General features: G+C 72.6%; 190 protein-coding genes, 1 tRNA gene, 2 pseudogenes and 2 riboswitches (2 of these 195 cut by a window edge). Of the genes and pseudogenes, 109 read left to right on the top strand and 84 right to left on the bottom strand.

Annotated elements, in window-relative coordinates:
- Window positions 1–1,506, bottom strand: partial view of a DUF6350 family protein gene (locus WAB15_RS25460; RefSeq protein WP_407287668.1) — the 5' portion only. The gene continues 504 nt to the left of window position 1, outside the view; 1,506 of the gene's 2,010 nt are visible here — the first part of the coding sequence; the start codon lies at window positions 1,504–1,506; its stop codon lies beyond the left edge, outside the window.
- 117 nt (window positions 1,507–1,623) lie between these two features.
- Here WAB15_RS25460 and WAB15_RS25455 point away from each other — a divergent pair, with 117 nt between their 5' ends.
- Entirely contained in the window at window positions 1,624–2,517 is an 894-nt protein-coding gene (locus WAB15_RS25455; protein WP_399148255.1) for a hypothetical protein, read from the top strand.
- A 260-nt stretch (window positions 2,518–2,777) separates the two neighbouring features.
- Here WAB15_RS25455 and sucD read toward each other — a convergent pair whose 3' ends face one another.
- Entirely contained in the window at window positions 2,778–3,662 is an 885-nt protein-coding gene (gene sucD / locus WAB15_RS25450; protein ID WP_399148254.1) for a succinate--CoA ligase subunit alpha, read from the bottom strand.
- Between the two features lie 20 nt (window positions 3,663–3,682).
- Window positions 3,683–4,858: an ADP-forming succinate--CoA ligase subunit beta gene (gene sucC / locus WAB15_RS25445; protein WP_399148253.1), complete on the bottom strand. Its 1,176-nt coding sequence runs from the start codon at window positions 4,856–4,858 to the stop codon at window positions 3,683–3,685.
- A gap of 756 nt (window positions 4,859–5,614) precedes the next feature.
- Between sucC and WAB15_RS25440 the strand changes: the two genes are divergently transcribed.
- The 20 genes from WAB15_RS25440 to WAB15_RS25345 all read left to right on the top strand — a co-directional run bounded on the left by WAB15_RS25440 (window position 5,615) and on the right by WAB15_RS25345 (window position 36,630).
- Window positions 5,615–7,462 carry a phage tail sheath family protein gene (locus WAB15_RS25440; protein ID WP_399148252.1) on the top strand — a complete coding sequence of 616 codons (1,848 nt, stop codon included), beginning with the start codon at window positions 5,615–5,617 and terminating at the stop codon, window positions 7,460–7,462.
- Between the two features lie 40 nt (window positions 7,463–7,502).
- Window positions 7,503–8,027 (top strand): phage tail protein, encoded by a 525-nt coding sequence (locus tag WAB15_RS25435; protein WP_384425300.1) that lies wholly within the window; start codon window positions 7,503–7,505, stop codon window positions 8,025–8,027.
- Window positions 8,028–8,080: 53 nt separating this feature from the next.
- Window positions 8,081–8,851, top strand: coding sequence for a hypothetical protein (locus WAB15_RS25430; RefSeq protein ID WP_407287667.1), 771 nt, complete (start codon window positions 8,081–8,083; stop codon window positions 8,849–8,851).
- A complete protein-coding gene (locus WAB15_RS25425) occupies window positions 8,844–9,608 on the top strand; it encodes a hypothetical protein (protein WP_407287666.1) in 765 nt (254 codons plus the stop codon). Before WAB15_RS25430 ends, WAB15_RS25425 begins: the two co-directional genes overlap by 8 nt.
- 97 nt (window positions 9,609–9,705) lie before the next feature.
- On the top strand, window positions 9,706–10,821 hold the full coding sequence (locus WAB15_RS25420) for a DUF4255 domain-containing protein (protein WP_407287665.1): 1,116 nt from the start codon (window positions 9,706–9,708) through the stop codon (window positions 10,819–10,821).
- Between the two features lie 5 nt (window positions 10,822–10,826).
- Window positions 10,827–12,791, top strand: a complete 1,965-nt coding sequence (locus WAB15_RS25415; RefSeq protein WP_407287664.1) for an ATP-binding protein — start codon at window positions 10,827–10,829, stop codon at window positions 12,789–12,791.
- Complete coding sequence (locus WAB15_RS25410; RefSeq protein ID WP_407287663.1) at window positions 12,782–13,111, top strand: hypothetical protein; 330 nt, start codon at window positions 12,782–12,784, stop codon at window positions 13,109–13,111. Before WAB15_RS25415 ends, WAB15_RS25410 begins: the two co-directional genes overlap by 10 nt.
- Window positions 13,108–20,136: a DUF4157 domain-containing protein gene (locus tag WAB15_RS25405; protein WP_407287662.1), complete on the top strand. Its 7,029-nt coding sequence runs from the start codon at window positions 13,108–13,110 to the stop codon at window positions 20,134–20,136. The genes WAB15_RS25410 and WAB15_RS25405 overlap by 4 nt, the downstream gene beginning before the upstream one ends.
- Window positions 20,137–20,175: 39 nt before the next feature.
- Window positions 20,176–20,856 (top strand): hypothetical protein, encoded by a 681-nt coding sequence (locus WAB15_RS25400; protein WP_407287661.1) that lies wholly within the window; start codon window positions 20,176–20,178, stop codon window positions 20,854–20,856.
- Window positions 20,853–21,521 carry a hypothetical protein gene (locus WAB15_RS25395; RefSeq protein ID WP_407287660.1) on the top strand — a complete coding sequence of 223 codons (669 nt, stop codon included), beginning with the start codon at window positions 20,853–20,855 and terminating at the stop codon, window positions 21,519–21,521. The genes WAB15_RS25400 and WAB15_RS25395 overlap by 4 nt, the downstream gene beginning before the upstream one ends.
- On the top strand, window positions 21,518–21,904 hold the full coding sequence (locus WAB15_RS25390; protein WP_399148360.1) for a hypothetical protein: 387 nt from the start codon (window positions 21,518–21,520) through the stop codon (window positions 21,902–21,904). The genes WAB15_RS25395 and WAB15_RS25390 overlap by 4 nt, the downstream gene beginning before the upstream one ends.
- Entirely contained in the window at window positions 21,897–23,039 is a 1,143-nt protein-coding gene (locus WAB15_RS25385) for a hypothetical protein (RefSeq protein WP_407287659.1), read from the top strand. Before WAB15_RS25390 ends, WAB15_RS25385 begins: the two co-directional genes overlap by 8 nt.
- Window positions 23,040–23,102: 63 nt before the next feature.
- Window positions 23,103–23,627, top strand: a complete 525-nt coding sequence (locus WAB15_RS25380) for a phage baseplate assembly protein V (protein ID WP_399148242.1) — start codon at window positions 23,103–23,105, stop codon at window positions 23,625–23,627.
- Between the two features lie 154 nt (window positions 23,628–23,781).
- Window positions 23,782–24,078 (top strand): hypothetical protein, encoded by a 297-nt coding sequence (locus WAB15_RS25375; protein ID WP_407287658.1) that lies wholly within the window; start codon window positions 23,782–23,784, stop codon window positions 24,076–24,078.
- Complete coding sequence (locus WAB15_RS25370; protein ID WP_407287657.1) at window positions 24,075–24,461, top strand: GPW/gp25 family protein; 387 nt, start codon at window positions 24,075–24,077, stop codon at window positions 24,459–24,461. The genes WAB15_RS25375 and WAB15_RS25370 overlap by 4 nt, the downstream gene beginning before the upstream one ends.
- Window positions 24,458–27,661 (top strand): putative baseplate assembly protein, encoded by a 3,204-nt coding sequence (locus WAB15_RS25365; RefSeq protein WP_407287656.1) that lies wholly within the window; start codon window positions 24,458–24,460, stop codon window positions 27,659–27,661. Before WAB15_RS25370 ends, WAB15_RS25365 begins: the two co-directional genes overlap by 4 nt.
- Window positions 27,658–31,470 (top strand): putative baseplate assembly protein, encoded by a 3,813-nt coding sequence (locus WAB15_RS25360; RefSeq protein ID WP_407287655.1) that lies wholly within the window; start codon window positions 27,658–27,660, stop codon window positions 31,468–31,470. Before WAB15_RS25365 ends, WAB15_RS25360 begins: the two co-directional genes overlap by 4 nt.
- A gap of 73 nt (window positions 31,471–31,543) precedes the next feature.
- Window positions 31,544–33,778, top strand: coding sequence for a hypothetical protein (locus tag WAB15_RS25355; RefSeq protein ID WP_407287654.1), 2,235 nt, complete (start codon window positions 31,544–31,546; stop codon window positions 33,776–33,778).
- A gap of 126 nt (window positions 33,779–33,904) precedes the next feature.
- Window positions 33,905–35,563 (top strand): DUF6519 domain-containing protein, encoded by a 1,659-nt coding sequence (locus WAB15_RS25350; RefSeq protein WP_407287653.1) that lies wholly within the window; start codon window positions 33,905–33,907, stop codon window positions 35,561–35,563.
- Window positions 35,563–36,630: a peptidoglycan-binding protein gene (locus tag WAB15_RS25345; RefSeq protein WP_407287652.1), complete on the top strand. Its 1,068-nt coding sequence runs from the start codon at window positions 35,563–35,565 to the stop codon at window positions 36,628–36,630. The genes WAB15_RS25350 and WAB15_RS25345 overlap by 1 nt, the downstream gene beginning before the upstream one ends.
- Window positions 36,631–37,018: 388 nt before the next feature.
- Here the strand turns inward: WAB15_RS25345 and WAB15_RS25340 are convergent, their stop codons facing one another.
- The 5 genes from WAB15_RS25340 to WAB15_RS25320 all read right to left on the bottom strand — a co-directional run bounded on the left by WAB15_RS25340 (window position 37,019) and on the right by WAB15_RS25320 (window position 44,321).
- Window positions 37,019–38,341, bottom strand: coding sequence for a hypothetical protein (locus WAB15_RS25340; protein WP_407287651.1), 1,323 nt, complete (start codon window positions 38,339–38,341; stop codon window positions 37,019–37,021).
- A 94-nt stretch (window positions 38,342–38,435) separates the two neighbouring features.
- Window positions 38,436–39,305 (bottom strand): hypothetical protein, encoded by an 870-nt coding sequence (locus WAB15_RS25335; protein ID WP_407287650.1) that lies wholly within the window; start codon window positions 39,303–39,305, stop codon window positions 38,436–38,438.
- Between the two features lie 134 nt (window positions 39,306–39,439).
- A complete protein-coding gene (locus tag WAB15_RS25330) occupies window positions 39,440–40,630 on the bottom strand; it encodes a VWA domain-containing protein (RefSeq protein ID WP_407287649.1) in 1,191 nt (396 codons plus the stop codon).
- Window positions 40,627–43,182, bottom strand: coding sequence for a DUF5682 family protein (locus WAB15_RS25325; protein WP_407287648.1), 2,556 nt, complete (start codon window positions 43,180–43,182; stop codon window positions 40,627–40,629). Before WAB15_RS25325 ends, WAB15_RS25330 begins: the two co-directional genes overlap by 4 nt.
- Window positions 43,179–44,321 carry an AAA family ATPase gene (locus WAB15_RS25320; RefSeq protein WP_407287647.1) on the bottom strand — a complete coding sequence of 381 codons (1,143 nt, stop codon included), beginning with the start codon at window positions 44,319–44,321 and terminating at the stop codon, window positions 43,179–43,181. Before WAB15_RS25320 ends, WAB15_RS25325 begins: the two co-directional genes overlap by 4 nt.
- A gap of 180 nt (window positions 44,322–44,501) precedes the next feature.
- Here WAB15_RS25320 and WAB15_RS25315 point away from each other — a divergent pair, with 180 nt between their 5' ends.
- Together WAB15_RS25315 and WAB15_RS25310 are read left to right on the top strand one after the other, a co-directional pair.
- Entirely contained in the window at window positions 44,502–45,875 is a 1,374-nt protein-coding gene (locus WAB15_RS25315; RefSeq protein ID WP_407287646.1) for an SWIM zinc finger family protein, read from the top strand.
- Window positions 45,876–45,962: 87 nt separating this feature from the next.
- Entirely contained in the window at window positions 45,963–47,687 is a 1,725-nt protein-coding gene (locus WAB15_RS25310; RefSeq protein ID WP_407287645.1) for a DUF5691 domain-containing protein, read from the top strand.
- A 50-nt stretch (window positions 47,688–47,737) separates the two neighbouring features.
- Here WAB15_RS25310 and WAB15_RS25305 read toward each other — a convergent pair whose 3' ends face one another.
- Window positions 47,738–48,196: a cobalamin B12-binding domain-containing protein gene (locus WAB15_RS25305; RefSeq protein WP_384487115.1), complete on the bottom strand. Its 459-nt coding sequence runs from the start codon at window positions 48,194–48,196 to the stop codon at window positions 47,738–47,740.
- Between the two features lie 375 nt (window positions 48,197–48,571).
- Between WAB15_RS25305 and WAB15_RS25300 the strand changes: the two genes are divergently transcribed.
- The gene (locus WAB15_RS25300; RefSeq protein ID WP_399148227.1) at window positions 48,572–49,450 is read left to right on the top strand and encodes an esterase/lipase family protein; all 879 of its coding nucleotides are present in this window, start codon (window positions 48,572–48,574) and stop codon (window positions 49,448–49,450) included.
- 191 nt (window positions 49,451–49,641) lie between these two features.
- Entirely contained in the window at window positions 49,642–51,462 is a 1,821-nt protein-coding gene (locus tag WAB15_RS25295; protein WP_407287644.1) for a M23 family metallopeptidase, read from the top strand.
- A gap of 98 nt (window positions 51,463–51,560) precedes the next feature.
- On the opposite strand, the gene pcrA is transcribed toward WAB15_RS25295, so the two are convergent.
- Window positions 51,561–54,065, bottom strand: coding sequence for a DNA helicase PcrA (pcrA, locus tag WAB15_RS25290; RefSeq protein WP_399148225.1), 2,505 nt, complete (start codon window positions 54,063–54,065; stop codon window positions 51,561–51,563).
- A 281-nt stretch (window positions 54,066–54,346) separates the two neighbouring features.
- Window positions 54,347–54,515: riboswitch (cyclic di-AMP (ydaO/yuaA leader) on the top strand.
- Window positions 54,516–54,522: 7 nt separating this feature from the next.
- Between pcrA and WAB15_RS25285 the strand changes: the two genes are divergently transcribed.
- Window positions 54,523–55,680 (top strand): NlpC/P60 family protein, encoded by a 1,158-nt coding sequence (locus WAB15_RS25285; RefSeq protein WP_407287643.1) that lies wholly within the window; start codon window positions 54,523–54,525, stop codon window positions 55,678–55,680.
- 166 nt (window positions 55,681–55,846) lie between these two features.
- Here the strand turns inward: WAB15_RS25285 and WAB15_RS25280 are convergent, their stop codons facing one another.
- Window positions 55,847–56,200 carry a hypothetical protein gene (locus WAB15_RS25280; RefSeq protein ID WP_393487322.1) on the bottom strand — a complete coding sequence of 118 codons (354 nt, stop codon included), beginning with the start codon at window positions 56,198–56,200 and terminating at the stop codon, window positions 55,847–55,849.
- 324 nt (window positions 56,201–56,524) lie between these two features.
- Between WAB15_RS25280 and WAB15_RS25275 the strand changes: the two genes are divergently transcribed.
- Window positions 56,525–57,661, top strand: coding sequence for an NlpC/P60 family protein (locus WAB15_RS25275; protein WP_399148223.1), 1,137 nt, complete (start codon window positions 56,525–56,527; stop codon window positions 57,659–57,661).
- Window positions 57,662–57,697: 36 nt separating this feature from the next.
- Here the strand turns inward: WAB15_RS25275 and WAB15_RS25270 are convergent, their stop codons facing one another.
- From WAB15_RS25270 to WAB15_RS25255, 4 genes are all read right to left on the bottom strand, one after another.
- Complete coding sequence (locus tag WAB15_RS25270; RefSeq protein WP_407287642.1) at window positions 57,698–58,822, bottom strand: alpha/beta hydrolase; 1,125 nt, start codon at window positions 58,820–58,822, stop codon at window positions 57,698–57,700.
- A gap of 237 nt (window positions 58,823–59,059) precedes the next feature.
- Entirely contained in the window at window positions 59,060–59,773 is a 714-nt protein-coding gene (locus WAB15_RS25265; protein WP_399148221.1) for a LuxR C-terminal-related transcriptional regulator, read from the bottom strand.
- A 110-nt stretch (window positions 59,774–59,883) separates the two neighbouring features.
- On the bottom strand, window positions 59,884–61,182 hold the full coding sequence (locus WAB15_RS25260; RefSeq protein ID WP_407287641.1) for a PspC domain-containing protein: 1,299 nt from the start codon (window positions 61,180–61,182) through the stop codon (window positions 59,884–59,886).
- 92 nt (window positions 61,183–61,274) lie between these two features.
- Complete coding sequence (locus WAB15_RS25255; RefSeq protein ID WP_407289293.1) at window positions 61,275–62,978, bottom strand: protein kinase domain-containing protein; 1,704 nt, start codon at window positions 62,976–62,978, stop codon at window positions 61,275–61,277.
- Between the two features lie 331 nt (window positions 62,979–63,309).
- Here WAB15_RS25255 and WAB15_RS25250 point away from each other — a divergent pair, with 331 nt between their 5' ends.
- Both WAB15_RS25250 and WAB15_RS25245 read left to right on the top strand, forming a co-directional pair.
- A complete protein-coding gene (locus WAB15_RS25250) occupies window positions 63,310–64,794 on the top strand; it encodes a PspC domain-containing protein (protein ID WP_407287640.1) in 1,485 nt (494 codons plus the stop codon).
- Window positions 64,794–65,015 carry a hypothetical protein gene (locus tag WAB15_RS25245; protein ID WP_399148218.1) on the top strand — a complete coding sequence of 74 codons (222 nt, stop codon included), beginning with the start codon at window positions 64,794–64,796 and terminating at the stop codon, window positions 65,013–65,015. Before WAB15_RS25250 ends, WAB15_RS25245 begins: the two co-directional genes overlap by 1 nt.
- Window positions 65,016–65,138: 123 nt before the next feature.
- Here WAB15_RS25245 and WAB15_RS25240 read toward each other — a convergent pair whose 3' ends face one another.
- The gene (locus tag WAB15_RS25240; protein WP_399148217.1) at window positions 65,139–65,684 is read right to left on the bottom strand and encodes a DoxX family protein; all 546 of its coding nucleotides are present in this window, start codon (window positions 65,682–65,684) and stop codon (window positions 65,139–65,141) included.
- Between the two features lie 207 nt (window positions 65,685–65,891).
- Window positions 65,892–67,196 carry a hypothetical protein gene (locus WAB15_RS25235; RefSeq protein WP_407287639.1) on the bottom strand — a complete coding sequence of 435 codons (1,305 nt, stop codon included), beginning with the start codon at window positions 67,194–67,196 and terminating at the stop codon, window positions 65,892–65,894.
- 250 nt (window positions 67,197–67,446) lie between these two features.
- Here WAB15_RS25235 and WAB15_RS25230 point away from each other — a divergent pair, with 250 nt between their 5' ends.
- Window positions 67,447–68,157 (top strand): hypothetical protein, encoded by a 711-nt coding sequence (locus WAB15_RS25230; protein ID WP_407287638.1) that lies wholly within the window; start codon window positions 67,447–67,449, stop codon window positions 68,155–68,157.
- Between the two features lie 8 nt (window positions 68,158–68,165).
- Window positions 68,166–68,924 (top strand): hypothetical protein, encoded by a 759-nt coding sequence (locus WAB15_RS25225; protein ID WP_399148214.1) that lies wholly within the window; start codon window positions 68,166–68,168, stop codon window positions 68,922–68,924.
- Window positions 68,925–69,031: 107 nt separating this feature from the next.
- Here WAB15_RS25225 and WAB15_RS25220 read toward each other — a convergent pair whose 3' ends face one another.
- Window positions 69,032–69,817, bottom strand: coding sequence for a class II aldolase/adducin family protein (locus WAB15_RS25220; RefSeq protein ID WP_399148213.1), 786 nt, complete (start codon window positions 69,815–69,817; stop codon window positions 69,032–69,034).
- Between the two features lie 168 nt (window positions 69,818–69,985).
- On the opposite strand from WAB15_RS25220, the gene WAB15_RS25215 reads away from it, so the two are divergent.
- Window positions 69,986–70,459, top strand: a complete 474-nt coding sequence (locus WAB15_RS25215) for an SRPBCC family protein (protein ID WP_399148212.1) — start codon at window positions 69,986–69,988, stop codon at window positions 70,457–70,459.
- 148 nt (window positions 70,460–70,607) lie between these two features.
- Here the strand turns inward: WAB15_RS25215 and guaA are convergent, their stop codons facing one another.
- Window positions 70,608–72,194: a glutamine-hydrolyzing GMP synthase gene (guaA, locus tag WAB15_RS25210; RefSeq protein WP_399148211.1), complete on the bottom strand. Its 1,587-nt coding sequence runs from the start codon at window positions 72,192–72,194 to the stop codon at window positions 70,608–70,610.
- Between the two features lie 251 nt (window positions 72,195–72,445).
- On the opposite strand from guaA, the gene WAB15_RS25205 reads away from it, so the two are divergent.
- Window positions 72,446–72,751 carry a chorismate mutase gene (locus WAB15_RS25205; RefSeq protein WP_407287637.1) on the top strand — a complete coding sequence of 102 codons (306 nt, stop codon included), beginning with the start codon at window positions 72,446–72,448 and terminating at the stop codon, window positions 72,749–72,751.
- Between the two features lie 984 nt (window positions 72,752–73,735).
- Entirely contained in the window at window positions 73,736–74,806 is a 1,071-nt protein-coding gene (locus tag WAB15_RS25200; protein ID WP_407287636.1) for an LAETG motif-containing sortase-dependent surface protein, read from the top strand.
- A gap of 72 nt (window positions 74,807–74,878) precedes the next feature.
- Here WAB15_RS25200 and WAB15_RS25195 read toward each other — a convergent pair whose 3' ends face one another.
- The 3 genes from WAB15_RS25195 to WAB15_RS25185 all read right to left on the bottom strand — a co-directional run bounded on the left by WAB15_RS25195 (window position 74,879) and on the right by WAB15_RS25185 (window position 80,471).
- Window positions 74,879–76,705, bottom strand: a complete 1,827-nt coding sequence (locus tag WAB15_RS25195) for a GMC oxidoreductase (protein ID WP_407287635.1) — start codon at window positions 76,703–76,705, stop codon at window positions 74,879–74,881.
- Window positions 76,706–76,792: 87 nt separating this feature from the next.
- Window positions 76,793–78,454 carry a succinic semialdehyde dehydrogenase gene (locus WAB15_RS25190; protein WP_407287634.1) on the bottom strand — a complete coding sequence of 554 codons (1,662 nt, stop codon included), beginning with the start codon at window positions 78,452–78,454 and terminating at the stop codon, window positions 76,793–76,795.
- A 166-nt stretch (window positions 78,455–78,620) separates the two neighbouring features.
- Window positions 78,621–80,471: a serine/threonine-protein kinase gene (locus WAB15_RS25185; protein ID WP_407287633.1), complete on the bottom strand. Its 1,851-nt coding sequence runs from the start codon at window positions 80,469–80,471 to the stop codon at window positions 78,621–78,623.
- A gap of 279 nt (window positions 80,472–80,750) precedes the next feature.
- On the opposite strand from WAB15_RS25185, the gene WAB15_RS25180 reads away from it, so the two are divergent.
- The 3 genes from WAB15_RS25180 to WAB15_RS25170 all read left to right on the top strand — a co-directional run bounded on the left by WAB15_RS25180 (window position 80,751) and on the right by WAB15_RS25170 (window position 84,081).
- Complete coding sequence (locus tag WAB15_RS25180; RefSeq protein ID WP_399148205.1) at window positions 80,751–81,770, top strand: hypothetical protein; 1,020 nt, start codon at window positions 80,751–80,753, stop codon at window positions 81,768–81,770.
- A gap of 380 nt (window positions 81,771–82,150) precedes the next feature.
- Complete coding sequence (locus tag WAB15_RS25175) at window positions 82,151–82,813, top strand: response regulator (RefSeq protein ID WP_399148204.1); 663 nt, start codon at window positions 82,151–82,153, stop codon at window positions 82,811–82,813.
- On the top strand, window positions 82,807–84,081 hold the full coding sequence (locus WAB15_RS25170; RefSeq protein ID WP_407287632.1) for a sensor histidine kinase: 1,275 nt from the start codon (window positions 82,807–82,809) through the stop codon (window positions 84,079–84,081). Before WAB15_RS25175 ends, WAB15_RS25170 begins: the two co-directional genes overlap by 7 nt.
- A gap of 79 nt (window positions 84,082–84,160) precedes the next feature.
- Here WAB15_RS25170 and WAB15_RS25165 read toward each other — a convergent pair whose 3' ends face one another.
- On the bottom strand, window positions 84,161–84,535 hold the full coding sequence (locus WAB15_RS25165) for an STAS domain-containing protein (RefSeq protein ID WP_384425161.1): 375 nt from the start codon (window positions 84,533–84,535) through the stop codon (window positions 84,161–84,163).
- 520 nt (window positions 84,536–85,055) lie between these two features.
- Between WAB15_RS25165 and WAB15_RS25160 the strand changes: the two genes are divergently transcribed.
- Window positions 85,056–85,751: a sigma-70 family RNA polymerase sigma factor gene (locus WAB15_RS25160; protein WP_407287631.1), complete on the top strand. Its 696-nt coding sequence runs from the start codon at window positions 85,056–85,058 to the stop codon at window positions 85,749–85,751.
- Window positions 85,748–87,130: a zf-HC2 domain-containing protein gene (locus tag WAB15_RS25155; RefSeq protein ID WP_407287630.1), complete on the top strand. Its 1,383-nt coding sequence runs from the start codon at window positions 85,748–85,750 to the stop codon at window positions 87,128–87,130. Before WAB15_RS25160 ends, WAB15_RS25155 begins: the two co-directional genes overlap by 4 nt.
- A gap of 136 nt (window positions 87,131–87,266) precedes the next feature.
- On the opposite strand, the gene purU is transcribed toward WAB15_RS25155, so the two are convergent.
- Both purU and WAB15_RS25145 read right to left on the bottom strand, forming a co-directional pair.
- Complete coding sequence (purU, locus tag WAB15_RS25150) at window positions 87,267–88,157, bottom strand: formyltetrahydrofolate deformylase (RefSeq protein ID WP_399148200.1); 891 nt, start codon at window positions 88,155–88,157, stop codon at window positions 87,267–87,269.
- Window positions 88,158–88,189: 32 nt separating this feature from the next.
- The gene (locus WAB15_RS25145; RefSeq protein WP_399148199.1) at window positions 88,190–88,648 is read right to left on the bottom strand and encodes an SCO4402 family protein; all 459 of its coding nucleotides are present in this window, start codon (window positions 88,646–88,648) and stop codon (window positions 88,190–88,192) included.
- A 171-nt stretch (window positions 88,649–88,819) separates the two neighbouring features.
- Between WAB15_RS25145 and WAB15_RS25140 the strand changes: the two genes are divergently transcribed.
- Window positions 88,820–90,169, top strand: coding sequence for an ABC transporter substrate-binding protein (locus WAB15_RS25140; RefSeq protein ID WP_399148198.1), 1,350 nt, complete (start codon window positions 88,820–88,822; stop codon window positions 90,167–90,169).
- 43 nt (window positions 90,170–90,212) lie between these two features.
- Here WAB15_RS25140 and WAB15_RS25135 read toward each other — a convergent pair whose 3' ends face one another.
- Together WAB15_RS25135 and WAB15_RS25130 are read right to left on the bottom strand one after the other, a co-directional pair.
- Window positions 90,213–91,880 (bottom strand): hypothetical protein, encoded by a 1,668-nt coding sequence (locus tag WAB15_RS25135; protein ID WP_407287629.1) that lies wholly within the window; start codon window positions 91,878–91,880, stop codon window positions 90,213–90,215.
- A gap of 140 nt (window positions 91,881–92,020) precedes the next feature.
- Window positions 92,021–93,415: a transcriptional regulator gene (locus tag WAB15_RS25130; RefSeq protein ID WP_407287628.1), complete on the bottom strand. Its 1,395-nt coding sequence runs from the start codon at window positions 93,413–93,415 to the stop codon at window positions 92,021–92,023.
- 491 nt (window positions 93,416–93,906) lie between these two features.
- On the opposite strand from WAB15_RS25130, the gene WAB15_RS25125 reads away from it, so the two are divergent.
- The 5 genes from WAB15_RS25125 to WAB15_RS25105 all read left to right on the top strand — a co-directional run bounded on the left by WAB15_RS25125 (window position 93,907) and on the right by WAB15_RS25105 (window position 100,780).
- Window positions 93,907–94,578 (top strand): bifunctional DNA primase/polymerase, encoded by a 672-nt coding sequence (locus WAB15_RS25125; protein ID WP_399148196.1) that lies wholly within the window; start codon window positions 93,907–93,909, stop codon window positions 94,576–94,578.
- A 130-nt stretch (window positions 94,579–94,708) separates the two neighbouring features.
- A complete protein-coding gene (locus WAB15_RS25120; protein WP_407287627.1) occupies window positions 94,709–95,584 on the top strand; it encodes an ABC transporter ATP-binding protein in 876 nt (291 codons plus the stop codon).
- The gene (locus tag WAB15_RS25115) at window positions 95,581–97,218 is read left to right on the top strand and encodes a transporter (protein ID WP_407287626.1); all 1,638 of its coding nucleotides are present in this window, start codon (window positions 95,581–95,583) and stop codon (window positions 97,216–97,218) included. Before WAB15_RS25120 ends, WAB15_RS25115 begins: the two co-directional genes overlap by 4 nt.
- A 144-nt stretch (window positions 97,219–97,362) precedes the next feature.
- Window positions 97,363–99,456: a hypothetical protein gene (locus WAB15_RS25110; protein WP_407287625.1), complete on the top strand. Its 2,094-nt coding sequence runs from the start codon at window positions 97,363–97,365 to the stop codon at window positions 99,454–99,456.
- Complete coding sequence (locus WAB15_RS25105) at window positions 99,446–100,780, top strand: hypothetical protein (protein ID WP_407287624.1); 1,335 nt, start codon at window positions 99,446–99,448, stop codon at window positions 100,778–100,780. Before WAB15_RS25110 ends, WAB15_RS25105 begins: the two co-directional genes overlap by 11 nt.
- A gap of 268 nt (window positions 100,781–101,048) precedes the next feature.
- On the opposite strand, the gene WAB15_RS25100 is transcribed toward WAB15_RS25105, so the two are convergent.
- A complete protein-coding gene (locus tag WAB15_RS25100) occupies window positions 101,049–101,924 on the bottom strand; it encodes an alpha/beta fold hydrolase (RefSeq protein ID WP_399148191.1) in 876 nt (291 codons plus the stop codon).
- A gap of 522 nt (window positions 101,925–102,446) precedes the next feature.
- Window positions 102,447–103,139: a metal-dependent transcriptional regulator gene (locus WAB15_RS25095; protein WP_238574840.1), complete on the bottom strand. Its 693-nt coding sequence runs from the start codon at window positions 103,137–103,139 to the stop codon at window positions 102,447–102,449.
- 196 nt (window positions 103,140–103,335) lie between these two features.
- Here WAB15_RS25095 and WAB15_RS25090 point away from each other — a divergent pair, with 196 nt between their 5' ends.
- Window positions 103,336–104,103 carry an SIS domain-containing protein gene (locus WAB15_RS25090; RefSeq protein ID WP_399148190.1) on the top strand — a complete coding sequence of 256 codons (768 nt, stop codon included), beginning with the start codon at window positions 103,336–103,338 and terminating at the stop codon, window positions 104,101–104,103.
- A gap of 185 nt (window positions 104,104–104,288) precedes the next feature.
- On the opposite strand, the gene WAB15_RS25085 is transcribed toward WAB15_RS25090, so the two are convergent.
- Window positions 104,289–105,638 (bottom strand): PAS domain-containing protein, encoded by a 1,350-nt coding sequence (locus WAB15_RS25085; RefSeq protein ID WP_399148357.1) that lies wholly within the window; start codon window positions 105,636–105,638, stop codon window positions 104,289–104,291.
- A 597-nt stretch (window positions 105,639–106,235) separates the two neighbouring features.
- Complete coding sequence (gene pdxH, locus WAB15_RS25080; RefSeq protein WP_399148356.1) at window positions 106,236–106,901, bottom strand: pyridoxamine 5'-phosphate oxidase; 666 nt, start codon at window positions 106,899–106,901, stop codon at window positions 106,236–106,238.
- 510 nt (window positions 106,902–107,411) lie between these two features.
- Between pdxH and WAB15_RS25075 the strand changes: the two genes are divergently transcribed.
- Window positions 107,412–108,512 (top strand): citrate synthase 2, encoded by a 1,101-nt coding sequence (locus tag WAB15_RS25075; RefSeq protein WP_399148189.1) that lies wholly within the window; start codon window positions 107,412–107,414, stop codon window positions 108,510–108,512.
- A gap of 28 nt (window positions 108,513–108,540) precedes the next feature.
- Here the strand turns inward: WAB15_RS25075 and WAB15_RS25070 are convergent, their stop codons facing one another.
- The 9 genes from WAB15_RS25070 to WAB15_RS25030 form a co-directional block, all read right to left on the bottom strand.
- A complete protein-coding gene (locus WAB15_RS25070) occupies window positions 108,541–109,128 on the bottom strand; it encodes a hypothetical protein (RefSeq protein ID WP_407287623.1) in 588 nt (195 codons plus the stop codon).
- A 490-nt stretch (window positions 109,129–109,618) separates the two neighbouring features.
- Complete coding sequence (locus WAB15_RS25065) at window positions 109,619–110,254, bottom strand: TetR/AcrR family transcriptional regulator (RefSeq protein ID WP_399148187.1); 636 nt, start codon at window positions 110,252–110,254, stop codon at window positions 109,619–109,621.
- Entirely contained in the window at window positions 110,242–111,012 is a 771-nt protein-coding gene (locus tag WAB15_RS25060; RefSeq protein WP_407287622.1) for an enoyl-CoA hydratase family protein, read from the bottom strand. The genes WAB15_RS25065 and WAB15_RS25060 overlap by 13 nt, the downstream gene beginning before the upstream one ends.
- 197 nt (window positions 111,013–111,209) lie before the next feature.
- Entirely contained in the window at window positions 111,210–112,373 is a 1,164-nt protein-coding gene (locus WAB15_RS25055) for an acyl-CoA dehydrogenase family protein (RefSeq protein ID WP_407287621.1), read from the bottom strand.
- A gap of 102 nt (window positions 112,374–112,475) precedes the next feature.
- A complete protein-coding gene (locus tag WAB15_RS25050; RefSeq protein ID WP_407287620.1) occupies window positions 112,476–114,374 on the bottom strand; it encodes a biotin carboxylase N-terminal domain-containing protein in 1,899 nt (632 codons plus the stop codon).
- Between the two features lie 7 nt (window positions 114,375–114,381).
- The gene (locus tag WAB15_RS25045; protein ID WP_399148183.1) at window positions 114,382–115,980 is read right to left on the bottom strand and encodes an acyl-CoA carboxylase subunit beta; all 1,599 of its coding nucleotides are present in this window, start codon (window positions 115,978–115,980) and stop codon (window positions 114,382–114,384) included.
- Complete coding sequence (locus tag WAB15_RS25040; RefSeq protein ID WP_407287619.1) at window positions 115,977–117,725, bottom strand: acyclic terpene utilization AtuA family protein; 1,749 nt, start codon at window positions 117,723–117,725, stop codon at window positions 115,977–115,979. The genes WAB15_RS25045 and WAB15_RS25040 overlap by 4 nt, the downstream gene beginning before the upstream one ends.
- Window positions 117,722–118,525 (bottom strand): TIGR03084 family metal-binding protein, encoded by an 804-nt coding sequence (locus tag WAB15_RS25035; protein WP_407287618.1) that lies wholly within the window; start codon window positions 118,523–118,525, stop codon window positions 117,722–117,724. Before WAB15_RS25035 ends, WAB15_RS25040 begins: the two co-directional genes overlap by 4 nt.
- 261 nt (window positions 118,526–118,786) lie before the next feature.
- Window positions 118,787–119,668 (bottom strand): EamA family transporter, encoded by an 882-nt coding sequence (locus WAB15_RS25030; protein ID WP_399148355.1) that lies wholly within the window; start codon window positions 119,666–119,668, stop codon window positions 118,787–118,789.
- 180 nt (window positions 119,669–119,848) lie between these two features.
- Here WAB15_RS25030 and WAB15_RS25025 point away from each other — a divergent pair, with 180 nt between their 5' ends.
- Window positions 119,849–120,733, top strand: coding sequence for a LysR family transcriptional regulator (locus tag WAB15_RS25025; RefSeq protein ID WP_407287617.1), 885 nt, complete (start codon window positions 119,849–119,851; stop codon window positions 120,731–120,733).
- Window positions 120,734–120,901: 168 nt separating this feature from the next.
- Here the strand turns inward: WAB15_RS25025 and WAB15_RS25020 are convergent, their stop codons facing one another.
- From WAB15_RS25020 to WAB15_RS25010, 3 genes are all read right to left on the bottom strand, one after another.
- Window positions 120,902–121,513, bottom strand: coding sequence for a GPP34 family phosphoprotein (locus tag WAB15_RS25020; protein ID WP_407287616.1), 612 nt, complete (start codon window positions 121,511–121,513; stop codon window positions 120,902–120,904).
- Between the two features lie 166 nt (window positions 121,514–121,679).
- On the bottom strand, window positions 121,680–124,604 hold the full coding sequence (locus WAB15_RS25015) for an FAD-binding and (Fe-S)-binding domain-containing protein (RefSeq protein WP_407287615.1): 2,925 nt from the start codon (window positions 124,602–124,604) through the stop codon (window positions 121,680–121,682).
- A 66-nt stretch (window positions 124,605–124,670) separates the two neighbouring features.
- The gene (locus WAB15_RS25010; protein WP_407287614.1) at window positions 124,671–126,137 is read right to left on the bottom strand and encodes an FAD-binding oxidoreductase; all 1,467 of its coding nucleotides are present in this window, start codon (window positions 126,135–126,137) and stop codon (window positions 124,671–124,673) included.
- Between the two features lie 54 nt (window positions 126,138–126,191).
- On the opposite strand from WAB15_RS25010, the gene WAB15_RS25005 reads away from it, so the two are divergent.
- From WAB15_RS25005 to WAB15_RS24995, 3 genes are all read left to right on the top strand, one after another.
- Window positions 126,192–127,178, top strand: a complete 987-nt coding sequence (locus tag WAB15_RS25005) for a helix-turn-helix transcriptional regulator (RefSeq protein ID WP_399148176.1) — start codon at window positions 126,192–126,194, stop codon at window positions 127,176–127,178.
- A gap of 93 nt (window positions 127,179–127,271) precedes the next feature.
- Entirely contained in the window at window positions 127,272–128,390 is a 1,119-nt protein-coding gene (gene serC, locus WAB15_RS25000; protein ID WP_399148175.1) for a phosphoserine transaminase, read from the top strand.
- Between the two features lie 178 nt (window positions 128,391–128,568).
- A complete protein-coding gene (locus WAB15_RS24995; RefSeq protein WP_399148174.1) occupies window positions 128,569–129,033 on the top strand; it encodes a PPOX class F420-dependent oxidoreductase in 465 nt (154 codons plus the stop codon).
- A gap of 14 nt (window positions 129,034–129,047) precedes the next feature.
- On the opposite strand, the gene WAB15_RS24990 is transcribed toward WAB15_RS24995, so the two are convergent.
- Window positions 129,048–130,064, bottom strand: coding sequence for a hypothetical protein (locus WAB15_RS24990; RefSeq protein WP_407287613.1), 1,017 nt, complete (start codon window positions 130,062–130,064; stop codon window positions 129,048–129,050).
- Between the two features lie 115 nt (window positions 130,065–130,179).
- Between WAB15_RS24990 and WAB15_RS24985 the strand changes: the two genes are divergently transcribed.
- On the top strand, window positions 130,180–130,890 hold the full coding sequence (locus tag WAB15_RS24985) for a GDSL-type esterase/lipase family protein (protein ID WP_399148581.1): 711 nt from the start codon (window positions 130,180–130,182) through the stop codon (window positions 130,888–130,890).
- A 75-nt stretch (window positions 130,891–130,965) separates the two neighbouring features.
- Window positions 130,966–131,964, top strand: a complete 999-nt coding sequence (locus tag WAB15_RS24980; protein WP_407287612.1) for an aldo/keto reductase — start codon at window positions 130,966–130,968, stop codon at window positions 131,962–131,964.
- Between the two features lie 234 nt (window positions 131,965–132,198).
- Here the strand turns inward: WAB15_RS24980 and thpR are convergent, their stop codons facing one another.
- The 4 genes from thpR to WAB15_RS24960 all read right to left on the bottom strand — a co-directional run bounded on the left by thpR (window position 132,199) and on the right by WAB15_RS24960 (window position 135,294).
- Window positions 132,199–132,768 carry an RNA 2',3'-cyclic phosphodiesterase gene (gene thpR / locus WAB15_RS24975; RefSeq protein ID WP_407287611.1) on the bottom strand — a complete coding sequence of 190 codons (570 nt, stop codon included), beginning with the start codon at window positions 132,766–132,768 and terminating at the stop codon, window positions 132,199–132,201.
- Window positions 132,769–132,880: 112 nt separating this feature from the next.
- Window positions 132,881–133,270, bottom strand: coding sequence for a DUF2267 domain-containing protein (locus tag WAB15_RS24970; RefSeq protein WP_399148773.1), 390 nt, complete (start codon window positions 133,268–133,270; stop codon window positions 132,881–132,883).
- 141 nt (window positions 133,271–133,411) lie between these two features.
- Entirely contained in the window at window positions 133,412–134,800 is a 1,389-nt protein-coding gene (locus WAB15_RS24965; RefSeq protein ID WP_407287610.1) for an MFS transporter, read from the bottom strand.
- A 29-nt stretch (window positions 134,801–134,829) separates the two neighbouring features.
- Complete coding sequence (locus tag WAB15_RS24960) at window positions 134,830–135,294, bottom strand: MarR family winged helix-turn-helix transcriptional regulator (RefSeq protein WP_407287609.1); 465 nt, start codon at window positions 135,292–135,294, stop codon at window positions 134,830–134,832.
- Window positions 135,295–135,424: 130 nt separating this feature from the next.
- Here WAB15_RS24960 and WAB15_RS24955 point away from each other — a divergent pair, with 130 nt between their 5' ends.
- Window positions 135,425–135,622: a hypothetical protein gene (locus tag WAB15_RS24955; RefSeq protein ID WP_399148586.1), complete on the top strand. Its 198-nt coding sequence runs from the start codon at window positions 135,425–135,427 to the stop codon at window positions 135,620–135,622.
- On the opposite strand, the gene WAB15_RS24950 is transcribed toward WAB15_RS24955, so the two are convergent.
- Window positions 135,615–137,087, bottom strand: coding sequence for an NCS2 family permease (locus tag WAB15_RS24950; RefSeq protein ID WP_399148587.1), 1,473 nt, complete (start codon window positions 137,085–137,087; stop codon window positions 135,615–135,617). The two genes, WAB15_RS24955 and WAB15_RS24950, sit on opposite strands and share 8 nt — an antisense overlap.
- A gap of 338 nt (window positions 137,088–137,425) precedes the next feature.
- On the opposite strand from WAB15_RS24950, the gene WAB15_RS24945 reads away from it, so the two are divergent.
- The 3 genes from WAB15_RS24945 (at window position 137,426) to WAB15_RS24935 (ending at window position 140,480) form a co-directional block, all read left to right on the top strand.
- Complete coding sequence (locus tag WAB15_RS24945) at window positions 137,426–137,686, top strand: DUF2530 domain-containing protein (RefSeq protein WP_399148588.1); 261 nt, start codon at window positions 137,426–137,428, stop codon at window positions 137,684–137,686.
- Between the two features lie 77 nt (window positions 137,687–137,763).
- Window positions 137,764–140,229 (top strand): HAD-IC family P-type ATPase, encoded by a 2,466-nt coding sequence (locus tag WAB15_RS24940; RefSeq protein WP_407287608.1) that lies wholly within the window; start codon window positions 137,764–137,766, stop codon window positions 140,227–140,229.
- Between the two features lie 71 nt (window positions 140,230–140,300).
- Window positions 140,301–140,480, top strand: coding sequence for a hypothetical protein (locus WAB15_RS24935; protein ID WP_399148590.1), 180 nt, complete (start codon window positions 140,301–140,303; stop codon window positions 140,478–140,480).
- A gap of 55 nt (window positions 140,481–140,535) precedes the next feature.
- Here WAB15_RS24935 and WAB15_RS24930 read toward each other — a convergent pair whose 3' ends face one another.
- The 3 genes from WAB15_RS24930 to WAB15_RS24920 form a co-directional block, all read right to left on the bottom strand.
- The gene (locus WAB15_RS24930; protein WP_399148591.1) at window positions 140,536–141,114 is read right to left on the bottom strand and encodes a hypothetical protein; all 579 of its coding nucleotides are present in this window, start codon (window positions 141,112–141,114) and stop codon (window positions 140,536–140,538) included.
- A 372-nt stretch (window positions 141,115–141,486) separates the two neighbouring features.
- Window positions 141,487–144,708 (bottom strand): sacsin N-terminal ATP-binding-like domain-containing protein, encoded by a 3,222-nt coding sequence (locus WAB15_RS24925; RefSeq protein WP_407289292.1) that lies wholly within the window; start codon window positions 144,706–144,708, stop codon window positions 141,487–141,489.
- A 232-nt stretch (window positions 144,709–144,940) separates the two neighbouring features.
- Window positions 144,941–145,846: a DUF3027 domain-containing protein gene (locus tag WAB15_RS24920; protein WP_399148592.1), complete on the bottom strand. Its 906-nt coding sequence runs from the start codon at window positions 145,844–145,846 to the stop codon at window positions 144,941–144,943.
- Between the two features lie 410 nt (window positions 145,847–146,256).
- Between WAB15_RS24920 and WAB15_RS24915 the strand changes: the two genes are divergently transcribed.
- From WAB15_RS24915 to WAB15_RS24900, 4 genes are all read left to right on the top strand, one after another.
- The gene (locus tag WAB15_RS24915) at window positions 146,257–147,684 is read left to right on the top strand and encodes an MFS transporter (protein ID WP_407287607.1); all 1,428 of its coding nucleotides are present in this window, start codon (window positions 146,257–146,259) and stop codon (window positions 147,682–147,684) included.
- 103 nt (window positions 147,685–147,787) lie between these two features.
- Complete coding sequence (locus WAB15_RS24910; protein WP_399148594.1) at window positions 147,788–148,291, top strand: hypothetical protein; 504 nt, start codon at window positions 147,788–147,790, stop codon at window positions 148,289–148,291.
- 43 nt (window positions 148,292–148,334) lie between these two features.
- The gene (locus WAB15_RS24905; protein ID WP_407289291.1) at window positions 148,335–149,072 is read left to right on the top strand and encodes a futalosine hydrolase; all 738 of its coding nucleotides are present in this window, start codon (window positions 148,335–148,337) and stop codon (window positions 149,070–149,072) included.
- An 11-nt stretch (window positions 149,073–149,083) separates the two neighbouring features.
- Window positions 149,084–149,935 (top strand): 1,4-dihydroxy-6-naphthoate synthase, encoded by an 852-nt coding sequence (locus tag WAB15_RS24900; protein WP_407287606.1) that lies wholly within the window; start codon window positions 149,084–149,086, stop codon window positions 149,933–149,935.
- 25 nt (window positions 149,936–149,960) lie between these two features.
- On the opposite strand, the gene WAB15_RS24895 is transcribed toward WAB15_RS24900, so the two are convergent.
- Window positions 149,961–150,344, bottom strand: a complete 384-nt coding sequence (locus WAB15_RS24895) for a cold-shock protein (RefSeq protein WP_069572471.1) — start codon at window positions 150,342–150,344, stop codon at window positions 149,961–149,963.
- Between the two features lie 193 nt (window positions 150,345–150,537).
- Here WAB15_RS24895 and WAB15_RS24890 point away from each other — a divergent pair, with 193 nt between their 5' ends.
- Complete coding sequence (locus tag WAB15_RS24890) at window positions 150,538–150,807, top strand: hypothetical protein (RefSeq protein WP_407287605.1); 270 nt, start codon at window positions 150,538–150,540, stop codon at window positions 150,805–150,807.
- On the opposite strand, the gene WAB15_RS24885 is transcribed toward WAB15_RS24890, so the two are convergent.
- Window positions 150,753–151,409: an HAD family hydrolase gene (locus tag WAB15_RS24885; RefSeq protein WP_407287604.1), complete on the bottom strand. Its 657-nt coding sequence runs from the start codon at window positions 151,407–151,409 to the stop codon at window positions 150,753–150,755. The two genes, WAB15_RS24890 and WAB15_RS24885, sit on opposite strands and share 55 nt — an antisense overlap.
- Window positions 151,410–151,550: 141 nt before the next feature.
- Between WAB15_RS24885 and WAB15_RS24880 the strand changes: the two genes are divergently transcribed.
- Window positions 151,551–152,609 carry an ABC transporter substrate-binding protein gene (locus WAB15_RS24880; protein WP_407287603.1) on the top strand — a complete coding sequence of 353 codons (1,059 nt, stop codon included), beginning with the start codon at window positions 151,551–151,553 and terminating at the stop codon, window positions 152,607–152,609.
- Between the two features lie 490 nt (window positions 152,610–153,099).
- The gene (locus WAB15_RS24875) at window positions 153,100–154,794 is read left to right on the top strand and encodes a trypsin-like serine peptidase (RefSeq protein WP_407287602.1); all 1,695 of its coding nucleotides are present in this window, start codon (window positions 153,100–153,102) and stop codon (window positions 154,792–154,794) included.
- Window positions 154,795–154,888: 94 nt separating this feature from the next.
- Here WAB15_RS24875 and WAB15_RS24870 read toward each other — a convergent pair whose 3' ends face one another.
- Entirely contained in the window at window positions 154,889–156,175 is a 1,287-nt protein-coding gene (locus WAB15_RS24870; RefSeq protein WP_407287601.1) for a hypothetical protein, read from the bottom strand.
- Window positions 156,176–156,386: 211 nt separating this feature from the next.
- On the opposite strand from WAB15_RS24870, the gene WAB15_RS24865 reads away from it, so the two are divergent.
- The 4 genes from WAB15_RS24865 (at window position 156,387) to WAB15_RS24850 (ending at window position 161,944) form a co-directional block, all read left to right on the top strand.
- On the top strand, window positions 156,387–158,912 hold the full coding sequence (locus WAB15_RS24865) for a helicase-associated domain-containing protein (protein WP_407287600.1): 2,526 nt from the start codon (window positions 156,387–156,389) through the stop codon (window positions 158,910–158,912).
- A gap of 305 nt (window positions 158,913–159,217) precedes the next feature.
- The gene (locus tag WAB15_RS24860; protein WP_407287599.1) at window positions 159,218–159,625 is read left to right on the top strand and encodes a hypothetical protein; all 408 of its coding nucleotides are present in this window, start codon (window positions 159,218–159,220) and stop codon (window positions 159,623–159,625) included.
- Between the two features lie 227 nt (window positions 159,626–159,852).
- Entirely contained in the window at window positions 159,853–159,996 is a 144-nt protein-coding gene (locus WAB15_RS24855; RefSeq protein ID WP_407287598.1) for a hypothetical protein, read from the top strand.
- Between the two features lie 298 nt (window positions 159,997–160,294).
- A complete protein-coding gene (locus WAB15_RS24850; RefSeq protein ID WP_407287597.1) occupies window positions 160,295–161,944 on the top strand; it encodes a DNA repair helicase XPB in 1,650 nt (549 codons plus the stop codon).
- 176 nt (window positions 161,945–162,120) lie between these two features.
- On the opposite strand, the gene WAB15_RS24845 is transcribed toward WAB15_RS24850, so the two are convergent.
- Together WAB15_RS24845 and WAB15_RS24840 are read right to left on the bottom strand one after the other, a co-directional pair.
- The gene (locus WAB15_RS24845) at window positions 162,121–163,329 is read right to left on the bottom strand and encodes a glycosyltransferase 87 family protein (protein ID WP_407289290.1); all 1,209 of its coding nucleotides are present in this window, start codon (window positions 163,327–163,329) and stop codon (window positions 162,121–162,123) included.
- A 416-nt stretch (window positions 163,330–163,745) separates the two neighbouring features.
- Window positions 163,746–163,955, bottom strand: coding sequence for a hypothetical protein (locus WAB15_RS24840; protein ID WP_407287596.1), 210 nt, complete (start codon window positions 163,953–163,955; stop codon window positions 163,746–163,748).
- Between the two features lie 291 nt (window positions 163,956–164,246).
- On the opposite strand from WAB15_RS24840, the gene WAB15_RS24835 reads away from it, so the two are divergent.
- Window positions 164,247–166,316 carry a HelD family protein gene (locus WAB15_RS24835; RefSeq protein WP_407287595.1) on the top strand — a complete coding sequence of 690 codons (2,070 nt, stop codon included), beginning with the start codon at window positions 164,247–164,249 and terminating at the stop codon, window positions 166,314–166,316.
- A 71-nt stretch (window positions 166,317–166,387) separates the two neighbouring features.
- Here WAB15_RS24835 and WAB15_RS24830 read toward each other — a convergent pair whose 3' ends face one another.
- Window positions 166,388–166,762, bottom strand: a complete 375-nt coding sequence (locus tag WAB15_RS24830; protein ID WP_407287594.1) for an ArsR/SmtB family transcription factor — start codon at window positions 166,760–166,762, stop codon at window positions 166,388–166,390.
- 183 nt (window positions 166,763–166,945) lie between these two features.
- Here WAB15_RS24830 and WAB15_RS24825 point away from each other — a divergent pair, with 183 nt between their 5' ends.
- Window positions 166,946–168,235: an MFS transporter gene (locus tag WAB15_RS24825; RefSeq protein ID WP_407287593.1), complete on the top strand. Its 1,290-nt coding sequence runs from the start codon at window positions 166,946–166,948 to the stop codon at window positions 168,233–168,235.
- A gap of 29 nt (window positions 168,236–168,264) precedes the next feature.
- Here WAB15_RS24825 and WAB15_RS24820 read toward each other — a convergent pair whose 3' ends face one another.
- Complete coding sequence (locus WAB15_RS24820; protein ID WP_407287592.1) at window positions 168,265–168,993, bottom strand: copper homeostasis protein CutC; 729 nt, start codon at window positions 168,991–168,993, stop codon at window positions 168,265–168,267.
- 127 nt (window positions 168,994–169,120) lie between these two features.
- Between WAB15_RS24820 and WAB15_RS24815 the strand changes: the two genes are divergently transcribed.
- Both WAB15_RS24815 and WAB15_RS24810 read left to right on the top strand, forming a co-directional pair.
- Window positions 169,121–169,822 carry a hypothetical protein gene (locus WAB15_RS24815; protein ID WP_399148611.1) on the top strand — a complete coding sequence of 234 codons (702 nt, stop codon included), beginning with the start codon at window positions 169,121–169,123 and terminating at the stop codon, window positions 169,820–169,822.
- Between the two features lie 67 nt (window positions 169,823–169,889).
- A complete protein-coding gene (locus WAB15_RS24810; RefSeq protein WP_407287591.1) occupies window positions 169,890–171,143 on the top strand; it encodes a Cmx/CmrA family chloramphenicol efflux MFS transporter in 1,254 nt (417 codons plus the stop codon).
- Between the two features lie 130 nt (window positions 171,144–171,273).
- On the opposite strand, the gene WAB15_RS24805 is transcribed toward WAB15_RS24810, so the two are convergent.
- The 3 genes from WAB15_RS24805 to WAB15_RS24795 form a co-directional block, all read right to left on the bottom strand.
- Window positions 171,274–171,819: a pyridoxamine 5'-phosphate oxidase family protein gene (locus WAB15_RS24805; protein ID WP_399148613.1), complete on the bottom strand. Its 546-nt coding sequence runs from the start codon at window positions 171,817–171,819 to the stop codon at window positions 171,274–171,276.
- Window positions 171,820–171,998: 179 nt separating this feature from the next.
- Window positions 171,999–172,274, bottom strand: a complete 276-nt coding sequence (locus WAB15_RS24800; protein ID WP_407287590.1) for a DUF4031 domain-containing protein — start codon at window positions 172,272–172,274, stop codon at window positions 171,999–172,001.
- Between the two features lie 51 nt (window positions 172,275–172,325).
- On the bottom strand, window positions 172,326–172,688 hold the full coding sequence (locus WAB15_RS24795; protein ID WP_407287589.1) for a hypothetical protein: 363 nt from the start codon (window positions 172,686–172,688) through the stop codon (window positions 172,326–172,328).
- Between the two features lie 178 nt (window positions 172,689–172,866).
- Here WAB15_RS24795 and WAB15_RS24790 point away from each other — a divergent pair, with 178 nt between their 5' ends.
- The 3 genes from WAB15_RS24790 to WAB15_RS24780 all read left to right on the top strand — a co-directional run bounded on the left by WAB15_RS24790 (window position 172,867) and on the right by WAB15_RS24780 (window position 176,530).
- Window positions 172,867–173,781, top strand: a complete 915-nt coding sequence (locus WAB15_RS24790) for a MurR/RpiR family transcriptional regulator (protein WP_399148776.1) — start codon at window positions 172,867–172,869, stop codon at window positions 173,779–173,781.
- A 42-nt stretch (window positions 173,782–173,823) separates the two neighbouring features.
- Window positions 173,824–174,765: an N-acetylmuramic acid 6-phosphate etherase gene (murQ, locus tag WAB15_RS24785; protein ID WP_407287588.1), complete on the top strand. Its 942-nt coding sequence runs from the start codon at window positions 173,824–173,826 to the stop codon at window positions 174,763–174,765.
- Between the two features lie 148 nt (window positions 174,766–174,913).
- Complete coding sequence (locus tag WAB15_RS24780; RefSeq protein ID WP_407287587.1) at window positions 174,914–176,530, top strand: PTS transporter subunit EIIC; 1,617 nt, start codon at window positions 174,914–174,916, stop codon at window positions 176,528–176,530.
- Between the two features lie 339 nt (window positions 176,531–176,869).
- Here the strand turns inward: WAB15_RS24780 and WAB15_RS24775 are convergent, their stop codons facing one another.
- Complete coding sequence (locus WAB15_RS24775; protein ID WP_399148618.1) at window positions 176,870–177,334, bottom strand: hypothetical protein; 465 nt, start codon at window positions 177,332–177,334, stop codon at window positions 176,870–176,872.
- Between the two features lie 100 nt (window positions 177,335–177,434).
- On the bottom strand, window positions 177,435–178,109 hold the full coding sequence (locus WAB15_RS24770; RefSeq protein ID WP_399148619.1) for a DUF998 domain-containing protein: 675 nt from the start codon (window positions 178,107–178,109) through the stop codon (window positions 177,435–177,437).
- Between the two features lie 403 nt (window positions 178,110–178,512).
- Between WAB15_RS24770 and WAB15_RS24765 the strand changes: the two genes are divergently transcribed.
- Both WAB15_RS24765 and WAB15_RS24760 read left to right on the top strand, forming a co-directional pair.
- Window positions 178,513–179,235, top strand: coding sequence for a response regulator transcription factor (locus WAB15_RS24765; RefSeq protein WP_407289289.1), 723 nt, complete (start codon window positions 178,513–178,515; stop codon window positions 179,233–179,235).
- Window positions 179,232–180,944 (top strand): sensor histidine kinase, encoded by a 1,713-nt coding sequence (locus WAB15_RS24760; protein WP_407287586.1) that lies wholly within the window; start codon window positions 179,232–179,234, stop codon window positions 180,942–180,944. The genes WAB15_RS24765 and WAB15_RS24760 overlap by 4 nt, the downstream gene beginning before the upstream one ends.
- Window positions 180,945–180,949: 5 nt before the next feature.
- Here the strand turns inward: WAB15_RS24760 and WAB15_RS24755 are convergent, their stop codons facing one another.
- On the bottom strand, window positions 180,950–181,402 hold the full coding sequence (locus WAB15_RS24755; protein ID WP_399148621.1) for a hypothetical protein: 453 nt from the start codon (window positions 181,400–181,402) through the stop codon (window positions 180,950–180,952).
- 359 nt (window positions 181,403–181,761) lie between these two features.
- Between WAB15_RS24755 and WAB15_RS24750 the strand changes: the two genes are divergently transcribed.
- From WAB15_RS24750 to WAB15_RS24740, 3 genes and pseudogenes are all read left to right on the top strand, one after another.
- The gene (locus WAB15_RS24750) at window positions 181,762–182,187 is read left to right on the top strand and encodes a hypothetical protein (protein WP_407287585.1); all 426 of its coding nucleotides are present in this window, start codon (window positions 181,762–181,764) and stop codon (window positions 182,185–182,187) included.
- The gene (locus WAB15_RS24745) at window positions 182,184–182,483 is read left to right on the top strand and encodes a hypothetical protein (RefSeq protein WP_407287584.1); all 300 of its coding nucleotides are present in this window, start codon (window positions 182,184–182,186) and stop codon (window positions 182,481–182,483) included. The genes WAB15_RS24750 and WAB15_RS24745 overlap by 4 nt, the downstream gene beginning before the upstream one ends.
- Window positions 182,484–182,511: 28 nt before the next feature.
- Window positions 182,512–182,832: pseudogene (locus tag WAB15_RS24740) on the top strand (hypothetical protein); the annotation flags it as partial.
- Between the two features lie 206 nt (window positions 182,833–183,038).
- On the opposite strand, the gene groL reads toward WAB15_RS24740, so the two are convergent.
- The 4 genes from groL to thrC all read right to left on the bottom strand — a co-directional run bounded on the left by groL (window position 183,039) and on the right by thrC (window position 187,375).
- Window positions 183,039–184,661 (bottom strand): chaperonin GroEL, encoded by a 1,623-nt coding sequence (groL, locus tag WAB15_RS24735; protein ID WP_399148624.1) that lies wholly within the window; start codon window positions 184,659–184,661, stop codon window positions 183,039–183,041.
- A gap of 401 nt (window positions 184,662–185,062) precedes the next feature.
- Window positions 185,063–185,266, bottom strand: coding sequence for a cold-shock protein (locus WAB15_RS24730; protein WP_010035953.1), 204 nt, complete (start codon window positions 185,264–185,266; stop codon window positions 185,063–185,065).
- 480 nt (window positions 185,267–185,746) lie between these two features.
- Entirely contained in the window at window positions 185,747–186,025 is a 279-nt protein-coding gene (locus tag WAB15_RS24725; protein ID WP_016578817.1) for a MoaD/ThiS family protein, read from the bottom strand.
- A gap of 57 nt (window positions 186,026–186,082) precedes the next feature.
- Window positions 186,083–187,375 (bottom strand): threonine synthase, encoded by a 1,293-nt coding sequence (gene thrC, locus WAB15_RS24720; protein ID WP_399148625.1) that lies wholly within the window; start codon window positions 187,373–187,375, stop codon window positions 186,083–186,085.
- Between the two features lie 17 nt (window positions 187,376–187,392).
- A riboswitch (SAM riboswitch) is annotated at window positions 187,393–187,542 on the bottom strand.
- A gap of 198 nt (window positions 187,543–187,740) precedes the next feature.
- Between thrC and WAB15_RS24715 the strand changes: the two genes are divergently transcribed.
- The 3 genes from WAB15_RS24715 to WAB15_RS24705 all read left to right on the top strand — a co-directional run bounded on the left by WAB15_RS24715 (window position 187,741) and on the right by WAB15_RS24705 (window position 191,283).
- Window positions 187,741–188,697, top strand: a complete 957-nt coding sequence (locus tag WAB15_RS24715) for a glucosyl-3-phosphoglycerate synthase (protein ID WP_407287583.1) — start codon at window positions 187,741–187,743, stop codon at window positions 188,695–188,697.
- A 48-nt stretch (window positions 188,698–188,745) separates the two neighbouring features.
- Window positions 188,746–190,185 (top strand): trehalose-6-phosphate synthase, encoded by a 1,440-nt coding sequence (locus WAB15_RS24710; protein ID WP_407287582.1) that lies wholly within the window; start codon window positions 188,746–188,748, stop codon window positions 190,183–190,185.
- Between the two features lie 177 nt (window positions 190,186–190,362).
- Window positions 190,363–191,283 (top strand): polysaccharide deacetylase family protein, encoded by a 921-nt coding sequence (locus WAB15_RS24705; RefSeq protein WP_407287581.1) that lies wholly within the window; start codon window positions 190,363–190,365, stop codon window positions 191,281–191,283.
- A gap of 56 nt (window positions 191,284–191,339) precedes the next feature.
- On the opposite strand, the gene otsB is transcribed toward WAB15_RS24705, so the two are convergent.
- The 3 genes from otsB to WAB15_RS24690 form a co-directional block, all read right to left on the bottom strand.
- Window positions 191,340–192,254, bottom strand: a complete 915-nt coding sequence (gene otsB, locus WAB15_RS24700; protein ID WP_407287580.1) for a trehalose-phosphatase — start codon at window positions 192,252–192,254, stop codon at window positions 191,340–191,342.
- Window positions 192,255–192,530: 276 nt separating this feature from the next.
- On the bottom strand, window positions 192,531–192,809 hold the full coding sequence (locus tag WAB15_RS24695) for a DUF3263 domain-containing protein (RefSeq protein WP_407289288.1): 279 nt from the start codon (window positions 192,807–192,809) through the stop codon (window positions 192,531–192,533).
- 775 nt (window positions 192,810–193,584) lie between these two features.
- Window positions 193,585–194,853: an extracellular solute-binding protein gene (locus WAB15_RS24690; RefSeq protein ID WP_407287579.1), complete on the bottom strand. Its 1,269-nt coding sequence runs from the start codon at window positions 194,851–194,853 to the stop codon at window positions 193,585–193,587.
- 252 nt (window positions 194,854–195,105) lie between these two features.
- Between WAB15_RS24690 and WAB15_RS24685 the strand changes: the two genes are divergently transcribed.
- The 3 genes from WAB15_RS24685 (at window position 195,106) to pfkB (ending at window position 198,406) form a co-directional block, all read left to right on the top strand.
- Window positions 195,106–196,062, top strand: coding sequence for an ROK family protein (locus WAB15_RS24685; RefSeq protein ID WP_407287578.1), 957 nt, complete (start codon window positions 195,106–195,108; stop codon window positions 196,060–196,062).
- A complete protein-coding gene (gene nagA, locus WAB15_RS24680; RefSeq protein ID WP_407287577.1) occupies window positions 196,062–197,282 on the top strand; it encodes an N-acetylglucosamine-6-phosphate deacetylase in 1,221 nt (406 codons plus the stop codon). The genes WAB15_RS24685 and nagA overlap by 1 nt, the downstream gene beginning before the upstream one ends.
- A gap of 197 nt (window positions 197,283–197,479) precedes the next feature.
- On the top strand, window positions 197,480–198,406 hold the full coding sequence (pfkB, locus tag WAB15_RS24675; protein WP_399148633.1) for a 1-phosphofructokinase: 927 nt from the start codon (window positions 197,480–197,482) through the stop codon (window positions 198,404–198,406).
- Between the two features lie 21 nt (window positions 198,407–198,427).
- Here pfkB and WAB15_RS24670 read toward each other — a convergent pair whose 3' ends face one another.
- Complete coding sequence (locus WAB15_RS24670) at window positions 198,428–199,336, bottom strand: CBM35 domain-containing protein (protein ID WP_407287576.1); 909 nt, start codon at window positions 199,334–199,336, stop codon at window positions 198,428–198,430.
- A 266-nt stretch (window positions 199,337–199,602) separates the two neighbouring features.
- Window positions 199,603–201,267 carry a diguanylate cyclase CdgB gene (cdgB, locus tag WAB15_RS24665; RefSeq protein ID WP_407287575.1) on the bottom strand — a complete coding sequence of 555 codons (1,665 nt, stop codon included), beginning with the start codon at window positions 201,265–201,267 and terminating at the stop codon, window positions 199,603–199,605.
- Between the two features lie 337 nt (window positions 201,268–201,604).
- Here cdgB and WAB15_RS24660 point away from each other — a divergent pair, with 337 nt between their 5' ends.
- A complete protein-coding gene (locus WAB15_RS24660) occupies window positions 201,605–202,219 on the top strand; it encodes a flavin reductase family protein (RefSeq protein WP_407287574.1) in 615 nt (204 codons plus the stop codon).
- A 76-nt stretch (window positions 202,220–202,295) separates the two neighbouring features.
- Here the strand turns inward: WAB15_RS24660 and arfB are convergent, their stop codons facing one another.
- A complete protein-coding gene (gene arfB / locus WAB15_RS24655; RefSeq protein WP_399148637.1) occupies window positions 202,296–202,724 on the bottom strand; it encodes an alternative ribosome rescue aminoacyl-tRNA hydrolase ArfB in 429 nt (142 codons plus the stop codon).
- 205 nt (window positions 202,725–202,929) lie between these two features.
- On the opposite strand from arfB, the gene WAB15_RS24650 reads away from it, so the two are divergent.
- Window positions 202,930–203,505 (top strand): TerD family protein, encoded by a 576-nt coding sequence (locus WAB15_RS24650; RefSeq protein WP_399148638.1) that lies wholly within the window; start codon window positions 202,930–202,932, stop codon window positions 203,503–203,505.
- Between the two features lie 224 nt (window positions 203,506–203,729).
- Here WAB15_RS24650 and WAB15_RS24645 read toward each other — a convergent pair whose 3' ends face one another.
- Window positions 203,730–204,002, bottom strand: a complete 273-nt coding sequence (locus tag WAB15_RS24645; RefSeq protein ID WP_399148639.1) for a helix-turn-helix domain-containing protein — start codon at window positions 204,000–204,002, stop codon at window positions 203,730–203,732.
- An 87-nt stretch (window positions 204,003–204,089) separates the two neighbouring features.
- Between WAB15_RS24645 and map the strand changes: the two genes are divergently transcribed.
- On the top strand, window positions 204,090–204,857 hold the full coding sequence (gene map, locus WAB15_RS24640; RefSeq protein ID WP_399148640.1) for a type I methionyl aminopeptidase: 768 nt from the start codon (window positions 204,090–204,092) through the stop codon (window positions 204,855–204,857).
- Between the two features lie 300 nt (window positions 204,858–205,157).
- On the opposite strand, the gene WAB15_RS24635 is transcribed toward map, so the two are convergent.
- Entirely contained in the window at window positions 205,158–205,766 is a 609-nt protein-coding gene (locus tag WAB15_RS24635; RefSeq protein WP_407287573.1) for a GlcG/HbpS family heme-binding protein, read from the bottom strand.
- A gap of 291 nt (window positions 205,767–206,057) precedes the next feature.
- On the opposite strand from WAB15_RS24635, the gene WAB15_RS24630 reads away from it, so the two are divergent.
- From WAB15_RS24630 to WAB15_RS24620, 3 genes are all read left to right on the top strand, one after another.
- Complete coding sequence (locus WAB15_RS24630; RefSeq protein WP_407289287.1) at window positions 206,058–207,269, top strand: sensor histidine kinase; 1,212 nt, start codon at window positions 206,058–206,060, stop codon at window positions 207,267–207,269.
- Window positions 207,266–208,003: a response regulator gene (locus tag WAB15_RS24625; RefSeq protein ID WP_407287572.1), complete on the top strand. Its 738-nt coding sequence runs from the start codon at window positions 207,266–207,268 to the stop codon at window positions 208,001–208,003. Before WAB15_RS24630 ends, WAB15_RS24625 begins: the two co-directional genes overlap by 4 nt.
- Window positions 208,004–208,134: 131 nt before the next feature.
- On the top strand, window positions 208,135–208,632 hold the full coding sequence (locus WAB15_RS24620; protein ID WP_399148643.1) for a hypothetical protein: 498 nt from the start codon (window positions 208,135–208,137) through the stop codon (window positions 208,630–208,632).
- Window positions 208,633–208,735: 103 nt separating this feature from the next.
- On the opposite strand, the gene WAB15_RS24615 is transcribed toward WAB15_RS24620, so the two are convergent.
- Window positions 208,736–209,404, bottom strand: coding sequence for a pentapeptide repeat-containing protein (locus WAB15_RS24615; protein WP_407287571.1), 669 nt, complete (start codon window positions 209,402–209,404; stop codon window positions 208,736–208,738).
- 372 nt (window positions 209,405–209,776) lie between these two features.
- Between WAB15_RS24615 and WAB15_RS24610 the strand changes: the two genes are divergently transcribed.
- Window positions 209,777–210,820 (top strand): zinc-binding dehydrogenase, encoded by a 1,044-nt coding sequence (locus WAB15_RS24610; protein WP_407287570.1) that lies wholly within the window; start codon window positions 209,777–209,779, stop codon window positions 210,818–210,820.
- 170 nt (window positions 210,821–210,990) lie between these two features.
- On the opposite strand, the gene WAB15_RS24605 is transcribed toward WAB15_RS24610, so the two are convergent.
- On the bottom strand, window positions 210,991–212,094 hold the full coding sequence (locus WAB15_RS24605; protein WP_407287569.1) for an aminopeptidase P family protein: 1,104 nt from the start codon (window positions 212,092–212,094) through the stop codon (window positions 210,991–210,993).
- Window positions 212,095–212,528: 434 nt separating this feature from the next.
- On the opposite strand from WAB15_RS24605, the gene WAB15_RS24600 reads away from it, so the two are divergent.
- On the top strand, window positions 212,529–213,002 hold the full coding sequence (locus WAB15_RS24600) for a hypothetical protein (RefSeq protein WP_399148647.1): 474 nt from the start codon (window positions 212,529–212,531) through the stop codon (window positions 213,000–213,002).
- A gap of 297 nt (window positions 213,003–213,299) precedes the next feature.
- On the top strand, window positions 213,300–214,673 hold the full coding sequence (locus WAB15_RS24595) for an alkaline phosphatase (RefSeq protein ID WP_407287568.1): 1,374 nt from the start codon (window positions 213,300–213,302) through the stop codon (window positions 214,671–214,673).
- A 633-nt stretch (window positions 214,674–215,306) separates the two neighbouring features.
- Here WAB15_RS24595 and WAB15_RS24590 read toward each other — a convergent pair.
- Window positions 215,307–216,032 carry a multiprotein-bridging factor 1 family protein gene (locus WAB15_RS24590; protein WP_407287567.1) on the bottom strand — a complete coding sequence of 242 codons (726 nt, stop codon included), beginning with the start codon at window positions 216,030–216,032 and terminating at the stop codon, window positions 215,307–215,309.
- 1,276 nt (window positions 216,033–217,308) lie between these two features.
- On the bottom strand, window positions 217,309–218,064 hold the full coding sequence (locus WAB15_RS24585; protein ID WP_407287566.1) for a GntR family transcriptional regulator: 756 nt from the start codon (window positions 218,062–218,064) through the stop codon (window positions 217,309–217,311).
- A 79-nt stretch (window positions 218,065–218,143) separates the two neighbouring features.
- On the opposite strand from WAB15_RS24585, the gene WAB15_RS24580 reads away from it, so the two are divergent.
- The 3 genes from WAB15_RS24580 to WAB15_RS24570 all read left to right on the top strand — a co-directional run bounded on the left by WAB15_RS24580 (window position 218,144) and on the right by WAB15_RS24570 (window position 220,095).
- Window positions 218,144–218,422, top strand: coding sequence for a hypothetical protein (locus WAB15_RS24580; protein WP_407287565.1), 279 nt, complete (start codon window positions 218,144–218,146; stop codon window positions 218,420–218,422).
- 588 nt (window positions 218,423–219,010) lie between these two features.
- Window positions 219,011–219,751 (top strand): GntR family transcriptional regulator, encoded by a 741-nt coding sequence (locus tag WAB15_RS24575; RefSeq protein ID WP_407287564.1) that lies wholly within the window; start codon window positions 219,011–219,013, stop codon window positions 219,749–219,751.
- Window positions 219,748–220,095 carry a hypothetical protein gene (locus WAB15_RS24570; protein WP_407287563.1) on the top strand — a complete coding sequence of 116 codons (348 nt, stop codon included), beginning with the start codon at window positions 219,748–219,750 and terminating at the stop codon, window positions 220,093–220,095. Before WAB15_RS24575 ends, WAB15_RS24570 begins: the two co-directional genes overlap by 4 nt.
- A 203-nt stretch (window positions 220,096–220,298) precedes the next feature.
- On the opposite strand, the gene WAB15_RS24565 is transcribed toward WAB15_RS24570, so the two are convergent.
- Both WAB15_RS24565 and WAB15_RS24560 read right to left on the bottom strand, forming a co-directional pair.
- The gene (locus WAB15_RS24565; RefSeq protein WP_407287562.1) at window positions 220,299–222,056 is read right to left on the bottom strand and encodes a DUF262 domain-containing protein; all 1,758 of its coding nucleotides are present in this window, start codon (window positions 222,054–222,056) and stop codon (window positions 220,299–220,301) included.
- Between the two features lie 608 nt (window positions 222,057–222,664).
- The gene (locus tag WAB15_RS24560) at window positions 222,665–223,132 is read right to left on the bottom strand and encodes an NUDIX hydrolase (protein ID WP_407287561.1); all 468 of its coding nucleotides are present in this window, start codon (window positions 223,130–223,132) and stop codon (window positions 222,665–222,667) included.
- An 18-nt stretch (window positions 223,133–223,150) separates the two neighbouring features.
- Here WAB15_RS24560 and WAB15_RS24555 point away from each other — a divergent pair, with 18 nt between their 5' ends.
- The 10 genes and pseudogenes from WAB15_RS24555 to WAB15_RS24510 all read left to right on the top strand — a co-directional run bounded on the left by WAB15_RS24555 (window position 223,151) and on the right by WAB15_RS24510 (window position 230,098).
- Window positions 223,151–223,930, top strand: coding sequence for a GntR family transcriptional regulator (locus tag WAB15_RS24555; RefSeq protein ID WP_407287560.1), 780 nt, complete (start codon window positions 223,151–223,153; stop codon window positions 223,928–223,930).
- 139 nt (window positions 223,931–224,069) lie between these two features.
- Window positions 224,070–224,423, top strand: a complete 354-nt coding sequence (locus WAB15_RS24550; protein WP_407287559.1) for a hypothetical protein — start codon at window positions 224,070–224,072, stop codon at window positions 224,421–224,423.
- A gap of 2 nt (window positions 224,424–224,425) precedes the next feature.
- A complete protein-coding gene (locus WAB15_RS24545) occupies window positions 224,426–225,781 on the top strand; it encodes an FtsK/SpoIIIE domain-containing protein (protein ID WP_407287558.1) in 1,356 nt (451 codons plus the stop codon).
- Window positions 225,782–225,861: 80 nt separating this feature from the next.
- Window positions 225,862–226,542, top strand: coding sequence for a DUF2637 domain-containing protein (locus tag WAB15_RS24540; RefSeq protein WP_407287557.1), 681 nt, complete (start codon window positions 225,862–225,864; stop codon window positions 226,540–226,542).
- A gap of 18 nt (window positions 226,543–226,560) precedes the next feature.
- Complete coding sequence (locus WAB15_RS24535) at window positions 226,561–226,740, top strand: mobile element transfer protein (protein WP_407287556.1); 180 nt, start codon at window positions 226,561–226,563, stop codon at window positions 226,738–226,740.
- An 18-nt stretch (window positions 226,741–226,758) separates the two neighbouring features.
- Window positions 226,759–226,914 (top strand): hypothetical protein, encoded by a 156-nt coding sequence (locus WAB15_RS24530; protein WP_107053102.1) that lies wholly within the window; start codon window positions 226,759–226,761, stop codon window positions 226,912–226,914.
- Window positions 226,915–226,937: 23 nt separating this feature from the next.
- The gene (locus WAB15_RS24525; protein ID WP_407287555.1) at window positions 226,938–227,246 is read left to right on the top strand and encodes a SpdD-like protein; all 309 of its coding nucleotides are present in this window, start codon (window positions 226,938–226,940) and stop codon (window positions 227,244–227,246) included.
- 138 nt (window positions 227,247–227,384) lie between these two features.
- The gene (gene repSA / locus WAB15_RS24520; RefSeq protein ID WP_407287554.1) at window positions 227,385–228,761 is read left to right on the top strand and encodes a replication initiator protein RepSA; all 1,377 of its coding nucleotides are present in this window, start codon (window positions 227,385–227,387) and stop codon (window positions 228,759–228,761) included.
- Entirely contained in the window at window positions 228,758–228,946 is a 189-nt protein-coding gene (locus WAB15_RS24515) for a helix-turn-helix transcriptional regulator (protein ID WP_407287553.1), read from the top strand. Before repSA ends, WAB15_RS24515 begins: the two co-directional genes overlap by 4 nt.
- Window positions 228,946–230,098, top strand: a pseudogene (locus tag WAB15_RS24510) (tyrosine-type recombinase/integrase). Before WAB15_RS24515 ends, WAB15_RS24510 begins: the two are co-directional and overlap by 1 nt.
- 115 nt (window positions 230,099–230,213) lie before the next feature.
- Here WAB15_RS24510 and WAB15_RS24505 read toward each other — a convergent pair.
- Window positions 230,214–230,287, bottom strand: a tRNA-Thr gene (locus WAB15_RS24505).
- Between the two features lie 179 nt (window positions 230,288–230,466).
- Between WAB15_RS24505 and WAB15_RS24500 the strand changes: the two genes are divergently transcribed.
- On the top strand, window positions 230,467–230,686 hold the start of the coding sequence (locus tag WAB15_RS24500) for an ABC transporter ATP-binding protein (protein WP_399148649.1). Its footprint extends 917 nt past the window's final position; only the first 220 of its 1,137 coding nucleotides appear in the window; it begins with the start codon at window positions 230,467–230,469; its stop codon lies beyond the right edge, outside the window.

Raw genomic sequence — 230,686 nt, 5'->3', positions numbered from 1 at the left:
CCACCACGACCAGGGGCCGACCGGACCTCCGGGGAAGCACGGGGCGCCGGACGGGCGGTCCGGGCCACGGGCGGAGCACAGATCGCCGGATGGGCACGAGGCGCCGGATGAGCACGGGGCGCCCACCCCCGGGGGCGGGGGCGACGCCGCCGAGCGGGCCACATGGCGGGCCAGGAGCACCCCCGCGGCCACCGGAACCACGGCGGCCGACCAGGTCAGGGGGGTGCCCGGGCCGGGGGCCGAGAGGCCACCGAGGAGCGGTAGCGCCGGGTGGGACGTGGTGCCGAGGGGGCCGATCGTGCTGCCGGCGCCGAGGGTGAAGCCCGGGCCCAGGCCGTAGGCGGCGCTCCAGACTGCCGCATTCGGGAGGAGGAAGAGGCAGAGCAGCAGCACCGTGGCGCGGCTCTGCCAGTCCGGGGCCAGCTGGAGGAGGTCCTGATACACCCGTCCGGCGTGCAGGCCGAGGACGAGGAGGGTGAGCAGCGCGCCGGAGGCGAGCAGGGCGAGGACGGCGGTGGCGGCGGCGCGGCGGGCGGCGGCGAAGCGGGGGCCGCGGAGTGCGGCCCGGAGGCGGTCCGGCACCCTGGCCCAGGCCCGCCGGACCCGGTCGGGCAGCAGCTCGGCGCCGGCGGGTCCCAGGAGGGACCAGGCGGTGCCGGCCAGGGTGGCGACGGCGAAGGCCGGTACACACAGCAGGACGCTGAGCGGCTCGGCGGTCAGCCCGCCGGTCGAGGCGTAGAGCAGGACGGCGGCCGCGACCAGCAGATAGCCGGCCAGCAGCGCGCCGAGCAGGGTGCGCGGCGCGGCCGGTGGGACGAGGCCGGCGCCGCGGCCGAGGGCCATACGGACGCCGGGGCCCGTGGCACCGCCGAGGCCCGCGCCGCTGCCTGGCCCCGTACCGCCGCCGAGGCCCATGGCGTCGCCTGGGCCCGTACCGCCACTGGGACCCGTGGCACCGCCGAGGCCCGTACCACCACCGGGACCCATGGCACCGTCGAAGCCCGTACCGCCTCCGCGGCCCGCGCCGCCCCCGGGCCCCGTACCGCCGCCTGGCCCCGCGCCGTCGTCGAGGCCCATGGCGTCGCCGGGACTCGTAGCACGGTCGAGGCCCATGGCGTCGCCGATCGCGGGCGGCACGGTGTGGCGGGCGGCGGTCGCCAGGGTGTGGCGGGCGGCGCGGTGGAGCAGGCAGACCGGGAGGGCGGCGAGCAGCAGCGGGGTCACGGCGACCGGGGCGGGCGTACCGGACTGGGTCACGGTGCGTACCAGGTCGCCGCCCTGCGCCAGCAGCCACAGGTCGGCGGCGAGGTGGAGCGCCCCGGAGGGGTCGCTGCCGGGGTAGGGCGAGGCGACCCACAGCAGCAGGACGGCGACCGCGAGCGCGCCGAGGCCGAGGCCGGCGGCCGTCACCCCGCCGAGGAAGGCGGCGCCGATCGCGGAGGACCGCTGGGCGGCGATCCGGCCTTGCGAGGACAACGTGGTGCCCCGGTCGGTCAACTGACTCACGCGGTCATGCTGCCAACAACACCCGTTTCATCCCTGTACTGGGCAAATGATCGACGTGTCGCGTATGCCGCGTGTGTCGGTGGAGATCCGCCGACGCCGCTTTCCACACTGCTGTCCATGACTCCGCCGTCCACGCCCCCTCGCTCCATGACCCGGCCGTCCGCGATTCCGTCGTCCACGCCCCCGCCGTCCACGACTTCGCGCGGGCGGACCCCGGCCGCGGCCGCCTTCGACGCTCTCCACATCCGCCATGCCGCGGCGCTGGCCCGGCAGGCGTATCTGCTCACCGGCCGGCCGGCGCTCGCGCGGCGGGCCGTGGAGCGGGGCTTCCGGCTCGCCTGGCAGCGATGGCCGGCGGTCGCGGTGGACCCGGATCCGGCGGGGTGGGTGCGGGCGGCGGTGTACGAGTACGCGCTGACGCCGTGGCACCGGCTGGTTCCCCGGCTGCGGACCGCCCGGAAGCCGCAGCGGCTCCCCGCATCCGTCCCTGCCGCGGACCGTGCGCTCCTGGCGGCGGTGCTGGACCTGCCCGCCGTACACCGGCGGACGTTGCTGCTGCACGACGGAGTCGGGCTCGGGCTGGACGAGGCCGCGGCCGAGACCGAGGCGAGTGCCGCGGCCGCGGCCGGGCGGCTGACGCAGGCCCGCCGGCGGGTCGCCGCACGGCTGCCGGAGCTGGTGCCGGCGGGGCGCCCACCGGCGGAGCAGGACTGGCCCGGCGAGGTCCTGCGGCCCCGGCTCACCGGCCTGTTGGCCGAGGAGGGCCGGGTGATGGCGGACCAGGAGGCCGGGCCGGCGGCCGCGCGGCGGGTACGGGCCGGCGGCGAGTGCAGCGCCCGCCGCACCACCCGGGCGGCGCTCGCGCTGACCGGGCTGTTCGCGCTGCTCACCCTGTTCGTGGGGATCGCCGCGCCGGACCACTCCGCCCCGCCGGACGGCCGGCGGTCGGCGACCACGCAGCCCCCCACCGTCACGGCCCGGGAGGCGCGCCTGACCCCCGAGGCCCGTTGAGGCCGTGGGCGAGGCCGGTTGAGGTGAGCGGTCGAGGCTCGTTGAAGCGAACGGCCGAGGCTCGTTGAGGTGAGCGGCCGAGGCCGGCTCATGCGAGCGGGCGTCACGGGACCGCCGCCCCCGGCGGGGCGCGCGCCCGGCCCGTTCCCGTAGGGCATTCGCCGGTACGGGAACGGGCCCGTACCCACCAGGGGGTACGGGCCCGTGTCCGTGTGCACTGCGCCGCAGGACGGGTCCGGCGGTGCGACGGGAGGAGCGGGTCAGCCGACGAGGATCTCGCGGGCCAGACGGGCGGTCTCCGACGGGGTCTTGCCGACCTTGACGCCGGCGGCCTCCAGGGCCTCCTGCTTCGCCTGGGCGGTGCCGGAGGAGCCGGAGACGATGGCGCCGGCGTGGCCCATGGTCTTGCCCTCGGGCGCGGTGAAGCCCGCGACGTAGCCGACGACCGGCTTGGTGACGTTGGCCTTGATGAAGTCGGCCGCACGCTCCTCGGCGTCGCCGCCGATCTCGCCGATCATCACGATCAGGTCGGTGTCGGGGTCGGCCTCGAACGCGGCGAGCGCGTCGATGTGGGTGGTGCCGATGACCGGGTCGCCACCGATGCCGACGGCCGAGGAGAAGCCGATGTCGCGCAGCTCGTACATCATCTGGTAGGTCAGCGTGCCGGACTTCGACACCAGGCCGATGCGGCCGGGCTTGGTGATGTCGCCCGGGATGATGCCGGCGTTGGACTGGCCGGGGGTGATCAGGCCGGGGCAGTTCGGGCCGATGATGCGGGTCTTGTTGCCCTTGGACTTCGCGTACGCCCAGAAGGCGGCGGAGTCGTGGACCGCGATGCCCTCGGTGATGACGACGGCCAGCGGGATCTCGGCGTCGATCGCCTCGACGACGGCGGCCTTGGCGAAGGCCGGCGGCACGAAGAGGACGGAGACGTCGGCGCCCGTCTTCTCCATCGCCTCCTTGACCGAGCCGAAGACCGGGACCTCGGTGCCGTCGAAGTCGACGGAGGTGCCGGCCTTGCGCGGGTTGACACCGCCGACGATGTTGGTGCCGTCACCGAGCATCAGCTTGGTGTGCTTCATGCCAGTGGCACCGGTCATGCCCTGGACGATGACCTTGCTTTCCTTGGTGAGGAAGATAGCCATGGTTTAAGTGTCCTCGTCCCTTACTTCGCAGCCAGCTCGGCGGCCTTGTCGGCCGCGCCGTCCATGGTGTCCACGCGCTGGACCAGCGGGTGGTTGGCGTCCGACAGGATCTGGCGTCCCAGCTCCGCGTTGTTGCCGTCGAGGCGCACGACCAGGGGCTTGTTGACGTCTTCGCCCTTGGACTTGAGCAGCTCCAGGGCCTGGACGATGCCCTTGGCGACCTCGTCGCAGGCGGTGATGCCGCCGAAGACGTTGACGAACACGGACTTGACGTCCGGGTCGCCGAGGATGATCTCCAGGCCGTTCGCCATGACCTCGGCGGAGGCGCCGCCGCCGATGTCGAGGAAGTTGGCGGGCTTGACGCCACCGTGGTTCTCACCGGCGTAGGCGACGACGTCCAGGGTGCTCATGACGAGACCCGCGCCGTTGCCGATGATGCCGACCTGGCCGTCGAGCTTGACGTAGTTGAGGCCCTTGGCCTTGGCCGCAGCCTCGAGCGGGTTGGCTGCGTCCTTGTCCTCCAGCGCCGCGTGCTCCGGCTGGCGGAACTCGGCGTTGGCGTCCAGGGAGACCTTGCCGTCGAGGGCGAGGACCTCGCCGCTGGCGACCTTGGCGAGCGGGTTGACCTCGACGAGGAGCGCGTCCTCGGCGATGAAGGTCTTCCACAGGGTGACCAGGACGTCGGCGACCTGGTCGGCGACCTCGGCCGGGAACTTCGCCGCGGCGACGATCTCCTGGGCCTTCTCCTTGGAGACGCCCTCGTTGGCGTCGACCGGGATCTTGGCGAGCTTCTCGGGGGTCTTCTCCGCGACCTCCTCGATGTCCATGCCGCCGGCGACGGAAGCCATGGCCAGGAAGGTGCGGTTGGTGCGGTCGAGGAGGTACGAGACGTAGTACTCCTCGGCGATCTCCGGCGCGGTCTCGGCGATCATCACCTTGTGGACCGTGTGGCCCTTGATGTCCATGCCGAGGATGTCCGTCGCGCGGGCGACGGCCTCGTCCGGGGTGGCGGCCAGCTTGACGCCGCCGGCCTTGCCGCGGCCGCCGACCTTCACCTGGGCCTTGACGACGGACTTGCCGCCCAGCCGCTCGGTCGCCTCGCGGGCCGCCTCAGGCGTGTCGATGACTTCACCGGCCAGCACCGGTACACCGTGCTTGGCGAAGAGGTCCCTCGCCTGGTACTCGAACAGGTCCACGCGCGTCCGTCCCTTGTCTTCTCAGAATCGCCGTAGTGATCGCGGTTCGTTGTCTGCGATGGGCGTGCCGCGAAGGGCAACGTGACGGCGCTGTCACAGGGGAGGCGTACACGGTGTCCGGATACGCGGCATGTCCGTCCCGCAGGTTATCGCCGCAGGACGTGCGGCCCTAAATCGCAGATCACACTCTGGCGGTGATTACGGTCACAGATCTTTTGGCCACGTTACGTCTCCACGGGTTTTCCGCATGTCGTCGGCCGCTTTTCGACGCCGTCCGGGTGAGCGGTGCGCTCCGGTGCCGGCCGACGTACACCTCCGCTTCATGCGACGTACGCAAGCCGCGCCTGGTACGTCCCGGCGCGTCCGGTCTCCGGTGATTCCGCTTCCGGCGACGGCGGAATCCGCTTGGGAAGAACGTGCAACGCGCCGTCACAGGACCTCCGCATCCGGTGTCCAGAAAGGCCTCTTGACCCTCAACTGCCAGCAGCAGAGACTGCGTTGAGCACTTACGCACACATACGCATCAGGAGTCACAAGCTTCGGGCTTGGTCCCGTGCAGGCCGGTCGACAGACCGCTCGGCATCGGGTGCAGACGGGGGAACTTGATGGGTAGCGGGGGGATGCGCGTTCGCGGGCAGGGGGCGACCGCGGGCTCTTCCGTACTCGCCGCTCCTCCTCCTTCTTGCCACCACCCCTCCCGGCTTTCTCGATTTCTTGGTGTCGTCACACTCGGTGCCTGAAGGGATTGGAGGGGGAATGCCGACACATGCGACCTATCCCGGCGTTTATGTCGAAGAGCTTCCCAGCAGCATCCGCAGCATCACCACCGTCACCACTTCGGTGACCGCTTTCGTCGGTCACACCCGGCGCGGCCCGCTCAACCAGCCGGTGCGGATCACCAGCTTCGCCGACTTCGAGCGCCGCTTCGGGGGGCTGACGTCGCAGAGCCCGGTCGCGTACGCCGTCCACCAGTTCTTCGGCAACGGCGGCACGGTCGCCGTGATCGTACGGGTCGCCAAGGCCGGCAGCGGCAAGGAAGCCCACGTCACCCTGGAGTCCACCGAGGGCCACAGCCAGTGCCCGGTGCTTGAGGTGCACGCCAAGGAGCCGGGCGTATGGGGCTCGGGCCTGCGGGTGGCCGTCGACCACGACACGCCCTGCCCGGAAGACACGTTCAATCTGCACGTCCTGGACGCGCACGGCACCGCCCGTGAGTCCTTCTCCGGCCTGTCCATGGATTCCTGCCACGGCCGCTACGCCGAGACGGTGATCAACGCCGGGTCCGCGCTGATCCGCGTCGAGGTCGTCGGCGAGGGCCGCCCGGACCCCTCCGGCACCGTCTCCAAGGCCTTCCACCACGAGCTTCCCGACCTGGCCGTCGACCTCACCGTCAAGATCGGCGAGGTGGAGCGCGAGTTCACGCTCTACGACCCGGACTGCGACGGCGAGGCGCCCTGCACCGTCACCGAGCTGGCGCTGCTGCTGGAGCACAAGCTGCGCGCGCTGCCGGACGCCCCCGGCAAGCACGCCTTCGCGGGCGTCGAGGTCACCGCCTTCGGCCGCCGCATCCAGGTCGTCGCCGGCGGGGCGGACCCCGACGACGTGGTCCGCTTCCTGGGCGAGTGCGCCAACGACCTCGGCCTGGAGGCCTCCGTCAACCCGCCCGTCTTCGCGCTGTGCGGCGGCGAGGACGGCGACCCGCCCGGACCGCGGGACATCATCGGCAGCGAGGCCCGCAAGAGCGGCCTCCAGGCGCTGCGCGACGTGCACGACGTCAATCTGCTCGCGCTGCCCGAGCTGGCCTCGTACGAGTCCACCGACGACATGGTCACCGTGCTGTCGGCGGCCGAGCGGCTGTGCCGGGAGCGGAGGATCTTCCTCCTGGTCGACGCGCCCGCCGCCTGGGGCAGCGTCGACGCCGCCCGGGCCGGTATCACCGCCTTCGACGCGGTCCGCGGCAACCACTCCGCGCTGTACTTCCCGCAGCTGCAGCTCACCGACCCGCTCAGCGGCCGGCTGCGCTCCTTCCCGCCGTCCGGCGCGGTCGCCGGCGTCATCGCCCGTACGGACGCCGAGCGCGGGGTGTGGAAGGCGCCGGCGGGGACCGAGGCCCGGCTGGCGGGAGTGCACTCCCTGACGGTCAGGCTCACCGACCGCGAGAACGGGCTGCTCAACCCGCTGGGCATCAACTGCCTGCGGACGCTGCCGATGGCCGGCCCGCTGGTGTGGGGCGCCCGTACGCTCCAGGGCGCCGACGCGCTGGACAGCGAGTGGAAGTACGTGCCGGTGCGGCGGCTGGCCCTGCATGTGGAGGAGAGCCTGCTGCGCGGGCTGCAGTGGGTCGTCTTCGAGCCCAACAACGAGCAGCTGTGGCAGCAGATCCGCCTCAACGCCTCCGCCTATCTGCACTCCCTGTTCGAGAAGGGCGCGTTCAAGGGCGGCACTCCGCGCCAGGCGTACTTCGTCAAGTGCGACAAGGACACCACGACCGCCGAGGACATCGAGCGCGGCATCGTCAACGTCGTGGTCGGCATCGCGCCGGTCAAGCCCGCGGAGTTCGTGATCGTCAAGATCCAGCAGATGGCCGGGCAGTTCGACGTCTAGCGACGTACAGGAAGCAGGAAAGGAGAAGTGAAGGAATCCGATGGCTGAGTTCCAGATCAACGCCCATCGCTTCGACCCGTACAAGAACTTCAAGTTCCTGGTCCTGTGGGACGGCCGTACGGTCGCGGGCGTCAGCAAGATCAGCCCGCTGAAGCGCACCACCGAGGTCGTCAAGCACCGGCACGGCGGCGACCCCAGCTCGCCGCGCAAGTCCCCGGGCCGCTCCGAGTTCGAGGGCATCACCCTGGAGCGCGGTGTCACCCACGACCCGGAGTTCGACCGCTGGGCCAACAAGGTCTGGCAGGTCGGCGCCGGCCTCGGCTCCGAGGTCTCGCTGGCCGACTTCCGCAAGGACATCGTCATCCAGGTCCTCAACGAGGCCGGTCAGGTCGCCGTCTCGCACAAGATCTACCGCTCCTGGCCGAGCGAGTACCAGGTCCTGGGCGAGCTGGACGCCAACGCCAACGCCGTCGCCATCCAGAGCCTGAAGCTGGAGTGCGAGGGCTGGGAGCGCGACTACGAGGTGCCGGAGCCGGAGGAGCCGTCGTTCACGCATCCGGCGTGAGACGGCGTCGACGGCGGGCCACCGCAGCACCGAAGCACCGGACGAGGTGAGGAATGGCGGTCACCGGACCCGCTGAACTGCTGGCCACCTGGGAGGCAGGGCTGGCCCGGCAGGGCGGCGGCCGGGCCCTGTTGCTGCACCGGGCGGCCCGTCCCGGGGCCGGCACCGACGCACTGCTGTCGGTGCCGCTCGGGGAGCGGGCGGCCGATCTGTTCGCGCTGCGCCGGGCGCTGTTCGGAGAGCGGATGCAGGTCACGCTCGACTGCGCGGATCCGAACTGCGGCGAGGCGATGGAGTTCGAGCTCGACGCGGCGGCGATGGGCGCCCGGCCGCGGCTGCCGGAAGGCGGTCTGCGGGTGGCGGAGGGGGAATGGGTGGTGCACTTCCGGCTGCCCAGCCCCGCCGACCTCACCGCGGTCGCGTCCCTGGCCGACGGTGCGTCCCCGGCCGACGGTGCCACGGACGCCCGGCGGCTGCTGGGTGCCCGGTGCGCGCTGTCGGCGCGGCGGGCCGGCCGGGCGGTCGCGGAGGAGGAGTTGGCCGCGCTGCCCGAGCCGGTGCTGAAGCGCTTCGCCGAGGCGGCCGAGGAAGCCGATCCGGCCGCCGAGGTGACGCTGAACATCGCCTGCCCGCAGTGCGGTACGGCCACCGCGGCGGAGCTGGACATCGCCGCGTACCTGTGGACCGAACTCGACGCCTGGGCGCGCGATGTGCTCCTGGACGTCCATCTGCTCGCCTCGGCCTACGGCTGGAGCGAGCCGGAGATCCTGGCGCTGAGCCCGCTGCGGCGCCGCTACTACCTGGAGCTGTGCGCAGATGCCTGACCTGGCTGACTACTTCGACCGGCTGCTGGCGCGGCATGCGCCGGCGGCCGGGGGCGCCGTTCCCGGCGTGCCCGGCGGCGGCCGTGCGGACGGGGCCCGGCGCACGCTCGTACAGCCCCGGCTGCCGGGCCCGTTCGAGCGTGTCGAGGCGCTGCGCGGCGCGCCCACGGAGGCGGACGAACCGGCTCCGCTCTCTCCGCAGGCGCCCCGGACCTCACCCTTCGGGGGCGAACAGGTCCGCTACGAGCGGGAGATCAGGACCACGGAGCAGCAGACCGTGGTACGCGCCGAGGCCCCGCGGGACGCCCCCGCGGACCTCGTCGAGCCGGTGGCGCGGCCGGCGGCACCGCAGCTGCGGCCCGCGGCGGCGGTGGAAACGGGGCCGCGGACCGCCGCGGCCGAGGTCGTGCGCCCGCAGCGGGGAGTGCGGGCGTCCGGGGAGGACGGGTCCGCCCGCCGGGCGGCGGTCCCCTCGCCCCCGCCCGGCAGGGACGTCGCTCCCTCCGCTTTGGCCCCGGTGCTGCGTCCGCGTACGGAGGCGGTGCCGGCGGTCCGCAACGCCACCCGGGCCGCGGCCGCCGGGCGGCGCGGGCAGCGCGGTGCCGAGCGGGTGGTGCACGTACAGATCGGACGCCTTGAGGTCAGTGCGGCGGGTGCGGAGCGCCCCGCGGCGGGCGGGCGGCCGGCACGCCCGCAGCGCAGTGAGCCGTCGCTGAGCCTCGCGGACTATCTGGCACGCGGGGAGAGGACGAGCTGACGGTGACGCACAGGGCGATGTGGCCGGCGCGGATTTCAGGGACCCGCAGGGCGAATGGGCCGGCGTGGATTTCAGGGATTTCAGGGGGACGGACTTCATGAGCAACGCACTCGCCGTCGCGACGGTCACCCAGGCCCTTGCGCTGCTGATCGAGCACAATCTGCACCCCGAGATCGATATGGCGGTCTCGGTGGAGACCCGCAAGCCACCGGCCGATCCGCCGACCGACCCCACGATCACGGTCTTCCTCTACCAGGTCACCCACAACCCCTCGATGCGCAACAACGACCTGGTCACCCGCGCCTCCGACGGCACGCTGCTGAAGCGGCCGGCGGCCGCGCTCGACCTGCACTACGTGATCAGCGCATACGGCGAGGAGACCGAGCTGGTCGGGCAGCGGCTGATCGGGAGTGTCGTCCGCACTCTGCACGAAATACCCGTACTGCCCCATGAGTTGATCGAGGAGGCGGTGCAGCGGCCGTATCTGGCGGGCAGCGATCTCGCCGAGTCGCTCCAGAAGGTCCGCTTCACACCGACCCAGATGGACGTCGACGAGAGTTCCAAGCTCTGGGGAATGCTCCACAACACCCCGTACTCCCTGTCGGTCGTCTATCAGGCGTCGCTGGTGCTGCTCGACGGCCACCAGAAGCCGAAGCCGGCGAAGCCGGTGGAGCGGCCGGAGGTGACGGTGCTGCCGTTCGGGGCGCCGGGGGCGCCGGAGCGGCCGAGCACGGTGGGGGCGGTGGGTGCCTCGGTGCCGCCGGGGGTGGTGGCGGCCGGGAGTACGGCGTCCTCGGATACGGCGTCCAGGGGTACGGCGTCCGGGGCGCCAGCGGAGGCGAAGGGCGGCGTGCCGTCCGAGGGCGAGAAAGGGGCGGGGGCCAGGACCGGAGGCACGGGAGCCAAGACCGGTGGCACCGGGGACGAAGACTCCGAGGCGGGCCAGGCCGGCGACGCCGGGGCCGGGGGCCGGGCGCGGGCCGGGCGTACGGCCGGGGCGTCGACCCGGGCGGCGCGCAAGGCCGCGGCGAGCGTCGGCGGCAGCCGGGCCGTCAAGAGGACGCAGCCGAAGCGGGAGGCGCGGGGAAAGCAGGAGGCGCCGGCCGAGCCGGACTCATCGGCGAAGTCCGACTCCTCCGCCAAGACCCCTGACTCCGGCTCGGGTTCAGGTTCCAGCCCCGGCTCGGCTTCCGGCTCCGGCAAGGAGGGCTGAGCGGGGTGAACGACTTCACCGAGGACGACCGGACGGCGGACGGCCGGGCACTGACCGCCGCCCTGGCGGCCGTCCTCGCACGTCTCGACACCCACGCCGCCCGTGCCACCCGTACGCCTGCCGGGCCCACCGACGAGCCCGCCGACCGGAGCGCCCCCCGATCCACCACGCTCCCCGCCGCACTTGAGGCCCTCACCTCCTGCTTCGGGCTCAGTGACTTCGAGCGGGACATCGTGCTGCTCGCCGCCGCGGCGGAGCTGGATCCGACCACCGCGCCCCGGTGCGCCGCCGCGAGCGGCGACCCGGACCGGGCGTACCCCACCTTCTCCCTCGCCCTGGCCGCCCTGGGCGCCCCGCACTGGAGCGCGCTGCCCCCCGTCGCCCCGCTGCGCCGCTGGCGCCTGATCGAGCTGGACGACGAGACCCGCCTGACCACCACCCGACTCCGCCTGGACGAACGCATCCTGCACTTCCTGGTCGGCGCGCCGTACCTGGACGCCAGGCTGCACGGCCTGCTGCGCCGCACCACCGCCCCCGACGGTCTGCCGCCGTCGTACGACGCGGCCGCGCACCGGGTCGCCGCGGGCTGGGCGGGCGCCGGGCCGGACTCCGTGCTCCGCGTCGAACTGGTCGGCGCCGACCTCCGCACCCGCGCCGACATCGCCGCGGCGGCCGCCCGCCGCTCGGGCCTCGGCCTGTACTCCATGGCCGCCGACGACATACCCTCCGACGCCGCCGAACGCGACCGCCTGGCCCGCCTCTGGCAGCGCGAGGCGATCCTGCTGCCCGCCGCCCTCCTGGTCGAGGTCGGCGAGATGGACCGCGACCAGCACGCCGCGACGGACGCCTTCATCGCGGGCGCGGGCGTCCCCCTGGTCGTCTCCAGCCCCGACCCGCGCCGGACCGGCCAGCCGCGCGGCGAGCGGGTGACCGTACCGAAGCTGAACGACGAGGAGCAGCTGGGGCTCTGGACGGACGCCTTCGCCGACGTCCCCGAGGTGACGGCTCGTCATGTGCAGTCCCTCGTCGCCCAGTTCCAGCTTCCTCCGCACGTCGTACGGTCGGCCGCGGCCTCCGTACGCCGCGATCTGCCGCATGCGGACGGTCTCGACGCCGCCGAACTGGCCTGGCGGGCCGGCCTCACCGAGGCTCGGATGGGCCTGGACGAACTGGGCCGCCGCATCGAACCGCGCGCCGGCTGGGACGACCTGGTCCTCGCCGACCGCCAGCTGCGCATCCTCCAGGAGATCGTCGCCCACGTACGTCAGCGCGGCACCGTCTACCAGGACTGGGGCTTCGCCGAGGCGCTGCGCAGCGGCCTGGGTGTCACCGCGCTCTTCGCGGGCGGTTCCGGGACCGGCAAAACCCTGGCCGCCGAAGTCATGGCCAAGGAACTGGGTTTGGATCTCTTCATCATCGACCTCTCCCAGGTCGTCAGCAAATACATCGGTGAGACGGAGAAGAACCTCAGTCGCGTCTTCGACGCCGCCGAACGCGGGGGCGCCCTGCTCCTCTTCGACGAGGCCGACGCGCTCTTCGGCAAGCGCAGCGAGGTCAAGGACAGCCACGACCGTTACGCCAACCTGGAGGTCAGCTATCTGCTGATGCGGATGGAGGCGTACCGGGGTCTGGCGGTCCTCACCACCAACATGAAGAAGGCGCTGGACTCGGCCTTCATGCGTCGTATCCGCTTCGTCGTGGACTTCCCCTTCCCCGGTGAGAAGGAGCGGGCGGAGATCTGGCGCCGGGTGCTGCCCGCCCAGGCTCCGCTGAAGGGCGTCGAGCCGGCGCTCCTCGCTCAACTGACCGTCGCCGGCGGTTCGATCCGCAATATCGCGCTTTCCGGGGCCTTTCTCGCCGCCGAGGAGGGCGACCGCCTCCAGATGCGTCACATGCTGGCGGCGGCCCGTACCGAATACCTGAAGCTGGAACGTTCCTTGGCGCCGTCGGAGGTCCACGGATGGGTCTGAGCGAGGGCAGGCACGAAGCGCGGGAGCCGGCGGCCGAGTCGCCGCCGCGCTCCTTCCGTATCGACATCGGCGAACTGGTGCTGGACGGCTTCGACGCGGCCCGGGTCGATCCGGGCCGGGTGTCGGCGGCGTTCCAGACCGAGTTGACCCGGCTCGTACGCGAGCGCGGGGTGCCGCTGGCGGCGGACGGGACGGGCGTGGCGCTGGACGGTCTCGCCGGGCTGCCGCCGCTGCCGGCGACCACCTCTCCCGTACGCCTGGGGGAGGCACTGGCCCGCGCGGTGCACGCGGGGCTCGCGGGACGGGGGGATCCGCAATGAGTACGGCGCAGTCCTCGACGCAGGACACCCGGTCGGCCGCCGAGGACCGGCGTCGCAAGCGCAGGGAGCGCTCCGGCAAGGCCCGCGCGCCGGAGCCGAAGGACATCGTCAGCGGCGCCGGCCAGCCCCTGGACCTCAGCGTCCGCCGCGAGCTGGAGGAGCAGCTCGGCCACGACTTCAGCCAGGTCCGCCTGCACACCGACCGTGACTCCGGGCAGCTGGCGGAGATGATGGGCGCGGACGCCTTCGCCGTCGGCCAGGACATCTTCTTCCGGGAGGGGACGTACCGCCCGGGGACGGCGGACGGGCAGCGTCTGCTCGCCCACGAACTGCTGCACACGGTACAGAACCCGCACGGCCTGGGCGCGTTGCGGGCGGGCCGCGATCTGGGCGCGGTCAGCCTTCCGCAGGAGGCGGTCGAGCGGGAGGCGGAGTCGGCGGCGCAGGCGTCGGTGCTGGGCGCGCTGCGGGGGTCCGTACGGCAGGAGGAGCCGGCCACGGAGATCGAGCCGGGGCAGGCCACGCCGGGCTGGCTGCGGTACGCCACGGTCCACGCCGATCGCGCCCGTATGGAGAAGGTGGACCCCGCGACGCTGGTGGACCGCCTCGCCAATGGTGTGCTGCGCTCGCTGCGCGGTGACCCCGAGGACCTTTCGGGCCGCGTGCGGTGGCAACTGGCGGGGATGGCGCCGCAGGTGCAGGAGAGCGTGCTGGACCGGCTGACGGTGCGGCTGCTCTCGCCCGAGGTCGACCGGCTGCTGGAGTTGGTCGAGGAGGTGGAGGCGGGCCCGCTGCCGCTGGCGGCGGCCACGGCGCCGGAGCCGGTCCCCGACCCGGTCGAGGTCCTCGGGCAGGAGCGGACGCAGCAGGCGGCCGCCGCGCGCGACGAGCGCGTGAAGGGCGAGAAGGAGCGCGACGGCCGGCGGAAGCGGGCGCAGCAGCGCAAGGACGCGGACCCGGCGGGCGACGGTGGCGAGGAGTTGGGCGGTCGGCCGGCGGCCGGGGGCGGCGCGAAGGCCCCCGCGGCGGCGGCCGCGTCGTCGGGCTCCGGGCAGTCGGCCGCGCAGGACAGGGCGGCGACCGACGCCCGGCAGAAGGAGCAGGCGGAGGCCAAGGAACAGGACAAGGCCGCCGCCGGACAGGCCGAGCGGAAGGACAAGGAGAGCGCGGCCGACGGCAAGGGGGAGGACTCCCCGGAGCGGTCGGCGGACCAGGCCGCGGAGAACGACGGGCAGGGCGCCGACGGGGAGCGTGCGGAGGAGGCCGCCGAGGAGGGCGGCACCGAGCCCGCAGCCGTGGACAAGAGCGCGGCGGAACCCGGCGAGAAGGACCGTAAGGGCGGCGACCGGGACGAGCAGCGCCGCGCCGGGGATCCCGAGAACGAAGAGGACGCCGACGACGAGCCGTTGGGGCTCGAAGAGGAGTCGGCGGAACTCGACGAGGACGACGAGGGAGCCGACGAGGACGACCTGGACGCGGAGGCCGAAGGAGACGACGCGGCCGATTCGGACGACTCGGATGACGAGGGCGGCCCGTCCGGGGACGACCTCGACACCTCCACCCCGTCGGCTGCGAAGCAGAAGAACGACAAGGACGGGGGCGGGCAACGCAAGAGCGGCGACGGCGCTCCCGGTGTGATCGATTCCCCCGCCGCTGAAGACCCGACGGCCGCGGCGCTGCGGGATGCGGAGGGCGGCGTCGGCGGGGGCGCGCGCTCCCCCGAGGAGGAGAAAGGGTCAGCGGACCGGCTCGGGCAGGACCTCCAGACCGACAAGTCGATCGAGCAGGAGATCGGCCCCGAGCCGGATGAGAAGGCCGAGGAGAAGACCGGCGAGGAGTCCGGCGAACGGGGCTCGGAACCGGCGGACCCCGACGACGCCGAAGCGGAAGGGGAGCAGGCCGAGGAGCGCAAGGAGGACGCCGAGGCGAAACGGCGGGACGACGCGGCTCGTACCGCCACCGAGAGCACGGGCGGGCCGGGGTCCGCGGGCGGCGGCGACACGGCCGCGCCCGGGAAGCTGTCGAAGGCGGATGAGGACGCGCGGAAGCAGTCGACCGGTTCGGCTTCGGGGTCGTCGTCCTCATCCTCGTCCTCGGCACCCGGTTCGGATGCGGCCGCGGGTTCCGGGGACGGGAAGAGCACGGAGGGCTCCGGGGACAAGGACGTGAAGTCGTCCGGCGGGAGCGGCGAGAAGTCCTCCGGTGCAGCCGGCGGAAGCGGTACGGGTACCGGCGGCGGTACGGGTACCGGCAGCGGATCCGGTACGGACACCGGCGCGGCCTCCGGCACGGACAAGGCAGCCGGCGGCACCGCCTCGGGCGGGAGCAGGCAGGCCAAGGACGACACCGCGGCCACGGAGGGCACCGACGCGAAGAGCGGCGCCGAGGGCAAGGACGCCGACGCGGCACCGGCCGCCGGTGAGCCTCAGGGCGCCGCCCGGAGCAAGGAGGTCACCGAAGGGAAGGGGCAGGCGACCACGCCGGGCTCGGAGACCGGCCCGGATGCCACGTCCGCGCCCGGTCCCGCGGCGGCGCCCAGGCTCTCTCCGGGCAGCGGAACGGCCCCTCACGTGGCTGCCGCGGCAGCCAAGGGCGGCGGCGACCGGCCCGAGGCGTCCGCGAAGCCCGCGCCGGGGAAGCCCCCCGCGCGGCCGAAGGCCGGGACCACGCCCAAGCAGCGGCAGACGGCCCGGCAGGCGGCGAAGAACGTCCGGCGCGGCTCGGGCGGCGGCGGTGGCGGAGGTACGGCTCCCGCACCCGCACGGGGCGGTCGCGGCGGTGGTGGCGGTGCCACGTCCACTCCGGCGAAGCCCAAGAGGGAAGCCCCGCCGCCCGATGTCTCCAAGTCCACGCCCGAAGCGGGGCTGGCGACGGTTTCCAGGCTCAAGCCGTACCAGATGCTGGAGACGTTCAAGGGCGTCAACGGGGCCGTGGACCACTCGGTCGGCAAGGAGCGGTCGGCGCTGCGCAAGGCGCCGCCGAAGATGGAGCGTCCGATCGGCTCGCCCCGTACGGTGCCGGGCGGACCGAGGGCCGCCGCGGCGGGTACGTACACCAAGGCCAAGGTCTCCCGTACGGACGCGCCGAAGGGCAAGACGGAGGAGATCACCGGCGAGCAGCGGCCGGAGGGCGAGACGCCGGGCTCCGATGTGCCGGAGCCGAGCTGGTGGGACATCCTGCTGACCCTCAGCGCGGCGATTCTCAAGAAGATCTTCCCGTTCGACGACCTGATCGACTCGATCATGGGTCTGAAGACCACGGACGAGGGCCTGAAAGGCAACCGGGTGGGCAACGCCCCCGGCCTGCCGCTCCAGGACGACTCCGATCCGCAGCGCACGGACGAACAGTCGCAGAAGCTCGACGAGCGGAAGGACGAGCTGCACCGGTCCGGTCGCGAGGACGCGGCCAAGCCCATGGGCGAGGACCAGATCTTTCCGGACGCCCCCCACGAGACCCTGACCGCCAAGGTTCCCGGCGGGAAGAAGGGCGGGGCCGGGAAGAAGAGCGCCGGAGGGCCCAAGGGCGGCGTGCCCGTCGAGTCCGCGTCCGCCGTGGCCGAGCACGACCGTGGACCGCAGATCCAGGCGGGCTTCTCCAAGGGCCGGCACCAGATGACGAAGGAGCGCCGGGCCAAGGACGACAAGGCGAAGTCCGACAAGCAGAAGCACGACAGGGACCTGAAGCGCGAGGTCGACGCCAGCACGAACAAGCAGGCGCGCGAGCGCAAGACGGGCCAGGACGAGGTCACCGAGTCCCGCGACAAATGGCGCAAGGAGCAGGACGACAAGGTCGCGGAGGTCGACGGCAAGAAGGGCAAGAAGTACGACCGGGTCCGCCAGGACATCGACAAGAGGCAAAAGGAGACCGACGACAAGGCGGACAAGCGGACCGAAGAAGACAACAACAAGATCGACAACGAGCACACCAACGCGCGTAACGGCGCGGAGAAGAAGAAGGAGGAGAAGAAGAAGGAGGCCGAGAAGGGGGACGGCGGGTTCCTCGACCAGCTCAAGGAGTGGTGGGAGGGCCTCAAGAAGGCCATCAAGAACATCTTCGACCAGGCCCGCGAGGCCGTCAGCAAGCTCATCGACAAGTTCAAAGAAGAAGTCTTCAAGTTCATCGACAAGGCGCGCAACTGGGTCATCGACCAGATCAACGACTTCGCCGACACGCTGATCGAGATCGGCGACGATCTGCTCGCCGGCTACCCGGCGATGCAGGACAAGTGGCGCAACACCATCAACGCCGGCCGCGACTACGCCGTGAAGAAGGTCAACGAGGCCGCGGACGCGCTCAAGGTGGTCGCCGGCAAGCTCATCGACGGACTGGGCAGTGCGCTCCTCGACGGGCTGGACATGCTGGAGTCCGGGCTGAACGCAGCGGTCGAAGTCGCGGAGAACGTCACGGTCGCGGCGGTGGAGTTCGGTAAGGGCGTGGTCGAGGGGCTCGGCGAATGGGCCGCCATCTTCAACGACATCGTGTCCGACCCCGGCGACTGGATCAGCAAGGCCGGCTCCGCGGCGCGCACCGGCGCCAGGGAGTACCTCTTCGACGAGGTCACTGCGGCAGTCAAGAAGTGGTTCAACAACAAGGTCCAGGAAATCACCGGGCTTTCGCCGGAGGATTTCCAGGCGCTCATCGACGGCGACGTCACCGTCGAAGAGATGGGCAAGATGGCCTGGGACGCCGCCGTCCCCCAACTTCCGCTCATCATCGGCGAACTGGTCATCGAGAAGGTCGTCGCCAAGCTGATCCCCGGGGCCGGCTGGGTCATGGCGATCATCGACGCCCTGAAGACCGCCTGGGACACCCTCAGTGAGATCCTGGCCGCCTTCGGCCTCTTCATGGACTTCCTGAAGGCGGTCAAGAGCGGAAACGCAGCACGGCCCTTCGCCAAGGCGGTCGCGGCCGGCGTGGTGGCCCTCCTGGAACTGATCTACCAGGCCCTCATCGACGGCGTCCAGAAATTCATGGGCAAGGTGACCAGCAAGCTCGGTGGGATGCTCAAGAACATCCGCAAGAAGAAGCACCCGGGCGGGGACGGTCGTCCCGACGAGCCCGGCGCGCCCGGCAAGCCTGGCCACCACGACAAGCCGGGCCAGGCCGACCGCCCGGCGAACGCCAACCGGCCCGGCCCGACGGCCGACAAGCCCGGCCCCACCGACAAGCCCAACCAGCGACCGGTCCCGCGCAAGCCCTCCCCGGACAAGACCTCCCGCCCTGACGACGGCCCCCGCCCGACCAAGCACCCCTCCCCCGAAAAGAAGCCGCGCCCGGAGCACCAGCCCAAGCACAAGAAGAAGCCCGACGAACACGAACGCCGCGAGGACGGCCGCGAGGTCAACGCCGCCCGCCGCCGCGCCCGCGCCGCCCAGCGCAAACAACACGACGACGACAAGCCCAACCTTTCCAAGCGCCGCGGCCAGGCCCGCGACACCCTCCGCAAGAAGGACCGCGCCGACAAGAAGCGCGACGAGGACAAGACCAAGAACCCACTGCACAAAAAGAAGCAGGACGACAAGGGCCACAAAAAGCCCGACCTGACCAAGGACAAGAACGGCAAGAAGAAGGTCAGCACCAAGAAGACCTCGCGCCGCAAGCCCGAGTCCCGCACCCGCCGCAAACTCCGCCGCGCCCGCCAGACCATCAAGTCGGCCCTGAACCGGGCCCGCCGCGCGGCCCGCCGCCTCCTCGGCAAGGGCCGCAAGCTGGGCCACAAACTCAACAACCGCACCCGTCGGTTGAGGAACCAGTGGAGGCGGCAGAGGGATCGGTTGCGGCGTCAGCGCGAGCGCCGGCGTGACCGAAACCGAAACAAGAACGACAAGCGGTCTGACGAGACGACGCAAGCACCCGAGCTGCCGAGCGTTCGGTTCCACATGCACAACGGAGAGATCCACACCCTCCTCTTCAACGGACGCTCCAAGAGCGCCAATCTCGTCGTGCACAGCGAATTGACCTCGATGGACAAGTTCTTCGCCGGATGGCTGGGAGAGCTTGCCTCAATCGACGATCCCCAAGAAAAGGAGTCGCAAGAAAAGGCCCGGGAGGAAGCGATGAAACTCCGCACGCGAGTGGACAGACGCCAGGACAGCCTTGCCCCGATAAACTCGAAGCCCGTTTCCAAAGAGCGGCCCATCGCCACCAGAGTGAACGCAGGACAGTATGAAGAGTTACGCCGACTCATGACGAGACTCGGCAACCTCATGGCTCAACGAAATGCCAGCGACAGTGAACTTCCACCTACAATTTTCCCTCCTTTCGCAAATGGCGTGCGCGCCCCGGAATCCACCAAAGCCCACTACCTCCAGCAAGCCTCCCCGCCGGGTGAAGCAGCCTCAGTGGCCGACGAGCGCCCAGGAAACCCCTTGGGATACACCCGGGAGATGCACGACTGGCCGGATGTCATAGTGAGGATGCACCTCCTCACGGAGAAACTGGGCGGCCTGGCATCGGGTTCCAACCTAGTACCCGCCCCCTCGCGCACGAACAGCCGATTCAATACGGAGATCGAATCGGAGGCGAATAAGGCTGCGAGGAAGACCGATAGGTCGATGATCTGGTACACCATCAAGGTCGACTTTCATCCGGGGCGTGACAAGTATTTCCCCTCGCGCATCACCATGATGTGGAACGGCTACGACCGCGATCGAGCGGGCGCGAATAAATGGATCGAACAGAAACCCCGTCCGGACAGAACATACTCCGAGAACATCCGCCCACCACGCAAGCCCGACGGTAAGCACCTGATTCACGTAAACGACCGCAACGAGTCAAAGACTCTCATCAGGGAAGCCTTCGGCGATGGATTCCCCTTCGCCGGTAAACGGAATCCAAAACGCCGGGCCCCAAGTCGATGGGGGGACGCGGTCCTTGACTCGGGGCCACACAAGGACACCTCAGACCTTGTAGGCAACCTCGAATCGTACGAAAAGAAGCAGCCGAAGCCCAAGATGGAAGAGTTCAGAAAAATAGCGCAGGCAATCTGGAAGCGAGACGCTGAAGGACGTATCGCATACGAGTAGTCGAGAGGCCGGTCGAATTCAAACGAAAGGAGGAGGGAAATGACTGCGCTCACCGAATGCGAAACCCGCCTGCGGAAAGCAGTTGACGAACTAGAAGAATGTCAAGAAGCCCAGATCTTTTTCACCCAGCACGGAACGATTGCCGAACATATCGGCGACGCCGAGAAGGCTTTCGCGAGGGCATCGTCCTGGTATGACATCCACCTGGACCCCGCTCTTCAGCTGAACTTCATCCGATTCGACCGGATGGCCTGCCACTGGCGCATCGAGCGCCCGAAAATCAAACTGACTGGTGAGTTCAGGATTCATCATCTGCTCGCATCTCTCGTCATGGATGCACCGCCTCTTGACTGGGGCTCAACCGAATCTGAACGGCAGTTGTACTCCGAGCTCCGCGTCATCGACGACTACCCAGGGGGCGGCACAGGCACCTTTGCGGCGCTGCGCATCCAGCCGGACAACCCGATGCCCGAGGTGTGGTATCACGACTTCCGCGTAGGGGCGTTCAAGCTGGACCTCGACTATTGCGAGTACCTTGATGCCCTCACCATCACCAAAGGCACGTTCGGCTGGCAATATCTGTACGCCGATGTCCAGCTTGCAGGAATTGACTTCATTGAAGTAGCGACCGACATGAAAGACATGCTCGATGTCTTTCCGGGGCTGTTCCCGGAGTATGACTACGCCCCCCTGCGGGCGCGGCTGGAGGCCAGGACATGACCCGCTACGCCGACATACCCAAGCCCATCCGTTCCGGGATCGTCATCGTCGATCCCGATCTCGGGACGCCGCGGCGCATCATCGTTCTTCAGTTCAACCCGGACACTCTCGAACGCTCCGTTTCGCCGCAGGCGGCTGGAGGGGAAGGGGGCGGCGGTGGAGGGGATAGTGGCGGGGATCGGAACGAGGCGCTGAGACTCAAAGGGCCGGCGCAGGAAACGTGGAAGTTCACCGCCGAGATCGATGCCACCGACCAGCTGGACGTGGCCGCGCCCGACGGCATCCACCCCCAACTCGCCGTGCTGGAAATGCTCGTTCAGCCGACCACCGCGCAGCTCCGCGCCGCCTCGCATCTCAGTAAGAAGGGGACGATCGAGATCAGTCCCATTGAGATGCCGCTCACGCTGTTCACGTGGGGCAGCAAGCGCGTCATGCCCGTCCGGCTCACCGAGCTGTCGGTCAACGAGTCGGCTTTCGACGTCAACCTCAACCCGATCAGGGCCTCGCTCAGTATCGGGATGAAAATCCTGACCGTGAGTGATCTGCCGGCCGGGCACCGCGGGGCCGAGCTCTACCTCGCGCACCTGGCGCAGAAGGAGCAGTTGGCGCGGGCCGCTCGGGGTGGGAGTTTTGCGGCGCTCGGGCTTGGTGGGAGGGGGATCTGAAGGTGATCGAGCCGTATGAGCGGGCCTTGGATGACGTGCCCGGGGCGCATCCGTATCCGCGGAGTAGTCGGTACGCCGAGGTGGAGATCGGGGTGCATCGCATGCCCGATGGGACCGAGGTGAAGTACGCCAAGAGGCGGTTGCTGCCGCGGTTGGAGGATGCGGCCGAGGAGGCCTTGCCGCACACCGTCAGCAGTGGTGAGCGGCCGGACCAGCTCGGGCAGCGGTACTTCGGGGATCCGGGGCAGTGGTGGCGGATAGCCGATGCCAACCCGGTGCTGGATCCGCGGGAGTTGACGGATGAGCCGGGTGAGGAGATAGCCGTTCCGCTGCCAGGTGGGTTCCCGGGTGGGATGGGTGGGCCGGGGGTGCGGAATGGGTGACGACCAGCCGGTCGGACGAGGGCCTATTCATGTGTCGTTGTACATGGGGCCGAAGTCGGCTCGGCCGGTGCCGGCGGAGGTGACCGAGGCGCTGTTGTCGGCGCAGATCACGAGTACGGCGGGTGAGAGGAGCGGTTTCCAGATCGCCTTCGATCTCACCAAGAAGGGCGCCATTGTTCAGCGGTTGCTGCCCGAGGGGTTCTTCGATCCGAAGACCCGGCTGATTGTGGCGGTGAGCATCAAGGGGACACCCTTCGTACTGCTGGACGGGCTGATTGTGCGGCAGGAGGTGGGGGCCAGTAATCAGCCGGGGCAGACGACCCTCACCATCACCGGGGAAGATCTCACGCTGTTGATGGACCTGGAGGAGCGGGCCGACCGGTATCCGAATCTGGCGCCCTCGCAGCGGATCGAGCGGATTTTGGGGAAGTACGCGGATTACGGGATCGATGCTCGGATCATCCGGGAGCAGATTCCGCAGCCGCCGAGGGAGCAGTTGAGGGTTGACTACCAGGTCGGGACGGATCTGCAGTATGTGAATGAGTTGGCCAGGGCGAACGGTTACACCTTTTACCTCGATCCCGGGCCGGTGCCGGGGCGGTCGACCGCCTTCTGGGGACCCGAGCAGCGGCTCGGCCAGCGGCAGCACGCCTTGAACGTGAACATGGACGTGAACTCGACTGTGGACCAGTTGACGTTCGCCTACGACGGGACCGCGAGAGAAGAGCCGCAGGCCCGGGTGCAGGATCCGGTGACGCGGCGGGCGCCGTTGCTCGCGCAGCCGGATATCAGTCCGTTGCGGCCGCCGCTGGGGCTGCGGGCCTCGCCGGCTCTCAAGCGGAAGACGCTGAGCGGGACCGCGAAGCGGGATGAGGCGATTGCGAAGGCGGAGGCGTTGGGCAGGGCGGCGACGTCTGCGGATGCCATTTCGGGGTCGGGGTCGTTGGACGTCAATCGGCATGGATATGTGTTGCGGCCCAGGGAGTTGGTCGGGGTGCGGGGGGCGGGCGTCACGTACGACGGCGACTACTACGTGAAGAGTGTGACGACCAACCTCCGTCCGGGCTCGTACCAGCAGAACTTCACGCTGTCGAGAGAAGGGCTGATTGCCCGTAGCGGGACCGTGCGTCCCTAGGGCGGCAGTCGAGAGACCAGCAGTCGAACCCGCAGCGCGTATCGGATCCAGGAGACAAGAGAAATGGCTGGCGCACCTAACAACCGCTTTCTCGGCAAGTTCCGCGGCCGGGTGGTGGACAACAAGGACCCGATGGGGCGGGGACGGCTGATCGTCCAGGTTCCGGATGTGCTCGGTGATGAGCCGTCGACGTGGGCGCTGCCCTGTTTTCCGTTCACCGGGCCGCAGGCGGGGCAGGTGGTCGTGCCGTCGGTCGGGGCGGGTGTGTGGGTGGAGTTCGAGCAGGGCGAGCCCAGTTATCCGATCTGGGTGGGGTGTTGGTACGGGAGCCGGGAGGAATTGCCGGAGGATGCGCAGACCGATCCGGCCACGGCGCATCCCGTCGTCATCCAGACGCCGGGGAAGCACAAGATCGTGATGTCGGACGTGCCGACGAACGGGATTCTGCTGGAGGCGCCAGGCGGTGCTTACGTGCGGATCGATGCGACGGGTGTCCATATCGACAACGGGCATGGCGCGTCGATTTCACTGGTCGGGGATCAGGTCGATATCAACGACGGCCGGCTGACGGTGCCCAAGAGACGCTGAAGAGTCAGAGGAAAGCCAGAGGAAAGTCAGAGGAAAAGTCAGAGGAACAGACGCAGGAAGAGACACGGGAAAGACACGGGGAGGGGGCAGGGAGATGGCGAGCGGGAATCTCGTGCACGGCGGGACCGCGATGAGTTGTCCGCATGGCGGGCGTGTGTTGTCCGCGGGTTCCGCGGGCGGGCACGGCGGTGTGCGGATCGATGGCGCGCCGGTGGCCACCGCCGCGGGCCTTTTCACGGTCAGCGGCTGTATGCACCGCGTCGACGGGTGTGCGCATCCGTGCACGAGCGTGCGGTGGACGCCGGACGCCGGGGATCACGCCGTACGCGTCGACGGGGTGCCGGTGCTGCTGGACACCACGGCGGCGATGTGTTTCAGCGCCGGGCTGGTGCCGCAGGGCCCACCGGTCGTGGCGTCCGTCCATCAGGGCCAGGGGGTGTCCAGCCGATGAGGGCTGCGAAGAAGGTACGTACCGAGATCGCGTTTCCGTTTCGGATCGACCGGCGGGGGCGGACCGCGCACGCCGATCACGACGCGCATGTGCGGGATCTGATCGAGCAGTTGTTGTTCACCAGTCCCGGTGAGCGGGTGATGCGGCCGGACTTCGGGTGCGGACTGCTGGATCTGGTCTTCACGCCGAACAGCCCGGAGCTGGCGTCGGCGGTGGAGCTGTCCGTGCAGGCGTCGCTGCAGCGGTGGCTGGGGGACCTCATCGAGGTCGAGTCGCTGGACGTGGTGAGCGAGGAGAACGTCGTACGGGTCTATCTGCGCTATGTGGTGCGCTCCACCGCGAGCCGGCGCGACGAGGTGTTCGAGGGGCGGGGCGAGGGATGAGTCAGCGGCAACGGGGCGGCACTACAGGCGAGTTGACGCATGCCGGGGACGGGCGGCGCGGGCGGGTCAGGGCGGCGCGGCTCAACGGCGTCGACGCGGTGGAGGTCGCCGACGACGGGGTGACGCTGACCGTCACCTTTCTCGGCAAGGCGCCGCACGGGCTGCGGCCGGAGAACGTCCGTATTGATGGTGGGCGCAGGATCACCGGAATGCAGGCTGTCGAGGTCTTGGTCGAGCGGGAGGAGGATCCCGAGCTCGACGACCGGCTGCTGGTGACGCTGGACCGGACCGGGGACACCTCGCGCTACCGGCTCTCCCTCGTCGAGGCCGATCCGTACGGGCGGTCCGGCACCGAGCCGTACGAGGGCTTCGACCAGCGGTACTTCGGCCAGGACTTCTCCTTCCGGGCGGATTGCCCGAGTCCCTTCGACTGCGCGGACGAGGAGGGCGGCACCGGGCCGGGCGACTGCCCGGACACCTTCCGGCCGGCGCCCGTCATCGACTACACGGCCCGCGACTACGACACCCTGCGCCGGCTGGTCCTGGACCGGCTGCGGCTGACCACCCCCGACTGGGTCGAGCGCAGTCCCGCGGATCTGGGGATGACGCTGGTCGAGCTGCTGGCGTACACCGCCGACCAGATCAGCTACCAGCAGGACGCGGTGGCGACGGAGGCGTATCTCGACACGGCGCGGCGGAGGGTTTCCGTACGGCGGCATGTCCGGCTGATCGACTACCCGATGCACGACGGGTGCAGTGCGCGGGCGTTCGTGTCGGTGGAGGCGGTGGAGGAACTCACCCTGCTTCCGGGCGAGTTCCGCTTCGCGGCGATCGACACGCGGACGTTCGGGCCGCGCGACCGGCCGGAGATCGGCAGCGTCGTCGACGACCGGGACCTGGCGGTGCTGGACGAGCGCGGTGCGGTGGAGGTCTTCGAGCCGGTCGCCGATACGCCGCTCGTGGCGCGGCCCGAGCACAACGCCATCCGGCTGTGGACCTGGGGCGCGGAGGTCTGCGCCCTGCCGAAGGGGGCCACCGGCGCGACGCTGCGCGACGAGTGGGCGGACGACGCCTGCGAGGTGCGGGCGCTGCGGCTCTCCCCCGGTGATCTGCTGCTGTTCGAGGAGGTCAAGGGGCCGCGGACGGGCACGCCCGGCGATCAGGACCCCGCCCACCGGCAGACCGTCCGGCTGACCTCGGTCACCCCGGCCGTCGACCGGCTCGACGACCAGCCGGTGCTGGAGGTGACCTGGGCGCCGGAGGACGCGCTGGCGTTCCCGCTAGCGCTGTCCACCCGGGGCGGGCCCGACTGCGCGCCCGTCGAGGACGTGAGTGTGGCGCGCGGCAATGTCGTGCTGGTCGATCACGGGCGGTCGCTGGTCTTCGGCAGCACCGATGAGGGCGTCCCGGAGACCGTCACGGTCCCACCCGTCCCCGCCGTCCTGGGCTCGTGCGATCCGCCCGCCTTCGGCTGCGGCGACCGCGAGGGCGGCGGCAACGCCACCGCGGCCACGATCAACGCCCTGCTGGAGAAGACCGGTTGCCATCGGGCGCTCACCCCCGACGACATCCGTGAGCTGTTCACCGTCGTCGGTGAGGAGGCGACCGTACGGGCCGGGCTCGGGCTGGAGCCGGCCGGGCAGCGGCGGGAGCGTGTGGTACCGGGCACCGTGCACGCCCAGGCCGAGGCGCTGCGCACACTGCTCGCGCAGTCCGTCTACCCGGGCGTCGCGCCGCGCTTCCGGCCGGTGCTGCACCGCTCCCCCGTCGCCCAGACCGTGCCGTTCCCCCAGCCCGCGCAGGTCGCGGCGGGGCAGGCCGACCGGCTGGCGGGGATACGGGAGCGCGTGCGGGACCGGCTCGTCGAACTGTGGCGCAGCGCCCGGGACCACGACGGGCTGGCGGAGGAGGAGATCGCCGAGCTGGCGGTGGTGTTCGGGCTGAAGACCCTCGAACGGTTCGAGCTGCGCCGCCACCCGGTGCGGGCGCTGCGCGAGCTGCTGCACCGGGCCGACCGGCTGCTGGACGCCAAGCTGCGGCGGCTGGAGGTGCTGAGCGCGCGGGCCCGGGCGGGTACGGTGCTGGACCGGCGGATCGCCTGGGAGATCGCGCACGGCTGGGGCCCGGTGTACGCCGTGGGGCTGGACCCGGACGAGCCGGTGTTGCACGGGCCGGCGGCGGGTCTGCTGCCCGATCCGCGGGCCGCGCTGCCCGCCGTACGCCTCGACGACGGGGAGCGGACCTGGCTGCCGCGCCGCGACCTGCTCGACAGCGGCCCCCGCGACCGGCACTTCGTCGGTGAGCTGCAGGACGACGGGCGGCTGGCGCTGCGGTTCGGCGACGGGCGCTACGGGGCCCGGCCCGAGCCCGGCAGCCGGCTGACCCTGCGCTACCGGCTGGGCGGCGGCACGGCGGGCAATGTCGGCGCCGAGGCCATCAACCACCTGGTGCTCGACCGGAGTGCGAAGGACTCGGATGCCGCGGCGCCCCTGCCGGTGGCCGGTGTCCGCAACCCGCTGCCCGCCACCGGCGGTACGGAGCCCGAACCGGTCGAGCAGGTGCGGCAGCTGGCGCCGCTCGATCTGAAGCGGACCCGGCTGCGGGCGGTGACCGCCGCCGACTACGCGGAGCTGGCGTCGGCGCTGCCGGGTGTGCAGCGGGCCGCGGCCGAGATTCGCTGGACCGGCAGCGTCCAGGAGGCGCATGTGGCGATCGACGCGGCGGGCAGCGGTGAGCCCTCGGCGCGGCTGCTGGACTCCGTCGCGTACGCGCTGGAGGGCTACCGGCGGATCGGGCACGACCTGGTCGTCGAGCCGGCCCGGACGGTGCCGGTGGATCTGACGGTCGAGGTGTGTGCGGCGCCCGGTCATCAACACGGTCGGATCCTGGCGGAGTTGACGCGGGCGCTGGGCAACCGGCGGCTGTCGGGGGGCGGTCTGGGCTTCTTCCATCCGGACGCGCTGACGTTCGGGGAGCCGGTGCGGCTCAGCCGCCTCACGGCGGTGGCCGCGGCCGTCCCGGGCGTGCTGAGCGCCCGGGTGACCCGCCTGCAGCGGCTGGTCCACGAGGAGCACCTCGACGACCGCGCGCTTCAGGACGGTGTGCTGCGGCTCGGCCCGCTGGAGATCGCCGTGTGCGACAACGACCCGGAGCGGCCCGAGAACGGCCGGCTGACCATTGAGTTGGGGAGTGCCCGATGAGCGTCCGCGGATGCGGCTGCGACGGGGGGATCGGCGGCCACGACGAGCGCCGCGCCCCCGACGCCCTCTACAACCCGCCGGGGCGCCCGGCACTGGACTACCGCGTCGGCGACTACGGCGGCTTCCTCGCCGGGATGCTCGACCGGCTCGCCTCGCCCGCCTACCCGGCGCTGCGCGGTCTGACCGTGCGGACGCCGGACGATCCGGCGATCGGGCTGCTCGACGCCTGGGCGGTGCTCGGTGACGTACTGACCTTCCACGGCGAGCGGATCGCGCAGGAGGGCTATCTGCGGACCGCCAACGAGCACCGGTCGCTGGCCCTGCTGGGGCGGCTGGTGGGGCACCGGCCGCGGCCGGGCGTCGCCGCCGACACCCATCTCGCGTACACCCTCGACAAGGATCCGCGCGCCGAGGACCTGCCGGTGGTCATCCCGCGCGGCGCGCGCAGCCACAGTGTGCCCGCCGCCACCGGCGAGGAGTCGCAGACCTTCGAGACGGACGAGGATCTGACCGCGCGCTGGGCGTGGAACGAGCTGAAGGTGCGCCGGCGGCGGCCGGCCCTGCTGGTCGCCGAGGACCTCGCACAGCGCTCGGAGCTGTTCGTGGCGGGCACCAACGCCGCTCTGCAGACCGGTGACCAGCTGCTGTTCGACTTCGGTGGGAGTCGGCAGCTGCTGCTGCCGGTCGCGAAGGTGCGGATCGACCGGGAGGAGGACCGCACCGCGATCGGGCTGCCGCGGTCCGCGCCGCCGACCCTGAAGGAGCTGGTGGACGAGCTGCGGCAGTGGATCACCGAGCCGCCGGACGCCGGTGACCCGGACGATCCCGACGAGCCCGGCCCGCCCACACCGCAGACGCCGAACCCGCGGCCGGTCAGCAAGCTGATCGACACCTTCGACGTCCAGGTGCTGGCCCCGCTGCGCAAGGACCTGGACGGGGCGGCCGGTTCCTCGCCCGCCGCCTTCGCCGAGCGGCTCGCCGGGCCGCATGAGCGGCTGGCCGAGGCGCAGGTGCTGGCCGCGCCGTACGAGGAGGTCGCGGCCTGGTTCGAGCGGTTGGCGGCGGTGGTCGGCGAGCTGCGGGAGCGGGCCGGGGATCTGGAGCCGGCCCGTACGGTGCCCGGTGCGCCGAAGCCGAAGTCCGCGGCGGGGCAGGGCGCACCGGCGCTGCAGGCCCTCGCCGCCGTCCTCCCCGCGCTGCGCACCCGTGTGGTCCGTCCGCCGTCCGGTGCCGGGGCCGCCTTCCGCGATCCCGGCCGGCTGTTCGCGCCGGGTTCGGATCTGACCGCGCGACTGCTGTCCGCGCTGGATCCGCGGCTGGCCGACGGGATGTACGCGGCGTGGCGGCGGGCGGCACCCGAGGCGCAGGGCGCGCTGCGGGAACTGCTGGCGATGCGGGTGAGCGCCGCGCCGTTCGGGGCGACGGCGCCGCTCAAGCCGGTGCAGGACGACAAGGGCCGGGTGATCCGGCAGTCGGACTGGCCGCTCACGGGCGCCGCGCTGACCGGCATGCGGGTGGTGTTCGACACGGCCGGCAAGGTGCCGGTGAAGGCGGAGTTCCAGCACATCGAGACCGGTGCTTCGGTGCAGCACACCGTGAACCTGCCGTCGGACGAGCCGTTCGACCTCGGTCCCGGCCGGGTCGAGCTGTCCACGCGTACCGGCCAGGACCACGATCTGAGCTGGCTGGGCCGGCGGCCGACCGATTCGCAGGATGCCGGGGTCACCGCGCGGCTGCGGGCCGGCCTGCCCGAGCGGACCCTGTTCGTGGCCCGTCCGGACGAGGAGGACCGGATCGAGGTCGCGGTGCACAACGGCCGGACCGAGACCTGGCATCTGCGTCCGGGCGAGCAGCGGCAGGTCCGCCACGGCGAGTACGAGGTGACCGTGCGGCGCACGCCGGGCGGCGAACCGCCCGCCGTGGAGATCGGTGTCGCCACGGTCCCCGCGCCCGCCAACCGCCATGTGCTGTCGCTGGATTCGGTGCAGGACGGCATCACGGTCGGCAGCTGGGTGGCGATCCGGCGTCCCCGTAAGGGCGCGGGCGGGCAGGACGGCATACCGGGCGACAAGAAGCTGGCGTTCGTCACCAGCCGGGTGACGGCGGTGCGCACCGCCGCGTACACGAACTTCGGCATCACCGGGCGGGGCACCGAACTGACGCTGGCCGACCCCTGGCTGGACGAGCACGATGTGGTGCTCTCGACGATCCGGGACACGACCGTGCACGCGGGCGGCGAGCCGCTGCGGATGGCGGACGAGCCGCTGGGTGAGGACGTGCACGGCAACGAGCTGGAACTCGCCGAGCTGTACGACGGGTTGCTGCCGGGGCGGCGGATCGTGGTCTCCGGTGAGCGCAGCGACATCCCGGGCCTCGCGGGCGGCGCCGGGCTGCGGGCCACCGAGCTCGCCGTGATCGCGTCGGTGGACCAGCACCTGGACGCGGACCTGCCGGGCGACCATGTGCACACGGTGCTGACCCTGACCGCGGATCTGGCCTACCGCTACCGGCGGGAGACGGTCCGTGTCCAGGGCAACGTGGTGCCCGCGTCGCACGGGGAGAGCCGCGACGAGCCCATCGGCAGCGGGGACGCCACCCGCGCCAACCAGACGTTCGCGCTGTGGCAGTCGCCGCTGACGTGGCTGCCGGACGACAGTCCGCTGGGCGCCGCCCCGGAGCTTCAGGTGCGGGTCGACGGGCTGCTGTGGCACGCGGTGGACAGTCTGGCCGGGCGCGGGCCGCGGGAGCGGGTGTATGTGACGGGCACCAGCGCCGGCGGCGGCGGGGAAGGCCGTACGACGGTGACGTTCGGCGACGGGGTGCACGGCGCCCGGCTGCCGACCGGCCACGACAACGTGCGGGCCCGCTACCGCTTCGGCACCGGGCGGGCGGCGAACGTCGCGGCGAACCGGATCACCCAGGCGGTCACCCGGCCGCTGGGCGTCACCGGGGTGACCAATCCGCAGCCCGCGAGCGGCGGCGCGGACGCCGACGGCCCCGGGCTGACCCGGCGCACCGTCCCGCTGGCGGTCTCCGCGCTGGACCGGCTGGTCTCGCTCGCGGACTACGAGGACTTCGCCCGCTCCCGGGCCGGTATCGGCCGGGCCTCGGCCCGTGAACTCTTCGACGGGCGGCGCAAGGTGCTGCATGTGACGGTGGCCGGGGTGGACGACATCCCGCTCGACCCGGACGCGGAGGTGCTGCGGGCGCTGCGGGCGTCGCTGGCCGAGTACGGCGACGCCCGGCTGCCGGTCCGGGTGGATGTGCGCGAGCCGGTGCTGCTGCTGTGCGTGGCGAGGGTGAAGGTGGCGGCGGACCACGCGTGGCCGCTGGTGGAGCCGCGGGTGCGGCGGGCGGTGCTGGACCGGCTGGGCTACGACGGGCGGGAGCTGGGGCAGCCGGCGCGGCTGTCGGAGGTGCTGGCCGCCGCCCAGTCCGTGCCGGGGGTGGACTATGTCGACGTCGATGCCTTCACCGGCGTCCCGGCGTCCGTCTCCACCGCCGAACTGGCCGGGCTGTCCGCACAGTTCGCCGAGCCGCCGCGTACCTCGGTGCCGTCCCGGCTCGCCGCGTACGACGAGCGGATCCACGAGGTGACGGCGGACGGCGGCGAGACGCTGACCGCCGTCGCCGGCCGCTACGGCATCTCGCTGGCCGAGCTGCTGCGGCACAACCCCGACATCACCGACACCCGGCCGCTGGCGAAGGGCCGCGCGGTCTGCGTCTTCCGCGGTATCCGGCCGGCGCAGCTGGCGCTGTTCTCGCCGCGGGTCGCGGACACCCTGATCCTCACCGAGGTGACCCGATGACCACGACCACGATCACGGCCATGACGACGGTGATCACGACCACGGATCCGGCGTTCGGCACGGAGGTGCCCCGATGAGTACGACCAGGGAGCCGGACGGGCTCGCGGAGCTGCTTCCGCAGTGGCACCGGCTGCGCGACGCGGAAGGCGGCGAGCCGTTGCGCGCGCTGCTGGCCGTGATCGCCGAGCAGGTGGACCGGGTGCGCGACGGGGTCGCCCAGAGTTACGACGACTGGTTCGTGGAGAGCGCCGCCGAGTGGGTGCTGCCCTACCTGGGCGACCTGGTGGGCTACCGGCCGCTGCCGGGCTACGAGCGGGTGCTGGCCGGCGGGCTGCGCGACGGCGGGCTGCCGGACTCCTCGCGTCGGCGGCTGGCCGAGGCGCTGGCGCCGCGCCGCGATGTGGCGGCGACGGTCGGCAACCGGCGGCGCAAGGGCACTGTGGCGCTGCTGGAGGAGCTGTCGGAGTCGGTCGCGGGCTGGCCGGCGCGGGCGGTGGAGTTCTCCCGGCTCCTCGCGCACCAGCAGCCGGTGAAGCTGTACGGGTCGGGCACCGAGGCGGTCAACGCGCGGCGCGCCGGGCGCGGGCGGCTGGTGGACCTGCGTGACGGCGCGGCGCTCGATCTGGCCGGCGGGCCGTTCGGGACGGTGGCCCGTTCGGTGGACGTGCGCCGGGCCGACTCCCGTCACACGCAGGGCGGTCACACCCCGGCCGGGATCGGCCTGTTCGTGTGGCGGCTGAAGCCGTACGCGGTGACGGGGGCGCCGGCGTACTGCATCGACCGGGCCCGCAACCTCTACACGTTCTCCATCCTGGGCAACGACACCCCGCTGCTGACCCGCCCGGAGCCGGAGCCGTCCGCGGCGCATATCGCCACCCTCGACAACGTGCCGGCGGCGATCCGGCGCCGACAGCTGCACGACCGGCTCGCGGACTACTACGGGCCGGGCAAGAGCTTCACCATCCGCCGGGACGGGCACGACGCCCCGGTCCCGCTCGCCGACATCGTCGTCGCCGACCTCGGCGACTGGCGCTACCGGCCCAAGCGCGGGCAGGTCGCGGTCGATCCGGAGCTGGGCCGGATGGCGTTCGGCGCGCGCTCGGCGCCCCGGCAGGGCGTCTGGGTGGACTACCACTACGGGTTCGGCGACGAGCTGGGCGGCGGCGAGTACGAGCGGGAGCGAAGCGAGATGGGGGTCCCCCCGGCCGGAGGCTGGGGGAGCCCGGCCGGAGGCTGGGGGAGCCCGGCCGCCCCCGACGCCGCGGTCTACCGGGTCGGGCCGGGCCAGGCGTTCCAGCGGATCATGGACGCCTACGGGGCGTGGCAGCACGACCGGCGGTCCGGGAAGTGCGGCCCCGAGGGAATCATCGAGATCACCCACAGCGGCGCCTACCAGGAACAGCTGGACTTCGACCTGGATCCCGGCGACCGGCTTCAGCTGTGCGCCGCCGAGGGCACCCGGCCCGTCATCCGGCTGCTCGACTGGTACAGCAACCGGCCCGACGCGCTCAACATCCGGGCGCGGGAGGCCGATTGCGCGGTCGGCGAGCGGCCCCGGATGGTGCTCGACGGGCTGCTGGTCACCGGGCGGGGGCTGAACGTCACCGGCCCGATGGGCGCGCTGGTGCTGCGGCACTGCACCCTGGTGCCGGGCTGGTCCCTGGAGCCGGAGTGCGATCCGCACTCCCCCGAGGAGCCGAGCCTGGTGCTGGACCGTACGACGGCGTGCGTGGAGATCGACCGGACGATCCTTGGCACCATCGAGGTGATCGGCGACGAAGTGGGCACCGATCCACTGCCGATCCATCTGCGCGACAGCATCCTGGACGCCACCGGCGCCGACCGCGAGGCGCTGTCGGCGCCGGACTGCCGGCACGCCCACGCGGTGCTGTACGCGCACCGCTCCACGGTCATCGGCGAAGTGCACACCCACGCCGTGCAGCTCGCCGAGAACAGCGTCTTCACCGGTCGGCTGCACGTCGCCCGGCGCGGCATCGGCTGTGTGCGGTTCAGCTATGTCCCGCCGGGGTCGCGCACCCCGCGCCGCCACCGCTGCCAGCCGGACCTGGCGGGCCCGACGGACTCCGCTCGGGTGCGGCCGCTGCTGCGCGGCGAGCGCTACGGCACGCCCTGGTACGGGCAGTTGGCGGACGACTGCGCGCCGGAGATCCGGCGCGGCGCGGAGGACGGCGCGGAGATGGGCGCCTACCACGACCTGTACCAGCCGCAGCGCGAGGACAGCCTGCGGGCCCGGCTGGCGGAGTACACGCCGGCGGGCAGCGACGCGGGGGTGGTGTTCGTGACATGAGCCCGCCGCCCGCGCACGGGGTGCACCGCCCGCCCGTTCGTGGCGTGAACCGCCGGCGCACCCGGCGCCCTTGCTGTGAGACGACCGCCGACCTTTTGAGCATCCCGTACGAGGGGGACCCCTTCCATGCACGCTGATCTCTCGCGCCTGACCCACCGGCCGGAGCGTCACTACTCCGCGGTCGTCGCCCAGCAGGGCCGCGTACAGCTCGACGCGGACGCCAACGAGCAGACCGCGATCCAGCTGTTCCAGGCCCGTACGCTCGCCGCCGACCTGATCGGCGAGCACGGCGGGCCGAGCGGCGCCACCGGCTTCAAGATCGCCCTGCGGGGCGGCGGCCGCGACCTGGACGACCTGGTCATCGGCGGCGGCCGCTACTACGTCGACGGCATCCTGTGCGACGCCACCCGCCCGCGGCCCGGCGTGCCGGTGCCCGCGCACGGCGCGGCCGACGACGACGGCAAGGACGAGCCGGGCGGCGACGGCGCGGGCGCACCGGCCGCACCGGCCACCACCTGGACGTACTGGGAGCAGCCCGACGGCTTCCGGGACCCCGAGCGGCCGGGCGACCGGCTGCCCGGCGCCTTCCCGTATCTGGCGTATCTGAAGGTGTGGGAGCGGGTGGTCACCGCCGCCGAGGACCCGGCGCTGCGCGAGGTGGCGCTGGGGTCGGCGATGCCGGACACCGCGGCCCGTACGAAGGTGGTGTGGCAGGTGCTGCCGCTGCCCGCGGCGGAGCTGGGCATCGAGGACCACACCCCGCCGATCAAGGACATCCGCAAGGCCTTCGCCGACTGGGCGCGGAAGCAGGCCGCCCCCGGCTCCGGCCTCGCGGCGCGCAGCGAGCGCCCGGACCACGCCGACGACGAGCCCTGCCTGGTCGCCCCGGACGCCCGCTACCGGGGGCCGGAGAACCAGCTCTACCGGGTCGAGGTGCACGACGGCGGCGGCGCGAAGGACGCCACCTTCAAGTGGTCCAGGGAGAACGGTTCCGTCACCTTCCCGGTCGACGAACTCGACGGCACCTGGGTGGCGCTGGCGACGCTGGGCGGCGACGACAAGCTGGATCTGAACGTCGGCGACCGGGTCGAGTTCGTCGACACCGCCTACGCCAGCCGTGGTGAGGCGGCGCCGCTGCTGCGGGTGGAGGAGCTCGACCTGCCGGGCCGCCGGGTGCGGCTGTCCGACGAGCCGGGGCCGGGCGTCGGCCGCCGGCCGGAGCTGCATCCGTTCCTGCGCCGCTGGGACCACCACGAGGGCGGCGGCCGCAAGGCCGTCGAGCGAGGTGCGAGGGCCGAGCGGCTCAGGCACGGTGCGCTGCCGGTCGAGGAGGGCGAGTGGCTGCCGCTGGAGGACGGTGTGGAGGTGTACTTCGCGCCCCGCGGCACCTACCGCACCGGCGACTACTGGCTGATCCCGGCCCGTACGGCCACCGGCCAGGTCGAGTGGCCCGCGGACGCGGCGCGCCGTCCGCTGCTGGAGCCCCCGTCCGGTATCGAGGTGCACTTCGCGCCGCTGGCGTGGGTGGCGGGCGAGCAGGCCGAACCCGATCTGCGGCGGGCGTTCCGGCCGCTGGCGGCGGACATCCCGGCCGCGGACGACGACGCGCTGGCCGCGGAGGCCGAGGCGCGGGCGGAGGAGCAGGCGGGCTACCCGGCGGACGAGACGTCCGGGGCCGGGTACGACGCGTCCGGCGCGGCGGGCGATGCGGCGCAGCCGGCGCCCAGCAGGTCGCAGACCACCGCCGCGGCCGAAGCGGCGGTCGACGAAGGGGGAGCCGGCTGATGGCCACACCCCTGACCGCGGCGAAGCTGCTGGCGGCGCTGCGCGCCGAGGGCCTGGTGGTCCACGAGGTCCGCGACTGGCGCCGGCACCACCGCAACGCGAAGGGCAGATGGGGCCCGATGCACGGGGTGATGATCCATCACACCGTCACCGAGGGCCTCGAAGCCTCGGTGGACCTGTGCTACGACGGGCACCCCGATCTGCCGGGGCCGCTCTGCCACGGGGTGATCGACAAGCGGGGCGAGATCCATCTCGTCGGCAACGGCCGCGCCAACCACGCCGGACTCGGCGACCGCGACGTCCTGGAGGCGGTGATCGCCGAGGAGTCTCCGCTGCCGAAGGACGACGCCGCCGACACCGACGGCAACCGGCACTTCTACGGCTTCGAGTGCATCAACCTCGGTGACGGCCAGGACCCGTGGCCGAAGGAGCAGCAGCTCGCGATCGAGAAGGTGTCGGCGGCGCTCTGCCGGGCCCACGGCTGGAGCGAGCGCTCGGTGATCGGCCACAAGGAGTGGCAGCCGGGGAAGGTCGATCCGCGCGGCTTCGTGATGGACCGGATGCGCGACCGGATCAAGCAGCGCCTGGCGAAACCACCGGAGGGCGAACCCGCCACGGGCGACGACGGCTCCGGCGGCGGAGGGCCGGACGGCGCGGGGTCGGGCGCGGGTGGCTCGGGCGACGGTGGTTCGGGTGGCTCGGGCGGCGGGTCGGGAGGCGGTTCCGGTGACGGTGCCGGCGGCGGCCCGGGGGGCGGCTCCGGTGACGGCTCGGGTGACGGGACGGGGCGGCCGGTGCCGCCCGGGCCGCAGCATCCGCCGTACGCGCCGTTCCCCGGCCGCGACTTCTTCCGGCCGGGGACGCCCAGCCCGGTGATCGCGGCGATGGGCGAGCGACTGGTGGCCGAGGACTGCGGCCACTACCGGGGCCGTCCGGGCCCGGAGTGGACCGAGGCACACCGCAAGTCCTACGCCTCCTGGCAACGCAAACTCGGCTTCCGCGGCAAGGACGCCGACGGCCTGCCGGGCCGCGTCAGCTGGGAACGGTTACGGGTGCCCAACTCGTAGGGGCGGATGGCCCATCGGCCCGGTACGCCCAGTGGCCGCCGGCTCCCGCAGGGGCGCTGCGCTTGCGGTGCTTGCGGTGCGGAGTACTCCTACCGTTGCGTGCGCGGTGCTCGTTGCGCACCGCGTAAACACGGAATACCGCCCTGCGCCACCACGTTGTGGCCTCACAGGGGGCCCTCGCTCCCCCTACAGGATGCGTTCGACCGCCCCCTAGGGCCCCGCCCCAGGCCGGCGGCCCGGTCCCCGCGCTCTCAAGCACGCGAACACACGAACACCAAAGCCGGGCGGTCCTCCCCCACAGAGGTCCGCCCGGCTGTTCATGGGTGATCCGGCGTCGGCCGCCGCCGCGGCCGATGTGCCGGTGGTGTCGGCCTAGTAGGCCGACGGATCAGACGGCCTGGACCGGGAGGACCGGCAGCGCCGGGACGTTGGCGGCGTTGGTCAGGTCGGCGAGGTCGGCGGGCACGGCCGGGACGGCGACGGCGTCGGTCAGGTCGGCGGGCACGGCCGGAACGGCGGGCGCAGCCGGGACGTTGGCGACGTCGGACACGTCGGCGGGCACGGCCGGAACGGCGGGCGCAGCCGGGACGTTGGCGACGTCGGACACGTCGGCGGGCAGGGACTTGGCCGGGGTCAGGCCCTGCACACCGGCGACGGCCTGGGTGGCGGTGCCCTGCGCGTCGGTCACGACCACGGCGGCCAGGCCCTGCGCGAACGGGGTGGCGTCGGTCGCCGCGCCCTGGGCGAACGCGACGGCGCCGGCGGCCTTGCCCTGCGCGAACGGCACCGCGTCGGTGGCCTTGCCCTGCGCGAAGGCGACCGCGTCGGTGGCCGCACCCTGCGCGAACGGCACCGCGTCGGCGGCGGTGCCCTGCACGAACAGCTGCGCCTGGCCGCCGACGACGGTCACGAACGGGGTCGCCTGGGCGGCCGCGTCACCGGCGAGCCGGCCGGCGCCGCCGACCGCACCCTGGGCGACCGGCACGACCTTGACGACGATCCGCTGGGCGACGGGCGGCAGCACGTCGGCGGCGGTGCTGTCGACGACCGGGCGGACGGTCGCCAGCGCGCCCTGGGCCTGCTTCGTCAGCTGCTCGGGGCGGACGCCCGCACCGGCGAGCGAGGCCAGCAGGTTGTCGGCGGAGCCGGGAGCCTTGGGCAGCGCGGGGGTCTTGGGCAGCTCGGGGGTCTGCGGCACCTGGGGCAGGCCGGCGGAGGGGACGCCCGGGGTGGCGGGCAGCGACGGAACGGCGGGCAGCTTGCCGTCCGTGAGGCGGCCGAGCTTGCCGAGGTCGGCCTTCTTCGCGGCCTTCTTCGCGGCCTTCTGAGCGGACTTGGCGGCCTTCTTGCCCTGCTTGAGGTCGGCGGCCTTGCCCACGGCGCCGGTCTTCGGCAGGTTCGCGCCGCCGGCCTGCTTCTGCACGCCGTCCACGGCGCCGGTGACGTCACCGAGCTTGCCGGTGGGCAGGCCCTGGGTCGGCAGGCCGCCGCCGAGGGTGTCGGTCGCCTTGCCGGCCACGTCGCCGGCCGTCTTCTGCGCGGTGCCGGTGACGTCGGTGGCGGCCTGGTTCGCGGTGTCGGTCACCGTGCCGGTGGCGGGCAGGTCCGGGACGGCGGGCAGCTCGGCGGCGTTGGCGGCGACGGAGCCCAGGGCCCACAGACCGGTGGCGGCAGCGGCGACGACGATGGAGCGGCGGATGTTCGAGCGCATGGTGATGAAGTCCTTCGAATTCAGGAGGGGTTTAAGGGCAGACCTGTCCCGCCCCCGCGCGGCAGGTCCAGTTACAGACGCGGAGCGGTCTGCCCTAGCCCGGGAATTCGAGGATTTCTTCGGCCCGCATGCGCGTCGGAGCGCCATCGGCCGTGCGAACGCCACCCGGCAGCAGCCGGAGGCTCGTGAAGTCCGCCGGGGCGGCGGCGTGCTGGTCCCCACCACGGGGGCCGTGGCCGTCACCGGCGGTGTGCGAGGCCGGCGCCGCCTGGCCCTGCGGAAGCTGAGCGGGAAGGCCCTGGTGGCCCGGGTCCCGCTGCTCGTGAACGACGGTCACGGGCTGCTCGGCGGCCGGCTTGTGCAGGCCGTCGGCGAGGTGCGCGAGCCGGTGCGCGGCGCCGCCGTCGGCCGGCGCGACGCACCGCGGCTGACCGGACGGGTGCATGCCCTGCGGCGTACGGCCGTGCTGCTCCGCGCCGTCGCCGGGACGGTTCGCGTGCTCACCGGCCGGGAGGTTCACGGGCAGCGCGGCACCGGCCGAGTCCCCGACCTCCCGCACGATCCGGCTCACCGGCTCGGTGATCCGGCCGGTGACCGGCGCGGTCTGCTCGGCGGCGGGCTTTACGGCCTCGGCCACCGCGGCGGACGCGTCCTGCGTACCGTCGGCGATGTCCGCGCCGGTTGCCTGGCCCCGCCGCTCCAGTGCGGTCCGGGATCCGGACAGCCGGTCGGCCGTCCCGGTCCGGGTGGCGGCCCGGTCCGGGAGGGACGCCTCGGCCGGGGCCGGGGACGCCGCCCCGGTCGGGGCCGGTGCGCTGGTGCGGTCGTCGGCGTGGGCGCCGGGACCGAAGGCGAAGCCGAGAGCGACGAAGCCCACCAGGAAGAGCCCGGCCAGCAGTGCGCGCCGCGCGGCCACCGTGCGCGGCAGGCGCACGGCGGCAGGCAGGGCGAACACAGCAGACAAGGAGGGGACCTTCCCATACGGACGGGGACATCCGGGCACACGGCCTCGATGTCACGCGCGTCGCGGGCGATCGAGCGATGCCCTGATCCTTGCACGAGGAGCCAGGTGCCACGCAAGTCCTCCCGGTGCATCGGTCACCGTTGCTCCGCCATGTCCGGTATGGGCAGCGGACGTTTCTCCAGCGCGGCCGCCATCACGTCCGGAAACAGGTCCGGCGTACAGGCGAACGCCGGTGCGCCCAGGGCCGCGAGGGCCGCGGCATGGTCCCGGTCGTAGGCGGGGGCGCCCTCGTCGGAGAGCGCGAGCAGGGTCACGAACTGCACACCGGACGCCTTCATCGCGGCGACCCGGCCCAGCATCTCGTTGCGGATTCCGCCCTCGTACAGGTCGCTGACGAGGACGACGACGGTGTCGGCGGGGCGGGTGATGCGGGACTGGCAGTAGGCGAGCGCGCGGTTGATGTCCGTACCGCCGCCGAGCTGGGTGCCGAAGAGCACGTCGACCGGGTCGTCCAGCTGGTCCGTCAGATCCACCACCGCGGTGTCGAAGACGACCAGCCGGGTGTCGAGGGCCCGCATGGAGGCCAGCACCGCGCCGAACACCGAGGCGTAGACGACCGAGGCGGCCATCGAACCGGACTGGTCGATGCAGAGCACCACGTCCTTCTTCACCGACCGGGCGGCCCGGCCGTAGCCGATCAGCCGCTCGGGGACGACCGTGCGGTGCTCCGGGAGGTAGTTCTTGAGGTTGGCCCGGATCGTGCGGTCCCAGTCGATGTCGCGGTGGCGGGGCCGGCTGATCCGCGCGGAGCGGTCCAGCGCGCCGGTGAGGGTGGCGCGGGTGCGGGTCGCGAGCCTCTCCTCCAGCTGTTCGACGACCTTGCGGACGACGGCCCGTGCGGTCTGCTTCGTGGTCTCGGGCATGACCTTGTTGAGCGAGAGCAGGGTGCCCACCAGATGGACGTCCGCCTCGACGGCCTGCAGCATCTCCGGCTCCAGCAGCAGCGCGGACAGTCCCAGCCGGTCGATGGCGTCACGCTGCATCACCTGCACCACCGAGGACGGGAAGTACGTCCGGATGTCGCCGAGCCAGCGCGCGACACCGGGCGCCGAGGCTCCCAGTCCGGCAGAGCGGGGCCCGCCGTCGGCGCCCTTGCCGCCGTCGCCCTGCTGCCGGCCGTAGAGCGAGGCCAGCGCCCCGTCCATGGCGGCATCGCGCCCCCGCGGCTCGTATCCCGTGCCGTCCGCGCCGCCGTCGCCCAGGACCAGTCGCCAGCGGCGCAGGCGCTCGGTGGTGGGCTCTCGGCCCGTTGTGAGATCGCTCAACTCGCCACCCCCGTGAGGTCTTCGGGCGATTCGGTCCGACCCGGTCGCCCCTCCGCTCGCCCGTAGGGCCGGTCATCCGGTCGGTCGCACGGTCGGCCGTCCCGTCCGTCGTCCGCGCGCTCGTCCGCGCGTTCGTCGTCGAAGCCGCGCTGTTCGATCCCCAGCAGCAGGCGCAGCGTGGGGAGTGCGGCCGCGGCACGGTCGCGGTCCAGGCCGGGACCGAAGCCGGGCGCGGCCATGGCGTCGCCGGCGGGCCCGCCCGGGGTGGCCGCGGGGCCGCGGCGGATCAGTTCGCCGAGTGTGCGCCGCACACCGGTGTCGTACTCGGCGAAGGTGCGGCGCAGCAGCGGCAGTACGTCGGGGAAGGCGGCGTCCGGCACGCCCGTCAGCCAGCCGTCGACGAGGGCGAGCAGCCGTTCGTCATGGACCAGCAGCATGCCGCCGTCCCCGCCTCCGGCGAACCCCTCGATCCAGCCGGCGGCGTCGGCGGGCGCGGTGCCCGGCGACAGGGCGAGCCCCATCAGCCGCTCGGCTCCGCCGTCGCCCAACTCGCCGTCGTCCAGCAGGAGTCGGGTGGCACGGCCGCGGATCACCCCCGCTACGGCGTCCCGTTCGCTCACCGCGCGCAGGACCTGGGCCCAGCGTGCCCGCAGGCCACCGGGCCGGGCCGGTGGCGGGGCGAGGAGGGCTACGGCGCGGTGCGTGGCGTCGAGATGGCCGCGCATCTCGGCGGCGCCGTCCGCGTCCAGACCGAGGCAGGCCGGTGGCAGTCCGACGAAGATCCGCTCGGCCAGGCCCGTGGCCACCTCGCGGAGCGCCGCGGCGTCCGTTCCGCGGACATCGCCGTAGCGCACGGACCGTACGAGCGCGGGCAGCGCCTGCGCGAGATGGCCGACGTCCGCGTCGAGCGCCGCGCGGTCCGCCAGCGCGCGCATCACCACCGGCAGGGCGTCGGGGAGCTGGGCGAGCAGACAGCGTTCGGCGAGCGCGGTCACCTCGGCGAGGGTGGCCGCCCCGGTCGCCTCGGAGGCGGCCTTGGCGGTGGCCGCCGCGGGCACGGTCGTGCCCCACATGCCGGCCTCCGCGACCCGCACGGCCAGCTCCGGTGCCCAGCGCAGCCGCCAGGTCTCGCGGAAGGTGCCGGTGCCACCGCGGGAGCGGACGGGCTCGCCCCAGGGGACGTCGAGCAGCCGCAGCCGGTGCAGCAGGCGGCTGCGTCCGGCGTCGGTCTCCTTGCGCAGGTCCAGCTCCAGTTCCCGTTCCAGGGCCTCCGGTTTGAGCCGCAGCGCCCGCTGGCTGCGGGTGATGTCCCGCTGCAGCGGCACCGCGGGGGCGTCCTCGGGGACCTCGCCCAGTACCTCGCCGACCACCAGCCGGTCGTGGATCAGCAGGGACGGTGCGTCGGTGCCGTCGCCCATGACGGCCCGGACGGCGTCGTCCAGTTCGGTCAGTCCGGCCAGTGGGCGGCCGCGGACCGTGGCCAGCGCCTCGGCCAGCCGGACCGCTTCGATGACATGCGCCGACGAGACGGCGTAGTCCTCCTCGCGCAGCAGCCCGGCGACCTTGGTCAGCCAGCGTTCGACGGGGCGGTCGGGGGCGCTGAAGAGGTGGCCGTACCAGCCGGGGGAGGCGATGCCGGCGCCGTAGCCGCTGCGGCGGGAGAGCCGGCGGTGCGTCCAGGGCACCCACGTCACCGCCGTCTTCACCTTCGGCAGGCCCTTGAGCAGCCGGCGGTCGGCGGTCATGGTGGTGCGCTGCGCCAGCGCGGGGACGTGCCAGGCCCCGCACACCACGGCGAGGTCGTCGCCGAACTCCCGCCGCGCGGCCCGCAGCCGGAGCCGCATATGGGCTTCGCGCACCAGGTCGGTGGAGGTGGCCGCCGAGCGAGGGGGGCCGTCCTCGCAGGGGTGTCCGCCCTCGCCCGCGGGTTCCCGCGCGGCGGAGCCGGGAGCGCGGGAGGGTCCGCCGTCGCCGTACGTCTCGCGCAGCGCCCCCATCGCCTCGGCCACCGCCGCGAACGGGGCGAGCGCGTCCGCGCCGGGCCCCGCGCCGTCGCCGCGGTGCTCGACGACGTCCTCCCACCAGCGCTCGGGGTCGTCGTAGCCGGCGGCCTCGGCCAGCACCCGGATCGGATCGACCCGTACGTCGGCGGTGCCGTCCGTCTCCTCGGCATCGGCCCGCGCGCCGCCGTCCGGCGCGTCGGCGGCCAGGGAGTGCGCCGCCGGCAGGTCGATGAAGCGGACGGGGACACCGTGCTCCAGTGCCCAGCGCATCGCCGCCCACTCGGGGGAGAACTCGGCCAGCGGCCAGAACGCCGCCCGGCCGGGGTCGTCCAGCGCATGGGCCAGCAGCGCGACCGGCGGCCGCATGTCCTCCCGCGCGGCCAGCGGCACCAGTTCGTCCGCCTCCGGCGGGCCCTCGATCAGTACGGCGGCGGGCGTGCACTGCTCCAGGGCGGCCCGCACCGCCCGCGCGGATCCGGGGCCGTGGTGCCGCACCCCGAGCAGCACCGGCCCGCCTCCGCCGCCCGTTCGTCCTCCGCGCTCGCTCATGCGCTCACCTCGCGGCAGGCGCGGTAGAAGTCCTTCCAGCCGTCGCGCTCGCGCACGACGGTCTCCACGTACTCCTGCCATACGACGCGGTCGGCGGCCGGATCGCGGACGACGGCGCCCAGGATGCCCGCGGCCACGTCCCCTGAGCGCAGCACACCGTCCCCGAAGTGCGTGGCCAGGGCGAGGCCGTTGGTCACCACCGAGATGGCCTCGGCCGTGGAGAGCGTGCCGGACGGCGACTTGAGTTTGGTGCGGCCGTCGGTGGTGAGGCCGTCGCGCAGTTCGCGGAAGACCGTGACGACCCGGCGGATCTCGTCCATGCCTTCGGGCGCGGCGGGCAGCTCCAGCGAGCGTCCGATCTGCCCGACCCGGCGCGAGACGATGTCGATCTCCTCGTCCGGGGTGGCGGGCAGCGGCAGTACGACGGTGTTGAAGCGGCGGCGCAGCGCGCTGGAGAGTTCGTTGACGCCGCGGTCGCGGTCGTTGGCCGTGGCGATCAGGTTGAACCCGCGGACGGCCTGCACTTCCTGGCCCAACTCCGGGATGGGCAGGGTCTTCTCCGACAGGACCGTGATGAGGGTGTCCTGGACGTCGGCGGGGATGCGGGTCAGCTCCTCGACCCGGGCGGTCATGCCCCGCGCCATCGCGCGCATCACCGGGCTGGGCACCAGCGCCTGGCGGCTGGGGCCGTCGGCGAGCAGCCGGGCGTAGTTCCAGCCGTAGCGGATCGCCTCTTCGGGAGTGCCGGCGGTGCCCTGCACCAGCAGGGTGGAGTCGCCGCTGATGGCCGCCGCCAGGTGCTCGGAGACCCAGGTCTTGGCGGTGCCGGGGACGCCGAGCAGCAGCAGTGCGCGGTCGGTCGCCAGGGTCGTCACGGCGACCTCGACGATCCGGCGCGGGCCGACGTATTTGGGTGTGACGACCGTGCCGTCCGCGAGCGTGCCGCCGAGCAGGTATGTCGCCACCGCCCAGGGCGAGAGCCGCCAGCGCGCCGGACGCGGCCGATCGTCGGCGGCCGCGAGGGCCGTCAGCTCCTCGGCGAAGGTGTCCTCCGCGTGCGGGCGGAGCGCTTCACCGGCGTCGGCGGCCGGTGCGGAAGCGGTCGGGTCGTCAGGTGTGTCGATGGTGTTCTCGGACATGGCTCCCCCTCGTCGCAAGGACCGCGGCCGACCCTGCGAAACCCCGTCGGCCGCCTGCGGAGTTCCAGCCTGCACCACGCCACTGACAACGCCTTCGAAAACGGCCTCTGACCTGCGGGTTCGCCGCCGCTTCAGCGTGCGCGGCGGCGATTGTCAGTGGTGCGTCGTAGCGTCGAAGACATGAATCCGCAGGGGGAACGCTGGACGACGGATCAGGTGCTCTCGCTGGCATCTGACGAGGCATCGGGCAGGGCCGGCGGCAGGCTCGCGGCGGCCGGGCCGTGGTCGGAGACGGGCGCGGACGGGAGTGCGGTGTGGGGGCTGTGCAAGGGCGGCGGAAAGCAGCCTTATCGAGCGGTCGTGGACATCAAGGGCGCTGCCTTCAGCTGCAGTTGCCCGAGCCGGAAGTTTCCGTGCAAGCACGCGTTGGGGCTGCTGCTGCTCTGGGCGGGCGAGGAGGGGGCGGTGGCGGCCGGGGAGCCGCCGCAGTGGGTGCGGGAGTGGCTGGCCGGACGCCGCGAGCGCGCCGGGCGGACGGAGGGTGCGGCGCCGGGCGGTGGCGCGGCGTCGCGCGCGCCCGCCGACGCGGAGGCCGCCCGGCGGCGGGCGGAGCGCCGGATGCGGCGGATCACCTCGGGGGCCACGGAGTTGGAGCAGCGGCTGGAGGATCTCGTGCAGTCCGGTCTGGCCTCCGGCGAGGGGGGCGCCTCCGGCTCGGGGGGCGGGTCCTGGGAGGAGACCGCCGCGCGCATGGTCGACGCCCAGGCGCCCGGACTCGCCGCGCGGGTGCGCGAGTTGGGTTCGTTGATCGGGTCCGGGCCCGGCTGGCCGGCCCGGCTGCTGGAGGAGTGCGCGCTGGTGCACCTCCTCGACCAGGGCTTCCTCGGCATCGAGCGGTTGCCCGCCCCGCTCGCGGCGACGGTCCGTTCGCGCGTCGGGCTGACCACGGAGGCGGCCGAGGTGCTGACCGGCCCCGAGGCGGCGACGGTGCGGGACCGCTGGCTGGTGCTCGCCCAGCAGGACGGCGAGGACGGCGCGTTGACCACCCGCCGCGTCTATCTGCGGGGCGAGCGGACCGGCCGGATGGCGCTGCATCTGTCCTTCGGCGGTGCGGGCCGCCCCCTGGAGGTGACCTTGCCGCCGGGCCTGGTGCTCGACGCGGACCTGGCCTACTACCCGAGCGCCCGTCCGCTGCGCGTCGCCCTGGGCGAGCGGCACGCTCCGGCGGCGCCGGGGCCGGTGCCGCCGGGCAGCGGTATCGACGCCGCGCTGGCCGCGTACGGCGATGCGCTGCGCGACGACCCCTGGCTGGATTCCTGGCCGGTGGTGCTGGCCGATGTCACGCCGGTTCCGGGCCGCGACGGCGAGGGCTGGCAACTGGCCGACGCGGACGGGGAGTCGGCGCTCCCGCTGGACCCGCGGTTCCTGGGCCGTACGGGCCTGTGGCAGCTGACCGCCATATCGGGCGGCGCGCCGGTCACGGTCTTCGGCGAATGCGGCCACCGCGGCTTCCTGCCGCTGACGGCCTGGGACCCCACCCCGGTGGCACTGTGACGCCGGCCCGCGGCCGCGCCGGCCGCGCCCGTTGTGGCACCCGTCCGTCCGTACCCCCCGTCCACCACCGATGCCTGGAGGAAGGGCATGACGACCACCACCAGCCCTGACCCCGCCGAGGCGACCGTCGTCGGCCCGCCCGCCGGGTCCGCCCGGCCCTCGGCTCCCGCGCCCACCGCGACCGCCCCGGCGCCCTGGCCCGATCTGGTCAGCGCGGCGCTGCTCGGGACCGAGCGGCGCCGGCCGCCGGTGGCGGTGCGGGCCGGGCAGGGCGCCGCGGCCGCGCTGCTGGACGCGGCCGCGGTGAGCACGGTGCGCCGGCGCGCCGCGCTGCGCCCCGCACCGGCCGGTGAGCGGCCCGCCCCGGCCCCGGCCGATCCGCGGCCCCCGCTGCCGCCCGCCGCGCGCCGCAGGCTGTCGCTGCTGCTCGCGGACCGCGGCGGCGCGGGCGGCGGCAGCCGCCGCGGCACGGCGCCCGATCTCACCGAGTTGCTGCCCCAGTGGCTGGCCGCCGCCGAAGGCTACGGCTACCGCGCGCCCGACGCGCTGCTGCCCGCGCTGCTCGACGCCGCCCGGGCCCGTACGGACCTGCGGCCCGCCGCGCTCGCCCTGGCGGGACCGCGGGCCCTGTGGCTGGCGCGGCTCAACGACGCCTGGCGGTTCGCGCTCCGCGGGATCGGGGGCCCGGCCGCGCCGCCGGGGGACGACGGCGCCGAGGGAGTGCGACGGCGCTGGGAGGAGGGCCTGTTCGCCGAGCGGGTCGCCCTGCTGACGGCGCTGCGCCGCCGCGACCCGCGGGAGGGCCTGGACCTGCTGCGCACGACATGGGCGACGGAGCGGGCCGAGGACCGCCTGATGTTCCTCGACTCACTGCGCGAGGGCCTGTCGGCGCCCGACGAGCCCTTCCTCGAGGAGGCGCTGTCCGACCGCAGCCGCAATGTGCGCGCCACGGCCGCCGAACTGCTCTCCGCGCTGCCCGGTTCCGCGCTCGCGGCCCGTATGGCGCGGCGCGCCCGTACCTGCGTCGGGCTGGACCGCACGGCCGGCGCGGCGGTGATCGCCGTGGAGGCGCCGCACGAGTGCGATGCGGGGATGCTGCGGGACGGCGTCGCGCCCACGCCGCCCTCCGGGCGGGGCGAACGGGCCTGGTGGCTGGGCCAGTTGGTGGAGGCGGCGCCGTTGGAGGGGTGGCGGGCGCGGTTCGAGGGACGCGACCCGGTGGCGATCGTCGCGCTCCCGGTGGCCGACGACTGGCGGACCGAGCTGCACGACGCCTGGTGCCGCGCCGCCGTGCGCCAGCGCGACGCCGAGTGGGCGCGGGCGCTGCTGGGCGCGCCGGCCGCGCCGGCCCAGGCCGCCGAGGTCGCCCCGACCGGCTCGTCGCGGGATCTGACCAAGCTGCTCACCGTGCTGCCGGCGGAGGAACGGGCCCGGTGGGTGGCGGAGTTCATCGCCACCCACGGCCTGTCGGACGCCTTCCGGATGCTGGGGGTGTGCGCGGTCCCCTGGGCCGAGCCGCTGGGCCGGGCCGTCGTCGACGCCCTGGACATCGCCCGGGACGCGGGGAGCTACCCCTGGAGCTTCAGCGGGGTGATGGGCCTGGCCGAGCGCTGCCTGGACCCGGCCGCGGCGGACCGGCTCGACATGCTCACCGCGGTCACGGACGAGCCGGAGGGCGCCTCGCCGGGCTCCGGCGGCTACTGGTCCGAGGCGTTCTTGCGGCTGGTCGGCACGCTGCGGCTGCGGGCCACGATGCGTACCGAGCTGGCCCCGCCGCCGTCCCCGGGCGACGACGGCCGGGGCGCGCCGTGATCGTCCGCGCCCCGGCCGCCGGCCGTCTTCCCGCCGTGCTCGGCCGCGCCTCAGACCGCCAGCGAGCGCACGTTGGCGTTCACCCACTCCACGATGGAGGCGGTCGTCGCGCCCGGGGTGAAGATCTCCGCGACGCCCTGCGCCTTGAGCGGGGGGATGTCCGCCTCGGGGATGATGCCGCCGCCGAAGACCTTGATGTCCGCCGCGTCGCGCTCCTGGAGGAGTTCGATGACCTTCGCGAAGAGGGTGTTGTGCGCGCCGGAGAGGATGGACAGCCCGATCGCGTCGGCGTCCTCCTGGATGGCGGTGTCGACGATCTGCTCCGGGGTCTGGTGCAGCCCGGTGTAGATCACCTCCATACCGGCGTCGCGCAGCGCTCGCGCGATGACCTTGGCTCCGCGGTCGTGCCCGTCCAGGCCCGGCTTGGCCACCACCACGCGGATCGGCCCCGACCTGCCTGCCGCGCCCTGGCTCCCCGCTTGCGCCCCGTCCTGCCGAGCCACACTCATCACTGCCTCCAAGCCATGCACGGCACTGTGGTGCCGCCGAGCCGACAATCGATCGCGCGACCGCGATCCGGCGGCCACGAGCGTGAACGAACGTTATCCCCAGCATCGCTTACCCGGCTGTTTCGTGACATCCGGGGAGGGGGAAATCACACGTGGGACACGTTCGCTACGCGCCGCGTTCCGCGTGTCGTCACGCCACGGCCATGTGGTGCGGTGCGCGCGGGCCGGGCGCCCGGGGAGCCGCAGCCGGGCCACCGCGCCACGGGGCGCGCATCAGGGCGAGTACGCCGCATGCTCGTCTTCGCCGCTCACGGCTTCCCGCGAGGGCATACGGGGGACGAAGGCGCCTCCCGCATGCCGTTCGGGAGGTCGGCCATGCAGGTCCTGCCCTTGTTTTCCGCACCCCTTCTGATCGCGCGCGCCGTCCGCGCACCCCTGCGGTGCGCGCGTCTGCTCCCTGCGCGCTCCGCGCGCCTGCTGGCCCGCAGCACGGTCGTGGAGCTGGCGGTCCTCGCCGGCCATCTCCTCCTCTATCCGACCGGCATCCCCCGGGAGCGCCCGGTACCCCGATCCACCGCCGCGGACGCCCCCGTGCTGTTGCCGACCGAGGGCCGGGCCCGTCCGCCGGTCCTGCTGCTGCACGGCTTCATCGACAACCGCTCGGTCTTCGTGCTGCTGCGCCGCTCACTGCTGCGTCACGGCTGGCGCCATGTCGAGGCGCTCAACTACTCCCCGCTGACCTGCGACCTGCGCCGGGCCGCCGAGCTGCTGGGCCGCCATGTGGAGGAGGTGTGCGCGCGGACCGGCCACCGCCGGGTGGACGTGGTGGGCCACAGCCTCGGCGGGCTCATCGCCCGCTATTACGTGCAGCGGCTCGGCGGCGACGCCCGCGTCCGCATGCTCGTCACGCTCGGCACGCCGCACTCCGGCACCCGCGTCGCGCCCCTGATGTCGGCGCACCCGCTCGTCCGGCAGATGCGCCCCGATTCCGAGGTGATGGCGGAGTTGTCGCTTCCGGCGCCGCGTTGCCGGACGCGGTGGGTGGCTTTCTGGAGCGAGGAGGACCAGGTGATGGTGCCGGCCGCGACCGCCAGAATCGATCATCCGGATTTGAGCGCGCAGAATGTGCGCGTCGTGGGGGTCGGACATCTCGCGCTACCGGTCAACGGCGCCGTCGCCGCCGGAATACGTGAGGCGCTGAGCGCCGCCGAGGCGGTCGAGGAGGGGGGCGCGGACGCCGTTTCGGTGGCCTGACCGCTTCCCCCGACGTGACGCGGAGTCGAACACCCGTCGAACGGGGCGCCAAGAAGTCGCATGCGGGCTGCCGAAAGGCGGCCAAATGCCCGGTCTTGCCGAGTCGGGAACCCGTGGAAGATTGTCGCCGTCGTGTACCGCCGGGTACAGTCGCCGCTAATTCTCCTGCTGCCGAGGCGAAAGAGAAGTTGGTGAACGACCGTCACCCATCGGAAGGTCCGCTTCCGACCGGCTCTGCTTCCGACGCCTCGTATGCGCACTATCCCGCCTACGACGCCTACGGGCAGCAGCACTCCGAGGCCGGTTACGGCGACGGCGACCCCCTCTTCGGCTCGCTCCCCGGCTCCTACGACACCGGGACGTACGACACCGGCTCCTATGCGACCGGCGCCTATGGCACCGTCGCCTACGACACCGGGACGCACGGCGGCGGTTCCTACGACACCGGCAGCTACGACACCGGCACGTACGGCGCCGGCGCCTACGGCACGGGCAGCTACGACACCGGCGCGTACGACACGGGGTCCTACCCGACGGCCACGGGCGACGGGTACGCCACCGGCATCTACGACACCGGCGGCTTCGCCTCGACGCAGTGGGACACCGGCGCCTACGAGACCGGCACGGCCGCCGGCTACGACCCGTATGCGCACACCGCGTACGACACCCTGGCGCCGGGCGCGACCGCCTACGCCGCGGCGCACGACTCCGGCACCTACGAGGCGGCCGCCTATGAGGCCACCTCCTACGGGCACGGCGGATACGACACCGGCACCCACGCCACCGGCGCGTACGACACCGGCGCGTACGACACCGGCAGTTATCCGACCGCGGTATCAACCGGGGCATACGAGACAACGGGCGCATATGAGACGGCCGGTGGCTACGACACCATCGGCCGGCAGGCCACCGCGGTCGAGGAGACCGCGGCCTTCGAGGCCTCGGCCTTCGACACCTCCGGCTTCGAGACCGCGAGCTACGAGGCCACGGCGATCTGGCCGGCGGCCGACCCGCAACTGATCGCCGGGATCCCCGCACAGGCCGGTCCGCCGCCGGGCGACACCGACCAGTGGGAGACCGCCACTTGGGAAGCGGGCACACTGCACGACGACCGCTCCGACGATGACGGCGGCTTCGACGACGGCGGCGCCGCCTCCGACGAGGCCGCCGCCGTGGCGGACGCCATGACGCAGGCGATGCCGGTGACCCCCGCGGACCCCGCCCCCGTCGGGCGCCGGGTCACCGGACCGCCGGCCGGGAAGGCCGTCCGCGGCCGGGGCCGGCGACGTCCGGCCAAACGGTCGGCGCTGCTGACCGTCGCCGTTCCGTCCGTCGCCGCCATGGGAGTGTGCGGTGTGGCGGCCGCGTCCGTCGCCGGTATCGGCGGGGACGACAAGAACGACACCACCAACCAGGCCGGGCCGGTCGACCCGGGGGCGGTCAAGCCCTCCGCGGCCAACAAGAAGCTCGACACCCAGCTCGCCGGGCTCAGCGCCGGCGCGGACGACTTCCGCGACCGGGCCAGCCGCACCCAGGAGCGGATCGACCTCAAGGAGCGCCAGGCGCTGGAGCGCAAGCGCAAGGCGGAGGAGGCGGCCCGCAAGGAGGCGATGCGGCCCAAGTTCGTGCTGCCGGTCAGCCAGCACGGGCTGAGCGCGCTCTTCGGCCAGGCCGGGGTGAACTGGATGTCCGTCCACACCGGCATCGACTTCCCGGTCGACTACGGCACCCCGGTCCTGTCCGCCACCGACGGCACCGTCCGCACCCAGTGGAACTCCGCCTACGGGAACATGGCGATCGTGACCTCGCCCGACGGCACGGAGACCTGGTACTGCCATCTGAGCAGCACCAAGATCCGCTCCGGGTCGATCAAGGCCGGCGACCAGATCGCCTATTCGGGCAACTCCGGCAACTCGACGGGACCGCATCTGCACTTCGAGGTGCGGCCCGGCGGAGGCTCGGCGATCGACCCGCTGCCGTGGCTGCGCAGCCACGGGCTCGACCCGAACTGACCCCCGGCGTACCGTTCCTGCAACGTCAGGCGTGCCGTTCCCGCAGCGTCGGGCCGGCGCCCGCTTCCCCGTCCTGCGCCGGCCCCCGTCCCGACCGCCTACAGCTTCTCGACGGGCGCGTACCGCAGCAGCAGCCGCTTGGGCTTCTCGCCGCCGAAGTCGATGGTCGCCTCGGCGTTGTCGCCGCTGCCCTTGACGCCGACGACCGTGCCGAGCCCGAAGCTGTCGTGGGTGACGCGGTCGCCGACGGCCAGCGAGACCACCTCGCGGTCCTTGGTGCGCCGGGTCGCGAAGCCGCTCGGGCCCTTCGAGCGGGCCGACGAGAGCGTGGCGCCGATGCCGCCGCCGAGGCCGCCCGTGCCGCCGCCCCTGGACGAGAGGTTGCCCATGGACGCCGAAGGCGTCGCCGGACCCGTCCGCCGCCACTGCACGTAGTTGTCCGGGATCTCCTCCAGGAACCGGGAGGGCGGGTTGTACGACGGCTGGCCCCAGGCGCTGCGCATCGTCGAGCGGGTGACGTAGAGCCGCTCGCGGGCGCGGGTGATGCCGACATAGGCCAGCCGGCGCTCCTCCTCCAGCTCCTTGGTCTGGCCCAGCGCCCGCATGTGCGGGAAGACGCCGTCCTCCATGCCGGTCAGGAAGACGACCGGGAACTCCAGGCCCTTGGCGGTGTGCAGCGTCATGAGGGTGATCACGCCGCTGCCCTCCTCGTCCTCGTCCGGGATCTGGTCGGAGTCGGCGACCAGCGCGACCTGCTCCAGGAAGTCGGCGAGGGTGCCCGGGCCCGGGGCGGCAGCCCCCGATGTCGCGGCCTCGCCGCGGTCCTGCTCGAACTCCAGGGCCACGGCCGCGAGTTCCTGGAGGTTCTCGATCCGGGTCTCGTCCTGCGGGTCGGTGGAGGCCTGGAGCTCGGCGAGGTAGCCCGTGCGCTCCAGGACGGCTTCCAGGATCGTGGCGGGCCCCGCGCCGGACTCGACGATCGTGCGCAGCTCCTCCATCAGGACGTTGAAGCGCTTGACGGCGTTGGCGGAGCGGGCCGCCATGCCGTACGCCTCGTCGACCCGGCGCAGCGCCTGCGGGAAGGTGATCTTCTCGCGCGAGGACAGGGCGTCGATCATCGCCTCGGCGCGCTCGCCGATACCGCGCTTGGGGACGTTGAGGATGCGGCGCAGCGGGACGGTGTCCTCGGGGTTGGCGAGCACCCGCAGATACGCCAGGACGTCGCGGACCTCCTTGCGCTCGTAGAAGCGCACGCCGCCGACGACCTTGTAGGGCAGACCGACCCGGATGAAGATCTCTTCGAAGACTCGGGACTGGGCGTTGGTGCGGTAGAAGACGGCGACGTCGCCGGCCTTGGCGTCGCCGGCGTCGGTGAGGCGGTCGATCTCGTCGGAGACGAACTGGGCCTCGTCGTGCTCGGTGTCGGCGACATAGCCGGTGATCTCGGGGCCGGCGCCGGCGTCCGTCCAGAGGTTCTTGGGGCGGCGGTTCTCGTTGCGCTCGATGACCGCGTTGGCGGCGGACAGGATCGTCTGGCTGGAGCGGTAGTTCTGCTCCAGCAGGATCGTCGTGGCGTCCGGGTAGTCCTCCTCGAACTGGAGGATGTTGCGGATCGTGGCACCTCGGAAGGCGTAGATCGACTGGTCGGCGTCGCCGACGACGCACAGCTCGGCGGCCGGGATGTCGGCCGTTCCCCGGCCGACCAGCTCGCGCACCAGGGTGTACTGGGCGTGGTTGGTGTCCTGGTACTCGTCGACGAGCACATGGCGGAAGCGGCGGCGGTAGTGCTCGGCGACGTCCGGGAAGGCCTGGAGCAGATTGACCGTCGTCATGATGATGTCGTCGAAGTCCAGGGCGTTGGCCTCGCGCAGCCGCGCCTGATACATCGCATACGCCTCGGCCAGCGACTTCTCGAACCCGTCGGCCGCCGTCTGGGCGAAGGTCTCCTCGTCGATGAGCTCGTTCTTGAGGTTGGAGACCTTCGCGCTGAAGGACTTGGGCGGGAAGCGCTTGGGGTCCAGGTCCAGATCGCGGCAGACCAGCGCCATCAGGCGCTTGGAATCGGCCGCGTCGTAGATCGAGAAGGAGGAGGTGAAGCCGAGCTTCTTGGACTCGCGGCGCAGGATGCGCACGCAGGCGCTGTGGAAGGTGGAGACCCACATGGCGTTGGCGCGCGGGCCGACCAGCTGCTCGACGCGCTCCTTCATCTCGCCCGCGGCCTTGTTGGTGAACGTGATCGCGAGGATCTGGCCGGGGTGGACATGGCGCTCGGCGAGCAGATGCGCGATGCGGTGCGTGAGCACCCTGGTCTTGCCGGATCCGGCGCCCGCGACGATCAGCAGCGGGCCTCCGGCGTGCACGACCGCGGCCTTCTGCTCGTCGTTGAGCCCCTCCAGCAGCGCGGCCGGGTCGACGGGCGGACGGGCGGCGCCGTCGCGGTAGTACGCCTCGGTGTGCAAGGGCGCGTCGAACCTCCCGCCGAAGAGGTCGGCGGGGACCTCCTCCGGGACCGGCTCGTGCTCGTCCTCGGGAGGCGGCGGGTGCTCCTCCTCGCCCTTGGGGCCGAGGTCCGCCAGAAAGCTGTCGTCAAAGAGGCTGCTCATCGCCCACCGAGTCTAGGCCGCCGCACTGACAGCGCGCCGGGGAGTCCACGATTGTCCGTGCCGGGGCAGGTCAGGCGACCGGAGGCGGAACCGCCGGGTGCCGGCCGACTACCCCGAACCCGACATCTGACGCAACACCCCCCGCCGCGCGTTCAGGTCACAAAAAGGTTTCGGGCATATCGAACATCAGCCTTCACAGGAGCCACACGAATTGGCTAACGTCCTCGCTCAGGCAGCCCGCCTCCCCGCGGTCGACAGCTTCCGCACGGGCCGCCGCGCCGAGTCCGGCCCTGCCATCAGGCATCCGGAGCCGGGGACCCACCAGCACCACCGGGGTGAATCGATCCAGCGGCCGTCGTCGGCGGCCGCACGGACCGTAGGGCAAGCCTTCCGTCAGCGACACCGCCCGAACCCGACAGCTAACCCGGTAGGCGGTCCACGGAAGGAGTTGCCGGCCTTGGCGTCCCATCGCAAGCCGCGCACCAGCGTTCTCATCTCGCCCGGTAGCCGGCGTACGGCGGCCGGGCTCACCACCGCCGCGCTCGCCTCGGTCACCCTGCTCTCGCAGTCCGCCGACGCCGCCCCCAGGGCGCCCAGACCCTCGATCGAAGAGGTCAAGAAGAAGGTCGACGACCTCTACCACCAGGCCGAGGTGGCCACCCAGAAGTACAACGCCGCCAAGGAGCGCGCCGAGCACCAGAGCGCCACCGTCGACGGTCTGCTCGACGCCGCCGCCAAGCGCGCGCAGCGGATGAACGAGTCCCGGCGCGAACTGGGCACCTTCGCCTCGGCGCAGTACCGCACCGGCGGCATGAACCCGACGGCGCAGCTGATGCTCGCCAAGGACCCGCAGCAGTTCGTCGACCGCAGCCACCTGATGGAGCGGCTGACCAGCCGGCAGAAGCAGGCGGTCACCGACTACCAGGAGCAGGCGGCGGCCGCGGCGCGGCAGCGGGCCAAGGCCACCAGCAGCCTGGAGCAGCTGCAGCACTCGCAGGCCTCGCTGAAGGAGTCCAAGCAGTCCGTCCAGGGGAAGCTGGCCGAGGCCCGGCAGCTGCTGTCGCGGCTCACCGCACAGGAGAAGGCGCGGCTGGCGGAGCTGGAGCGCCAGAAGGAGGAGGCGGCCCGGCGCAAGGCCGCCGAGGAGGCGCGCCGGCAGCAGGAGGCCGAGCGCCAGCGGCAGCAGGACGGCTCGACGGGCGACTCGACGGGTGGTCAGACCGGCGGCGGCACCAGCGACGGCGGCTCCACCGGGGACTCGTACGCCACCAAGGCGGAGAAGGCCCTGGCGTTCGCCCGCACCCAGATGGGCAAGCCGTACGTCTGGGGCGCCACCGGGCCCAGCTCCTACGACTGCTCGGGGCTGACGCAGGCGGCGTGGAAGGCGGCCGGGGTCGATCTGCCGCGGACGACCTGGGACCAGGTCAAGGTCGGCCAGCGGGTGGCGACCAAGGATCTTCAGCCCGGTGACCTGGTGTTCTTCTACGACGACATCAGCCACGTCGGCATGTACATAGGCGGCGGCAAGATGATCCACGCTCCCAAGCCGGGCGCCTACGTCCGCGAGGAGTCGATCTACTACATGCCGATCTACGGGAGCGTCCGCCCGGCCTGAGGCCGGCCCCGCCTCCCTGTGAGGACCGCTCCTTCCCGAAGCGCCCCAGGGCGCTCGACAAGGCCACCCCCCACGGGTCACCCCCCACACGCCACCGCGCGGCCATCGGCTCCGGATTCCGGAGCACGGTGACCGCGCGGTGTGCCGTAGGGGAGGGGCGCCGCCGTCAGGTCCAGAGCACCGCGATGAAGATGTTGGCGATCGTGAGCCCGCCCACCGCGCCGAACAGCGGCGCGGGGACCTTCTCCTCGTCCCGCTTGACGTAGACCAGCGCCAGGATCACCACCAGGACGGCCATCTTGACGCCGATCTTGATGTTGTTGACCGGGTGGTCCTGGGCCTGGTTGAGGCCGACCAGCACGATGCCGGTGACCAGCATCGTCAGCGCGCCGTGCAGCATGGCCGGCACGAAGCGGGCGGTGCCCGCACCCATCGCCTTCATCTGGGTCAGAAAGCCGCCCAGCAGGGAGGCGATGCCGATGATGTGCAGGCCGACGAAGACATTGATTACTACGTCCATAGTGCTGGATCGTAGCCGCCGTATAGCACGGTCTTTCCGGCAGGGCGTCCGCAATCGCCGCTTCGGTCACGGCAGACCGGTCCCGGTGTGCAGGCGGCGGCGGTGCGGTCAACCGCGCACCCGCCGCGGTCGAAAGCGAGCAATGCCAGCCAACCGGACTCACCCCCGTGACGCTCAGGCTTAGCGTCCTCCTCCAGGCGGCCGACATCCCGCCATCACCGGCCTCCGTGCCGGTGTTCCGTCGGCCGCCCCGCCGAGAGGTGCGGCGGCGGTCGGCTCCCCCGTTGCCGACCGCCGCCGCGCCCTCGGCCCGAAGGGAAGGAAGTGACGGCCACCGTGGCCTCGCACCGCAAGCCCAGGCAGCATCCGCTCGCCGCGCTCACGGGCGGTTCGCGCAGCGCGCGCACCGTCCGTACGGCCGCCACCCTCGCCCTCGCGGGCGCCGCCACCGCCACCGCCTTCGACGGCACCGGCCAGGCGGCCCCCTCCCCCACCCCCGACCAGGTCAAGGACCGGGTCGACGCGCTGTACCAGGAGGCAGAGGTGGCCACACAGAGCTACAACGGCGCCAAGGAAGCCGCCGACACCGCACGCGAGGAGCTGAGCAGACTGCAGGACGAGGCCGCCCGCCGGACCGGGAAGCTGAACACGGCCCGCGCGGAACTGGGCGCCGTGGCCGCGTCCCAGTACCGCGCGGGCGGCATGGACCCGACCGTTTCGCTGCTGCTGTCCGAGGACCCGCAGCGCTATCTGGACGGCGCCGCCGTGCTGGAGCGCGCGGGCAGTCATCAGGCGGCCGCGGTGGCCGGATACGCGCGTCGGCTCGGCAGCGTGCGGCAGGTCCGTCAGCGGGCCGAGGACACCGCGCAGCGGCTGGTGTCCACCGAGGCCGGAGTGAAGAAGCACCGGGTCACCATCGTCCGCAAACTGGACGCCGCCGAGCAGCTGCTGGACCGGCTGACCGCGGAGCAGCGGCGCCGGATGGCGGGCGCGGACGGCTCCCGGGGCGGCGCCCGCGCGGACCGGGGAACGGGCCGCGGTGACGGCCTGCTCGGCGGGATCCCGGCCGGCTCGGCGGCCGCAGCGGCCTCGGCGGCCGCGCTGGCCCCCGACTCCCGGGCGGCGCGCGCCGTTTCCTTCGCCTACTCCGCCCTCGGCAAACCGTACGTCTGGGGCGCCACGGGGCCCTCCGCCTACGACTGCTCGGGCCTGACCCAGGCCGCCTGGGAGTCCGGCGGCGTCTCGCTGCCCCGCACCACCTACACCCAGATCAACTCCGGCCCCCGCATCGACCGCTCCCAACTCGCCCCCGGCGACCTGGTGTTCTTCTACACCGGCATCAGCCATGTGGGCCTGTACATCGGCGACGGCAAGATGATCCACGCGCCCCATCCGGGCGCCCCGGTACGTATCGCGCCGATCGACCAGATGCCGTTCGCGGGGGCCACCCGGCCGGCGTAGGGCCGCCGGGCCGGCGCGGGGACTCCGGTGGAGGGGTCAGGGCTTCAGCTGTGTGCCCAGCCACCGGAAGACCTGCGGCACCTGCTCGCGCCAGACCGCCGTGGTGTGGCCGCCCGCGTTCGCCGAGATCTGCTGCACGGTCACCGTGGTCGGCGGCTTCGCCAGCTGGCGCAGGCCGATGCCCGCCTGGTAGCCGTCGCCCGCGGCGCCCGAGACGTACAGCGCCGTACGGGGCGGCCGGCCGGCGGCGTTCGCGGACTTCAGGATGTGGATCGGGTTCGACGAGATCCGCAGCTGGGGGTCCTTGCCGGCCAGGGAGTCCGGTTCGAGGGCCGGGTCGTTGTAGCCGGACAGGGCGACCGCGGCGCGGTAGCGGTCCGGGTGGGACAGGGCGAGCTTGGTGGCGCAGTGGGCGCCCGCCGAGTAGCCGGCCAGGGCCCAGGAGTCGGGCCTGTCGCCCACCCGGAAGTTGTCGATGACCATCTTGCGGACGTCGACGGTCAGCCAGCTGTCGGCGTTGACCTTGCCGGGGATGTTGACGCAGCCGGTGTCGGCGCCGGTGAGGAGGTTGGTGCGGGGCGCGACCAGGATGAACGGCTTGATCTGGCCGCGCTGCATCAGCGGCCGGAGCTGCTCGGCGACGTGCAGGGACCCGAACCAGGCCTTCGACGAGCCGGGGTAGCCGGGCAGCAGCTCGACCACCGGGAACCTGGTGTTCTTGTAGGCGGGGTCGTTGTACTGCGGCGGCAGCCAGACGTACACCTCGCCCCGCACGCCCGAGATGCGGCCCTCCAGGTCGGTCATCTGCACGCCCGCACCCATCCGCGGGTCGTCGCCGGGGCGGAACTGCTGGAGCTGCTTGGGCTCGTTCTTGATCTGCTTGCCGCCCATGCCGTCGGGACCGAGGTCCTTGGCGACCGCGACATGGCTGTCGGTGCCGAGCAGATCGCCCCAGGTGTCGTAGAGGTTGTTGGAGTTGTTGACCAGGACGAAGACCAGGGTGATGGCCGTGACCTGGGCGAACAGCAGCATCAGCAGCCGGGCCAGGCCGCGCACCAGGGCCGGCCCGGCTATTCGGCCCCATAGGGCGAGCGGCACCACGACGGCGACGATCAGCAGCACGACCGAGGTGAGGAGGAAGGGCGTGCCCGTCAGGCTCATCGGGATCTCGCTTCCAGGACGACTATGCGAAGGACGTGGGGATGGTTCGGGCCCCGCCTTCGGCAGTGAGCCTCTCCGCGCCCTTAGATGGCGATCCGCGTGGTCCTGGTTGCCCGCCTTAGGTCCTTCTTTACCCCTTCCCGCACCCTTCCGCCCCCGGGCGGCACGCCCTCGGCCCTGGCCGTGCGTGCGCCGGCGGCCTGGCGCCCGCCGCCGGCCGAAGCGCAGGTCAGGGCGTCAGACCAGGCGCCGGGCCGCCGCCCAGCGGGTCAGCTCATGGCGGTTGGACAACTGCAGCTTCCGCAGGACCGCCGAGACATGCGATTCGACGGTCTTCACCGAGATGAACAGCTGCTTGCCCACCTCCTTGTACGCATAGCCGCGGGCGATCAGCCGCAGGACCTCGCGCTCGCGCTGGGTGAGGCGGTCGAGGTCCTCGTCGATCGGCGGGGCGTCGGTCGAGGCGAAGGCGTCCAGGACGAAGCCGGCCAGCCGCGGGGAGAAGACCGCGTCGCCGTCGGCCACCCGGAAGATCGCGTTGACCAGGTCCGTGCCCGTGATCGTCTTGGTGACATAGCCGCGGGCACCGCCACGGATGACGCCGATGACGTCCTCGGCCGCGTCGGAGACCGAGAGCGCGAGGAAGCGGACCGGGCGCTCGGCGTCGGCCGACATCGCGGCACAGCGGCGCAGCACCTCGACGCCGCCGCCACCGGGGAGGTGGACGTCCAGGAGGACGACCTCGGGGCGGGTGGCGGTGATGACCGTGATCGCCTGGTCGACGTCGGCGGCCTCGCCGACCACCTCGACGCCGGTGCGCTCGGTCTCGCCGATCTCGGCCTGGACGCCCGTACGGAACATCCGGTGGTCGTCGACGAGTACGACCCGTACGGTCCGGCCCTCGGCCGCCGCGTCGCCGCTCCCGCCCTGCTGTGCGCCCTCGCTGCTCATGTCTTCCGCCCGTCCGTTGGTGTCTGCCCCGTCATCATCCCGCGCCCCGTCCGGCGCCGCCGCCACCGGCCGCGGCTCGCTCGGCCCCGGGCGCGGCCCGCTCGGCCCCGTCATCCCTCACGCTCCGACGCGGCGCGCTCCATCTCCAGCTCGACGACCGTGCCGCCTTCGGGGGCGGCGCGCAGCCGGGCCGTGCCGCCGTTGCGCTCCATCCGTCCGATGATGGACTCCCGCACACCCATGCGGTCGGCGGGAACCGCGTCCAGGTCGAAGCCGGGGCCGCGGTCGCGCACCGAGACGAAGACCGTACGGCCCTCGACCTCGGCGAAGACCTGCACCGCGCCGCCCTCGCCCCCGTACTTGGCGGCGTTGACCATCGCCTCGCGTGCGGCCTGCATCTGGGCGTCCAGCGGGTCGTCCAGCGGGCAGTCGCCGACGACCACGACCTCGATGGGGACGCCGTGGTGGTCCTCCACCTCGGCGGCGGCCTTGCGGACCGCCTCCGCCAGAGTGGCCGGCTCCTCGTCCTCCTCCTTGCCGCGGCCCTCGGGTTTGTAGAGCCAGGCGCGCAGTTCGCGCTCCTGGGCTCGAGCCAGGCGCGCCACCTCCCTGGGGTCGTCGGCGTTGCGCTGGATCAGGGTGAGGGTGTGCAGGACGGAGTCGTGGACATGGGCGGCCACCTCGGCGCGCTCCTGGGCGCGGATCCGCATCAGCCGCTCTTCGGAGAGCTCCTGCATCATCCGTACGAGATAGGGGCCCGCCAGCAGCGCGATGCCGACGACGACGGCGAGCGCGGCCTGCAGCACCGAGCCCAGATGCCGCACCGAGCCCTGCAGCACGACGATGCCCGTCACCCCGACGCCGACCAGCAGCACCCCGGCCGCGCCGCGCAGCACCGGCAGCAGGGCCTTGCGGCGGCCGAGCTCCAGCCACTGGGCGCGGCGGGCGTTGTCCGCCTGGCGCCACACCAGGGCGACACCGGCGCCGATCAGCAGCACCGGCCACAGATAGCCGTTGGCCTGGCCGAGCTGGAATCTGGAGGCGATGACGGTGGCGCCGATCAGCAGCGCGATCAGCGCGAAGACCTGGCCCTTGTCGGGCTTGTGCCGCAGCAGCCGCCGCCTCTCGTCGCCCGGGGCGTGCGGGCGGTGCTCCACACCTCCGACGCCCAGCGGGACGAAGAACCAGAACGCGGCGTAGAGCAGGGCGCCCATGCCCTCGGCCATGAACAGCGCCACGAACACGACCCGCACCCAGGAGACCGGCAGCCCGAGATGCCCCGCCAGACCGCGCGCGACACCGCCGAGCAGCCGCCCGTCGGCGCTGCGGTAGAGCTTGCGCACGGGTGGGTCGTCGGGGTCCGGAGCCGGGCCGTAGCCGGTCTCGGCGCGGGGTGGTGCGGTGGTCATGTGCCCGATCGTCACACGCCGCGGGGGCCCGCGGCATCAGGGGCGACCCTGAACCCGCCCCTGACGTTTCAGGGGGCTGGTTCGGGGGCGGGTCAGCTCAGCGGGTCGCTCCTGCGGAAACCGTCCTTCACGGCCGAGAAGACCCTTTCGTACTTCGCCCAGTCGGCGTCCGGCGCGGACACGTAGATCGCGTACTCCTTGCCGCCCTCGCGGCCGAAGCCGAGGTCGATGCCGCGGTACATGCGGGCCCGGCCCCCGAAGGTGAACTCCCAGATCGCGGCGGGATCCCCCTGGAAGTTGGTGCCCTGCATCCGCAGCCGCGAGTACACGGAGTACTGCCGCTTGACGGCGGCCTCGACCTCCTTGAAGTGCTGCACCTGATCCGCCGAGGAGAAGTCCAGGACGCTGAGGGTGAGCTGGGCGCGCTCGACCACGGAGGCGTAGACGATCTGCCGGCCGCCGTCCTTGACCTCCCGCTTCCAGTCGCCGGGCACCGGGAAGCTGACGCCGAGCCCGGACTCGGTGACCTGACGGTAGCCGTCGGGCAGGGGCGGCGGCGGTCCGATGCTCTTGTCCGGGACGCTCGGCAGCACCGGCGTGCCCTTGTCGCCCCCTTCCTTGCCGCTCGCTTCCTGTGACGTGGCGGAGTCGTCACCGTGCATCAGGTACCAGGCCGTGCTCGCGCCACCGCCGAGCGCCAGTACGCCGACGACGCTCCAGGCGACGACGCGGGCGCCGCGCCGCTTCCGGGGTGCCGCGCCGCCGGACAGCGCCTCCGTACGGCCGTCGTCGGACCGCCCGTCGATGTCGCCGTCCGGGACGGCCACCCGCCCGGTCACGTCACCGCCGGCCTCCGCGCCCTGCCCCGCGGCCGTACGGGCCCCGGCGCCGCCGCCCGCAGAGGCGGCACCGCCGGTGGGCCGCACCGGACGTGTCGGTGCCTCGGTCCGCGGGTCCGTCACGGCCCGCTTCGCGTCGTCGCGGCCGACCGTCCCCAGGGCGAGCGTCGGCCAGCCCATCAGGGCCGTCTCCGCATCGCCCTCGGCGGCCCGCAGCGCCTGCTCGACGACCTCGGCCGTCGGACGGTCCGTCGGCTCCTTGGCGAGCAGCGCCTCGATCAGCGGGGTCAGCGAACCGCCGTTGCGCGGCGGGTCGAACGGGTCCATGGCGATCGCGTACGCCGTCTCGACCGCGGTGTTCTTCCGGAACGGGGGCCGTCCCTCCACCGCCTGATAGAGCGTCGCTCCCAGGGCCCACAGGTCCGAGGCGGGGCCCGGTGTGCCGCCCTTGACCCGCTCCGGCGCCAAGTAGTCGATGGAGCCGACCAGCTCGCCGGTCTTGGTGAGCGTGGAGGTGCCGGTGGCGACCGCGATGCCGAAGTCGGTGAGCACGACCCGGCCGTCCTGTCCGAGCAGCACGTTGCCGGGCTTGACGTCGCGGTGCAGCACACCGGCGGAGTGTGCGGCACGCAGCGCCGCGATCATGCCGCGGCCGATCCGGGCGGCCTCGCGCGGGGTGACCGAACCCCCGTCCCGGGCCGCCTCCTTGATGGCGTCGCCGAGCGTGGTGGAGGGGACGTACTCCATGACGATGCAGGGCGAGCCGGCGTCGTCCACGACGTCGTGCACCCCCACCACGTTGGGGTGGTTGATGCGGGCCGCGGCCTGCGCCTCCCGGGTGGTGCGTTCATGGCGGGTCGCCAGTTCGTCGGGCTCCAACTGCGGCGAGACGTGCAGACGCTTGACCGCGACCTGGCGCCCGAGGACTTCGTCCCGGGCACGCCAGACGGTGCCCATACCGCCTTGGCCTATCCGTTCGACCAGGCGATACCGCCCGGCGACCAGTCGCCCCTCGTCCACCGACGCAGCCTCCGCCACCGCACGCCCCTCCGGAAACCCGTACGTATCCAGGGCGCAACGATAGTCTCCGACGTCGGCGAACAGCCCTCCGGCCACCGCGCGTCCGCACCTGTCTTCCGTCCGGGGCCGGACTCCCGTGGCATATGCGAACCCGCGAGGGGTTTCGGGACCCCCCTGGGGCATGTCGGGGGCGCCCGCGGCGGATCTCAGGGATCCGCCAGGGTTTCCACGGATGCCGCAGTCGCGGCGGTCTTGTCACCATGGCTCCATGAACGAAGCAGCCCCTGCCGCGGAGCCGGCGCCCTCCGGCCCCGCCGACCCCACCCCGCCGGCCGCCCCGCTGCGCCGCAGCCGGCGGCACAAGGTCATCGGAGGCGTGTGCGGCGGGCTGGGACGGGAGTGGGATCTCGACCCGGTGATCTTCCGGATCGTGCTCGCCGTGCTCGCCGTCGGCGGCCTCGGCCTGATCGCCTACGGCTTCGCCTGGCTGCTCATCCCCCTCGACGGCGAGGACGAGAACGAGGGCCGCCGGCTGCTCTCCGGCCGTGTCGAGGGCTCGGCGCTGACGGCCCTGCTCTTCGCACTGGTCGGCTGCGGACTGTTTCTGACGACCCTTGCCAAGGGCAGCATGATGTCCTTCGCCATCATGCTGACGCTGGCGGTGGCCGGCTCCGCCTACTGGTCGCGGCGGCGCCGCCAGGCGCAGGCCCAGGGCCCGGAGTCGATGGACGCCGCCACGGCCCAGGCGGTCGCCGACGCCCCGCCGGAGACCACCGCGCCCCCCGCGCCGGCCGGCCCCTCGTGGTGGCGCGCCCCGCACGCCAAGGACACGGCCGGCCAGGGCTATCTGTGGGGCCCCGAACACACCCCGCTCCCCCTCGACATCAGCTATCGAGGCGAGCACGGCGCCGCCGCGCCCACCGCCCCGCACCCGCAGGGCGCCTGGTCGGGTGCGGGCCGCCCGCCCGGCCCGGCCGTGCCGCCGCACGGCGCCCACCCCGTCGGCCCCCCGCGCCGCCGCGACGGCCGCCCGATCGGCGGCTGGACGTTCCTCCTCGCGCTGTGCGCCGGGGCCTTCACCGCCCTGTCCGTCTCCCGGCACGAGACCCTCGCACCGTCCCTCCAGGCGGGACTGGCCGCCGCACTGGTCGTCTTCGGCCTGGGGCTCGTCCTCAGCGCCTGGCTCGGCCGCACGGGCGGCGGCACGGTGTTCCTGATGGTCGTGACGGCCGTACTGCTGGCGGGCGCGACGGCGCTGCCCGACAACATCACCGCCGACTGGCACCGCCGCACCTGGACCCCCACCTCCCTCGCCGACGTCCGCCCGCACTACGAACTCGGCTCCGGCGAGGGCGAGCTGGACCTGACCGAGCTGCCCCTCAAGGACGGCCGTACGGTCCGCACCAGCGTGGAAGTGGGCGCCGGCCGCCTCCAGGTGACACTGCCGCAGGGCGTGGCGACCCGTCTCCATATCTCGCTCGGCCTCGGCGACATCCAGCTGCCCGGCGACTCGCCCCACGACGTGGACATCTCCGCGGGCGGCCGGGAGCGGACCGTCACCCTGCCCCCCGAAGGCCTCAAGAAGGGCGAGAAGCCGCGCGGCACCCTCGACCTCGACCTCGACCTCGGAGCCGGCCAGGTCGCCGTCCAGCACGCCGCCCCGGCCCCCGCGAAGCCGACCGGCCCGACCGGGCCGACCGGGCCGACCGCCCCCGAAGAGCCGACCGCCCCCACCCGCCAGGGAGCCCCCTGATGATGCGCCACCCCTTCGAACCGGGCCGCCTGATCTCCGGCCTCACCGCCCTCACCCTCGGCACCGCCTACGGCCTCGACGCCCTCGGCATAGGGCGAGCGCCCGGCCCCTGGCTCTTCCTCGCCCTCCCCGCGGGCCTGCTGCTCTCCGGCATCACCGCCGCCCTCTGGACGACGCTCCGCCGCCGCACCCGCCCCGCCGACGGGGCGGACACGCCATAGGACGCCCGCAGAGTCCCGTCGTCCGCCCGCAGGGCGGGGCCGAGGCGACGCCCCAGGGGGCCCGGTCTCCGTGGGCCCGCGGCGCCTGGCACCGCAGGCCCACGGAGACCGAGATGACACCCCCTAGCCGAACAGCTGCGCCCCGTGTCGCTTGCGGCGGTTCTCCCACGCCGCGTCCAGGGAGAACCTCGGGGTGCCTGCCAGCAGGAGGGGGAGCCAGGCCATCAGATAGGCGAGGTCGTTGCCGTAGTAGTACGGGGTGGTCGACCAGCTCACGGTGAGCCAGAGCGTCAGGGAGATCAGCGCGCCGCCGAACGCCGCCAGCCGCCCCAGCATTCCCGCGAGCGCGCCCAGGCCCACCGCCAGTTCGCCGGCGGCGATGGCGTAGCCGAAGCCCACGGGGCTCTTCTGCGCCAGCTCGACCAGCTGCGGCAGCGCCGCCGTGTCGTGGACCTGGTCCAGCAGCGCGCCGAGCGACCCCTGGCCCCCGGCCGCCAGGAACGCCGGGTCCATGAGCTTGTCGATCCCCGCGTAGAGGAAGGTGACGCCCAGGAAGACGCGCAGCGGCAGCAGCGCATGACGCGCCAGCCGTCCGCGCAGCCCGGCGCCGACCCCTTCGACGCCCGCTCCTGCCAAGTCGGCACCGACCGTGCGATGTGCATGCACCATGACGTCCGCCTCTCCGTTGCCTCCGGGAGCAGACGATTGTGCCCGCGCCCGCGCCTCAGGGGGAGATACGTACGGACGACCGCAAGAGGTTCAACCAACCGATGCACTTCGGGCGACGGACGCACACACAATCGCCACGCACGGCACCCGTACGACCCACCCGCCCGCAGCCGCCCCTAGGCCCGGCCATGACCCATCGGACAGACCCTAGTCCAGGACGTCGAGCGGAAAGCCGTTCGACTCCACTCCCGCGGCCGTGATGACCCGGACCTGCACCCGGCCCGGTTCCACATCGACCGGTACCGGGACCGTCAGGACCCCGTCCGTCGGGTTGGCGAAACCTCCGGGCACCGGCACCAGCGGGACCGGGACATGGACCCCGCCGATCCGCACGACGGTGCGGGCGAGTCGGTCGGGCGTCGTGGCCCCCGGGGGGACGAAGCCGGCGCCGCGGATCTCGATGTCGTCGCCGGTGCGGACGGGCGCCGCGAGGTCGCCGAGTTCACGGGAGCGGACGATGGAGAGGATCACCGGACGGCCGCCCGCCACCAGCTTCCCCATGAGGTACGTCGCCCCGGAGAGGGCCACGAGGAGCACCAGGGCCCAGGGCACCCGCGGCAGTTGCCCGGGCCGGTCGGCCAGCCGCACCAGGGCGAGTACCGCCACCGCCGCGTTGACCAGGACGTACTGCACGTCCAGGAAGCTGCCCCGGCCCGCGTCGTCGGTCAGCAGATCACCGGCGCGCGGCCGCTCCGCGGGGATCTTCTGCAGCCGCCCCGACCGCACCCGCGCGGCGACCACACCGTATGCCAGCACGGCCACCCCGCACCCGAGGGCCAGCGCCGCCAGCAGCGCGCCGGAGCGCTCCAGTGCCAGGCCCCGGAGGAGGTGGCGCCGCCCATCCGGGGCCGCGGTGGCCAGGCGTACGGCCGCCATCAGCACGGCGTACAGCACCACGCCCGCCCACCCCGCCGCGACCGTCCGCGAGGTCGACAGCCGGCCGTCCTCGCCGATGAGCGGTGCCAGCGCCCCGCCGTGCGCACGGTGCAGGAGGGCCGCCAGCGTCAGCCCCAGCGCCAGGACGGCGGCCGCGAGCAGCCCCGCCGTACGGCCCGCCGTCCAGCTGCCGCCGATGGCGGTCAGCGCCTGCCCGAGCAGCAGGGCCACCACCGCGCTCCAGACCGCCAGCAGGGTCCGCCACCGCACGGCGGCCAGCCAGCTGAGCCCCTCGGCGGCGCCGCGCCTGGCCAAATCCCTCGCCGAGAGGGTCAGTTCGTCGGAGACCCACTGTCGGGCCGCACCGGCGGAGCGCGCGAGCCCGGACGGCACGCCGCGCCCGGCGGCGAAATCCTCGCGCAGCGCGACGAACGCGGCGACCGCCCGCTGATGCCCCTCACGGGCGCCGTGCGGGCACCGCCCGCAGCCGCACTCACCGCCGTCGGCGCGCTCCGCGCCCGCGCCACCCTCCGGCCCGCCCGCTCCGGCCGTCCTGCCCGCCGCCTCAACCGACACGTCCGCTACCGCCCCGCCACCACTCGCCACCAACTTGCCGCATGTGAAGGGGAATTGTGCCTCATGCGACCGGGGTGGACGCCAAACGTCCAGCTGGGGGCGGGGGCGGGAGGCATCGGCACGTTGACGTCCGGCGAGGTATCCGTACACCTGAGCGGCAGCCGACCGCACAAACCCGGTGCTTCCCCTATTCGGGCGAACCGGAGCACGGCGACGGCTGAGCCGCCCGCGCCCTGCGCAAGCTCTCGCCGTGTGCCAAATACACGGACCCCAGGGACCGCACCAGGGACAGCACCGCCGCGCCGGACGGCGCCGCGGACGAGGCCGACCCGGCGGCACCACCCGCCGCAGGGCCGGGTTCCCGGCCGCCACTCCCCGCGTCGCCTGCTGCGCCTTCCTCGCCCTCCTCTCGTTCCTCCTCCTGACCGGGCTCACCGCGCTCTTCGCGGCCGCACCACCGGCGACCGCCCATGACCGGCGGGCCCGGACGCCCACCGGCGACAACTGCGCCTTCGCCGGGACCACGCCACCCGTGGACGTACCGACCGGCTTTCCCATGCCGCACGGCTGGCACTTCCCGTGCACCAAGGCGACCCACCCGCCCAAACCCACGCCGACGCCCACACCCAAGCCCAAGCCCAAGCCCAAGCCCCGCCAGAACTCCCCCAGACCGGCGCCACCGCCGCCCGCACCGCCACCGCGGCCGACACCGTCGCCGCCCCCGCCACCACCGTCCCCGCCCCGCGCCCGCCCCACTCCGCCGCCCGCGCCCAAGCTCCTTCGCGTTCCGGCACCGTCCGCACTGCCGCGCAGCTATGCGCGGGCGTCCCGCCCGCCGCGCGAGGGCCGCTCCATCGTGACCACGACCCTGCTGGTCACCGCCCCGGCCGTGCTGGCCGGCGCCGCTCTCCGTCCCCGTTCGAGCTCCTCGTCCGGTTCCGCCGGGCGCCGTTCCTCGTAGGAGTCCCCATGTCGCAATGGCTGGTGCTGGGCATCGCCATGGCCGCGGTCTGCGGTGTCGTACTGATCATCACCGTCCTCAAGGAGCGCCGGATCGCCGAGGACGACGATCCGACCGAAACCCCCGATGTGATCGAGTACCTGACGATGATGGTGGGGGTGGTGTACGCGATCGTGCTGGGCCTGGCCATCGCCGGAGTCTGGGAGGCCCGGAGCGCGGCCGAGGACACCGTACGGGCCGAGGCGCAGGCCCTGCACGAGGTCGGCGCGCGGGCCCGGGCCTACCCCGCGCCGGTGCGGGACCGGATCCGCTCGGACGTCGACGCCTATGTGTCCCACGTCGTGCACAAGGAGTGGCCGGTGATGTCCGAGCAGGGGCAGCTGACCCGGCGCGGCACCGAGCTGCTGGCCAAGGTGCGGGCCGATGTCACCGACTACCACCCGGCCGACGACTTCGAAGGGCAGTCCTACCAGCCGCTCGTCGACCAGGTCGCGGTGGCCGACGGGGCGCGTTCGGCCCGTGCGGACGCGGCCGACTCCACACTGCCCGGCGTGGTGTGGTTCGGCCTGGTGAGCGGCGGCGCCATCTCCATCGGGGTGATGTTCACCCTCCAGATCCGGCGCTCGGGGCGGGAGTTGCTGATGGCGGCGCTCTTCAGCGCGCTGATCGCCTTCCTGCTGTTCCTCGTATGGGACTTCGACTCGCCGTTCAGCCGGGGCATCTCCGCGAGCGCCGATCCGTTCCTGGACCTGTTCCCCCGGCTCTGACCGCTCCCCGTCGCCGAGTGCCCCGCGGGAGATCCACCCGTCCCGCGGGGCACCGGCGTGCGGGAAGGGCCCCAGGGGGCGTCTCTCGCTGGTCGAAGAGATCCGGTTCAGCCGAAGAGGTCCGGTTCGCTGCGCACGATCTGCTGGTAGAGCGGCTGGTAGTTGATCCAGGCCACCAGGTCGTTGCCCAGCTGCTCACGGGTGTGGACGGCGTTGTGGTGGTCGATCAGGACCGGCTTGCCGGCGGCCTTCGCGGTCAGCTGGACCTGGCACGAGCGCTCCATGGTGATGAACCACCACGCCGCCGCGTCCACCGAGTCGCCGACCGTCAGCAGCCCGTGGTTGCGCAGGATCACGGCCTTGTGCGGCCCGAGGGCGCTCGCGATCCGGCGGCCCTCCTCCTCGTCGACCACCACGCCCGTGTAGTCGTCGAAGAGCGCGTGGTCCTCGTAGAAGGCGCAGACGTCCTGGGTGATCGGCTCCAGCAACTCACCGAGGGCGGAGAGCGCCCTGCCGTACGTGGAGTGGCTGTGGGCCGCGGCGATCACGTCGGGACGGGCCTGGTGGACCTGTGAATGGATCGCGAACGCGGCCTGGTTGACGTGGTGGCGGCCCTCGACGACCTTGCCCTCCGCGTTCACCAGCAGCAGGTCGCCGACCGTGATGAGCTTGAACGACATCCCGAACGGGTTGACCCAGAAGCAGTCGGTGAACTCCGGGTCGCGCGCGGTGATATGACCCGCGACACCCTCCTCGAAGCCGAAGCGCCCGAAGAGCCGCAGCGCCGCCACCAGGCGCTCCTTGCGGTGGCGCCGTTCGTCCTCGACGGTCCCGTGCGTCGGCGGCATGGCGAAGTGCAGCTGGTCGGTGGGTATGGGGGTGGGCTCGGGCATCGCGGTTCTCCTCCTGGCACGTACGGCTCTTGGTGCGCGATGCGGAAGCTACCCTCCGGTACCGCAGGTAACCAGGGCCGCGACAGGCCCGGTCGGCGGCCGGCGGCATCATGTGGGCAGCACGTACGGCAGCAGCAAGCACCGGGAACGGCACCAGAGGGGCGCGCCATGAGGGCGATATCGGTCAGCCAGGACATCCATGCCACACCGCAGCGGATCTTCGCCGTCCTCAGGGACCCGGCACGCCACGCCGAGCTGGACGGCTCCGGCATGCTGCGCGGCCGGCCCCAGGGCCCCTCGCCGCTGGGTCCCGGGGACCGGTTCAGCATGGGGATGGCGCAGGGGCGGATCGCGTACCGGTCGGTGAACGCCGTGGTGGAGTACGACGAGGACCGGCTGATCGCCTGGGAGACCTCGGGCGAGCTCCGCGGCCGCCGGCTGGTCGGCGGGCAGCGCTGGCGCTACGAGCTGACACCCCTGGAGGATGCCGCGGCCGGGGCCGCCACCCGGGTCACCCACACCTACGACTGGTCGCGCGCCCGCTTCCCCCGCCTCGTCGTCGAGCTTCCCGGCTACCCGCGGCGGATGGGCCCGGCGATGGCCAGGACGCTGGAGCGGCTGGCCGCGGCCGTACGGGACTGAGGCGGCGGCCCTACGGGGCGCGACCGGGCGGGACGGCACGACGTACCCGTGGAAACGACGACGCCGCCGCTCGGACGAACGAGCGACGGCGTGGTCGACGACCCCGGCGGGAGATCGGCGGTGGATCACCCTGAGGTCGGAGGGGAGATCACTCCCACTCGATGGTGCCCGGCGGCTTGCTGGTCACGTCCAGCACCACGCGGTTGACGTCCGGGACCTCGTTGGTGATGCGGGTGGAGATACGGGCCAGAACCTCGTACGGCATCCGCGTCCAGTCCGCGGTCATGGCGTCCTCGGAGGAGACCGGGCGCAGCACGATCGGGTGGCCGTACGTGCGCCCGTCTCCCTGGACGCCGACCGAGCGGACGTCGGCGAGCAGGACCACCGGGCACTGCCAGATCTCGCGGTCCAGGCCGGCCGCGGTCAGCTCCTCGCGGGCGATGGCGTCGGCCTCGCGCAGCAGGTCCAGGCGGTCCCGGGTGACCTCGCCGACGATGCGGATGCCCAGGCCGGGGCCGGGGAACGGCTGGCGGTGGACGATCTCGTCGGGCAGGCCGAGCTCGGTGCCGACCATCCGGACCTCGTCCTTGAACAGCTGGCGCAGCGGCTCGACGAGCTCGAACTCGATGTCGTCGGGGAGCCCGCCGACGTTGTGGTGGGACTTGATGTTGGCGGTGCCCGTGCCGCCGCCGGACTCGACGATGTCCGGGTAGAGCGTGCCCTGGACCAGGAAGGCGACTTCCTCGCCCTCGGCGCCGGCCTCGGCGACCAGCTCGGCCTGGGCCTGCTCGAAGACCCGGATGAACTCCCGGCCGATGATCTTCCGCTTCTGCTCGGGGTCGCTGACCCCGGCCAGCGCGTTCAGGAAGCGCTCCTCGGCCTCGACGACCTTCAGCTGGACGCCGGTGGCGGCCACGAAGTCCTTCTCGACCTGCTCGGACTCGCCCTTGCGCATCAGGCCGTGGTCGACGTAGACGCAGGTCAGCTGGTCGCCGATGGCCTTCTGGACGAGGGCGGCGGCGACCGCGGAGTCCACGCCGCCGGACAGCCCGCAGATCGCGCGCTTGGTGCCGACCTGCGCGCGGATCGCGGCGACCTGCTCCTCGACCACGCTGTGGGTGGTCCAGTTCGGCTCGATGCCCGCGCCGCGGTAGAGGAAGTGCTCCAGGACCTGCTGGCCGTGCGTGGAGTGCAGGACCTCGGGGTGGTACTGGACGCCGTAGAGCCGCTTCTCGTCGTTCTCGAAGGCGGCGACCGGCACCACGTCCGTGGACGCGGTGACCGTGAAGCCCTCGGGGGCGCCGGAGCAGGCGTCGCCGTGCGACATCCACACCGACTGCTCGGCGGGGGTGCCCTCGAAGAGGGTGGAGGCGGTGCGGGAGACGGCCAGCGGGGTACGGCCGTACTCGCGGGCGCCGGTGTTGTCGACGGTGCCGCCGAGGGTGGTGGCCATGAGCTGGAAGCCGTAGCACATACCGAAGACCGGGACACCGGCCTCGAAGATGGCACGGTCGAGGGAGGGGGCGCCCTCGGCGTAGACCGAGGACGGCCCGCCGGAGAGGATGATCGCCTTGGGGTTCTTGGCGAGCATCTCGGCCACCGGCATGGTGGACGGCACGATCTCGCTGTAGACCCGGGCCTCACGGACGCGGCGGGCGATGAGCTGGGCGTACTGTGCGCCGAAGTCGACTACGAGGACGACGTCCGGGGCAGCGGCAGGGGGCGCTGTGGGCACTTCGGCGGCCTTCCGGCGGTGTGGAGCGGGGTTGGACTTTCGATTCTAACGGGCTCATACTGAGCGCCATGTCCAAGCAGCTGACCTTCGTCTTTACCTATGGCACCGGCCCGTCCGGCTGCCATGGTCGTGCTGCTTGATCCACTGACGAGCAAACTTCCCAGGCGCCCCGGGCCGACAAGGTCCGGGGCGTCTGCGTCTGTCCGGACCGGTTGTCGGCTCAGGGGCCACTCACCCCAGGAGACACGGACATGAGCCCCCAGACCGCCGCCACCGCCCCCGCCGCCACCGACACCGGTGCGCGCACCCCCGAGGCGGACGGGATCATCACCGATGCCCGGCGCCGGATCGACGACCTCGACGGCCGGATCATCGGCCTCGTGCAGGAGCGCATGGCCGTCTCGGCCGTCATCCAGCGCGAGCGGATCACCTCCGGCGGGCGGCGGGTGAACCTCACTCGCGAGATGGAGATCCTCGCCCACTACCGCGACCAGCTCGGCAAGCCGGGCACGGCGCTGGCGATGACCCTGCTGGAGCTGTCCCGGGGCCAGATCTGAGGCGCGCCGGAGCCGCGGCGCGCCCGCTCCGGGCGGCCGGCGCCCGGTGACCCGAGTCGGTCGCCCGGTGGCCGGTTCGCGCCGTCGGTCCCGTGGCCGGTTTTGCTCGGTGTTCGGTAGGTTTCGGCGGGCCAGTGGGGTATGGGCGGGCGCATGGCACAGGCGTGCGCGCCCGGCGCAGCTGCCGGATCTGAGTTCGGTTGCCGACTCACCCGTACGGCGCGTGACCGGCCGCCGCGGGGCTTCGTTGTTCCCGGTGCCACGCCAGCCAGGCGCGGCCTGCAGGACTACGCGTAGACGCCGCCCCACGGGCGGAAGACCGGAACGATGAGACACCGACCGCTTGCCGCGGTCCGCGTCGTGGGACCTCGTTCCGGAGCCGTGGCCGGTCAGCAGGGGACAGCAGCCCGGTCACATCCGATGGGGTGGTCGGTCCTGGGGACGCCCGGGACCGACCGCATCCGGTCGAAACGGTTGCGCCAGGTGAGGCGTATCCAGGACGATGCTTGACGAACGACCTACCGATCCCGGTAAGTACGGACCTGTGCACCGTCATTGGTCCGACCACCGGGACGCGCACCATCAAGCACCACATATGAGCCAGCGGCGCTACCCCCCCCCAGCGCCGCCCGTCGGTGCCGGCGCTGCCCTGACGCCGGCACCGAAAGCCAAGGGCCCCGTGGCCGTCCGCACCCCCCTCGCGGACGGTATCCGGGGCCCTTCGCTATGCGGGCGCAGGCAGGGGCGCAGCCAGGGCGCGCGAGCGTCGCCGGGTCGGCCTGTGCGGCGGCTGTGCGTTTCCTGTGAGGCGGCTGTGAGACATGTGATCGGCGTCACGGCGAAAATCTCGTTCAAGCGAACAACCTTTTTTGGCCATGGCCGGTCATGTACGTGCAATCGCACGGCCATCCCGCGCCCCACCGCGACGGCCCGCTACCAACTTGTGCCCATCGAGGGCACTTTGGACCCCGAGAGGTCTTCTCGATGAAGCTTCGCCGTGCCCTGACGGCCGCCGCCGCGACGGCCGTCATAGCCCCCGCCGCCCTGATGGCGGCCCCCGCCGCGTTCGCGACCGGTGCCGACACCGAGACCAGCGTGAGCGCCGAGCCGACTCCGGGCACGCCCGGCTCGGACCAGCCCGACGCCTCCACCACGCAGCCGGAGACCCCGGCCGCCGGCGAGGAGACCCCGCCGAGCGAGGACAGCACGACCGGCGACGGCACCGAGTCCGGTACCGAGACCGGCACCGGCGACGAGGTCGAGCCGACCGCCCCGGCCACCCCGAGCGGCGACACCAAGCCCACCGGCTCCCCCGAGCCGTCCACCTCGGCCAAGCCCACCGCCAAGCCGACCGAGGACCCCGACGAGGACCCGACCTGCGCCACGCAGTCGGAGGAGACCGCGATCAGCACCGAGCTGCGCGGCCTGCCCAGCAAGGTCGTGGCCGGCTCCGGCTGGAAGAACTTCACCTTCCGCGCCACCAACACCTCCGACAAGGCGATGAAGTCGGTCGACGCGTATGTCGCACTGGGCGCCATCAGCACCGACACCATCGACGACGTCTCCAAGCTGCTGACCGTGCAGTGGTACGACGAGGACTCGCGCACCTGGGAGTCCATCACCGACGAGGACGGCTACTTCGCCTCCGTCGAGGGCCTCAAGCCCGGTGAGTACGCCGACGCCAAGCTGCGGCTGAAGGTCGACGCCAAGACCCCGGGCAGCTACGGCTTCGCGTTCACCATCGGCGCGTACCACAACGAGGACGACGTCTGCGGCTTCTCGGACGTCTCGCAGTACGACTTCGACGTGCTGGTCGCGGGCAGCAAGCCGGGCAGCGTGCCGCCGGCCAAGAGCAAGCCGGGCAAGCACAAGGGCAACAAGCCCGCCCCGCAGGGCGACCTGAAGGACCTCCCGGTCACCGGCAAGCTCGCCGAGACCGGCTCCTCCTCCGCCCTGCCGACCATCGCCCTGGTGGGCGGGGTCGCCATGGCCATCGGCGCGGGCGCGGTCTTCACCGTCCGCCGTCGCAAGACCTCCGGCGCCGCGGCCGCGTAAGCAGCGGCGGTAGCGGAAGCGAGGGGCCGCACCCGGCGATCGGGTGCGGCCCCTCGTCGTCGGCGGCGGCGCTTACGTCGGGGACTTCTTCGGCGGCACCGCGGGCACGGCCAGGAACGGCAGGTTCAGCGCGCCGAAGGCCCCGGCGGGGACGGCGGGGCGGACCGGCTCGACGGGGGCCAGCCGCTGGTAGGCCCGGCCCGGCGCGGGGCGCGGGTCCGCCTCGCCCTTGTTGGGCCACAGCGACATCGCGCGTTCGGCCTGCGCGGTGATGGTCAGGGAGGGATTGACGCCGAGGTTGGCGGAGACCGCGGCGCCGTCGACGACGGATATGCCCGGGTGGCCGTAGAGGCGGTGGTAGGGGTCGATGACGCCGGAGTCCGCCGAGTCGCCGATCGGGCAGCCGCCGAGGAAGTGCGCGGTGAGGGGGGTGCCCATCAGCTCTCCGACGTTGGAGCCCGCGAAGCCGTTGATCTCCTCGGCCAGCAGCGTCGCGGCCCGGGTGGCCTCGGGTATCTGGTTCGGGTTCGGGGCGCCGTGCCCCTGACGTGCGGTGAGCAGTCCCTTGCCCGGGCCCTTCGGCTTCCGGTACGTCGTCAGGGAGTTGTCCAGGGACTGCATCACCAGGCCGATGATGGTCCGCTCCGACCAGCGGCGGTTGGACAGCGAGCGCAGCGCGAGCAGGGGGTGGCGGGCCACGTTGCCCAGCCAGCCCGCGACCCGCCCGGTGGGACGGTAGGGCACCTGGAGGACCGTCAGTCCGCCCATCGCGTTGGAGCCCTTGCCGTAGCGGACCGGCTCGATGTGGGTGTTCTCGTCGGGGTGGATCGACGAGGTGATCGCCACGCCCTTGGTGAAGTCCGCCTTCGCCGCGCCGTGCCGCCGCCGGTAGCGGCGGTCGTCGGTCTGCGCGCCCACCAGGGCCTCGGAGTTGGTGCGGGTGAGCGCGCCGAGCCGACCGGAGAGGTACGGGAGCAGCCCGCTGTCCTTCATGCGGTGCAGCAGGGTCTGGGTGCCGTAGGTGCCGGCGGCGAGGACGACCCGGCGGGCCGTGAGCGTCTTCGCCGTGCCCTTCCTCTTGTTGTCCGTCGGCAGCGTCTTGACGGCGAAGCCGCCGCGGGAGTCCTCGGTGACGGCGACGACCGAGGTCATCGGGTGGATGACGGCCCCGGCCCGCTCGGCGAGGTAGAGGTAGTTCTCGTTGAGGGTGTTCTTCGCGCCGTGGCGGCAGCCCGTCATGCACTCGCCGCACTCGGTGCACGCCCTGCGGGAGGGGCCGGCGCCGCCGAAGTAGGGGTCGGCGACCTCCGCGCCGGGCTCGGCCGTCGCCTCCCCCGTCGCGTCCCGGCCGTCGCCGAAGAACACCCCGACCGGCGCCATGTGGAAGGAGTCGCCGACGCCCATCGCCTGCGCGGTGGCCTTCAGGTGGACGTCGGACGGCGTCATCGTCGGGTTGAGCCGCACGCCGAGCATCCGCCGGGCCTGGTCGTAGTACGGCTTCAGCTCCGCCTGCCAGTCGGTGATGCCCTGCCACTGGGGGTCGTCGAAGAACGCCTTCGGCGGGACGTAGAGGGTGTTGGCGTAGTTGAGCGAACCGCCGCCGACCCCGGCGCCCGCCAGGACCATCACCTTGCCCAGGAGGTGGATGCGCTGGATGCCGTACAGGCCGAGCGCCGGGGCCCACAGGTACTTCTTCAGGTCCCAGGAGTTCTTCGGGAGCGTCTCGCGGGTGAAGCGGCGGCCGGCCTCCAGGACGCCGACGCGGTAGCCCTTCTCGGTCAGCCGCAGGGCCGAGACCGAACCGCCGAAGCCGGAGCCGACGACGAGCACGTCGTAGTCGTAGCCGTCGGACGCCTCGGACGCCTTGCTCTCGTTCCGGGCAGAGTTCTCCTGGGGCACTGGCTCTCCCTGCTGGTCGATCGGGGGTACCTCCCGCTCGACCAGGAGCCGAGAGCGGGGGAGGGTGGCTGGGCTACCGCGGGCCGTTCACCTCAGGCGCAGCGCCTTCATCGCGCGCAGGCTGCGGGTCATGAACCGGGCGTACTTCTCGTCGGTCATCCCGAAGGACGGCGCCAGCGGCATCAGCCTCTGGTGGGCGACGGTCTGGGCCTCGGTGTACTTGAGGATGCCCTCGGACCCGTGGCGCCGGCCCAGGCCGGAGTCGCCCATGCCGCCCATCGGGGACTGGACGCTGCCGTAGCCGGCGGCGTAGGACTCGTTGACGTTGACCGTGCCGGTGCGCAGCCGGGCGGCGACCGCGCGACCGCGCCGGCCGTCCTTGGACCAGACGCTGGAGTTGAGGCCGTACGGCGTGGCGTTGGCGAGCGCCACCGCCTCGTCCTCGTCGCTGAAGCGGTAGACCGAGACGACCGGGCCGAAGGTCTCCTCTTCGCAGATGGCCATCGGGGCCTGGACGCCGTCGAGGATGGTCGGCTCGTAGAAGAGCGGGCCGATGTCGGGGCGGGGGCGGCCGCCGGCGACCAGCTTCGCGCCCTTGGCGACGGCCTCCTCGACATGGCGGGTGACGGTCTCCAGCTGGCGCTCGCCGACCAGCGAGCCCATGTCGGCGCCGTAGGCGAGGGAGTTGCCCAGCCGCATCGCCTTGGTGCGGGCGGCGAAGCGCTCCAGGAAGTCGTCGGCGAGGGACTCGTGGACGTACAAACGCTCGATGGAGATGCACAGTTGGCCGGCGGAGGAGAAGCAGCCGCGGACGGCGCCGGCGGCGGCCTTGTCCACATCGGCGTCCTTCAGCACCAGCATGGCGTTCTTGCCGCCGAGTTCGAGGGAGACGCCGACCAGGCGGGCGGCGGCGCCCTGGGCGACCTCGCGGCCGGTCCGGGTCGAGCCGGTGAACGAGACGTAGTCGGCGTGCTCGACGACGGCGGGGCCGACCACCGGGCCCTCGCCGATCACGACCTGCCAGACGTCCTCCGGCAGCCCGGCCTCGATGAGCTGCTCACGGGCCCACAGCGCGGTCAACGCGGTCTCCGTGTCGGGCTTCATCACCACGGCGTTGCCCGCGACGAAGGCCGGCAGGGCGTCGCCGACGGAGAGTTCGAAGGGGTAGTTCCAGGGGGCGATCTGCCCGACGACACCCCGCGGCTGGCGGAGTTCGGTGACCTTGGTGAGGGTCGGTACGACGCCGGTGTGGCCCTTGGGCCGCAGGTAGGCGGGGCCCTTGCGGCCGTAGTGGCGGGCGGCGACGGCGACCGCCTGCACCTCCTCGTGGGCGTGCAGCCGCGCCTTGCCGGTCTCCAGCTGGATCAGGTCGAGCACCTCGGCCTGACGGCGCAGCACCAGGTCGTGGAAGCGCAGCAGGACCGCGGCGCGCTGCCTGACCGGGACCTTGGCCCAGCGCTCCTGGGCGGCGCGGGCGCGCGCGAAGGCGGTGGCGACGTCCTCGGGGGTGGACTCCGGCAGGTCGGCCAGCTTCTCCCCGGTGAAGGGGGTGTGGTTGGCCGTACTACCGCTGCCGACCACCGCGCGGGTGAGCCGGGCGGCGACCTCGGGGGTGACCACGTCCGCGGCGGTGCGGACGCCGGCCGGGGCCGGCGCGACCGGGTTGCCTCCCCCGCTGGCGGTGGGAGCTTCGGCGGGGGCTGCGTCGGCGGCGGAGACTGCTGTTCCGGTGTCCTGCGAGTCCGTCATGCGGGCGAGCGTATTCCTCCCCGGACACTTTGTGTACCCGGCGGTAATAGGTTTTCACGCGGTACCCACAATCGCGCCAGTGTTTGCTGGCCACAAGGGCTCTGGTCTGGGACGACCGGGAGGCCCCGGCGCCGCTTCCGCCGCCCGCGAGCCGTTTTGCCCGCGGTTACGCCCCGGTCAGGTGGAACGCGTCGATCGCGGTGTCGAAGTGGCGTTTGGCCTCCGTGCGCGAGGCGACCGGCGAGGAGATCCAGACGTCGATCATCTTCCCGCCCTCGTCCCAGCTGAGGTCGTAGGTGTAGCGCGAGCCGCCGTCCGCCGCGCTGCCGTCCCAGACGAACTCCCACAGCCCGGCCTGGAGGCCGTTGTGGGTGGTCTCGGTGACCTGGCCCCCGCGGTAGCCGCGGTAGTCGGCGGGGCCCCGCGCGTCCGCGGTGCGCATCGCGCCGATCGGCCCCTGCGGCACCCGCTTCTGGAGCTGGACGCCGATCCGGAACCGCTTGCCCTGGGAGTAGTAGTAGACCCGGTCGTTCTCGTAACTGCGGGTGAAGCCGTCCGGGACGGCGAGCGCGAAGCCGACCGGGTCGCTGACCAGGCTGTATCCGGCGGGGATCTGCTCGGTGGCGCCCGGCGAGGGCGCGGCGGTGACCGGGACGCTGGGCGTCGGGGTGCCGGGCTTCTTCGTGGGCTTGTCGTGCGAGGCCTGCTGGGAGTGGCCGGGGCGGCCGGCCCGGGCGCCGTCGTCGCCGTCGCCGGTCTGGTTCATCAGCAGGGCCGTGATGCCCGCGCCGGCCCCGCCGATCACCACCACCGCGAGCGCGAGGAGCAGCGCGGTGCGGGTGCGTCCGGTGTGCGGGCGGGCCGCGGCGGCCAGCGCCCGCTCGTCGAGCGCGTCGCGGATCGGCATGCCCGGGGTGCGGCCGCCCGTACGGCCGGCGGTCGGTCCGGCACCGGCGGGCGTACGGGCGGGGCCGACACCGGGCGAGGTGCGGGGCGGTGTGCCGAGGCCGAGGGGGTCCTCGCTGGGCGGGTGCTGGCCGGCGAGGCCGCTGTCGGGGCCGTCGTAGGAGGGGGTGTGCGCGCCCGGTCCGGGCGGCGGGGCCGCGACCGGGCCGGGGGCCATGGCGCCGGGGCCGCGACCGGGCACGAAGCCCCCGTGCCCGCCCGCTCCCCGTCCGGGGACACGACCCGACTGCAGATAGCCGCGCAGCAGCTGCTCGGTCTCGGACACGCCCAGCCGGCGCTCCGGATCGCGCTCCAGCAGGCCGCCGACGACGGTCTGCAACGAGCGGGCGGACTCCGGGAGTTCGATCTCGTCGTACACGACGGCGTGCAGCACCCCGCCCAGCGAGTCGCGCTGGAAGGGCGACTGACCGCTGAGGGCGGCGCACAGCAGCACCCCGAGCGACCACAGGTCGGCCTCGGGGCCGGCGCCGCGCCCGGCCATCCGCTCCGGCGCGGTGTACTCGGGCGAGCCGACGAAGCCACCCGCGTCGGTCAGGGTGGTGACGCCGGGGACCTGGGCGATGCCGAAGTCGGTGAGCACGACCCGGCCGGTGCCCGACTCCATCAGGACGTTGGCGGGCTTGATGTCGCGGTGCAGCACCCCGCGGGTGTGCGCGGCGCGCAGCGCACCCAGCAGCGCCACCGCGATCCGGGCCGCCTCACGCGGGGCGACCGGCCCGCCGCTGTGCAGCCGGTCGGCCAGCGACGCGCCCTCCACCAGCTCCATCACGATCCACGGCCGGCCGTCCTGCTCGACGACGTCATGGACGACGATCACGTTGGGGTGCTTGATCTGGGCGACGGTCCGGGCCTCGCGCATCGCCCGCTCGCGCTGCACCCGCGCCTCGGGCCCGTCCGTCTCCTCGTCCAAGTGCAGCTCTTTGACCGCGACTTGACGTCCGAGCAATTCGTCGGCGGCCCGCCAGACCGTACCCATGCCGCCGCGGCCCAGCCGTATACCCAGGCGGTACCGGCCACCGATCAGTCGGCCCTCGCCCCCGAAGATCCCCATGGCTCCATCTTGCCGCACCGCCGCCCGCCCGAGGGGGGCGGCACCCCACGCAGGCGGCCTTGCGGGCCGGTCCCTGCCGCTGACCTGGAGCGCTGTGATGCACTGCTCGTACGGAGGCAGTTGTCGCAACGGCGCACCAGCTGCGCCGAACACACGAATCTCCCCGCCCGACACACGGAGTGGAACCTCCACCGGCTCCGTCACCGTCCTTGACACAGTGAGGCATCCGTACGGGACGGGCCGGTGCGGCGGCTGCGAGAGGCGGAGCGGGGGTCGGCCATGAAAATGCAGGACGGCGGAACGGTGGACGTCCGACCGGGCACCGACCCCGGCCGGGCCGCCCCCGAGCACCGCGGCGCCTACCTCGCGACCGGACTGTGCCTGGCGCTCTACGCCGGCACGCTGCTCGCCTGGATCGCCTACGGCATCGCCCAGGGGGACGGCACCGTCTTCGACTTCCTGGAGGGGCTGTTCAACCCGGGCGCCTCGCCCATGTCCCAGGTGCTCGGGCCGTACGAGTGGTCGTTCACGGTCGTGTTCGCGGTGACCGCGGCGCTGGCGCTGGCGCAGCGGCGGGTGGCGCGCTCCGCCGCGCTGCTGTCCGGGACGCTGCTGCTCGCCGTCTCCCTGCGGGAGGCCGTGGGCCTGTTCGACGCCGGCTACCGCGCCCAGTACGCCCACGACGAGCTGGGCGGCTGGGCGCTGGCCACCCGCGGTCTGGGGCTGGTGGTGGCGCTGGTCGTGCTGGCGGTGCTGCTCCCCGCCGTCGAGGGGCGGCCCACCGACCTCGGGGCGTCCTGGCGGCGCTCCTCGCGCATCTGCGGCGTCCTGCTGCTGCTCATGGGCCTGGCCCGGCTCGGCTGGACCGTGCGAGCCCTGACGAGCAGCGGAACGGACGTGGTGCACTATCTGCGCGGCGCGGTCGACGGCTCCGTCCTGGGCACGCTGGACCTGGCGGCGTCCACGGAGTTCACCACCATCGCCTCGGTGATCACGCTGCTGGTCCTCGGCGTGCTGGCCCTGCGGGGGCGGCACGATGTGCGCGGTGCGCTGCTGCTGTTCGCGGCGGTCGAGCTGTATCTGACGGTACGGACGGTGGTCTGGCTGACCGTGACCGACTTCTTCAACCGGTCCTTCGAGACCACCGAGGGGGCGCTGTCCATGGCGACCACGGCCTACGGACTGGCGGCGATGACGTCGGTGGTGGTGCTGGCCACCGGCCGCGGCTTCGGGCCGTACGGCGGGGTGCTCGCGGAGGGCTTACGCACGGCGCGGACGGGGCGTTTCCAGGGCCCGTAGGGGACGAGGGGCCGGCGGGGCACGAGAGGGCCGTACGCCGGCCCTGGGCGGGCTTTCGGCGGTGCGGGGGAGATCCCCCTCCGAACCGCCCCCGCACGCCAAAGACGGCCGCCGCGTGTGGGGGTCGCGGCGGCCGCCGATGTGAACTGCAACGCGTCCTGGGCTTGTGGCCTCTTCAGTGGTGCAGCATGTGGACCACTCTGCCTGTGGGGGGCTCCCCATGACATCCTCCCGAGGTCGCGGGCTCACCCCCGCCGCTCGGCGGGGGTGGGGGTCCGTCGGAGGGCGGGCCCGGGCGAGTGGGGTACGGAGTCGCGCAGCGCCGGGCGGTTCCGTGGGCTCGGACGGGTGTGAACCAGCAGGACAGAAAGGGGCGGCCGGTGATCCGTGTCGCTGTGGTGGACGACGAGCGGCTGGTCAGATCCGGACTGCGGATGATCCTGGGCACCGCCCCGGACATCGAGATGGTCGCGGACTGCGGCGGCGCCGAAGCCGTGGAGACCGTGCTGCGCTGCGCGGCCGAGGTCGTACTGCTCGACATCCGGATGCCGGACGTCGACGGGCTGACCGTGCTGCGCCGGCTGCGCGCCGCCCCGAACCCGCCGGCCGTGGCGATGCTGACCACCTTCGACGCCCAGGAGTACCTGACCGCGGCGCTGCGCGAGGGCGCGGCCGGCTTCCTGCTCAAGGACTCCGACCCGGAGCAACTGGTGCGGGCCGTACGCACCCTGGCGGCGGGTGGCAGCGTGCTGGACCCGGGGGTGACGCGGGCGGTGATCGGCGGCTATCTGACGGCCGAGGACCAGGCCGCCGCGGCACGGGCGGTCAGCGGGCTGACGCCGCGGGAGTCGCAGGTGCTCGCCCTGCTCGGCGAGGGGCTGGGCAACGCCCAGATAGCCGACCGGATGGGACTGGCCTCCAGTACGGTCAAGGACCATGTACGGGCCCTGCTGGGCAAATTGGGCGGGATCAACCGCATCCAGGCGGCGATCGTCGCCGACCGCGCGGGCCTGGTGAGCGGCGCTCCCCGGGGGGCGTGGTGAAGGGGGCGGGCGGCGGGCGGCTGCTCGCCCGGGGGACCGCGGCCTGGCGGGCGCTGTCACGGGGGACGTGGGGGCGACGGGCGCGCCCGATCGCCCTGGTGGTGGTGCCGGTCCTGCTGGCGATCGCCGACGCGGTGCTGGTCAACGGCTTGGAACTGGCCCTGGAGCTTGGCGTTTCGGTGGTGGCCGCGGCGGCCCTGCTGCTGCGCCACCGCTTCCCGCTGCCGGTCTTCCTGGTCACCCTCCCCGGCCTGTACATCGGCTACATCTGGTTCGCGCCGATGATCGCGCTCTACACGCTGTCCGCCCGGCGGCCCGGCCGGGCCCGGCTCGGGATCTGCGCGGTGCTGCTGATCGCCGCGCACTTCTTCCCGTATCCGATCTCCGACTTCGAGCTCACCGAGTACCGCGAGAACACCCTGGTGCTGATCGACGCCTGCGTCACCTCGGCCACACCGATCGCCCTGGGCCTGCTGGTGCGCACCCGCCGGGAACTCGCCTCCCGCGTCGAGGACCTGACCCGCAGCCTGCGGCGCGAGGACCGGCTGCTGGCGGACCGGGTCAAGACCACCGAACGGGCCCGGCTCGCCCGGGAGATGCACGATGTGGTGGCCCACCAGGTCAGCCTGATCAGCCTCCAGGCGGGGGCGGTGCAGGTCAGCACGGAGGACGAGGCGGCGCGCACGGGGGCCCGGACGATCCGGGAGCTGTCCGTGCGGACGCTGGAGGAGCTGCGGCACATGGTCGGCGTGCTGCGCGCGGACGGCGGTGACGCGGCGGCGGACGGTCTGGCGCCGCAGCCCGACCTGGAGGAGCTGCCCCGGCTGATCGAGATGAGCGCGCTGGATGTGACGTACGAGGGCGGTGTGGTGGCCGGGGCGAGCGGCGCGAAGACCGTGGAGCGGGCCGCCTTCCGTACGGTCCAGGAGGCGCTGACCAACGTGCGCAAGCACGCGCCGGGGGCGCGGGTGCGGGTCCGGGTCGATCCCGTGGAGGCCGTCGACGGGGCGCGTGGCGCCTTGCGCGAGGCCGACGAGGCCGACGAGGCCGCCGGGGCGGACGACGGCCGTACGGCGCCGGGGCTGCGGGTGGAGATCCGCAACGGGCCGCCGGACGCGACGGCGACGGTCCCCGCGCTTCCCGGGGGCGGCCACGGCCTGGTGGGGCTGCGCGAACGGGCGCAGAGCCTGGGCGGGACGCTGGAGGCGCGCCACACCTCGGACGGCGGCTTCGTCGTACGGGCGGAGTTCCCCTACGCGGCGGGGTGAACCGGGCGGGGACGAGCGCGGTGCACGGGGCGGTGAGCGCGGTGCACGGGGCTGGACGGGGCCGGGTGGACCGGGCGCGTCAGGCCGAGAGCGGTGCGGCGGCCTCGTCGACGGCGGTGTGCAGGTCCGGGTAGACCTCGAAGAGCCGTCGGACGCCGAGCGCGGCGAGCACCCGGTTGACGTGCGAGCCGTCGACGGCGCCCTGCGCGGGCAGGATCAGCCGCAGCCGCCCCTGACAGGAGCGCATGAGCCGGCGGGCGGCGATCAGCACGCCGACGCCGCTGGAATCGCAGAACCGGACCTCGGAGAGATCGAGTACGAGCGATCTCCGGCCCTCCGCCACCGCATCGTGCACATGCTGGCGCACCGCAGGCGACGTGACCAGGTCCATCTCACCGGAGACCTGGAGTACGGCCCAGGGGCCCTGTGCGTCCTCTGCCACCTTCAACGACACGCGCTCGAAGCCTTTCGCTCGCTTTCGGACTGGATGTGTCCGGTTGCGTCCGAAACTCATCCTTCCCCGGCTCGACTGCCCGGCCTCGATGCCCTGAAACACTGACGAATCCTTGGCGGCGTCCGCGGTGCAACAAGCCGTTGCCACCCAAGGCTATGCCCAGGAGGCGGGGGTAATTCGCCGACAACTGATCACACCCGGATAACAGATCACCTCATACGAGCCTGAACGCTCCACGATCGAGCGGGTTCCCGCGCCTACGATCAGCATCGCGTCGTGCCGCGTGACGGCCGCCGGACGCGTCGACCGCCGCCCGGTAAGGGGTTCCGGCCGTCAGCCTTACCACCCGCGTCCCCCTCAGGGCTCGGTTTGCCGCAAAGGAGCGTGCATTGTCCGACCCGCGCATTACATTCGATGTCACGGCGAAATCTGTGACCGTGCACACAGATCTGGGCAAGAGGTGTGCAGGAGTGACGACTGAGGTGTGAGCCCGCAGGCGACGGGCAGGGATGGGGGTCCGATGGGACACGACGCGCCACCGCGGTGGGACAGGCGGATGCAGCAGCGGCTCGCCCGCGGCGAGGCGGCCGCGCTCGGTGAGCTCTACGACCGCTTCGCCTCGCTGGTGCACAGCCTCGCCTACCGCGTCCTGGACGACGAGACCGCCGCCGACCGCATCACCCGCGAAGTCTTCGGCTACATCTGGGAGCACCCGGACACCTACGACCCCAAGCAGGGCCCGCTGCGCTCCTGGATCGCCGGCATCACCCGCCATCAGGCCGTGGCACGGCTGCGCCAGACCGAGGCCGCCTCGGCGCGCGACTGCGGCGAGGACGCCCCCGCGCCCGCCGAGATAGAGCAGAAGATCCGCGAGGCCTCCACGGCGGCCCGCGCCGACTACATCGTCACGTCCATGCCCGCCCCCCTGCGGGCGGCTCTGGAGCTGGCGTACTTCCAGCGCCGCGACTACCGCCAGACCGCCGCCGACCTCGGCGTCACCGAGGACGAGGCGCGCCGCCGGCTGCGCCTGGGCCTGCAGTTGCTGTCCACCGCCCACAACCAGCAGGTCGCGCCGCCCGCCCACCGCACCACCTACGCGTCGAGCAGGATCCGCGCCTCGTCCGCCGCGCCCCGCCTGCCGCAGCCGCCGCACGCCCGGCACGCCGGCCCCGGCTCCACTTCACCGCCCGGCCCGGGCCGCGGACGGACACTGTGAACGGCCCCGGCGAGTGGGACGGCCGCGAACTGCCCGGCGGCCCCGGTGAACGGCCGCGGATACCGGGACCGCGCGCCGCCGCCGAGGACCGCGGCCCACTCCCGGACCCGCCCGCCGCACCCGCCGGCGATCCGGCGGGCGATCCGGGCGCGGGCGCCATCCCCCGCCAAGACTCCCCGCGCGCCGACTCCCCGCGCGAACCGGAAGCCGAGCCCGTGACCGACCCCGCCACCGCGACCGCCCCGCTCCCCACACCCGCCCCTGCGCCCGCCCCGGCGCACCGCGTCCTGAAGTCCCTGCTCGGCGCCTGGGCACTGGCGGCCTGCTCTCCCGAGGAGACGGCCGCCGTGGAGGCGCATCTGACCGACTGCGCCTCCTGCGCGGACGAGGCGCTGCGGCTGCGCGACGCCGTCGGACTGCTGCACCCCGCCGACAGCCTGGACCTGGATCCGCTGCTGCGCTCCCGGGTCCTGGAAGGCTGCCTGGGCCGCCGGCCGGCCCGTATCCCGGTGCCCGAGTGGGCGGTGCCGTATGACGCGGAGACCGCCAAACTGGACGCGCTGCTGCGCGACATGGGCGAGGCGGAGTGGCGCGCCCCGGTGCGGCTGCGCTGGTTCGAGGGCGAGCGCCCCGTCGAGCGGCAGACCACCGTGGCCGGTGTCATGGGGCATCTGATGGCGGTGGACGGCCTGGTCGCGACGGCGCTCGGCCTGCCCGACCCGCTCGGCACCGCCGCCCCGCCGGGCGCCCCGAACCCCCTCATCCGCACGGAGACGTTCTGGCGGGCCGCCGACGCGGCCGCGAGCCCGATGGCCGCGCACGGACCGTGGCGCGACCAGAGCTACTCGCTGATAAGGCAGGTGTCGTTCGCCGGCGGCAAGGTCGCCGAACTCGCCGTGCCCTACGGCGACTTCCAGCTCGCGCTGCGCGACGCGTTCCTGGACCGCGCCTTCGAGTGCTGGGTGCACGCCGGCGACATCGCCGAGGCGGTGGACTATCCGTACGAGCCCCCGGCCGCCGGGCATCTGCACCGCATGGTCGACCTCGCCGCCCGGCTGCTGCCCAGCGCACTGGCCGACCGCCGCCGGGCCGGGCTCGCGGCGCCGCCGCAGCGGCTGGTCGAGGCGGGCGCCCCGGGCCGGACGCTCCATCTGGAGGTCGAGGGCAACGGCGGCGGGCACTGGTACATAGCGCTGGACTCGCCGGCCGCGCTCGGCACCGCGGACCAGACCGTCGCGCATATCGCCCTGGACAGCGACGAGTTCTGCCAGCTGGCCGCCGGCCATATCTCCCCCGAGGAGGCCGCCGCGGGTCAGTACGGCGAACGCGACGCGATCCGCGACGTCCTCTTCGCCACCGCGTCGCTGTCGCGGCTCTAGGGCCGCCGGCGGGCGGCGGCTCGCCGGTGCCGGTGGGGGCGCGCCGCCCGTAGGGGGCGGTCGAACATGTCCCGTAGGGGGTCCGAGCGCCCCCTCGGGGCCACAACGTGAGCGGTGCGGAGGGTATTCCGGCCCGTTACGCGAAGACGACCGTGCGGCTGCCGTTGAGCAGCACCCGGCGCTCGCTGTGCCACTTCACGGCCCGCGCCAGCGCCTGGCACTCCACGTCCCGGCCGATCGCCACGAGCTGGTCCGGCGTGACCTCATGGCCGACGCGCTCGACCTCCTGCTCGATGATCGGGCCCTCGTCGAGGTCCGCGGTGACGTAGTGCGCCGTGGCGCCGATGAGCTTCACCCCACGGGCGTGGGCCTGGTGGTAGGGCTTGGCGCCCTTGAAGCTCGGCAGGAAGGAGTGGTGGATGTTGATGATCCGGCCGGACAGCGCCTTGCACAGATCGTCGGAGAGCACCTGCATATAGCGGGCGAGGACCACCAGCTCGACGTTCTCGGCCTCCACCAGCTCCAGCAGCTGCGCCTCGGCCTGGGCCTTGGTGTCCCGGGTGACCGGAATGTGGTGGAAGGGGATGTCGTACGAGCCGACCAGCTCGGCGAAGTCCGTGTGGTTGGAGACCACGGCCGCGATCTCGACCGGCAGCGCACCGATCCGGGAGCGGAAGAGCAGGTCGTTGAGGCAGTGCCCGAACTTGGACACCATCAGCACGACCCGCATCTTCTCGTCGGCCCGGTGGATCTGCCAGTCCATGCCGAAGGAGTCGCCCACCGCCGCGAAGCTGGCCCGCAGCTTCTCCACGCTCACCGACGCGTCCGCGCTGAAGTGGACCCGCATGAAGAACAGCCCGGTGTTGTGGTCGCCGAACTGCTGGCTGTCCTCGATGTTGCAGCCGGTGATGAAGAGATAGCTGGACACGGCGTGCACGATCCCCTGCTTGTCCGGGCAGGACAGCGTGAGGACGTACTGATCGTTCCGGCCGTGCTGACCGGACTGGGTGGGCTGCGACTCGCTCATGACCTCATAGGGTCGCACACCCGCGGGGCAGGTCAGGCCGGGGCGTCCGCCTGACCGGTCATGATGGCCAGAACCTCCAGCGAGCGGGGCGCCGCGTCGGGGTCCTCGCCGTCCGCCGCCGCCAGCCGCACATGGGCCTCCCGGGCCGCCCGTACGGCCTCCGGCCACCCCTGGTGCGCCATGTACGCGGCCACCGGGGCGTCCGCGCCGACCTGGTGCATGATCCGCAGCACCCGCAGCACGGCGACGTCGACCAGCTGCGCCTCCTGGGCGTCGCGGAAGATCGTGCCGATGTACTTGTCGGCGGACCAGTTGTCCAGCCAGGTGTCCTCGACGAGCCGGTAGACGGCGTCGGTGACATCCCCGTATCCGGGCCGGCCGGCCAGCCAGGTCTCCTGTTGGAACGCGGGGTCGGAGAGCATGTGCAGCGCGGAGCGCACATTGCTGCGCCAGCGCCACCACGGCATGTCGTTGAGTGGCATGCCGCCCATGGTGGTCGAGCGGCGGCCGCGACGGGAAGACTTCTCCGAACCTTGCACAGTATTCGATCGTACGTTCTTCACTGTTGATCTCCCGCGGCCCCCCGGAGTTCACCTCCACGTCACTGCCCGTTGCTCTTTCGTCACTCGGACGTTCCTGCCGGGACGGAAGGCTGCTGTGCCATGACCGGACGGCGACGCTCCTCCTCCCGCCCCCTGCCCCGCGTTCCCGCGGTCGCGATCGCTTCGGTGGTGGCAAGTACGGCGGCCATCGCGTCGTTACTCTCCGGCTGCGGCTCCCTCCCCGGAGCGGGGGGCTCCGGGGAGAAGGAGCCGATCACGGTGATGACCTGGGCACCCCAGGACACCAAGGCGACCAATATGCCGGGAATGCCGGCCATGGCGCAGGCCTATGCCCGCTGGGTCAACTCCCGCGGTGGCATCAGGGGGCACCAACTGCGGGTGCTGACCTGCAACGAGCGCAACGACTCGGTGGCCGCCGCGCAGTGCGCCCAACGGGCGGTGAGCCGGGGCGCGGTCGCCGTCGTCGGTTCCTACAGCCAGTTCGGCCGCCAGATCATGTCGCCGCTGGAGGTCAAGGGGATCCCGTTCATCGGCGGCTACGGCGCCTCCGACGAGGAGTTCGAGAGCCCGCTGTCCTACCCCGTCAACGGCGGCCAGGCCTCCCTGCTCGCCGGCAACGGCCGCCAGCTGGCCGGCGACTGCCGGAACGTGGCGCTGGTCCGCCCCGACACCATCCAGGGCGACCAGATGCCCTCACTGCTCAACTCCGGCCTGCAGAGCGGCAGCCGGAAGCCGGCCAAGGACATCAAGGCCCCCGAGGACGGCACCGACTACTCGGCGGAGGTCACTCGGGCCCTTGAGCAGGCGGGCGCGGATCCGGCCGTCTACGGCAAGGCGAAGGCGGGCGGCAAGGCGCCGGGCGCCTGTGTGGCCGCCGCGCTCGGCGACCACACGGACGCCTTCTTCGACTCGTTCCGCCGCCTCCAGGAGGACAGCCCCAAGGTCCGGGTCGCCTCCGTACTCGGCAGTGTCGGCCAGTCCCTGCTGAACCGTACGGGCGGTATGTCCGGGCCGCTGGAGGGCGCCGACATCACCGGCTGGTACCCGGTCGCCGACGACCCCCGCTGGAATCCGATGCGCAAGGTGATCAACGACTACGCCTTCGAGGACAACCGCGTCGACCCCGCCGACCAGGGCGTCCAGACGACCTGGATCGCCTACACCGTCCTGCGCGCCCTGATCGAGGAACTGGACGACCGGGGCGTCGAGGACATCACCTCGCGCGATCTGCAGACGACGCTGGACCGCGGCGACCGCGCCGTCGACACCGGCGGGCTGACCCCCAAGCTGCGCTGGCGCGAGGACGACATGCTCGCCGTCCAGGACTTCCCCCGCATCGTGAACGCCATGGTGACCTACCAGGTCGTCCGCAACGGCGAACTGGTCGCCCAACGGGGCGGCTTCGTGAACGTCACCAAGACGCTGGAGCGGCGGCAGACGGACGACTGACCGGCCGCCGCGCCGACAGCGGCCGCCCCGCCCCGACAGCCGCTCAGAGCTGCTCGGGGCGGCGCTCCGTCAGGCCGTACTTCTTGGCGAGCGGGTTCCACAGCTGCGCGGCCTGCTTCTTGGCCGCGGTCGCCTGGCCGCTGGCGGCGTTGCCCTGGGCGGTCTGCTTGGTGACCCGGGCCTTGCCCTTGTGGCAGCCCTTCTTCCCGCCGACCTGGCCCGCCCAGGCCGCGTAGTGATTGTCCGCGGAGGCCGAGGACTGCCAGGCCTTGGTGAGCGCCGCGGTCAGCTGCGCATGGTTGGGGATCTTGTCGACGGGAAGCTGCTGCAGCCGCTTGACCAGGTCGTTCCGCTGCCCGGCCGCGGCCCGCAGATCCTTGGCCGCACCGTCGAGGTTGGTGCAGGACTTGATGCCGTTGACGGCGCCGATCACCGACGCGCGGCTGTTGTTGCTGTCGCCCAGCAGCGCGTCCAGGCCCTTGGCCTGGGCCTCGGCGGGGTCGGTGGTCGGCTTCGGCTCTTCCTTGGTGTCGGCGTCCTTGGCGGCGCTGCTGCCGGGGCCGGGCTTCTTCGCGGTGTCGTCGTCGCCGCCGCTCAGCGCCCAGCCGACGCCGAGGCCGGCACCCGCGAGCGCCACCACGATGAGACCCACGATCACGGCCGGGGCGAGGCGGCGCCGCCCGCCCTCGGCGTCGTCGTCATAGGGGGCGGCCTGCTGGTCGTAGCCGCCACCGGGCGGGTACTGCTGGCCGTAGCCCTGGCCCGGCCCGCCGTACGGCGGCCGGCCCGGGTCCTCGAAGCGGGGCAGCTGCGCGGTGGAGTCCGGCGCGCCCGTCTGCTGGACGCCCGGCCCGTCGCGGAACAGGCCCTCGAACTCGGCGGGCGTGGACCGCTCGCCGGGCGCGCCCGGGCGGACGCCGTACGGCGCGCCCGGAGGCGGGGTCGGCGTACCGGCGCCCACCGGGGCGATCAGCTGGGTGGCCTCGGAGTCGCCACCGGCGCCGGGCATCGGCTGGGACTGCGGCATCGGCCGGCCCTGGGGACCGCCCTGCGGCGGCTTGATGGCGCGCAGCATCGTGGTGGACTCGTCGGGCGTCTCGGGGCGCGAGGCCGCCTCGGGCGGCAGCGGCGCGGCGCCCGGTCCGCCGGGCTGCGCGCCGAAGGGGGGTATCAGCGTGGTCGCCTCCGCGTCGCCCGCGGCGGGCGGCAGCGGCGCGGCCTGCTGCGGGGTCGCCCGCACCAGCTCCCCCGTGGGACCCGGCTGGGGCTGGTACGGGGGCTGGAGCTGGGGCGCCTGGCCGCCCTGCTGGCCGTACGGCGGCGGAGCGGCGTGCTGCCCCGGTGCCTGCTGGGCCGGCGGCGGCACGGGCGGCATCGACGGCTGCCCCTGGGGCGGCGCCGGGAAGCCCTGGCCCCCCTGGGGCTGCGCCTGCGGCGGCATGGGGGCCTGGGGGGCCTGCGCCGGGGGCTGCTGGGTGTAGCCCTGCTGCTGGCCGTACCCCGGCCCCTGGACGGGCTGCTGCCCGTACGGCTCGGGGGCGGGGGCGGCCTGCTGACCGGGGCCCCAGGGCTGGCCCCAGGGCTGGCCGGCCGGCGGCGCGGCCTGCTGGTCGGGCACCCACGGCTCACCGTTGGCGGGCAGCACAATGCCCTCTCGCGCGGGACCGGCCGCAGAATTCTGCGGGTCGTGGCCCTGTCCGCTCTGCGTCACCGTGACTCCTACCAACGTGCAGACCTACGGAATCGTCGGCTGCACGCTACCGGTTCGCAGCGACGTTCGACCACGCCCCCTGGTCACCGTGCAGATCCACCCCCCTTTCCCGAGTTCGATCACCGGCCGCCGCGGGCACGTCACGCCGCCGCGGCCCGCAGCTCCAGTCGTGCGCTGAACTCCCGCACGACCGGTTCGTCCCGATAAGGCTCCAAACGCAGCTGAAAGTCCTCCAGATACTCCGCGCCGCGGTCCGAGCGCAGCCCGCTCAGCAGCTCCACCGCCTGGGTACCCGTATGGCAGGCCTGCTCGACCTCGCGCTGCTGCACCTGGGCGCCGGCCAGCAGCAGCATGCCGATGGCGCGGCGCCGCGCCCGGTCCTTGGGATGCCCGTTCAGCGCCTCCTGGGCGCGCTGGCCGGCGGGTCCGGGCTGCCCCAGGTCCCGGTGGCAGTGGGCGAGTTCATCGGCCAGATACGCCTGGTCGAAGTGCGCGATCCACACCGGGTCGTCGCCGGCGTCGGTGGCCGCCTGGGCGCGCTCCATCGCGGCGACCGCCCGGCCGGCCACCACCTGGAAGGCCCGGCCGTCGCCCATCAGGGCGTGCCCGCGCGCCTCCGCCGCGCAGAACATCGCCTCGGTGCGCGGGGTGACGTGCCCGCGGGCGCCCTCCTGCGCGGCGCGTGCCAGTTGGGAGATCTCCCGCGGATTGCCGAGCGAGGCGGCGAGGTGGCTCATGCTCGCGGCGAGCACATAGCCGCCGTAGCCGCGGTCACCGGCCGCCTGGGCCAGCCGCAGCGCCTGGATGTAGTAGCGCTGCGCGAGACCGGGCTGGCCGGTGTCGACGGCCATATAGCCGCCCAGCTCCGTCAACCGGGCCACCGCGGCGAACAGTTCCCGGCCGACGGACTCCCGGTAGGAGCCGGCCAGCAGCCCGGAGACGACGCTGTTGAGGTAGTGCACGACGACCGGTCGGACGTGCCCGGCGCCGAAGCGGTGGTCGAGCTCGCCGAGCGCCGTGGTCATGGCGCGCACCGCCTCGACGTCCGAAACCCCGACCCGGGCCCCGGCGTTCCGGGCGACCTGGGTGTCCGCGCCGGTGATCAGCCAGTCGCGGCTGGGCTCGACCAGCGCCGAGGCCGCGACCGTGGAGCCGCTGAGGAAGTCCCGTCGGCCGACGTCGCTGCGCCACAGCTCGCAGACCTGCTCGATCGCCCCGAGGACGGTCGGCGAGAACTGCAGCCCCACCCCTGACGCGAGGTTCTTGCCGTCGGCCATCCCGATCTCGTCGATGGTGACCGTGCGGCCCAGCTTGCGGCCCAGTGCCTCCGCGATGACGGCCGGGGCGCGGCCGCGCGGCTGCTGCCCGCGCAGCCAGCGGGCCACGGAGGTCTTGTCGTAGCGCAGGTCGAGACCATGTTCCGCGCCGCACATGTTGACGCGGCGGGCGAGCCCCGCGTTGGAGCAGGCGGCTTCCTGAATCAGCGCCTGCAGCCGCTCATTGGGCTGCCGCGCGACGAGTGGCCTGGCGGCCATGCTTGTACCCCCTGGTTACTGCTGCGCGTTCGCCGTCGAACGCCGTTCCCCGTGATCGATGCCCCACGAATATCCCGGATATCCGAGAGTTCCCGGATACGCGCGATGGGCGGGATCGGTTGGATACACGCTTTGCAGCGGATGCCGGTTCATGAGCGGTTTGTGCAAGATTCCGGGCATCCCGTGCGAAGCGCTGTTCACCGAAACCGGTCATGCGCGTGGGTCACGCGGCTGCTTGCACGATCGGGGAATGGCGCGACGGCGCTCGTGCGCTAAGAGCGGCACCGCCGTGCAGGGCCTCCCCCTCATACACCGCGGCCTGCCGCCGGGCGGCCTCTCCGCCCGTCACGCAGGTGGCTACCCGCTCGCCGGGCCCCATCCGCACACGCGCCCCCACCGGTGCATCCATGCGCCCCACGTGCGAGAACGATGCGCCGGGCAGCTCATCCATTCAGCCGTAACCCTTGGTGACACGGAGAGTTGTCATATGCGTGGAAGAGACCATCGGAGTCACAGGAGCCTCGCAGATCCCCAAGCAGCGCGGCGAGCAGCTGCTCGACACTGCGGTGCGTTACGCGGAAGAGCGGCATTGGGACGTGTTCCCCGGCGCATGGCTGGAGCACGACGGCGAGAGGCTGCGCTGCTCGTGCGAGGCCGGCGACTGCGCCGCGCCCGGCGCGCACCCCACCGCCCCCGGCTGGGCCGGGCTGGCCAGCGGCAGCGCGACGGCGGTCCGCCGGATGTGGAGCAAGCAGCCGCGCGCCTCGATCCTGCTGCCGACGGGCCGGGCCTTCGAGGCGCTCGACGTCCCGGAGACCGCGGGCTGCCTGGCGCTGGCCCGTATGGAGCGGATGGGGCTGACCCTCGGCCCGGTCACCCGCACCCCCGACCGCCGGATGCTCTTCCTCGTCCTGCCCGGTGCCGCGGTGAAGGTCCCCGCTCGCGTACGGGAGATCGGCTGGGCGCCGGCCGGCCTCGACCTGATCTGCCGCGGCGAGGGCGAGTACATCGCCGCCCCGCCGACCCGGGTGGGCTCCCACGGCTCGGTGCAGTGGGCGCGCCGCCCCACCGCCACCAACCGCTGGCTGCCGGACGCGGACGAGCTGATCAGCCCGCTCGCGTACGCCTGCGCCCAGGACGCGGCGGCGGTCCGGGCGCGCTGACCCGCGATCCGGCCGCTCCGCCGCCGCCGCCCACCGCCCCGCGGCGCCCGCCTGTCGGTACCTGCTCGTATCGTGGGATGTCGGACGGGGGTCAGGACGGCCCCTGCGGGGACGTCGAAGGGCAGGACCGGTGGCCAACGAGCCGGAAGACGACAAGGGGCGGGCCGCATCGGCACCGCCGCAGCACGCATCGGCCGCCGCTTCGGGCGGGCCGGCCGCGGCGGAGGCCGCGGGCGGCCCGCCCGCAGTGCGTATCCAGGGGCTGTGGAAGCGGTTCGGCGAGCAGATCGCCGTCAACGGCATCGATCTGACCCTGCCGGCCGGCCGCTTCATCGGCCTGGTCGGCCCCAACGGCGCGGGCAAGACCACCACCCTGTCCATGGTGACGGGCCTGCTGCGGCCGGACTCCGGGCAGGTCGAGATCGGCGGGCACGACGTCTGGCAGGACCCGGTCGCCGTCAAGTCCCGGATCGGTGTGCTCCCGGAGGGCCTGCGGCTCTTCGAGCGCCTCTCGGGACGCGAACTGCTCGGCTACATAGGGCGGCTGCGCGGCCTGCCGGGCGACGAGGTCGACAAGCGGGCCGACCAGCTGCTGAACGTCCTGGACCTGTCCGGCTCCCAGCACAAGCTGGTGGTCGACTACTCCACCGGTATGCGCAAGAAGATCGGGCTGGCCGCGGCGCTGCTGCACAACCCCGAGATCCTCTTCCTCGACGAGCCCTTCGAGGGCGTCGACCCGGTGTCGGCGCAGACCATCCGCGGCGTACTGGAGCGCTACACCGCCTCCGGGGCGACGGTGATCTTCTCCAGCCATGTGATGGAACTGGTCGAGTCGCTGTGCGACTGGGTCGCGGTGATGGCCGCCGGGCGGATCCGCGCGGACGGGCCGCTCGACGAGGTGCGCGGCGCGGCCCCCTCGCTGCAGGACGCCTTCCTCGAACTGGTCGGCGCGAACGACCGCGCCGCCGGGCAGAGCCTGGACTGGCTGGGCGGCGGCGCCCGATGAGCAGCGAATCCACCGCGGTGGCCGCGCGGCCGGCCGCCGCGCCGTCCCCGACCGCCGTCTTCGTACGGCTGAAGCTGTCGCTGATGCGCAACGGGCTGCGCCAGTCGACCGGGCGCACGCTGGCGTACGTCGGGTCCGTCCTCGTCGGCCTGCTGTTCGCCGCCGGCGTCGTGCTGGGGCTGACCGCGCTGCGCGGCAACGCCCACGTCGGCGCGCTGGCCGTGCTGCTGACCGGCCTGCTCACCCTGGGCTGGGCGGTGATGCCGCTGTTCTTCCCCGCCTCCGACGAGACCCTGGACCCGACCCGGCTGGTCATGCTGCCGCTGCGGCCGCGCCCGCTGATCGTCTCGCTGCTGGTGGCCTCGCTCGTCGGGATCGGCCCGTTCGTCACCCTGGCGCTGGTGACCGGCGCGGTGATCGCGGTGGCCAACGGAGCGGTCGCCGCGGTCGTCGGTGTCCCGGCCGTCGCCTTGGTGGTGCTGGTGTGCGTCTCGCTGGCGCGCGCGGTCGCCACGGCCTCGGTGCGGCTGCTGACCAGCCGCCGCGGCCGCGATCTCGCCGTCCTGAGCGGTCTGTTCGTCGCGATCGGCGCGCAGGGCGTCAATATCGCCGCCCAGCGGCTGGGCCGCCCCGACGGCCTGTCCGTATTGGAGCCGCTGGGGGATGTGCTGCGCTGGGTGCCGCCGGCCTCGGCCATCAGCGCCGTCGAGGACGCCGGCAACGGCGCCTACGGACGGGCGGCGGCCGGTCTGGCGCTGGCGGCGCTGGCGCTGATCGCACTGCTGTGGTGGTGGCAGCGCACCCTGACCGCCCTGATGACCTCGCCGGACTCCTCCACCCTCCAGGCGGTCGAGAAGGACAGCGCGCGCCGTTCCGGCACGGGCGAGCGGGGGCTCGCGCGGCTGCTGCCGGACGGCCGTACGGGCACGGTCATGCTCCGCACGCTGCGCTACGCCTGGCGCGACCCCAAGTCGAAGATGTCCTGGGCGACGTCGATCGGCGTCGGCCTGCTGGTGCCGATCGTCTCGTCCGTGCAGGGCAACGGCAGCATCTACACCGCGTTCTCGGCGTCCGCGCTGCTCGGGATGCAGATGTACAACCAGTTCGGGCAGGACACCTCGGCGTTCTGGATGGTCGCCTCGACCATCGCCACACGGCGGGACGCCTACCAGGAGTTGCGGGCCCGTGCGCTGGCGCTTGCACTGGTGGCCGTCCCGTACGTCACGCTGGTCGTCGTCGGCTCCGCGGCGCTCATCGGACCGTGGTCGGACTTCGTGGAGGTGTACGGGCTCTCGCTGGCCGTGCTGGGCGCCCTGATGGCCACCGGCGCGCTGTCGTCGGCGGTCTTCCCGTACTCGATCCCCTCCGAGGGCAACAAGAACGTCGCTCCCGGGCAGGGCGCCATCGCGTGGTTCAGCCTCTTCGGCGGCGTACTGATGGGCGCGGTGCTGTGCGCGCCGCTGCTGGCGCTGACGATCTGGCTGCACGTCGCGGACCTGCACGCGATGCTGTGGATCCTGCTGCCGGTCGGTGCGGTCTACGGCGCGCTGATCGCCGAGCTGGGCCTGCGGGTGGCGGCACCCCGCGTGGCCCGTCGGCTGCCGGAGATCCTGGGGGCGGTCAGCAAGGGGTGAGCGCCCGGCCCACCGGGCCGGTGCGGCCGCGCCGTGAGGTTGTCCACAGGCCGCACCGGCCGGTGCGCGCGGGCGGTAGCGTCGTGGCGACGACAGCGACGAGGGTCGCGCGACGACGGGGGACAAACGGGGGTGGGGGCGGTGATGCGCGCCGGAATCGTGCTGGTGACGGGCTGGCTGGCGGTGCTGCTGTGCGCCGGCGCCGTGTGGGCGGCGCCGGCCGGACCCGACCGGCCCACGCAGACCGCGTACCTCGCCGAGCAGCTGCGCAAGAGCCCGGTCTACATCAGCGACCAGATCCCGCGCGCCGTCCCCCGCTCGTCCGCGCCCGAGTTCGCCCGGGAGGCCCGGCGGCTGGGCGTGCCGACGTATGTGATCGTGCTGCCGAGCTCCGCCTACGGCTCCAAGGCCGACGCCCTGCTCGCCGGTGTCCATGACCGGCTGGGGCGCAAGGGCCTGTATGTCGCCATGACCGACTCCGGTCTGGACGCGGTGCAGACCTACGGCGTGAGCCTGCCGGGTGCCCAGGACGCGGACACCGCGACGCTGTACGAGCTGCCGTATGACGCCACCCCCCGCGAGGTCTTCCGGCACTTCGTCGAGGTCGCCACCTCCGGGCAGGCGCATCAGCGCGCCGAGAAGGCACGCGCCAAGTACGGGCACGGGTCGGCGGACGAACCGCCCGGCCTGCACACCAGCCGCACCGACCGCGAGAACCAGAGCTTCGTGACCGGCATCGCGGTCGCCGCGATCCCGGTCACTGCCCTGCTGATCACGGTGTACGCACTCCGGCGGCGGCGGGTGCGCCGCGCGGCGGCCGCGGGCGCACCGGCGGCGCCCGGCGGGACGAGGACGGGCGGCGGCTCGAAGGCGCGCCCGGGGAAGAAGGGAAGCGCCGGGAAGAAGGGAAGCGCCGGCAAGCGGTCGGCCGGCGGTCCGGGCCGGCTTCCGCGCACGCGGTTGCTGCCCCTGCTGGCGGGGGCCGTGGTGCTGGCCGGCCTGATCGCCTTCACCGCGTCGCAGGTCTTCGACGCCACCGACGACGGCGACGGCTCCCGCCCCACGGCCGCCGACCTGCGCACGCGTGTCGACCGGGTCGCCGACGGGCTGCGCCGCGACCCGCTCTACCTCGACCCGGAGAGCACGCCCGCGCTGGACGCCGCCGAAAGCGACCGCCTGCGCAAGCGGTTGCGCGGGATGGACCTTCCGGTGGTGATCGCCGCCGTGCCCAGCAGCACCGACGACGAGTCCGGCGGCGACAAGGAGCTGCTGGCCAAGTCGCTGCACGACCGGCTGCGCCGCGATCTGCTCATCGTGCTCGCCGAGCCGGTGTCCGGCGGCATCGAGGTCGTCAACTACGGCACCCGCGTGAACGACATGTACCTCATCGACCGCCCGCGCGATCTGTCGTACCCCGAATCCACCGACCCCGCGCTCGGCCGCCGCCTGGACCGGCTGCTGACCTACCTCGCCAAGTCCCCCAAGGACAGCACGGGCAACACCCCCTATGTCCCGCCGTCCGCCGCCGACCCCGCCGAGGAGCAGACGCTGCCCGGCCTGTTCGCCGGGGACTTCGCGCCCGGTCTGCTCGTCGGCGCCTTCGCCGCGGGCCTGCTCTTCGGACTGGTGGCGGCGGGGTGCGGCATCGTCCGCGTGATCACCCGCCGGGTGCGGGCGGCGGACGGCGCCCAGGGCCTCCCCCAGGCACCGCACCAGCCCTCGCTGTCGTGGCTGCGGCGCACCGCCCGGCAGGAACTCGACGCCCTCACCGCCGCTTTGGAGCCGACCGCCGCCCTGCCCGAGGACGACCGGCGCCGGGCATGGGAGTGTCTGGACGCCGCCGCCCTGCTGATCGACGGCGACAGCGACAGCCGGATCGACGCCGATGCCACGCCCACCGCGCTCGCCTGCGCCGTCGTGCTGGCCCGCGCCGGCCGCACCGCCATCGAGGAACCGGCCGCCGCGCAGCACGCCTGCCATCGCAACCCGCTGCACGGCGCGGCCCGCAAGCGCGCGCAGACACGGCCGGACGGCGGCGGCCGGGCCCGGTCGCTGCCGGTGTGCGAGGCGTGCCGGGTGACCCCCGGCCCGGTGCTGCGGCTGCGCTCCTCGGGCAGCGCCGGGCGTGGATCGTCCGCCCCGTACCCCGCTCTCCCCGGACCGCTGGCCGCGCTCGGCGACGGCGCCGGAATCGATCAACTCACCCGCGATGTACGGGAGTACTTCGGTGTGCACTGACCCCACTCACGGTTCCGGCCCCCGGCGGCGCCCGGCCGCCCGCCGGCTGCGGACCGCCCTCGGCCTCGGCGCCTCGTCCGTCGCGCTGCTGTTCGCCGCGGCGGCGCCCGGTGCTGCCGCCGACCAGAGTCCGGCCGGAAAGAGCCCGGGGCAGAAGATCGCCGATGCGCTGCGCCGCTCGCCCGTCCATGTCGATCCGTCCCTCTCGACGGCCGTCGACGCCGACCAGCAGCGCAAGCTGGTCGACCAGATCAAGCGGACCGGCCTGCCGATCCGGGTCGCGCTGGTGCCGCTGGTCGAGGGCGACAGCTGGGGCGGCAAGCCGGACCAGCTCGCCGAGGTGGTCCACGACCGGATGGGCGGCGGCCCGTCGATCCTGATCACCCTCGGGGACCTTCCCGGCGACATCTCCGCCCGCGAATGGCCCGCGAACGCCCATCAGGCGTCGCACGCCGCCGCCGCGGTCTTCTTCCAGGACGACATGAAGGGCGCGGGGCCGGCCCAGCGCGTCGCCCGCGCCATCAGCATCATCAAGGCCGGCAACGGCGACGCGGTGTACGAGAAGGCCACCGCCCAGAGCCTGGGCACCTCGGCGCCCAGACCGGACAAGACGTCCGGCGCGGGCAAGGAGGCCCCCTCGGACGCCCAGGGTTCCCCGCTCATACGGATCCTGTCCCTCGTCGTCGGGCCGGTGCTGCTGCTGGCCGCGGCGGGACTGCTGCTGCGGCGGCGGGCCCGGCTGCGCGATCTCTCGACGCCGTTCGCGCTGCCGCGTTCGGTCTTCGCCGCCGCACGGAAGGCCGACGAGGCCGGGCTGCGCGACCGCGCGAACGAGGAAGTCGTCCGGCTGGGCGAGGAGGCGCGGGTCGCGCAGGGCGAACCGGCGGCCCTCGAACGGGCCCTGGACGCCTACGCCGCGGCCGGCACGGTCCTGGACCGGGCGCGCGGAACCGTCGATCTGGCCGGGGTGTTCGCGCTGATCGCCGAGGGCCGCGCGGCGCTCTCCAAGGCTCCCGCCACGCTCCCGCTGTGCTTCTTCCACCCGCTCCATGGGCCTGCCGTCCGCCGCATACCCTGGCGGCCCCTGGGCCGCCGTGAGCAGCTGCGGGTGGCCGCCTGCGAGACCTGTCTGCGCGCCGTACGCACCCGGCGCGCCCCGGAGGTGCTCACCGACCGGCGGGACGGCCGCCCCGTCCCGTACTTCGAGGTCCCCACCGAGGACAGCCTCTGGGCCGCCACCGGCTACGGCTCACTGCTCAGCGGCGCGGACGACTCGCTCACCGGCCGCGTCCAGCGCGGCGACTTCACCCGCACGCTGGACTGAGGGCACTTCACCCGCACGCCGGGCTCGGACACTTGCCCCGCCCGCGCTGTACCGACGGCCAAGGCTCCGGCCGCGGCGCCCGAGGCGGCTCAGGCGTCCGAGGCGGCTCAGGCGCTCAGGCGCTCAGGCGCTCAGGCGACCGAAGCACTCGGGCGGCTGAAGCGATCCCGGCCGCCCGAGTGTCATATGGCCGTGCCGAAGCCACCGCCGAAGGGGCCGCGGCACGCTCGGCGTCCGCCGCGCACCGCGCTCTGTCGCTCCCCGCCGCTCAGCTCGGCATCGTCGCCGTATGGAGAAACGGTTCGATGGCGGCGCACCAGGCGTCGGGCTGTTCCCAGGGGAGCAGATGGCCCGCTTCGGGGATCTCGGCGTAGGCGCCCCTGGGGAGGACGCGGACCATCTCCTGGGCTTCGGCGCGGCCCAGTTCGGCGTCGAGGCCGCGGATGACAAGGGCCGGGCACGGCACCTGGGCGAGCTCGTCCCAATGGGCGTCATGGACCCAGGTCTCGCGAGCGGTGAGCATCTGCCGGCGGGAGAAGACCGGTCGCCACCCGTCGGCGCGCTCGGCCATCACCTCGGCGTAGAACTCACCACGGGCCGGCCGCGGCCGCTCCAGGGTCGGGTCGTCCTCGCCGAACCACTTGCGGACGTCCGCGAGCGTGGCGAACGGCACCGGCCAGGAACGGAACCACTCGGTCCACTCGCGCTGCGAGGCCGCCCCCAGGGCGGACGCCCGCATATCGCAGATGACCAGCGCACTGACCAGATCCGGGCGCCGGGCCGCTAACTGCCACGCCGTCAGGGCGCCCATGGCATGCCCGACCAGGGCGACCGGGGCGAGGCCCAACTGCTCGATGGCCGCGATGGCGTCGTCGACATACGCCTCACGGTCGTACGGACCGTCGGCGGGCTTCTCGCTGCGGCCGTGCCCACGCTGGTCCAGAGCGACCGGGCGGTGACGGGCGCTCAGCCGCCGGGCGGTGTCCGCCCAGTGCGCGGCGCGCCCCATCAGGCCATGGAGCAGCAGCACGCCCGCACGGTGCTCGCCGCCTTCCAGCCCGCCGCCGGTCTTGGGCGGGTCGGTGAATTCCCAGGCGGCCAGTCGCACGCCGCCGGCCCCCGTCACATCGATGCGCCGCACCATGTGCCCTGGCACCCCCAATCGTCCCGTGAGCAGCTCCACACTATCGAACCCCTATTCGAACGCACCGTTCCGGCGCAGAACACCCCTCGTTCGAGTGACCTCGCTCAAGGATTGGCCGTGCTCACCACGGGGAGACATCTGCCGGGAGGCGGGCCCTACCGGGAAGGGGGCCTGTGGGGGAAGACCCTGAGAGCTCGGGGCTCCGGGTCTTGGGTGGGGGACATGGGGAGGCAGGGCCCCGGCTGCTCGCAGCGCCGGGGCCCTGACCGTCTCCAGACTCAGTGGATGCATCCGAGCCCCCTCCCTGGCAAGGACAGGCCGACGCATGGCCATGCGTCAGCGTGACACGAGACCGGCCGTATCGCACGGATTCGCACAAGTCCGTTCAACGCGCAAGGACTTACCGAGCCCGCTCAGCGGCGCGTCGGCGCAGCTCAGCGGGCTCGTGAGGGGCACTCGGAGAGAGTGCGAAAAGCGAAAAGAAGGAAACCGCTCGCGGCAAGCCGCGATCAGCGCACGGCTTCAGCGCTTGGCGACGAAGACGTGCGAGGCGATCTCGGAGTCCAGCTCGGCGGCCTCGCCGCTGCTGCCGACCAGCACACCGGCCGGCGACTCCGTCACGCTCACCACCGCGCCCGGCTGCACGCCGGCCCGCCGAAGGGTGTACATCAGCTGGGCGTCCGCCTGGATCGGCTCACCGATGCGGCGCACCACGGCCGTCTTGCCGTCGGCACCGGCGTCCAGGTCCATCAGGCTCACCATGCCCGCGTCCAGGAACGGATCGGCCTCGGCCTTCTCGCCCAGCTCCTCGAGGCCCGGGATGGGGTTGCCGTACGGCGACTCCGTCGGATGCCGCAGCAGCTCCACGACGCGGCGCTCGACCGCCTCGCTCATCACGTGCTCCCAGCGACACGCCTCGGCGTGGACCTGCTCCCATTCGAGCCCGATGACGTCGACGAGCAGGCACTCGGCGAGGCGGTGCTTGCGCATCACCCGGGTCGCCAACCGCCGGCCCTCCTCCGTCAGCTCCAGATGCCGGTCGCCGGCGACCGTCAGCAGCCCGTCTCGCTCCATGCGCGCGACCGTCTGGCTCACCGTCGGGCCGCTCTGCTCGAGCCGCTCCGCGATGCGGGCGCGCATGGGGACCACACCTTCCTCTTCGAGTTCGAGGATGGTGCGGAGATACATCTCCGTGGTGTCGATCAGTCCGGACATGCGTGCCCCTTGATGTGTGGTGCGGTGGCCCTGGACTCAATTCTGACGCATCCCGCTGACAACGGTGCCTCGTCGTCCGCGGAGCGGACCCCGTCGGGCCGTATTGACAGGGCACTGGTCCAGACCGCAACGTGATCCGCGCCACTGATCAGATACGACGAGATCCGACGTGATCCGACGAGAGGGGCCCGCGGCAATGGCTGACAGCGACCGGAGCGACCGGCTGGCCGGACGGTACTTCGACGCCGCGATCGACCTGCTGCAACAGGTCCGCGACGAGGAGGGCGAGCGGATCGCCGCCGCCGGGCGGCTGATCGCGGACACCGTCGCGGCGGGCGGGCGGGTCTTCTCCTTCGGGGCCGGCCACTCCTCGCTCCCCGCGCAGGACACGGTCTACCGCGCGGGCGGTCTGGCGGTCATGAATCTGCTGTCCGTCCCGGGTGTCGTCGGCGTCGACGTACGGCCCGCGACGCTCGGCAGCGCGCTGGAGCGGGTCGACGGGCTGGCCGCGGCCGTCCTGGACACCAGCCCGCTGCGGGCGGGCGACGTGCTGGTGATCATCTCGTTGTCCGGGCGCAACGCGCTGCCCGTCGAGATGGCGATGAACGCGCGGGCCCTGGGCATCAAGGTCGTCGGCGTGACGTCGGTGGCGTACGCGGAGACGACCAAGTCGCGGCATGTCTCCGGCGGCTTCCTCAAGGACCACTGCGACCTCGTCCTGGACAGCCGGATCCCGGTCGGCGACGCGGAGCTGACGCTCCCCGGCATCGACGCGCCGTTCGCCCCCGCCTCCACGGTGGTCACCAGCGCGATCATGCAGGCCATGGTGGCGACGGCCGCCGGCACCCTCGCCGAGCGGGGCATCGACCCGCCACTGCTGCGCTCCGGCAACGTCGACGGCGGGCACGACTGGAACGCCCGGGTGATGAGCGAGTACGCGGACCGGATCTTCTACCGGGAGTGAGGGCGCCGGGGAGCGGGGTGCGAGGTACGCCTAGGGGGTGGGCGAACACATCCCGTAGGGGACGCGCGGGCCCCCTGCGGGGCCACAACGTGGTGGGGCGGGGTGGCATTCCCGCGGGAGGCGGGTGAGGGATCCGCGGAGGCGGGTGGCCGTCCCGCGGAACCGCGAGGCGCGACCAGGTCTCCTCAGGCCGACGCCGCGCCCGACAGGTCCAAAGCGGCGGCGATGCGGGACGCGACCTCCTCCGCGTAGTCGGCGTCGGCGCGGTCGAAGGGGCGGCGGGCGGGCGAGCGCAGGAACGTCACGACGCCGAGCGTGCGGCCGCGACTGCGCAGCACCGCGCACAGGCCGTGCACGGTGCCGTCCGGCCAGTTACGGGCGGCCGCCCAGCCCTCCGCCGGGGCCGAACCGGCGCTGCTGCGCACCGACCCGCGGCGCTCGTACGCCTGGAACGCCGGATGGCCGCGCACATACGGCACGGGGATGCCGGTCGCCGAGGACGCCTCCGAGGGGCCGGGCGAACCCGCCGGGGAGGACAGCGTCCGTACGAGAGCGCAGGCCGCGCTTGCCCCCTCGTAGCCGGCGTCGACCTCGTCCGCCTCATGGGCCTCGTACGTGTCGTCCCCGGCGACCACTCCGTACGGCGCCGGGGCGGGCTTCGTGGCGAGGTCGACCAGGCCGTGGTCGGCGAAGCCCGCCAGCGCGAAGTCGAGGTGGACCGCGGCGGCCTCGGCCGGGTCCGGGCACTCCGCGGCCGCCCGGCCGGCGCGGTGGAGCTGATGGGCGCGGAAGCGCAGCAGGGAGTTCTCCTGTTCGGTGCGCTTGGCCTCCGTGACGTCCTGGAAGAGCCAGGCGACGCCCAGCGGCACCGGCTCCTCCGCCAGCGGCGAGGCCAGCCGGACGAAGCCACTGCGCCAGCACCGCCGCGGCAGTTCGGCCTCCTCGGAGCGCAGCGTCACCCACAGCTCGGCGGCGGCCGGCGGCGCGCCCTCGGCGAGGACGTGCTGCAGCGCGCACTCCAGTTCCTCGACGCCCTGCGCCAGCAACTCGGCCAGCGGGCGCCCCAGCAGCGCCGTCCGCCCCACGCCCAGGACACGGGCGGCGTGCGCGTTGACGACGGCGGGCCGCAGATCGGCGTCGACCAGCACCACACCCCACGACGCGTCCTCGAAGAGCGCCTCGCTGAGCGCGATGGACCGCTCCAGGTCGATCTGCGTGTGCACCTCGCTGAAGGCGCAGTACGCGCCCGAGGCCCGACCGCCGGGGCCGCGGACGGCGGAGGACTGGGTGCGGACGAGGACGCGGTGGCCGTCCTTGGCCAGCAGGGCGAACTCGTGGACCTGGCGGCCCGGGGAGCGCATCGCGGCCGTGAGCGCCGCGCCGACGCCGTCGGCGTCCTCCTTGCGGACGGCCCAGCCGGTCAGGCCCGTACGGCCGACGGCCTCCGCGGCGGTCCAGCCCAGGATGCGCTCGGCCTCGTGGTTCCAGTGGGTGACGGTGCCGTCCGCCGAGAAGGCGACCAGGGCGGCGTCCATGCCGTCCAGGAGCGCGGCGAGCAGGCCGGAGTCCTCGGTCTCGTCGGCGGCGCAGCGCGCCGAGGCCGAGGAGCCGGACAGGCCGGAAGAAGCCGACGATGCAGTCACTGGCACCCCTCACGAACGCGGCCGCACGTGCTCCACCTGGGAACATTCAACTGGAACGTGACACACCCCACAGCCGATTCGCGGAAATCGTTGCTCCCGGAAAAATTTGGTTGTGCGGTGCCGGGGCGCTTCCTAATGTGTGGTGCACACGAGAAGGGAGGTGGTTCGGCCAATGATTTCGCACCGGACGCGTGAGGTGGCTGCGGGCTAGCGGCCCGTCGCTTCACCGAAGTGCAGCGCCGGACCAGCGCATACTGCAGATGCGCAGCCGGCCAATTCCCAGCAGTCACCCAACCCGCGGGCTGTCGGTTCGTCCGACCGGCCCTTCGCGCCACCGAGCGCGGAGGAGCAGCCCGCGGGTCGTCTGCGTTCGTACGGCCGGTTCGGGCATTCGGGTTCGGGTGTTCGGGCTCGGGTAGGCGGGTTCCGCTCAGGGGCAGGGGCCGGCCGCAAGGGGCCGGATCCGGCTGCAAGGCGCAGGCGCCCGTCTTACGGCGCCAGGCGCTCCACCCTCCAGGTCACGCCCCCGGCCTCGGCTCCAGCCTCCGTGCCTGCTCCGGCCTCGGCCTCGCGGACGTATCGGAGGCGGTCGTGGAGCCGGTTCAGGCGGCCCTGCCAGAATTCGATGGTTTCGGCGGCGATCCGGTAGCCGCCCCAGTGCGGCGGCGCGGGAACCTGCTCGCCCTCGGGGTAGCGTGCCGCCAATTCCTCGTAGGCGCGCTCCAGTTCCTCGCGCGAGGCGACCGGGGCCGACTGGTCGCTGGCCCAGGCGCCCAGCTGGGAGCCGTGCGGGCGGGTGCGGAAGTAGGCGGCGGTCTCGTCCCGGCCGATGCGCTCCGCGGTGCCGGTCACCACGACCTGGCGGGAGAGCGGGTGCCAGGGAAACACCAGGGAGATATGGGGGTTCTCGGCCAGCTCGCGGCCTTTTCGGCTGTGGTAATTGGTGAAGAACACGAAGCCGCGGTCGTCGAACGCCTTGAGGAGCACGGTCCGCGAGCTCGGCCGACCGGCGGCGTCCGCCGTCGAGACGACCATGGCGTTCGGCTCGTGCAGACCGGCCACGGTCGCGTCCTTGAACCAGCGCGCGAACTGGTCGTAAGGGCTGGCGGCGAGATCGGACTCGGCGAGTCCCTCGGCGCGGTAGTGCGCACGCATGGTGGAGGGATCGGGGGTCTCGGCGTGAGGCGCGTCGGCTGGGTGCACGGCCTCATCTTGCAGCATCACCGCGGGCGCGGTCAGGTGGGAGGGTCGGAAGTCTGCCCCTCGTCGACCAGCCGTAACCCTCCCGTCGGCCAATCGACCGGTGTGCCGGATCTCACGCTTCCCCGCAGGTGGGGGACCGGCGAAAATCATGGCTCGGCGCACTGTGGCCCCCGGACAGGCGGGAGCTATCGTGTTCCGTCCGGCCCGAGGGGACGCACCGCGCGCCCTGACCACACGGCCTGACCGCAAGAGCACCGCACCGACCCCGCCCGCCCGCGGCCCCGACCCACCGCGGGCAGGACCCTCGCGTGGCCCACGCCCTGGCGGGGCATCACCGGGGTGACCGGTACGGACCGCGAGCTGCCCGCGCAGCCGCGTAACCGCGCCGGCGCCGCAACCAGACTCGACCGCACGGCAGCCGGTCACAGGCCGTATGCCGTCCCCATCTTGAGGAGCCGCCTGATGTCCGACTTCGTACCCGGACTCGAGGGAATCGTCGCGTTCGAGACGGAGATCGCCGAACCGGATAAGGAGGGCGGCGCGCTCCGCTACCGCGGGGTCGACATCGAAGACCTCGTCGGGGACGTGTCGTTCGGCAACGTCTGGGGGCTGCTGGTCGACGGGGCGTTCAACCCCGGTCTGCCGCCCGCCGAGCCGTTCCCGATCCCGGTGCACTCCGGAGACATCCGGGTCGATGTGCAGTCGGCGCTCGCCATGCTCGCGCCCGTATGGGGCCTGAAACCGCTGCTGGACATCGACGAGGCGACCGCCCGCGACAACCTGGCCCGAGCGGCGGTCATGGCACTGTCCTACGTCGCCCAGTCGGCGCGCGGGCAGGGCCTGCCGATGGTGCCGCAGAAGGAGATCGACAAGGCGGAGACCGTCGTGGAGCGCTTCATGAAGCGCTGGCGCGGTGAGCCCGACCCCAAGCACGTCAAGGCCGTCGACGCCTACTGGACCTCGGCCGCCGAGCACGGCATGAACGCCTCCACCTTCACCGCCCGGGTCATCGCCTCCACCGGAGCCGATGTGGCGGCGGCGCTCTCCGGCGCGGTCGGCGCGATGTCCGGTCCGCTGCACGGCGGCGCGCCCTCCCGGGTCCTGGGCATGATCGAGGAGATCGAGCGGACCGGCGACGCCGGTGCCTATGTCCGCAAGGCGCTGGACAAGGGCGAGCGGCTGATGGGCTTCGGGCACCGCGTCTACCGCGCGGAGGACCCGCGGGCGCGGGTGCTGCGGCGCACCGCCAGGGAGCTGGCCGCCCCCCGCTTCGAGGTCGCCGAAGCGCTGGAGAAGGCCGCGCTGGAGGAGCTGCACAACCGCCGCCCGGACCGGGTGCTGGCCACCAACGTCGAGTTCTGGGCGGCCATCGTGCTGGACTTCGCCGAGGTCCCGGCGCACATGTTCACCTCCATGTTCACCTGCGCGCGGACGGCCGGCTGGAGCGCGCACATCCTGGAGCAGAAGCGGACCGGCCGGCTCGTGCGCCCCTCGGCCCGCTACGTCGGCCCCGGTGCGCGCGGGCCGCAGGAGATCTCCGGCTACGACGACATCGCGCGCTGAGCCGCCCGGCCGTGGGGCTCGGCGGCGGTCAGAGCTTGCCGCCGAGCTCCACGGTGCGGTGTCCGCCCAGGCGCGGGGAGAACTCCGCGACGAACGCGTCGCGGAGGTTCGTCCAGTTCCAGAACGTGAAGCCCAGGTGGCCGAAGGCGAAGAAGTCGTCCTTCCACCGCCACCGGTCCACCGGCGCGGCCCGGCCGCAGGACCGGCAGCCGACCTTCGTGGCCTCCGCGTCGCCCTCGTCCCAGCCCCGTATGGCGCCCCGGAACGGCCCCCATGCCTCGTCGTCCGGCTCCCAGGGCTGGTCGGCGAGTGTCAGCTCGGTCCGCGCCGAGCAGTGCGGGCAGGTCACCGCCTCCGGATGGCCCTGCCCGGAGTCGAACATCGTGCGGCCGACGTGGACGTACAGCCCGCCGTTCTCGTACGTGTCGTCATGGACGGCCGTGCCGTAGCGGGGCCCGGCGGCGTGCCCCCGACCGTCGCCGTCGAGCACACAGTTACTCGGCTCGGCCTCCACGATGCCCTCGGCCACCAGCCAGGCCACGACCTTCGCGCCGAGCCGCGCGGCGTCCTCGGCCGTGGCGTCGACGTCCACGATGGTCTGGAAGTAGTCGCCCATGTCCCCCTGCTTTCACGGTCGTTGGCGTTACGGGGAACGATAGGGGCGGCCACTGACAAGCTGCGCTTGGGCTGGCTTCCCACGTTGTCGGCTGCGGCGCCGTGCTGGTTGTTCGCCGTTGCTCCCCCACTGCCTAAGGGGCGTGGGAGGTACCCCCAGCGGCGGGCGTGGGTTGTCGGGTGCGGTGACAGCCCTACGGACTCCGTCCTACGGTCTGTCCCCTCCCGTGGGTGGGAGTGGGAAGGCCCGGTGGGGGCGGGCCTGATCTGTCGACTACCGGCACACGAAGACTGACGTTCAGCCCCACTGGTTTTCTCCCCCCTCAACGGGAGGGGGCGGACCGCAGGACGGAGTCCGGAGGGGCGCACCCGCTGCCGAAAACGCTCCGCGCAGCGGCACCGCCCGCCGCTGGGGGTACCTCCCACGCCCCTTAGGCAGTGGGGGAGCAACGGCGAGAAACCACCACGGCGGGACAGCCGACAACGTGGGATCAAGCCGAGCGCAGCGGATTCAGCACCGCGTCGATGATCTTCGCCCACTGCTCGACGACCCGGTCGCGGCGGGAGGAGTCGTCCGTCAGCAGGTTGGCCAGGCCCAGGCCCCGGGCCATGTCGAGGAGGCCCTGGACGGTCTCGCGTACGCCGGGTACGGCCTCGTCGGCGTCCAGGAGGGCCACCGCGGTGCGGTGCGCCTCGCGGCCTACCCGTGCCTCCAGGGCGGTGACGCGTTCGCGGAGCTGCTCCTCGTCGGAGGCGGCCACCCACAGGTGCAGCGCGGCCTTGAACAGCGGCCCCGTGTACAGGCCGACCAGTTCCTCGACGATGATCCAGGTGCGGGCGATGGAGCCGGCGGGCGGCAGGTTGTGGGCGACCGCCTTCAGGGCGCCCTGCCGCTTGTCGGCGACATGCTCGACGGCCGCCGTGAAGAGGTCCTCGCGGGTGCGGAAGTGGTGCTGGGCGGCGCCCCGGGAGACGCCCGCCCGCTCGGCGACCACCGAGACCGTACTGCCGCTCCAGCCGCGTTCGGCCAGGCAGGAGACGGCCGCCTCCAGCAGCTTCAGGCGGGTCGCCCGGCTGCGTTCCTGCTGGGGCGGGCGGGCGCCGCGGGCCGGGGTCAGCGCGCCCATGCCGGGGCCCGTCGCTCCAGGAAGGCGGTCATGCCCTCACGGGCCTCGGCGGAGCCGAAGAGCCGCGCGGACTGCTCGGCGAGCGCGTCGGTGTCGCGGTCGAAGGCGGCCAGCACCTGGGCGGTGACCAGCTTCTTCGACTCGGCCAGGCCCTGGGGCGAGCCCTTGCGCAGGCCCTCCAGTACGGGGGCGAGCCCGGCGTCTACGTCCTCGGCGGCGAGGGTGACCAGCCCGATCCCGGCCGCCTCCGCCGGGCCGAACTTCTCGCCGGTCAGGTAGTAGCGGCTCGCGGCGCGCGCGTCGAGACGCGGCAGCAGCGGCAGCGAGATCACGGCGGGGGCCAGGCCGAGGCGGGCCTCGGTGAAGGCGAAGGTGGCGTCCTGGCCGGCCGCGGCGATGTCGCAGGCGCCGAGCAGCCCGAGGCCGCCGGCCCGTACGTGGCCGGTGACCCGGGCGACGACGGGCCGGGGCAACTCCACGATGGCGCGCAGCAGCTCGACCAGGGCCAGGGGGCCGGCGGTGGCCGCCCCCGAGGTGGCCTCGGTCAGATCGGCGCCGGCGCAGAACGTGCCGCCGGTGTGGGTCAGGACGACGGCGCGGGTGGCGTCGTCGGCCGCGGCGTCCGCCAGCGCCGTGTGCAGCTCGGCCATCAGCCGGGCGGAGAGCGCGTTGCGGTTGTGCGGGGAGTCGAGGGTGAGGGTGGTGATGCCGCGCTCGTGGGAGCGCGTCACCAGGGGTGTCGCGGGTGCGTCGGTCATCGGTGGGTCGGGCTCCTTTCCCTGGCGCGCGGTGCACGCCGCAGGATCGTGCACGGGTGGCCTGCCCGGCAACTCGCCGTCCGTGCACGGGGGTGCGCTCAGGGGGCGCGGCGGTCGCCGGGCGGGCGGGCTTGCCGGTCTCAGTAGACCTCGGGAGGCCGCGGTAGGTCCGGGTGGGCCCCCGGTAGGCGTCGGCGTCAGTACGACTTGGGCAGCCCCAGGGTCTGGTGGGAGACGAAGTTGAGGATCATCTCGCGGCTGACCGGTGCGATCCGGGCGACCCGGGCGGCGGTGATCATCGAGGCGAGGCCGTACTCCCGGGTGAGGCCGTTGCCGCCGAGGGTGTGGACGGCCTGGTCGACGGCGTGCACCGCGGCCTCGGCCGCCGCGTACTTGGCCATGTTGGCGGCCTCCCCCGCGGCCGGGTCGTCGCCCGCGTCGTAGAGGTGCGCCGCCTTGCGCATCATCAACCGGGCCAGTTCCAGTTCGATATGGGCCTGGGCGAGCGGGTGGGCGATGGCCTGGTGGGCGCCGATGGGCTCCTTCCACACCTGGCGGGTGCGGGCGTAGTCCACGGCCCGTTCCAGGGCGTAGCGGCCCATGCCGAGGGCGAAGGCGGCGGTCATGATGCGTTCGGGGTTGAGCCCGGCGAAGAGCTGGAGGAGTCCGGCGTCCTCGTCGCCGACGAGGGCGTCGGCGGGCAGCCGCACCTCGTCCAGGGTCAGCTCGAACTGCTTCTCCGGGGCGGCCAGTTCCATCGGTATGGCGCTGCGGCCGAAGCCGGGGGCGTCGCGCGGGACGATGAACAGGCACGGCTTGAGGCGTCCGGTCCGGGCGTCCTCCGTGCGGCCGACGATCAGGGTCGCGTCGGCGATGTCCACGCCCGAGACGAACACCTTGCGGCCGCTGAGGACCCATCCCTCCCCGTCCCTGCGGGCGGTGGTGGTGATGCGGTGCGAGTTGGACCCGGCGTCCGGTTCGGTGATGCCGAAGGCCATCGTGCGGGAGCCGTCGGCCAGGCCGGGCAGCCAGGTCCGCTTCTGGTGCTCGGTGCCGAAGCGGGCGATGACCGCGCCGCAGATGGCGGGCGAGACGACCATCATCAACAGCGGGCAGCCGGCGGCCCCCAGCTCCTCCAGCACGAGGGAGAGTTCGGTGATGCCGCCGCCTCCGCCGCCGTACTCCTCGGGGAGGTTGACGCCCAGGTAGCCGAGCTTGGCGGCCTCCCGCCACAGGTCGTCGGTGTGCCGGCCCTCGGCGACGGCGGTGGCGAAGTACTCCCGGCCGTAGCGGCGGCCCAGTGCGGCCACGGCTTCGCGCAGGGCGCGGTGTTCCTCGGTCTCGATCACAGGGTTGCTCATGAAGGCTCCTTGTGTGCGTGGGTGAGGTGCGTGCGGTCCGGGCGTGGCCCCGCGGGTCGATCCGTGCGGTCCGGCGTGGCCCCGCGGTGCGGTCCGTGCGGGTCAGTCCGCGACCACGGCGAGCAGCGCGCCCACCTCGACCTGCCGGCCGGTGCGGGCGGGCAGGGCGGTGAGCGTGCCGGCGGCCGGTGCGGTGATCTTGTGTTCCATCTTCATCGCCTCCAGCCACATCAGGGTCTGGCCCGGTTCGACCCGGGCCCCCTCGACCAGTCCGTCGGCGATGCGGACGACCGTGCCGGGCATGGGGGCCAGCAGGGAGCCCGGCTCCGTACGGGCCGCGGGGTCGGGGAAGCGGGGCAGCGCGGTCAGGGCCCAGGAGCCCTGAGGGGTGTCGACGTGGACCCGCTCGCCGTAGCGGGTGACGGTGAACTCCCGGCGCAGGCCGTCGACTTCGAGGACCACCCCGGTGGCGGAGGAGGCCAGCAGTCGGACGCCGGGGAGGTCCTCGGCGTGCAGGTGGCCGCGGGCCAGGCGGTAGCGGACCTCGTGCGTGGTGCCGTCGCAGTCGTAGGTCTTGGCCTGCGGGGCGGAGGGGACGTTGCGAAAGCCCCCGAAGCGGGACCGGCCGTGGGCGTCGGCGAGGGCCGCGGCCAGGGCCGCCACCCGTGCCGCGGCGGGGTCGCCGGGCCCGGTCAGCTCCGCCAGGTTGCGGTCGTAGAAGCCGGTGTCCAGGCCCGCCGGGTCGGTGAACTCCGGGTGGCGCAGGGAGCGGACGAGCAGGGCGCGGTTGGTGGCGGGGCCGTGGATGCGGGCGCGTTCCAGGGCGCCGGCCAGCTTGCGCACGGCCTCCTCGCGGGTCGGTGCCCAGGCGATGGCCTTGGCGAGCAGGGCGTCGTAGTGGACGGTGACACGGTCGCCGCCGGTGACGCCGGAGTCCAGGCGGATGCCGTCGGGCAGGGTGAGGCGGTGCAGGGTGCCGGTCTGCGGCTGCCAGCCGGCCGCCGGGTCCTCGGCGTAGAGGCGGGCCTCGACGGCGTGCCCGGCGGGCTCGGGCGGGCGGGCGTCGAGCGGCCGGCCCTCGGCGATCCGGATCTGCAGGGCGACCAGGTCGAGGCGGTAGATCTCCTCGGTGACCGGGTGCTCGACCTGAAGGCGGGTGTTCGTCTCCAGGAAGTACGCCCGCCCGTCGGCCGACACCAGGAACTCCACGGTGCCCGCGCCGCGGTAGCCGATGGCGCGGGCGGCCCGCTCCGCGGCCCGGTGCAGGGTCTCGCGCAGCTCCTCGGGCAGTCCGGGGGCGGGCGCCTCCTCGATGACCTTCTGGTGGCGGCGCTGGAGGGAGCAGTCGCGGGTGCCGAGCGTCCAGACGGTGCCGTGGGCGTCGGCGAGGATCTGCACCTCGACGTGGCGGCCGCCGACGACATACGGCTCGACGAAGACCTCGCCGTCCCCGAAGGCGGCCGCCGCCTCGGCCTCGGCGGCCTTCAACTCGCCCGGCAGGTCGGCCAGTTCGCGCACCACGCGCATCCCGCGGCCGCCGCCGCCCGCGGCCGCCTTCACCAGCAGGGGCAGCTCGTCCGCGGTGGCGGTGGCCGGGTCCACGGGGGACAGCAGCGGCACCCCGGCCGCCGCCATCAGCTCCTTGGAGCGGGTCTTGGAGGCCATCGCCTCGATGGCGGGGGGCGGCGGGCCGATCCAGGTCAGGCCCGCGTCGGCCACCGCCGCCGCGAAGTCGGCGTTCTCGGAGAGGAAGCCGTAGCCGGGGTGGACGGCGTCGGCACCGGCGGCCAGCGCCGCCCGCACGATCAGCTCGCCGCGCAGGTAGGTGTCGGCGGGGGCGTCGCCGGGGAGCCGGACGGCGGTGTCGGCCTCCCGGACGTGGGGGGCGCCGGCGTCGGCGTCGGAGTGCACGGCGACGGTGGCGATGCCCAGTTCGCGGCAGGTACGCAAGACCCGGCGGGCGATCTCGCCGCGGTTGGCTACGAGGACGGAACGGATCACTTCTGCCTCACATCCGGAAGATGCCGAAGCCGCCCCGCGCGCCCTCGACGGGTGCGGTGTGCAGGGCGGACAGGCACAGGCCGAGGACGGTGCGGGTGTCGCGCGGGTCGATGACGCCGTCGTCGTAGAGCCGCCCGGACAGGAACATCGGCAGCGACTCCGACTCGATCTGCTGCTCGACCATGGCGCGCAGCCCGGCGTCGGCCTCCTCGTCGTAGGGCTGCCCCTTGGCGGCCGCCGAGGCGCGGGCGACGATCGACAGCACGCCGGCCAGCTGCTGCGGGCCCATGACGGCGGACTTGGCGGACGGCCAGGCGAACAGGAACCGGGGGTCGAAGGCGCGGCCGCACATGCCGTAGTGCCCCGCGCCGTAGGAGGCCCCCATCAGGACGGACAGGTGCGGGACCTTGGAGTTGGACACCGCGTTGATCATCATCGCGCCGTGCTTGATGATGCCGCCCTGCTCGTACTCCTTGCCGACCATGTAGCCGGTGGTGTTGTGCAGGAAGAGCAGGGGGATGTCGCGCTGGTTGGCCAGCTGGATGAACTGTGCGGCCTTCTGGGACTCGGCGCTGAACAGCACGCCCTGGGCGTTGGCGAGGATGCCGACCGGGTAGCCGTGCAGCTCGGCCCAGCCGGTGGCCAGGCTCGGTCCGTACAGCGGCTTGAACTCGTCGAAGTCGGAGCCGTCCACGATCCGGGCGATGACCTCGCGCGGGTCGAAGGGCGCCTTGAGGTCGCCGGGGACGATGCCGAGCAGCTCCTCCTCGTCGTACTTCGGCGGTGCCGCGGGCCCCGGATCGGGGTGCGCCTTGCGCCAGTTCAGGCGGGCGACGACCCGCCGGGCGCGGCGCAGCGCGTCCGGTTCGTCCACCGCGAAGTGGTCCGCGAGGCCCGAGGTGCGGGCGTGCATCTCGGCGCCGCCCAGCGACTCGTCGTCGCTCTCCTCGCCGGTCGCCATCTTCACCAGCGGCGGCCCGCCCAGGAAGACCTTGGCGCGCTCCTTGACCATGACGACGTGGTCGGACATGCCGGGCACGTAGGCGCCTCCGGCGGTGGAGTTGCCGAAGACCACCGCCACGGTCGGGATGCCGGCCGCCGACAGCCGGGTGAGGTCCTTGAACAGCGCCCCGCCCGGGATGAAGATCTCCTTCTGGCTGGGCAGGTCGGCGCCGCCGGACTCGACGAGGGAGACCACCGGGAGCCGGTTGGCGAAGGCGATCTCGTTGGCGCGCAGGGCCTTCCTCAGCGTCCAGGGGTTGGAGGCGCCGCCGCGCACGGTCGGGTCGTTGGCGGTGATCAGGCACTCCACGCCCTCGACGACGCCGATGCCGGTGACCAGCGAGGCGCCCACCTGATAGTCGCTCCCCCAGGCCGCGAGCGGCGACAGCTCCAGGAACGGGGTGTCGGGGTCGATCAGCAGCTCGATCCGCTCCCGGGCGAGCAGCTTGCCGCGCCCCCGGTGCCGGGCGACGTACTTCTCGCCGCCGCCCGCGATCGCCTTGGCGTGCTCGGCCTCGACGTCCGCGAGCTTGGCGAGCATCGCGGTCCGCCGCTCGGTGTACTCGGCGCTCGTCGGGTCGAGCCCGGTTGCCTGCACGGTCAACACAACACCTCCGGTATGTCCATGTGCCGCGCGCGCAGCCACTCCCCCACGGCCTTGGCCTGCGGGTCGAAGCGGGCCTGTGCCGCGACGCCCTCGCCGAGCAGCCCCTCGACGACGAAGTTGAGCGCGCGCAGATTCGGCAGTACGTGCCGGTCGACCGGCAACTCGGCGGTCTCCGGGAGGAGTTGCCGCAGCCGCTCGACGGTCAGGGTGTGCGCCAGCCAGCGCCACGCCTGGTCGCTGCGGGCCCAGACCCCGACGTTCGCCGAGCCGCCCTTGTCCCCGCTGCGGGCGCCGGCGACCAGGCCGAGCGGCGCCCGCCGGGTGGCCCCGGCCGGCAGCGGTTCGGGCAGCGGCGGGTCCGGCAGCCGCACCAGTCGCCGCGTCCGCCCCGGAGGGGGGATGGGCGTACGGGTGCCGTCCGGCAGTACTGCGGTGTGCGCCACCTCCGCCGCGGGCACCGCCACCGCTTCGAAGACCCCGTAGGGGGAGCCCTTGCCGGGCGGCGCGGTGACGTGGAAGCCGGGGTAGCTGGCCAGCGCCAGCTCGATCGCGGCGCCGCTGACCGCCCGCCCCACCGCGTCCTGGTCGGTGTCGCGCACCACCAGCCGCAGCAGCGCGGCGGCCTCCTCCTGGACGTCGGCGTCGGGCCGGTCGGTGCGCGCCAGCGTCCAGCGCACCTCGGCCGGGCGGCGGCCGGCCTCCTCGAACGCCGCGTCCATCTGCGCCTTGACCAGCTCCGCCTTGTCCTCGACGGCCAGCCCGGTCAGCACGAAGGTGACCTCGTTGCGCCAGCCGCCGAGCCGGGTCAGCCCGGTCTTGAGGGTCGGCGGCGGCGCCTCGCCGCGCACCCCCTCGATCCGGACCCGGTCCGGCGCCTGCGCCACCACGCGTGCGGTGTCCAGCCGCGCGGTGACGTCCGGGCCGGCGTAGCGCGCGCCGGAGGTCTCGTAGAGCAGCTGGGCGGTGACCGTGCCGACGTCGACCACCCCGCCCGTCCCCGGGTGCTTGGTGATCACCGCCGAACCGTCCCGGGCGATCTCGGCGAGCGGGAAGCCGGGCCGCCGTACGTCGTGGTCGCCGAAGAACGCGTAGTTCCCTCCGGTCGCCTGGGTCCCGCACTCCAGCACATGCCCGGCGACCACCGCGCCGGCCAGCGGGTCGAGGTCCTCGGGCCGCCAGCCGAAGTGCGCCTGGGCGGCGCCGCCGACCAGCGCGGCGTCGGTGACGCGCCCAGTGACCACCACTTCGGCCCCGGCCCGCAAGGCTGCGGCGATCCCGCCGCCGCCCAGGTAGGCGTTGGCGGTCAGCACGCCCTCGCCCCACCCCCCGCGGGCCAGCAGGTCGTCGCCCTCGACGTGCGCCACCCGCACCGGCACCCCGGCCTTGTCCGCCAACTCCCGTACGGCGTCGGCGAGTCCGGCCGGATTGAGTCCGCCGGCGTTGGCGACGATCCGCACCCCGCGCTCGACGGCCAGCCCGAGGCCCTCCTCCAGCTGGCGCAGGAAGGTCCGGGCGTAGCCGCGGGCGGGGTCCTTCAGACGGTCGCGGCCGAGGATCAGCATGGTCAGCTCGGCGAGGTAGTCGCCGGTCAGTACGTCCAGGGGGCCGCCGGTGAGCATCTCGCGCAGCGCGTCGAAGCGGTCGCCGTAGAAGCCGGAGGCGTTGCCGACGCGCAGGACGTCGGGGTCCGCCCCCAGGGGGCATGCGGGGGTGGCATCGGCCGCGGCGCCGTCGCCGCTCATGCGGCGCCGCCCTTCCCGGAGGGCCCGCGGCCCTTGCCCGGCGGCCCCGCGAAGGCCTGCGCGATCCCCAGCCACCGCTGCGCCTGGGGCCCCTCGGCCCGCAGGGAGGGCAGATCGTCGCGGTGCGCCCGCTGGGTCACCAGCAGGCAGAACTCCAGCGCGCCGCCGGTGACCCGCTGCCGGGCCTCGGGCGGCCCGTACGCCCACACGCCACCGTCCGGCGCCCGCAGCTCCACCCGGAACTCCTCCTCGGGCGGGGCGAGGTGATGCGTGGCGAAGGAGAAGTCGCGGGTGCGCACCCCGATCCGGGCGATATGCCGCAGCCGTGCGGTGGGCAGGCGGGTGACGCCCAGCGCGTCGGCGATGTCCTGGCCGTGCGCCCAGGTCTCCATCAGCCGCGCGGTGGCCATCGACGCGACGCTCATCGGCGGGCCGTACCACGGCAGCTTCCGCCCCGCCGGGTGTGCGGCGAGCGCCCGGGACAGCTCCCGGCGGCCGGCGCGCCAGTCGGCGAGCAGCTCCGCCGGCGGCGCCTGGGCACCGGCCTCGGCGGCCTCGTCGACGAAGGTGAGCGGCGAGGCGAGCGCCTCCCGGGCGGCCCGGGCGAACGCTTCGGGGTCGGTGGCCGCGAGCAGCGCCTGGCGGTCGGTCCACGCCAGATGCGCGATCTGGTGGGCGAGGGTCCACCCCTCGGCGGGCGTGGGCGCTCGCCAGCGCGCGGCCGGCAGCTCGGCGACCAGCGCGTCCAGCCCCTCGCTCTCCGCCCTGAGATCGGCCAGTACGGGACCGGCGTCCAACACGCGGCACTCCCCTCATCGGCCCATGTGCCCGGCGGCCAGGGCGGGTTGACAGGCGTCGTGGTGCGTTACGGGTTCCGCACCGAGGGTGGCAGCGCGAGGAGAAACAATCAAGCATGCATGCATGATTTTGTGTCCGGGCCGTGCCGCGAGGCCATGAGGGGGTTACCGGAGAGCGCGTCACCAGTGCCTGGTGAGGGGCCCGCGTCACCGTGGCGGGACGCGCGCCTCACCGGGCCATGAGTGCCCTCAAGGCCATGAGCGTCAGCGGCTCGCCGCCGACCGCACCGCGCCCACGCTCGCGACGACGACCAGCCCGATCGCGACGATCTCCGCCCAGCCCAGGGCCTGGCCCAGCACCAGGAAGCCGGCGGTGGCCGCCGCGGCCGGCTCCAGGCTCATCATGACCGCGAAGCCGGAGGCCGGGAGCTTGCGCAGGGCGAGCAACTCCAGGGTGTAGGGCAGGACGGACGACATCAGGGCGACCGCGGCGCCCAGGCCCAGGGTGACCGGGTCGAGCAGTGCGGTGCCCGCGCTGAGGGCGCCGAGCGGCAGGCTGAGCAGCGCGGCGACGGTCATCGCCAGCGCCAGCCCGTCGGCCTGCGGGAAGCGCTGCCCCGTACGGGCGGACAGCAGGATGTACGCGGCCCACAGACCGCCGGCCGCCAGGGCGCACGCCGCGCCGACGAGGTTGAGACCGTCGAGCCCCTCACGCCCCAGCAGCACCACTCCGCCCAGTGCCAGCGCCGCCCACACCAGGCTGAGCAGCCGGCGCGAGGTGGCCACCGACAGGATCAGCGGTCCGAGGAACTCCAGGGTGACCGCGGCGCCCAGCGGAATCCGGTCGATCGCCTGGTAGAAGAGCGAGTTCATCCCGACCAGGGCGACGCCGAAGGCGAGGACCGTGGCCCAGTCGCCGCGGGTGTAGCCGCGCACCCTGGGGCGGCAGAAGAGCAGCAGGACCAGGGCGGCGACGACCAGGCGGAGGGTGACCACGCCCAGCGCACCGGCCCGCGGGAAGAGCAGCACCGCCACCGAGGAGCCGAACTGCAGGGAGACGATCCCACCGATCACCAGGGCCACCGACCCGAACCGTCCACGCGCCCCCCGCGCCCCGGCCCGGGCGGCCTCGGTCTGTGCCGTCAGCACCTCGGGCGAGGGCGGCACCGGGTGCGGGACCTCCCCGTCACCGGGGGCCGTGATGGTGAGTTCTGTGGCGGGTATGCGTCCCTCGGGACCGGCAGGCGAAGCGTTCACCCCACCACGCTAAGGCCCGCCGTTCTCGTCCGTGAAATGCCGTTTCCCCTGTTGTTATGCTCCGCGCGCATGAGCATCGAGCTCCGTCATCTCCGCTGCTTTCTCGCCATCGCCGACACCCTCAGCGTGACCCGTGCCGCCGAGCGCCTGCACCTGACCCAGCCCGCCGTCTCCCGCACCCTGCGCCGGCTGGAGCAGGAGCTGGGCGTCCGCCTCGTCGACCGCTCCACCCACCACCTCGCGCTCACGCCCGACGGCGCGGCCTTCCGCGACCGGGCCGCGGTCGCGGTGGCCGCCTTCGACCGGGCCCTGGGCTTCGCGCACCACCCCGGCTGGCCGCTGCGCCTGGGGCACGCCTGGTCCGCCGCCGGTACGGACACCACCGCGCTGCTGCGCCGCTGGCACAAGGAGCACCCCGGCACGCCGCTGGAACTCCTGCGCGTCGACGACCGCACGGCCGGCCTGGCCCGCGGCGAGGTGGACGCCGCCCTGCTGCGCGGCGACGTGCACACCCCCGGCCTGGTCACCGAGCAGCTCACCACCGAGCCCCGGGTCGCCGGCCTCCCCGCCGACGACCCGCTGGCCCACCGCGCCGCCCTCTCCCTGGCCGAGCTGGCCGACCGCACCATCGCCCTCAACACGGTCTCCGGCACCACCACCCTCGACCTGTGGCCGGCCTCGGCCCGCCCCTCCTCGACGATCACCATCGGCAACACCGACGACTGGCTCGCCGCCGTCACCGGCGGCCGCGCGGTGGGCGTCACCACCTCCGCCACCGCCGAGATGCACCCGCACCCGTCGATGGCGTACGTCCCGCTCACCGACGCCCCACCGGTCCCGGTGGTCATCGCCTGGCGCGACGAGCCGGGGCATCCCCACATCCCGGACCTGGTCGCGCTGGCGCGCGAGGTCATGGGCGTCCGCCAGGTGCGACACGTGCCACAACACGTTTGACACCTGACATCGCACCAGCCTGCGGCCCCGGCTCTCGCCGAGGCCGTCGGCCGTCCGGCGGACTGCGCTTCCCGTAGCCGCCTCCTGCCAAGCGGGGCGCGCGCCTGCCGGCCGTATGTCCGCCGGCATCCGCCGTTCGCGGTCGGACGCCGGTCGCGCCCGCCGTCGTCAGCCGCCGTCGCCCCGCCAGACGTTGTCGAAGGCCGCCTCGTCGATGGCGCGCCGCTGCCGTTCGAACTCCAGGTGGCGGACCGCGTCGTCGACGGCGGCGAGCACGGTGGCCACCGCGTCGTCGGCCACGCCCGGGGAGTCCTCGGTGCGCTGGTCGAGGACGCCGACGGCCGCCGCGAGGGCCGCGAGGACGGGGTCCTGCCCGCTCCAGCGGCCCACCGCCCGGCGGCGGTCGGCGGAGTCGGCCAGGCCCACCCGGCCGGCCCCGAAGGGCACCCAGCGGCGGCGCTCCCGGGTGAGCTGCCCCTCCGCCTCCAGCGCGGCGAGATAGACCCCGGACAGTCCGCGGCCCCTGCGCCACAGCCAGTCCTCGACCGTCTCGTACGGCGTCTGCCGGGCGAGCGCCGACGCGGCCTGCTCCAGGAGGTCGTCGGCCAGTGCCGGCCGGTAGCCCGGCACGATGCGCTCGCCGTCCAGGGTGACGGCTCCGGCGCCGAGGAGGTCGATCACCTCGGCCCCCGCGAGCGCCAGCGACAGATCGCCGCGTTCCAGGGGGCGGCTGGACTCCCTGTCCAGGGCCACGATCAGCAGGTCCCGCGGTGTGGTCATCAGCGGCTCCACGTCAGGGCCGGTGCCCCGCGTCGTCACGGCGCACGGGGCCGTGCGCCGTGGGCCTCGGCCCGCCGGCGAGCACTCCCGTATACGAGCTTACGGAGCGCCGGGGGCGGCTGCATCCCGCGCGGCCGCCCGCCGGGGCACCTGGCGGCGGCAGGGCTCAGCGGCCCTCCTCCTCCAGCGCCCTGGCCAGCACCTCCGCCAGGTGGCGGCCCCGCCGCCCGGCCACCTGGTCGAGCTGGGTGCGGCAGGAGAAGCCGTCCGCGAGGATCTCCGCCTCGGGCGGCGACTGCCGTACCGCGGGCAGGAGTTGGTCCTCGGCGCAGGCCACGGACACGTCGTAGTGGCCCTTCTCGAAGCCGAAGTTGCCGGCCAGGCCGCAGCAGCCGCCGCTCAACTCGCCGGTGAGCCCGGCGCGTTCGCGCAGCCGACGGTCGGCCGCGTCGCCGAGGACGGCGTGCTGGTGGCAGTGGGTCTGGCCGGCGACGGGGCGGTCCAGGCGCGGGGGCCGCCAGTCGGGGGCCAGTTCCTCCAGGGCCTCGGCGAAGGTGCGTACCCGGGAGGCGAGGTGTGCGGCGCGGGGGTCGTCGGCGAGCAGCTCGGGGAGGTCGGTGCGCAGGGCGGCGGCGCAGCTCGGTTCGAGGACGACCAGCGGCCGGCCGGGCCGGAGCAGGGGATGAAGGACGTCGACGGTGCGGCGCATCACCGCGCGGGCGTGGTCGAGCTGGCCGGTGGAGACGTAGGTCAGACCACAGCACAGGGGGCGGTGGCGGCGCGGCGGGCGGACGGGCGGCGGCCCGTCGGACGCGGAGCGCGGCGGCGCGGTCGGCGGGAGGAGGGGGCGCAGGCCGGCCGCTTCCAGGACGCGTACCGCGGAGCGGCCGACCTGCGGGGAGAGGTGGTTGGTGAAGGTGTCCGGCCACAGCACGACCGTGCGGGCGGCGCCGGCGGGCGTCCCGCCGGCGGACCGGTGCCGGCGCCACCACCAGCGGGTGAAGGTCTCCGTGGCCAGTTCCGGGAGGGGACGCTCGGGCGCGATGCCGGCGAGGCGCTTGCCGAGGGCGGCCAGCGGGGTGCGGGCGAGGGCGTTGAGGACGGGGGCCGCCGGCGCCGCGGCGTGCAGCCACTGGGGCAGCCGGCCCATGGAGTAGTGGGCGGCGGGGCGGAGCCGGCCCTCGTAGTGGTGGTGGAGGAACTCCGCCTTGTAGGTGGCCATGTCGACGCCGACCGGGCAGTCGCTGCGGCAGCCCTTGCAGGACAGGCACAGGTCGAGGGCGTCGCGCACCTCCGGCGACCGCCAGCCGTCGGTGATCACCTCGCCGGCGAGCATCTCGTGCAGCAGCCGGGCCCGGCCGCGGGTGGAGTGCTGTTCGGCGCCGGTGGCGCGGAAGGACGGGCACATGACGTCCGTCGAGCCGGGCGCGGCCTGGGCGTTGCGGCATTTGGCGACGCCCACGCAGCGGCGTACGGCGGCCGAGAAGTCCCCGCCGTCGTGCGGGTAGCCGAAGGCGACCGGGACCGGGCCCTTGGGCAGCGGCGCGAAACGCAGGTTGTCGTCGAGGCGGGCGGGGCGGACGAGCATGCCGGGGTTGAGGCCGGCGGCCGGGTCCCACAGGTCCTTGAAGCGCTCGAAGAGGCCGACCAGCTCCGGGCCGTACATCTTCGGCAGCAGCTCGGCGCGGGCCTGCCCGTCGCCGTGCTCCCCGGACAGCGATCCGCCGTAGGAGACGACCAACTCGCCCAGGTCGTAGGAGAATTCCCTGAAGCGGCGGATGCCGGGGGCGCTCAGCAGGTCGAAGTCGATGCGGACGTGGATGCAGCCGTCGCCGAAGTGGCCGTAGGGGGTGCCGCGCAGGCCGTGCTGGGCGAGCAGGGCGCGGAAGTCCCGGAGGTAGGGGCCGAGTCGGGCGGGCGGTACGGCGCAGTCCTCCCAGCCGGGCCAGGCCTCGGTGCCGTCGGGCAGCCGGGTCGCCGTGCCGGAGGCGTCCTCGCGGATCCGCCACAGCGCCCGCTGGCCGGCCGGGTCGGTGACCAGGGTGTGGTCGGTGGCGCCGTCGGCGATCGCCGCCCGGCAGAGCGCCTCGGCGCGGGCGGCCGCCTCGGCGGGGCTCGCGCCGCCCGTCTCGACGAACAGCCAGGCGCCGCCCTTGGGCAGCCCGGCCGCGCTGCCCACCAGGTCGGCGGCCATCCCCTCGACGGTCATGGGCCGGTGCGGCAGGAGGGTGTGGGCGGCCTCGGCGGCCGCGCTCTCGTCGGGGTAGCCGAGGACGGCCAGCGCGCGGGCCGCCGGGGTCCGAACGAGCCTGACGGTCGCCTCGGTCAGCACGCCGAGGGTGCCCTCGCTGCCGGTGAGGGCGCGCGCCAGGTCGGTGCCCGCCTCCGGCAGCAGCGCGTCCAGGGCGTAGCCGGAGATCCGGCGCGGGAGGTCGGGGTAGCCGGTGCGCAGCAGCGCCAACTCCCCGTCGACCAGGGCCTTGACGCCGTCCCGCAGGCGCGGCGGCAGTCCGGTGGGGGCGCCGGTGCGGTCCGTGCCGCGGCCGGCGCGCACCCGCTCGCCGCCGTAGGTCAGCAGCCGCAGTTCGCGGACGCTGTCGGCGGTGGTGCCCCAGGCCACCGAGTGCGACCCGCAGGAGTTGTTGCCGATCATGCCGCCGAGGGTGCAGCGGCTGTGGGTGGAGGGGTCGGGGCCGAAGGTCAGCCGGTGCGGGGCCGCGGCCGCCCGCAGGTCGTCCAGCACCACGCCGGGCTGCACCACGGCCGTCAGGCTCTCGGCGTCCAGCGACACGATCCGCCGCATATGGCGGGTGAAGTCCAGCACGACGCCGACGCCGGTCGCCTGGCCGGCGATACTGGTCCCGCCGCCGCGCGCCACCACCGGCACGCCGTGCTCCCGGCACACCCGTAGCGCCGCCGCGACATCGTCGGCGTCCCGGGGCGCGACCACCGCCCGGGGCACCCGTCGGTAGTTGGACGCGTCCATCGTCATCAGCGCCCGGTCGGCCGCGGTGGACGAGACCTCCCCTCGTACCGCGGCCGCCAACTCCTTCACCAGGTCCCGCTGCTCCGTCACGTTGCGATCAGCCATGTCCCCAGCCTGCCCACTGGGACCGCTCCATGAGGCCTTCGGCGGGGCCGATCCTCCGACGGGCCGTCAGCCGGCCCGGGACGCCGCCGCGGCCGCCGGTTCGCGGCCCGGCACCGCGGCCGCGTTCGGGTGGAAGCGGAAGACGTTCTCCGGGTCGTGGGCGGCCTTGAGCCCGGCCAGCCGGCGGTGCTCGTCGGCCCCGTGCGCGCTGCGCGCCACCTCCGCCGCGTCCGGCCGCTCCCCGTGGCCGCCGAAGAGGAAGTTCACGCTCCGGCCGAGGCGCCGGGGCGCGACGGCCGCGAGCGCCTCGGCGTGCAGCGCCCGTACGGTCGCCAGACCCGCACCGGTGTCGTCCGCGGGCAGCGGCGAGAGCACCCGCAGCGCGTAACGGGCGGTGCGGTGGCCGACGGCGCCGACCGCGCCGGGCGCCGCCATCGCGCCCCCGAGGTGGTTGAGCTGCACCACGCACATCGTCGGGGCGGCCGGCCCGGTCAGCGCGGCCACCCGGCGCAGCGCCGCCGCGTCCAGCCCGTCGAGCAGCGCGTTGTCGCCGTCGTAGGCGTGCGGATCGCTGGGGTCGCGGTGGATGGTGTGCGACTCCTCGTAGGCCATCTCGCGCAGGTCGTCGGCGACCCGTGGGCCCACCGCGCGCAGCGGCGCCACCAGCCGCTCGCCCTCCTCGGCGCCGCCGGTGTAGGCGATGCGGATGTGCGCGAGGTAGCGGCCGCGCAGCCCCACCGGCAGTTGCGGCAGATCGGGGTAGGCGATCAGCGCGAGCGAGGACGTCAGCCCGTCCGGGACGGTCTCGGTCCAGCGCAGATACGCCGCCAGCGCCTCGTCGACCCGCTCCGCGCCGAACACCAGCTGCCCGCCGTACAGCCGCGCCACCGGCACCAGGCCGAACTCCATCGCGGTCACCACCCCCAGGCCGTGGCCGCCGCCGAGCAGCGCGGCGAACAGCTCCGGATCGCGCTCGGCGGTGACGTGCAGCCGCCGGGCGTCGGCGGTGACCAGGTCGATGGACCGTACGTGGTCGGCGGCGAAGCCGTAGGTGCGGGCCAGCACCCCGACCCCGCCCCCGAGGGTGTACGAGACGACGCCGACGCCCGGGGAGGAGCCGTTGAGCGGCGCGAGCCCGTGCGGGGCGGCCGCCTCGATCACCCGGCCCCAGACGACACCCGCCGCGACGTGGGCGGTGCGGGCCGCCGCGTCGATGCGCACCTCGTTCATCCGCCGGGTGCTGATCAGCAGTCCGCCGTCGGTGGCGGCGGCCAGTCCGTGCCCGGTGGCCTGGACGGCGACGGGCAGCCCCTGCGCGCGGGCGAAGCGCACCGCGGCGAGGACGTCGTCGGCGTGCTCGGCGCCGACGACGACGGCCGGCCGGTGCCGGTGGGCCAGTTGGAACCCGGACCGCTCCGCGTCGTAGCCGTCGTCGCCGGGGACGAGGACGACTCCGGTCACCGCCCGCTTCAGGGCGGTGAGGGCGGCGGGGGCGAAGGCGGGGTGCGTGGGCGCGAGGTCGTTGATCTCCATGCCCCGCACTCTGACGCGATAAGTTGACACTGGCCGTCATATATAAATCGGTCGGTGAAGTCCGACCGCCTGCTGTCGATCCTGCTGCTCCTCCAGACCCGCGGCCGGGTGCCGGCCGGCGAGCTCGCCGAGCGGTTGGAGGTCTCCCGCCGGACCGTCTACCGCGATATCGAGTCCCTGTCGGCGGCCGGTGTGCCGGTCTACGCCGAGCGCGGCCGGCACGGCGGGATCGCGCTGCTGCCGGGCTTCCGCACCGATGTCACGGGGCTGACCACCGACGAGGCGCGCGCCTTGTTCGTCCTGGCCGCGCAGGGCGCCCACAGTGCCCTCGGCCTGGACGGCGCGCTCGGCTCGGCGCTGCGCAAGGTGATGGCCGCGCTGCCCGCACCGCACCGCCCGGCCGCGGAGCTGACCAGCCGCCGCATCCTGGTCGACCCGGACCGATGGCTGGCCCGCCCGTCCCCCGCCGTCGACCTGGACGTCCTGCACACCGCCGTCTTCAGCGATCTGCGGCTGCGCATCCGCTATCGCCACAGCGGCGAGACACAGCTGCGCACCTACACGGTCGATCCGTACGGGCTGGTGGCGAAGGCCGGCACCTGGTACCTCGTCGCCGACCGGCGCGGCCGCCCGCGGCTCTTCCGGGCCGACCGGGTGGACCGCGCGACGCTCACCGACGCCCCGGTGCGGCGGCGCCCCGGCGTGGAGCTCGCCGAGGTCTGGCGGCAGCTGCGGCGCGAGGTGGAGGACCGGCCCGCGGACGTACGGGTCACCGCCCGCATCCGCCGCACCCGGCTGGACCTGGCCGTACGCATCCTGGGCGGGTCGCTGACCGGACCGCCCCGTACGGGTGACGCCGAAGCGGGCGGCGAGGACTGGGCCGTGCTCGAACTGGCCTACCCGGTCCTGCCCGCCGTCCGCCAGCTGCTCCAGTTCGGCGACGACCTCGAAGTGCTCGGCCCGCCCGCCGCCCGCCGGGTGATGGCCCGGGCCGCGGCCGCCATCGCCGGGGCGTACGCCGCGGACGAGCCGCCGTCGTGATCCCCGCCCGGCCTGTCCACCGTACGATCGGCATCCATCTCACCCGCTGGACGTGCCGCCGAACCGCGCAGCGCGACGGATTAGGCTTCGCCCGTGGCTGATATCCAGATTCCCGCTGACATCAAGCCCGCCGACGGACGCTTCGGCGCGGGCCCCTCCAAGGTGCGTACGGAGGCGCTCGGCGCCCTGGCCGCCACCGGTAGCTCCCTTCTCGGCACGTCCCACCGCCAGGCCCCGGTCAAGAACCTGGTCGGCAAGGTGCGCGACGGCCTGCGCGACCTCTTCCAGCTCCCCGAGGGCTACGAGGTCGTGCTCGGCAACGGCGGCTCCACCGCGTTCTGGGACATCGCGACGCACGGCCTGATCGAGCGCAAGTCCCAGCACCTGTCCTTCGGCGAGTTCTCCTCGAAGTTCGCCAAGGCCGCCAAGCTGGCGCCGTGGCTGGCGGAGCCCACCGTCATCTCCGCCGACCCGGGCAGCCACCCGGACCCGGAGGCCGAAGAGGGCGTGGACGTCTACGCGTTCACCCACAACGAGACCTCGACCGGCGTCGCCGCGCCCATCGCGCGCGTCGCGGGCGCCGACTCCGGCTCCCTGGTCCTGGTCGACGCCACGTCCGGCGCCGGCGGCCTCCCCGTCGACATCGCCGAGACCGACGTCTACTACTTCGCCCCGCAGAAGTCCTTCGCCGCCGACGGCGGACTGTGGCTGGCGGCCTTCTCCCCCGCCGCCCTGGAGCGCGCCCGCGCCATCCACGCCTCCGACCGCCACATCCCGGAGTTCTTCTCGCTCCCCACGGCGATCGACAACTCCCTGAAGAACCAGACGTACAACACCCCGGCCCTGTCCACCCTCTTCCTGCTCAACGAGCAGCTGGAGTGGATCAACGGCCAGGGCGGCCTGGACTGGGCGGTCCGCCGCACCGCCACCTCCGCCCGCACCCTGTACGGCTGGGCCGAGGAGTCCAAGTACGCCACGCCGTTCGTCGTCGACCCGGCCAAGCGCTCGCAGGTCATCGGCACGATCGACTTCAACGACGACATCGACGCGGCGGCCGTCGCCAAGGCCCTGCGCGCCAACGGCATCGTCGACACCGAGCCCTACCGCAAGCTGGGCCGCAACCAGCTGCGCATCGCGATGTTCCCGGCGATCGACCCGTCGGACGTCGAGGCCCTGACGGCCTGCGTCGACTACGTGATCGGCCAGCTGTAACGGCCGACTCGGCAGCACACCGCACCGCGGGCCCCGGCGACCTCCGCCGGGGCCCGCGGTGCGGATGCGCCCGACCGCCGCGCAGCCGTCCGGAGCCGACCGAACGACAGCCCGAGACACCCCCCGAACGGACGCACCGCGAAGTGACGAAACGGGCCGGATATGCCTGTATGGGGGCATGACCACTCCCCCCAGCCCCGGCCTGACCCCCTTCGAGCGGCAAGGGGCGATCCTGCTGACCACGTACAAGCGGGACGGGACCGGTGTCGGCACACCGGTCAACATCGCCGTCGACGGCGACCACGCCTATATCCGCACGTACGGCAGCGCCTGGAAAGCCAAGCGGATGCGGAACTTCCCCGAGGTGGAGATCTGCGCGTCCACCTGGCGAGGCAAACCCACCGGACCCGCCGTCAAGGCGCGGGTACGGCTGCTGGATCCGCAGACCCGGGAGTACCGGCGGGCCGAGCGGTCGCTGACCCGGAAGTACCCGCTGATCCACGGGCTGCTGGTGCCGCTGGCGCACCGGCTGAAGAAGGAGCGCACGCTGCACTACGAGCTGCGGCTGACGGCGGAGGCCGACGCCTGGCCGCCGGAGGCCTCCCAGGGCCTGTCCGGTGAAACGGGGACCACCGTCCCCTAGGGGGCGTCTTCCCCCTAGGACCGCCGCCGCAGCAGCCGCCGTACGGCCACGACCAGCGCCGTCGCCGCCGCGAGGACCAGCGCGCCCTTGACGACGCCGGGCTTGAGCTCCGTGCCCGAACCCCCCTTCCCGTCAGGGCCGTCGGCGGAACTCCCGCCACTCGCCGGGTCGTCCGCGCCGCCGGTGCCCTTCGCCGACTCCGGCAGCTGCTCGCCGCTCAGCCCGACCGGCGAGACCTCGCTGCTCCGGCCCTCGGAGCCGTACATCAGGGTGCGGCCGTCGGGGGTGAAGGTGACCGACTCGCCCTGCTGCTGGATCGGTACGCCCACGCTGCCGATGTCCTTCGGCCGCCCCTCCTGCCACCGGTAGATCCGGGCGCCGAAGTAGCTGCGCATCACCAGCCGCGTACCGTCCGGCGAGAACGCGCCGTCGGTCACCCACAGATCGATCGGCGCGACCTTGCGGAAGGTGTTGGGGCCGGCGGTGCCGAGCCGCCGCGGGCCCTCGTAGAGCGCGCCGCCGCCGCCCTGCTTCTTGCTGGCGATGTAGACCCGGCCGGTCCTGGGGTGCACCAGCAGCGCCTCGGCGTCCCGCGGCCCGTCCGCGTACACCACGTCGAACTGGGTGGCGGTGACGGTGGCGTCGCGCAGCTTCGCGGGCTCCGGGAAGCGGTAGATCCACACGTGGTTCCACGTGCCGCCGAGGTTGTCGCCGATGTCGCCGACGTAGACGTTGCCGTCCGGGCCGACCGAGACCGCCTCGACGTCCCGCGGCGTGCCGATGCCGCGCAGCGTGATCCTGGCGACCGTACGGCCGGAGGAGCCGTCGACGGCGTAGACGTACGGGCCGTCGTCGCTGTCGTTGTGGGTCCAGTAGACGCCGGGGTGCGCGCGGCTGGCGGCCAGCCCGCTGGACTCGGTGATCCGGGGATCGCCGATGGTGAAGCCGTCGGGCTCGTCGGCGAAGGCCGGCCCGGCCGCCGACGCCCACAAGACCCCCGCGGCACCGGCCGCGCACAGAAGCGAACGCATGGGCACAGACTGCCATCCCGGGCCAAGTCGTGCGGAGGGGGCACTGGCTCAGTGGCCGGCGGGCGTGGTCAGCGTCACGTACCAGGTCGCAGGGGTTCTCGGCCATCATGGCCCGATGAGGATCATGTTCGTCGGTGACTCGATGACGATAGGGAGCACCGGCGATTTCACATGGCGCTACCGGATGTGGCAGCACCTGAACGCGACCTGCGGCGACTCGTACCGCATCGTCGGCCCGCGCCACACCCTCCACGACCCCGCCGCCGACGCCGCCACCTCACACGCGTACGGCGACCCCGGCTTCCCCCGGGAGGCCCGGCGCCATCTCGCCGGATGGGGCGAGGGCTGGCTGCACATGGCACCGCTGATCGGCGAGGCGATGGACCGCCACGAGGCCGACACCCTGCTGGTCTCGCTCGGCCTGATAGACCTCGGCTTCTACACCGACGCCGAGCAGACCGCCGAGAACGTACGGGAGTTCGTGGCGCGGGCGCGGGCGGCCACGCCGCACGTCCGGGCCGTGCTGATGCCCGTCATCCCCAATGTGCGGGCGGCGGCGGACGCCGCGTTCGGCGCCCAGTGCGAGCGCTTCAACGAGCTGCTGGCCAAGGCCGTCGGCGATCTGTCCACGCCCGCCTCGCCGTTGCTGCTGGCCTCCGAGCCGGCCGGTTGGGAGACCGGGCACGCCACCTACGACGGCACCCACCCCTCCGCGTGGGGCGAGCACCTGCTGGCGGGGGCGTTCGCCGACGCGATGCACCAGGCGTGGGGGGTCGGCGGCCCCTACCGGCCGGGCGCGCCGCAGAGGGCCGCCGCGGCACGGTGAGCCGGGGCCGCCACGCCGCGGCCGCCCCGCAACGTCCTTGCTTCGAGCGCACTTCGAGGCGTTGGCTGATCCACCATGGAGTACACGCAGCTCGGACGCACCGGACTCAAGGTCAGCCGACTCGTCCTCGGGACGATGAACTTCGGGCCCCAGACGGACGAGGCCGACAGCCACACCATCATGGACGCGGCGCTCGGCGCCGGCGTCAACTTCTTCGACACCGCCAACGTCTACGGCTGGGGCGCCGACAAGGGCCGCACGGAAGAGATCGTCGGCTCGTGGTTCGCCAAGGGCGGCGGCCGCCGCGACAAGACCGTGCTGGCCACCAAGGTCTACGCGAACATGGCCCCCGACCCAGACTCGGTCTGGCCCAACCACGACAAGCTCTCCGCCCTCAACATCCGGCGGGCGGTGGACGCCAGCCTCAAGCGGCTGGGCACCGACTACATCGACCTCTACCAGTTCCACCACGTCGACCGGGACACCCCCTGGGAGGAGATCTGGCAGGCCATCGACGTCCTCGTCCAGCAGGGCAAGATCCTCTACGCCGGCTCGTCCAATCACGCCGGCTGGCATATCGCCCGCGCCAACGAGACCGCCGCCCGGCGCGGCTCGTACGGCCTGGTCAGCGAGCAGTGCCTGTACAACCTGGCGGAGCGGCGGGCCGAGATGGAGGTCATTCCGGCCGCCGAGAGCTACGGCCTGGGCGTCATCCCCTGGTCCCCGCTGCACGGCGGGCTGCTGGGCGGCGCGATCCGCAAGGAGCGCGAGGGCGGCGCGGCCCGCTCGGTATCCGGCCGCTCGGCCGACTCGCTGGCCAACTCCGCCATCCGCGCCCAGATCCAGTCCTACGAGGATCTGCTCGCCAAGCACGGCCTGGAGCCCGGCGAGGTGGCGCTGGCCTGGCTGCTGACCCGCCCGGGGGTCACCGGCCCCATCGTCGGCCCGCGCACCGCCGACCAGCTCGCCTCCGCGCTGCGCGCCGTCGAGCTGAAGCTGTCGGACGGGCTGCTGGCCTCGCTCGATGAGATCTTCCCCGGGCCGGGGCCGTCACCGGAGGCGTTCGCCTGGTGACGAAGGCGGCGCGCTGACGGCCGCCGGGCCCGGCCGGGCGGCCGTCAGCGCAACGCCGCCGCCACGATCACGACGACGAGCAGCACGGCGAGCAGGCCGGACATGATCCGGTTACGGGTTTTCGGGTCCACCCCCTGAGCGTAACCGGGGTGGATCCGAACATTTCAACGACCCGGGCGCGCGGGCCGGCCCCGCGCTCCCCCGCGCCCCTCGACGGCCGGGCTCCCGGGCCGCTCAGCGGCCCAGCGGCCAGGAGGCGATCTCCTCGTAGCGGGGCTGCGCGCCGGCCGGTCCGGGGACGGGCGGGTGGCTGCGGATCAGGGAGAGCGCCCCGACGGTCCAGGGGGAGCCGTGGAAGTCCTTCAGGGCGGCCGCGTACGGGGCGAGGTTCAGGTTGGCGGTGCGGTTCCTGGCGAGGGTGAGGTGCGGGGTGTACGGGCGGTGCTCGTCGGCCACGGCCACACCGGCCCGGCGGGCCGCTGCCGACGCCGAGTCGGCGAGCCTGCCCATGGCCGGGCGGTCGCCGTCGGCCCCGGCCCACACCACCCGGTCCGAGAAGCGGCCGCCGCCGGCGATCCGCAGTGCGTACGGGTCGCGGCGGTGGGCCGCGCGGGCCAGCCGCTCGTGCAGCTCGGGCAGGATCTCCTCGGGCACCTCGCCGTAGAAGGCGAGGGTGAAGTGCCAGCCGTCCCGGCCGGTCCAGCGCAGCCGGTCGGCGGCCGGGAGTTTCTTCAACTGCGCCACCTCGACGGCCAGTTCCTCGATGACGGGGGCGGGCGGCAGGACCGCGGCGAAGAGTCTCATGCGGCCAGTCTGGCCCACACCGCCCGGCGGACCGGGCGTCCGCGGGGCCCCGCCGGACCGGTGCGGCGCGCCCCCGACCGCCGCGGACGGCCCCGGGGCGGCGCGGCGGGGATCAGACCCGCCGGGGGCGGCCGAAGAGCAGGTCGTAGTCCGGGGGCAGCTGGAGCAGCACGCGGCGCATCAGGTCCTCGCCGGCGGCGTCGGCGACGACGCTGAGCACGGCGCCGACGTCCCATTTGGCGGTCTCCTCGGTGGCCCCCTCGATCCAGGCCGCGGTGGCGCGGACGAACCGTTCGGGATCCAGCGGCTCGACGGCCGGCAGCGGGTTGAGCAGGATCAGCTCGAAGGTCTCCGGCAGGCAGGCGGCCAGCTCGGCCCGCTCCGTACCCACCAGATGCGCGCCCAGCAGCGCGAGCACGACCCGCGCCGCCCGCTCCGCCTCCGGCGCCGAGGCGTACTCACCGCGCTCCCGGACCTGCGCCAGGAACGCCTCCCATCGCATGGGCACCACGACTGTCCCCTTTCCGCGGCCTTGGCGGCACCGGGGTGTCCGCCGAGAACCGCTCTGTGCACCTGGGCCCATGGTGACCGCGCGCGGCGTGGCGCGCGCGGCGACCGCGGGAGCGGAGCGGGTGAGGCGCGGCTACGCGGCCGGGGACAGCTCCTTCTCGCCCGGCGGGGCGGAGTGCGCGGCCCGCGGCACGAAGTCGACATGCCGATGGCCCCGACGGAGGTCGATCTTGAGCCGGAGGCCGCCGGTCCGGGCGAGGACCAGGCCGATCAGGGTGGCAGCGGCCAGCGAGACCACACCGCCCGCCAGGAACCCGACGCGGGCGCCGTAGGCGTCGGTGACCCAGCCGACGAGGGGTGCGCCGAGCGGGGTGCCCCCCATGAAGACCATCATGAACAGGCTCATCACCCGGCCGCGCATCAGCGGGTCGGTGGCCAGCTGGACGCTCGAATTGGCGGTGACGTTGATCGTCAGGCCGACCATGCCGATGGGGGCGAGCAGGGCCGCGAAGATCCAGAAGGAGGGTGCCAGCGCGGCGGTGATCTCCAGGACGCCGAAGAGCGCGGCGGCGCCGACCAGCAGGCGCAGTCGGGAGCCGGCGCGGCGGGCGGCGAGCAGCGCGCCGATCAGCGAGCCGGCCGCCATCAGGCCGTTGAACAGGGCGTAGGTGCCGGCGCCCTGGTGGAAGACGTGGTAGACGAACGCGGTCAGCCAGATCGGGAAGTTGAAGCCGAACGTGCCGATGAAGCCGACCAGGACGATCGGCCAGACCAGGTCGGGGCGGCCGGAGACATAGCGCAGGCCCTCGCGCAGCTGCCCCTTGCTGCGGGGGACCCGCTCGACCTTGTGGAGTTCGGCCGTGCGCATCATCAGCAGGCCGACGACCGGCGCCACGAAGGACAGGCCGTTGAGCAGGAAGGCCCAGCCGCTGCCGAACGCCGTGATCAGCACGCCGGCCACCGCGGGGCCGATCAGTCGCGCGGACTGGAAGTTGGCGGAGTTGAGGCTGACGGCGTTGCGCAGCTCGTCCTGGCCGACCATCTCGGAGACGAACGCCTGCCGGGCGGGGTTGTCGACGACGGTGGCCAGGCCGAGGACGAAGGCGACCAGGTAGACGTGCCAGACCTGCACCTGGCCGCTGAGCGTGAGCGCGGCGAGGGCGAGGCCCGTCAGGCCCATGGCGGACTGGGTGAGCAGCAGCAGCCTGCGCTTGGCGAAGCGGTCGGCGATGACGCCGCCGTAGAGGCCGAAGAGCAGCATCGGCAGGAACTGCAGCGCGGTGGTGATGCCGACCGCGGCGGACGAGCCGGTGAGGCTGAGCACCAGCCAGTCCTGGGCGATGCGCTGCATCCAGGTGCCGGTGTTGGACACCATCTGGCCGGTGGCGAAGAGGCGGTAGTTGCGTATGCGCAGGGAGCTGAACGTGCCCTTGCGCGGGGCGGTCAGGGTCGGATCGCGGGGGACCGTGCCGTCTTGGGGGTTCGGTGCGGGGGCGGAGTCTGCTCCGGATCCCGTACTCAAATCGGGTTCGCCTCCTTGGCCTCGGGGTTCTACAGCTGTGCCAGCTTCTCCAGCACCGGCGCGGCGGCCCGCACCTTCGCCCACTCGTCCTCGTCCAGCCCGGAGGCCAGCTCGGCGAGCCAGGCGTTGCGCTTGCGGCGGCTCTCCTCGAGCATCGCCTCGGCCTCTTCGGTCTGGGTGACGACCTTCTGGCGGCGGTCGTCGGGGTGCGGTTCGAGCCGGACCAGTCCCTTGGCTTCGAGCATGGCCACGATGCGGGTCATCGACGGCGGCTGCACATGCTCCTTGCGGGCCAGCTCGCCGGGCGTGGCCCGGCCGCAGCGGGCCAGGGTGCCGAGCACCGACATCTCGGTGGGGCTGAGCGACTCGTCCACCCGCTGGTGCTTGAGCCGGCGGGACAGGCGCATCACGGCGGACCGCAGCGCGTTGACCGCGTCCGCGTCATCTGGGTGCACCGCCCGGCCGTCAGGCTGGGCGTGGGACTGTTCCGGCATGGTCTTTAGCATAACTCATTACCCTCTCTAAGTAAAGCTGCGGGCTGGTGTCCGTCATGGATCACCCATATGAGTGAGGACGCGGCGGAAAGTGACACGCCTGACCGGGAGAGGACGGGACCGTGTCCGTATGGGATCGCGAGTGCTCAGCCTGCGCGTGGACGGGGAGCTGCTGGAGCGCATTCGGCAGCACGCCGCAAAACGCGGAATGAGCGTCCAGGACTATGTCGTCCGGACGCTCATCCGCGAGGACTTCGACGAACGGTTCAAATCGTCCGTCGACGAGACCGAGAAGCTCGGCGTGCGCTGGTCGGCTCCGTCTACTTGACCCCGAGGATCTGCTCGATCGGGTGCAGCAGGAAGTAGACCAGGAAGCACAGGCCGACGGCGCTCAGCAGCCAGGGGACCTGCCGGAAGCGGCCGGTGGCCGTGCGCAGCAGGATGAACGCCAGGACGCCGATGCCGATGCCGTTGGTGATGCTGTAGGTGAACGGCATCGAGACGATCGTCAGGAACGCGGGGATGCCGACGGTGAAGTCGCCCCAGTCGATGTCCTTGACGTTCGAGGCCATGATCAGGAAGCCGACGACCACCAGTGCCGGCGTCGCCGCCTGGGAGGGGACCACGGTCGCCAGCGGCGTGAAGATCAGCGCGAGCAGGAACAGCCCGCCCGTCATCAGGTTCGCCAGACCCGTGCGGGCGCCCTCGCCGACGCCGGCCGTGGACTCCACGAAGCAGGTGTTGGCGGAGGCGGAGCCGAAGCCGCCGCCGGCCACCGCGATGCCGTCGACCATCAGGATCCGGCCCATGTTCGGCAGGTTGCCGGTCTCGTTGTCCAGCAGCCCGGCCTCCTCGCCGACGCCGATGATGGTGCCCATCGCGTCGAAGAAGCCGGAGAGCAGCACGGTGAAGACGAACAGGCAGCCGGTCAGCACGCCGACTTCCTTGAAGCCGCCGAAGAGGCTGATGTTGCCGATCAGGCCGAAGTCCGGCGCACCGATGATCTTCTCCGGGACGTTGGGGACCGCCAGGCCCCAGGCCGCGTCCGGGATGTCGGCGACGGCGTTGACGACGATCGCGACGACGGCCATCGAGACCATGCCGATCAGGATCGCGCCCCTGGTCTTCCGCACGATCAGCACGAACATCAGCATCAGGCCGAGGACGAACACCAGCACCGGCCAGCCCTTGAGCTGACCGCCCTGGCCCAGCCCCATCGGGACGGTGGTGTGCGCGGCGTCGGGGTTACGGGACACGAAGCCGGCGTCGACCAGGCCGATCAGCGTGATGAACATGCCGATACCGATGGCGATGGCGCGCCGCAGGCCGTTGGGGATCGCGTCCATCACCCGCTGCCGCAGGCCCGAGGCGACCAGGATCATCAGCACCAGACCGGCGAGCACGACCATGCCCATCGCGTCCGGCCAGCTCATCTTGGGGGCGAGCTGGAGCGAGACCACGGCGTTGATGCCCAGGCCCGCGGCGATGGCGATCGGGACGTTGCCCATGACGCCCATCAGGACGGTGCACAGCCCGGCCATCAGCGCGGTCGCGGTGACCAGCTGGCCGTTGTCGAGATGGTGACCGAACTTGTCGACTCCGGAGCCGAGAATGATCGGGTTCAGCACGATGATGTAGGCCATCGCGAAGAACGTCGCCAAACCGCCGCGCAGTTCGCGGCTGACCGTCGACCCCCGCTCGGAGATCTTGAAGAAGCGGTCGAAACCGTTCTTGGGAGGCGTCGGAGCCGGGTTCTCAAGGGGGTCGACCGGCGTGGTGGCCGAGGGGGACATGCAGGGACCTCAGTCGGACGGGCCTGGGGAAGGCGCGGGGGCCCGTGGGCCCGGAACACGTACAGAGCATCAATAACCGGATCACGTTGGATGAATCGACGATCCGATCCGGTCAGATCCAGAAAGGTTCAGTATGAATAAACAATGCATTGATCGCTATCTCCGCGCGTAGACCCCTGCTGTCCTGGGGCGGACGTGCACCCGCCCGCCGCGGAACGCTCGACCGGCGCCCCCCGTCCGGCCCTCCTCCGGCCCGCGCCCGACGGCCCGAACGCCGGAATCCGGCCCCGCGGACGCCCGCATCCGGTCGCGCATCCGGCCCCCGTAAGCTGAACACCATGTGGAAGAAGTCCGAACTGCGCCCGGCCCCGGCGCCTCTGGAGGGCCCCGTCGTCGGCACGATCACCGGCGGCACGATCATCTGGTTCGTGCTCTTCCTCGGCCAGCTGCCCTTCTACGGCTGGTACGCCGACAACGGCCACGCCTGGTGGGTGTGGACCTGCCTGGCCGGCGGCGCCCTGGGCCTGCTGGGCATCTGGTACGTCCGCAAGCGCGACGCCGCGATCAAGCGCGCCGCGGCGGCCGCCGGCGACTCCTGACCGCGGCTCCCCTCCCCCGCCGCACCCGACGCCCGTGCCGGCGGGTGAAGTGCGCGCCGCGCCCGTAACGTCGAGGCATGACGGATCGGGCGAGGACCGAAGCCGGGAACGCCGAAGCGGGCGGTGAGCCGGCCGGAACGACCGTCCACGCCCCGGCCCACCCCGGCCTGACCGCCGCCGAGGTCGCCCAGCGGGTGGCCGAGGGCGAGGTCAACGACGTCCCCGTACGGTCCTCCCGCTCCACCGCCGAGATCATCCGCGCCAACGTCTTCACCCGTTTCAACGCGATCATCGGCGTGCTGTTCGTGATCATCCTGATCGTGGGGCCCCTCCAGGACGGCCTCTTCGGGTTCGTCATCGTCGCCAACACCGGCATCGGCATCGTCCAGGAACTGCGCGCCAAGAAGACCCTGGACAACCTGGCGGTCATCGGCGAGGCCCGGCCGACCGTGCGGCGCGACGGCGTCCGCGCCCGGATCCCCACCGCCGGGGTCGTCCTCGACGACGTCATCGAACTCGGTCCCGGCGACAAGGTCGTCGTCGACGGCGAGGTCCTGGAGACCGACGGCCTGGAGATCGACGAATCGCTGCTGACCGGCGAGGCCGACCCGGTCGTCAAGAAGCCCGGTGAGCCGGTGATGTCCGGCAGCTTCGTCGTCGCGGGCGGCGGCGCCTTCACCGCGACCAAGGTCGGCCGCCAGGCGTACGCGGCCCAGCTCGCCGAGGAGGCCAGCCGCTTCACCCTGGTCCACTCCGAGCTGCGCTCCGGCATCAGCCGGATCCTCAAGTACGTGACCTGGATGATGATCCCCACGGCGCTCGGCCTGATCCTCAGCCATCTGCTCACCCTCGGCCTGCCGGCCGACGAGGCGATCCGCCGGATGGTCGCCGGCATCGTCCCGATGATCCCCGAGGGACTGGTCCTGCTCACCTCCGTGGCCTTCGCCATCGGCGTCGTCCGGCTCGGCCGCCAGCAGTGCCTCGTCCAGGAACTGCCCGCCATCGAGGGCCTGGCCCGGGTCGACGTCGTCTGCCTGGACAAGACCGGCACGCTCACCGAGGGCGGTATGGACGTCAGCGCGCTGCGGGTCATCGGCTCCGCCTCCGGAGGCTTGGAAGAGAGCGGAGACGGAGCGGAGCGCAGTGAGCGCGAGGACGCCTACATCGAGCGGGTCCTGGGCGCGCTCGGCGCGTCCGACCCCCGCCCCAACGCCTCCCTCCAGGCGATCATCGACGCCTACCCCGCCGACGGCGGGTGGCGCTGCACGCAGTCGCTGCCGTTCTCCTCCGCCCGCAAATACAGCGGGGCGTCCCTCGACGACGCCGACGGCGCACGCACGACCTGGCTCCTGGGCGCCCCCGACGTCCTGCTGCCGGCCGGCGACCACCGCCTGGCCGACATCGACGACCTCAACGCCCAAGGCCTGCGGGTGCTGCTGCTGGCCCGCGCCGAACGGGAGCTGGACGACCCCGAGGTCGCCCGGGGCGTGCGCCCCACCGCGCTGGTCGTCCTGGAGCAGCGGCTGCGCACCGAGGCCCCCGACACCCTGCGCTACTTCGCCGAGCAGGGCGTCCGCGCCAAGGTCATCTCCGGCGACAACGCGGTGTCCGTCGGCGCGGTGGCCGGCAAGCTGGGCCTGCCGGGCTCACACGCCCCCGTGGACGCGCGGAGCCTGCCCGCCCGTGCGGAGGCGATGGCCACCGCCCTGGACCGGGGCGCGGTGTTCGGCCGCGTCACCCCGCAGCAGAAGCGGGACATGGTCGCGGCCCTGCAGTCCCGCGGCCACACCGTCGCCATGACCGGCGACGGCGTCAACGACGTCCTCGCCCTGAAGGACGCCGACATCGGCGTGGCGATGGGCTCCGGCTCCGAGGCCACCCGCGCGGTGGCCCAGATCGTCCTGCTGAACAACAGCTTCGCCGCCCTGCCGTCCGTGGTCGCCGAGGGCCGCCGGGTCATCGGCAACATCACCCGCGTCGCCACCCTCTTCCTCACCAAGACGGTCTACTCCGTCCTGCTGGCGATCCTGGTGGCCTGCTGCCGGATCCCCTATCCCTACCTGCCCCGCCATCTGACGCTGCTGTCCACCCTGACCATCGGCGTCCCGGCGTTCTTCCTGGCGCTGGCCCCCAACAAGGAGCGCGCCCGCCCGCACTTCGTCCGCCGGGTCATGCGCTACGCGATCCCCTCCGGCATCATCACCGGCCTGGCCGCCTTCGCCACCTACCTCCTCGCCCGCGCCCACTACAGCGGCCCGGGCGCCCTCTCCGCCGAGACCAGCGCCGCGACCCTGACCCTCTTCCTCACCGCGATGTGGGTCCTGGCGATCATCGCCCGCCCCTACACCTGGTGGCGGATCGCCCTGGTGCTGGCCATGGGCCTGGGCTTCCTGATCGTCCTGGTCACGCCCTGGCTGCAGGACTTCTTCGACCTGCGCCTGGTCGGTACGACCATGCCGTGGGCGGCGGTGGCCGTCGCCGCGGTGGCGGCGGTGCTCCTGGAGATCACCTGGCGCGAGGTGGACCGCCGTTTCCCGGCCTGAGGGTCGACGTCGCGGTCAAGCCTTCCCCCGTGGCCTGGCCACGGTCCGCGGCCTCCCCTACCCTCCGCCCCATGAAACTCTTTCCGGGGGACCTCACGTACCAGGTGCTGGCCGGCTCGCACCGCCACTACCACCACTCGACCACCCACTACGGGGGCGACGGCGTCCTGGACTGGTGGGAGTGGATCATCCTGGCCGTCGGCGCGGTCCTCGTGGTCTGGGCCCTGGTGAAGAAGTTCACCTCGGACTGACCGGGCCGCCGTTCGGGCGGCCCGCCACCGCCTCTCCCGCTGGCGCCTCGTCAGCTCACAAGGGAAGGATCACGAGGGCAGCCGTGCCGTCGTTGTGGTCGATGGGTTTGCCCGCCAGGCAGGCATCTCCGCTGGTCAGCGACGTGTATACGCCGTTGCCGTTGAAGTGGTGGCCCGCGAACCAGGAGCCGCCGGTGACCGTGCCGGTCCATTCGTAGACACGCGTCCCGTCCTCACGCGGCAGCGTCGAGACGGTACCGGTCAGCGTGCTGCTGCCGACCTGCTCGTCGCCGTGCACGAACCACTTGTCGTTCTCCGTGACTCCTTGGGCGAGGACCTGGTCCAGGTCGGCCTGGAGGCAACCGGTCGTGGTGTGCACCGAGCCGCCGAACTTGCCGGTCCAGGTCCGGAGACCGGGGACGGATGCGCAGGAGTAGGCGCCCGACCATGTGATGGTCGTGGGCCGGGGGGTCGCCTGCAACGCCGGGCTGAAGGTGTAGTGGATGTCCCCGTCGCAGACCCCGTCCGGTGGGGAGGGGGAGCCGCCGTGGGCGGCGGCCGGCTCGGCCAGGTCGAGGGCAAGGAGGAGGGCCACCGCGACGGCGGCCGCCCTGGGCAGGGCACGAAGTCTCATGCCTGATCGTCCTTCCGCTGTTTCCAGGCGCGTCGCAAGGCCGACCGCCGCTGGTGCGGCTCCGGCGTCTGCGGCCTGTGTGCCACGAGTCTGCGCGGGGAAGGCCCCCGAATCACCACGTGTGAGAGGGCGCTCGGAGCACCGCCCCGGCGTACGAACGCACCCCGCGGACAGCCCGCACGACGGGTGCGACTCCCCTACGCGCTCGTCGGGGGCTACCGCTGCGCGACTCCAAGAACCCCCAGGGCCCGGCTCCACTCTTCCCGATAGGCCGCTGGTCATCGTTCGGTCACTGCGGTCAGGAACGGACAGCTCTCCGGCTGAGGACCGGTCCCCGTCGCACCGCGGCGGGGACCGGTCCGCACATCCGGGTCAGTCGAACCAGCGCGCCCGCGCCAGCTCCTCGCCCCGGTCCGGGTCCTCCAGCAGCGCCGCGACCTCGAAGCGGCGCGGCCACTGGCCGGCCGCCCAGGCCAGGCCGGCCGCGACGCCCTCCAGGGTCGCGGCGTGCAGGGTGCCGTCGGGAGTCCAGCGCCAGTCCGGTTCGGCGGTGGCGTCCGGGCCGTCGCCGACGAGCAGCTCCTCGTGCTCCAGGTACGACTCGGGGGTGGCGGGGCCGAGCAGGACCCGTACGGCCTCCGGGACCTCGTGGCGTACGCCCTCGGAGCGCACCTCGGCGGCGACCGCCTCGCTCAGCCTGCGCACCTGCAGCAGCTCGGCGAGGTCCGCGGCGCGCGCCGGGCGCACCGGCAGCAGGGGGAGCCCCGCCGCCAGCGGCATCAGATCCGGGGCGTCGGCGACCACGGCGTCCGCCGCGTCCACCACCCGCACCTCCCGGTCGAGCACGGCCCGCAGCTCGTCGGGGAGCGTCACCTGATCGGGGTCGAGGTCCGCCAGCAGGCCGTAGAGGCCGTGGAGTTGCGCCGCGCCCACCGCCAGGTCCGGGTCGGCGAGGCGGGCCAGCAGTTCGGCCGCGCCGCCCGGCTCGTCCAGGAGGGCGGCGACGGTGGTGCGCACGCCGAGCGCGCGCAGCACCTGGGCGTCGACCTCGCCGGCGTCCGCGGACTCGTAGAGGCCGGCCAGCAGCGGGTCGCCGCCCGCCGCGCGCAGACCGGCGGGCCGCCGCCCGTCCAGCACCGGGTGGCCGCGCAGCCACCAGGCGGTGTAGGGGCGTACGGACTCGGTGGTGCCGTCGGGCAGGAGCACCCGGGCGGGTGCGGTGAGCGCGTCGCGCAGCGGCGGCTGGGAGAGCATCGCCAGCACCTGCGGCCAGGCGTCGTCGTCGACCAGGTCGAGGTCGCGGACGGCCACCAGTTCGGTGAGCACCGGCGGGACCGGCGTGTCCGGCAGGGCGTCGAGGAGGTCCTCGCACCACACGTCGACGGCGTCCAGCAGCCCGGCGTCGTCCGGCTCGGCGAAGTCCCCGTCGCGGGGCTCCAGCTCGTCCGGGTCGAGGACGACATCGGCGGCCCGTACGAGCGCGAAGGCGGCCATGACGCCCACGGCGGTCAGCGGCTGCTCACCCCACCGTGCGGCCAACTCCGCTTCGCACGCGGCGAGTTCACCCTCGCGGATGACCCGCTCGAAAGCGCTGCCCGGGTACACCAGCTCACCCGCCGGCGCCAGCTCGCCGTCCTCGTCGGGCAGCGCGAGGGCGCCGAGCCAGGGCTCGTCGCCGGGCGAGAGATTGGCGTCGCGGACCAGTCCGAGCACCATCTCCGCCAGCTCCTCCGCGCCCAGCGGGGCCCCGGCCCCGCCGCCGGCGAAGTCGTCCGCGAAGACGTCGTAGGCGTCCTCGTCCGCGTCCAGCGAGTTCTCCACGGCCGCCCGCACCTGAGGCGTCGTCAGTACGGCGCGGGGCGCGGCCGGGGTGGCGCCGAGCTTCTCCAGCAGCGGGTGCACCGCGTCGGGGTGGGCGACCTTCAGCCCGAGCCGGGCGAGCGTACGGTGCCGGGAGGCGTCCTCGCCGTCCGCGGGGCCGTCGCCGGGCAGCGGCAGCAGCACCTGGCGCGGCCCGATGGTGGTGCGCGCGGTGCCACTCGCCCCGCCGGGGCCCTGGCCGGTCGTGCCCGCGAGCGGCACGGGCAGTCCGCTGAGCCGGTCCGGGTCGGTGCCGGCCAGCGCGTCGTACAGCCGCCACCACCAGTCGGGGGCCCGCTCGATGCCCGCCAGGCGGTCGACCATCTCCCCGAGCGGCACCCGGGCCACGCCCAGCGACCGCAGCTCCGGGCGCCGTTCGAGGCCGGCCGGCAGCAGGCTGGGGAACAGCTCGGCCAGCACCGCGACCGTCGCGGCCCCGGCACCCTCGACCACCTCGGCCTCCACGGGCCGCAGGACATAGCGCACCGCGTCCTCGCCGGAGTCCCATGCGCTCTCCGCCGGGGCCTCGGGCTCGGCCCGCTCCCCCTCGCCCGGCGCGCCCGCGCTCGGCAGGAACCGCACCCGCGGCAGCAGCGCGAGCACCCGCCGGCGCAGCTCGCCGTCCAGTCCGCCCTTGCCCAGCGGGCCCGGTACCAGGTCGAGGGTGGCGACGGACACCGGCTGCCAGTCCGCGAGCAGCGCCGCGTAGACCTCGGCCACCCGCTCCACCAGGAAGTCCGTCAGCGGGCCCGGGTGGACGTGGCGCCGGGTCGGCTCCAGCGGGAACGAGGCGATCAGCAGCCCGGGCAGCCCCAGCGGCTCGTCCGTCGGCGTCGGCGCGTGCACCACCGGCGCGGTCCCCGGGCGCGCCGGCGCGCCCTCGGAGTCCACCGGCACCGCCCAGGTCACCGACCACGACGGCCGCAGCCGCTCCTCGACGGGCCGGTCCGCGAGCAGCGCCGGGTCCAGCGACCCGCCGTCGGTCGCCACCCGCCAGCGGGTGGCGCCCCGCTCGCTGTCCTCGATCAGGACGTACGGGCCGTCCTGACGCCGCCTCAACTCGCGTACGCCCTCGGGGGTCTCGACCACGACCTCGGCCAGCCCCGGCAGCGTCAGCAGCAGCGCCGCGTCGATACCGTCCAGCAGCCGTTCGGCGAGGTCCTGTGCCGCGCCGTCCCGCAGCGGCAGCACGACGGCGGTGTCGTACCCGTCGGGCGCGGTGCCCTCCGCGGGCAGCGGCAGCCGCAGCAGCGGTACGTGGCCCTCGCGGCGGCGCAGTTCGCCGCCCAGGCCGGGGCTGTGCGCCGCCACCTCCTGCGCGAGCGTGCGGGCCTCGGCCAGCGACCACCGCACCCCGCCGGTGCGTCCCACCAGGGCCGGCTCGTCGCTCACGGACAGCACCGCGGCGAAGCCCACGCCGAACCGGCCGACCGCGCCGGCCGCCGCACCGGCCTCCCGCTTGGCGGAGGCGCGCAGCGTCGACAGCGACTCGACTCCGGTGGCGTCGAGGGGGGCGCCGGTGTTGGAGGCGACGAGTACGGCGGGGGCACCGCCGTTGGCCGGGTGCAGGGTCAGCCGCAGCCGGCCGGGGACGCCGGCGCGGGCCGCCGCGTCCGCCGCGTTCTGCGCCAGCTCCACGGCGAGCCGGTCGCGGTAGCCGCCGAGCGCGAGGTCCTCCTCGGCGTTGGCGTCCTCCCGGAACCGGGCCGGTGACGCGGCCCAGGCGTCCAGCACGCCGCGCCGCAGTCGAGCCGTCCCGAACGGGTCTCCGGCTGCGCCTCGCACCCACGACGTTGCGGTCACGTCTCTCGTCTCCCTCGCTTGTCGTTGGAGAGACGGTATCGCCCCACGTCGCCGGGTGCGGCGCCGTGCCCGCTTCCCGCCTTCGGCGGCGGGTTCGCGTGGCGGGGACGTGCGGGGGCCGGCGAAGGCCCGGCCGCGGCGGGGCGCGGTCGGGCCGGTGGCCTCAGCTGTGGCCCAGCTCCTCCGCGGGCCCGGCCTCCTCGACCGAACCGCCGTCGCGCTCCGGCCGCAGGGACAGCGGCTCCACCACCGTCTCGTCGACCACCGGCGCGGGCGGCCGCGGCGTCTTGGGCATCACGGCGGCCTCGGAGTGCGCCCCGCAGCCGTACGACAGGGAGACCACCCGGCCGTCCGCCGGGGCGAACTCGTTGGCGCACACGCCGAAGGCCTGGCGCAGGGAGCCGGTGAGCGGGGTGAGGAAGCCGCAGGTCAGGCAGGTGGCGGGGGCCGCCTGGGCCATCGGGGTCTTCGCGCCGTACGCCTCTTCCCAGCGGTCGGCGGCGGCATGCAGGCCGTAGCGGGACAGGACCCGGGCGCGGCGCATGCCGAGCTCCTCGGCGACGTCCGCGATGCCGCCGCGCGCGGGCGTGGGCTGGATCGCCGGCGAGCCCGGGACGACGTCCGCCTCCTCGGTGTCGGCGACCTCGGCGGCCATGCCCTCGGCGACGGCGGAGTTCGGCGGCGGGCCGTCCTCGCCGGAGAAGCCCGGCTCCAGCCGCAGGTCCTCGGCCTCCGTGGGCAGCAGATCGCCGGGGCCCATGTCGCCGGGGCGCAGCCGCTCGCTCCAGGGCACCCACTCCGGCGCGAGCAGCGCGTCGGGGCCGGGCAGCAGCACCGCCTCGTCGAGGGTGACGAGCTTGGCCCGGGAGGCCCGGGCGACCGTCACCGCCCAGCGCCAGCCGCGGTAGCCGGGCTCGTTGGAGGCGAAGAGGTGGGTGACGACACGGTCCGCGTCGGCGACGGCCTCGATGTGGTCGCCGACCATTCCGGGCAGGGCGACTTCCTCCGCCGCCGCCCGGGCAAGGTCGACCGCCGCGGCGCACAGGCGGTCAGGGGTACGGCTTCGCATCGCAGCACTCACAAGAATCGATTCTCTCTTCCACGCCGTCTCACGAGTGCGCCAGCCGGAGCTGTCCTTGTCCTGTCCGGACGACCGGCGGGGCCGGGGGCGGGCGGAGCGGACCTGGGGACCGCGTCGACGTCCGCGCCCGATCGGTTCGGTCGAGCGCACCTCATAGACCCATTCTGCGGGATCGCGGAACGCAATGAGACACGCGGCCAAAACCGACCGCCGGTGGCGCGCTACACACGCTACCCCTTCAGCGGTGTACGACTCCTCGGCGGGAGCGCAAATGTCCGCGCCGGCGACCGTGCTCCGGGGCGCCTCGCGCGGCGGTGCGAAGAAAACGCCCTCCCCTGGGCGAGTTGGGGCACTATGGCCGAGTGGCTGCTGCCGCAAGGGCGTCGAGGGTGTCGAAGGTGGCGAAGGCATCGCGGAAGTCGTCGAGAGTGTCCTCGCGCGAGCCGTCCCGGGACGGCTTCGGGGACGGCCCTGCCCGGCGGGCGGGCCGGTCGGTCGGCCGTGCGCTGCGCCGGCCGTTCACCGGCGCGGCGCGCCGGGTGCGGCGGGCGACGCACGCGCACGGCGCGGGCGAGTCGGGGCTCGGCAAGCTGATCGAGCTGCACGCGGTGAACTCGGCCGGCGACATGCTCATCACGGTCGCGCTGGCCTCGACGGTGTTCTTCTCGGTGCCGACACACGAGGCGCGGGGCCGGGTGGCGCTGTATCTGGCGGTCACGATGGCGCCGTTCGCGCTGCTGGCGCCGGTGATCGGCCCGCTGCTGGACCGGGTCCCGCACGGCCGCCGGGCGGCGATGGCGGGCGCGATGCTGGCCCGGGCGCTGCTGGCGGTGTCGATGTCGGGCGCGGTGGCGACCGGCGGGCTGGAGCTGTATCCGGCGGCGCTGGGCGTGCTGGTGGCGTCGAAGGCGTACGGCGTGGTGCGCAGTGCGGTGGTGCCGCGGCTGCTGCCCCCGCGGATCTCGCTGGTCAGGGCCAACTCCCGGGTCACACTCGCGGGGCTGCTGGCCACGGGGGTGGCGGCGCCGGCCGCGGCCGGACTGCATCTGATCGGGCCGAGCTGGCCGCTGTACGGGGCGTTCGCGGTGTTCGCGACCGGTACGTTCCTGTCGTTCTCGCTGCCGCACAAGGTCGACTCGGACAAGGGCGAGGCGCGGGCCCGTCTGGCGTCCCACGAGGCGGTGGCGAAGGACGCGGCGGGCGGCAAGCCGGCGAAGCCGGGGCTGCGCACCGTCGGGCCGTCGGTGCTGCACGGGCTCCAGGCCAACGTCTGCCTGCGGGCGCTCTCCGGCTTTCTGACGTTCTTCCTGGCCTTCCTGCTGCGCGAGCATCCGCTGGGCGGGCTGGGGCCGGCCGCCTCGCTGGGGCTGGTGGCGGTGGCGGCCGGGGCGGGCAACGCGCTGGGGACGGCCGTCGGGGCGTGGCTGAAGGCCCGCGGGCCGGAGCAGATCATCGCGGCGGTGCTGGGGCTGGCGCTGTGCACGACGGTGCTCGCGGCGGTGTTCTACGCCGCGGCGGCGCCCGTCGTGGTCACCGCGGCCGCGGCCTGCGCGGGGCTGTGCCAGGCGCTGGGGAAGCTGTCGCTGGACGCGATGATCCAGCGCGATGTGCCGGAGGTGGTGCGCACCTCGGCGTTCGCCCGCTCCGAGACGGCGCTGCAGATGTCGTGGGTGGTCGGTGGCGCGATCGGGATCTCGCTGCCGCTGGTCGGGGCGCTGGGGATGTCGGTGGCCGCGGCGCTGGTGGCGCTGGGCGTGGTGCTGGCCGTACGGGGGCTGCTGAGCGCGGCGGGACGAGGCGGCGGGCCGACGCCCCGGGTGGCCTGAAGGGGGCGGCGGACCGGCCCGTCGGGGGCACGGCTTCGGACCGGCCGCGCGGCACGCCGCACCCGGGCGTGGCGTGAGCTGGGGCGCCCGATAGCCTGCCCGTATGACCGCTGCGTTGATCTCCTGGGGCAAGGGCCGCCGCGCCGCTGCCGCCATCGGTGCCGTGTCCCTGGGTCTTGTCACCCTCTCCGCCTGCGAGAAGCCGACCGCGCTCGCGACCGTGACCGTCGGTTCGACGACGGTGACGGCCGAGGCCACGCCCGGCTGCGACGGCAACGGCGAGGACCTGTCCCGGAAGGAGGTCGCGGCCTGCCTCACCAAGAAGGGCGGCAAGACGATCACCGTGCACCCGGGTGAGCAGGTGCGCGTCGGCGTCGACCCGGAGGTCGCCAAGTCCGGGTGGGTCGTCTTCGGCGGGGGCCCGGTCATGCGCGAGCCCAGCAAGCAGACGTACCGCAGCTTCGACGCGGACACCCTCTTCATGCAGCAGAACCCGCAGACCGGCCAGACGTCGTACACCAAGGACGTCACCCTCCAGGTCGCGGAGATCGGCACCGGCCAGGGTCCCAAGACGATGTGGCACTTCACGCTGAAGCAGAAGGACTGAGCGCGCTGAGCGCGCGGCGTCCGCGCACGGTGCGGGCCTCGTGATGCGGGTCCTGGTCGTCACGGCGGTGGCCGCCGAGGGCGATGCGGTCCGCAGTGGCTGGGCCGCCGGGCCGGGCGAGGCGGAGCCGTGGTCGCTGCCCGGCGGTTATGAGCTGCGGCGTGTGCACGGCAGGGCCGTCGGCTTCGACGTGCTGGCCGCCGGTGTCGGTCCGGCCGCCGCGGCCGCCGGCACGGCCACCGCGCTGACCGCCGCCGCGGTCGCCGCCGCGCCCTACGACCTGGTGGTCTCGGCGGGGATCGGCGGCGGATTCGCCGGCGCGCCCCTGGGGTCGGTGGTCGTCGCCGAGGCGATCGTCGCGGCCGACCTGGGCGCCCAGACCCCCGACGGCTTCGTCCCGGTCACCGAACTCGGCTTCGGAACGGTGGCACACCGCCCCGAGAAGGCGCTGGTCGACGCCGTCGCCGCGGCGTCCGGCGGGGCCGTGGGCACCATCGTCACCGTCTCCACGGTCACCGGCTCGGCGGCCCGCGCCGCGGAGCTGGCACGGCGTCACCCGGGCGTACTGGCCGAGGCGATGGAGGGCTTCGGGGTCGCCGAGGCGGCCGCCGCGCACGGCGTGGCGGTGCTGGAGCTGCGCACCGTCTCCAACGCCGTCGGCCCCCGCGACCGCGCCGCCTGGCGCATCGGCGACGCGCTCGCCGCCCTGTCCGGCGCCTTTCGTACGCTTCCCGAAGCCCTGGCCGCCCACGGGACGGCCGGTCAACCGCACCGTCCCTAGAGGAGGACACCGTGACCCGGCCGCTGCAGATCGCGTACTCGCCGTGCCCGAACGACACCTTCGTCTTCGACGCCCTGGCGCACGGCCGCGTCCCGCAGGCGCCGGACCTCGCGGTCACCTTCGCCGACATCGACCTCACCAACGGCATGGCCGAGCGCGGCGAGTTCGATGTGCTGAAGGTGTCGTACGCGGTGCTGCCGTGGGTGCTCCAGGAGTACGCGCTGCTGCCCTGCGGCGGGGCGCTGGGCCGCGGCTGCGGGCCGCTGGTGCTGACCCGGCGGCAGGGCACGGCCGCGGACCTGGCGGGCAGGACGATCGCGGTGCCCAGCGAGCGGTCCACCGCGTATCTGCTGTTCCGGCTGTGGGCGGCGGCCGAGGTGCCCGGCGGCGTCGGCGAGATCGTCGTACTGCCGTTCCACGAGATCATGCCGGCGGTCCGCGACGGCAAGGTCGACGCGGGCCTGGTCATCCACGAGGCCCGCTTCACGTACCAGAACTACGGCCTGGTCTGCCTGGCCGACATGGGCGAGCACTGGGAGCACACCACCGGCCTGCCGATCCCGCTCGGCGCGATCATCGCCAAGCGGTCGCTGGGCGAGCGGACGCTGCGCGACCTCGCGGCCGCCGTGCGCACCTCGGTCCTGATGGCCTGGGACGACCCGGAGGCCTCCCGCCCCTACGTCCTGGAGCACGCCCAGGAGATGGACCCGAAGGTCGCCGACCAGCACATCGGGCTGTACGTCAACGAGTTCACCGCCGACCTCGGCGAGGACGGCTATGCCGCGGTGCGCGGGCTGCTCACCCGCGCCGCGGCCGAGGGGCTCGTACCGCCCCTCGGCCGCGATGCGCTGCGATTCGTGTGAGGTGGGTCGTCCTGGGCGGGCCCGCTCAGACGTCCAGTTGGTCGGCGACCGCGCGCAGCATGCCGGCGATCTTCGAGCCGTGCGCCTTGTCGGGGTAGCGGCCGCGCTCCAGTTGCTGGGTGACGTTCTCCAGCAGCGTGGTGAGGTCCTGCACGATCGAGGCGAGTTCGTCGGGCTTGCGGCGCTGGGCCGCGGCTACCGAGGGGGCGGGGTCGAGGAGTGTCACGGTCAGCGCCTGGTCGCCGCGCTGGCCCGCGACGACGCCGAATTCGACGCGCTGGCCAGGCTTGAGTGCGGCCACGCCGTCGGGCAGCACCGACGAGTGCACGAAGACGTCACCGCCGTCATCGCGGGAGAGAAAGCCGAAGCCCTTCTCACTGTTGAACCACTTGACCTTGCCGGTAGGCACGTCTGTCCTCGTCCTCGTACTCGTTGGAAAAAACATGGGCCGTCCACCGCGAAGCAGCGACGGAATCGGGTCTGGATAGCAATGCAGCGGGCCGACAGGACCCGCCACCACCAAGGCTAATGGTCCCCAGGCCGGTGACAAGACGCCGCCGGGTGGATCCTCAGCGCTTCTGGCCCGGACTTACCCTGGTCAGGTGTCTGACGAAACTCCCCAGGCCGGGGATCTGCTGGTCCGAATCGGCGCGATCATGTTCCTAGTTGGCGCAGCGGCCACTCTCGCCACCGTGACGCCGCTGTTCATCGGGACCCACCCGCTGCCGTCCGCCTTCTACTGGGTCTGCATGCTGATGGGCCTCGGCTTCCTGATCGCCGCGACCGGAGTGGTCCGCTCCGCCGCCGCTCAGCGCCGTCAGGCCGAGGCGGCCTCCGAGGGATCCGCCCCTTCCGCCCCTTCCGCGATGTAGCGATTCAGCCACTCCGGGAACTCCGTGAGGTCGTCGAGCAGCACATCGGCGCCGGCCGCCCGCAGTTCGCCGCCGTCGCACGGCCCGGTGGCCACGGCGACCGACAGCGCGCCCGCGGCGTGCGCGCCCCGGACGTCACCGGTGTGGTCGCCGACGTAGATCCGCGCACCGTGCGCACGCAGCGCCTCGGCCTTGGCCTCCGCCCACAGCGAGCCGATGACGGCGTCCGGTTCTATGCCCAGGTGCGTCAGATGCAGCTTGGCGTTCGGCTCGAACTTGGCGGTCACCACGATCGTCCGGCCGCCGGCCGCCGCGACCGCGGCGAGGGCCTCCCGGGCGCCCCGCATGGCCGGCGTCGCCGCGATCGCGTACTGCGGATACAGCGAGCGGTAGAGGTCGCTGATCTCGGCCACCCGCTCCTCGGGGAACCAGCGGCGGATCTCCTGCTCCAGCGGCGGCCCCAGCCGGGTCACCGCGGCCTCGGCGTCGACGAAGGTGCCGGTCCGGGCGGACAGCTCCTCGTACGCGGCCTTGATTCCGGGGCGGGAGTCGATCAGCGTCATATCGAGGTCGAAGCCGACCGTCAGGGGGTACGCAGCCATGCCAGCCATTGTGCAGGCGACCGCGATCGGCCGGGCGGTCAGGCCCTACTCTTAGCCCTGCCTTACCTAGGGTCTGTCCGATGGGTCAGGGCCGGGCCGTCCCGCACCTCCCCCGCGCGCTCGTGCCCGAAAGGACATGTCATGTTCCGTTCCACCGCCGCTCGCCGCGCCGCCGCCGTCTCCCCCATCGGCGTCCTCGCCGCCGCCGGCGTGCTCGCGGCCTCCCTCGCCCTGGCCGGCTGCGGATTCGGCGGTGACGCGTCCTTGGACGGCTCCTCGGGTCCCTTCAAGGCCGCCGACTGCCCCGAGCAACCGGCCACGACCTGGGCCGAGCCGGCCACCGGCGGCGGCACCCACCCGGTGCGGACGGCCATGGGCGAGGTGCGGGTGCCCAACTCCCCGAAGCGGGTGGTCGTCCTGGACACCGCCGAGCTGGACTCCGCGATCACCCTGGGCGTCAAGCCGGTCGGCGCCACCCGCTCCGAGGCGGCCTCCGGTTCGCTCGACTACCTCGCCGGGGACCAGGTCGCCGGCATCAAGGACGTCGGCGAGATCGGCGCGCCCGACCTGGAGGCGATCGCCGCCCTCAAGCCCGATCTGATCCTGACCAGCAAGGTCCGCGACGGCCGGCGCTACGACCGGCTGACGAGGATCGCACCGACCGTGATGACCGAGACCACCGGTTACCCCTGGAAGCAGAACTTCGCCACGCACGCCGACGCGCTGGGCCAGATCCCCCGGGCACGACGCGCGGCCGCCGCGTACGAGGCACACGCCGAGCGGGTCGCCAAGGCCCTCGGCGGCCCGGCGGCCCACAAGCTCCGCACCAACATCGTCCGCTTCGTCGAGGGCGCCGACGCCCGCGTCTACGGCTGCCGGAGCTACATCGGCACCGTCCTCGCCGACATCGGCACCGGCCCGACCGACGTCGTCGACGGCTCCAAGGACGGCCTGATGGTCGAGCTCGGCCCCGAGCGGATCGGCAAGGCCGACGCCGACGCCGTCTTCTACGCCTCCTACGGCACCCCGAAGAAGTCCAAGGAGGCCCAGATCACCACCGGCGGCCGGTGGAAGCGGATGCGGGCCGTCACCGGCGGCCGGTCCTTCCGCGTCGACGACCGGTTGTGGATCCAGGGCATCGGCTACACGGGCGCCGGCAGGATCCTGGACGAGGTGCGGCAGCGGCTGGTGAAGAAGTAGCGGAAGTGGGCGCAAGTCGGCACAAGGAGGAACGAGCGGGCGTCCCACACGAAGGCGGCGGGCGGGCCTTCACCGCCCGTCGCCCCTGCCGCCGGTGGCCTTCCGCGCCGGCGGGCGTCCCCGCGAGGCGAGCGCGCCGGGGAACAAACACGACACTCCGCCCCACCCGGGTGCGGGCGCCAAAAGGGCACACGGCAAGATCGAGCAGGCCGGGCCACCGACGTGCCCGATCCCCCGAGCCGGAACCGCACGATCCGGAGGCCCGGCTGATGAGCTGTCAATGGAAGACCTGATGAGACACATACGTTTGAGACCCGCACTCTGGACGCGCGCCCTCACGGTGGCCGTCTGCGCCGCGATCGCCGGCGGCCTCACGGCGACCGCGACCGCAGCGGATTCCCCGGGGCCCTCGCCCTCCCCTTCCACCGGTTCCGCCGATTCCTCGGGTTCCTCCGCTTCCTCCGCCCGGCCGGAAGAGCGGTCCAAGGGCGTGAGCGACGACGACATCCGGCTGGCCCGGGAGACGGAGCGCTACTGGACCCCGGAGCGGATCCGTGCGGCCGTCCCCGTGGACGACGGCGCCGGCGCGCCGGCCGCCCCCGGGGAGCGGCGAGGGCGCTCGCTGCGAGTGCCGAGCGCCCCGGTGGGCCAAGGCGTCGCCACCGTCGGCGTCTTCCTCATCCGCGCCGGCGACGGATCGGCGACCGCCGACCAGTTCTGCACCGCCGGCTCCGTGGCCTCCCCGACGAAGAGCCTGGTCATGACGGCCGCGCACTGCCTCAAGGGCGACAAGCCCTACCGCAGTGTCGCCTTCGTCCCCGGCTACCGCACCGGCGCGACGAAGCCGGGCCAGCCCGGTGAGACGCCGTACGGGATCTTCCCGATGCTGCCGGGGCAGGTCTGGATCGACGGACGCTATCTGCAGTCGAAGCCCGACGACGACGTGGACTTCGCGCTGCTGCGCCTCGGCCCGAACGCGCAGGGGCAGCTGCTGGAGGACGCGACCGGCCGCGGCAACGAGCTGACCGCCGTGCCCGCCTCGCAGCTGGCGCGCGACAACGTGACCGTCGTCGGCTACCCCGGTGGCCAGAAGACGCCGCTGCAGTGCACCAACAGCACCAAGGCCTTCCAGGGGCGGTTCCTGGAGATCGAGTGCGCCGGATTCCGGTCGGGCGTCAGCGGCGGCCCGTTCCTGGCGGACTTCGACGGCCGGCGCGGCAAACTCGTCGGCGCGATAGGCGGCTACAAGACCGGCGGGCGCTACGACCACATCTCCTACAGCTCGCAGTTCGACGAGGACGTCTTCCGGCTCTACCGCCAGGCGGTCGACGGGGCGCGGCCGGACACCCCGAGCCCCCTGGGGGACGCCACGACCTGGCAGCACACCAAGGTGATGGCCGCCGGCCGCTTCCACAGCTCCTCCGTACGCGACGGCAACAGCGACCTGATCGTGGGCTGGTCCGACGGCGAGGTGACGCTGTACCCCGGGGACGGCGCGCACGGGTTCGGCAAGGGCGTCCGGCTGGCGAACCCCAACTCCACCTGGGCGCACGCCTCGTTCATGACGGCGGGCGACTTCACCGGCTCCGGCACCAACGACCTCGTCGTCCGGTGGTCGGACGGGGAGCTGACGCTCTACCAGGACGTCGACGAGACCAACAAGCTCGGCAAGGAGATCCGGCTGCGTCCCCGCGGCAGCTTCTGGACCCGTGCGCACGGCATCGCCGCGGGCCGCTTCGGCGGCGGCAACCAGCGCGCCGACGACCTCCTCGTCCGCTGGTCCGACGGCCATGTGAGCGTCTACACCAACGTCGACGACAAGGGCCTGCACGCCGAGAAGCGGCTCATCGGCCCCCACAAGACCTGGACCTACGCCCGGGACATCGCCGCCGGCGACTTCACCGCCTCGTCGGCCGGCCAGGACCTGTTCGTCCGCTGGGCCGACGGGGAGGTGTCGGTCTTCGAGGACGCCGCCGGAACGCAGCTGAAGAAGGAGCGGCGGCTGCGGGCACCGAAGTCCCCGTGGCGCAACGTCGCCATGGCGACCGTCGGGGCCTTCGGCGGCGACGGCCGGGCCGACGACGTCGTGGCCCGCTGGCCGGACGGCAAGCTCACCCTCAACCCCGACTCTCGCGCCCAGGCCCTGGGCCGCGAGCGCACGCTGATCCCGAAGCCGGGCAGCTGAGCGGGGCGGCGGGCGGGCGCCCCGCTCAGCTGCCCGGCGCCCGCCCGCCCCGCTCGTACACCCCCGCGCACCACTGCGCCGATACCGGCGACCCTCAGCGCGCCGCCCGTCGCATCCGCCACACCAGGAACAGTGCCGAGGCGACGGCCGCGGTCCGAGCCATGGCCGGCAGGCCGGCGAGGAGTTCCGGTCCCAGGTGGCCTTGGGCGATCGGGTCGCCCCAGCGGCCGTCGAAGCGGCCCCACAGCCAGACCACCAGGCCGGCGGCGACCAGACCCGGCAGGCCGAGCGCCGCGAACTTGGCCTCGGCGGGCGTCAGCCGCCGCGACAAGTAGGCCAGCGCCCAGCCGCCCGCCAGCGCGAGCCACGATCCCAGGGCCGCGCCGGCCACCAGCAGCAGGACGGCGAGCGTCGGCACCGGGCTGAGCCAGGCCCGCAGCGGGACCGGCCCGCCGTCCGCCTCCTCCTCGCCGCCGGTCTCGTCGGCCGCGGTCTCCTCGCCGGCCGCCGCGCCGCGCCGCCGGGCGAGCGCGCGGCGCAGCAGCCCGGGCAGTCCACGCTTCGCGTCCGGCTCCGCCTCCTCGTCGGCGCGCTGCGGCCGATCGCCGCCGGACCCGGCGGTGCCGCCCTTCTTCAGCGACAGCGGGCCGCCGTCACCGTCGCCGTCACCGTCGGCGCCGCTCTTCGGCCGGTCCCATATCTCGGGGATCTCGATCCCGCCGACGAAGCCGGGCACCGTCTCGCCCGGCCCGAACGGCGCCGGCTCCACCCGCCACCAGTCGGGCGCGTCCTGCGCGTCGCCCAGCTCGTCCGCACCGGCGAGGTGCGGGGGCAGACCGGCGGTCGGCGCGGAGGTCGCCGAGGGGTCCGCCGAGCCGTCGCGCGGGGACGGCAGTGGGCCACCGGTCGCGTCCTGGCCGCCCGGGGCGGCCTTGCCCGTCGGCCCGCCGCGCGAGGCCAGATCGCTGAGCCGGTCGCGCGCGCCGGACCACAGCCGGGACGCGCCGGCGGCCCGCGGGGATCGCCGCGGCGGCTCCGCGGGCCGCAGGCCGATCGGCACGGCGGGCCCGTCGTCCGGGGCCGGCCCGCCTCCCGGGGCGGTTCCGCCTCCCGGGGCCGGCCGCGGATCCGTGCCGCCCCCGAAGGCCCCCGGCGGCCGGTCGTCCGCGCCCTGCGCCGCCGCGACCACCGCCTCCGGCGTCCCCAGGCGCGCCAGCAGGCGCCGGACACCGGACGCCGAACCGATCTGCCGGCTGTCTATCTCGGCCCTGAGCCCGCTCACCAGCCGCATCCGCGTGGAGCTGGGCAGGCCCCGCTGCTGGGCCAGGTCGCCCACCCGGCTCAGGTAGTCAAAGACGAGCTGATCGCTCTCGATCCCCACGAAATCCCCTGCGGCGTCCGCTGGTTGCTGCCTCGACGGTACCCCGTCGGCCGGCCGCCGGACCGGAGGGCGGGTGCGCCGCGCACGCGCGCCGTACGGCGGGCCGAGTGCGCCGCCTACGGGCGCCGTGCCGCAGGCGGGATGCGCCGCGCCCCGGCGCCGTACCGCCGCTGACTGCCCCCGCCTCCCCGGCCCCGCTAACGTAGGACGAATGACCGACACGCCGCGCACCCTGGCCGAGGAGCTCCGGACCCGCACCGACAGCGGGCTCATCGGGCTGCTGCGGGCGCGGCCCGACCTGCTCAATCCGGTGCCGGGCGATGTCACGCAGCTGGCGACCCGGGCCGGGACGCGGGCGTCGGTGGTCCGCGCGGTGGAGCGGCTCGACCGGTTCGCGCTGCAGGCCGCCGAGGCGCTGGCGGTGGCGCCCGACCCGTGCCCGTACGCCACGCTGGGCGCGCTGATGAGCGGGGACGCCGGGGACGAGGCGGTCACAGCCGAGCTGCCCCGGGCGGTGGCCGAGCTGCGCGCGCAGGCGCTGGTGTGGGGGCCGGACGACCGGCTGCGGCTGGTGCGCACGGCACGTGAACTGCTCACGCCCAGCCCCGCGCACCCCTCACCGACCGGCCTGGGCCCGACCGTCGCCGAGGCCACGGCCGGGATGTCGCCGGGCCGGCTGCAGGAGATCATCGCGGCGGCCGGCCTGCCCGCCACCCACGACCCGGTCTCCGCGGTCGCCGCGCTCACCTCGCTCTTCCGCGACCGCGCCGGTATGGCGGCGCTGCTGGACACCGCGCCCGCCGAGTCCGTCGCCGTCCTCGACAAGCTGCTGTGGGGCCCGCCGTACGGCGGTGTCACCGACCGGCCGGCCCCCCATCTTCAGTGGCTGCTCGACCGGGGCCTGCTGATCCCGGCGGGCGGCCGCAACGTCGTGCTGCCCAGGGAGGCGGCGCTGCATCTGCGCGGCGGACGCGCACACCGCGCGCCGGAGCCGCTGCCGCCCGCGCTGTCGCCGACGACGGAGCGCGATCCACAGCTTGTGGACAGCGCGGCCGCGAGCCAGGCGTTCACGGCGCTGGCGACCGTCGAGGAGCTGCTCAAGGAGTGGGACCTGGGCGGACCGCCCGTCCTGCGCGCCGGGGGCCTGAGCGTACGCGACCTCAAGCGGACCGCCGTCGCCCTGGACACCACCGAGCAGCTCGCCGCCTTCTGGCTCGAACTCGCCTACGCGGCCGGGCTGATCGCCTCCGACGGCGAGGCCGACGAACGGTACGCGGCGACCCCGGCGGCCGAGGAGTGGCTGGAGCTGCCCGACCCCGAGCGCTGGGCGGTACTGGCGGCCGGCTGGCTGCCGGCGACCCGCACCCCGGGCGTGGTCGGCACCGCCGACGCCAAGGGCCGGGCGCTCGCCGCCCTCGGCCCGAACCTGGACCGCTCCGCGGCACCCGAGGTCCGCCGCCGCGCGCTCGGGCTCCTGGCCGACCTGCCGGCGGGCACCTCCGCACCGGCGACGGCGGTGCTGTCCCGGCTGCGGTGGGAACGTCCGCTGCGCGGCGCGGGAGCCGCACCGGCCCAGGACGCGGCGGCCGCGTCCGGCGAAGGCTCCCCCGCCACGCCCGCCCCCGGAGACGACCTGCGCACCCGCCTGGCCCAATGGGCCCTGTCCGAGGCCGAGTTGCTCGGCGTGACGGGCCGGGGCGCGCTCGCCACCCACGGGCGGACCCTGATCGGCGCCGCCGGCGGCAGCCCGCAGGACGCCGCCGTCCTGCCCACCCCCGCCGAGACCGGCGCCGCCGCGTCCCACGCCGCGGACCTCCTCGCCCCCCTCCTGCCCGAGCCGCTCGACCACGTCCTGCTCCAGGCGGACCTGACCGCCGTCGCCCCCGGGCCGCTGCGCCGCCCGCTCGCCGAGGCGCTCGGCGTACTGGCCGACATCGAGTCCAAGGGCGGTGCGACGGTCTACCGCTTCACGCCCGGCTCGGTACGCCGCGCCCTGGACGCCGGCCGCTCCGCCGCCGAACTCCAGGAGTTCCTGCACGCCCACTCCCGCACGCCGGTCCCGCAGCCGCTCGCCTACCTCATCGACGATGTGGCCCGCAGGCACGGCCAGTTGCGGATCGGCGCGGCCGCCGCGTACGTGCGCTGCGACGACGACGCGCTGCTGTCCGAGATCCTCGCCGACCGCCGCGCCGCCCCGCTGCGCCTGCGCCGCCTCGCCCCGACCGTGCTCGCCGCCCAGACCGCTCCCGAGCAACTCCTGGACGGGCTGCGGGCGATGGGCTACGCACCGGCCGCCGAGTCCGCGGCCGGCGATGTCCTGATCGCCCGTGCCGACTCCTACCGCACCGCACCGCGCAGCGCCCCCGCCCCGGTCCCCGACGGACCGCCGTCCCCCGACGCCACCCTCCTCGAAGCGGCGGTGCGCGCCATCCGCGCCGGCGATCTGGCCGCCACCGCGGAACGCAAGCCGGTCCGCGCACCGGCCCCGTCCCCCGGCGCCCTCCCCCGTACGACGTCCGCGGAGACCCTCGCCACCATGCAGGCCGCGGTGCTGACCAGCTCGGCCCTGTGGATCGGCTACGTCAACGCCGACGGCGCCGCCAGCCAGCGGGTGATCGCCCCCGTACGGGTGGAGGGCGGCTTCGTGACGGCCTACGACCACACCTCCGACGAGGTCCGTACGTATCCGCTGCACCGGATCACGGGCGTGGCGGAACTGGCGGACGACGCGGTCTGACGGCCCGCCGCGGTGGCGAGCGCGGCGCCGGCCGCGGCCCGGGCAAGGACCGTACGCACCCGAATGGGTGATGTCAGAGGCATATTCATTTTCGCTCGTCTCCTTGCCGCACGGGACGGTGGGAGGCCCGAGCCGCCGGATCCGCGCAGGCTGGAGCAGTCCTTGGCCAGGGCTTGCGGTGGAGTGGAAGGTACGGGGCCCGACCGACCGCGCCCCTCAACCATGCAGCGGCGGCAGGGGACTTGGTGCACGCTCGCATCACCACGGCGCCACAGCCGAAGACGAACAAAAGACCCGGGGGACGCATGACGGGACCAACCAACTCGGCCCGGGACGCGGGGCGGGCACTGGCCGAACTGCTCAGGAACTGGTGGGAGTTATCGGCCCGCGACGGCCGCCCCAAGCCCACCCAGCAGTCCCTCGCCGGGCGACTGGGCATCGACCAGACCACCCTCTCCCGCTACCTCAACCCCCAACACCCCTCAACCGCCCCCCTCAAGACCGTCGAACTGCTCCACACGACCCTGCGCGCTCCGGACGCCGACCTCGCCCGGGCCCGCACCTTGGCCACCTCGGCGGCATCCGGCCCGCAGCGCGCGCCCGCCCGCCTCCGACGCGCCACGCCCCGCACCGGCCTCGCCCTGCTGGCCGTCCTCGCCCTCGGCGGCGGCATCGCCCTCCTCGCCGCGCAGGGCCCCGTCATCCGTCGCTGACGGTCCGCCTTCGGCGGGGCGTCGACGGGCGGGGCGGTGACCGGCTGCGCGCACGACCGCCGGACCGCTCACCGAGGACAAGCCGTTCGTCCCATAACCGACTCACCCCGCGTTCGCCGTTCTCAGCGACGCAGGTCACGGGGCAAAATGAACGACGTGACACGGCGTGTACACAGCGTCGCACAGGTCGCATTTCCCACGCACCGACAACGAGCCGGGGGACCTCCATGCCTCATCCGCCTCGCCCCTACTTCGAACTCCGCATCGGCGGATTCCGGGTAACGGCCGACCGCTTCCCGGCACGACTGGTCACAGCGATCGCCACCGCGATGACCTCGGCGATCGGCATATGGACCCTGTACGGCCGCTGACCGGCGCCCACCCCTGCACGCCGTGCCGGAGCGGGCGGATCTGCGAGGCACCTCCCCGCACACACCGATCTGTGAGGTAGCTCTCAGTTCGCCGCGCGCCCTACAAGATCGCTTCTGACCCGTCGCGAGGAAGCGCCTTCCCCGCTCTCCCGCGATAGGCGAGGATGGATGGCTGCGCGCATGCCCGGCGCGCCGGCCGGAACGCCCTTCCGGCGCCGGGTCCGGGGCCGAGCCCGGGCCACAAGAGACGCTCGGGGTGTTTCACTTGTCACCAGGCGACCTATCCGTGGAGGTATGTGTGTCCTGCCTGATCGTCCAGAGCGACAAGACGCTGCTTCTGGAGGTGGACCATGAGCTGGCCGACGCCTGCCGGCGAGCCATCGCGCCCTTCGCCGAGCTGGAGCGGGCGCCGGAGCACATCCATACCTACCGGGTGACGCCGCTGGGGCTGTGGAACGCGCGGGCCGCCGGGCACGACGCCGAGCAGGTCGTGGACGCACTGGTGCAGTTCTCGCGGTATCCGGTGCCGCATGCGCTGCTCGTCGACATCGCGGAGACGATGTCGCGCTACGGGCGGCTGACGCTGGTCAAGCACCCGGCTCACGGGCTGGTGCTGACCAGCACCGACCGCCCGGTGCTGGAGGAGATCCTGCGGTCGAAGAAGGTGCAGCCGCTGGTGGGGGCGCGGCTGGATCCGGACAGCGTCGTCGTCCACCCCTCCGAGCGCGGGCAGATCAAGCAGACGCTGCTCAAGCTCGGCTGGCCGGCCGAGGACCTGGCCGGCTACGTCGACGGCGAGGCGCATCCGATCGAGCTGCGCGAGGACGGCTGGGCGCTGCGCCCATATCAGCAGCAGGCCGTCGAGGGCTTCTGGCACGGCGGCTCGGGCGTGGTCGTCCTGCCGTGCGGCGCGGGCAAGACGCTGGTGGGCGCCGGTGCGATGGCGCAGGCGAAGGCCACCACGCTGATCCTGGTGACGAACACGGTCTCGGCCCGGCAGTGGAAGCACGAGCTGGTCAAGCGGACCTCACTGTCCGAGGACGAGATCGGCGAGTACAGCGGGACGCGCAAGCAGATCCGGCCGGTCACCATCGCGACGTACCAGGTGCTGACCACGAAGCGGAAGGGCGTCTACCCGCATCTGGAGCTCTTCGACTCCCGCGACTGGGGCCTGATCGTCTACGACGAGGTGCATCTGCTGCCCGCGCCGGTCTTCAAGTTCACCGCCGATCTCCAGGCGCGGCGGCGGCTGGGCCTGACCGCGACGCTCGTCCGGGAGGACGGCCGGGAGTCGGACGTCTTCTCGCTCATCGGGCCGAAGCGGTTCGACGCGCCGTGGAAGGAGATCGAGGCGCAGGGCTATATCGCCCCGGCCGACTGCGTCGAGGTCCGGGTCAATCTGACCGAGTCGGAGCGGCTGGCGTATGCGACCGCCGAGACCGAGGAGAAGTACCGCTTCTGTGCGACCACCGCCAGCAAGCAGTTCGTGACCGAGTCGCTGGTCCGCCGGCATCAGGGCGAGCAGACCCTGGTCATCGGGCAGTACATCGACCAGCTGGACGAGCTGGGCGAGCATCTGGACGCGCCCGTGATCAAGGGCGAGACCACCAACGCGCAGCGCGAGAAGCTCTTCGACGCGTTCCGGGAGGGCGAGATCTCGGTGCTCGTCGTCTCGAAGGTCGCGAACTTCTCGATCGACCTTCCCGAGGCGACGGTGGCGATCCAGGTGTCGGGCACCTTCGGCTCCCGCCAGGAGGAGGCCCAGCGGCTGGGCCGGGTACTGCGCCCCAAGGCGGACGGGCACGAGGCGCGGTTCTACTCGGTCGTCGCCCGCGACACCATCGACCAGGACTTCGCGGCACACCGCCAGCGCTTCCTGGCCGAGCAGGGGTACGCGTACCGGATCGTCGACGCGGACGAGCTGCTGGCGGCCGACGAGGACGTGTGACGGTCCGGACAACCCGAAATATCGCCCACGCCCGCCGCGTTGTGGCCTCGTAGGGGGCCCTCGCGTCCCCTACGGGATGTGTTCCCCCACCCCCTAGGTACCACCGCGCCGTACCGCCGCGCCGCGCCGCGCTTCGGTACCGCCCCCAGCCACCTCCCGTACGTCCCCCCGCCGGATCACCTCCGGGGCCGGGCCGGCAGTTCACGGTCGGTCCCGGCGGTCCTCGGTACGGGGATGCGGCCGCCGGGGGCGCCCGGGGTGCCGGGGGCGTCGGCCGGCCGCCGCGTCCACCAGACCACGGTCGCCAGCAGCGCGAGGCCCAGGAGCGGGTACGGGGACGCCAGCGGCTGGTGCCACCAGGGCAGGCGCAGGTCGAGGTCACCGGTGTGCGGCACGATCCACATCGTGCGGACGGTGAAGGCGAGCGTGACGGCAGCCAGCAGCGCACGGCGCGGGCGGCTGCGCCGGGTGTGCGCGGCGAGCGCGATGAGCAGCGGCACGCACCAGACCCAGTGGTGGGACCAGCTGATCGGCGACACCAGCAGCGCCGTGACGGACGTGCACAGCACGCCCCAGGCGTCGAGGCCGCGCCGCCGGTGGACGCGGCGGGCCACCGCGAGCCCGGCCACCGCGGTCAGCACCGCCGGCACCGCCCAGAGCAGGCCCGGTTCGGGATCGTGCAGAACGCGGCTGATCAGTCCCTGGAGCGACTGGTTGTCGACGATCCACACCTTGCCGACCCGCTCGGTCTCGAACATCCGCCGCGTCCAGAACTCGATGCTGGCCTCGGGCAGCACCAGCCAGCCCAGCAGCGCCGAGACCAGGAAGCCGGTGAGGGCGGTGCAGGCGGCCTTCACCCGGCCGGTGATCAGGAGGTAGACCGCGAAGATCGCGGGGGTGAGCTTGATGCCCGCCGCGAGGCCGGTCGCGAAGCCCTTCAGGCGCGCGCCGTCCGGACGGGAGAGGTCCCACAGCACCAGGCCGGCCAGGGCGAGGTTGACCTGGCCGAAGACGAAGGTCTGGAAGACGGGCTCCAGCCAGAGGCCCAGTGCGGTGACGGTCAGGAGGGTGGGCACGCTGAGCGCGGCCTTGCGCAGGCCGGCGGCCTTGCAGGAGAGGTGGATCAGCAGGGCGAGCAGCGCCGCGTTGACGACCACGGCCGCGATCTTGAGGGTGCCGAGGGAGAGCCAGGTGGTGGGGATGAAGAGCAGAGCGGCGAAGGGCGGATAGGTGGCGGGGAGATCCCACCGGGTGACCGTGAAGCCGTAGAGATCACCGCCGGTCGCGGCGGCCTCCCCCTCGGCGCGGTAGACGGCGATGTCGGACATCGGCATCGGCTGGACCTGGTAGAGCACCCACAGCCCGGCGAACGACGCCACGAGCAGCACGGCCGCGGGTATCAGTCGGCGGGGGTTCGTGGTGCTCAGGTCCCAGGTCCGCCTCCAGGTCCGTCTCCACGTCCGTATCCCGTCGGCGGCAGACACCCTTTGACCCCCTCGTCGTCGCCCTGAGCGCATGCTCTGTCGCCCTGAGCGCGCCCCTGCGGCGACGCTAGTGGATCGAGGCCGACCTTCTGTAACGGTTTTTGGTCATCTGGGTGGCCGGGCGGAGTCGGCCCGGAGTCGGCCTCATGGACGAGTCGATGCGGAGGCGACGTCGTACACGAGCGGCCGGGGGTCGGCTCGGCACGTCGGACGGTACGGAGTCGGCTTCGTCCCCGAGGCGGCACGGAGTCGGCTCTGGGCACGAGGGCACACGGGGCGGCCCCGGTACGCGGGCACCGCGGCGCGCGGGGACGGGCTCAGTCCTCCGCGTACTCCCCCAGAACGGCGACGCTGAAGGCCGCCCCGGCGAAGACCTTGATCGCGCGGAGGGCGTTGCCGACGAGATGGCGATGCCCGTGGACGACCGCCGCGCCGGCGGCGGAGCCCGGGCCGAGGGCTGTCGCGCCTCTGGCCGGGTGGAGTGAGGGGGAAGGGACGGCGGCTGATGGAATCGCTGCGCTGCTCATGCCTCCATGATGGGATTCACCCGATTGCAGCACATCGGTCCATAGGCCCATCCCGCACGGGATTTCCGTCAGCCTCCAGGCCCACCCCACCCCCTACGGGAGACCGACGTGGGTCGGGGTTCTCCCTCACGGGTACGGCCGCCACCGTAGGGGAGAAATTCCGTTGGCGCCGTCTGCGGGGCTGAACTACACTCCCGCGTCTGCCTGCCTCCCGCCGAGGAGTGCCGCCGTCCGGTCGGAAACCGGACGGCCCTTCGCTTCACGCCGCTGACCCGCCCCGGAGGCAACGCCGTGCCCTCGCACGCCCACCGACCCGCACCCCACGACCCCCTGCAGCGCGAAAAGGACCACCTCGCCGCCTCCCGCGCCGCGCTGCGCGCCATGCGCGCGGACGCCGAGGCGCTGAACATCGCCGACGTCACCGCGAACTGGGTCAACGCCGAGGTGCTCCAGGGGGAGATCGACGCCCGGATCAAGGCGCTCGCGGACCTCTCCCACACCCCGCTCTTCTTCGGCCGCCTGGACTACCTCCACGCACCGGGCGTCGACCTCGCCGAGGGTGCCGCGGGAGAGAACTTCTACATCGGCCGGCGGCATGTCCACGACGCCGACGGCGACCCGATGGTCATCGACTGGCGCGCCCCCGTATCCCAGCCGTTCTACCGGGCCTCCAAGAAGGACCCGATGGACCTCGAACTGCGCCGCCGATTCGGTTACACGGGCGGCGAGTTGACCGCGTACGAGGACGAGCACCTCACCGACCCGGCGGAGGCGGCCCGGACCAGCCGGCTGCTGCAGTCGGAGATCGAGCGCCCGCGCGTCGGCCCGATGCGGGACATCGTCGCCACGATCCAGCCCGAGCAGGACGAGATCGTGCGCGCCGGCATCGGCGGCTCGGTCTGCGTCCAGGGAGCGCCGGGCACCGGAAAGACCGCCGTCGGCCTGCACCGTGTCGCCTACCTGCTGTACGCGCACCGCGAGCGGCTGGCCCGCTCCGGCACCCTCGTCATCGGCCCCAACCGCTCCTTCCTGCGCTACATCGAGCAGGTCCTGCCGGCGCTGGGGGAGTTGGAGGTCGAGCAGGCCACGGTCGACGACCTGGTGGGGCATGTGGAGGTGCGCGGCACCGACGAGGCGGCCGCCGCGACGGTCAAGGGCGACGCGCGGATGGCGGAGGTCCTGCGGCGGGCCGTCCGTTCGCACATCACGCTGCCCGAGGAGCCCTGCGTGGTCGTGCGCGGCTCCCGCCGCTGGCGCGTACCGGCGTATGAACTCGAAGAGATCGTGCGGGAGTTGGCGGAGCGCGAGATCCGTTACGGCGCGGCCCGCGAGGCGCTTCCCCAGCGGATCGCGCACGCCGTCCTGGTCCGTATGGAGCAGGCCGGCGAGGCCCCGGACGACCGGGTGCAGGACGCGGTGGCCCGCAACGCCGCCGTGAAGGCCACGGTCAAGGCGGCCTGGCCGCCGGTCGATCCGGCGAAGCTGGTGCTGCGGCTGCTGGGTGACGCCGAGTTCCTCGCCGAGCAGGCCGAGGGGATCCTCTCGCCCGAGGAGCAGAAGACGATCCTGTGGGCCAAACCGGCCCGCGGCGTGAAGGGCGCCCGGTGGTCCGCCGCTGACGCGGTGCTGATCGACGAGGCGACGGATCTGGTCACCCGCACCCACTCGCTCGGGCATGTCGTCCTGGACGAGGCGCAGGACCTCTCCCCCATGCAGTACCGCGCGGTCGGCCGCCGCTGCACGACGGGCTCGGCGACCGTCCTCGGCGACATCGCCCAGGGGACCACCCCGTGGGCCACCGGCACCTGGGAGGAGGCCCTGTTCCATCTGGGCAAGCCCGGCGCGGCCGTCGAGGAGCTCACCCAGGGCTTCCGCGTACCGCGCGAGGTGATCGCCTACGCGTCCCGGCTGCTGCCCGCCATCGCCCCCGATCTGACGGAGGCCACCTCGATCCGCGAGTCGGCGGGCGACTTCGAGATCCGCCGGGTCGAGTCGGCGGATCTGGTCGCCGCGACCCTCGCGGCCTGCGAGGACGCCCTGGCCAAGGAGGGTTCGATCGGCCTGATCGCCGCGGAGGTGCGGATTCCGCTGCTCCGTGCGGCCCTGGAGGCGGCCGGTGTGACCTGCCTGTCCCCGGGCCAGGAGACCTCGGCCGCCGCCCGGTTGACGCTGGTGCCCGCCACGCTCGCCAAGGGCCTGGAGTACGACTACGTGGTCCTGGACGAGCCGGCCGCGATCGTCGACGGCGAACCGGACGAGCGGACCGGCCTGCGCCGCCTGTACGTGTGCCTGACCCGGCCGGTGTCCGGCCTGACGGTGGTCCACGCGGCTCCGCTTCCGGAGCAACTGACCAACGGGTGAGCGGGGTTGGCCGCACCCCAGGGCTGAGCGTCGGGCGCGCCCCGAGCGGTCCGGGGGGAGGGACGCGCCGGCTAGGGCAGTGACACGTCCTGGATCTCCTCCCCCTCAAGGGACGTCAGCAGCCCCTCCAGGAAACCGGGGAAGCGCGCGTCGAGTTCGGCTCGGCGCAGCTGCACGAAGCGGTTGCGCCCCACGACCCGCGTACTGGTCAGCCCGGCCTCGCGCATGATCCGCATGTGGTGCGAGACGGTCGACTTGTGCAGATGCGCGAGCCCCAGCCGCTCCGACGAGCAGTCGTACTGCTGCCCGCTCGCGTAGATCCGCAGCAGATGCAGCCGCGTCGGATCCCCGAGCGCGTGCAGCACCTTCACCAGCTGGATGTCGGCGGCCTCCGGCTGCTCCAGCAGCGTGCCCTCGCCGTCGCCCGCATCGACGTCATTCACCACGGCGCTGCGCCTCCTTCCGCCACTCGCCCGACCTCGCCCGGTCTCACCGGCCTCACCCGGCCCACTCTATTTCCCGATCCATCCCCCGAATTTGTTTGACATCCATCCAACAATCTCTATTGTTTGACGCACATCAAACTTACCCGTCCGCCTGCCCCGCCACCCGTACCGGGAAGGACACCCGTGCGTCTGCGTCTACTTCTGCTCGCCCTCGGCACCTTCGCCGTCGGCACCGACACCATGGTGACCGCCGGCATCCTCGGCCTCGTCGCCCGCGACCTGGACATCTCCCTCCCCGCGGCCGGCCAGATGGTCACCGTCTTCGCGCTGTCCTACGCCGTGCTCGCCCCGGTCCTCGCGACCGCCGCCGCCCGGTGGCCGCGCCGCCGGGTGCTGCTGACCGCGCTCACCGTCTTCACCCTCGCCAACGCGCTCAGCGCCCTCGCGCCCACCTACCCGGCCCTGCTTGCCACCCGGGTGCTCGCCGCGGCCGGCGCCGCGCTCTACACCCCGACCGCGAACGCCGTCGCCACCACCCTCGTACCGCCGGAGCGCCGCGGCCGCGCGCTGGCCACCGTCCTCGGCGGCATGACCGTGGCCACCGCGCTCGGCGTCCCGCTGGGCACCTACCTCGGCCGTACGGACTGGCGGCTGACGATGTGGCTGGTGGTCGCCCTGGGTGCCGCGGCGTTCCTCGGCCTCGCCCTCCTGCTGCGCGGCCTCCCGGCCCCGACCGCGGCCCCCGACCTGCGCACCCGCCTCGCCCCGCTGCGCGACCGCCGCGTCCTGGGGGCCACGGCCACCACCCTGGTGTTCTTCCTCGCCATCAACGTGGTCTACATCTACCTCGGTGCGGCGGTCGGCTCCGCCACCGGCGGCGACGCGGGCCGGCTCAGCCTGATCATGCTGGTCGCCGGCATCGCCTCGGTCGCCGGGAACTGGCTGGGCGGCCGGGCCGTCGACCGGCTGGGCACCCGCGCGGTGCTGCTCGCCGGCAGCGGTGCGGCCGCGGCGGCCTACCTCGCCCTGCCCTGGCTCTCCGGCACGATGACCGGCGCGCTGCTCTACTCCGCCGTCTCCCCGCTCGCCGCCTGGGCCGTCGCGGTCGCGCTGCCGCACCGCATGGCCTCCATCGACCCGCCCAACGCGCCGCTGCTGATCTCCCTCAACAGCAGCGCCCTCTATCTGGGCATCGCCGCCGCGGGCGGCGCCGGCAGCCTCGCCCTCACCGTCCTCGGCAACCGCTGGTTCCCGCTCGCCTCGACGGCGCTGACCCTGGTCGTACTGGCCCTGTCGGCCGTCACGACGCGACGGTCGGCGGACGGGACGGGCGGGACGAACGGGACCGACAAGGCGGACGGAACAAAGCGGGCTGACGGCCCGCGGACCGCGACGGTCAAGGACACCTCCGCCGGCAGCTCGGCCACCGACGACACCACCGCCGCCGCCGTCCAGGGCGCCGGCCACCGCTGACCCCTGAGGACGGCAAGGCCGGCGCTGCCCTACAGCCCGCCGCCCGGCACCTCCACCCGGTCCAGCGCCTCCCGCCACCGCCGTACCGCCGCCGCGTCCACCGGCGCGGACCAGCCGGCGGGCCGGGCGGCGCCCCCGATGTGGAACGCGTCCAGGCCGACCGCGCGCAGCGCCGGCAGATGGCCGAGCCCGAGCCCGCCGCCGACCAGGATCCGCGGCGCGTACCCGGGCTCGCCCGCCGCCGTACGCGCCCGCTCCGCCAGCAGCACCGGCAGCCCCGCGTCGACACCGTTGGCGTCACCGGCCGTCAGATACGTGTCGAGCCCGGAGGCGAGGGCCGTACCCGCCAGCTCCTTGCGCAGCGCGTCGCGGTCGGCGGCCCGGTCGATGGCCCGGTGGAAGGTCCAGCGGCAGTCACCGACGACCTCGGCCAGCGCCGCCACCGCGTCGAGGTCCACCCGGCCGTCCGGCGTGAGGAACCCCAGGACGAACTCCCGCGCGCCCTCCGCCCGCAGCGCCGCCGCCCGCTCGCACAGCGCGCGAAGGTCACCGGCCGCGAACCCGTCGGCGGCCCGCAGCATCACCCGCAGCGGGATGTCGACGGCCGCCCGGACCGCCGCGAAGGTGGCCAGGGAGGGCGTGAGCCCGTCGGCCGCCATGTCGGCGACGAGTTCCAGCCGGTCGGCACCGCCGGCCTGGGCGGCGACCGCGTCCTGTGGCCCGAGGGCGATCACCTCCAGGAGCGCGCGCTTGCTCATATGACCCCATTCCTTCGAAGACGGCGCGGCGGGCGGGGCCCGGCGCCGGGGAAGCCCACATCGGACAACAGGTCTAGTCCAATATCCCAGCGTACGGCCTGCCCGGCGCTCCGGCACAATGATTCCCATGACCTCCGTGCCCCGTACGGCCGACACCACCGCCCTGCTGGAGGAGCTGCGCCGGCGCTGGGCCACCACCGTCGCCGCCGCCCGCGACGGCCGGAAGTCCGCGGCGCCCCCCGACGCACCGGCCCCGGACCCCGGCCCGTACGCGGACAACCTCCTTGCCCGATGGAGCGAGCCGCAGCGCCACTACCACACCGTCGAGCACCTGGCCGCGGTCCTGACACGCATCGACGAACTGGCCGGACACGCCGACGACCTGCCCGTCGTCCAGCTGGCGGCGTGGTTCCACGACGCGGTCTACCGGCCGGACCGCTCCGAGAACGAGGAGCGCAGCGCCGCCCTCGCCGAACGCGCACTGCCCGAGCTGGGCATCGGCGCGGCCCGCACCGCGGAGGTCGCCCGCCTGGTGCGGCTCACCACCACCCACGAGCCGGCACCCGACGACCCCGACGGCGAGGTGCTGTGCGACGCCGATCTCGCGGTGCTCGGCGGCCCACCCGACGCGTACGCGGCCTACGCCGCGGCGGTCCGCGCCGAGTACGCCTTCGTCCCCGACCCCGACTTCGCCGCCGGGCGCGCCGCCGTACTGCGCCAACTCCTCGCCCTGCCCCACCTGTTCCGCACCCCGCAGGGCTACGACCGCTTCGAGCACCTGGCACGCCGCAACCTGGCCACCGAGCTGGACCTCCTGGGCGGCGGGTGAGCGACCTCTCACCCACCGGACACCGTGGCCGGGAATGCCCGCCGTCCTACCCGCGTTAGTAGCCGACATGCCAGCACCACCATCCGACCGCGCCCGCCTGCCCATCGCCGTCTACGTCCTGGGCCTGTCCGTCTTCGCGCTCGGCACGTCCGAGTTCATGCTCTCCGGCATCCTCCAGCCGCTCGCCCGCGACCTGGGGGTCTCCATCCCGCAGGCCGGACTGCTGGTCTCCGCCTTCGCGATCGGCATGGTGGTCGGCGCCCCGGTGCTCGCCGCGGCCACGCTCCGCCTGCCCCGCCGTACGACGCTGATCGCGCTGCTGGCGGTCTTCGGCCTCGGCCAGGTGGCCGGCGCGCTGGCGCCCTCCTACGGAATCCTCTTCGCCTCGCGCGTCGCCAGCGCACTGGCCTGCGCCGGCTTCTGGGCGGTCGGCGCGGCCGTCGCCGTATCGCTGGTGCCGGTGACCGCGCGGGCCCGCGCGATGGCCGTGATGGTCGGCGGCCTGAGCATCGCCAACATCGCCGGCGTCCCGGCCGGCGCGCTCCTGGGCCAGCACGCCGGCTGGCGCGCCGCGTTCTGGGCGGTGGCCGTACTCGCCGCGATCGGCCTGGTCGGCGTGGTGGCGCTGGTGCCGCGTACGGCCGTGCCCACCGGCGACGACCGCCCGCAGCTGCGCCGCGAGCTGACCATCTACAAGGACAAGCAGGTATGGCTGGCGCTGATCGCCACGGCCATGAACGGCGCCGCGGTCTTCGCGCTCTTCTCCTACCTCTCGCCGCTGCTGACCGACACCGCCGGCCTCGCCGAGAGCTGGGTGCCCACGGTCCTCGCGCTCTTCGGTGTCGGCGCCCTGATCGGTACGTTCATCGGCGGCCGGATAGCCGACGCGCATCTGTTCGGCACCCTCTTCGGCGGCATCTCCGCCTCGACCGTCGTACTGGCCGTCCTCGCGCTGACCGCGCACAGCCCGTTCGCCGCCGTCGCGCTCTCCCTGATGCTCGGGGTGACCGCGTTCACCACGGCCCCGGCCCTCAACGCCCGGATGTTCAACGTGGCCAACGCCGCGCCGACGCTGGCCGGCGCGACCACCACCGCCGCGTTCAACATCGGCAACACCCTCGGCCCCTGGCTCGGCGGCCTGGCCATCGGCGCGCACTGGGGCTACCCGTCCGTGGCCTGGACCGGCGCGGCGCTGGCGGCGGTGGCGGTCGTCACCACCGGCCTCGCCTACCGCCTGCACCGCTCGACCAGCCGCTCCCGGCTCGTCGCCGGATCGCCGAAGACGGCTCCCCCGCTGCCGGAGACCGTCGAACAGCGCTGACCCGGCCGGGTCGAAGCGCGCTGGTCCGAGCCGGGGCGCGAACGGCACCGACACGGTCCGGGCGGGGGCGCCCCCATGGTCCCCGCCCGGCCGGATCAGCGCCGCTTCGTCCACTCCCGAGCCCCTTCGTTCACCCCTCGCCCTCGAACGTCCACCGCGTCTGGCTGAACTCCGACTCCCCCCGCCCGAAGCCGAAGGCCCTGCGGGGCTCGACGCGGAAGACGATCGCGCGGCCGCCCCGGTGGTCGAACCCCCCGTCGCGGACCTCGAACCGCCAGTCGCTGCCGTACTTCTCCACGTACAGCTCGGCCAGGCGGCGCAGCGTCGACTCGTCCTCGACCCGCTCCACCTCGCCCTCGACGACCACATCGAGGCCCACATGCAGGTCGTTGCCGCCGGCGGTGGAGGTGGTCAACACACAGTGCGGGTTGGCCGCGAGGTTCTTGGCCTTGCGTTCGCCGGGGCCGGTGGTGAAGTGCAGGGCGTCGTCCGCCCATACGGCGAGCAGCGGGGTGACATGGGGGCGGCCGTCGGGCCGGACGGTCGCGAGCCAGAAGATCTCCGCCTCGGACATACCGCCGACGGCCGCGGACCATGCGGTCGCCTCGGCGTCCTGGCTGCTGTAGGCGGGATCGAGCTCGGTGACCGGTTCTCTGCCCGGTGCGCTGACTGACATCGCTGTCCCCTCTCGGTACGCCGCTGTCGGTGCGGTGCGCTCGGCACGGCGCACGGCCAGGCCCATCGTGCGGGGAGGCGACAGCCGCCCGCCGCTGCGACGCACCGCAGCGGGCCGTACGGGTGCGGGCCGTGCGGGTGTGGCCGTACCGGTACGGGCGGCGGGCCCGGCTCGGCGCCCTACGGCTGCGACGGCGGCCGGTGCTTGGGCCGGCGCAGGCCCGCGGCCGTCAGCCGGCGCAGCAGCTCCTTGCTGCCGACCTGGACCGCACCGGCCCGCACCGCGTCGTCATAGCGCTCCGCCGGCAGGTCGTAGTGATCGCGCTCGAACGCCCGCCGGGGCACACCGAGGCGCGCGGCGAAGGCGTGCAGCTCGCTGAAGGACTCGTCGCTGACCAGATGCGACCACATACGACCGTGCCCCGGCCAGATGGGCCGGTCGATATAGACCGCCACGTCAGCCCTCCGGTCGGATCGCGCCGTCAGTCCCGCGCACGGGCAGCCACCTCAGCCTTCCGCCTGGGCGCGCAGCCGGCCCACCGGGGCCACCGCGACCGCCGTCTTGGGGCAGACCCAGTGCGGGTCCGGCCCCAACTCCGGTTCGACATCGAGGGCATGGGGATCGCCCGACTCCGTGCACACGGGGCACAGCGGCCAGCGGCCGTACCGCTCCAGGAGGGCGTCCTGGACGTCCTGCGCTATCAGTCCCGCGACGAATTCCGCGCCTTCAGGCCATTGCTCCACCCACCACCGGCGGTGAACGACCGCGTCCTCCACGAGCGAGACGATGTCGGCGTCGGCCACCTCGTCCGCCATCAGGTCGGCGAGCACCAGCGCCCGCGCGGCGTGCAATGCCTGTTCCAGCTCCATGCCCCCCATTGTCTCCCGACCGCGAGCCGACGCCCGGCGTCGTCCACAGCCCCGCCGCGGGTCGTGCCCGCCGTCCACAGCCCTCACGGAGGGTATTGACGCGACGGGCGGATGAAATTACTTTTCAAGGGTGAGTAGCAGCGTGAAGGAAACTTTCAAGAAGGAATCTTTCAAGGAAGTGCCGGTCGAGACCCGGCCGGCCCCGACCCCACCCGCCCCCGCGGCGCTCGCCGCCAAGGTCCGCACGCTCGCCCCGACGATGACCCGCTCCATGCAGCGGGTCGCCGAGACCGTCGCGAGCGACCCGGCCGGCTGCGCCGCGCTCACCGTCACCGGCCTGGCCGAACGCACCGGCACCAGCGAGGCCACCGTCGTACGGACCTCCCGGCTGCTGGGCTACCCGGGCTACCGCGACCTGCGCCTCGCGCTCGCCGCGCTCGCCGCGCAGCAGGCGGCCGGCGGCGCGCCGGCCGTGACCGCCGACATAGCGGTCGACGACTCCCTCGTCGACGTCGTCGCCAAGCTGGCGCAGGAAGAGCAGCAGTGCCTGGCCGACACCGCGGCCGGACTGGACGTCACCCAGCTCGAAGCGGCCGTCGCCGCGCTCTGCGCGGCCCGCCGCATCGACGTCTACGGCATCGGCGCCTCCAACCTCGTCGGCCAGGACCTCGCCCAAAAGCTCCTGCGCATCGGCCTGATCGCGCACGCCCACGCCGACCCGCACCTCGCCGTGACCAACGCCGTGCAGATGCGCACCGGCGACGTCGCCGTCGCCATCACCCACTCCGGCCGCACCACCGACGTCATCGAGCCCCTCCGCGTCGCTTTCGACCACGGCGCCACGACCATCGCCGTCACCGGCCGCCCCGACGGCGAGATCGCCGCCTACGCCGACCACATCCTGACCACCTCCACGGCCCGCGAAAGCGAACTCCGCCCCGCCGCGATGTCGTCCAGGACCAGCCAACTGCTCGTCGTGGACTGCCTGTTCATAGGAGTGGCCCAGCGCACCTACGAGACCGCGGCGCCCGCCCTCTCCGCGTCCTACGAGGCCCTGGCCCACCGCCACTCCCCCCGCAACTACCGGCACTGACCCCGCCCGCCGTCCGCCGCCGCTGGAAAGAGCCGTCAGCCCATGACCTCCACCGCCGACCACCACACCGACCTGCGGGCCCAGCTCGACACCCTGACCACCGAGGCCTTCCGCCCCGACCTGGCCGACATCGACCGCCGCCCGACCCTCGACATCGCCCGCACGATGAACGACGAGGACGCCACCGTCCCCGCCGCCGTCGCCGCACGCCTCCCCGAGATCGCCGCCGCGATCGACGCCACGGCCGCCCGGATGGCCCGCGGCGGCCGCCTGATCTACGCCGGCGCCGGCACGGCCGGCCGCCTCGGGGTGCTGGACGCCAGCGAATGCCCCCCGACCTTCAACACCGACCCGTCCGAGGTCCTCGGCCTCATCGCAGGCGGCCCGTCCGCGCTGCTCACCGCCGTCGAGGGCGCCGAGGACAGCGAGAAACTCGCGGTCGAGGACCTGACCGAGACCGGTCTGACCGAGCTCGACACCGTCGTCGGCATCTCGGCCTCCGGCCGCACCCCGTATGCGATCGGCGCGGTCGAGCACGCCCGCGCCCTCGGTGCACTGACCATCGGCCTGTCCTGCAACGCCGGTTCGGCGCTGGCCGCGGCCGCCGAACACGGCATCGAAATAGTGGTCGGCCCCGAGCTGCTGACCGGCTCCACCCGCCTGAAGGCCGGCACCGCGCAGAAGCTCGTGCTCAACATGCTCTCGACCATCACCATGATCCGGCTCGGCAAGACCTACGGGAATCTGATGGTCGACGTCCGCGCCTCCAACGACAAGCTGCGGGCCCGCTCGCGGCGCATCGTCGCACTCGCCACCGGCGCCACGGACCCGGAGATCGAGACGGCACTCGGCAGCACCGGCGGCGAGGTGAAGAACGCCGTCCTCACCCTCCTCGGCGACGTCGACGGCCCCACCGCCGCCCGCCTCCTCGACGCCTCCGACGGTCACCTCCGCGCCGCCCTCGAAGCAGCCCGCAAACACTGACCCCATAGGGCGCCAACCACCCGAACCGCCCCACCCACCGCCGCCGGCCACGCCACCCCACACATCCGGTGTGCCCCCACGCACCCGGTGCCCCACAGCGCCCGGTGCCGGTGCCGGTGCCGGTGCCCCCCACAGCAAGGCACCCCACATGCCCGAACACAAGCACCGCGCCACCGCCGCCGCGATCCTCCCCCTCGTCGGCGGCGCCGAGAACCTCACCTCCATCGCCCACTGCATGACCCGACTCAGACTCGGCATCCAGGACCGCACACGAGTCCAGGACGAGGCCCTCAAGGCACTACCGGCCGTCCTGGGCGTGGTCGAGGACGACACCTACCAAATCGTCCTGGGCCCCGGAACCGTCGCCCGCGTCACGCCCGAACTCGAACACCTGGTGCGACAGACCCGCACGCCCCCCACCCCGCCGCCTCACCAACCACCCGAGGGGGCCACCCCCCGCAAGGAACCAACTACTCTCCGTAATCGTTGCCGTAATAGGAAGGAGGCCACCAAGGCGAACAGACAGCACGCACCCACGGCGAAGCCGAGGAAGCAGGCACCCCAGCCACATACCGCCACTGCCACCACCGCCACCACCGCCGAGCAACTCGCCGCCCAGGGCGCCGCCATCAAGGCCCGTCAGAAAGCCAGAAACGCCACCCCGGTCAAGCTCTTCCTCCGCCGGATCGCGAACATCTTCGTCCCGCTGATCCCGGCGCTCATCGGCTGCGGCATCGTCGCCGGCATCAACGGGCTGCTGGGCAACCTCGGCTGGCTGCCGTCCATCGTCCCCGCCCTCGCCGCCATCGCCTCCGGCTTCCTGTCGCTAATCGCCGTCTTCGTCGGCTTCCACGCCGCCAAGGAGTTCGGCGGTACGCCCGTCCTCGGCGGCGCCGTCGCCGCCATCACGGTCCTCCCCGGCGTCGCGCACCTCACCGCCTTCGGCCGGCACCTCTCCCCGGGCCAGGGCGGCGTACTCGGCGCGCTGGCCGCGGCACTGCTCGCCGTCCAGGTGGAGAAGGCCTGCCGCAGGGTGGTCCCCGAGGCGCTCGACGTCCTCGTCACCCCCACCCTTACGGTCCTGATCACCGGCCTGGTCACGCTCTTCGGCCTGATGTACGCGGCCGGCGAGGTCTCCACCGCCGTCGGGACCCTCGCCAACTGGCTGCTCGCCCACGGCGGAGCGCTCGCCGGCTTCGTCCTCGGCGGCCTCTTCCTGCCCCTCGTCATGCTGGGCCTCCACCAGGCCCTGATCCCCCTGCACACCACTCTCATCCAGCAGCAGGGCTACACGGTCCTGCTGCCGATCCTCGCCATGGCCGGCGCGGGCCAGGTCGGCGCCGCCCTCGCCGTCTACCTCCGCCTCCCCGGCAACCGCTCGATCCGCACGACCATCAAGTCCGCCCTCCCCGCGGGCTTCCTGGGCGTCGGCGAGCCGCTGATCTACGGCGTCTCACTGCCCCTGGGCCGACCCTTCATCACGGCGGGTATCGGCGGGGCGTTCGGCGGCGGCTTCATCGGCCTGTTCCACCAACTCGGCGACACGGTCGGCGCCACGGCCATCGGTCCCTCCGGCTGGGCGCTGTTCCCCCTGGTCAAGGGCAACCAGGGCATCGGCACCACCATCGTCATCTATGCCCTGGGCCTCGCCGTCGGCTATGTCACCGGCTTCCTCGCCACCTACTTCTTCGGCTTCAGCAAGCAGCTGCGGACGGACCTGAACGCGGAGCGGGAAGCGGACGCCCCGGCCGGGGCGGGGACCTGAGAGCCCCCTCCGCCCCTGAGGCCACGTCAGGAAGTTGAGCCCCCTCCACCCCAAGGCCACCTCAGGGCTTGAGACCTCGCTGCCCCGGCGGCCACGTCAAGCCCTACGGCCACGCCAAGAGCTAGGGCCGCTCCCTCCGCGGCCGAGGCCACGTCAAGCCTCGGGCCTCCTACACGTCCGCGACCACCCCGAGCGCCGGGGCCCCTACACGTCCGCGGCCGCCCCAATTCCCGGCGCTCACCGCCCCAGACCCCGGGACTCACCACTCCGGCTCCCGGCTCCCGGCCCCGGACCCCGCGTCACCCTCAAGGCCCGCCTCATCCCCCGGCCGGCCCGGCCTCAGCCCTCGGCCCTCAGCCTCGATCTCTCCGTCTCGCGCAAGGTCAAGGCGTGATCGAGCAGGCCGAGTGCCCGCTGGCGTCCCCGTTCGCGGGATTCGATCTCCTGGGCGCTCTCGCCCGTCGTCGCGACGCGGGGGCACTCGGGGCACGACCAGTGATCCGTCCACCCCCGGGCCGGTGGCCGCATCGCCACCTCGCAGTGGGGACAGTGCACCGTCACGGTCTCGACATGGCCGCAGAACGCGCAGACCCAGACCGGGCCTTCGCTGTCCCGCTGCTGCCACATGGTCCGCCGGCACAGCGGGCAGCCGGTCGTACCGATCCCCAGCGACCCCATGATCGGCGGCTCGGGCGTGGCATCGGCATAGGCGACGATCTGCTTGCGCAGCCGGTCGTCCGTGGTGTTGGCCATCCTCAGCAGCCGCACAACACGGGAACGGACTTCTTCGACAAACTCGGTCATCGTCGCAGCAGCGTACGCCGCTCCCCGCCGGGCAACGCCCGCTTCGGTCAATCCCGCGGTGCGGCCCCACCCCCCTGTGCCCGCCGCGAGTGACGCACCGTCACACGATTGACGGCCGCCGGTACGACCTGGCCAGCTCCGCGGCCAGCACGGCGAACCACACCCCCACCAACGCCAGATGCGCCCGCTGCGAGACACCGTGCCAACCGGGCCGGCCGAAGAGCGGCCCGACCGTGCACACCGCGGTCGGCAGGGCCAGCGCCAGGACACGCGGGCCCCAGCGGCGGACCACGTCCAGGCGGGGCCGTGCGGTCACGGCGGCCCGGCCGAGCAGCGCCATCGAGGCGAACACGAAGAAGTGGGCCAGTGCGCTGGTGAGGGTGTGGCCGGGGTGTACGGCCGCGCAGGCCGGTTCCACCGAGGGCGCGCAGCGCATCGGCAGCAGGACATCGGCGACGGAGGACATCCCGAAGCCGACGAGCGCCAGCCAGCCGCACCGCGCCCAGCCGTCCTGCGCGAAGCCGTACGCCAACAGCGCCCCTACGACGACGAGTACGGCGCAGACGCTCTCGATGCCGGCGAAGAGCGGGCGGAAGGGCTGGTCGGCGGCGTACAGCTCGCTGACGTACGAATGGCGCGGGTCCAGTCCGGTCGGCAACAGGAACTCCAGGAGCCAGCCGTTGTAGAGCACGGCCGACACCGCGAACGGCAGGGCGCTCACGCGCACCGCTCGCCGGACCGGACGCGCCTCGTGGGCGACTTCCAGCGTCGTCACCGTTCGCAGTGGAGTCACCGCACCAGGTAATCACGGCGGGTCGCGGGTGTTCGGGAGCCCCGTCCGGAGTGGTGCGCGCGCCCGCGTCCGGGGCGGAGGTTTGCCGTCGGGGGCGCCACAGAGAACCCACAAGATTGCCGCTTACCTTCCTGGTGCGGCTACCTTGCACGGCGTGCCGTCGGTGGATGGGGCAGTGGCGGTGGACCAGAACGGCGTCGACAGTGAACTGCACACGATGCGGTGGCCCGGTGATCCAGGGGCCGGACGGCCAATGGTGCTGCAACAACTGCGGGGCGAGCGGCTGAGCCGCCCGACGAAACGGTTCAGCCGCCCGACGAAGCCGTTCAACCACCCGATCGAGCGGCTGAGCCGGCCGCCCGACGAGACGAGAGCGGAGCCTGGAATGTGCGCGGCCAAGCGCCTCGACCGAGTCCTGGTCGTCGACGACGACGCGATGATCCTGCGGTCCCTCGGGCGCGGCCTGCGGCTGAACGGCTTCGCCGTCGCGCTCGCCGAGGACGGCCCGACCGCCCTCGCGGAGCTGGCGGAGCGCCCCCCGGACGTGGTGGTCCTGGACGTGTCCCTGCCGGGGATCAGCGGCACCGACGTCTGCCGCACGCTGCGGGCCGGCGGGGACGAGGTGCCGGTGCTGATGCTGTCCGCGTTGGACGAGCTGGAGGACCGGGTCGCCGGCCTGCAGGCCGGGGCCGACGACTATCTCGTCAAGCCGTTCGCGCTCAAGGAACTGGTGCTCCGGTTGCAGGCGCTGCTGCGCCGCCGCCCGCCCGTCGGCAGGGACGCGGTGCAGGTCGGTGACCTGGTCCTGGACACGGCCGCACGCGAGGTGACGTACGGGGGTGTGGAGGTCCGGCTCACCCGGCGGGAGTTCGAGCTGCTGGAGATCCTGGCCCGCAACGCGGGGGTGGTGCTCACCCGCGACCAGCTTCTGGACCGGGTGTGGGGCTACGACTTCGACGTACGTACGGACGCCGTCGACACCTTCGTCAGCTATCTGCGCCGCAAGACGGAGGCCGGGGGCCGGCCGCGCCTGGTGCACACCGTCCGCGGCGTCGGCTTCGTACTGCGGGCGTCGGGATCCGGATCCGGAGCGGAGGCCGCGCGATGAGGCTCTCCACCCGGATCGCCCTGGCCATGGGCATCGCCATGCCCCTGCTGGTCCTGGGCTCGGGGGCGCTGCTGCTGCGCCTGGTCACCCATGACGTGCACGCCGAGCAGGACGCCCATCTGCGGGAGCGGGCCGCGGTGCTGCTGCCGACGGCCAGGGGGCTGCTGCGGACCGAGGAGAGCGGCCGGCCGCGGCAGGCGGCGAACCAGGAACGGCGGCTGCTCGACGCGGGCCTCGACGTCGGGGTGCGGCTCCTGACAGCCGGGGACGGGTCGACCGCGGACGGATCGGCGACGCCCGGGAGCGGCGGCGGGAAGGGCGGCGGCCCGGACGCCACCACGCGCGGCCCGGACGCCACCACGCGCGGGCAGGACGCGGCCAAGGGCGGGCAGGCCGCCACGGTCGTGCGGCCCTCGTACCGGGTGGTGGCCGAGGCCGGTCCCCGGCCGGACGCCGGCGCACGGCTGCCGGCCGCCGCACCCGACCACCCGGTGACCGTACGGGCCCACGGGCACGCCTGGCGCGCGCTGTCGGTGGAGGTGCGCGGCGCCGGCGCACGGTCCGGCCCGCGCGGCGTGCTGTGGGTGTTCTCCCGCGGATCGGCCGGGACCACCGAGATCGACGCCGTACAGCAGCGCATCCTGGTGGTGGCGCTGATCACCGCACCGCTGACCGGGCTGCTCTCCTGGGCCATCGCCGAACGCGCCACCCGGCCGCTGCGCCGGCTCCAGCACCGCGCCGGCGGCCTGGACCCCGGCACCAGCACGGCCCGCCTGGAGCACACCCCGTCGCGGGTCACCGAGGTGGACGACCTGTCCCGCACCCTGCAGACCGTCCTGGCCCGGTACGACGAGCAGGCGGCGCGGACCCAGGAGGCGCTGGCCACCGCGCGGGCCTTCTCCGCGACCGCCTCACACGAACTGCGCACCCCGCTGATGGGCATGCAGACCAACCTGGACGTCCTCGCCGACCACCCCGACCTCGACCCGGCCGACCGCGCGGAGGTCCTGGAAGACCTGCACGCCGGACAACAGCGGCTGATGAGCACGCTGATCGCGCTCCGGGCGCTCGCCCAGGGCGACCTGGTGCAGGCCGACGCCTTCGGACCGGTCGACCTGTCCGAGCTGGTCGCCGTGGCGGTGGACGAGGTGGAGCGGCACCATCCCGGCGCCCGGCTGACGCTGCGCCTCACCCCCGGGCTGAGGCTGAGCGCCTGGGAGCCGGGGTTGCGGATGGCGGTCGAGAACCTGCTGCGCAACGCGGTGGTCCACGGGAGCCGGCCGGGCGCGGCGGCACGGGTCGAGGTGGTGCTGCGGCCGGGCGGCTCGCCGGCGGAGCCGGTCGCCGTGCTCACCGTGGACGACGAGGGTCCGGGCATCGTGCCGCAGGAGCGCCGGCAGGTCTTCCAGCGCTTCCACCGGCGTACCGGCAGCCCCGGCTCGGGGCTGGGGCTGACCCTGGTGGCCCAGCAGATCGCCCTGCACCGCGGCACCGTGGAGATCATGGACCGGCCTACGGGGACCGGCGCCCGGTTCGAGGTGCGACTGCCGCGGCCCGTCGACGTGGAGGCCGACACCCGCACCCTGCAACTGCCGCTGCGCCGCACCTGGTTGAGCGAGGGCCCGGACGGGATGGGGCTCGCACCGGAGTCCGCGCCGGGGGCCGTACCGGAGGCCGCGCCGGGCTCCGTACCGCCGCCCAAGGCCTGAGCCCGTCACCAGCCCTCCTGGTGCCGGGGCTCCCTGACCACCCGTGTCGTCGTCCGGGTCGTGCCCGCGGAGCACGTCACCGAGCGGAACCGCTCGCCGACCTCGGCGACCCAGAACGCATCGCCGAGCGTGAGGGCCTGGACGGACAGACCGCGCCGCCCTCCCCGGAAGGACACCTCGACGACGTCGGCGCCGGGCGGCAGCTGCCCCCACGCCAGCGACCAGCGCGTCGCCGCCCGGCCGCTGTGCCGGCCGCCCCTGAGCGGGGAGAAGCACAGCGTGCTCACCACGGACACGTCGACCAGTCCGGCCCCGTTGTACACCTCCAGCGCCGGGCGGCCCTCGGAGCCCCGCGCGAGGCGCAGCAGCCAGCCGCTCAGGGGCAGCCGCAGGGCACGGGGCCCGAGGGCGGTGAGGGTGGCGGAGCCCGTACCCGTACGGGAGGGCTCGTCCGGCATGAGGAAACCACCGCAGTCCACTGTGTCTCCCGGGGTTCGACGGCTCGGTGCGTGCGCCGGCACCGACGCGGCCGCCGAAGCGGGCGCGCGCAGACGCTCAACTGCCCCGGAGCGTAAGGACTCTCCTTGTGGATTCCTTGTGTCACCGAACGCCTCCGGGCCGCCGCTGCCTCCGCTCCTCCAGGGGACGACGTAGACCGCCACGGCAGCGGACGACGCACTCCGCGCCGAGTCACAAGATCCCCACAAAGAAGGCTCCTACGTTCTGTGCCGCGGCCGGTCCGCCTCCCCGTGAGGCCGGATGCGGCCGGGTCCAACCATCTGTGGAAACCCATTCGTTCCTGGAAGGGAGCACCACCATGCAGCGTCCCAAGAGCGCCGTGGCAGGAGTTCTGGCCGCCTTCGCCCTCACCGGTTCCCTGCTGGCCACGGCGGGGCCGGCGAACGCGGCGGACGACGGCCCGGCCCCCACGGCGACGGCCTCGCAGTCCGGCGGCAAGGGCAAGGGCCTTTGTTCTCGGGTGCCGCGGATCGAGGAGCGCATCAACAAGGCGCTCGACCGGCTCAACGGCGATGCGCACACCCGCGGTTCGATCGCGCGGATGGAGGAGCGGGTGAAGAAGGCCCACGCCAAGAACCACGACGCGGTGGCCACGTTCCTCCAGGACCGGCTCACCCACCGCAAGGAGCTGAAGCCGACCCTCACCCGCAAGCTCCGTGACCTCAAGGCCGTCTCGGCCTGGTGCGCGAAGAAGGACGACGCCAAGGGCGGCAGCGGCTCATGAGGCGACGGTCCCGGCGGATCGCGCTGCTGCTGACGGCGGCGGTCGCGGTACCGGTCCTGGCGGCCACCGGCTGTTCGCAGGACTCCGGCCGGGCGTCCTCGGGGGACTCCGCCCGAAGTGGTGCGTCGTCCTCGGCGACACAGGGGTCCTCCGCGTCCGACGGGCCGTCCGGGTCCTCCGGCCCATCCGGCTCATCCGGCTCATCCGCCGAGGAGGCCGAGATGGAGAAGAGGGTCCAGGACGCCGAGAAGGCGGCGGACGATGCCGACGCCGACGCGGCCGAGGACGCGCGGTGAGGAGCCGGTGAGGGAGGCGGGGGCGTCCGTGGGCTCTCCCCCGGGCCCGCACACCGCGGGAGCACGCCGGCTGGGAGGCCGGTACGAGCTGGGCGACCGGCTCGGGCGGGGCGGCACCGCCGAGGTCCACGCCGCGCACGATCTGCGGCTCGATCGCGGCGTCGCGGTCAAGACCCTGCGGTCGGACCTGGTCGGGGCCCCGGAGTCGCTGGCGCGCTTCCGGAGCGAGGCGCGTTCGGCGGCCTCGCTCAACCATCCGTCGATCGTCGCGGTCCACGACACCGACGAGGACGTGGTGGACGGCACGTTCGTTCCGTACATCGTGATGGAACGGGTCGACGGGGCGTCCGCCGTTCCTCGGTGAGGGCGTGATGGATCTGGTGCTCCAGCATGTGGACCCGACCGGCACGTCCGCACCACCCGAACCCGCGCACCACCGCAGACCGGCACGCGCGTACAACGCCGTCGGGGCGGCACCCCCTGGGAGGAGGGTGCCGCCCCGACGTATGTGCGGACGTGTGATCCGGGAGGATCAGCGTTCCGATCCCCAGGGGATCAGAAGTCCATGTCACCGCCCGGCATGCCGCCCGGAGCGGCCGCGGCGGCCTTCTCCGGCTTGTCGGCGATGACGGCCTCGGTGGTGAGGAACAGCGCGGCGATGGAGGCGGCGTTCTGCAGGGCAGAGCGGGTCACCTTCGCCGGGTCGAGGATGCCCTCGGCGATCATGTCGACGTACTCGCCGGTGGCGGCGTTCAGACCGTGGCCGACGGCCAGGTTGCGCACCTTCTCCACGACGACGCCACCCTCGAGACCACCGTTGACGGCGATCTGCTTGAGCGGGGCCTCCAGGGCGAGCTTCACGGCGTTGGCACCGGTCGCCTCGTCACCCTCCAGGTCCAGCTTCTCGAAGACCGAGGAGGCCTGCAGCAGGGCCACGCCACCGCCGGCGACGATGCCCTCCTCGACGGCCGCCTTCGCGTTGCGAACGGCGTCCTCGATGCGGTGCTTGCGCTCCTTGAGCTCGACCTCGGTCGCGGCACCGGCCTTGATGACCGCAACACCGCCGGCGAGCTTCGCCAGGCGCTCCTGCAGCTTCTCGCGGTCGTAGTCGCTGTCCGAGTTCTCGATCTCGGCGCGGATCTGGTTGACGCGGCCCTGGACCTGGTCGCTGTCGCCGGCACCGTCGACGATGGTGGTCTCGTCCTTGGTGATGACGACCTTGCGGGCGCGGCCGAGCAGGTCGAGACCGGCGTTCTCCAGCTTGAGGCCGACCTCCTCGGAGATGACGGTGCCACCGGTGAGGATGGCGATGTCGCCGAGCATGGCCTTGCGGCGGTCGCCGAAGCCCGGGGCCTTGACGGCGACGGACTTGAAGGTGCCGCGGATCTTGTTGACGACCAGGGTCGACAGGGCCTCGCCCTCGACGTCCTCGGCGATGATCAGCAGCGGCTTGCCGGACTGCATGACCTTCTCCAGGAGCGGCAGCAGGTCCTTCACGTTGCCGATCTTGGAGTTGACGATCAGGATGTACGGGTCGTCGAGCGACGCCTCCATACGCTCCATGTCGGTGGCGAAGTACGCCGAGATGTAGCCCTTGTCGAAGCGCATACCCTCGGTGAGCTCCAGCTCCAGACCGAAGGTCTGGGACTCCTCGACGGTGATGACGCCTTCCTTGCCGACCTTGTCCATGGCCTCGGCGATCAGCTCGCCGATCTGGGTGTCGGCGGCGGAGATGGAGGCGGTGGAGGCGATCTGCTCCTTGGTCTCCACATCCTTGGCCTGCTCCAGCAGGGCGGCGGAGACGGCCTCGACGGCCTTCTCGATACCGCGCTTGAGGGCCATCGGGTTGGCGCCGGCGGCGACGTTGCGCAGGCCCTCGCGGACCAGAGCCTGGGCCAGGACGGTCGCGGTCGTCGTGCCGTCACCGGCGACGTCGTCCGTCTTCTTCGCGACCTCCTTGACCAGCTCGGCGCCGATCTTCTCGTACGGGTCCTCGAGCTCGATCTCCTTGGCGATGGAGACACCATCGTTGGTGATCGTGGGGGCGCCCCACTTCTTCTCGAGGACGACGTTGCGGCCCTTGGGGCCGAGGGTGACCTTGACGGCGTCGGCGAGCTGGTTCATCCCGCGCTCGAGACCGCGCCGTGCCTCCTCGTCGAACGCGATGATCTTGGCCATGTGAAGTGGTCCTCCCGGACGGGGTGGATTTCTCCGGATCGGCACCCGTGCCCGCGACGGACGGCCCGTGCGCCGTGTGGTTCCTTGCCCCACCCGGCGTCCGGACCTCACCGGCCCGATCCAAGTTCTGTCACTCTCACTCGGAGAGTGCTAACGCCAATGATTAGCACTCGGGCAGGGCGAGTGCAAGCCACCTGGAGGGGGTCATCGAGGGGCGGCGGGTGGGTGAGGGGTGTGCGGCGGGCGGGCGCGAGCCGCCCGGCGGGCACCGACGGGGCACCGCGCGGCACCGCGCGACCGCAGGCGACGGGGGCTCAGGTCCCGTCGCCTGGAGGGCAGGCAGAAGGCCCGTACCCCTCGACGGGGTACGGGCCTTCTCTACGCTGCAGTCGGCCCGCGCCTCAGGCGCTCACCCTGACCATGTCCGCCTGCGGCCCCTTCTGGCCCTGCGAGATCTCGAACTCGACCCGCTGACCCTCCTCAAGGGTGCGGTAGCCGTCCATCTGAATCGCGCTGTAGTGGACGAATACATCCGCACCACCGTCGACCGCGATGAAGCCGTACCCCTTCTCCGCGTTGAACCACTTGACGGTGCCCTGAGCCATGCCTAACTCCCCTATTACTGGCCCTTGCGCAGGACCGCACTCCGCGGACCCGGGTCAGACCTCACCCCGCGAAATGGCCCGTGGGGTGTGCGCCGGAACGCGTCGACCGCCGCTGAATGTATCTGCACCGATGCCCAGCGCAACAGGTCAATCGGACGAGAATTCTGGCGCCGCGGAATCGGCAATAGGCGATGAAATCCCGTTTCTCCGGGGCAAGTCGGGCCGGGCATAGCTCACGTAAGCGACAAATGCCGCACACACTTTGAGCACAACTCTCCGCGGTTTCCTATGCGTTCGGCACGTGCGCGGAGTTATCCGGAACGGGGATCACCACAATGGTATCCCCTTTCACTAAGCGGAATTGCCCCGTCCGATTTCAACGGACGGGGCAATTCCGGTCAAGTGGGTGAAGAGATGGCGCAAATTAGCGCCCCTGGTGGTCGATCGGTGGAGACCGATCGACGGCCACCGGGCACGTTCTCAGCAGCCGCCGGCGACCGCCGGGATGATGGAGACGCCCGCACCGTCCGGCGTCGGCGTCTCCAGGCCCTGCTCGAAGCGCACATCGTCGTCGTTGACGTAGACGTTCACGAAGCGGCGCAGCTTGCCGGCGTCGTCCAGTACACGGGCCGCGATGCCCTGGTGGTTCTTCTCCAGGTCGGCGATCACCTCGGAGAGGGTCGCGCCCTCGGCGGTGACCTCGGCCTCACCACCGGTGTACGTACGGAGGATGGTGGGGATGCGGACCTTGACGCTCATGGTTCTGCCTTCCGGACAGGTTGGGGGAGTACGGGTACGGGTGCGTGGAGCCGTGGCTCAGCCTGCCAGGCCGGCCTCGCGGAACGCGTCCAGACTCGGGCGGATCGTGGCCGTGGGCCCGGACGTCGGCGCGACGGCGTCAAGCGTCTTGAGGCCGTCACCCGTGTTGAGGACGACGGTGGTCAGGGACGGGTCGAGCACACCGTCCTCGATCAGCTTCCTGGTGACGCCGACGGTCACACCGCCCGCGGTCTCCGCGAAGATCCCCTCCGTCCGGGCCAGCAGCTTGATCGCGTCCACGACCTGCTCGTCGTCGACGTGCTCCACCGCACCGCCCGTACGGCGCGCGATGTCGAGCACATACGGGCCGTCGGCCGGATTGCCGATCGCCAGCGACTTGGCGATGGTGTTCGGCTTCTGCGGGCGCACGACGTCGTGCCCGGCCTTGAAGGCCGTCGACACCGGCGAGCAGCCCTCCGCCTGGGCACCGAAGATCCGGTACGGCCGATCCTCGACCAGCCCGAGGGCGATCAGCTCCTTGAGCCCCTTGTCGATCTTCGTCAGCTGCGAGCCGGACGCGACGGGGATGACGATCTGGTCCGGGAGCCGCCAGCCCAGCTGCTCGCAGATCTCGTACGCCAGCGTCTTGGAGCCCTCGCCGTAATAGGGGCGGAGGTTGACGTTGACGAAGCCCCAGCCCTCGCCCAGCGGGTCGCCGATGAGCTCCGAGCAGAAGCGGTTGACGTCGTCGTAGTTGCCCTCGATGCCGACCAGGTCGCCGCCGTAGACGGCGGCCATGACGACCTTGCCGGCCTCCAGGTCGTGCGGGATGAACACGCAGGACTTGAAGCCCGCGCGGCGGGCCGCGGCGCCGACCGCGCCGGCGAGGTTGCCCGTGGAGGAGCAGGACAGCGTCGTGAAGCCGAAGGCGCGGGCGGCCTCGACGGCGATCGCGACGACCCGGTCCTTGAAGGAGTGCGTCGGGTTGCCGGAGTCGTCCTTGACGTAGAGGGCGCCGGTGACGCCCAGCTCGGCGGCGAGCCGGTCGGCCTTGACGAGCTTGGTGCCGCCGGGGTTCAGATTCGGCTTGTCCGCCACGTCGGCGGGGACGGGCAGCAGCGGGGCGTAGCGCCAGATGTTGTCCGGACCGGCCTCGATCTGCTTGCGCAGGGCCTCGGGGTCGCCGCTCGGCAGCTCGTACGCCACCTCCAGCGGCCCGAAACAACTCGAGCAGGCGAAGAGCGGCCCCAGGTCGAAGCGCTCACCGCACTCGCGGCAGGACAGCGCGACGGCGGGCCCCAGAGCGACGGGGGAGGCGTTTTCGGTGACTTCGGTGCTGTACACAGCCATGGAGGCGAGGCCCTTTCTCCTCATCTTCCTCATGGCGCATCTCGCCATGAGACGGATTTGGCACCTTCCCTAGCCGGGAGCCTCGCGCGCGATGATCGCGACGGAGACCGACTGGAGGGTTGCCGGGGCTTCAACGGGCCGTTTCCCTCTGCCCCTCTGGATGAGCGGTATGGCGCTGGGGCGAAACCCAGGCGTTTGTGGCGCGGCGACCCCGACATGCGACGGCCATCCGCGTTGTTCAAGACTGTAACCGAAGGCACTGACAGTTGAGATAGTCGTCCGAACCGCGAGATGGATCACAGAATGGCCCACACGATGGATTGCCTACCGGTCGCGGCACCGGCGGCCACCGAGGAGTCGTAGACGTGCTGGAAGAGGTGGAGCGCTGGCTGAGCAGCCGCTCCTGGTCGGCCGCGGACCGTCCGCTGGAGCAGCTGCTGGAGGCCAAGCGCCAGACGGGCCGTACGGTCAGCGTCGTGCTGCCCGCGCTGGACGAGGAGGCCACGGTCGGCGCGATCGTGGCCGCGATCCGCGCCGAGCTGATGAGCGGCGCCGTCCCCCTGGTCGACGAGCTGGTGGTGCTGGACTCCGGGTCCACCGACCGCACCGCCGAGGTCGCGGCCGCGGCCGGCGCCCGGGTCGTCCACCGCGACACCGTTCTGCCCCGGCTGCCCGCGCTGCCCGGCAAGGGCGAGGTCCTGTGGCGCTCGCTGCTGGTCACCACCGGCGACATCATCTGCTTCGTCGACGCGGACCTGCGGGAGTTCTCCGCCACCTTCGTGTCCGGGATCGTCGGCCCGCTGCTGACCGACCCCGACGTCCACTTCGTCAAGGCGATGTACGACCGCCCCCTGGAGACCGGCGGTCGCCCGGGCGAGCAGGGCGGACGGGTCACCGAACTGGTCGCCCGCCCGCTGCTGAACCTCCACTGGCCGCAGCTGGCCGGCTTCGTCCAGCCCCTGGGCGGCGAGTACGCGGCCCGGCGCTCGCTGCTGGAGCGTCTGCCCTTCCCGGTCGGCTACGGCGTCGAGCTCGGCCTGCTCGTCGACGCCCTGCACACCGTCGGCCTCGACGCGCTCGCCCAGGTGGACGTCGGCGTACGCAGGCACCGCCACCAGGGCGGCCAGGCCCTCGGCCGGATGGCGGCCGCCATCTACCGCACCGCCCAGCTCCGCCTCGCCCGCGGCCACCTGGTGCGCCCCCGGCTCACCCAATTCGACCGCGGCGAGGAGGGCTTCGTCCCCCGCACCACGGACGTGGACACCGAGGAGCGGCCGCCCATGGCCGAAATACCGGAGTACGCGGCGCGGCGGGCGGCCTGACCCGTGTCCGTACGTTTGCGCGGTTCTGCGGCGGGTTAATGTCGCGACATGGTCTCCGAGCGCAGTGCGGTCCGGGCAGGTGCCGAGGTTCTCGTCGCGTCCAATCGCGGGCCGGTGTCGTACGCCGTGGGGGAGGACGGGGCGCTCGGCGCCAAGCGGGGCGGGGGCGGGCTGGTGTCCGGGCTGTCGGCCATCGGCCCCGACACGAACGCGGTGTGGGTGTGCGCGGCGCTCGGTGACGGGGACCGGGAGGCCGTACGCCGGACCGGGGGCACCCTGGCGCCGGAGGACACCGGCGGACAGCGCGTCCGCATGCTGGACATCCCGTCTCAGGTGCACGCCGACGCCTACAACGGCATCGCGAACTCGGTGCTGTGGTTCGTCCACCACATGCTCTACCAGACGCCGCTGGAGCCGGTCTTCGACGCCGGGTTCCGGCAGCAGTGGGGCGCGTACGAGACGTACAACCGCGCCTTCGCCCGGGCCCTCGCCGACGAGGCCGCCGAGGGGGCGGCGGTGCTGGTGCAGGACTACCACCTGGCGCTGGTGCCGGGGATGCTGCGTGCGCTGCGGCCCGACGTGCGCATCGCGCACTTCTCCCACACGCCGTGGGCGCCGCCGGACTACTTCCGGATGCTGCCGGACGAGGTGGCGCGGCAGCTGCTGGAGGGCATGCTGGGCGCCGATCAGCTGGGGTTCCTCACCCACCGGTGGGCGGACGCGTTCACCGCGTGCTGCGCCGAGGTCACCGGCGGCACCGGGGGCACCCGGATCGGTGCGTACGGGCTCGGGGCGGACGCCGACTTCCTGCTGGAGCGGTCGCGGCGGGCGGATGTCGAGGAGCGGCTGGCCACCCTGCGCGAGCAGATCGGCACCGGGCCCGACGGGACGGCGCGCAAGACCATCGTCCGGGTGGACCGGACCGAACTGTCGAAGAACATCGTCCGCGGCCTGCTGGCCTACCGGCAGCTGCTGGCGGAGGAGCCGTCGTGGCGCGAGCGCGTGGTGCATATCGCCTTCGCCTACCCCTCGCGCCAGGACCTGGCCGTCTACCGGGAGTACACGGCGGCCGTCGGCCGGCTCTCCGAGGAGATCAACTCCGAGTACGGGACGGACACCTGGCGTCCGGTCGTCCTGCATGTGAAGGACGACTTCGCACGGTCGCTGGCCGCCTACCGCCTGGCGGACGTGGCACTGGTGAACCCGATCCGGGACGGGATGAACCTCGTCGCCAAGGAGATCCCGGTGGTGTCGGAGCAGGGCTGCGCACTGGTGCTGTCACGGGAGGCCGGCGCGCACGAGGAGCTGGGCGGCCACGCCCTGACCGTCAACCCGTACGACGTCAGCGGCACGGCGCGGGCGCTGCACGAGGCGCTCTCGATGGACGCCGGGGAACGCGGCGAGCGCACGGCGCGACTGGCGGCGGCCGCCACCGCACTGCCGCCGGCCCAGTGGTTCCTCAAGCAGCTGCGGGCGTTGCGGGGCTGAGACGAGGACGGGGGCGCCCGGCTGGGCGTCGGGGGCCTCCCTGCCGGGTAGCCCGCCGGGGACTGTGACCGGCGTCACCCCTCACCACCTTGAGCTTCACATCGATGTGAAGGTTCGAGGCTGCGTACCAGGAAGCACGCCACCAGTACGCACCCGAACAGAGGCGAGGCAAGAGCGATGAACCACCGGCTCCTGGCTGACCGACCCGTAGCCGATCAGCCCAGGGAAAACGACCTCTACGACTACAGCCCGATAGTCGATCGCGCACCGATCCGGTGGCCGGGCGGCGCCCGGGTCGCCTTCTACGTGGGCCTGAACATCGAGCACTACCGGATCGACCGCCCGTCGACGAGCACCTTCCCGGGCACCGCGGAACTGACCCCGGACCCGCTGAACTACGGCTGGCGCGACTACGGCCCCCGGGTCGGCGTCTGGCGGCTGATCGAGAGCCTCGACCGCCACCGGATACGCGCCAGCGTGCTGCTCAACTCCGACGCCGGCGAACGCTATCCGCAGATCGTCGAAGCGGGCCGGGCCCGCGACTGGGCGTGGCTCGCCCACGGCAAGAACAACTCCACCTTCCAGGCCGACATGACGCCCGACGAGGAACGCGCCTACCTGACGGAGGTGGTCACCAGCATCGAGCGGACCACCGGCCGGCGGCCGCGCGGCTGGATGGGGCCGGCGCTCACCGAGACCTTCCGCACTCCGGAGCTGCTCGCCGAGCTCGGGCTGAGCTACGTGCTGGACTGGACCAACGACGACCAGCCGTACCGGCTGAACGTGCCGGGGATGCTGAGCGTGCCGTACTCCGTCGAGCTCAACGACATCGGCCTGTTCGTCAGCAAGGGCCTGACGGGGCCGGACTTCGTGCAGATCGTCAAGGACCAGCTCGACCAGCTCCACGAGGACGCGGCGGACAGCGGCCGGGTGATGTCCCTGGCCCTGCACCCGTTCGTCATCGGCCAGCCGTTCCGCCACAAGTACCTGGACCAGGCCCTCACCCACATCGCCCACCACCCCGGCGTATGGCTGACCACCAGCGACGAGATCGCCGCACACTACGCACGGACGGCGACGGGGGCGGCGGCGTCGTGAGCGGGGCGTCGTCACACTCGAACCGAACGCTCAATCCAAACGCTCAGCCCGAACGCTCACCTCACGGCGAGGTGGTCCGCGAGGGCGCCGAGCAGTTCCACCACCCCGGCGGGGCCGTCGACCACCAGGTCGGCGCGGTCGGCGAGTTCGGTCACCTCGGCGCTGCCGCTGCAGACCAGGACGCCTGCCAGGCCGTCGGAGCGGAGCTTGTCGACGGCGGCGAAGGCCGCGAGGTCGCCGAGGTCGTCGCCGGCGTAGAGGACGGTCGACGCGCCGGTTTCGCGGACCCATTCGGCGAGGGCCACGCCCTTGTCCATGCCCGGAGGCCGCAGCTCCAGGACGTAACGCCCCGGTTCGACGATCAGGCCGTGGCGTTCGGCGAGCGCGGCGAGGGGGGCCCGCAGGCGGTCGAACGCGCCCTGAGGGTCGTCGGCGCGGCGGGTGTGGACGGCGATGGCCTGACCGCCCTTGCGCTCGATGGCGGTCTCGACCCAGGTGCCGTGCCAGACACCGGAGGCGTCCAGTACGCCGGGGAGTTCGGCCTGTATGGCGGCTACGCCGGGGTGCGGGGCGGGAGCGTGGACGGTGCCGGTGGCCGCCTCCCAGCGCTCGACGCCGTAGTGGCCCAGAACGGTGAGGTGGTCCAGGCCGGGGACGGAGTCGAAGCCGCCGAGGCGGACCGCGAGGGCGGCCGGGCGGCCGGTGATCACCGCGGCCGCGCGCAGCCGAGGCACGAGGCGGCCGAGGGCGGCGACGGCGCCGTCATGGGCGCGGGCCTTCTCCGGGTCGGGGACGATGTCGGCGAGGGTGCCGTCGAAGTCCAGGGCGACGACTGCGCGTTCGGGGTGGGCCAGCAGCGCGGCGAGGCCGTCGCGGCCGGCAGGCGTGTGCGGTGCCGGCACGGAGCCGGGCGCACGCTCGGGTTCGGGTGACGGCTCTGAGTGCGGCGCGGCGTTCGGGGAGCTGCCCATGCGCCGACCCTACCGGCGGGGGACCGGCGCACGGCGGGTGTACGGGCGCATCGCGCCGGCGGGTTGGAGCCGGGTGGGCGTCGAACCGAACCGGGCGGGTGTCAAACCGAACCGGGCAGACATGGAACCGAACCGGGCAGGCATCGAACCGCTCTGCCGCCTCCCGAGTCACCGCGCTCGCCCTGGCTCGGGGCCTGCGCCGCGGGCCCCGTGCCACTTGGCCACGCCGCGCATCACGCGACCACGCAGTGCGTCGCCCGGCCACGCCCCGCGTCGTCAGCGGCGGGCGCGGCGCGCTTCGCGTACCCGGCGCAGGCGGTTGATGGTGACGGGGTCGTGAGCCAGCGCGCGGGGGTCGTCCAACAGGGCGTTGAGGAGTTGGTAGTAGCGGGTCGGGGATATTCCGAGCCGCTCACGGATGGCCCGCTCCTTGGGGCCGGGGCCCGGCCACGAGCGGCGCTCCACGGCGAGCACGGCCTCGTCCCGGGCGGAGAGCCCCGATGCGCCTTCGCCGCCTATGGATCGCCCGGCGGCCGCACGGTCGTCGGCGCCCACACTCTCTGCGGAATCCGTGGCGTCCTCACGGTCCGTGGCGTCCTCACGGTCCGTGGCGTCCTCACGGTCCGTGGCGTCCTCACGGTCCGTGGCGTCCTCACGGTCCGTGGCGTCCTCACGGTCCGTGGCGCCCTCACGGTCCGTGGCGCCCTCACGGTCCGTGGCGTCCGCACCGTCCGCGGCGCCCAAAGCGCCGACGGAGTCCGAGCCGGCGGAGTCCACGGCACTCGCGGAGGCCACAGCATCCGCGGAGTCCGAAGCGCCCGCCGGGCCGCCGGCTTCCGCGCCGCCGGCTTCCGCGCCGTCTGTTCCGCTCGCCCCGCCCATGTCCTCCGTACCGCCGGCCGTCGTACCGCTGTCCCCCGTACCGCTCGTCGTCACGTTTCCACGATAAGCGCATGGTCGGACAGGGCCCCCGCCTCCTGCCTCTCGCCTCCTGCCTTAGCAGCGCTTGTCTGCCTTGGCGGCCTCCACTCATTACGGCAACGATTACGGAGAGTAATCAGTTCCCTCGGAGTGTAACCGCGGTGGGCCTCGGCGTTCCAGGGCTGTGTACACCTCGGTGCTCTATGCCCGTGTGCGCCTCGGTACCGCGGGTCGGGGATATGCCGAGCCGCTCCATGCCTTGTGTGTGCCCCGGTGCCCCGGGGTCGCATGCGCGTCGGCCGGTGTTCCAGGCCAGTGCACTTCACTCACCCCTACCGATGAACGACCGCCGCCCGCCCACGGACGACGGCCCGTCGCCCCGGCGGCTCCCCGCCCGGGCCCCGTCCCCTCACCCCGCCGCGTTGTCCGCCGCGTCCGCCGTGTTCTGGATGTCGGTGAGGACGCCGGCGGGGTTGCCCTTCGGACCGACGGCGGCGCCCATCTTGGCCTTGACGGTCTTGGAGACCAGGGGCCAGGAGGTCTTGTCCGCCGGGTAGAACTCGGCGGTGGCCAGCTGCTTGAGGAAGCCGTGCAGCTTGGCGTACTTGTCGTCGGCGAGCATCGCCTGGGAGGCGGAGGTGGTGACCGGCAGCAGCCCGTACTCGCCGGAGAACTTCACGACGTTTTTGTCGCTGTAGACGAAGTCGAGGAACTTGCCGACCTCCGCGCGGTGGCCGTTCTGCTTGAAGGCCATCATCCAGTCGGCGACGCCCATGGTGGCCTTGGCCTTGCCGTCGACGCCGGGCAGTTCGACGGTGCCGTAGTCGATGCCCTTGGCCTCGGCCTGCTTCATCAGGGTGGGGTGGCCGTTGAGCATGCCGACCTCGCCGTCGACGAAGCCCTGGAAGGCGTCCTCGCGGTTGAGCTGGGCCGGGTCGGTGCCGGTCAGGCCCTTGCCGACGAGGTCCTCCTTCAGCCAGTTGAAGGTCTTGATGTTCTCCGGCGAATCGATTCTGTACTTGCCGATGCCGTCGGTGTAGCCGCCGCCCCCGCTGAGCATCCACATCAGCGTCTCGGCCTGGGTCTCCTCGGGGCCGAGCGGCAGCGCGTAGGGCATCTTCACGCCGCGCGCCTTCAGCAGCTGGGCGTCGCGGGCGATGTCGCTCCAGGACTGCGGCGGGTTGGCGATGCCGGCCTTGGCGAACAGCTTCTTGTTGTAGAACAGCCGCCGGGTGCTGGCGCCGAAGGGCAGGCCGTACTGGACGCGCTGGTATTCGCCGGCCTCCGCGAGGGAGGGGGTGAAGTCGGCCTCGGTGGAGACGGACAGCAACTGGTCGGCGCGGTAGAGCTTGTCGGCGGCGGCGTAGTCGGCGTACGCGCCGATCTGGGCGAGGTCCGGCGCGTGGCCGTCCTTGACGAGGTCCTCGACCTTCTTGTCGACGTCGGTCCAGCTGTAGACCTCGACGTCGACCTTGATGCCGGGGTTCTTCTTCTCGAAGGCGCGGGCGAGCTCGTCCCAGTAGTTCTGGGAGCCGTTGGCCTCGCTGTCCCCGTAGTCCGCCGCGATCAGCTTGAGGGTGACGTCGCCGTCGCCCGAGCCGCTGCCGCAGCCCGTGAGAGTCAGCGCGATGGTGGTGGCGACCGTCGCCGCCGCCAAGCTCAAGTACCGCCGCTGCACCGCTGTTACCGCCCTTGTCCGTGCCCGAAATTGCGTGCTTGCCGGGTGTGGCAACGCCGTCCGGGGGATCGCCCCAGACCGGCGTGAACAGCGAAATCCTCCCGCGTTCCCCTCAAGGTCTACACCACCGGCGGTCCGGCTCCGGTACCGGGTTCCCACAGTTCCTTCACTCACCGGACTCCTGCGGTTCTCTTCGCGATCCCCCGGTGAGTGGACTAGACCTTTCAGGGCGGATCGCGCGAAACTGTTCCCGTGAGACACGTCATCGCCCTTGATGTGGGCGGCACCGGGATGAAGGCCGCCCTCGTGGGGGTGGACACCGCACCGTCGAAGGAGGCGCCGCCCGCCCTGCTGTACGAGGCGCGGCGCCCCACCGGCCGCGAGCACGGCCCCGCCGCGGTCGTCGAGGCCATCCTCGGCTTCGCCGCCGAGCTGCGCGACATCGGCGCGGCACGCTTGGGTGCCACCGCCGAGGCCGCCGGCGTCGCCGTCCCCGGCATCGTCGACGAGCGGTCCGGCACCGCCGTCTACGCCGCGAACCTCGGCTGGCGGGACGTACCGCTGCGGGCGCTGCTGTCCGAGCGGCTGGGCGAGGTGCCGGTGGCCCTCGGCCACGATGTGCGCACCGGCGGTCTGGCCGAGGGCCGGATCGGCGCCGGCCGGGACGCCGACCGCTTCCTGTTCGTCCCGCTGGGCACCGGTATCGCGGGCGCCATCGGTATCGGCGGCCGGATCGAGGCCGGTGCGCACGGCAGCGCGGGCGAGATCGGCCACATCGTCGTACGGCCCGGGGGCCGGGTCTGCGGCTGCGGGCAGCGCGGCTGCCTGGAGACGCTGGCCTCGGCGGCCGCGGTGGGCCGGGACTGGGCGGCGGTCTGCGGTGATCCGGGGGCCAGTGCGGCGGACGCGGCGAAGGCCGTGGAGTCCGGTGACGCCCGCGCCCGTGCCGTATGGCAGGACGCGGTGGACGCGCTGGCCGACGGTCTGGTGACCGGGCTCACCCTGCTCGACCCGCGGACGGTGATCATCGGGGGCGGGCTCGCCGAGGCGGGCGACACGCTGTTCGTCCCTCTGCGGGAAGCGGTCCGCCGGCGCGTTACGTTCCAGCGGCTTCCCTCGATCGTTCCGGCGGCCCTGGGGGACGCCGCCGGGTGCCTGGGCGCGGGGCTCCTCGCCTGGGATCTTCTCTCCACGGAGGTAACCGCCTGATGGCACAGCAACAGTCCGCGCAGCCGGCTGCGGGCCCTGTCCGCACCACCCTGGCCGGCGCCCGGATCGCCCGGCCGTCCGGTGTGGTCGACGGCGGCCGGATCATCGTCGAGGGCGGCCGGATCGCCGGTGTCCACAGCCGCGACAGCGACCGGGACGCCGAGTGGGAGGCGGGCGGCGCGGACGTGGTGGACCTTTCGGGGCATCTGATCGTCCCGGGGTTCGTCGATATGCACGTCCACGGCGGAGGCGGCGGTTCCTTCTCGTCCGCCGACCCGGACGAGTGCATGACGGTGATCGGGACCCACCGGCGGCACGGCACCACCTCGATGCTGGCCTCCACCGTCACCGGCGAGCTGGATGAACTCGCCCGGCAGGCGGGGGTGCTGGCCGAGCTCGTCCAGCAGGGCGAGCTGGCCGGTATCCACTTCGAGGGCCCGTTCATCTCCCCGCAGCGCTGCGGCGCCCACCAGCCGGGCCTGCTGCGCGATCCGGATCCGGCCGATGTGCGGGGGCTCGTCGAGGCGGCGCGCGGCACGGCGGTGATGATGACGGTCGCGCCCGAGCTGCCCGGCGGTCTGGAGTCGGTGCGGCTGCTCGCCGACGCCGGGGTGATCGCCGCGATCGGCCACACCGATTCCTCCTACGACGCGACCCGGCAGGCCGTCGACGCGGGCGCCACGGTCGCCACCCACCTGTTCAACGCGATGCCGCCGCTCGGCCATCGGGCGCCGGGTCCGATCGCCGCGCTCCTGGAGGACGAGCGGATCACCGTCGAGCTCATCAACGACGGCACCCATCTGCACCCCGCGATGCTCCAACTGGCCTTCCGCGACGCGGGGGCCGGGCGGGTCGCGTTCATCACGGACGCCATGGGCGCGGCGGGGATGAGCGACGGGATGTATCCGCTCGGCCCGATGCGGGTGGAGGTCAAGGACGGTGTGGCGCGGATCAGCGAGGGTCCGACGGCGGGTTCGATCGCGGGTTCCACGCTCACTTTGGACCGGGCGTTCCGGCGGGCGGTCACCGTCGACGGTCTGACGGTGGACCAGGCGGTGCGGGCGCTGTCGGCGAACCCGGCCCGGCTGCTGGGCATCGGTGACCGGGCCGGTTCCCTGGAGGCCGGCAAGGACGCCGATCTGGTGGTGCTCGATGCGGCGTACGACGTGGTGGGTGTCATGCGGCGGGGCGAGTGGGTGGTGCGCCCGCGGGGGGTGTGAGGCTCCGCGGCGGCACCAGGGCGGCTACGCAGGGTGCCGCCCCTTGCCGGTAGTCGGTGACCGCACGGCGGTTACCCCGGGTCTGGGCCAACCCCGGTCGGCGATGGCATGATCGCTCGCGCACTTGTCCGCATGCCACCGCCGAGTGCGGTCGCCCGCTCACGGCCGCCCGGCCATGACTGCCCGGAGGGGGGACCATGATCCTCACGGTCACGCTGAACGCCGCCCTGGACATCACCTACCGCGTGCCCCGGCTCCGTCCGCACAGCGCCCATCGGGTCACCGAGGTGTCCGAGCGCCCTGGTGGCAAGGGCCTGAACGTCGCCCGTGTGCTGGCCGCGCTCGGCCACCGTACGGTCGCCACCGGCTTCGCGGGCGGCGGGACGGGGGACGCGCTGCGGGCGCTGCTGGCGGAGACGGAGGTCACCGACGCGCTGGTCCCGGTCGGCGGCGCCACCCGCCGCACCGTCGCCGTCGTCGATGCGGCGTCCGGGGACACCACCCAGCTCAACGAGCCGGGTCCGACGGTCTCGCCGGCCGAGTGGGACGCCTTCCTCGGCACGTATCGCGAACTGCTGGGCGAGGCGCGGGCGGTGGCGCTGTGCGGCAGTCTGCCGCCGGGTGTCCCGGTCGATGTCTATGCCCGTCTGACCCGTGCCGCGCGGACCGCGGGTGTGCCGGTGCTGCTGGACACCAGCGGTGAGCCGCTGCGCCGGGGGCTGGCCGCCCGGCCCGATCTGGCCAAGCCCAACGCCGATGAGTTGGCGGCGCTGACCGGCAGCACCGAGCCGCTGCGGGCGGCCCGTGACGCCCGGCGCCGCGGCGCCCATGCGGTGGCGGCTTCGCTGGGTGCGGACGGCATGCTGGCGGTCACGGCGGACGGTGTCTGGCAGGCCGCGCCGCCGCGGCGGTTCGCGGGCAATCCCACGGGTGCCGGTGATTCGGCGGTGGCCGGTCTGCTGTCCGGTCTGGTGGAGGGGCTGCCGTGGCCGGACCGGCTGACGCGGGCGGTGGCGCTGTCGGCGGCGACCGTACGGGCCCCGGCGGCCGGCGAGTTCGACGCCTCGACCTATGAAGAGCTGCTGGCGGGCGTGGTGGTGACGGATCGTCCGGCGGTGGCGTGAGGCCCGGTGGTCAGGTGTGCCTCAGGGCCTGGCGAGCCAGATCTGGTCGAGGTTCGCGTCGCACTGGTTGCCGCTCTCGCAGGACAGCTTGATGGTGTTGGTGCCCTGGTTGAGCTGGACGAGCGACCAGGTCTTGGTCCAGCCCTTGTCCCAGGCGCCTTCGGGGGCGTGGGCGAAGTTGCCGAGGTTGATCGGGCGGCTGTCGGCCTTGCCGTTGACGTTCAGGGTGAGGTTGGCGTCCTTGCCGGGCACGCCGTAGCCGACGTAGAGCTTGTACTGGCCGGCTTTTTCGACGTCGACGGTCCAAGTGGTGGACGCGCCGGGGGTGTTCATGCCGGCGACGTAGGTCCCGCCGGAGGAGCGGGCGCCGGGGATGTCCTTGGCGGTGCTGGCGCCGCCGTCGAGCCGCAGGCTGCCGGCGTCCTCCTTGGGCAGTTCACCGGGCTTGGGCTTGCTGGTGGGCTTGTCGGGCTTGACGCTCTCGGCGGCCGTGGGTCCCGGCTTGCCGGCGTTGCCGGAGTTCTTGTCGCCGCGGTTGTTGGTGAGCATGGCGACGCCGATGCCTATGCACACCACGGCGACGACGGCGACGGCGCCGATGAGCAGGCCGTTGCGGCGGCGCGGTTCGTGGCCGCCGCGGCCGGCGGCCGGGACGGTGCGGGTGCGTTCGCCGCCGGGGAGGGTCTCGGGTGCGGCGTAGCTGGCGTTCTGCTGCCCGTAGGTGACCTGCTGCTGGGCCTGCTGGCCGTACTGGCGCTGGCCCACGGCGCGCACCTGGTTGTAGGACGTGCGCGGAACCCCCGGCTGCCGGGCCGCCGCGCCGTCGCCCGCCGAGCCCGGTGCGCCGTCCTGGCCGCCTTCCGAGCGGTAGAGATAGGCGAACGGGTCGTCGTTCTCCGGCGTGTCCGCGCCGTTGTTGCCGGCCGTCATTCCGTGTCACTCCCAAGCGATCTGTGCGCGTCGTGTACGTGTTGGTACGCGTGCGCAGAGGTCTCTGCGCGCTGTGTCTTCGGGGCCCCCGGCGGCGCCGCGCCGCATCGGCGCAGCCTACCCCGTGATGGCCCGGCCACACCGGCTCCGGAGGGCCACAAGATCGCTACAGATCGGTGAACAGATCGGTGAGCTGCTGGTGTGGTGGCCGCGGGCGGCGGATGTGAGATGCGCGGCATGCCGTGCGGCCGCGGCGGGCGGCCCGGTCAGCCGGCCGCTCGCCGGTTGGCCTTGGAGCGGGAGCGTTTTTCGACGTACATCCGCTGGTCGGCGGATTCCAGTACTTCCTCGGCCGTCATTCCGCAGCTGGCCCAGCCGATGCCGAAGCTGGCGCCGACGCGGACGGCTCGGCCCTCGACGCGGATCGGCGGGATGATGGCGTTGCGCAGGCGGACCGCGAGGTCGGCGGCGTCGGCGGTGCCCAGGCCGTCGGCGAGCACCACGAACTCGTCGCCGCCGAGCCGGGCGACGGTGTCGCCGTCGCGGACGCCGCTGGTCAGCCGGCGGGCGACCTCGATGAGGACGGCGTCGCCGGTGTTGTGCCCGAAGCGGTCGTTGATCGACTTGAAGCCGTCGAGGTCGCAGAAGAGGACGGCGAGTCCCTTGGAGCCGTCGTCGGCCGGTCCGTCGGCGGGGGCGATGAGGTGGACGTGGTGGTCGAGGGGGGCGGGTGCCTTGCCTTCGAAGCCGTCGATGCCGTCGAAGGGCTCCTTGCCGTCGGTGCGGAAGCCGTGCGGGTCGCTGGGGTGGCCGACGGAGGCGTAGGCGTCGGCCATCGAGCCCGGTGGGCGTGAGCACAGCCGGGCGCCGAGCCGGGCGCGCAGTTCGGCGCTGTTGGGCAGTCCGGTCAGGGAGTCGTGGCTGGCGCGGTGGGCGAGCTGCAGCTCGTGGCGCTTGCGCTCCTCGATGTCCTCGACGTGGGTGAGGAGGTAGCGGGGGCCGTCGGCGGTGTCGGCGACGACGGAGTTGCGCAGCGAGACCCAGACGTAGGTGCCGTCGCGGCGGGCGAGGCGCAGCTCGGCGCGGCCGCCTTCGGCGGAGGTGCGCAGCAGGGTGCCGATGTCCTCGGGGTGGACCAGGTCGGAGAAGGAGTAGCGGCGCAGGCCGGAGGCGGTGCGGCCGAGCAGCCGGCACAGCGCGTCGTTGGTGCGCAGCAGCCGTCCGTGCTGGTCGCCGCCCATTTCGGCGACGGCCATGCCGCTGGGTGCGTACTCGAAGGCCTGCCGGAAGCTTTCCTCGCTGGCGCGCAGGGCCTGCTGCTCGCGCTCCAGCCGGACCAGGGCGCGCTGCATGTTCGCTCGCAGCCGGGCGTTGCTGATGGCGATGGCGGACTGGAAGGCGTACATCTGCAGGGCTTCCTGGCCCCAGGGGCCGGGGCGGCGGCCGTTGCGCGGGCGGTCGACGGAGATCACTCCGAGCAGTTCGCCGCCGCCGTTGCCGGCGGTGTACATGGGCGCGAAGAGGCGGTCCATGGGGTGCCACTCGTCGGGGAAGCGGGGTGCGGGGCCGGCGGTGTGCCACTGGGGTACGTCGTCGTCGTCCAGTACCCAGCCCTCGGTGTACGGGATGAAGCACAGGTCGCCCCAGCGTTCGCCCATGGACAGTCGGCGGTCCCAGGAGGCCCGGGAGCCGACCCGTCCGGCCATCAGGGCTTCGGCGCCCGCGCTGCCGGCGACGGCGGCGACGACGAGGTCACCGTCGGGGCGGACGAGGTTGACCGCGGACAGCTCGTAGCCGAGGCCGGTGAGCGCGCCGTCGGCGACGGTCTGCAAGGTGTCCGCAAGGCTGCGTGCGGTGTTCAGCTCGGCGACCACTTGGTGCAGCTGCCGCAGGGTCGCAAGACGGACGTATGGCTCCGACTCGGTCTCCATCGCTCGCTCTCCCTGAGACCTCGACAGCAAACTCCACGATTCTTCGTCGTCCGATTCCACGCTCACTGAATCACAGTGAGCTGTTCACTCGGTACACAGGGTCAACAATTAGCGCCCGCTGTGACTCAAGTCACAGAGCGTGAGCGAGCTTTGGTGATCTTCGGCGCCCCCATTATTCGAGCCCGCGTTCACTATTTCTACACTTTCTGAACGCAAATTCTGAGGTTCGCGTACTTCCGGGCGCCCACACCCCGGGGGACTCCGTCGTCGGACCTAGGACGCGAGTGGTCCCCGGGCCCGATGCGGCCCGGCGCGGGGGGACGTTAGCGTGCATGGCGTGTTCACGAAAACCCCCGCCGATGCGCCTGCCACCGGGCTCTCAGCCCCCGTCACACCCGCCGTCGCCCCGACATCCGTGCCGGGCGGCGCACCGATCCCGCATTCTGTTGGGGTGAGTGACGACGAGTTCCGTGCCGCCCTGTCCCGCCTCGCCGCCGGCGTGGTGCTGATCACCGCCCACGACCCGGACGACGGGCCGCGCGGCGAGGACGTCGGCATGACCGCCACGGCATTCCTGTCCGTCTCCCTCGACCCGCCCCTGGTGATGGTGAGCGTTCGCAACGACTCACGGATGGACGACCTGCTGGCGGTGCAGCCGCTGTGGGCCGTGTCGGTGCTGTCGGGACACCAGCGGCAGGTTGCCGGACGATTCGCGATGAAGGGCCGCATCAGCGACCGACTGCTCTTCGAGGACATCGCGCACGTAAGGGGTGAAGCGTCCGGCGCCCCGCTCGTCGGGGGCGCGCTGGCGACGCTGGAGTGCCGCACCGAGCAGCGGGTGGTGGCCGGCGATCACACGCTGGTCATCGGGCGCGTGCTGGCGACGTCGGTCCCCAATGAGGACGACGGGCCGCTGACGTACTTCCGGGGGAAGTACCGGCAGTTGGGGTGACCGGGTCGCGGGGCGGGTCGGGCCGGCCGGGAGCGGGGCGCTCCGGGGGCCGCTGGTTCGGCTCGGGGCCGGGGGCTCAGCCCCAGTCGCGGCCCGAGCGACCGCGCTTGGTATCGCCGCGCTGTTTCTTCTCGCGCAGCCGGCGCTCGTTGATGCCTCGTGGGATCCGCGACTTGCGGCGCGGCGCGGGCGGCGGTGCGGTGGCCTGCGCCAGCAGCGCGGCGAGCCGGACGGCCGCGGTCTCGCGGTTGCGCCACTGGGAGCGGTGCTCGGAGGCGCGTACGGACAGCACGCCGTCGATCAGCCGGCCGGCCAGCCGCTCCAGGGCGCGCTCCTTCCACACCGGCGGCAGCGCCTGCGTCTTGACGAGGTCGAAGCGCAGCTCGACCTGGCTGTCGCTGGTGTTGACGTGCTGGCCGCCCGGACCGGAGGACCGCGAGAAACGCCATACGAGCTCGGCCTCTGGAAGGACGACCGAACCGCGGATGACATAGGGCCCGGACATGCGTCCTATGATCCCCCGGGCCGGGGGCCCTCGTCACCCTCTTTACGGGCAGCCCGCGGGGGCGTTCGGCATCAGGATTCGGCAAAGAGAGCAAAGACAGCTGGAACCTCGTGGTCCCCTCACGGCGTTGTGGTGAGTGACGGTAGCTTCGTGCGCAGTACGGAGCCCGACGAATCGACGCGATGACAAGGAAAGGGACATCCCCATGGCTGTAAGCCTGTCCAAGGGCGGCAACGTCTCCCTCACCAAGGAGGCACCGGGCCTGACCGCCGTCACGGTCGGCCTCGGCTGGGACGTCCGCACCACCACCGGCACGGACTTCGACCTCGACGCCAGCGCGATCGCGGTCAACCCGAGCGGCAAGGTCTTCTCGGACCAGCACTTCGTCTTCTTCAACAACAAGTCCACGCCGGACCAGTCGATCGTCCACACGGGCGACAACGTCACCGGCCAGGGCGAGGGCGACGACGAGCAGATCAACGTCAACCTGGCGGCTCTGCCGGCCGACATCGACAAGATCGTCTTCCCGGTCTCGATCTACGACGCCGAGAACCGCAGCCAGAACTTCGGCCAGGTGCGGAACGCCTTCATCCGCATCATCAACCAGGCCGGCGGCACCGAGATCGCCCGCTACGACCTCAGCGAGGACGCGGCGACCGAGACCGCCATGGTCTTCGGCGAGCTGTACCGCAACGGCGCGGAGTGGAAGTTCCGCGCCGTGGGCCAGGGTTACGCGTCGGGCCTCGTCGGCATCGCGCAGGACTTCGGCGTGAACGTCTGAGGCAGCCGAGGCAGCCGAGCGAGCGACCGAGACGCGTGAGCGTCACGGTCGCGGACGCGTCGGCGTCGTAGGCGCGTAGGCGCACGAGTGCTTGCAGGGCCGGTCCCCTTTGGGGCCGGCCCTTCGTGCGTTTCCGGGGCGGGCGCTTCGTGCGTTTCCGGGGGGGCGGACCCTTCGCGTGTCGGCGACGGTCGACCCCGCGTCCGCTTTCGGGGCGGCTCGGGTCAGGCGACCGCGTCCTCGGGGGCCGCTTCGGGTGGTGTGGCCAGCACAGCCACCTCGTCCAGCGACAGTCCGAGCGTGCCGGCCAGCGCGGCGACGGTGAAGAACGCCGGCGTGGGCGCCCGGCCGGTCTCGATCTTCCGCAGCGTCTCGGCGGACAGTCCCGCCGCCGCCGCGACCTCGACCATGCTGCGCGCGCCGCGCGCCGTACGCAGCAGCGCGCCGAGCCGTTCACCGCGTTCACGTTCCCAGGGGGTCAGTGGAGTTCGCACCATGCCCGTGATACTAATACCGGTAAAGAAATACCGGTAAAGAAATAACGCCTGCGTTGATGGTGACGCCGGCGCTGGGAGGTCGTACGGATGGTGGAAATCAAGACGGACGCGGCACTCGACGCGATGCGGGTGTCCGGCCGGGTGGTCGCCGACGCGCTGGCCGCGGCCCGCGCGGCCGCCGCCCCTGGGGTGCGGCTGCGGGAGCTGGACGAGGTCGCCCGCACGGTCCTGCGCGAGGCCGGCGCCACCTCGCCGTTCCTCGGCTACCGCCCGTCCTTCGCCCCCACCCCGTTCCCGGCCGTGATCTGCGCCTCCGTCAACGACGCGATCGTGCACGGCATCCCGGACGCCTCGCGGCTGCGCGACGGCGACCTGGTGAGCATCGACTGCGGCGCCCTCGTGGACGGCTGGGCGGGTGACGCGGCCATCAGCTTCACGGTCGGCGCCGAGCGCCCTGAGGACCGGCGGCTGATGGACACCACCCGGCAGGCGCTGGAGGCGGGCATCGCGGCGGCCGTGGTCGGCGCCCGGATCGGCGATATCGCCCATGCGATCGGCAGCGTCGGGCGCGCCGCCGGCTACGGCATTCCCGAGGACTTCGGCGGCCACGGCATCGGCCGACGGATGCACGAGGACCCGCCGGTCCCCAACGACGGCCGTCCGGGCCGGGGCCTCGTCCTGCGCCACGGCCTGGTCATCGCCATCGAGCCGATGTTCGTGTCCGGCGGCACGGACGACTACCGCGCGGACGACGACGGCTGGACGCTGCGCACGATGGACGGCAGCCGCGCCGCCCACTTCGAACACACGGTGGCGGTGACGGACGAGGGACCTCGGGTGCTGACGATGCCGTAGGGGCGCGGTTCCAGCTCCGGCTACGGCCGCAGCTCCAGCTACGACCTCAGACCGGGGCCCAAGCCTTGGCCGGTGCTCCGGGCTGGGCTCCGGCCCTTGGCCTGGACTCCGGGCCCCGCCCCGGCCCGTCGGGAAGACCTCCCCGCCCCGGCCCACCCCGTCGGGAATACCTTCCCGCCCCGGCCCACCCCGTCGGGAATACCTTCCCGCCCCGGCCCGTTGTGGCCCCGCAGGGGGCGCTCGCAACCCCTACGGGAAGCGTTCGACCCCGCCCTACGGGGCGTCTCGGGGTGGCTGCCGCTACTTGCCGAGCGCGTCCGCGCCGGCCTTGGCGTACTGCTCGTCGAGGGCTCCGCTCGGAGCACCCGCGACGCCGATGCCCGCGATCGGGGCGCCCTCGGCCTGGACCGGGGTGCCGCCGGCGAGGAAGAGCGTGCCGGGGATGTCCTTGAGCGTGGGCGCCTGTTCGAGCCGCTTGACCAGCTCCGAGGTCGGGGCGTTCCAGGAGACCGCGGTGAACGCCTTGCGCCCGGCCGACTCGTACGACTGCGGTCCGGCGCCGTCGCCCCGCAGCTCGACGAGGGTGTCGCCGTTGCGGTCCACGACGGCGACCGAGACCGCATGGCCCCCCTTCTTCGCGGCGTCCACGGCGGCCCGGGCGGCCCGGGTGGCGGCGCCGAGCGTGAGGTGGGTGCTGGTGCGGGTGAGGCTCTCGTCGACGGTGGCGGCGGCAGCGGTGGTGGTCCGTGCGGGGGCGGCGGTCGCGGAGACGGCGCCGAAGGTACCCGCGCCGAGCAGGGTGAGTGCGACGGCACCGGTGGCGATACGGGCGCGCGGGGACAGCCTCTTGCCGGCCGGGGCCTTGGCGGCGGGAGCGTCGGTCATCTGGGTGGTGGCGTTGTCAGTCATGTCCTCATCGTCGGGGGGACGCGGGGGCGCGCGGATCGGTGGTCCGGCCGGGATCGCCGTGCATGATGGGGGATACGGGGGTCGGCCGATCGGTTGATGCGGGAGGCTCGCCGGGCGGGCTACGACTACGAGGTCACCATGACCACCGAGGTCACTATGGCCGCAAGGTCACCATGACCACGCGGTCGCCACGGCCCCGACGAGGAGATCCACGTGCACAGCACCCCGCAGCCCCCGGCAGCGGACCCGCCGCGAGAGCCCCATCCGGACGCCCGCTGGCTGGGCCCGGTCATGCATATCGCGTTCTTCCTGCTGCTGGCCGCCTCGCTCGCCCGCTTCCTGATCCGGCACCCCGGTGAGCCCCGCACCCCCTGGATCATCGCCCTCAGCCTCGCCCTCGCGCTGCTGTACGTCCTCGGTCCGGCGCTCGGCTCCCGTACGCACGACGAGCGGCGGCCCACCGCCCGCCGGCTGCTGTGGCTGGGTGCGGTGGTGGCGGCCTGGGTCGTCCTGGTCCTGCTCGCGCCGAGTTTCGCCTGGTGCGCGGTGCCGCTGTTCTACACCGGCCTGCAGACGCTGCCGGCCGGTGCGGCGTCACTGCTGGTGGGTCTGCTCACCGCGTTCGTCGTCGCCGCCCAACTGCGGCTGTCCACCGGCTTCGACCCGAATCTGCTGCTGGCCCCGCCGGCCGTCGCGGCGCTCGCCACCGCCGTGTTCATCCATATGGAGCGGCAGGCCGAACGCCAGCGGGCGCTGATCGACGATCTGCTGCGCACCCGTCGCGAACTGGCCGCCACGGAGCGGCGCGAGGGCACGCTCGCCGAGCGGCAGCGGCTGTCGATGGAGATCCACGACACCCTCGCCCAGGGGCTGTCCAGCCAGCAGATGCTGCTGCAGGCCGCCGACCGCGTCTGGGACTCCGATACCGCCACCGCCCGCGGCCATGTCCGTACGGCCACCGAGATCACGGCCCGCAACCTCGCCGAGGCCCGCCGCTTCGTGCACGACCTCGCCCCCGCCGACCTGGCCGACGGCGCCTCACTGCCGCAGGCGCTGCGCGAACTCGCCGCGCGGACGGGCGAGTCGGGGGTGGGCGGGTCGGAGGTGAGCGGCGGGCCGGCCCTCCGCGGACCGGCCGTACGGTTCCACCAGGACGGCACGCCCGCTCCGCTGCCCGACCGGGTGCAGTCCGCGCTGCTGCGCATCGCCCAGGGCGCCCTGGCCAACGTCCGTGAGCACGCCGCCGCGACCACCGTCACCCTGACCCTCAGCTACCTCGGCGACCAGATCGTCCTCGACATCGCCGACGACGGCCGTGGCTTCACCCCGCCGCCGGCCCCGTACACCCCTGCCTCCCCCGCCGCCCACGGGCGCGTACGGGGACACGGCCTGCCCGCCATGTACGCCCGGATGCGGCAGCTCGGCGGCACCCTCACCATTGAATCCGCACCGGGCGAGGGCACCGTCCTGTCCGCAGCCGTCCCCCTGGAGAACGCCCCATGACCCCATCCGCCGGCGCATCCGAGCACACCCCCGTACGCGTCCTGCTCTGCGACGACCATGCCGTCGTGCGCGCCGGGCTGCTCGCCCTGCTCAGCAGCGCCCACGGCATCGAGGTCATCGGGGAGGCCGGCGACGGCGAGGAGGCGGTGGCGCTGGCCGCCGCGCTGCACCCCGACGTGGTGCTGATGGATCTCCAGCTCGGCTCCGGTATCGACGGCATCGAGGCGACCCGCCGCATCGCCCGCGCCGGGGCCGCGCCCTCAGCCTCCGGCTCGCCCGGCTCGCCCTCCGGTTCCGGCTCGCCCTCCACACCCGGCTCATCCCCTACTGGCCACGGCACCCCCCATGTCCTCGTGCTGACCACCTACGACACCGACGCCGACATCACGCGTGCCATCGAGGCCGGCGCCACCGGCTATCTGCTCAAGGCCGAGCGGCCGGAGGAGTTGTTCTCCGCGATCCGTGCCGCGGCCGCCGGCCGCAGCACGCTCTCGGCACCGGTCGCCCACCGTGTCCTGGCCCAGATGCGCAGTCCGCGCCCCACCCTCACCGACCGGGAACTGGACATCCTCGGCCAGCTCGCGCGCGGGCTGAGCAACCGCGAGATCGCCCGCGCCCTCTTCATCAGCGAGGCCACGGTCAAGACGCACCTGGGCCGCATCTACGACAAGCTCGGCGTGGACACCCGCGCCGGCGCCGTCTCCGTCGCCAAGGAGCAGCGACTGCTGCCCTGAGGCACCGGCGGACCCCTCACTCGCCCTCATCCCCCCCTCCCCCTGTGCGTCGTCCCCATACCCCCTCCGCAATCCGCCCTCCGCTCCGGTGCGGGCGCTGGCCCGCCGCACCGGCGTGACACCATCACTACGTGATCGACCTCGGCTACTCCCTCTCCCGCCGCTTCCCGGATCCGCCGCAGACGGACTACCGGACCGCGGACGTGCACACGCTGCGCCACGACCTCTTCTGCGGCGACGTCTACATCGCCGACACGAAGACGGACCGCGAGCTGTCCACGGCCTGGGGCTGGGTGCCGGTCCTCGACTTCGCCTGGGCGCTCTGCGACATCGTCGAGCGACTCGACACCGACCCCCGCGGCAGCCGCTCCTCCCGCCCGGTCCACGCGGAGCTGGACTTCACCGAATCCGCCGACCGGATGCTCTTCGAGCGCCGCTTCGGGTGGGTGGACGTCGACGCGGACTGGATGCCGGCCGACGAGGCCCCGCTCACCTTCAACCACTCCGCGCTGCGCCGCGAGGCACGCGACTTTCTGCACGACCTGATCGCCGACCTCACCGACATGCACGACGGCCTCGGCGACAACCCCGCCATCTGGGACCTCCAGGCCCGCTTCCCCCGGGTCTGACCCCACACCCGGCAAGCCCCGGCGCCTCGGGCGGCGCATCCTCGGCGCGTCGCGAGCCCGGCCTCACCCCCCGGCCTCACCCCCCGGCCTCACTTCCCCGTACTCACTCCACCCGTACGCCTATCTGCGCCGCGAACGCCGGTGCCAGATCCATCAACTGGGTCGCGCTGATCACCGCGCCCGACAGCCGGTCGATCCCCCGCGCGATGTCCACCGCGGCCGCGCCGCGCAGATCGACGTCCTTCATCCGCGCCTCGGAGAAGTCCGCCCGCGCCAGGGTGCAGTCGTCGAACGAGACCCGCTCCAGCTCCGCCCCCGCGAAGTCCGCCTCGATCAGCACGCAGCCCTCGAAGGCGACATCCCGCAGCTTGGCGCTCCGCAGATTCGGAAAGTCGATCTTCCCGCCGCGCACCACGACCCGCTCCAGCACCGCACCGTGCAGCTGCACCCCGCCGAGCCGGGCGTCCGACACCTCCACATCGCGCAGCGACGCCCCGGACAGGTCCGTCCCCACCCCGCGCACACCACTCAGCACGCTGTCGATGAACCGCGCCCGGCTGAGCACCGTCCCATCGAGTCCGCAGCGCCGCACCGCGCAATCCATGAACCGCGCGCCGCGCGCCGACTGCCCCGCCCAGTCGGCCTCCGCGAACTCCAGCCCGTCGTAGTCCCCTTCGACCTCCAGCTCCCCGCCGTCGTACGCCGTCAGCTCCGGCAACCGCACCTCCGGCCGCCGCACCGTCCGTACCGTCCCCTTACCGCGCCCCGCCACGCGATCACCTTCTTCCGTCTTCGTGCCGTCCTCGTGCCGTCCGCGTTCCGTGCTCGGGCCGTCTTCGCGTCGTCCGCGTTCCGTCCTCGCACCGCCGCCGTTCCGTCCCTGTCCCGTCCTCGTTCCGCGCCTGCCCATCCATCGTGGACCACCCCACTGACAATCCGCCCCGACCTGCGAAAACAGTGGATGCCGGACCTCGCTCGCGCCCTCGGCGCATGCATCGGGGCCACCCTCGGCACACGCGTCGGAACCGGCCGGACCGTCCCGCGGGCAGGGTTGACCTCAACCGGGCTTGAGGTAACAGAGTGTTGACGTTCGCCCGCCGGGTAGGGCGACTGCCCACGCCCCAACTGCCAAGGAGACAGCGCCATGCACGCGATACGGCTGCACGCCTTCGGCCCCGCCGAGAACCTCACCCACGAGACCGTCGAGGACCCCTTGCCGGGCCCCGGCGAGGTCCGCGTCGCGGTGGCCGCGGCCGGCGTCCACCTCCTGGACACGGCCCTGCGCGAGGGCCGGGAGGGCGGGCCGATACCGCTCCCCCAGCTCCCGACCGTGCCCGGCCGGGAGATCGCCGGCACGGTCGACGCGCTCGGCGAGGGCACCGACCCCGGCTGGCTCGGCCGGCGCGTCGTCGCCCATCTCGGCGCGGTCCCCGGCGGCTACGCCGAACTGGCCGTCGTGCCCGCCGACCGGCTGCACCCGATTCCACAGAAACTGACCGCCGCCCAGGCGGTCGCCATGATCGGCACCGGCCGCACCACCATGGGCATCCTGCTCCTCGCCGACCTCACCGCCTGCGACGTCGTCCTCGTCACCGCGGCCGCCGGCGGCATCGGCTCACTGCTCGTCCAGCACGCCAGGAACGCCGGTGCGACGGTCATCGGGCTGGCGGGCGGCACCACCAAGGCGGCGTGGGTCCGCGAACTGGGCGCCGACCTCGCCGTCGACTACACGGACGCCGACTGGCCGTCGCTGGTCCGCACCTTCCTCGACGAACGCGGTGTGCCCGGCGCCACCGTCGTCTTCGACTCGGTCGGCGGCGACCCCGGACGCGCGGCCGTCGGCCTTCTCGCCCAAGGCGGCCGTCATCTGGTCTTCGGCTGGTCCTCGCAAGGCCCTCCCCCACGCCTTAAGGGCGCGGGGGGACCCCCGTCCGGCGGCCCGCTGGAGTTCACGGACGACGAGCTGGCGGCCCGGGGGATCACCTCCGAGCAGGTCCTCGGGCCGCCCATGCTGGCCCGGGCCGGCGGCGACAACCCGATCCGCACCCTGGAGACCGCCGCGCTCGCGGAGGCCGCGGCCGGCCGGCTCGTACCGGCGGTCCAGGCCTTCCCCCTGTCGGAGGCCGCGGCCGCCCACCGCGCCCTGGAGACCCGCGGGACGATCGGGAAGGTGGTTTTGGTGCCGTAGTGGCGCCGCCACCGGCGACGCGGACCGGGCTGTCGGGCTGCGCCCGGACTGCAGGCTCCGGGCCCCGGGGTCTCGGGGCCTCGGGGCCCGGGGCCGGGCCTCAGGCCTCAGGCCTCCGTCCCCCGGGCCCGGGGCCTCGGAGAGCCGAACCGACCCGGAAGCCACTACCGCTACCGCACCACCGCCATCTCCCGCGCCGTCTCGTTCAGCCGCCGCCCGCCCGTGTCCGTGCACGTCACGATGTCCTCGATCCGCACCCCGAACCTCCCCGGCAGATAGATGCCCGGCTCGATCGAGAAGCACATCCCTGGTACGAGCGGCAGATGCTCGCCCTCCACCATGTACGGCGGCTCGTGCGTGGTCACCCCGATGCCGTGCCCGGTCCGGTGGATGAAGTACTCGCCGTACCCCGCCGCCTTGATCACCCGCCGGGCCACCCGGTCGATGTCCTGGCACGCGACGCCCGGCCGTACCGCCTCGAAGGCCGCCTGCTGCGCCTCCCGCACGATGTCGTGCACCTTGCGCTCCTCGGCGCCCGGCTCGCCGACGTGCACGGTCCGCGTGGTGTCCGATCCGTATCCGTCCTTCAGCCCGCCGAAGTCGAGCACGACCATGTCGCCGTCCTCGATGACCCGCTCCCCCGCCTCATGGTGCGGATTGGCTCCGTTGGGGCCCGACCCGACGACCGTGAAGTCCACCTGGCTGTGTCCGTGCTCGATCAGCAGCCGCGAGAGGTCGGCGGCCACCTCGGACTCCCGCCGCCCGGCGAAGCGCACCCCCAGGATCTTCTCGTACGTCGCGTCCGCGGCGGCCCCGGCCGCGGCCAGCCGCGCCACCTCGTGGGCGTCCTTGACGGCGCGCAGCATCGGCAGCACCTCGGTCAGCGCGGCGTACGCGCTCCCCGGAAGCGACCGCTGCAGCCCCAGCAGATGCATCGCCCAGGTCGCGTCGGACACCCCGTAACGCCCTTGCGGCTCGATCCACTTGGCGATCTCCGCGTACGGGTCCGAGCCGTCGCTCCACCCGGACACCTCCATCGCCCCGCTACCGATGGAGTGCTCCGCGTCCGGCCGCTCCAATACGGGCACCAGCAGCCGCGAGCGCTGCCCCGGCGCGATCACCAGGGCGGTCAGCCGCTCCGTGACCGCGGGCGGCTGGTAGCCGCACAGCCAGGTCAGATCCGGCCCGGGCGTCACCACCAGCCCCGCCAGCCCCGCCTCGGCGGCGGTCTGCCCCGCCCGCTCCATGCGCCGCTCGTAGTCCTCTTGGGTCATCGAAGTCACCATGCCGGTGAACTTACGCCGCCGCCCGCCGGACGTCCCGTCAGAAAAGAACAACCCCGGCCGTCTTCACCCCACCAGTGCCACCGGAAGCGCCTCTTCGGTCCCGTCCCCGCGCCCCGCCCGCCCTTGAGCCCCCACTCCCGGCCCTCACGCCCAGCGCTCACCCGACCCTGACTCCCGGGCTTCGCCGGTCATCCTTGAGACCCCCTCCACGCCTGACGGGTGCGACCAGAGGGGGAGACAGAGATCGGTCGGCGGGTCGACTACTCACCGTGTTCGCTCTGAGTACGGTGACCCGGACAGCGAAGAAGCCGCGTGCCACAGCGCAGCCGGCGCCACGCAGCACCGACCGCGCAGCACGCATCGCGCAGCATGGATCGTGCAGCACGGACACGGACAAGGCACAGAAACGGGCCGAGGTCACCATGGCACCACCGCACCAGCCGTCCCGCCGCTCCCGGGGCGACGCGCTTTTCGTGATCATCTTCGTGGCGATCGCGGCCCTCATCCTCGGCGGGATGCTGTGGGTCAAGAACAACATGACCGAGATCAAGAAGTGGCGCGGCGGGAACGCCTGGTACCTCACGTACGAGGCCACGTCCTCCCGCGGCGAGCCCCAGTCCGCCACGGTGAGCTACCGCCACAACCCGGACCAGTTCAAGCCCGACTACAAGGACGTACGGCTGGGCCCGACCAAGCTGCCCTGGAAGACGGAGGCCCTCGTCAACACCGGCAAGGAGGCCCGCGTGGAGGTAACCCCGACCGGGAACGGGACCGTCTCCTGCCGCATCCTGCTCGACGGCATCCGTGTCGTCGCCACGGCCAAGTCCCCCGCCCCCGGCAAGCCCGCCGTCTGCCACGTGACCACCAGCAGCACCCCGGAGAAGTGGCCCCGCTGACGCACCCTTCCAACGAACCCCTCCGACAAGCCCCCCTGACGGGCCCGCCGGCAAAGCCCCACTAACAGACCTCTGACAAAGCCTCGCCACCAAGCCTGACGCAGCCGCGGCCGAGCCTCGCGTCAAGCACCCCACAGCCACGGCTCCAACTCCCGCCCGTTCTCTCCCCCGTGAACTCCTCCCCTCCGCACGGCACCCGCCCGTGGACCATGCGCCACCGGTACGCCATACACCGTTCACCCGCTCCTGGTGAGCTGCCAGCGTCCGGCGAGGGCCGGTCGTAGACGAGGAGAACTCATGCGAAGACTGCGCCTGTCCCGCCGCCGCGCCATAGCCGGCGCCGCCGTGCTGCTCGCCACCGGTGTGGCCATCCCCGCGGGTGCGGCCGCGTTCGGCCCCAAGGACCAGGCAGCGCGCGCGATCCAGGGCGGCAAGGCGAAGAACGTCATCCTGCTGATCGGCGACGGGATGGGCGACTCGGAGATCACGCTGGCGCGGAACTACACCGTGGGCGCCGCGGGCCGGCTCAACATGGACAAGTTCCCGCTGACCGGCGCGTACACGACGTACGCGGTCGACAAGAACGGCAAGCCGGACTACGTCACCGACTCCGCCGCCAGCGGCAGCGGTTGGGCCACCGGGCACAAGACGGTCAACGGCCGGATCTCCAAGACGCCGGACACCGACCAGGCGCTGCCGACGATCCTGGAGCTGGCGCAGAAGGGCGGTTACGCCACCGGGTCGGTCACCACCGCCGAACTGACCGACGCCACCCCGGCCGTGCTCGCCTCCCACGTCACCGACCGCAGCTGCCAGGGTCCGGCCGACATGGCCAAGTGCGCGGCCGACACGATCGCCAAGGGCGGCCCCGGTTCGATCGCCGAGCAGAGCGTCAACCACAAGGTGGACGTGCTGCTGGGCGGCGGAAAGCAGCGCTTCGACCAGAAGATCACCGAAGGCCCGTACAAGGGCATGACGGTGGCGGAGCAGGCGCGCAAGCTCGGCTACGAGATCGTCACCGACAAGCAGGGCCTCCAGGGCGTCAAGGGCGGCAAGCCGGTCCTCGGACTCTTCGCGCCGGGCAACGTCCCCGTCGAGTGGACCGGCAAGCCCGCGGCCGTCGGCGGCACGGACCCGCAGCGCTGCACCACCGGCAACGCGCAGCGCCCGGCCGGCACTCCGGCCCTGGACGAGCAGGCCACCAAGGCGATCCAACTGCTGGAGGACAAGCAGAAGTCGAAGCGCGGCCAGGGGCGGGACCAGGGCTTCTTCCTCCAGATCGAGGGTGCCTCGATCGACAAGCAGGACCACGCCGCCGACCCCTGCGGCCAGATCGGCGAGACCGCGGCCTTCGACCGTGCCGTGAAGGTGGCCCGCGACTACGCCGCCAAGCACCCCGACACGCTCGTGGTCACCACTGCCGACCACGGCCACTCCAGCCAGATGGTGCCGCTGGAGGCGAACCCGCCCGGCCTGTCCTCCACCCTCGTCACCGACGAGGGCGGCCAGCTGAAGGTCAACTACTCGACCAACACCCCGGGCCAGTCCCAGGAGCACACCGGCACCCAGGTACGCATCGCCGCCCAGGGCCCGCAGGCCTACCGCGTCCTGGGCGTCACCAACCAAACCGACCTCTTCACCACCCTCCGCAAGGCACTACAGCTCCACTGACCCTGCCGAGGGACGTTTGTTGAGGGGAGGGCCGGGATTCATCGGCCCTCCCCTCCCGCCGTCATACGGCGTGAACGCCCATGTGCCACGAACCGCGCCTCCGCACCGTGGACGGACTCCTCACCTCGAGAGCACCACATGCCAGTGCCTCCGAGTGCGAACCCGCACGACCGCGTCCGCACGCCGCCCGCGGTTGTTCAGCGGCCCGCTCTCACGTGCCTCCACACCGCAGCCGAAGCCGAAGCCGCACGCGATGGCCACACCATGGCCACACACGAGGGCGCAAAGATCATCGCGTGCCCATCCCACAGAGCGCAGTACACAACAAAGGCCCAGGTCAGAGGACATCTGACCTGGGCCTTCCACAGAGCCCCCTGTCGGATTCGAACCGACGACCTTCGCTTTACAAGTTCGATCTAGAAGCCTTCTTGCTTGGCCGCGGCGTCCCCTGTGCTGACGTCGGAGGCCGACCAAGGTCCCTGTCGTTCGCCGCCGTTGATGTCAGCTATGGATGTCAAACAACATGGCTGGGCTCGGCCAGGGACGGCGAGTTGCACATGCTGACGTCGTCAGTGCGGCGGGTTCGGTTTCTAGCCCGACGACACAGAGGGATCGACCCGCCGCGGATCGCGATCAGTCAGGATCCGAGGGTCCAGCAAGGTGACCATTGATCTCTTCATGCGCCTCCTGGAAAGGCCCGGCGAAGGCAGATCCGACATCGGCTTCCATCTCAACCAACTGAAAACGGATCATGCGCGAAAAGGGAGCTTTGGACTTCCATCCATTCTGCTGTTGCGAAAACATCACCCTCCGCCAGGCTCGTGCCCAGCGGTCGGACTCGGGTGCTTCAACTCCGCACGCCATGACAAATCGAGCAAGCACAAGCGCGGATGGCAAGCGCTGACCCAACAGAATTTCATTGATCGTTGTCGGTGCCAGCGTGCGGTTCGGTGACCTGCGTTTCAGTTCTGCAAGCGAGGGTTGGCCAGCATGAATTCGGAGAACTCTCATTCCTCGAACTAGCTCAGCTGGTGTGGTGATCAGATCAGGGTCGCAACCGAGAACGCCCTCGATGGGCTGTCGCAGATGCGCACGCCGGCGCCGAGAAAGTCGCCCCATCAGGTCTTGAGACTCCTCGATGCTCCCGTCGCACATGAAGGGCATGACGAACAAGATTCTGATCAATCTGTTCGTACCTCGACCAGCCATCGCTCGCGAGATGGTCGACTCCGACACACCCAGTTCTTGGGCTAACTGATGGTTCGTCAATCCCGCGCGATCACGAAGCGCGCGTATCCACCGTGCGGCGTCAATCTGCGGATCGGAACCCTCGGGCAACGGCTTCTCCGGTCGAGCCACGGCGCAACCTCCTTCATGGAGTCCGACGGAGATCGGAACCGACCTGAGCGACTAGGAGGCTCGCCGCACTTAGAAGTGCGGTGACGTCACTTACAGGGGCGCCAAGGAGGACGAGGACCACCACCACGACCAGCACCACGTCAGGGGCGAGATGATGCACACCGATACGACCATAGGGCATGCAGGGCATGCTCAGGGATGACTGCTCAAGCGCAGTGCTCACAAGACGCTCCTTAGTGTCATGGCGGCAGAGGATGACGCCACGGTCGCAACGTTCCTTTGCTGTGTTGAGCAGGATGCAGTTCGGCGGGCTCTGACGCGAGCCGGTTGGACAGTTCTTGCGCCGAGTTACGTAAACGTGTACTGCAAGAACGCGACCACCGATACTGCCTCTGACCTGCGCAGATGAATGAAGTTCTTGCAACTTTGCACGACTTCATCCGGCAGGGCTGGACAGTCGCGCCCAGGGAGTTGCGGCAGGCTCGCGTGGCCATGGTCAAGTCCGAGTACACGCAAGTAAGCGCGGTTGGGGCCGCTTTGGCAGGTCCAGCAGAGGTCATCAATGCCTTCGCTTGATCCTGATGAGCATCGAACCCGAACACCGTCTTTCGAAGGTGGAAACGGTGGATAGATGAACGGAGAAGGCCCCGCCCTGTCCGGCCGCGCCTTGGGAGCCCTGCTGAGCAGCCGTCGAGAAGTCGAGATTCGAACTCGTGACGGTGGCCACATGCGCGCTTGCCAAGTCTGTTGGTGGTGCAGCGGGCCTCGTGTCAGGGCGTTCATCTGCGTTCATGTGCGGTTGGCCGTGGGAGCGACTATCGGTTTCGGTCTAGTCTGAACGGCTCCGAACGGTGCTGAATGAGACGGAAACTGAGACGGACGGCAGAGCTGGAATCGTTAGCTTCCTCCGTGTCGAGGAGGAGTCATGGGACTGGGCCGCACGGAGCACAGCGCATCGTTGTCGACGGTACGGCCTATCGCTGGCGGCGCGTCGTAGGCCGACCTACTCTCAGGCCCTGGTCTGGACACCATGCACGTTCGCGATCGACCATGCAGACGCCCACGGGGCAACGCTCGTGGTCACCACCAACCAGCCTCATCCGAGCAACTGGTTGGGACGTGAGGCCAAGCCTGAACTTCCATCCGCCGTTGCTCACGCCATTGAACTCGCCCTTCGGGAGGGGTGGGCCCCGGCAGCTCCAGGCCCCCCGTTCCATCTCGACTGATCCGCCGGCTTTGCGCCCGCGCCCTGAGCGGTGCCGAGGGCTAGCGTCCACTAGCGACTGATGGGAATCTCGTAGACGATCTCGCACAGCGCGGCAGGGACGACGATGTCCGCCGTCTCCACAGGCCGCCCCTGGTCGCTGTAGTACGTCCTCCGGATGTGCGTGACCAGGCTGGCCTTCTGGATGCCGAGGAGCGACGCCTCCTCGGCATTCGCTTGCCGCGGCTCCGGTTGCTCCACAGCATGGCTGACCGTGATGCCGATCTCCGCCATGCGGTTCACCACGCCCACCCCCGCATGCGGCCCTCCCTCCGGGAGGACCACGAGGGTGCCGCCCGTGAGGTCGTACGGCTCCCAGCTCGTCGACAACTGCACCGGCTTGCCGTCGGCGAGGAACTCGTACATGGTGCGGACGCACAGATCGCCCTCGTTGATGCCGAGGCGCGACGCGATCTCAGCTGGTGCCGGCACCTTCGCCTCGGTCCGGCTTTCCCAGTCTCCCTGCTTGCCCACGGCCTTCATGTCCGCGCGGAACGGGGAGCCATTGGGCTGCTCGCGTGCCGAGGAACGGACCATGCGTGCGCGCTGACGAGGGGCGGCAACGTACGTGCCGGAGCCGGCACGACCTTCCAGCGCTCCCTGAGAGATCAGTAGCTCTTGAGCCCGACGAATCACGTTCTCACCGACGCCGCACTCCTGGGCGATCTGGGCGCGCGAGGGGAGCCGGCCTCCCGGCGACCACTCATGCTCCGCGATCCGGCGCCGGAGCTCGTCAGCGATGCGGAGGTACGGCGGCTGCTCAGGCATATGGAAAATCTAGTCCACTAGCTCTAATCTAGTTAACTAGCTTTACTCCAAGTGATCACCCGACGACGGAGGCTGCCCTGTGCCTGCTGCGGAAGCAAGCGCCGAAGGCATCGCAGCCCGGTTGTCCGCCGTCGGACTCACCCCGCGCGTGGAACAGCACGCCCACCTCACGTCGATCGAAGCGGAGGTACCGGAATCGCTCTCCGCCGAGTCGTGGCGGGAGGCCTTGGAAGCAGTCTCGGAGGCCGATCGATTCGGGCTCCTCGCCAACAGCTTGAACGGCCGCACCTTATGGGCCGCCGTACGCACAGTGACCCCCGCGACGGGCGATGTCCGGGGGCCTGGCCGTCAGCGATAGGAGCTGAGCAGCGTGTTCAACCGTATCTGCCATACCGTCTCGCACACCGATGAGCGGTGCGTCCCGATGAGCCGACGCCCCCGTTCCCCGATGCCCGTCGGGCTGGCCGTCGCGCCTCGCGAGCTCTTTGCCCACAACTGGTTCGCGACGGCGGAGGCCCTTTGATGCCTCCTCGCCAGCAGCATCGCGTGACCCACACGAAGGCCGTTCCCTACCGATCGAGTTCCTGCCGGATCGGTGCGCACTGTGAGTGCGCGCAGTCTTCCCCCACTACTACGCCGATCGGCATCCCAGTGGTCTACGAGGCGTGCAGTTGCTCCTGCCACACAGTGGCCGCCCGTGGTGACCGAATGGACGGATCCCAGTGAGGCGCTGGGCGCCGAACGGTGCACCGGCCGCTCATGTCGAGATCACCTCTGCCAGCGTGCAGCGCGGTGACGTCATCCAGATCGGTGGTCTCTCGTGTCGTGTCACCGACCTGCTCCAGCTTCCCGGCGGAGCGAAGCGTCTGTGCTTCGAGTCGGGCGAACTGCTCACCATGCACTCCCGGTCTCGGCTCGTAGCCCTACGCACGCCGAGAAGGTGGTGATGCAGTCCGTGCCCTCTCGCCGTTACGTCATCGCGGATGACATTCGGAACAAGATCTCGACCGGCCGGATCAAGGCCGGCGCATGTCTCCCTTCCGAGGCGCAGCTCGCTTCCCGCTACGCGGTCAGCACGGCGACACTGCGGAGCGCCCTCTCGGTCCTGCAGGGCGAAGGTCTCGTCGAGAAGATTCACGGCAAGGGCAACTTCGTCCGCTACCCCCTCCGCAGAATCACGTACGTCGGCGGTGGCCACACGCTCAGGACGGAGTGCTCGGCCGAGTCGGCGTTACGTGTCAGCGTCCGCACCACCAACCTCCAGGCGCACGGTCAACTGACCTGCCTGCTGGGGGTGTCGGCCAGCAGCCCGCTAACCGAATTCCTCTGCCTCACCCACGAGGGAAAGTCACCGCACAGCCTCGCTCGCATCTACGTACCTCGCGACCTGTCGCCTACCGACGTTCCCGCCGAATCGCACTGCTGCAAGAGCGTTGAGGCGAAGCTGGCAGAGCTCCGCCCGCCACTGGCCGAGGTCCAGGAACGAGTCAGCGCTCGTCCTCCGACACCAGAGGAAGCGGCGACCCTTCGCATCAGCTTGGCCCTGTCAGTGCTCGCGATCACGCGCGTGGCGGCCGACCGCACGGGACGCGTGGTCGAGGCGGCGCTCCTGGTGCTTCCCGGCAACCGCGCCGACGCATTCTTCACCACCCACCACCTGACCGACGAGAGGACAAGCGGAGGATGATGACCCACAACGAGCTGCGGCTCCTCCCGTGGTCAGGGCCCGAAGGCAACCCCTGCTATTTGAGTACCGAGGGCAGCGGTGGCTACCTGTCGCGCCTGGCTGACACCACCGAAGCGGTGCAACTGGAAATGTCAGGCGAACTCCTGGAGCACGCGCTCGAAGTACTCGGCGACGGGGAGGCGGAGCCGAACGAGGTCCGGCTCCTGGCGATGGACATGACTGAAGCCCTGCGTGACGTGCGTCGTGTAGCGGTCAGCCGCGGTCACCGCCTGCGCGTAACAGACTTTGCCGCTTGCGACGGAGGCGACGAGGACCCTCGACTGCCAGCGACGGCCTTTGACTAGCAGTGACACATGGAACGGTAGGGGAGCTCCATAATCAATCTGGGGATCCCCTACCGTTCGATTCGGTATTCAGATACCAGCGACTGGCGTCCTGCGTGCGAGCGGCTATGCCCGCACGGGTGGTGCAGGACAAGCTGCCAGTCAATAGTTCTAGAGAGATCGGCAAATTTGACGCTAGAATCTAGTTCTAGTCGCCGTGTTTATTATTTGAATCGCTTTGAGGCTGCAAGAGCCTCGCTAGTTTTCATTTTACGAAGATCTTCGCCGTTGCGAACATAGTACTCCTCTTCGTAACTGGACAGCTCTCCCTGGGCAGGAATTCTGATAACCACATACGCCCGACCAGAGTAAGAGATGGTGTCTACGTTCGCCAACACGGAGCCCTTTAGAGGTTCACTTATAGGGGAACCTTGAATGACTCCCAAGATCCTCCGCGTGTAGTCGCTAAGTTGAATTCCCAGGATTCGACACTCCCGGTCCACGCCGACAAGGAGTTGCCTTCCCATGCGGAGCGGTGCGATGGAATCAAGCTGTTCAACTCGCTCAGCGTCTTTCTCGGTATCCGCCACACCGAAGACGATGTACCCATCCGCCTCGGGTCCCACATTTGCGATAGCTGAGATGATTTTTGGCAACTTTCCAAGAAATGTCCTATCGATTTCTCGCTTGTTGCCCAGCGACGCTATCCCCTGCTTGAATTCGTAGCGTGCACTCTCTATTGGAGCCCGCCTGATGATGTTGGGGAATTCAATCTCCATAGCAGGGCCGTGCGTGAGTGCTGATCGCGGTGCACTGGCAAAATGCTTCTCTAGGAGCCCGCGAACAATGTCGATGTTTTCCTGGCGCTGCCGCTCAGTCGTTGTGTTTCTACTGGGCGTTAGCTTAGCGGATACCTTTAGAATAGCAGCAAATGCTGCTTTGGGGTCCGTGAGCTGCTTTTGCTGCCTGATCATCAGGTCGTAGAACGCCATAAATATTGCATAGAAGGGCGTTTTGGCGGAGGTGAAACTACTCGTACTGACGTGCGATCGGAAAGCTCCGCTGATGCCTGGTCGTTCGGACTCCACCATGGTCTTCATGGCGCCTAGCACGTCTTTGACGTCGTTGGCGAGAGTGTCAGTCCCGTAGGTGTTCAAGTCGATTGCAAGTGAATGACTCTCGGGAGTCGTTGGATCGAAATATTTGTCAAGCACATCAGAGCTGACACTAAACGTGTTGCCCCTGACGACCGAAATGCAAATGTCGGCGAGAAGCTGCTCGTCCTCGCTTTGCTGCAGCTGGCGCGGGTTCAGCACTCCCAGACTGCACCAAAACGTCTCCTCGGCTGCGATACCATATCCAAGTCTTTCGCGCGCAGAATCGATGGAGACAACTGGCATCTTAGTTAGAGGGAGCACATCGGATGATCCGTCGTATCTAAAATCAGAGGCGAGCCTCCTAACCATCTGAACGAAGTCACTTACCACACCCGCCTGTCGTTTTTCTTGGGCGCTGAGTTGGCGGCCTCCTGAGTTGATACGTCGAAATACCTCGGTTACTTGCGTTTCCTCTTTCGAGTCGAAGATAGTTACGGCAAGCTGGTAATCAAGCAAGTCTGCACACTTGCCTGCTGGGAGAAGGTCAGGGTTTCCGGCTTCGGCTTCAAACGCTCCGGCCTCCGCGGACTGTCGCGCACGCGAGAATTCCTTGAGGTCAAAGTACTGCCTTACGTCACCATCCTGAATGGCGTACTTATGTTCAATGTAGCCGAAGATGGCGTCAAGCCTCTGCATGCCATCGATAATCTCAAAGTCGCCGTCTACTGTTTCGGCAAATAGGAATAATGGAATCGGGAATCCCTTCAGAATGCTGTCAATCAGGTGAATCTTTTCGTCTACCCCCCAGACGAGTTTTCTTTGATAGTTGCGATTTACGATCAGCTTCTCGCCTCGATAGAGGCTGTAGGCTTCTTGGATTGACATGCCTCGGGGGGTAATAGACATTAATGGCCTCCTGCCGGCCAAGCCTGAAGAGCGTGGACGTGATGCACAACATCTACCTACTGCCGGTCTCTCAAGAGACCAGTGTTGGATGTTGTGGGAACTTGTCGTCCTGGGCGTGTGTGCGTCACAGGTCGGCGGAGCGGCTTTGGCCGGTGTCCTGCCCGGTTTGGGGTCGAGCATGATCAGGGGGCCGTACGCTGGCCGGCAACTCGGGCAGGCTTGTGAGCTGCCCGGAATTTGAACGAGTGGCCCCCTGGTCTTGCTCGACGCGGGACCCGAACCGGGGAGGTGGGTAAAGCCGTGGAGCCGACCGCCCCCACACCCGGCCTGGTCTTTCGCCCCTTGTGGGCGCGGGCGTCGACGGCGCGCGGCCCCGGCGGCGGAGACGAGGAGGGAGCCGTGCGGCGGCGACGGCCGGCGCCGCCGCGCTGTGCGCGGCACCTCTGATCTCTGATCTGACTGCTTGCAGTTCCAGGAGGCCGGGAACGTCAGTGCTCCTGCGCCAACGTGCGGTGTGTGTGCCTGAACTGTCCCTACCACGGGGACGGGTAGCGAGCGGAGCGAGCCTTGATGGAGTAGGGAAAGTTCTATCGCGCCGGGGCCAGCCGCTTGCCGTCATGGCTCCGCACGTGAGGCCCCGCCCCGTCCAGGGCGTCGAGAAACCGGACCGCGTAGACCTCTGACATGGCCCCCGCCACCTCGTCGGGCGTGAGCCAGGTGACCGCCGTCGACTCGCTGGAGGTGCGTTCCTCGCCGCCGACCGGCTTGCAGCGGAAGACCAGGGCGACGATGCCTCGGGCCGTGTTCTTGTAGACCCCGGTGAGCTCGTCGACCTCGACGTGGATGCCCGTCTCTTCCCAGACTTCGCGCTGTACGCCGGCCTCCGGGGTCTCTTCGAGTTCGAGCACTCCGCCTGGGAGTTCCCAAGCGCCGTTGTCGGCTCGCTGGATCGTCAGGAGTTTGCCGTCCTCGCGGACCACGACCCCGGCCACGGACACGGAGTGCAGTGGCGTTGACTGGGCTTTCGCGGCGCTGTTACTCATGCACAGGAGCATAGGAGGATGGGAAGAACTATGGGAACCGCGGTAGGAGGGGGCAAAGCCGTACCTCGATACGTGCAGATCGCCGACGACATCGTGCAGCAGATCAGGGCTGGGGTCCTCAAGCCCGGCGAGATGGTGCCGAGTGAATCCGAGCTGGTCGAGCGCTACGGCGTCGCGGGCGGCACGATCCGTAAGGCGATGGTGGAGGTCCGCGCGAGCGGCCTGGTGGAGACCCGCCACGGCAAGGGCTCGATCGTGAAGGACCGACCGCCGGTACGGCACCGTTCCTCCGACCGCTTCCGGCGCTCGCATCGGCAGGGCGGCAAGGCCGCGTATCTGGCGGAGTCCGCGCAGTCGGGTGCCACGGCCAAGGTCAGCGTTCTGTACATCGGCCCCATGGAGGTCCCGGAGGACGTCGCCGATCGCCTCGGTGTCGAGCCCGGCGCTCAGGTGCTCGCCCGCCGGCGGCTCTACTTCCGTAACGGCACTCCGGTCGAGACGGCCAGCTCGTACCTGCCGTGGGATGTCGTGAAGGACATCCCCGAGCTCTTTGCCGAGAACCCGGGCGGTGGCGGTATTTACGCCCGACTCGAAGACCACGGGCATGAGTTCGCCGAGTTCGTCGAGACCTTGCAGGCTCGGCCGGCCTCCAAGGCTGAAGCGTCCGAGCTGGCTCTCAGTCCTGGCGCCCCCGTCGTGCATCTCGTTCGTGAGGCGCTGACGACCGAGGGCCGTGTGGTGGAGGTCTGCGACACCCTCATGGCCGCTGACCAGTTCGTTTTCAGCTACCGCATCCCCGCCACGGACTGACGTCCACTCAACTCTCCTCAGCCCGCCCCGACTTATTCGTCGCGGCGGGTTGACTCATGTATAGGAGTCGGGCACTCTTCTTCACGCCGCTCATGTACATGAGTGACGGAGTTCAGCATCTATAGAGGAGTGATCCGTAGTGCGTCAGATCCCCGTCGACACCTCCGCCGCGACCGTGATGGTCGCGAAGCAGCCGCAGATCAAGGTCAAGGACCGCCGTACCGGTGAGGTCGCCCTCGACGTCGAGACCGGGGCGAAGCTGATGACCGTGGACGTGATGTTCGCCGCCAACGACGCGGTGGAGATCCTGTCCGTCACGGTCCCCGAGAGCGGAATCTCCGGTGAGCTGGGCATGGGCACTCCGGTGGCGCTGACCGGCCTGGTCGCCCGTCCCTGGGAGAACGAGTTCAACGGGCAGAAGCGGCACGGAATCGCCTTCCGCGCCGTGGCGGTCACCTCGCTCGCCGCCGGCTCGCAGGCTGAGGCGGCCTGATCATGGCCCGCCTGTCGGTCGTACTGCTGCTGGTCGTCGCCACCGCTCTCGTTCTGCGGTGGCGGCGTCCCGCCTGGTACTGGATGACCTTCGGGGTCGTCCTCGCCGCGCTGCGGGTCTTAGTCCGGTACGCCTCGGTCATGGACGCCTGCGGCCTGACGGTCCCGCCCGCGCGCTGGCGGCTCGCACTCTCCCGCATGACCAAACGCCCGGCCCCCGAGTCGCGGGCCCCGCGCATCCTCCGTTTCCGGCCGACCCGTACTGGGCTGGTCCTGCGGCTTAAGCTCCGTCCCGGCCAGGACGCTTTCGATGTCTCCGCCGCCACCGACCGGCTGCGGCACTCCTTCGGGATGTACGGCGTCACCGCCCGGGAGATCCGCTCCGGTGTCATCGAACTGCGGATGACGGGCTACGACGTGCTCAAACGCGTGCAGATGCCCGCCAAGCTCGACCGCGCTCCGATGCGCGTGCCCGTCGCACTACGCGAGGACGGATCGGTCCACTACCGCGATTACCGGACCGTCCCGCACGGGCTCACCCTCGGGGCCACCGAGTCGGGCAAGTCCGTCTACCAGCGCAACCTGGTGGCCGGTCTCGCCGCTCAGGACGTCGCGCTCGTCGGGATCGACTGCAAGCAGGGCGTCGAGCTTTTCCCGCTCGCTCGCCGCTTCTCCGCCCTCGCCGACAACCAGGACACGGCGCTCGATCTGCTCGAAGCCCTGGTCTCGCACATGGAGTCCGTCTACCAACTCGTCCGCGAACAACAGCGCATCAGCGTGAACGTCCCCGATGCGGAGATCGCCGCCGACATCTGGGATCTGGCCGAGGACCTGCGCCCCACGCCCATCGTGGTCCTGGTGGACGAGGTGGCCGAACTCGCGCTCTTCGCCTCCAAGGAGGAGGAGAGGCGCCGGGACCGGATCATCACCGCGCTCGTCCGCCTGGCCCAGCTCGGCCGCGCCGCCGGCATCTACCTGGAGATCTGCGGCCAGCGCTTCGGCTCCGAACTCGGCAAGGGCATCACCATGCTCCGGGCCCAGCTCACCGGTCGTACCGTGCACCGCGTCAACGACGAGACCAGCGCCAACATAGCCTTCGGCGACATCTCCCCTGACGCCGTACTGGCCGCCATCCAGATACCCGCAGACACCCCCGGCATCGCGGTCGCCGGTGACTCATGCGGTGGCTGGTCACGCATCCGCGCCCCGCACACCTCGCTGCGCGAAGCGGTCAACCTCTGCAACAAGCACGCCGACCGCACGCCGGATCTGCCCGCGCTCGCGCCCTTCCGGCCCGCCGTCGCCCCTCCGGCCTCCTCGGCCGTACGGCTCACCAAGGCGTCCTCCGCGACTGCCTGACCCTCCCGCTCCAAGGTCGGCGCTACCTCGACGCGCCAGGTCCCTACCCCCTCCATGCCAGATCCGGAAGGAGAACCGTCATGGGACGCATCCGCCCGGACGCCGTCCTCGTACAAGCCGTCATCGCCGGAGCGCTCTCCTTCGCCCACCTCCACGACCTGGCCGCCGCTGCTGGACAGGACGGCTGGAAGGCGTGGGCCTACCCGATCAGCGTCGACCTGCTGCTGGTCGCGGCCTGGCGGCGACTCCGCAGTGACGGCCCGTCCCAGCTCGCCTGGTGCTGGTTCGTGATCGCCCTGGTGGCCTCGCTTGGCGCCAACGTCGCGACCGCCGGCTTCCTCGACCTCCGGCACCCGCCCGCCTGGCTCCGCTTCGGCGTCGCCGGATGGCCTGCACTCGCCTTCCTCGGCGGGACCCTGCTGGCCCATACGCGGAGTGCAGCCGAAGCCGCCGATCCCGCCCCGGTGGCCGACGTGATTCCGGCTCCCGCCCCCGGACCGGCCCCGGTCACGGCCGCTGAACCTCCGGCCATGCCAGCCGAGTTGGAAGCCACCGACCTCCCTGCGGCTGAGCCACCCACCAAACCGCCCCAGCCTGCACCCGCACCTGCACCCGTCCCGGCCGCGCTCGTCGCCCACGCCCGCAAGGTCGCTGACGAGCACCGCGCCCGGACCGGAGACCGGATCGACACCGACACCCTGCGGGCCCGCCTCGGCGTCCCGCCCCAGCTCGCCGACTCCATCGCCGCCCAACTCACCTGACCAGCAAGGAGAACCACCATGCCCGCCCGCGACCACTTCCACTCCGTCATGCGGATCGGCCCCGTACAGATCGGTTCCTATCGCGACCGCTTCGGCCGCACCAAGCACGCCGCCGTCTGCACCGCTGACCGCTGCGGCTGGTCCGCCGACTTCTCCAGCCGCTCGGCCGCCCAGCTCGCCGCCCGCACCCACCGCTGACCGACTGAGGAGACCCCCATGAACGTCCCGCTCTGGCTCGCCCTGATCGCCGTCGGCTACCTCGGCATCAAGCTCATCCGCCCGCCCTGGTGGCTCGTGGCCGTGCTCCTGCTGGGCGGCTACCTCCTCGCCGACAGCCTCCTGGCCCCCGTCATCGACACCGCCGTCAAGTAACGCCCACAGAAAGGAGATCCACCATGTTCCGCACCAAGGTCCCGACCAACCCAACGCCCACCGGAGTCGTCATTCCTCCCACCGTCGAATCGACCGCGACCATCCCGCACACGCCGCCGCCGGCCCCCGTCGCTCAGCCCTCGCCCCGCCCCGCGGTCCAACTCACGCCCGGCACCGCGCTCGCCCTCGTCGGCGGCGGCACGGCCGTGGTCCTGGTCGTCGGCGCCGTCCTGGTCTCGATGCTCCTGGCGGTCGCCATCAGCGGGGTGTCCGTCGCCGTCTGCGCGGTCGTCCTCCGCTCGCTGCTGGCCTCCGGGCGCACGCACCGCTGACCGGCCCCCGGGCGGCCTCAACCGCCAAGTCTCCGCCGCCCGGGAGCCGTGCTCCTGCCCGAACCACAGATCCGGAAGGAAGCCCCATCATGACCGACCGCACCGCCGCCCGCCCGTCCCGAACGCGGGAGGACGCCCGTGCCTGACACGCTCCTCGACCCGACCACCCTCGGCGACCTGCTGAGGGTGGCCTCGGCCCCCGACTACGACCGCTGGGCAGACCAGATCCACCGCACCGGCGGCTGCTCCGACCCGATCCACCTCACCGGCTGGACCCTCGCCAAGGACCGCACGACGGGCGAGACCCTGCACCACTACTCGACCGCGTCCGAACCCGGCGGACGACTCCGCCTCGCCTGCGGCAACCGCCGCGCCTCCCGCTGCCCCGCCTGCGCCTGGACCTATGCCGGGGACACCTACCGCCTCATCCGCGCCGGCCTGGCCGGAGACGACCGCCGCGACATCCCCGCCACCGTCCGCGACCACCCCCGCGTCTTCACCACCCTCACCGCGCCGTCCTTCGGCCCCGTGCACAACCGGCCCGACCGAGGCGTCTGCCGCTGCGGCACACAGCACCGCACGGACGATCCGACGCTCGGCACCGCCCTGGACCCCGAGGCGTACGACTACACCGCCGCCGTCCTGTTCAACAACCACGCGGGCGACCTCTGGCAACGATTCACCACCCGACTCCGCCGCGAACTGGCCGCCCGCGCCGGCCTCACCCAACGCGACCTCAAGGAATCGGCTCGCCTCTCCTACGGCAAGGTCGCGGAGTTCCAGAAGCGCGGCGCCCTTCACTTCCATGCGGTGATCCGCATCGACGGACCGGACGGGCCCGGAACACCGCCGCCGTCCTGGGCAAGCGTCGACCTACTGACCAACTCGATCCGCGCCGCCGCCGCGCACTCCTACACCTCGGTCACGGCCCCGGCTGCCGGGGACCAACCCGCCCGGACCTTCCGCTGGGGCACTCAGCTGGACGTGCGGCCGGTCAAGGCGTTCGGCGACGGCTCCGAAATCACCGAACAGGCGGTGGCCTCCTACGTGGCGAAGTACGCAACTAAGGCCGCCGAGACCACCGGCACTCTGGACCGGCGCATCGGCGAACTCGCCGAGCTGGACCGCCACCAGGTCCCCGAACACACCCGCCGCCTGATCACCGCGTGCAACACCCTGGACCCGCTCTACCCGGACCGTCGCCTCTGGGCATGGGCCCACATGCTCGGCTTCCGCGGCCACTTCTCCTCCAAGTCCCGCCGCTACTCGACCACCCTCGGCGAACTGCGCGCGGCCCGCGCCGACTTCCGCGCCACCCAGGAACGCGAAGCCCTCGGCCTCGAACCCCCGGAGCCGGACACCGTCCTCGTCCTGACCGACTGGCAGTACGTCGGCCACGGCCACACCCCCGGCGAATCCGCCCTCGCCGCAACCATCGCCCGCGACATCCAGACCAATCGCGAAACCGCACGCCAAGCACGCGCCGAAATCGAAGCCGAGGAGGACTGGACATGACCACCGACACCAGCCAGTTGCTGACCGTGCCTGAGGTCATGGCCCAGCTCAAATTCGGCCGCTCCAAGGTCTACGACCTGATCCGCTCCAAGCGCCTCGTCTCCATCACCGAGGGCCGCTGCCGCCGCATACCCGAGAACGCCCTGCAGGACTACATCCGCGACCGGATCGAGGAGGCCGCCTGATGGCACAGCAGCGCAAGCGCAACCCCAACGGCACCGGCACCATCACCAAGCGCAAGGACGGCCGTTTCCAGGCCGCCGTCTACGTCCTCCAGCCCGACGGCACCCGCGCCCGCAAGTTCGCCTACGGCAAGACCTGGGCCGAGTGCGACACCAAGGCGCCGCGAGCTCCTCGCCAAGGTCGACAACGGCGTCCCCGTCCCCACACGCTCGGCCAAGCTCGCCGAGTGGCTGCCGTACTGGCTGGACAACGTGATCAAGCCCAACCGGAAGCGCAGCACGTACAGCAAGTACGCGATGCACGTACGCCTCTACCTCGTTCCCCTCCTCGGCACGAAGCGACTGGAGACCCTCGGCCCACGCCACGTCCGGGTGTTCCTCGCCGACGTGGCCCGCAAGTCCTCCGCGGCGACGGCTAAGGAAGCTCACCGCGTGCTCCGTACGGCCCTGACAGCGGCCACCCGCGAAGAGCTGGTCACTCGCAACGTCGCCTCGCTCGTGGAGGCCCCCAAGGTCGTCAGCCGCGAGACAACGCCCTGGACGCTGGACGAGACGCTGACGTTCCTCGAAGAGGCCCGCCGCGATCCGCTCTACGCGGCCTTCGTCCTCGCCATCGCCATGGGCCTCCGCCGCGGTGAGGTGCTCGGCCTACGCTGGTCGGACGTGGACCTCGACGACCGGGTGATCCGCATCAGCAACCAGGTGCAGCGCATCGGTGGCGAGCTGTACCAGGACACCACCAAGACCGGGAAGATCCGCCCCGTATCGCTGCCGCTGATCTGCCTGGCCGCTCTCCGCTGGCACCGTCTTCGCCAAGCCCACGACGCGGAGAAGCGCGGCACCAAGCTGGACCCGGCCGGCCTCGTCTTCACCACCCGCTCCGGCCGCCCGATCGAGCCGCGGAACCTGAACCGCTCCTTCTCCCGACTCACGGCCTCCGCCGGGCTCCGCCCCATCCGACTCCACGACGCCCGGCACGGCTGCGCGACCCTGCTCACCGCGGCCGGCGTGGCCCCTCGCGTGCTGATGGAGATCCTCGGCCACAGCCAGATCAGCCTGACCATGGACGTCTACACCCACGTCGCCCAGGACACCCAGCGGGAAGCGATCAGCCACATGGACCGGCTGCTGAAACGGCGGCTCGATCGGGACTGAGCCAGGCTGACCTCGACCGACCGCCCCGTTACCGACCGCCCCGTTGATGTCACCCGTAGATGTCAGAAGCCCCAGGCCATGATCGGCCCGGGGCTTCTTTCCTGGTCAAACTCAGAGCCCCCTGTCGGATTCGAACCGACGACCTTCGCTTTACAAGAGCGGTGCTCTGGCCAGCTGAGCTAAGGAGGCGTGCGGGAAGAAGTGTACCCAGGCGTGCCGGGTGCCGGGCTCCGCATTTGGTGAGAGCCAGGGTACTGACATCCGGGCCGGTCGGAGGTAGCGTCACGGGACAGTCCACAGAAGTGGACTACACCACTCCTTTTACTCGGATCGTCCGGCACGTTCCTGCCGGTGAAGGGACTCTCACCATGGCTACGGTCACGTATGACCAGGCAACCCGTATCTACCCGGGTTCCGACAAGCCCGCTGTCGACAAACTGGACATCGCCATCGAAGACGGCGAATTCCTCGTCCTGGTCGGCCCCTCCGGATGTGGCAAGTCCACCTCGCTGCGGATGCTCGCGGGGCTGGAGGACGTAGACGCGGGCGCCATCCGCATCGGGGACCGCGAGGTCACCCACCTTCCGC

The sequence above is a fragment of the Streptomyces sirii genome, from assembly GCF_045690365.1.
Lineage (GTDB): Bacteria > Actinomycetota > Actinomycetes > Streptomycetales > Streptomycetaceae > Streptomyces > Streptomyces sirii.
The sequence above is the reverse complement of the archived record's forward strand: the minus strand, read 5'-3'. Positions and strand labels throughout refer to the sequence as shown.

Coding starts and splice junctions, on each gene's coding strand:
- WAB15_RS25455 (WP_399148255.1), top strand. CDS start 1,624: ATGACTCCGCCGTCCACGCCCCCTCGCTCCATGACCCGGCCGTCCGCG.
- sucD (WP_399148254.1), bottom strand. CDS start 3,662: ATGGCTATCTTCCTCACCAAGGAAAGCAAGGTCATCGTCCAGGGCATG.
- WAB15_RS25440 (WP_399148252.1), top strand. CDS start 5,615: ATGCCGACACATGCGACCTATCCCGGCGTTTATGTCGAAGAGCTTCCC.
- WAB15_RS25435 (WP_384425300.1), top strand. CDS start 7,503: ATGGCTGAGTTCCAGATCAACGCCCATCGCTTCGACCCGTACAAGAAC.
- WAB15_RS25430 (WP_407287667.1), top strand. CDS start 8,081: ATGGCGGTCACCGGACCCGCTGAACTGCTGGCCACCTGGGAGGCAGGG.
- WAB15_RS25425 (WP_407287666.1), top strand. CDS start 8,844: ATGCCTGACCTGGCTGACTACTTCGACCGGCTGCTGGCGCGGCATGCG.
- WAB15_RS25420 (WP_407287665.1), top strand. CDS start 9,706: ATGAGCAACGCACTCGCCGTCGCGACGGTCACCCAGGCCCTTGCGCTG.
- WAB15_RS25410 (WP_407287663.1), top strand. CDS start 12,782: ATGGGTCTGAGCGAGGGCAGGCACGAAGCGCGGGAGCCGGCGGCCGAG.
- WAB15_RS25405 (WP_407287662.1), top strand. CDS start 13,108: ATGAGTACGGCGCAGTCCTCGACGCAGGACACCCGGTCGGCCGCCGAG.
- WAB15_RS25400 (WP_407287661.1), top strand. CDS start 20,176: ATGACTGCGCTCACCGAATGCGAAACCCGCCTGCGGAAAGCAGTTGAC.
- WAB15_RS25395 (WP_407287660.1), top strand. CDS start 20,853: ATGACCCGCTACGCCGACATACCCAAGCCCATCCGTTCCGGGATCGTC.
- WAB15_RS25385 (WP_407287659.1), top strand. CDS start 21,897: ATGGGTGACGACCAGCCGGTCGGACGAGGGCCTATTCATGTGTCGTTG.
- WAB15_RS25380 (WP_399148242.1), top strand. CDS start 23,103: ATGGCTGGCGCACCTAACAACCGCTTTCTCGGCAAGTTCCGCGGCCGG.
- WAB15_RS25370 (WP_407287657.1), top strand. CDS start 24,075: ATGAGGGCTGCGAAGAAGGTACGTACCGAGATCGCGTTTCCGTTTCGG.
- WAB15_RS25365 (WP_407287656.1), top strand. CDS start 24,458: ATGAGTCAGCGGCAACGGGGCGGCACTACAGGCGAGTTGACGCATGCC.
- WAB15_RS25360 (WP_407287655.1), top strand. CDS start 27,658: ATGAGCGTCCGCGGATGCGGCTGCGACGGGGGGATCGGCGGCCACGAC.
- WAB15_RS25355 (WP_407287654.1), top strand. CDS start 31,544: ATGAGTACGACCAGGGAGCCGGACGGGCTCGCGGAGCTGCTTCCGCAG.
- WAB15_RS25350 (WP_407287653.1), top strand. CDS start 33,905: ATGCACGCTGATCTCTCGCGCCTGACCCACCGGCCGGAGCGTCACTAC.
- WAB15_RS25345 (WP_407287652.1), top strand. CDS start 35,563: ATGGCCACACCCCTGACCGCGGCGAAGCTGCTGGCGGCGCTGCGCGCC.
- WAB15_RS25340 (WP_407287651.1), bottom strand. CDS start 38,341: ATGCGCTCGAACATCCGCCGCTCCATCGTCGTCGCCGCTGCCGCCACC.
- WAB15_RS25325 (WP_407287648.1), bottom strand. CDS start 43,182: ATGAGCGAGCGCGGAGGACGAACGGGCGGCGGAGGCGGGCCGGTGCTG.
- WAB15_RS25320 (WP_407287647.1), bottom strand. CDS start 44,321: ATGTCCGAGAACACCATCGACACACCTGACGACCCGACCGCTTCCGCA.
- WAB15_RS25315 (WP_407287646.1), top strand. CDS start 44,502: ATGAATCCGCAGGGGGAACGCTGGACGACGGATCAGGTGCTCTCGCTG.
- WAB15_RS25310 (WP_407287645.1), top strand. CDS start 45,963: ATGACGACCACCACCAGCCCTGACCCCGCCGAGGCGACCGTCGTCGGC.
- WAB15_RS25305 (WP_384487115.1), bottom strand. CDS start 48,196: ATGAGTGTGGCTCGGCAGGACGGGGCGCAAGCGGGGAGCCAGGGCGCG.
- WAB15_RS25300 (WP_399148227.1), top strand. CDS start 48,572: ATGCAGGTCCTGCCCTTGTTTTCCGCACCCCTTCTGATCGCGCGCGCC.
- pcrA (WP_399148225.1), bottom strand. CDS start 54,065: ATGAGCAGCCTCTTTGACGACAGCTTTCTGGCGGACCTCGGCCCCAAG.
- WAB15_RS25280 (WP_393487322.1), bottom strand. CDS start 56,200: ATGGACGTAGTAATCAATGTCTTCGTCGGCCTGCACATCATCGGCATC.
- WAB15_RS25270 (WP_407287642.1), bottom strand. CDS start 58,822: ATGAGCCTGACGGGCACGCCCTTCCTCCTCACCTCGGTCGTGCTGCTG.
- WAB15_RS25265 (WP_399148221.1), bottom strand. CDS start 59,773: ATGAGCAGCGAGGGCGCACAGCAGGGCGGGAGCGGCGACGCGGCGGCC.
- WAB15_RS25260 (WP_407287641.1), bottom strand. CDS start 61,182: ATGACCACCGCACCACCCCGCGCCGAGACCGGCTACGGCCCGGCTCCG.
- WAB15_RS25255 (WP_407289293.1), bottom strand. CDS start 62,978: ATGGGCACCGTCTGGCGTGCCCGGGACGAAGTCCTCGGGCGCCAGGTC.
- WAB15_RS25250 (WP_407287640.1), top strand. CDS start 63,310: ATGAACGAAGCAGCCCCTGCCGCGGAGCCGGCGCCCTCCGGCCCCGCC.
- WAB15_RS25245 (WP_399148218.1), top strand. CDS start 64,794: ATGATGCGCCACCCCTTCGAACCGGGCCGCCTGATCTCCGGCCTCACC.
- WAB15_RS25240 (WP_399148217.1), bottom strand. CDS start 65,684: ATGGTGCATGCACATCGCACGGTCGGTGCCGACTTGGCAGGAGCGGGC.
- WAB15_RS25225 (WP_399148214.1), top strand. CDS start 68,166: ATGTCGCAATGGCTGGTGCTGGGCATCGCCATGGCCGCGGTCTGCGGT.
- WAB15_RS25220 (WP_399148213.1), bottom strand. CDS start 69,817: ATGCCCGAGCCCACCCCCATACCCACCGACCAGCTGCACTTCGCCATG.
- WAB15_RS25215 (WP_399148212.1), top strand. CDS start 69,986: ATGAGGGCGATATCGGTCAGCCAGGACATCCATGCCACACCGCAGCGG.
- WAB15_RS25205 (WP_407287637.1), top strand. CDS start 72,446: ATGAGCCCCCAGACCGCCGCCACCGCCCCCGCCGCCACCGACACCGGT.
- WAB15_RS25200 (WP_407287636.1), top strand. CDS start 73,736: ATGAAGCTTCGCCGTGCCCTGACGGCCGCCGCCGCGACGGCCGTCATA.
- WAB15_RS25190 (WP_407287634.1), bottom strand. CDS start 78,454: ATGACGGACTCGCAGGACACCGGAACAGCAGTCTCCGCCGCCGACGCA.
- WAB15_RS25185 (WP_407287633.1), bottom strand. CDS start 80,471: ATGGGGATCTTCGGGGGCGAGGGCCGACTGATCGGTGGCCGGTACCGC.
- WAB15_RS25180 (WP_399148205.1), top strand. CDS start 80,751: ATGAAAATGCAGGACGGCGGAACGGTGGACGTCCGACCGGGCACCGAC.
- WAB15_RS25160 (WP_407287631.1), top strand. CDS start 85,056: ATGGGACACGACGCGCCACCGCGGTGGGACAGGCGGATGCAGCAGCGG.
- purU (WP_399148200.1), bottom strand. CDS start 88,157: ATGAGCGAGTCGCAGCCCACCCAGTCCGGTCAGCACGGCCGGAACGAT.
- WAB15_RS25145 (WP_399148199.1), bottom strand. CDS start 88,648: ATGGGCGGCATGCCACTCAACGACATGCCGTGGTGGCGCTGGCGCAGC.
- WAB15_RS25140 (WP_399148198.1), top strand. CDS start 88,820: ATGACCGGACGGCGACGCTCCTCCTCCCGCCCCCTGCCCCGCGTTCCC.
- WAB15_RS25130 (WP_407287628.1), bottom strand. CDS start 93,415: ATGGCCGCCAGGCCACTCGTCGCGCGGCAGCCCAATGAGCGGCTGCAG.
- WAB15_RS25115 (WP_407287626.1), top strand. CDS start 95,581: ATGAGCAGCGAATCCACCGCGGTGGCCGCGCGGCCGGCCGCCGCGCCG.
- WAB15_RS25110 (WP_407287625.1), top strand. CDS start 97,363: ATGCGCGCCGGAATCGTGCTGGTGACGGGCTGGCTGGCGGTGCTGCTG.
- WAB15_RS25100 (WP_399148191.1), bottom strand. CDS start 101,924: ATGGTGCGGCGCATCGATGTGACGGGGGCCGGCGGCGTGCGACTGGCC.
- WAB15_RS25095 (WP_238574840.1), bottom strand. CDS start 103,139: ATGTCCGGACTGATCGACACCACGGAGATGTATCTCCGCACCATCCTC.
- WAB15_RS25090 (WP_399148190.1), top strand. CDS start 103,336: ATGGCTGACAGCGACCGGAGCGACCGGCTGGCCGGACGGTACTTCGAC.
- WAB15_RS25085 (WP_399148357.1), bottom strand. CDS start 105,638: ATGGACGCCGCCCTGGTCGCCTTCTCGGCGGACGGCACCGTCACCCAC.
- pdxH (WP_399148356.1), bottom strand. CDS start 106,901: ATGCGTGCGCACTACCGCGCCGAGGGACTCGCCGAGTCCGATCTCGCC.
- WAB15_RS25075 (WP_399148189.1), top strand. CDS start 107,412: ATGTCCGACTTCGTACCCGGACTCGAGGGAATCGTCGCGTTCGAGACG.
- WAB15_RS25070 (WP_407287623.1), bottom strand. CDS start 109,128: ATGGGCGACTACTTCCAGACCATCGTGGACGTCGACGCCACGGCCGAG.
- WAB15_RS25065 (WP_399148187.1), bottom strand. CDS start 110,254: ATGGGCGCGCTGACCCCGGCCCGCGGCGCCCGCCCGCCCCAGCAGGAA.
- WAB15_RS25060 (WP_407287622.1), bottom strand. CDS start 111,012: ATGACCGACGCACCCGCGACACCCCTGGTGACGCGCTCCCACGAGCGC.
- WAB15_RS25055 (WP_407287621.1), bottom strand. CDS start 112,373: ATGAGCAACCCTGTGATCGAGACCGAGGAACACCGCGCCCTGCGCGAA.
- WAB15_RS25040 (WP_407287619.1), bottom strand. CDS start 117,725: ATGAGCGGCGACGGCGCCGCGGCCGATGCCACCCCCGCATGCCCCCTG.
- WAB15_RS25025 (WP_407287617.1), top strand. CDS start 119,849: ATGAGCATCGAGCTCCGTCATCTCCGCTGCTTTCTCGCCATCGCCGAC.
- WAB15_RS25020 (WP_407287616.1), bottom strand. CDS start 121,513: ATGACCACACCGCGGGACCTGCTGATCGTGGCCCTGGACAGGGAGTCC.
- WAB15_RS25015 (WP_407287615.1), bottom strand. CDS start 124,604: ATGGCTGATCGCAACGTGACGGAGCAGCGGGACCTGGTGAAGGAGTTG.
- WAB15_RS25010 (WP_407287614.1), bottom strand. CDS start 126,137: ATGGAGATCAACGACCTCGCGCCCACGCACCCCGCCTTCGCCCCCGCC.
- WAB15_RS24995 (WP_399148174.1), top strand. CDS start 128,569: ATGACCACTCCCCCCAGCCCCGGCCTGACCCCCTTCGAGCGGCAAGGG.
- WAB15_RS24990 (WP_407287613.1), bottom strand. CDS start 130,064: ATGCGTTCGCTTCTGTGCGCGGCCGGTGCCGCGGGGGTCTTGTGGGCG.
- WAB15_RS24985 (WP_399148581.1), top strand. CDS start 130,180: ATGAGGATCATGTTCGTCGGTGACTCGATGACGATAGGGAGCACCGGC.
- WAB15_RS24980 (WP_407287612.1), top strand. CDS start 130,966: ATGGAGTACACGCAGCTCGGACGCACCGGACTCAAGGTCAGCCGACTC.
- thpR (WP_407287611.1), bottom strand. CDS start 132,768: ATGAGACTCTTCGCCGCGGTCCTGCCGCCCGCCCCCGTCATCGAGGAA.
- WAB15_RS24970 (WP_399148773.1), bottom strand. CDS start 133,270: ATGCGATGGGAGGCGTTCCTGGCGCAGGTCCGGGAGCGCGGTGAGTAC.
- WAB15_RS24960 (WP_407287609.1), bottom strand. CDS start 135,294: ATGCCGGAACAGTCCCACGCCCAGCCTGACGGCCGGGCGGTGCACCCA.
- WAB15_RS24955 (WP_399148586.1), top strand. CDS start 135,425: ATGGGATCGCGAGTGCTCAGCCTGCGCGTGGACGGGGAGCTGCTGGAG.
- WAB15_RS24950 (WP_399148587.1), bottom strand. CDS start 137,087: ATGTCCCCCTCGGCCACCACGCCGGTCGACCCCCTTGAGAACCCGGCT.
- WAB15_RS24945 (WP_399148588.1), top strand. CDS start 137,426: ATGTGGAAGAAGTCCGAACTGCGCCCGGCCCCGGCGCCTCTGGAGGGC.
- WAB15_RS24940 (WP_407287608.1), top strand. CDS start 137,764: ATGACGGATCGGGCGAGGACCGAAGCCGGGAACGCCGAAGCGGGCGGT.
- WAB15_RS24935 (WP_399148590.1), top strand. CDS start 140,301: ATGAAACTCTTTCCGGGGGACCTCACGTACCAGGTGCTGGCCGGCTCG.
- WAB15_RS24930 (WP_399148591.1), bottom strand. CDS start 141,114: ATGAGACTTCGTGCCCTGCCCAGGGCGGCCGCCGTCGCGGTGGCCCTC.
- WAB15_RS24920 (WP_399148592.1), bottom strand. CDS start 145,846: ATGCGAAGCCGTACCCCTGACCGCCTGTGCGCCGCGGCGGTCGACCTT.
- WAB15_RS24910 (WP_399148594.1), top strand. CDS start 147,788: ATGACCGCTGCGTTGATCTCCTGGGGCAAGGGCCGCCGCGCCGCTGCC.
- WAB15_RS24905 (WP_407289291.1), top strand. CDS start 148,335: ATGCGGGTCCTGGTCGTCACGGCGGTGGCCGCCGAGGGCGATGCGGTC.
- WAB15_RS24885 (WP_407287604.1), bottom strand. CDS start 151,409: ATGGCTGCGTACCCCCTGACGGTCGGCTTCGACCTCGATATGACGCTG.
- WAB15_RS24880 (WP_407287603.1), top strand. CDS start 151,551: ATGTTCCGTTCCACCGCCGCTCGCCGCGCCGCCGCCGTCTCCCCCATC.
- WAB15_RS24865 (WP_407287600.1), top strand. CDS start 156,387: ATGACCGACACGCCGCGCACCCTGGCCGAGGAGCTCCGGACCCGCACC.
- WAB15_RS24860 (WP_407287599.1), top strand. CDS start 159,218: ATGACGGGACCAACCAACTCGGCCCGGGACGCGGGGCGGGCACTGGCC.
- WAB15_RS24855 (WP_407287598.1), top strand. CDS start 159,853: ATGCCTCATCCGCCTCGCCCCTACTTCGAACTCCGCATCGGCGGATTC.
- WAB15_RS24840 (WP_407287596.1), bottom strand. CDS start 163,955: ATGAGCAGCGCAGCGATTCCATCAGCCGCCGTCCCTTCCCCCTCACTC.
- WAB15_RS24820 (WP_407287592.1), bottom strand. CDS start 168,993: ATGAGCAAGCGCGCGCTCCTGGAGGTGATCGCCCTCGGGCCACAGGAC.
- WAB15_RS24815 (WP_399148611.1), top strand. CDS start 169,121: ATGACCTCCGTGCCCCGTACGGCCGACACCACCGCCCTGCTGGAGGAG.
- WAB15_RS24810 (WP_407287591.1), top strand. CDS start 169,890: ATGCCAGCACCACCATCCGACCGCGCCCGCCTGCCCATCGCCGTCTAC.
- WAB15_RS24805 (WP_399148613.1), bottom strand. CDS start 171,819: ATGTCAGTCAGCGCACCGGGCAGAGAACCGGTCACCGAGCTCGATCCC.
- WAB15_RS24795 (WP_407287589.1), bottom strand. CDS start 172,688: ATGGAGCTGGAACAGGCATTGCACGCCGCGCGGGCGCTGGTGCTCGCC.
- murQ (WP_407287588.1), top strand. CDS start 173,824: ATGACCTCCACCGCCGACCACCACACCGACCTGCGGGCCCAGCTCGAC.
- WAB15_RS24780 (WP_407287587.1), top strand. CDS start 174,914: ATGCCCGAACACAAGCACCGCGCCACCGCCGCCGCGATCCTCCCCCTC.
- WAB15_RS24775 (WP_399148618.1), bottom strand. CDS start 177,334: ATGACCGAGTTTGTCGAAGAAGTCCGTTCCCGTGTTGTGCGGCTGCTG.
- WAB15_RS24765 (WP_407289289.1), top strand. CDS start 178,513: ATGTGCGCGGCCAAGCGCCTCGACCGAGTCCTGGTCGTCGACGACGAC.
- WAB15_RS24760 (WP_407287586.1), top strand. CDS start 179,232: ATGAGGCTCTCCACCCGGATCGCCCTGGCCATGGGCATCGCCATGCCC.
- WAB15_RS24755 (WP_399148621.1), bottom strand. CDS start 181,402: ATGCCGGACGAGCCCTCCCGTACGGGTACGGGCTCCGCCACCCTCACC.
- WAB15_RS24750 (WP_407287585.1), top strand. CDS start 181,762: ATGCAGCGTCCCAAGAGCGCCGTGGCAGGAGTTCTGGCCGCCTTCGCC.
- WAB15_RS24745 (WP_407287584.1), top strand. CDS start 182,184: ATGAGGCGACGGTCCCGGCGGATCGCGCTGCTGCTGACGGCGGCGGTC.
- groL (WP_399148624.1), bottom strand. CDS start 184,661: ATGGCCAAGATCATCGCGTTCGACGAGGAGGCACGGCGCGGTCTCGAG.
- WAB15_RS24730 (WP_010035953.1), bottom strand. CDS start 185,266: ATGGCTCAGGGCACCGTCAAGTGGTTCAACGCGGAGAAGGGGTACGGC.
- WAB15_RS24725 (WP_016578817.1), bottom strand. CDS start 186,025: ATGAGCGTCAAGGTCCGCATCCCCACCATCCTCCGTACGTACACCGGT.
- thrC (WP_399148625.1), bottom strand. CDS start 187,375: ATGGCTGTGTACAGCACCGAAGTCACCGAAAACGCCTCCCCCGTCGCT.
- WAB15_RS24710 (WP_407287582.1), top strand. CDS start 188,746: ATGGTCTCCGAGCGCAGTGCGGTCCGGGCAGGTGCCGAGGTTCTCGTC.
- WAB15_RS24705 (WP_407287581.1), top strand. CDS start 190,363: ATGAACCACCGGCTCCTGGCTGACCGACCCGTAGCCGATCAGCCCAGG.
- otsB (WP_407287580.1), bottom strand. CDS start 192,254: ATGGGCAGCTCCCCGAACGCCGCGCCGCACTCAGAGCCGTCACCCGAA.
- nagA (WP_407287577.1), top strand. CDS start 196,062: ATGGCACAGCAACAGTCCGCGCAGCCGGCTGCGGGCCCTGTCCGCACC.
- pfkB (WP_399148633.1), top strand. CDS start 197,480: ATGATCCTCACGGTCACGCTGAACGCCGCCCTGGACATCACCTACCGC.
- WAB15_RS24670 (WP_407287576.1), bottom strand. CDS start 199,336: ATGACGGCCGGCAACAACGGCGCGGACACGCCGGAGAACGACGACCCG.
- cdgB (WP_407287575.1), bottom strand. CDS start 201,267: ATGGAGACCGAGTCGGAGCCATACGTCCGTCTTGCGACCCTGCGGCAG.
- arfB (WP_399148637.1), bottom strand. CDS start 202,724: ATGTCCGGGCCCTATGTCATCCGCGGTTCGGTCGTCCTTCCAGAGGCC.
- WAB15_RS24650 (WP_399148638.1), top strand. CDS start 202,930: ATGGCTGTAAGCCTGTCCAAGGGCGGCAACGTCTCCCTCACCAAGGAG.
- WAB15_RS24645 (WP_399148639.1), bottom strand. CDS start 204,002: ATGGTGCGAACTCCACTGACCCCCTGGGAACGTGAACGCGGTGAACGG.
- map (WP_399148640.1), top strand. CDS start 204,090: ATGGTGGAAATCAAGACGGACGCGGCACTCGACGCGATGCGGGTGTCC.
- WAB15_RS24635 (WP_407287573.1), bottom strand. CDS start 205,766: ATGACTGACAACGCCACCACCCAGATGACCGACGCTCCCGCCGCCAAG.
- WAB15_RS24630 (WP_407289287.1), top strand. CDS start 206,058: ATGCATATCGCGTTCTTCCTGCTGCTGGCCGCCTCGCTCGCCCGCTTC.
- WAB15_RS24625 (WP_407287572.1), top strand. CDS start 207,266: ATGACCCCATCCGCCGGCGCATCCGAGCACACCCCCGTACGCGTCCTG.
- WAB15_RS24610 (WP_407287570.1), top strand. CDS start 209,777: ATGCACGCGATACGGCTGCACGCCTTCGGCCCCGCCGAGAACCTCACC.
- WAB15_RS24605 (WP_407287569.1), bottom strand. CDS start 212,094: ATGACCCAAGAGGACTACGAGCGGCGCATGGAGCGGGCGGGGCAGACC.
- WAB15_RS24600 (WP_399148647.1), top strand. CDS start 212,529: ATGGCACCACCGCACCAGCCGTCCCGCCGCTCCCGGGGCGACGCGCTT.
- WAB15_RS24595 (WP_407287568.1), top strand. CDS start 213,300: ATGCGAAGACTGCGCCTGTCCCGCCGCCGCGCCATAGCCGGCGCCGCC.
- WAB15_RS24585 (WP_407287566.1), bottom strand. CDS start 218,064: ATGCCTGAGCAGCCGCCGTACCTCCGCATCGCTGACGAGCTCCGGCGC.
- WAB15_RS24575 (WP_407287564.1), top strand. CDS start 219,011: ATGCAGTCCGTGCCCTCTCGCCGTTACGTCATCGCGGATGACATTCGG.
- WAB15_RS24570 (WP_407287563.1), top strand. CDS start 219,748: ATGATGACCCACAACGAGCTGCGGCTCCTCCCGTGGTCAGGGCCCGAA.
- WAB15_RS24565 (WP_407287562.1), bottom strand. CDS start 222,056: ATGTCAATCCAAGAAGCCTACAGCCTCTATCGAGGCGAGAAGCTGATC.
- WAB15_RS24560 (WP_407287561.1), bottom strand. CDS start 223,132: ATGCTCCTGTGCATGAGTAACAGCGCCGCGAAAGCCCAGTCAACGCCA.
- WAB15_RS24555 (WP_407287560.1), top strand. CDS start 223,151: ATGGGAACCGCGGTAGGAGGGGGCAAAGCCGTACCTCGATACGTGCAG.
- WAB15_RS24545 (WP_407287558.1), top strand. CDS start 224,426: ATGGCCCGCCTGTCGGTCGTACTGCTGCTGGTCGTCGCCACCGCTCTC.
- WAB15_RS24540 (WP_407287557.1), top strand. CDS start 225,862: ATGGGACGCATCCGCCCGGACGCCGTCCTCGTACAAGCCGTCATCGCC.
- WAB15_RS24535 (WP_407287556.1), top strand. CDS start 226,561: ATGCCCGCCCGCGACCACTTCCACTCCGTCATGCGGATCGGCCCCGTA.
- WAB15_RS24530 (WP_107053102.1), top strand. CDS start 226,759: ATGAACGTCCCGCTCTGGCTCGCCCTGATCGCCGTCGGCTACCTCGGC.
- WAB15_RS24525 (WP_407287555.1), top strand. CDS start 226,938: ATGTTCCGCACCAAGGTCCCGACCAACCCAACGCCCACCGGAGTCGTC.
- WAB15_RS24515 (WP_407287553.1), top strand. CDS start 228,758: ATGACCACCGACACCAGCCAGTTGCTGACCGTGCCTGAGGTCATGGCC.